Source organism: Streptomyces sp. BBFR51 (assembly GCF_044591655.1).
In the GTDB taxonomy this organism is placed as follows: Bacteria; Actinomycetota; Actinomycetes; order Streptomycetales; family Streptomycetaceae; genus Streptomyces.
The window spans coordinates 6,007,642-6,238,327 of record NZ_CP172448.1; the positions used below are offsets into that span (position 1 = coordinate 6,007,642).

184 protein-coding genes, 6 tRNA genes, 3 rRNA genes, 4 pseudogenes and 1 riboswitch (2 of these 198 running past the window's edge) are annotated in these 230,686 nt (G+C 71.4%); of the genes and pseudogenes, 138 read left to right on the top strand and 59 right to left on the bottom strand.

Going from position 1 to position 230,686, the window contains the following annotated elements:
* Positions 1-268, top strand: partial view of an acyl-CoA carboxylase subunit beta gene (locus ACGH7X_RS27560; RefSeq protein WP_399889428.1) — the end only. Its footprint begins 1,316 nt before the window's first position; only the last 268 of its 1,584 coding nucleotides appear in the window; the start codon falls outside the window, past its left edge; it ends in the stop codon at positions 266-268.
* Between the two features lie 17 nt (positions 269-285).
* Entirely contained in the window at positions 286-480 is a 195-nt protein-coding gene (locus tag ACGH7X_RS27565; RefSeq protein ID WP_399889430.1) for an acyl-CoA carboxylase subunit epsilon, read from the top strand.
* A gap of 299 nt (positions 481-779) precedes the next feature.
* Here the strand turns inward: ACGH7X_RS27565 and ACGH7X_RS27570 are convergent, their stop codons facing one another.
* From ACGH7X_RS27570 to ACGH7X_RS27605, 8 genes are all read right to left on the bottom strand, one after another.
* Positions 780-1,361: an ATP/GTP-binding protein gene (locus ACGH7X_RS27570; protein WP_009314218.1), complete on the bottom strand. Its 582-nt coding sequence runs from the start codon at positions 1,359-1,361 to the stop codon at positions 780-782.
* Positions 1,342-1,914: a DUF742 domain-containing protein gene (locus ACGH7X_RS27575; RefSeq protein ID WP_121749353.1), complete on the bottom strand. Its 573-nt coding sequence runs from the start codon at positions 1,912-1,914 to the stop codon at positions 1,342-1,344. The genes ACGH7X_RS27570 and ACGH7X_RS27575 overlap by 20 nt, the downstream gene beginning before the upstream one ends.
* A 94-nt stretch (positions 1,915-2,008) precedes the next feature.
* On the bottom strand, positions 2,009-2,422 hold the full coding sequence (locus ACGH7X_RS27580) for a roadblock/LC7 domain-containing protein (protein ID WP_030948713.1): 414 nt from the start codon (positions 2,420-2,422) through the stop codon (positions 2,009-2,011).
* 10 nt (positions 2,423-2,432) lie between these two features.
* The gene (locus ACGH7X_RS27585; protein WP_399889434.1) at positions 2,433-5,708 is read right to left on the bottom strand and encodes a nitrate- and nitrite sensing domain-containing protein; all 3,276 of its coding nucleotides are present in this window, start codon (positions 5,706-5,708) and stop codon (positions 2,433-2,435) included.
* Between the two features lie 402 nt (positions 5,709-6,110).
* Complete coding sequence (locus ACGH7X_RS27590; protein WP_030188517.1) at positions 6,111-6,686, bottom strand: ATP/GTP-binding protein; 576 nt, start codon at positions 6,684-6,686, stop codon at positions 6,111-6,113.
* Positions 6,667-7,065 (bottom strand): DUF742 domain-containing protein, encoded by a 399-nt coding sequence (locus ACGH7X_RS27595; protein ID WP_003973454.1) that lies wholly within the window; start codon positions 7,063-7,065, stop codon positions 6,667-6,669. Before ACGH7X_RS27595 ends, ACGH7X_RS27590 begins: the two co-directional genes overlap by 20 nt.
* A 111-nt stretch (positions 7,066-7,176) precedes the next feature.
* Positions 7,177-7,590 (bottom strand): roadblock/LC7 domain-containing protein, encoded by a 414-nt coding sequence (locus ACGH7X_RS27600; protein ID WP_003973453.1) that lies wholly within the window; start codon positions 7,588-7,590, stop codon positions 7,177-7,179.
* A gap of 9 nt (positions 7,591-7,599) precedes the next feature.
* Positions 7,600-11,580, bottom strand: a complete 3,981-nt coding sequence (locus ACGH7X_RS27605; protein WP_399889437.1) for a nitrate- and nitrite sensing domain-containing protein — start codon at positions 11,578-11,580, stop codon at positions 7,600-7,602.
* Positions 11,581-12,181: 601 nt separating this feature from the next.
* Here ACGH7X_RS27605 and ACGH7X_RS27610 point away from each other — a divergent pair.
* From ACGH7X_RS27610 to ACGH7X_RS27650, 9 genes are all read left to right on the top strand, one after another.
* A complete protein-coding gene (locus tag ACGH7X_RS27610; RefSeq protein WP_399889440.1) occupies positions 12,182-12,370 on the top strand; it encodes a hypothetical protein in 189 nt (62 codons plus the stop codon).
* A gap of 101 nt (positions 12,371-12,471) precedes the next feature.
* Positions 12,472-13,248 (top strand): fumarylacetoacetate hydrolase family protein, encoded by a 777-nt coding sequence (locus ACGH7X_RS27615; protein WP_399889445.1) that lies wholly within the window; start codon positions 12,472-12,474, stop codon positions 13,246-13,248.
* Entirely contained in the window at positions 13,241-14,725 is a 1,485-nt protein-coding gene (gltX, locus tag ACGH7X_RS27620) for a glutamate--tRNA ligase (RefSeq protein WP_399889448.1), read from the top strand. Before ACGH7X_RS27615 ends, gltX begins: the two co-directional genes overlap by 8 nt.
* 166 nt (positions 14,726-14,891) lie before the next feature.
* The gene (locus tag ACGH7X_RS27625) at positions 14,892-15,626 is read left to right on the top strand and encodes an HAD family hydrolase (RefSeq protein ID WP_399889451.1); all 735 of its coding nucleotides are present in this window, start codon (positions 14,892-14,894) and stop codon (positions 15,624-15,626) included.
* 92 nt (positions 15,627-15,718) lie between these two features.
* Positions 15,719-15,790 (top strand) — tRNA-Gln (locus ACGH7X_RS27630).
* A gap of 40 nt (positions 15,791-15,830) precedes the next feature.
* Positions 15,831-15,903 (top strand) — tRNA-Glu (locus ACGH7X_RS27635).
* A 62-nt stretch (positions 15,904-15,965) separates the two neighbouring features.
* Positions 15,966-16,038, top strand: a tRNA-Glu gene (locus ACGH7X_RS27640).
* 20 nt (positions 16,039-16,058) lie between these two features.
* Positions 16,059-16,130, top strand: a tRNA-Gln gene (locus ACGH7X_RS27645).
* Positions 16,131-16,174: 44 nt separating this feature from the next.
* Positions 16,175-16,250 (top strand) — tRNA-Glu (locus ACGH7X_RS27650).
* 67 nt (positions 16,251-16,317) lie between these two features.
* Here ACGH7X_RS27650 and ACGH7X_RS27655 read toward each other — a convergent pair.
* Positions 16,318-16,962 carry a MerR family transcriptional regulator gene (locus ACGH7X_RS27655; protein ID WP_399889454.1) on the bottom strand — a complete coding sequence of 215 codons (645 nt, stop codon included), beginning with the start codon at positions 16,960-16,962 and terminating at the stop codon, positions 16,318-16,320.
* 82 nt (positions 16,963-17,044) lie between these two features.
* Here ACGH7X_RS27655 and ACGH7X_RS27660 point away from each other — a divergent pair, with 82 nt between their 5' ends.
* Positions 17,045-17,584 carry a DUF4188 domain-containing protein gene (locus ACGH7X_RS27660; protein ID WP_399889457.1) on the top strand — a complete coding sequence of 180 codons (540 nt, stop codon included), beginning with the start codon at positions 17,045-17,047 and terminating at the stop codon, positions 17,582-17,584.
* 63 nt (positions 17,585-17,647) lie between these two features.
* On the opposite strand, the gene ndgR is transcribed toward ACGH7X_RS27660, so the two are convergent.
* Positions 17,648-18,364, bottom strand: coding sequence for an IclR family transcriptional regulator NdgR (gene ndgR, locus ACGH7X_RS27665; protein ID WP_055421783.1), 717 nt, complete (start codon positions 18,362-18,364; stop codon positions 17,648-17,650).
* Between the two features lie 197 nt (positions 18,365-18,561).
* On the opposite strand from ndgR, the gene leuC reads away from it, so the two are divergent.
* The 4 genes from leuC to ACGH7X_RS27685 all read left to right on the top strand — a co-directional run bounded on the left by leuC (position 18,562) and on the right by ACGH7X_RS27685 (position 21,899).
* Positions 18,562-19,992, top strand: coding sequence for a 3-isopropylmalate dehydratase large subunit (gene leuC / locus ACGH7X_RS27670; protein ID WP_399889461.1), 1,431 nt, complete (start codon positions 18,562-18,564; stop codon positions 19,990-19,992).
* Between the two features lie 5 nt (positions 19,993-19,997).
* On the top strand, positions 19,998-20,591 hold the full coding sequence (leuD, locus tag ACGH7X_RS27675) for a 3-isopropylmalate dehydratase small subunit (protein ID WP_399889464.1): 594 nt from the start codon (positions 19,998-20,000) through the stop codon (positions 20,589-20,591).
* A gap of 289 nt (positions 20,592-20,880) precedes the next feature.
* Positions 20,881-21,111, top strand: coding sequence for a hypothetical protein (locus tag ACGH7X_RS27680; RefSeq protein WP_399889467.1), 231 nt, complete (start codon positions 20,881-20,883; stop codon positions 21,109-21,111).
* Between the two features lie 137 nt (positions 21,112-21,248).
* Positions 21,249-21,899: an HU family DNA-binding protein gene (locus tag ACGH7X_RS27685; protein WP_399889470.1), complete on the top strand. Its 651-nt coding sequence runs from the start codon at positions 21,249-21,251 to the stop codon at positions 21,897-21,899.
* Between the two features lie 109 nt (positions 21,900-22,008).
* On the opposite strand, the gene ACGH7X_RS27690 is transcribed toward ACGH7X_RS27685, so the two are convergent.
* The gene (locus ACGH7X_RS27690) at positions 22,009-22,236 is read right to left on the bottom strand and encodes a hypothetical protein (RefSeq protein WP_399889473.1); all 228 of its coding nucleotides are present in this window, start codon (positions 22,234-22,236) and stop codon (positions 22,009-22,011) included.
* A 9-nt stretch (positions 22,237-22,245) separates the two neighbouring features.
* Positions 22,246-22,884: a 2-phospho-L-lactate guanylyltransferase gene (gene cofC / locus ACGH7X_RS27695; protein ID WP_399889476.1), complete on the bottom strand. Its 639-nt coding sequence runs from the start codon at positions 22,882-22,884 to the stop codon at positions 22,246-22,248.
* A 143-nt stretch (positions 22,885-23,027) separates the two neighbouring features.
* Between cofC and ACGH7X_RS27700 the strand changes: the two genes are divergently transcribed.
* The 3 genes from ACGH7X_RS27700 (at position 23,028) to ACGH7X_RS27710 (ending at position 26,085) form a co-directional block, all read left to right on the top strand.
* Entirely contained in the window at positions 23,028-23,828 is an 801-nt protein-coding gene (locus ACGH7X_RS27700) for a lysophospholipid acyltransferase family protein (protein WP_399889479.1), read from the top strand.
* Positions 23,825-24,835, top strand: coding sequence for an NAD(P)H-dependent glycerol-3-phosphate dehydrogenase (locus tag ACGH7X_RS27705; RefSeq protein ID WP_399889482.1), 1,011 nt, complete (start codon positions 23,825-23,827; stop codon positions 24,833-24,835). Before ACGH7X_RS27700 ends, ACGH7X_RS27705 begins: the two co-directional genes overlap by 4 nt.
* A 92-nt stretch (positions 24,836-24,927) precedes the next feature.
* Positions 24,928-26,085, top strand: coding sequence for a D-alanine--D-alanine ligase family protein (locus ACGH7X_RS27710; RefSeq protein ID WP_399889485.1), 1,158 nt, complete (start codon positions 24,928-24,930; stop codon positions 26,083-26,085).
* A 240-nt stretch (positions 26,086-26,325) separates the two neighbouring features.
* On the opposite strand, the gene ACGH7X_RS27715 is transcribed toward ACGH7X_RS27710, so the two are convergent.
* Positions 26,326-26,559, bottom strand: a complete 234-nt coding sequence (locus ACGH7X_RS27715) for an Lrp/AsnC family transcriptional regulator (RefSeq protein ID WP_019328745.1) — start codon at positions 26,557-26,559, stop codon at positions 26,326-26,328.
* A 227-nt stretch (positions 26,560-26,786) separates the two neighbouring features.
* Between ACGH7X_RS27715 and ACGH7X_RS27720 the strand changes: the two genes are divergently transcribed.
* The gene (locus tag ACGH7X_RS27720; RefSeq protein ID WP_052838407.1) at positions 26,787-27,755 is read left to right on the top strand and encodes a thiamine-phosphate kinase; all 969 of its coding nucleotides are present in this window, start codon (positions 26,787-26,789) and stop codon (positions 27,753-27,755) included.
* Entirely contained in the window at positions 27,752-28,576 is an 825-nt protein-coding gene (thiD, locus tag ACGH7X_RS27725; RefSeq protein WP_399889488.1) for a bifunctional hydroxymethylpyrimidine kinase/phosphomethylpyrimidine kinase, read from the top strand. The genes ACGH7X_RS27720 and thiD overlap by 4 nt, the downstream gene beginning before the upstream one ends.
* Here thiD and ACGH7X_RS27730 read toward each other — a convergent pair.
* The 3 genes from ACGH7X_RS27730 to rpmB all read right to left on the bottom strand — a co-directional run bounded on the left by ACGH7X_RS27730 (position 28,557) and on the right by rpmB (position 33,191).
* Entirely contained in the window at positions 28,557-29,759 is a 1,203-nt protein-coding gene (locus ACGH7X_RS27730) for an FAD-dependent monooxygenase (protein ID WP_399889491.1), read from the bottom strand. The genes thiD and ACGH7X_RS27730 overlap by 20 nt on opposite strands.
* Before the next feature lie 86 nt (positions 29,760-29,845).
* Complete coding sequence (locus ACGH7X_RS27735) at positions 29,846-32,875, bottom strand: ATP-binding protein (protein WP_399889494.1); 3,030 nt, start codon at positions 32,873-32,875, stop codon at positions 29,846-29,848.
* A 130-nt stretch (positions 32,876-33,005) separates the two neighbouring features.
* Positions 33,006-33,191, bottom strand: coding sequence for a 50S ribosomal protein L28 (rpmB, locus tag ACGH7X_RS27740; protein WP_003993230.1), 186 nt, complete (start codon positions 33,189-33,191; stop codon positions 33,006-33,008).
* Between the two features lie 265 nt (positions 33,192-33,456).
* On the opposite strand from rpmB, the gene ACGH7X_RS27745 reads away from it, so the two are divergent.
* The 9 genes from ACGH7X_RS27745 to mutM all read left to right on the top strand — a co-directional run bounded on the left by ACGH7X_RS27745 (position 33,457) and on the right by mutM (position 43,633).
* The gene (locus tag ACGH7X_RS27745; protein WP_399889497.1) at positions 33,457-35,142 is read left to right on the top strand and encodes a DAK2 domain-containing protein; all 1,686 of its coding nucleotides are present in this window, start codon (positions 33,457-33,459) and stop codon (positions 35,140-35,142) included.
* Between the two features lie 90 nt (positions 35,143-35,232).
* Entirely contained in the window at positions 35,233-38,469 is a 3,237-nt protein-coding gene (locus ACGH7X_RS27750) for a helicase-related protein (RefSeq protein WP_399889500.1), read from the top strand.
* Positions 38,470-38,524: 55 nt separating this feature from the next.
* On the top strand, positions 38,525-39,112 hold the full coding sequence (gene rsmD / locus ACGH7X_RS27755; RefSeq protein ID WP_399889503.1) for a 16S rRNA (guanine(966)-N(2))-methyltransferase RsmD: 588 nt from the start codon (positions 38,525-38,527) through the stop codon (positions 39,110-39,112).
* 26 nt (positions 39,113-39,138) lie between these two features.
* Positions 39,139-39,618 carry a pantetheine-phosphate adenylyltransferase gene (coaD, locus tag ACGH7X_RS27760; RefSeq protein ID WP_399889506.1) on the top strand — a complete coding sequence of 160 codons (480 nt, stop codon included), beginning with the start codon at positions 39,139-39,141 and terminating at the stop codon, positions 39,616-39,618.
* A 121-nt stretch (positions 39,619-39,739) separates the two neighbouring features.
* Positions 39,740-40,843 (top strand): cell division initiation protein, encoded by a 1,104-nt coding sequence (locus ACGH7X_RS27765; RefSeq protein ID WP_399889509.1) that lies wholly within the window; start codon positions 39,740-39,742, stop codon positions 40,841-40,843.
* A gap of 143 nt (positions 40,844-40,986) precedes the next feature.
* Complete coding sequence (locus ACGH7X_RS27770; protein WP_399889512.1) at positions 40,987-41,640, top strand: YceD family protein; 654 nt, start codon at positions 40,987-40,989, stop codon at positions 41,638-41,640.
* A 2-nt stretch (positions 41,641-41,642) separates the two neighbouring features.
* Complete coding sequence (gene rpmF / locus ACGH7X_RS27775) at positions 41,643-41,816, top strand: 50S ribosomal protein L32 (protein WP_006139588.1); 174 nt, start codon at positions 41,643-41,645, stop codon at positions 41,814-41,816.
* 7 nt (positions 41,817-41,823) lie between these two features.
* Positions 41,824-42,660, top strand: coding sequence for a ribonuclease III (gene rnc / locus ACGH7X_RS27780; RefSeq protein ID WP_399889515.1), 837 nt, complete (start codon positions 41,824-41,826; stop codon positions 42,658-42,660).
* Between the two features lie 112 nt (positions 42,661-42,772).
* Positions 42,773-43,633: a bifunctional DNA-formamidopyrimidine glycosylase/DNA-(apurinic or apyrimidinic site) lyase gene (gene mutM, locus ACGH7X_RS27785; RefSeq protein ID WP_399889518.1), complete on the top strand. Its 861-nt coding sequence runs from the start codon at positions 42,773-42,775 to the stop codon at positions 43,631-43,633.
* On the opposite strand, the gene ACGH7X_RS27790 is transcribed toward mutM, so the two are convergent.
* Together ACGH7X_RS27790 and ACGH7X_RS27795 are read right to left on the bottom strand one after the other, a co-directional pair.
* The gene (locus ACGH7X_RS27790; protein WP_399889521.1) at positions 43,623-44,027 is read right to left on the bottom strand and encodes a winged helix-turn-helix transcriptional regulator; all 405 of its coding nucleotides are present in this window, start codon (positions 44,025-44,027) and stop codon (positions 43,623-43,625) included. The genes mutM and ACGH7X_RS27790 overlap by 11 nt on opposite strands.
* A 72-nt stretch (positions 44,028-44,099) precedes the next feature.
* Entirely contained in the window at positions 44,100-45,299 is a 1,200-nt protein-coding gene (locus ACGH7X_RS27795; protein ID WP_399889524.1) for a CAP domain-containing protein, read from the bottom strand.
* 182 nt (positions 45,300-45,481) lie between these two features.
* Between ACGH7X_RS27795 and ACGH7X_RS27800 the strand changes: the two genes are divergently transcribed.
* From ACGH7X_RS27800 to ACGH7X_RS27815, 4 genes are all read left to right on the top strand, one after another.
* Positions 45,482-45,763: an acylphosphatase gene (locus ACGH7X_RS27800; RefSeq protein WP_399889527.1), complete on the top strand. Its 282-nt coding sequence runs from the start codon at positions 45,482-45,484 to the stop codon at positions 45,761-45,763.
* A 379-nt stretch (positions 45,764-46,142) separates the two neighbouring features.
* Positions 46,143-46,355, top strand: a complete 213-nt coding sequence (locus tag ACGH7X_RS27805; protein WP_003973418.1) for a hypothetical protein — start codon at positions 46,143-46,145, stop codon at positions 46,353-46,355.
* A gap of 281 nt (positions 46,356-46,636) precedes the next feature.
* A complete protein-coding gene (gene smc, locus ACGH7X_RS27810) occupies positions 46,637-50,191 on the top strand; it encodes a chromosome segregation protein SMC (RefSeq protein ID WP_399889529.1) in 3,555 nt (1,184 codons plus the stop codon).
* A gap of 194 nt (positions 50,192-50,385) precedes the next feature.
* The gene (locus tag ACGH7X_RS27815; RefSeq protein ID WP_399889532.1) at positions 50,386-51,804 is read left to right on the top strand and encodes a sugar porter family MFS transporter; all 1,419 of its coding nucleotides are present in this window, start codon (positions 50,386-50,388) and stop codon (positions 51,802-51,804) included.
* 172 nt (positions 51,805-51,976) lie between these two features.
* Here the strand turns inward: ACGH7X_RS27815 and ACGH7X_RS27820 are convergent, their stop codons facing one another.
* Complete coding sequence (locus tag ACGH7X_RS27820) at positions 51,977-53,431, bottom strand: cytosine permease (protein WP_399889535.1); 1,455 nt, start codon at positions 53,429-53,431, stop codon at positions 51,977-51,979.
* A 181-nt stretch (positions 53,432-53,612) separates the two neighbouring features.
* Here ACGH7X_RS27820 and ftsY point away from each other — a divergent pair, with 181 nt between their 5' ends.
* Positions 53,613-54,818: a signal recognition particle-docking protein FtsY gene (ftsY, locus tag ACGH7X_RS27825; protein WP_399889538.1), complete on the top strand. Its 1,206-nt coding sequence runs from the start codon at positions 53,613-53,615 to the stop codon at positions 54,816-54,818.
* 243 nt (positions 54,819-55,061) lie between these two features.
* Here ftsY and ACGH7X_RS27830 read toward each other — a convergent pair whose 3' ends face one another.
* On the bottom strand, positions 55,062-55,733 hold the full coding sequence (locus ACGH7X_RS27830) for a bifunctional DNA primase/polymerase (protein WP_399889541.1): 672 nt from the start codon (positions 55,731-55,733) through the stop codon (positions 55,062-55,064).
* Positions 55,734-56,179: 446 nt separating this feature from the next.
* Between ACGH7X_RS27830 and ACGH7X_RS27835 the strand changes: the two genes are divergently transcribed.
* The 6 genes and pseudogenes from ACGH7X_RS27835 (at position 56,180) to ftsH (ending at position 65,927) form a co-directional block, all read left to right on the top strand.
* Positions 56,180-57,676 carry a hypothetical protein gene (locus ACGH7X_RS27835; protein WP_399889544.1) on the top strand — a complete coding sequence of 499 codons (1,497 nt, stop codon included), beginning with the start codon at positions 56,180-56,182 and terminating at the stop codon, positions 57,674-57,676.
* A 315-nt stretch (positions 57,677-57,991) separates the two neighbouring features.
* Entirely contained in the window at positions 57,992-59,338 is a 1,347-nt protein-coding gene (locus tag ACGH7X_RS27840) for an ammonium transporter (protein WP_399889547.1), read from the top strand.
* Positions 59,335-59,673: a P-II family nitrogen regulator gene (locus ACGH7X_RS27845; protein WP_399889550.1), complete on the top strand. Its 339-nt coding sequence runs from the start codon at positions 59,335-59,337 to the stop codon at positions 59,671-59,673. Before ACGH7X_RS27840 ends, ACGH7X_RS27845 begins: the two co-directional genes overlap by 4 nt.
* Before the next feature lie 39 nt (positions 59,674-59,712).
* The gene (locus ACGH7X_RS27850) at positions 59,713-62,160 is read left to right on the top strand and encodes a [protein-PII] uridylyltransferase (protein WP_399889553.1); all 2,448 of its coding nucleotides are present in this window, start codon (positions 59,713-59,715) and stop codon (positions 62,158-62,160) included.
* Positions 62,161-62,319: 159 nt separating this feature from the next.
* Positions 62,320-63,870, top strand: coding sequence for a signal recognition particle protein (gene ffh, locus ACGH7X_RS27855; protein ID WP_399889556.1), 1,551 nt, complete (start codon positions 62,320-62,322; stop codon positions 63,868-63,870).
* 110 nt (positions 63,871-63,980) lie between these two features.
* Positions 63,981-65,927, top strand: a pseudogene (ftsH, locus tag ACGH7X_RS27860) (ATP-dependent zinc metalloprotease FtsH).
* Positions 65,928-65,954: 27 nt separating this feature from the next.
* Here the strand turns inward: ftsH and ACGH7X_RS27865 are convergent.
* The gene (locus tag ACGH7X_RS27865) at positions 65,955-66,560 is read right to left on the bottom strand and encodes a hypothetical protein (RefSeq protein ID WP_399889559.1); all 606 of its coding nucleotides are present in this window, start codon (positions 66,558-66,560) and stop codon (positions 65,955-65,957) included.
* Between the two features lie 171 nt (positions 66,561-66,731).
* Positions 66,732-67,619, bottom strand: coding sequence for an SAM-dependent methyltransferase (locus ACGH7X_RS27870; RefSeq protein WP_399889562.1), 888 nt, complete (start codon positions 67,617-67,619; stop codon positions 66,732-66,734).
* A gap of 671 nt (positions 67,620-68,290) precedes the next feature.
* Between ACGH7X_RS27870 and ACGH7X_RS27875 the strand changes: the two genes are divergently transcribed.
* The 17 genes and pseudogenes from ACGH7X_RS27875 to ACGH7X_RS27955 all read left to right on the top strand — a co-directional run bounded on the left by ACGH7X_RS27875 (position 68,291) and on the right by ACGH7X_RS27955 (position 81,613).
* Positions 68,291-68,887 carry a hypothetical protein gene (locus ACGH7X_RS27875; protein ID WP_399889565.1) on the top strand — a complete coding sequence of 199 codons (597 nt, stop codon included), beginning with the start codon at positions 68,291-68,293 and terminating at the stop codon, positions 68,885-68,887.
* 256 nt (positions 68,888-69,143) lie between these two features.
* Positions 69,144-69,563 carry a 30S ribosomal protein S16 gene (gene rpsP, locus ACGH7X_RS27880; protein WP_399889568.1) on the top strand — a complete coding sequence of 140 codons (420 nt, stop codon included), beginning with the start codon at positions 69,144-69,146 and terminating at the stop codon, positions 69,561-69,563.
* 2 nt (positions 69,564-69,565) lie between these two features.
* Positions 69,566-69,805 (top strand): RNA-binding protein, encoded by a 240-nt coding sequence (locus tag ACGH7X_RS27885; RefSeq protein ID WP_003973401.1) that lies wholly within the window; start codon positions 69,566-69,568, stop codon positions 69,803-69,805.
* A gap of 153 nt (positions 69,806-69,958) precedes the next feature.
* Positions 69,959-70,522, top strand: coding sequence for a ribosome maturation factor RimM (rimM, locus tag ACGH7X_RS27890; RefSeq protein WP_399889571.1), 564 nt, complete (start codon positions 69,959-69,961; stop codon positions 70,520-70,522).
* Entirely contained in the window at positions 70,522-71,355 is an 834-nt protein-coding gene (trmD, locus tag ACGH7X_RS27895; protein ID WP_399889574.1) for a tRNA (guanosine(37)-N1)-methyltransferase TrmD, read from the top strand. The genes rimM and trmD overlap by 1 nt, the downstream gene beginning before the upstream one ends.
* Before the next feature lie 136 nt (positions 71,356-71,491).
* Entirely contained in the window at positions 71,492-71,842 is a 351-nt protein-coding gene (gene rplS, locus ACGH7X_RS27900) for a 50S ribosomal protein L19 (RefSeq protein ID WP_399889577.1), read from the top strand.
* A 45-nt stretch (positions 71,843-71,887) separates the two neighbouring features.
* Positions 71,888-72,625: a signal peptidase I gene (gene lepB / locus ACGH7X_RS27905; RefSeq protein ID WP_399889580.1), complete on the top strand. Its 738-nt coding sequence runs from the start codon at positions 71,888-71,890 to the stop codon at positions 72,623-72,625.
* A pseudogene (gene lepB / locus ACGH7X_RS27910) lies at positions 72,618-73,697 on the top strand (signal peptidase I); the annotation flags it as partial. The gene lepB (ACGH7X_RS27905) and the pseudogene lepB (ACGH7X_RS27910), both read left to right, overlap by 8 nt.
* Positions 73,591-74,583 carry a signal peptidase I gene (gene lepB / locus ACGH7X_RS27915; RefSeq protein ID WP_399889583.1) on the top strand — a complete coding sequence of 331 codons (993 nt, stop codon included), beginning with the start codon at positions 73,591-73,593 and terminating at the stop codon, positions 74,581-74,583. The pseudogene lepB (ACGH7X_RS27910) and the gene lepB (ACGH7X_RS27915), both read left to right, overlap by 107 nt.
* A 150-nt stretch (positions 74,584-74,733) precedes the next feature.
* On the top strand, positions 74,734-75,510 hold the full coding sequence (lepB, locus tag ACGH7X_RS27920) for a signal peptidase I (protein ID WP_399889586.1): 777 nt from the start codon (positions 74,734-74,736) through the stop codon (positions 75,508-75,510).
* On the top strand, positions 75,500-76,024 hold the full coding sequence (locus tag ACGH7X_RS27925; RefSeq protein WP_399889589.1) for an NUDIX hydrolase: 525 nt from the start codon (positions 75,500-75,502) through the stop codon (positions 76,022-76,024). The genes lepB (ACGH7X_RS27920) and ACGH7X_RS27925 overlap by 11 nt, the downstream gene beginning before the upstream one ends.
* A gap of 56 nt (positions 76,025-76,080) precedes the next feature.
* Positions 76,081-76,389: a DUF2469 domain-containing protein gene (locus tag ACGH7X_RS27930; RefSeq protein ID WP_003965949.1), complete on the top strand. Its 309-nt coding sequence runs from the start codon at positions 76,081-76,083 to the stop codon at positions 76,387-76,389.
* 88 nt (positions 76,390-76,477) lie between these two features.
* On the top strand, positions 76,478-76,840 hold the full coding sequence (locus ACGH7X_RS27935; RefSeq protein WP_399889592.1) for a YraN family protein: 363 nt from the start codon (positions 76,478-76,480) through the stop codon (positions 76,838-76,840).
* Complete coding sequence (locus tag ACGH7X_RS27940; RefSeq protein WP_399889595.1) at positions 76,840-78,465, top strand: YifB family Mg chelatase-like AAA ATPase; 1,626 nt, start codon at positions 76,840-76,842, stop codon at positions 78,463-78,465. The genes ACGH7X_RS27935 and ACGH7X_RS27940 overlap by 1 nt, the downstream gene beginning before the upstream one ends.
* Entirely contained in the window at positions 78,462-79,790 is a 1,329-nt protein-coding gene (gene dprA / locus ACGH7X_RS27945) for a DNA-processing protein DprA (RefSeq protein ID WP_399889598.1), read from the top strand. Before ACGH7X_RS27940 ends, dprA begins: the two co-directional genes overlap by 4 nt.
* A 282-nt stretch (positions 79,791-80,072) precedes the next feature.
* Positions 80,073-80,915 (top strand): RNA polymerase sigma factor WhiG, encoded by an 843-nt coding sequence (gene whiG, locus ACGH7X_RS27950; protein WP_399889601.1) that lies wholly within the window; start codon positions 80,073-80,075, stop codon positions 80,913-80,915.
* A gap of 140 nt (positions 80,916-81,055) precedes the next feature.
* Positions 81,056-81,613: a TetR/AcrR family transcriptional regulator gene (locus ACGH7X_RS27955; protein WP_399897389.1), complete on the top strand. Its 558-nt coding sequence runs from the start codon at positions 81,056-81,058 to the stop codon at positions 81,611-81,613.
* Here ACGH7X_RS27955 and ACGH7X_RS27960 read toward each other — a convergent pair.
* Positions 81,567-82,253 (bottom strand): murein hydrolase activator EnvC family protein, encoded by a 687-nt coding sequence (locus tag ACGH7X_RS27960; protein WP_399889604.1) that lies wholly within the window; start codon positions 82,251-82,253, stop codon positions 81,567-81,569. The two genes, ACGH7X_RS27955 and ACGH7X_RS27960, sit on opposite strands and share 47 nt — an antisense overlap.
* 272 nt (positions 82,254-82,525) lie before the next feature.
* Between ACGH7X_RS27960 and rpsB the strand changes: the two genes are divergently transcribed.
* The 10 genes from rpsB (at position 82,526) to ACGH7X_RS28010 (ending at position 93,366) form a co-directional block, all read left to right on the top strand.
* Complete coding sequence (rpsB, locus tag ACGH7X_RS27965) at positions 82,526-83,470, top strand: 30S ribosomal protein S2 (RefSeq protein ID WP_399889606.1); 945 nt, start codon at positions 82,526-82,528, stop codon at positions 83,468-83,470.
* Positions 83,471-83,564: 94 nt separating this feature from the next.
* A complete protein-coding gene (tsf, locus tag ACGH7X_RS27970) occupies positions 83,565-84,401 on the top strand; it encodes a translation elongation factor Ts (RefSeq protein ID WP_399889609.1) in 837 nt (278 codons plus the stop codon).
* A gap of 206 nt (positions 84,402-84,607) precedes the next feature.
* Positions 84,608-85,366 carry a UMP kinase gene (pyrH, locus tag ACGH7X_RS27975; RefSeq protein ID WP_399889612.1) on the top strand — a complete coding sequence of 253 codons (759 nt, stop codon included), beginning with the start codon at positions 84,608-84,610 and terminating at the stop codon, positions 85,364-85,366.
* A gap of 180 nt (positions 85,367-85,546) precedes the next feature.
* On the top strand, positions 85,547-86,104 hold the full coding sequence (gene frr / locus ACGH7X_RS27980) for a ribosome recycling factor (protein WP_399889615.1): 558 nt from the start codon (positions 85,547-85,549) through the stop codon (positions 86,102-86,104).
* The gene (locus tag ACGH7X_RS27985; RefSeq protein ID WP_399889618.1) at positions 86,104-87,282 is read left to right on the top strand and encodes a phosphatidate cytidylyltransferase; all 1,179 of its coding nucleotides are present in this window, start codon (positions 86,104-86,106) and stop codon (positions 87,280-87,282) included. The genes frr and ACGH7X_RS27985 overlap by 1 nt, the downstream gene beginning before the upstream one ends.
* A 112-nt stretch (positions 87,283-87,394) precedes the next feature.
* A complete protein-coding gene (gene rlmN / locus ACGH7X_RS27990) occupies positions 87,395-88,501 on the top strand; it encodes a 23S rRNA (adenine(2503)-C(2))-methyltransferase RlmN (protein WP_399889621.1) in 1,107 nt (368 codons plus the stop codon).
* A 41-nt stretch (positions 88,502-88,542) separates the two neighbouring features.
* Positions 88,543-88,648, top strand: a riboswitch (TPP riboswitch).
* 80 nt (positions 88,649-88,728) lie between these two features.
* Positions 88,729-89,811, top strand: coding sequence for a thiamine ABC transporter substrate binding subunit (locus ACGH7X_RS27995; protein WP_399889624.1), 1,083 nt, complete (start codon positions 88,729-88,731; stop codon positions 89,809-89,811).
* 77 nt (positions 89,812-89,888) lie between these two features.
* Positions 89,889-91,490, top strand: a complete 1,602-nt coding sequence (locus ACGH7X_RS28000) for an ABC transporter permease (protein WP_399889627.1) — start codon at positions 89,889-89,891, stop codon at positions 91,488-91,490.
* Positions 91,491-91,521: 31 nt separating this feature from the next.
* Positions 91,522-92,541 carry an ABC transporter ATP-binding protein gene (locus ACGH7X_RS28005; protein ID WP_399889630.1) on the top strand — a complete coding sequence of 340 codons (1,020 nt, stop codon included), beginning with the start codon at positions 91,522-91,524 and terminating at the stop codon, positions 92,539-92,541.
* Positions 92,542-92,565: 24 nt separating this feature from the next.
* Positions 92,566-93,366: a maleylpyruvate isomerase N-terminal domain-containing protein gene (locus tag ACGH7X_RS28010; protein ID WP_399889633.1), complete on the top strand. Its 801-nt coding sequence runs from the start codon at positions 92,566-92,568 to the stop codon at positions 93,364-93,366.
* 63 nt (positions 93,367-93,429) lie between these two features.
* Here ACGH7X_RS28010 and ACGH7X_RS28015 read toward each other — a convergent pair whose 3' ends face one another.
* The 7 genes from ACGH7X_RS28015 to ACGH7X_RS28045 form a co-directional block, all read right to left on the bottom strand.
* A complete protein-coding gene (locus tag ACGH7X_RS28015) occupies positions 93,430-94,143 on the bottom strand; it encodes an LAETG motif-containing sortase-dependent surface protein (protein WP_399889636.1) in 714 nt (237 codons plus the stop codon).
* A gap of 156 nt (positions 94,144-94,299) precedes the next feature.
* Positions 94,300-95,466, bottom strand: a complete 1,167-nt coding sequence (locus tag ACGH7X_RS28020) for an LOG family protein (protein WP_399889639.1) — start codon at positions 95,464-95,466, stop codon at positions 94,300-94,302.
* Positions 95,467-95,492: 26 nt separating this feature from the next.
* A complete protein-coding gene (locus tag ACGH7X_RS28025) occupies positions 95,493-95,900 on the bottom strand; it encodes a VOC family protein (protein WP_399889642.1) in 408 nt (135 codons plus the stop codon).
* Between the two features lie 115 nt (positions 95,901-96,015).
* Positions 96,016-97,425: a hypothetical protein gene (locus ACGH7X_RS28030; protein WP_399889645.1), complete on the bottom strand. Its 1,410-nt coding sequence runs from the start codon at positions 97,423-97,425 to the stop codon at positions 96,016-96,018.
* The gene (locus tag ACGH7X_RS28035) at positions 97,407-98,183 is read right to left on the bottom strand and encodes an ABC transporter ATP-binding protein (RefSeq protein WP_399889648.1); all 777 of its coding nucleotides are present in this window, start codon (positions 98,181-98,183) and stop codon (positions 97,407-97,409) included. Before ACGH7X_RS28035 ends, ACGH7X_RS28030 begins: the two co-directional genes overlap by 19 nt.
* 247 nt (positions 98,184-98,430) lie before the next feature.
* Positions 98,431-99,804: an aspartate aminotransferase family protein gene (locus ACGH7X_RS28040; RefSeq protein WP_399889651.1), complete on the bottom strand. Its 1,374-nt coding sequence runs from the start codon at positions 99,802-99,804 to the stop codon at positions 98,431-98,433.
* A gap of 2 nt (positions 99,805-99,806) precedes the next feature.
* Complete coding sequence (locus tag ACGH7X_RS28045; RefSeq protein ID WP_399889653.1) at positions 99,807-100,322, bottom strand: Lrp/AsnC family transcriptional regulator; 516 nt, start codon at positions 100,320-100,322, stop codon at positions 99,807-99,809.
* A gap of 167 nt (positions 100,323-100,489) precedes the next feature.
* Here ACGH7X_RS28045 and ACGH7X_RS28050 point away from each other — a divergent pair, with 167 nt between their 5' ends.
* Positions 100,490-101,929 carry a gamma-aminobutyraldehyde dehydrogenase gene (locus ACGH7X_RS28050; RefSeq protein ID WP_399889656.1) on the top strand — a complete coding sequence of 480 codons (1,440 nt, stop codon included), beginning with the start codon at positions 100,490-100,492 and terminating at the stop codon, positions 101,927-101,929.
* A gap of 113 nt (positions 101,930-102,042) precedes the next feature.
* On the opposite strand, the gene ACGH7X_RS28055 is transcribed toward ACGH7X_RS28050, so the two are convergent.
* The 3 genes from ACGH7X_RS28055 to ACGH7X_RS28065 form a co-directional block, all read right to left on the bottom strand.
* A complete protein-coding gene (locus ACGH7X_RS28055) occupies positions 102,043-103,200 on the bottom strand; it encodes a serine hydrolase domain-containing protein (RefSeq protein ID WP_399889659.1) in 1,158 nt (385 codons plus the stop codon).
* Between the two features lie 116 nt (positions 103,201-103,316).
* Positions 103,317-104,066 (bottom strand): glycerophosphodiester phosphodiesterase, encoded by a 750-nt coding sequence (locus tag ACGH7X_RS28060; RefSeq protein WP_399889662.1) that lies wholly within the window; start codon positions 104,064-104,066, stop codon positions 103,317-103,319.
* Positions 104,067-104,080: 14 nt separating this feature from the next.
* Complete coding sequence (locus ACGH7X_RS28065) at positions 104,081-105,244, bottom strand: adenosine deaminase (protein ID WP_399889665.1); 1,164 nt, start codon at positions 105,242-105,244, stop codon at positions 104,081-104,083.
* 56 nt (positions 105,245-105,300) lie between these two features.
* On the opposite strand from ACGH7X_RS28065, the gene ACGH7X_RS28070 reads away from it, so the two are divergent.
* Both ACGH7X_RS28070 and ACGH7X_RS28075 read left to right on the top strand, forming a co-directional pair.
* Positions 105,301-105,972, top strand: coding sequence for a DUF4190 domain-containing protein (locus ACGH7X_RS28070; protein WP_399889668.1), 672 nt, complete (start codon positions 105,301-105,303; stop codon positions 105,970-105,972).
* A 58-nt stretch (positions 105,973-106,030) separates the two neighbouring features.
* Positions 106,031-106,480, top strand: coding sequence for a DUF4190 domain-containing protein (locus ACGH7X_RS28075; RefSeq protein WP_399889670.1), 450 nt, complete (start codon positions 106,031-106,033; stop codon positions 106,478-106,480).
* A gap of 30 nt (positions 106,481-106,510) precedes the next feature.
* Here ACGH7X_RS28075 and ACGH7X_RS28080 read toward each other — a convergent pair whose 3' ends face one another.
* Entirely contained in the window at positions 106,511-107,467 is a 957-nt protein-coding gene (locus ACGH7X_RS28080; RefSeq protein ID WP_399889673.1) for an AraC family transcriptional regulator, read from the bottom strand.
* Between the two features lie 146 nt (positions 107,468-107,613).
* Between ACGH7X_RS28080 and ACGH7X_RS28085 the strand changes: the two genes are divergently transcribed.
* The 10 genes and pseudogenes from ACGH7X_RS28085 (at position 107,614) to trpC (ending at position 120,072) form a co-directional block, all read left to right on the top strand.
* Positions 107,614-108,906 (top strand): FAD-dependent monooxygenase, encoded by a 1,293-nt coding sequence (locus ACGH7X_RS28085; protein WP_399889676.1) that lies wholly within the window; start codon positions 107,614-107,616, stop codon positions 108,904-108,906.
* Between the two features lie 107 nt (positions 108,907-109,013).
* On the top strand, positions 109,014-110,513 hold the full coding sequence (locus tag ACGH7X_RS28090) for a 4-hydroxyphenylacetate 3-hydroxylase family protein (RefSeq protein ID WP_399889679.1): 1,500 nt from the start codon (positions 109,014-109,016) through the stop codon (positions 110,511-110,513).
* The gene (locus ACGH7X_RS28095; protein WP_399889682.1) at positions 110,500-111,936 is read left to right on the top strand and encodes an MFS transporter; all 1,437 of its coding nucleotides are present in this window, start codon (positions 110,500-110,502) and stop codon (positions 111,934-111,936) included. Before ACGH7X_RS28090 ends, ACGH7X_RS28095 begins: the two co-directional genes overlap by 14 nt.
* 78 nt (positions 111,937-112,014) lie before the next feature.
* Positions 112,015-112,932, top strand: coding sequence for an SDR family oxidoreductase (locus ACGH7X_RS28100; protein WP_399889685.1), 918 nt, complete (start codon positions 112,015-112,017; stop codon positions 112,930-112,932).
* Positions 112,933-113,034: 102 nt separating this feature from the next.
* Positions 113,035-114,399: a polyketide synthase gene (locus ACGH7X_RS28105; protein ID WP_399889688.1), complete on the top strand. Its 1,365-nt coding sequence runs from the start codon at positions 113,035-113,037 to the stop codon at positions 114,397-114,399.
* 185 nt (positions 114,400-114,584) lie between these two features.
* Entirely contained in the window at positions 114,585-115,694 is a 1,110-nt protein-coding gene (locus tag ACGH7X_RS28110) for a monodechloroaminopyrrolnitrin synthase PrnB family protein (protein ID WP_399897392.1), read from the top strand.
* The gene (locus ACGH7X_RS28115; protein WP_399889691.1) at positions 115,691-116,977 is read left to right on the top strand and encodes a flavin-dependent oxidoreductase; all 1,287 of its coding nucleotides are present in this window, start codon (positions 115,691-115,693) and stop codon (positions 116,975-116,977) included. The genes ACGH7X_RS28110 and ACGH7X_RS28115 overlap by 4 nt, the downstream gene beginning before the upstream one ends.
* Positions 116,974-117,621: a DsbA family protein gene (locus tag ACGH7X_RS28120; RefSeq protein WP_399889694.1), complete on the top strand. Its 648-nt coding sequence runs from the start codon at positions 116,974-116,976 to the stop codon at positions 117,619-117,621. The genes ACGH7X_RS28115 and ACGH7X_RS28120 overlap by 4 nt, the downstream gene beginning before the upstream one ends.
* Positions 117,621-119,240 carry an FAD-binding oxidoreductase gene (locus ACGH7X_RS28125; RefSeq protein WP_399889697.1) on the top strand — a complete coding sequence of 540 codons (1,620 nt, stop codon included), beginning with the start codon at positions 117,621-117,623 and terminating at the stop codon, positions 119,238-119,240. Before ACGH7X_RS28120 ends, ACGH7X_RS28125 begins: the two co-directional genes overlap by 1 nt.
* Positions 119,237-120,072, top strand: a pseudogene (trpC, locus tag ACGH7X_RS28130) (indole-3-glycerol phosphate synthase TrpC). The gene ACGH7X_RS28125 and the pseudogene trpC overlap by 4 nt, the downstream one beginning before the upstream one ends.
* Positions 120,073-120,166: 94 nt before the next feature.
* On the opposite strand, the gene trpD reads toward trpC, so the two are convergent.
* Positions 120,167-121,225 carry an anthranilate phosphoribosyltransferase gene (gene trpD / locus ACGH7X_RS28135; protein ID WP_399889700.1) on the bottom strand — a complete coding sequence of 353 codons (1,059 nt, stop codon included), beginning with the start codon at positions 121,223-121,225 and terminating at the stop codon, positions 120,167-120,169.
* Positions 121,226-121,362: 137 nt separating this feature from the next.
* On the opposite strand from trpD, the gene ACGH7X_RS28140 reads away from it, so the two are divergent.
* Positions 121,363-122,778 (top strand): PLP-dependent aminotransferase family protein, encoded by a 1,416-nt coding sequence (locus ACGH7X_RS28140; protein WP_399889703.1) that lies wholly within the window; start codon positions 121,363-121,365, stop codon positions 122,776-122,778.
* On the opposite strand, the gene ACGH7X_RS28145 is transcribed toward ACGH7X_RS28140, so the two are convergent.
* Both ACGH7X_RS28145 and ACGH7X_RS28150 read right to left on the bottom strand, forming a co-directional pair.
* On the bottom strand, positions 122,744-123,331 hold the full coding sequence (locus ACGH7X_RS28145) for an anthranilate synthase component II (RefSeq protein WP_399889706.1): 588 nt from the start codon (positions 123,329-123,331) through the stop codon (positions 122,744-122,746). The two genes, ACGH7X_RS28140 and ACGH7X_RS28145, sit on opposite strands and share 35 nt — an antisense overlap.
* On the bottom strand, positions 123,328-124,860 hold the full coding sequence (locus tag ACGH7X_RS28150; RefSeq protein ID WP_399889709.1) for an anthranilate synthase component I family protein: 1,533 nt from the start codon (positions 124,858-124,860) through the stop codon (positions 123,328-123,330). The genes ACGH7X_RS28145 and ACGH7X_RS28150 overlap by 4 nt, the downstream gene beginning before the upstream one ends.
* Before the next feature lie 176 nt (positions 124,861-125,036).
* Between ACGH7X_RS28150 and ACGH7X_RS28155 the strand changes: the two genes are divergently transcribed.
* Positions 125,037-126,368 carry a class II 3-deoxy-7-phosphoheptulonate synthase gene (locus ACGH7X_RS28155; RefSeq protein WP_399889712.1) on the top strand — a complete coding sequence of 444 codons (1,332 nt, stop codon included), beginning with the start codon at positions 125,037-125,039 and terminating at the stop codon, positions 126,366-126,368.
* Positions 126,369-126,451: 83 nt separating this feature from the next.
* Here the strand turns inward: ACGH7X_RS28155 and ACGH7X_RS28160 are convergent, their stop codons facing one another.
* A complete protein-coding gene (locus ACGH7X_RS28160; protein WP_399889715.1) occupies positions 126,452-127,060 on the bottom strand; it encodes an NADAR family protein in 609 nt (202 codons plus the stop codon).
* 202 nt (positions 127,061-127,262) lie between these two features.
* On the opposite strand from ACGH7X_RS28160, the gene ACGH7X_RS28165 reads away from it, so the two are divergent.
* The 8 genes from ACGH7X_RS28165 to ACGH7X_RS28200 all read left to right on the top strand — a co-directional run bounded on the left by ACGH7X_RS28165 (position 127,263) and on the right by ACGH7X_RS28200 (position 137,099).
* On the top strand, positions 127,263-128,798 hold the full coding sequence (locus ACGH7X_RS28165; RefSeq protein WP_399889718.1) for a gamma-aminobutyraldehyde dehydrogenase: 1,536 nt from the start codon (positions 127,263-127,265) through the stop codon (positions 128,796-128,798).
* Between the two features lie 64 nt (positions 128,799-128,862).
* Entirely contained in the window at positions 128,863-130,110 is a 1,248-nt protein-coding gene (locus tag ACGH7X_RS28170; protein ID WP_399889721.1) for a PotD/PotF family extracellular solute-binding protein, read from the top strand.
* 5 nt (positions 130,111-130,115) lie between these two features.
* Positions 130,116-131,309: an ABC transporter ATP-binding protein gene (locus ACGH7X_RS28175; protein ID WP_399889724.1), complete on the top strand. Its 1,194-nt coding sequence runs from the start codon at positions 130,116-130,118 to the stop codon at positions 131,307-131,309.
* Positions 131,309-132,238: an ABC transporter permease gene (locus tag ACGH7X_RS28180; RefSeq protein ID WP_399889726.1), complete on the top strand. Its 930-nt coding sequence runs from the start codon at positions 131,309-131,311 to the stop codon at positions 132,236-132,238. Before ACGH7X_RS28175 ends, ACGH7X_RS28180 begins: the two co-directional genes overlap by 1 nt.
* The gene (locus ACGH7X_RS28185; RefSeq protein ID WP_399889729.1) at positions 132,239-133,039 is read left to right on the top strand and encodes an ABC transporter permease; all 801 of its coding nucleotides are present in this window, start codon (positions 132,239-132,241) and stop codon (positions 133,037-133,039) included.
* Between the two features lie 73 nt (positions 133,040-133,112).
* Positions 133,113-134,540: an NAD(P)/FAD-dependent oxidoreductase gene (locus tag ACGH7X_RS28190; RefSeq protein WP_399889732.1), complete on the top strand. Its 1,428-nt coding sequence runs from the start codon at positions 133,113-133,115 to the stop codon at positions 134,538-134,540.
* 135 nt (positions 134,541-134,675) lie between these two features.
* Entirely contained in the window at positions 134,676-135,134 is a 459-nt protein-coding gene (locus ACGH7X_RS28195) for a hypothetical protein (RefSeq protein WP_399889735.1), read from the top strand.
* Between the two features lie 147 nt (positions 135,135-135,281).
* Positions 135,282-137,099, top strand: a complete 1,818-nt coding sequence (locus tag ACGH7X_RS28200) for a chitinase (RefSeq protein WP_399889738.1) — start codon at positions 135,282-135,284, stop codon at positions 137,097-137,099.
* Here ACGH7X_RS28200 and ACGH7X_RS28205 read toward each other — a convergent pair.
* Positions 137,038-137,727, bottom strand: coding sequence for a phosphatase PAP2 family protein (locus tag ACGH7X_RS28205; RefSeq protein ID WP_399889741.1), 690 nt, complete (start codon positions 137,725-137,727; stop codon positions 137,038-137,040). The two genes, ACGH7X_RS28200 and ACGH7X_RS28205, sit on opposite strands and share 62 nt — an antisense overlap.
* Positions 137,728-137,771: 44 nt before the next feature.
* On the opposite strand from ACGH7X_RS28205, the gene ACGH7X_RS28210 reads away from it, so the two are divergent.
* On the top strand, positions 137,772-138,653 hold the full coding sequence (locus ACGH7X_RS28210) for a hypothetical protein (RefSeq protein ID WP_399889744.1): 882 nt from the start codon (positions 137,772-137,774) through the stop codon (positions 138,651-138,653).
* Positions 138,654-139,029: 376 nt separating this feature from the next.
* On the opposite strand, the gene gabT is transcribed toward ACGH7X_RS28210, so the two are convergent.
* Positions 139,030-140,364 (bottom strand): 4-aminobutyrate--2-oxoglutarate transaminase, encoded by a 1,335-nt coding sequence (gene gabT, locus ACGH7X_RS28215; protein ID WP_399889747.1) that lies wholly within the window; start codon positions 140,362-140,364, stop codon positions 139,030-139,032.
* A gap of 295 nt (positions 140,365-140,659) precedes the next feature.
* Between gabT and ACGH7X_RS28220 the strand changes: the two genes are divergently transcribed.
* From ACGH7X_RS28220 to ACGH7X_RS28230, 3 genes are all read left to right on the top strand, one after another.
* Positions 140,660-142,837, top strand: a complete 2,178-nt coding sequence (locus tag ACGH7X_RS28220; protein ID WP_399889750.1) for an ATP-binding protein — start codon at positions 140,660-140,662, stop codon at positions 142,835-142,837.
* Between the two features lie 165 nt (positions 142,838-143,002).
* Positions 143,003-144,688 (top strand): PucR family transcriptional regulator, encoded by a 1,686-nt coding sequence (locus tag ACGH7X_RS28225; RefSeq protein WP_399897395.1) that lies wholly within the window; start codon positions 143,003-143,005, stop codon positions 144,686-144,688.
* 257 nt (positions 144,689-144,945) lie between these two features.
* On the top strand, positions 144,946-146,391 hold the full coding sequence (locus ACGH7X_RS28230; protein ID WP_399889753.1) for an aldehyde dehydrogenase family protein: 1,446 nt from the start codon (positions 144,946-144,948) through the stop codon (positions 146,389-146,391).
* Between the two features lie 13 nt (positions 146,392-146,404).
* On the opposite strand, the gene ACGH7X_RS28235 is transcribed toward ACGH7X_RS28230, so the two are convergent.
* The 3 genes from ACGH7X_RS28235 to ACGH7X_RS28245 are packed head-to-tail and all read right to left on the bottom strand — an operon-like array spanning position 146,405 to position 149,218.
* Positions 146,405-146,818, bottom strand: coding sequence for a cytidine deaminase (locus tag ACGH7X_RS28235; protein WP_399889756.1), 414 nt, complete (start codon positions 146,816-146,818; stop codon positions 146,405-146,407).
* Positions 146,819-146,831: 13 nt separating this feature from the next.
* Positions 146,832-148,091, bottom strand: a complete 1,260-nt coding sequence (locus tag ACGH7X_RS28240) for a glycosyltransferase family 4 protein (RefSeq protein WP_399889759.1) — start codon at positions 148,089-148,091, stop codon at positions 146,832-146,834.
* Positions 148,088-149,218, bottom strand: coding sequence for a glycosyltransferase 87 family protein (locus tag ACGH7X_RS28245; protein ID WP_399889762.1), 1,131 nt, complete (start codon positions 149,216-149,218; stop codon positions 148,088-148,090). Before ACGH7X_RS28245 ends, ACGH7X_RS28240 begins: the two co-directional genes overlap by 4 nt.
* A 142-nt stretch (positions 149,219-149,360) precedes the next feature.
* On the opposite strand from ACGH7X_RS28245, the gene ACGH7X_RS28250 reads away from it, so the two are divergent.
* Positions 149,361-150,587, top strand: a complete 1,227-nt coding sequence (locus ACGH7X_RS28250) for a sensor histidine kinase (protein ID WP_399889765.1) — start codon at positions 149,361-149,363, stop codon at positions 150,585-150,587.
* Positions 150,584-151,297 (top strand): response regulator, encoded by a 714-nt coding sequence (locus ACGH7X_RS28255; RefSeq protein ID WP_399889767.1) that lies wholly within the window; start codon positions 150,584-150,586, stop codon positions 151,295-151,297. The genes ACGH7X_RS28250 and ACGH7X_RS28255 overlap by 4 nt, the downstream gene beginning before the upstream one ends.
* Before the next feature lie 45 nt (positions 151,298-151,342).
* Here the strand turns inward: ACGH7X_RS28255 and ACGH7X_RS28260 are convergent, their stop codons facing one another.
* Positions 151,343-154,246: a glycoside hydrolase family 3 C-terminal domain-containing protein gene (locus ACGH7X_RS28260; RefSeq protein ID WP_399889770.1), complete on the bottom strand. Its 2,904-nt coding sequence runs from the start codon at positions 154,244-154,246 to the stop codon at positions 151,343-151,345.
* Between the two features lie 390 nt (positions 154,247-154,636).
* Here ACGH7X_RS28260 and ACGH7X_RS28265 point away from each other — a divergent pair, with 390 nt between their 5' ends.
* From ACGH7X_RS28265 to ACGH7X_RS28290, 6 genes are all read left to right on the top strand, one after another.
* Positions 154,637-156,322 carry an extracellular solute-binding protein gene (locus ACGH7X_RS28265; RefSeq protein WP_399889772.1) on the top strand — a complete coding sequence of 562 codons (1,686 nt, stop codon included), beginning with the start codon at positions 154,637-154,639 and terminating at the stop codon, positions 156,320-156,322.
* Positions 156,323-156,349: 27 nt separating this feature from the next.
* The gene (locus tag ACGH7X_RS28270; RefSeq protein WP_399889775.1) at positions 156,350-157,387 is read left to right on the top strand and encodes an ABC transporter permease; all 1,038 of its coding nucleotides are present in this window, start codon (positions 156,350-156,352) and stop codon (positions 157,385-157,387) included.
* Between the two features lie 23 nt (positions 157,388-157,410).
* Positions 157,411-158,337, top strand: coding sequence for a carbohydrate ABC transporter permease (locus ACGH7X_RS28275; RefSeq protein WP_399889778.1), 927 nt, complete (start codon positions 157,411-157,413; stop codon positions 158,335-158,337).
* Positions 158,337-160,328, top strand: a complete 1,992-nt coding sequence (locus tag ACGH7X_RS28280) for a beta-galactosidase (protein ID WP_399889781.1) — start codon at positions 158,337-158,339, stop codon at positions 160,326-160,328. The genes ACGH7X_RS28275 and ACGH7X_RS28280 overlap by 1 nt, the downstream gene beginning before the upstream one ends.
* A 266-nt stretch (positions 160,329-160,594) precedes the next feature.
* A complete protein-coding gene (locus tag ACGH7X_RS28285) occupies positions 160,595-162,823 on the top strand; it encodes a glycosyl hydrolase family 95 catalytic domain-containing protein (RefSeq protein WP_399897398.1) in 2,229 nt (742 codons plus the stop codon).
* A gap of 38 nt (positions 162,824-162,861) precedes the next feature.
* The gene (locus tag ACGH7X_RS28290; protein ID WP_399889784.1) at positions 162,862-163,581 is read left to right on the top strand and encodes a hypothetical protein; all 720 of its coding nucleotides are present in this window, start codon (positions 162,862-162,864) and stop codon (positions 163,579-163,581) included.
* A gap of 59 nt (positions 163,582-163,640) precedes the next feature.
* On the opposite strand, the gene ACGH7X_RS28295 is transcribed toward ACGH7X_RS28290, so the two are convergent.
* Positions 163,641-164,654, bottom strand: a complete 1,014-nt coding sequence (locus ACGH7X_RS28295) for a LacI family DNA-binding transcriptional regulator (RefSeq protein ID WP_399889787.1) — start codon at positions 164,652-164,654, stop codon at positions 163,641-163,643.
* Positions 164,655-164,945: 291 nt separating this feature from the next.
* Here ACGH7X_RS28295 and ACGH7X_RS28300 point away from each other — a divergent pair, with 291 nt between their 5' ends.
* The 7 genes from ACGH7X_RS28300 (at position 164,946) to ACGH7X_RS28330 (ending at position 174,257) form a co-directional block, all read left to right on the top strand.
* Complete coding sequence (locus ACGH7X_RS28300; protein ID WP_399889790.1) at positions 164,946-166,892, top strand: acyl-CoA dehydrogenase family protein; 1,947 nt, start codon at positions 164,946-164,948, stop codon at positions 166,890-166,892.
* A 130-nt stretch (positions 166,893-167,022) separates the two neighbouring features.
* Complete coding sequence (gene dxr / locus ACGH7X_RS28305) at positions 167,023-168,279, top strand: 1-deoxy-D-xylulose-5-phosphate reductoisomerase (RefSeq protein WP_399889793.1); 1,257 nt, start codon at positions 167,023-167,025, stop codon at positions 168,277-168,279.
* An 8-nt stretch (positions 168,280-168,287) separates the two neighbouring features.
* On the top strand, positions 168,288-169,580 hold the full coding sequence (locus tag ACGH7X_RS28310; RefSeq protein WP_399897401.1) for a M50 family metallopeptidase: 1,293 nt from the start codon (positions 168,288-168,290) through the stop codon (positions 169,578-169,580).
* 217 nt (positions 169,581-169,797) lie between these two features.
* The gene (ispG, locus tag ACGH7X_RS28315) at positions 169,798-170,955 is read left to right on the top strand and encodes a flavodoxin-dependent (E)-4-hydroxy-3-methylbut-2-enyl-diphosphate synthase (RefSeq protein WP_399889795.1); all 1,158 of its coding nucleotides are present in this window, start codon (positions 169,798-169,800) and stop codon (positions 170,953-170,955) included.
* A gap of 100 nt (positions 170,956-171,055) precedes the next feature.
* Entirely contained in the window at positions 171,056-171,904 is an 849-nt protein-coding gene (locus ACGH7X_RS28320; protein WP_399889798.1) for a GNAT family N-acetyltransferase, read from the top strand.
* A 30-nt stretch (positions 171,905-171,934) separates the two neighbouring features.
* Positions 171,935-172,480, top strand: coding sequence for a GNAT family N-acetyltransferase (locus ACGH7X_RS28325; protein WP_399889801.1), 546 nt, complete (start codon positions 171,935-171,937; stop codon positions 172,478-172,480).
* 73 nt (positions 172,481-172,553) lie between these two features.
* Entirely contained in the window at positions 172,554-174,257 is a 1,704-nt protein-coding gene (locus tag ACGH7X_RS28330) for a proline--tRNA ligase (protein ID WP_399889804.1), read from the top strand.
* A 449-nt stretch (positions 174,258-174,706) separates the two neighbouring features.
* Here ACGH7X_RS28330 and ACGH7X_RS28335 read toward each other — a convergent pair whose 3' ends face one another.
* From ACGH7X_RS28335 to ACGH7X_RS28345, 3 genes are read right to left on the bottom strand one after another with little or no spacing between them, the layout of a single operon-like run.
* Complete coding sequence (locus tag ACGH7X_RS28335) at positions 174,707-175,609, bottom strand: aminoglycoside phosphotransferase family protein (protein ID WP_399889807.1); 903 nt, start codon at positions 175,607-175,609, stop codon at positions 174,707-174,709.
* Positions 175,610-175,648: 39 nt separating this feature from the next.
* A complete protein-coding gene (locus ACGH7X_RS28340; RefSeq protein WP_399889810.1) occupies positions 175,649-176,185 on the bottom strand; it encodes a ferritin-like domain-containing protein in 537 nt (178 codons plus the stop codon).
* Between the two features lie 3 nt (positions 176,186-176,188).
* Positions 176,189-176,734, bottom strand: a complete 546-nt coding sequence (locus tag ACGH7X_RS28345) for a hypothetical protein (RefSeq protein WP_399889812.1) — start codon at positions 176,732-176,734, stop codon at positions 176,189-176,191.
* Positions 176,735-176,962: 228 nt separating this feature from the next.
* On the opposite strand from ACGH7X_RS28345, the gene rimP reads away from it, so the two are divergent.
* From rimP to ACGH7X_RS28390, 9 genes are all read left to right on the top strand, one after another.
* On the top strand, positions 176,963-177,508 hold the full coding sequence (rimP, locus tag ACGH7X_RS28350; RefSeq protein ID WP_399889815.1) for a ribosome maturation factor RimP: 546 nt from the start codon (positions 176,963-176,965) through the stop codon (positions 177,506-177,508).
* 2 nt (positions 177,509-177,510) lie between these two features.
* The gene (gene nusA, locus ACGH7X_RS28355) at positions 177,511-178,569 is read left to right on the top strand and encodes a transcription termination factor NusA (protein ID WP_399889818.1); all 1,059 of its coding nucleotides are present in this window, start codon (positions 177,511-177,513) and stop codon (positions 178,567-178,569) included.
* Positions 178,570-178,671: 102 nt separating this feature from the next.
* Positions 178,672-178,953 carry a YlxR family protein gene (locus ACGH7X_RS28360; protein ID WP_399889821.1) on the top strand — a complete coding sequence of 94 codons (282 nt, stop codon included), beginning with the start codon at positions 178,672-178,674 and terminating at the stop codon, positions 178,951-178,953.
* A 174-nt stretch (positions 178,954-179,127) separates the two neighbouring features.
* Positions 179,128-182,268, top strand: coding sequence for a translation initiation factor IF-2 (infB, locus tag ACGH7X_RS28365; RefSeq protein ID WP_399889824.1), 3,141 nt, complete (start codon positions 179,128-179,130; stop codon positions 182,266-182,268).
* A 150-nt stretch (positions 182,269-182,418) separates the two neighbouring features.
* Entirely contained in the window at positions 182,419-182,712 is a 294-nt protein-coding gene (locus ACGH7X_RS28370) for a DUF503 domain-containing protein (RefSeq protein WP_399889828.1), read from the top strand.
* Positions 182,713-182,791: 79 nt separating this feature from the next.
* A complete protein-coding gene (rbfA, locus tag ACGH7X_RS28375) occupies positions 182,792-183,268 on the top strand; it encodes a 30S ribosome-binding factor RbfA (protein WP_399889831.1) in 477 nt (158 codons plus the stop codon).
* Positions 183,265-184,170, top strand: a complete 906-nt coding sequence (gene truB / locus ACGH7X_RS28380) for a tRNA pseudouridine(55) synthase TruB (protein ID WP_399889834.1) — start codon at positions 183,265-183,267, stop codon at positions 184,168-184,170. Before rbfA ends, truB begins: the two co-directional genes overlap by 4 nt.
* 256 nt (positions 184,171-184,426) lie before the next feature.
* Positions 184,427-188,941, top strand: coding sequence for a hypothetical protein (locus tag ACGH7X_RS28385; protein WP_399889836.1), 4,515 nt, complete (start codon positions 184,427-184,429; stop codon positions 188,939-188,941).
* 159 nt (positions 188,942-189,100) lie between these two features.
* Positions 189,101-190,057 carry a bifunctional riboflavin kinase/FAD synthetase gene (locus tag ACGH7X_RS28390; RefSeq protein WP_399889839.1) on the top strand — a complete coding sequence of 319 codons (957 nt, stop codon included), beginning with the start codon at positions 189,101-189,103 and terminating at the stop codon, positions 190,055-190,057.
* Between the two features lie 492 nt (positions 190,058-190,549).
* Here ACGH7X_RS28390 and ACGH7X_RS28395 read toward each other — a convergent pair whose 3' ends face one another.
* The 6 genes from ACGH7X_RS28395 to ACGH7X_RS28420 all read right to left on the bottom strand — a co-directional run bounded on the left by ACGH7X_RS28395 (position 190,550) and on the right by ACGH7X_RS28420 (position 199,495).
* On the bottom strand, positions 190,550-191,599 hold the full coding sequence (locus ACGH7X_RS28395; protein ID WP_399889842.1) for an ABC transporter ATP-binding protein: 1,050 nt from the start codon (positions 191,597-191,599) through the stop codon (positions 190,550-190,552).
* Positions 191,596-192,645 carry an ABC transporter ATP-binding protein gene (locus ACGH7X_RS28400; protein ID WP_399889845.1) on the bottom strand — a complete coding sequence of 350 codons (1,050 nt, stop codon included), beginning with the start codon at positions 192,643-192,645 and terminating at the stop codon, positions 191,596-191,598. Before ACGH7X_RS28400 ends, ACGH7X_RS28395 begins: the two co-directional genes overlap by 4 nt.
* Entirely contained in the window at positions 192,642-193,601 is a 960-nt protein-coding gene (locus ACGH7X_RS28405) for an ABC transporter permease (RefSeq protein ID WP_399889848.1), read from the bottom strand. The genes ACGH7X_RS28400 and ACGH7X_RS28405 overlap by 4 nt, the downstream gene beginning before the upstream one ends.
* Positions 193,598-194,614, bottom strand: a complete 1,017-nt coding sequence (locus ACGH7X_RS28410) for an ABC transporter permease (protein WP_399897404.1) — start codon at positions 194,612-194,614, stop codon at positions 193,598-193,600. The genes ACGH7X_RS28405 and ACGH7X_RS28410 overlap by 4 nt, the downstream gene beginning before the upstream one ends.
* A 76-nt stretch (positions 194,615-194,690) precedes the next feature.
* Positions 194,691-196,574: an ABC transporter substrate-binding protein gene (locus ACGH7X_RS28415; protein WP_399889851.1), complete on the bottom strand. Its 1,884-nt coding sequence runs from the start codon at positions 196,572-196,574 to the stop codon at positions 194,691-194,693.
* Between the two features lie 305 nt (positions 196,575-196,879).
* Entirely contained in the window at positions 196,880-199,495 is a 2,616-nt protein-coding gene (locus ACGH7X_RS28420) for an AAA family ATPase (RefSeq protein WP_399897407.1), read from the bottom strand.
* A 343-nt stretch (positions 199,496-199,838) separates the two neighbouring features.
* Here ACGH7X_RS28420 and ACGH7X_RS28425 point away from each other — a divergent pair, with 343 nt between their 5' ends.
* Entirely contained in the window at positions 199,839-200,123 is a 285-nt protein-coding gene (locus tag ACGH7X_RS28425) for a hypothetical protein (RefSeq protein WP_399897778.1), read from the top strand.
* A gap of 20 nt (positions 200,124-200,143) precedes the next feature.
* Here ACGH7X_RS28425 and ACGH7X_RS28430 read toward each other — a convergent pair.
* A pseudogene (locus tag ACGH7X_RS28430) lies at positions 200,144-200,227 on the bottom strand (SCO5717 family growth-regulating ATPase); the annotation flags it as partial.
* A gap of 659 nt (positions 200,228-200,886) precedes the next feature.
* On the opposite strand from ACGH7X_RS28430, the gene ACGH7X_RS28435 reads away from it, so the two are divergent.
* Positions 200,887-201,765, top strand: a complete 879-nt coding sequence (locus ACGH7X_RS28435) for a helix-turn-helix domain-containing protein (RefSeq protein ID WP_399889854.1) — start codon at positions 200,887-200,889, stop codon at positions 201,763-201,765.
* Positions 201,762-201,971, top strand: coding sequence for a DUF397 domain-containing protein (locus ACGH7X_RS28440; protein ID WP_399889857.1), 210 nt, complete (start codon positions 201,762-201,764; stop codon positions 201,969-201,971). The genes ACGH7X_RS28435 and ACGH7X_RS28440 overlap by 4 nt, the downstream gene beginning before the upstream one ends.
* 46 nt (positions 201,972-202,017) lie before the next feature.
* Here ACGH7X_RS28440 and ACGH7X_RS28445 read toward each other — a convergent pair whose 3' ends face one another.
* A complete protein-coding gene (locus ACGH7X_RS28445; RefSeq protein ID WP_399889860.1) occupies positions 202,018-202,308 on the bottom strand; it encodes a DUF397 domain-containing protein in 291 nt (96 codons plus the stop codon).
* Positions 202,309-202,640: 332 nt separating this feature from the next.
* On the opposite strand from ACGH7X_RS28445, the gene rpsO reads away from it, so the two are divergent.
* The 5 genes from rpsO (at position 202,641) to ACGH7X_RS28470 (ending at position 208,169) form a co-directional block, all read left to right on the top strand.
* Positions 202,641-202,928, top strand: a complete 288-nt coding sequence (gene rpsO / locus ACGH7X_RS28450; RefSeq protein WP_003973291.1) for a 30S ribosomal protein S15 — start codon at positions 202,641-202,643, stop codon at positions 202,926-202,928.
* A gap of 340 nt (positions 202,929-203,268) precedes the next feature.
* The gene (locus ACGH7X_RS28455) at positions 203,269-205,488 is read left to right on the top strand and encodes a polyribonucleotide nucleotidyltransferase (protein ID WP_399889863.1); all 2,220 of its coding nucleotides are present in this window, start codon (positions 203,269-203,271) and stop codon (positions 205,486-205,488) included.
* Complete coding sequence (locus tag ACGH7X_RS28460) at positions 205,485-206,864, top strand: M16 family metallopeptidase (RefSeq protein WP_399889865.1); 1,380 nt, start codon at positions 205,485-205,487, stop codon at positions 206,862-206,864. Before ACGH7X_RS28455 ends, ACGH7X_RS28460 begins: the two co-directional genes overlap by 4 nt.
* Positions 206,865-206,899: 35 nt before the next feature.
* Positions 206,900-207,652, top strand: a complete 753-nt coding sequence (dapB, locus tag ACGH7X_RS28465) for a 4-hydroxy-tetrahydrodipicolinate reductase (protein WP_399889868.1) — start codon at positions 206,900-206,902, stop codon at positions 207,650-207,652.
* A gap of 61 nt (positions 207,653-207,713) precedes the next feature.
* The gene (locus tag ACGH7X_RS28470) at positions 207,714-208,169 is read left to right on the top strand and encodes a hypothetical protein (protein WP_399889871.1); all 456 of its coding nucleotides are present in this window, start codon (positions 207,714-207,716) and stop codon (positions 208,167-208,169) included.
* Between the two features lie 70 nt (positions 208,170-208,239).
* Here ACGH7X_RS28470 and ACGH7X_RS28475 read toward each other — a convergent pair whose 3' ends face one another.
* On the bottom strand, positions 208,240-208,827 hold the full coding sequence (locus ACGH7X_RS28475) for a hypothetical protein (protein WP_399889874.1): 588 nt from the start codon (positions 208,825-208,827) through the stop codon (positions 208,240-208,242).
* A 117-nt stretch (positions 208,828-208,944) separates the two neighbouring features.
* Positions 208,945-209,184, bottom strand: a complete 240-nt coding sequence (locus tag ACGH7X_RS28480) for a hypothetical protein (RefSeq protein ID WP_399889877.1) — start codon at positions 209,182-209,184, stop codon at positions 208,945-208,947.
* 186 nt (positions 209,185-209,370) lie between these two features.
* On the opposite strand from ACGH7X_RS28480, the gene thyX reads away from it, so the two are divergent.
* From thyX to ACGH7X_RS28520, 8 genes are all read left to right on the top strand, one after another.
* A complete protein-coding gene (thyX, locus tag ACGH7X_RS28485) occupies positions 209,371-210,111 on the top strand; it encodes an FAD-dependent thymidylate synthase (protein ID WP_399889880.1) in 741 nt (246 codons plus the stop codon).
* Between the two features lie 220 nt (positions 210,112-210,331).
* Entirely contained in the window at positions 210,332-211,231 is a 900-nt protein-coding gene (dapA, locus tag ACGH7X_RS28490; RefSeq protein ID WP_399889883.1) for a 4-hydroxy-tetrahydrodipicolinate synthase, read from the top strand.
* Between the two features lie 169 nt (positions 211,232-211,400).
* The gene (locus tag ACGH7X_RS28495; RefSeq protein ID WP_399889886.1) at positions 211,401-213,086 is read left to right on the top strand and encodes a ribonuclease J; all 1,686 of its coding nucleotides are present in this window, start codon (positions 211,401-211,403) and stop codon (positions 213,084-213,086) included.
* 488 nt (positions 213,087-213,574) lie between these two features.
* Positions 213,575-215,101 (top strand): 16S ribosomal RNA (locus ACGH7X_RS28500).
* A gap of 272 nt (positions 215,102-215,373) precedes the next feature.
* Positions 215,374-218,496, top strand: a 23S ribosomal RNA gene (locus ACGH7X_RS28505).
* A gap of 84 nt (positions 218,497-218,580) precedes the next feature.
* A 5S ribosomal RNA gene (rrf, locus tag ACGH7X_RS28510) occupies positions 218,581-218,697 on the top strand.
* Together the 16S, 23S and 5S rRNA genes form the textbook arrangement of a ribosomal RNA operon.
* A 114-nt stretch (positions 218,698-218,811) precedes the next feature.
* Positions 218,812-219,474, top strand: a complete 663-nt coding sequence (locus tag ACGH7X_RS28515) for a DegT/DnrJ/EryC1/StrS family aminotransferase (RefSeq protein WP_399897410.1) — start codon at positions 218,812-218,814, stop codon at positions 219,472-219,474.
* 83 nt (positions 219,475-219,557) lie between these two features.
* Positions 219,558-219,630 (top strand) — tRNA-Thr (locus ACGH7X_RS28520).
* 71 nt (positions 219,631-219,701) lie between these two features.
* Here ACGH7X_RS28520 and ACGH7X_RS28525 read toward each other — a convergent pair.
* Positions 219,702-222,452 (bottom strand): SpoIIE family protein phosphatase, encoded by a 2,751-nt coding sequence (locus ACGH7X_RS28525; RefSeq protein WP_399889889.1) that lies wholly within the window; start codon positions 222,450-222,452, stop codon positions 219,702-219,704.
* Positions 222,453-222,843: 391 nt separating this feature from the next.
* Here ACGH7X_RS28525 and ACGH7X_RS28530 point away from each other — a divergent pair, with 391 nt between their 5' ends.
* From ACGH7X_RS28530 to ACGH7X_RS28540, 3 genes are all read left to right on the top strand, one after another.
* Positions 222,844-228,318, top strand: a complete 5,475-nt coding sequence (locus ACGH7X_RS28530; RefSeq protein WP_399889893.1) for a HAMP domain-containing protein — start codon at positions 222,844-222,846, stop codon at positions 228,316-228,318.
* 417 nt (positions 228,319-228,735) lie between these two features.
* Positions 228,736-229,413, top strand: coding sequence for a two-component system response regulator (locus tag ACGH7X_RS28535; protein WP_399889895.1), 678 nt, complete (start codon positions 228,736-228,738; stop codon positions 229,411-229,413).
* A 149-nt stretch (positions 229,414-229,562) separates the two neighbouring features.
* Positions 229,563-230,686 carry the start of a DNA translocase FtsK gene (locus ACGH7X_RS28540; RefSeq protein WP_399889898.1) on the top strand. 1,630 nt of this gene lie beyond the right edge of the window, so the window shows 1,124 of its 2,754 coding nt (coding positions 1-1,124); its start codon is at positions 229,563-229,565; the stop codon falls past the right edge of the window.

The window sequence follows — 230,686 nt, forward strand, 5'->3', positions numbered from 1 at the left end:
GATCGCCGTCATGGGTGCCGAGGGTGCCGCGAACGTCATCTTCCGCCGTCAGATCGCCGATGCCGAGGACCCCGAGGCCGTGCGGGCCCGCATGGTCAAGGAGTACAAGGCCGAGCTGATGCACCCCTACTACGCGGCCGAACGCGGCCTGGTCGACGACGTCATCGACCCCGCGGAGACCCGCGAGGTGCTCGTCCAGTCCCTGGCGATGCTCCACACCAAGCACGCCGACCTGCCCTCCCGCAAACACGGCAACCCGCCGCAGTGACCCGAGGAGCCACCTCCATGTCCACTCCCGACATCCGCGTCGAGAAGGGCCACGCCGAGCCCGAGGAAGTCGCCGCCATCACGGCCCTCCTCCTGGCCCGCGCCGCCCGCCCCGCCGAGATCGCCCCGACCCACGGCGGCGGCCGAGTCCGCGCGGGCTGGCGCCGCCTGGAGCGCGAGCCGGGCTTCCGCGCCCCGCACAGCTGGCGCTGACCTGAACCCGTACACGTAGAGGCCCCTCCACTCCGGAGGGGCCTCTACGTGTATGGGGGCTCCTGCTCGACGCCGGGCCGGGGCAACGCCGCCAGGGGCGCGGGGCTGTGTCGATATGCGGCTGCGCCGCGTGGGCGCGACCAGCCACGACCGCCCCCGGCAGCACAGTGGTCGCAGGGGGCGTGTCGCAGCCCGGCGTAGCGGGGTGCCGCCTGCGCCCACCCGTGCCGCCTGGGGGCACCTCCCAGGCCTTTAAGGCACTGGGGGAGGCACGACTTGCCCGCAGGCTCGGCGGAGTCCTACCGCAGGCGGGCCATCAGCGCGTGCTCCACGAGAGTGATGAGCGCCGACTTGGCGTCGGCCCGATGCCGCGCGTCCGTCGTGATGATCGGCGTATCGGGCCCGATCTGCAGCGCCTCCCGGACCTCGTCCGGGTTGTACGGCTGCTGTCCGTCGAAGCCGTTGAGGGCGATGACGAACGGCAGGCCCGAGTTCTCGAAGTAGTCGACGGCGGGGAAGCAGTCGGCGAGCCGCCTCGTGTCGACCAGAACGATCGCGCCGATGGCGCCGCGCACCAGGTCGTCCCACATGAACCAGAACCGGTCCTGGCCCGGCGTACCGAACAGGTACAGGATCAGGTCCTGGTCGAGTGTGATGCGGCCGAAGTCCATGGCGACCGTCGTGGTCGTCTTGTCCCCCGTGTGGGTGAGGTCGTCGATGCCCGCCGACGCGGATGTCATCACGGCCTCTGTGCGCAGCGGATTGATCTCAGAGACGGCGCCGACGAACGTGGTCTTGCCCACGCCGAAGCCGCCCGCCACCACGATCTTCGCGGAAGTGGTGGAGCGGGAAGGCCCTCCGCTAGAGCTTGCGAAGTCCACTGAGCACCCTTTCGAGCAGTGTCACGTCTGGCTGGCCGCCGGCGCTCTCGTCGCCGCCGGGCTGATGGATGGCGACCAGTCCCGCCTCCGCCAAGTCGGCGACGAGGATCCTGGCCACGCCGAGAGGGATCGTCAGGAGGGCCGAGACCTCGGCCACCGACTTGATCTCCCGGCAGAGGTTGCAGATCCGCTGATGCTCGGGCAGCTGGCCCTGCATCTGATGCGGCTGCGCGGTGGTGTGCACCAGCGCCTCGATGGCGAGCTGGTACCGGGGCCTGGTGCGGCCGCCCGTCATGGCGTACGGGCGCACCAGGGGGTTGTTCGACGCCCCTGCGGGCGCCGGCTCAGGGGTGCGGCGCTGCGGCTGCACGGGCTGGATGCGCGGAGCGTGCGGCTGGTCGTACGGCGAAGGGCCGGGGCCCTGCGGCGCGTACGGCTGCCGGTGACTCGGCACGGAGGGGTAGCCGTACCCGTTCGCCGAGCCGTCGTTCTGGCCCTGACCGGGGCCGTACGACCAGTTGCCCGATGACGGACCGCCTGGGGGTGTTGCCACTTTTTCCTCCTCCGACTGTGCCTGGCACCCATCGCTGTGGAGCCGCGTCCCGAAACTTTACGGCCACGGGACGCCAAAACGCACCGTCTGTCCTTTAGTTGAGAAGGCTCCCTTGGAGCTCGGCCCGCAGATCGGGGGTCAGAACCGTGCCCGCACGGTCCACCAGAAGAGCCATCTCGTACCCAATGAGACCGATGTCCGCCTCGGGGTGTGCAAGAACCGCGAGGGAGGAGCCGTCAGAGATGGACATGAGGAAGAGGAATCCGCGCTCCATCTCCACAACCGTCTGGTTCACGCTGCCGCCCTCGAAGATGCGTGAGGCACCGGCGGTCAGCGAGGTCAGACCGGAGGCGACGGCCGCGAGCTGATCGGCTCGGTCGCGAGGGAACCCTTCGGACATCGCCAGAAGGAGTCCGTCGGCGGAGACCACCACCGTGTGGGACACCCCCGGGGTGTTGTCCACGAAGTTGGTGATCAACCAGTTCAGGTTCTGCGCCGCCTGGCTCATCGGGCTCACACTAACGCTCCTGGTTGTAGGTGCTGTCAGGACCACGGTGTTCATTCCCTGTGTCCTGGCCGTTCGTTTCACTGCCTGCGTTGCGGCCTCGCTCGACGCCGCGCCGCAGGTTGCTCAGCCTGCCCCGGACGTCCTCCGGAGCGCGGGAGACCTGGGGGCCTCCCTGTGGAGTGGTTTCGGCGGCGCCCTCGACCAGGTTGGCCTTGGGGACCCGTCGCGGCAGACCCGAGGAGGTCACCCCGCCCGCCTTGGGCTTGCGCAGCGCCGAGGCCTGCTGCCAGCGGTCGTCGTTGGCCGACCGCCAGGTGTCTTCGCCGCTCGCCCCCGGTGCGGCGGCCGGCGTCTCCTGGCCCACGTGCCCCGCATCGCCCGGGCCGCTCGCGGTGGATCCGCGGCGGGGAAGACCGGCGTCGGTGAGCTCGTGGGCGGCGGAGGGGGCCGGCCCCGGACGGTCGAAGCCTACGCGGTCCGCCTCGTTCACGTCAGCGGCCTGCGCGGATTGCGCTCCAGGAGCACCCGAGGGGTACTGGTCCGGATAACCGTTCTGGTATCCGTCCTGCTGGGGCCAGTCGTCCTGGTGGCGCCGCTGTTCGAAGGCCGAGTAGTTCTCCGGGGAGCCGGGGCCCGCCGGCTGCTGTCCGTTCTGCCCCGGCTGCGCGTAGGCGGGGTCCGGGTAGCCGCCGTTGGGCGAGTAGCCCTCGTTCCCCGGCAGGCCGCCGTTCGGCGCGTAGTACTGCTCGTCGTACGACGGCTGCTGCGGTTCCTGGTAGGCCTGCTGCTGATCGGCGTACGCCGACTGCTGGTCGTACCCGCCGTTGGGCTGCTCCTGGTAGCCGTCCGCGCCGGGGTCGTAGCCCGGCTGCTGACCGGTGAACTGGTCCTGGAACCCGGGCGTACCGCCGCTCTCGGCGCCGCCGTGGTCCGCCGGACCCGGCAGCTCGGGGTGCGACTGGGCCTCCAGGGCCGCGCGGCGCTCCTCGCGCATCAGCGAGCGGCCGACCGGGTCGAGCTCCCGTATGTCGTCGGGGATCTCGGCATACCGGCTGTCGTCGAAGCCCAGCTCGGCGGCGGTACGCATGGGCTGACCGACCTGGCCGAAGTTCTCGCCCTGGAAGTTCTGCTCCGGGATGATCTGCGAGACGGTGAACTCGTCGCGCGGCTGCTGCTCGCCGCCGCCACCGTGGGTGATGGCGTCCGGGAGCATGACCAGCGAGGTGGTGCCCGCCTGCTCGCCCGAGGGGCGCAGCTGGACGCGGATGCCGTGCCGGTCGGACAGCCGGCCGACCACGAACAGGCCCATGCGCTGCGAGATCGCGGCGTCCACCGTCGGCGGGTTGGCCAGCTTGTGGTTGATGTCCGCGAAGTCCTCGGCCGTCAGGCCGATGCCCTTGTCGTGGATCTCGACCATCACGCGGCCGTCGGGCAGCCGGGTCGCGGTGACGCGGACCTTCGTCTGCGGGGACGAGAACGTGGTGGCGTTCTCCAGCAGCTCGGCGAGCAGGTGCACGAGGTCGGTCACGGCGCGGCCGTGGATCTCGGCCTCCGGCACGCCGGACAGCTCGATGCGCTCGTACTGCTCCACCTCGGAGGAGGCGGCGCGCAGCACGTCGACCAGCGGGACCGGCTGGTCCCAGCGGCGGCCGGGCTCCTCGCCGGCGAGGACCAGCAGGTTCTCGCCGTTGCGGCGCATACGGGTGGCCAGGTGGTCCAGCCGGAAGAGGTTCTCCAGCTGGTCGGGGTCGGCCTCGTTGTTCTCCAGCTCGGTGATCAGGCTCAGCTGGCCCTCGATCAGCGACTGGTTGCGGCGCGACAGGTTGGTGAAGATCGCGTTGATGTTGCCCCGCAGCAGGGCCTGCTCGGCGGCGAGCCGGACGGCCTCGCGGTGCACCTGGTCGAAGGCGCGGGCGACTTCGCCGATCTCGTCGGTCGAGGTGATCGGGATCGGCTGGACCCGGGTGTCGACCCGGCCGGGGTCGGTGCGGGAGAGCTGGTCGACCAGCATCGGCAGGCGCTGCTCGGCGATGCCGAAGGCGGCGTTGCGCAGCTGGCGCATGGAGCGGCTCATCTGGCGGGCCACCATGCCGGCCAGGATGAACGCGGCGAGCAGCGCGATCACGACCGCGGCACCCGTGATGTAGGCGTCGCGCTCGGCGTCGTCGGCGATCGTGGACGCCTCGGACACCGCCTTGTCGGCCAGGTCCGACTCGATCTTCTGGTACGCGTCGAACTTGAGGGTGTTGACCGCCCACCAGTTCTCCGGCGTGATGCCCTGCTGGGCCAGCTCGGCACGCGCACTGGTGTCCGTGGAGTCGAGTCCGGCCAGCTCCGAGATCATCGTGGTCGGATTGGCCGGCGGCGGCACGTAGTCCGGGTCCTTGGCCTTGGCCTCCTTGGCCATGGCCGCGCCGTCCTCCTTGAGCTTCGCCTCCGCGTCCTCGAGCTTCTGCGCGTCCGCCTCGGTGCCACCGCCGATGTACTCCTCGACGGCGATGCGCTCCAGGTAGGCGTACGAGGAGAGGGCGACGCGCTGGCTGGCGAGGTGGCTGGGCTCGGGACCCGGCTTGACCAGCATGTGCATGCCGATGGAGCGCTCCAGGGAGAGCGCCGCCTTGGTCAGCGAGATCGCGTAGACGGTACGGCCGTAGGAGGTGATGTTGCCGGTGCCCAGACCGAGCTCGTTGGCGAACTCCATCAGGGGGTGGGCGACACCGGTGTAGCCCTCCTCGGTCTCCACACCCTTGAGCTTGGAGGTGTACGCGGCCGCCCGCAGCGTCTGGAGCTTGGGCTCCTGCTCGCGGAACACCTTCAGCCGGCGCTCCAGTCCGGCCTTGCCGGGCATGCCCTGGGCCGCCTCGTCGAAGGCGTCGGCCGCCTCGTCGGTGGCCTGCCGGGCCTGGGTGACGGTCGTGTCCTTGTCGCCCTTGCCCTGCAGCAGCGGGGCCGCGGTGATGTCGCGCTCGTTGTAGAGGGCGTTGGCGTAGCCGAGCGAGGCCCGCACCAGGCGCGCGGTGCTCTCGGCGTCCTCGGCGTCCTGCCACGTGTCGATCGAGCTCTTCACCTGGAAGCCGCCCATGACGAGGCCGACCAGCACGGGTATGAGCAGGATCGCGTTCAGCCGGGTCGTCACCCGCCAGTTGCGCGGCGAGAACCGGCCACCGCTCGGCGCGGGCTCGGCCTTGGGTTCCGCAGTGGGCGCGGGGGCGGGCGCCGCTGTACGCGGCGGCGGGGTGAAGTTGCCCCGGGCCGATGGCTCGGGACTGTTCTTGCTTCGCCTCACTCGACCAACAACCTCTCGGCGGTCGGCACCTGTGTCGTGCCGCTGTGTCTCAGAACCCAGTCCGTCATCAAGTACGCGCTACTGCTGAGTACGTCTTTGACCATTGGGCAGTTCTGGCATTCCAGCACGGCGACCAGCGCTCTTCCAAACAGTGGAACGCGGGGGTTACACGTGATGTAAGCCCCACGTAAAACGGTCATAAAGAGCGAGGCCCGTCAAAAGACGGGGCGTTCGTGCGCGCAGCGAGACCAGTTGACCGCGACGCGTGTCGGCACCACCCGATTCCTCTGCCGAAACGTTATGAACAGCGGAGCCGACCGTGTCAAAGGACACAGTCGGCTCCGTCCGGTCTACGACAAGTGACGTAGACCCTTGCCGACTTGGCTGCGACCGTCCGTGGACCTACCGCAGGCGGGCCATCAGCGCGTGCTCGACCAGCGTGATCAGTGCCGACTTGGCGTCGGCGCGATGCCGGGCGTCGGTCGTGATGATCGGGGTGTCCGGGCCGATCTGCAGCGCCTCGCGCACCTCGTCCGGGTTGTACGGCTGCTGTCCGTCGAAGCCGTTGAGCGCGACGACGAACGGCAGACCGCTGTTCTCGAAGTAGTCGACGGCCGGGAAGCAGTCGGCCAGCCGGCGCGTGTCGCAGAGCACGACCGCGCCGATGGCGCCGCGCACCAGGTCGTCCCACATGAACCAGAACCGGTCCTGGCCCGGCGTACCGAACAGGTACAGGATCAGGTCCTGGTCGAGTGTGATGCGGCCGAAGTCCATGGCGACCGTCGTGGTCGTCTTGTCCCCGGCGTGTGTGAGGTCGTCGATCCCGGCGCTGGCCGAGGTCATCACGGCCTCGGTACGCAGCGGGTTGATCTCGGATACGGCGCCCACGAACGTGGTCTTGCCGACGCCGAAGCCGCCGGCCACCACGATCTTCGCGGAGGTGGTCGCCCGGCCTCCGTCAGAGCTTTCGAAGTCCACTGAGCACCCTTTCGAGCAGTGTCACGTCAGGCGCACCGCCGTTGTTCTCGTCTCCGCCAGGCTGGTGAATGGCGACGAGCCCTGCCTCCGCGAGGTCCGCGACCAGGATCCGCGCCACACCGAGCGGCATCGCCAGCAGGGCCGACACCTCGGCCACCGATTTCACCTCGCGGCACAGATGGCAGATGCGCTGGTGCTCGGGGAGCAGCCCCATGAGCGCTGCCGGGTCGGCCGTCGTACTGATCAGCGCCTCGATGGCGAGCTGATAGCGCGGCCTGGTCCGGCCACCGGTCATCGCGTAGGGACGTACCAGCGGCTGGTCGCCCTCGTCCTCGTACGGCTCCGCGTACGGATCATGAGAGGCGGTGGGCGGGGTCATGAATCCTCCGGGCGGGACAGCAAGTCGGTCAGTCAAGCCGTCTGACGAGGCCGGTGGGGGGATTGTGGCGGCCGGACGGTGATTTGGTAACACGGGTGGTGCCGGGGCCGATCAGTGGAGCAGACTGCCTTGTAGTTCAGCGCGCAGGTCGGGTGTGAGGACCGCACCCGCGCGGTCGACCAGGAGCGCCATCTCGTAGCCGACGAGGCCGATGTCGCACTCCGGGTGCGCGAGGACGGCGAGGGACGAGCCGTCCGAGACGGACATGAGGAAAAGAAAACCTCGCTCCATCTCCACGACCGTCTGTGCCACGTTGCCGCCCTCGAAGATCCGGGACGCCCCGGCGGTCAGCGAGGTCAGCCCCGAGGCCACGGCCGCGAGCTGGTCGGCGCGGTCGCGCGGGAAGCCTTCCGACATCGCCAGAAGGAGTCCGTCGGCGGACACGACGACGGTGTGGGACACCCCTGGGGTGTTGTCCACGAAATTCGTGATCAACCAGTTCAGGTTCTGTGCCGCCTGGCTCATCGGGCTCAACTAACGCTCCTGCTGGTGAGTGGGCCGCGGATAGCTGCCGGTCTGGTTGGTACCGGTACCGGCCTGACGGCCCTGTGCGATTCCCCGACGGAGATTGGTCAGCCGGCCGCGCACGTCGTCGGGCGCACGCGAAACCGCCGGACCGCTCTGGTGCGACTGTTGCTGAGCCGTCCCCGGGACGAGGTTGGCCCGGGGTACCCGGCGTGGGAGGCCGGAGGTGGTGACCCCGCCCGCGGCCGGTTGCCGGACGCGCTCCGCCTGCCGGACGAGGTCGTCGTTCGGCGAGCTGCGCCAGGCGGAGGTGGCGGGCCGCTGGGGGGCCGCCGGGGTCTGGGGCTGGGCGGCCTGCGGCTCCGGGGCCGCGGCCGGGGCGGCCTGCTGCGCCCTCGCCTCGCGGTCGCCGTGGAACCAGTTGGTCTCCAGCGTGTCGTACAGCGGCGTCCGCCCGTCACCGGGACCGGAGGCCGGGGGCAGGGCCCATCCGTCCGAGGGCCGCTGCGGGGGAGTGCCGTTGGTGTTCTGGCCCGCGGGCTCCTGGGGGGCCGGACGCTGCGGGGCCGCAGGCGGACGCGGGGCGCCGAAGTCGTTCCCGCCGAGCGTGCCGCCCCCCTGCGGGCGCTCGAACTGGCCGGTGGCGGCCGGGTTCTGACGGCCCGGCAGGTTGTGCTGTCCGGTGGAGCCGTTGTCGTAGCCCTGGGCGCCGGCGAACCGGTCGGCCCGGGCGGGGCCGTTCGGAGCCGCCTGCGAGGGCTGGCCGCCGAAAACGTCCGAGCGGACGAAGGCTCCGCCGCCCTGCTGCGGGGCGGTCGGCTCGGGCCGCGCGAACTGGTCGTTCTGCGGCGCGTCCGGGCGGCCCTGCCCGTACTGGTCCTGACCCTGCCGGTCCTGGCCGTACTGATCCTGGCCGTACTGGTCCTGCCCGTACTGACCCTGCCCGTACTGGTCTTGTCCGTACTGGTCCTGGCCGTACTGGTCGTCGTACTGGTTCTGGCCGGGCTGGGCGAACTGGCCCGTGCTCTGCGGCTCGTCCCGGCGCGGCGCCGGGGCGTCGAAGTCGGGGCGGGCGAACTCGGCGGTGGCGGCGGGGGACTGGGGCTCGCCGAACCGCGGCACCGCCGGCATCTCCGCGGTCGAACCCGGGCCCTGCCTCTCGTCGTGGCGCGGCGTGCGGTCCGTGCGGGAGCTGTCCGGCTCGTCGTGACCGCGCGGGGCGTCCAGCGAGGCGCGCGGCACCGGCGGCTGCGCGTTCTCGTCGCTCCAGCTGGGCACCCGCGGCTGCGGGTTGCCGCCGGGCAGCTCGGCCCGCGGACCGCCACGCGGCGGCAGCTGCGGACGACGGCCCTGGTCGGCGTCGCCGTTGCCCCGGCGCTTGCCGCGCTGCGGGGGCGCGGAGGGACCGCGTCCGCCGCCGAACATGTCCTGGCCCTGCGAGGCGTTGCCCTGCGGCGCGTTCATGCCCGCGGCCTGGAGGCCCTGCGGAGCACCGGGCGCCTGACCGGCACCGGCTCCCGCGCCGGCCGGGGCCGGGCGGTTCTGCTGCCCCGGGCCCGCCGGGGACTGGGGTCCGCGCGCGCCACCCGGCGCACCCGGGCGACCGCCCGCGTCGCGCCCGGGCAGTGCGGCCCGCGGTCCCGGACCGGCACCGAGCCGGCCGCCCGGCGCACCGGCGCCGAGGGCACCGCCACCGCCACCGCCACCGCCGAAGGCGCCGCTGCCCGCGAGGGCACCGCCGCCCTGGCCACCACGGCGGGCCGCGGCGACACCGGCGGCGGCCTGCGCGGCGGCCGGACCACCGTTGCCCGAGGGCTGACCCTGCTTGGGCTGCGGCTTGCGGCCGCCCTGGGCGACGTCGACGGGCAGCATGACCAGCGCGGTCGTACCACCGGAGTCGGAGGGCCGCAGCTGGATGCGGATGCCGTGGCGCTGCGAGAGGCGGCCGACCACGAACAGACCCATGCGGCGGGAGACGGAGACGTCCACGGTGGGCGGCGAGGCGAGCCGCTCGTTGATCGCGGCCAGGTCCTCCGGCGAGAGGCCGATACCGGTGTCGTGGATCTCGATCAGCACGCGGCCGTCGGGCAGCGCGTGACCGGTGACCTTGACCTTGGTCTGCGGCGAGGAGAACGAGGTCGCGTTCTCCAGCAGCTCGGCGAGCAGGTGCACGAGGTCGTTGACCACACGGCCGGCGACCTCGGTGGTCGGCACCGAGGCCAGCTCGATGCGCTCGTACTGCTCCACCTCGGAGGCCGCGGCGCGGAGCACGTCGACCAGCGGGACCGGGCGGGTCCAGCGGCGGCCGGGCTCCTCACCGGCGAGGACGAGGAGGTTCTCACCGTTACGGCGCATACGCGTCGCGAGGTGGTCGAGCTTGAACAGCGAGGACAGCTGGTCCGGGTCGGCCTCGCGGGACTCCAGTTCGGAGATGAGCGAGAGCTGACGCTGGATGAGGCCCTGGGAGCGGCGCGAGAGGTTGGTGAACATCGCGTTGACGTTGCCCCGCAGCAGGGCCTGCTCGGCGGCGAGGCGGACCGCCTCGCGGTGCACGTCGTCGAAGGCCGCGGCCACTCGGCCGATCTCGTCCCGGGAGTGCACACCGACCGACTCCACCGAGGTGTCGACGTCCTGCGGGTCGGTCTCGGAGAGCTGCTTGACCAGCTCGGGCAGACGGTCCTGGGCGACCTTGGTCGCGGTGTCCTCCAGGCGGCGCAGCGACCGGATCATGGACCGGGCCACGACGAACGCGCCGACCAGGGAGACGCCGAGCACGAGCAGGATCAGGACACCCGAGATGATGGCCTCTTGCTCGGACTCGTTGCGCAGCTCGCGGGCCTGCTGCTCCATGTCCTCGAGCAGCTTCAGCTCGATGTTCTTCATCTGCTGGATCTTGGTGGAGCTGTCGTCCAGCCAGTCCTGGTAGGACCGGGACCTCAGGCTCGCCAGGCCGTTGGTCTTGCCGAGGGCACGGCCGGCGTACTGGTCGGACGCCTCGATCACCGGGTTGCCCTCGGAGATCGGCTTGAGCAGGTCCTCCGCGCCCTCACCGTAGATGCTGGTGAAGCTGCGGATCTCGGACGTCTGGCTCTGCAGCGCGGACTGGGCGTACAGCCGGTCGTTCTCGGCGAGATCGCCCTTGCTGGTGTTGTTCGCCGGCAGCGCCGCGGCGAGGACGGCGCGCTGGATGGACGCGTACTCCTTGGCCGAGGAGAACGCCGACAGGGCGCGCGTGCGCTGGATCATGTCCGGGTTGCTGGTCGCCTCCGCCATGTCCTGCGAGAGGTCGAGCAGGTGGGTGATCAGGCGGTGGTAGGACTCGACCGTCTGGGTCGAGTTGTCGTTCGCCGTGTACGCCGTGCTGCGGATCTTGGTCAGATCGTTCAGGTCGCTCGCGATGCCGACGAGGCTGTCCCGGACGCCGACGAGCTTGCCGTCCTTGCTCGCCGCGTCGATCTGCTCGGACTTGTCGAGGAAGTTCTTCAGGGCCCGGTCGGTCTGCTCGCGGTCGCCCTTGACGGCGATGGCGCTGGACTTCGAGCCGTGGGCCAGGGGACCGGCGGACTGGTCGCGCTCCTCCTGGAGCGCGGCGGCCAGCTCCGTGGCCTGCTTGGTCATCTCGGTCAGCAGCTTCATGTTGTCGAGCTGCTGGATGTCGTCCATCGACTGGCTGATGCGCATCGCGCCCAGCGAGGTCGCCGCGACCACCGGAAGCGCGAGCAGCGACACCAGACGGGTGGAGATCCGCCAGTTGCGCAGCGCTATTCGCGGGCCGGGGCCGGTCGAGCCCTTGGCCGGCTTCTTGGGCGGCTGCTCGCCGGATGCGGACGGGCCCGTCGCCTGGCCTGCGCGCTCCTGGCCGTCGCCGGACTGGGCCTGGCCCGGGTTCTGGGCGTGCTGGGGCGAGGAGCTGACGGCCTTGGGGCCAGTCCCGCCGTGCGGCTCCGGCTCCGCCGAAGCGCTGCCATCCCTCTTGAAACGTCCCTGCACTAGCGTCGCAACCTCTGGACCAGGCGCCCCTCCGCGTGAACGGCTGGGCACGGTGTCGGCGTCATAGGGGCGCCCTGAATACGCCCCTGTGTTGGTCGTGAGTGACCGGCGCTGGTTCCCCCTTCTCGCCGCCGCTCGGCGCTGGTGTGCGCCCCCTTGCGCCGGCTCGATCCCGCGGCGGTCCGTGGAATTCCAGCACAGTGCAGGATCTCCAACAAGGCCCATGGGGCAGGCCGTGAGATACGTGACAGCACGTGAGGGCCGAGTCACCAGACGTAGAAGATGATCACCCGCAAACCGGACGTATGCCCGCGAGTTGCCGAGGCGGAGAGGGTGTCCCAGTCGACATGATCAGCAGCGGAATGATGCCTTCAGGTGTGCAATGTCGGTTAAGTCGGGGTGGTCGCGGCGTCGCAATTGACCGGTTTGACCCTTGATAAGTGAGCAAACTCACACCCGGATCGTGGGCTCCCCCAGGGTTGGCGGGGAATCGCATGTTTAGCCTGACGCTTTACAGAGAAGGCAAAACCGACAACCTGCGCCCTCGCAGGGGTATCAGCAGCCCCTCGGGCGCCCGGACATGACAGGGCCTCGTACAACCGTGAAGACGACGATGATGTTCCACAAGATCGCCAACCCGCGACGCACGACGCTGGCGCACCTCGAGGGCGCCGACGACCTGCAGACGCCGGAACAGCCGGAGCACGCCGTCGAGCTCCCCACCCAGACCGCCAACCCCCGGCGCACGACGCTGATGGAGATCCCGGTCGCGGCGTCCGTCGCAGAGTAGTACGACACCGGGCCGCCGACCGTTCAGCGGCCAGGGGCCTCTTGCCGCGTTAGCCTGGAGCGTCAGACTCCAGCCAGCTCAGTCAAGGGGCCAAGCAACCCGTGCGCATCGCCAGGTTCTCCATCGACGGGAACGTCGCCTTCGGCGCGGTCGAGGGCGACCAGCCGGACCAGCTCGTCCTCGACATCATCAAGGGCATCCCGTTCGCGGACTTCGAGCTCTCCGGCACCAAGGTGCCCCTGAGCAAGGTGCGGCTCCTGCCGCCGGTACTCCCCAACAAGGTCGTCGCCTTCGGCCGCAACTACGCCGAGCACGCCCGCGAACTCGGCAACGAGGTGCCCGACGCCCCGTTCGCCTTCTTCAAGCCGTCCACCTCGGTGATCGGGCCCGGCGACGCCATCCAGTACCCCTCCTTCTCCGAGGAACTGCACCACGAGGCCGAACTCGCCGTCGTCATCGGCCGCATGTGCCGCGAGGTCCCGCGCGAACGCGTCAAGGACGTGATCTTCGGCTACACCTGCGCCAACGACGTCACCGCCCGCGACGTGCAGCGCCGCGAGAAGCAGTGGGCCAGGGCCAAGGGCTTCGACTCCTCCTGCCCGCTGGGCCCCTGGGTGGAGACCGAACTGGACCCGAGCGACCTCACCATCCAGCTCACGGTCAACGGCGGCCAGCGCCAGCTCGGCCGCACCAGCGAGATGATCCACTCCATCGAGGACCTGATCGTCAACATCTCCGAGGCGATGACGCTGCTCCCGGGCGACGTGATTCTCACGGGCACCCCGGCCGGCGTCGGCCCCCTCAACGTCGGCGACGAGGTCGCCGTCACCATCGAAGGCATCGGCACTCTCACCAACAAGGTTGTCAAGCGTGGCTAGCGCACCCGGCTCCCCCGTACGCGTCCGTTTCTGCCCCTCGCCCACCGGTAACCCCCACGTGGGCCTGGTCCGCACCGCCCTGTTCAACTGGGCGTTCGCCCGGCACCAGCAGGGCACGCTGGTCTTCCGCATCGAGGACACCGACGCGGCCCGCGACTCCGAGGAGTCGTACGACCAGCTGCTGGACTCGATGCGCTGGCTGGGCTTCGACTGGGACGAGGGCCCCGAGATCGGCGGGCCGCACGCGCCGTACCGCCAGTCGCAGCGCATGGACATCTACAAGGACGTCGCTCACAAGCTCCTGGACGCCGGCCGCGCCTACCGCTGCTACTGCTCCCAGGAGGAGCTGGACACCCGCCGCGAGGCCGCCCGCGCCGCCGGCAAGCCCTCCGGCTACGACGGCCACTGCCGCGACCTGACCGACGCCCAGGCCGAGGAGTACAAGGCGCAGGGCCGCGAGCCCATCGTCCGCTTCCGGATGCCCGATGAGGCGCTCACCTTCACGGACCTGGTCCGCGGCGAGATCACCTACCTCCCGGAGAACGTCCCGGACTACGGCATCGTCCGCGCCAACGGCGCCCCCCTCTACACGCTCGTCAACCCGGTCGACGACGCCCTGATGGAGATCACCCACGTCCTGCGCGGCGAGGACCTCCTCTCCTCCACCCCGCGCCAGATCGCCCTGTACAAGGCGCTGATCGAGCTGGGCGTCGCCAAGGAGATCCCCGCCTTCGGCCACCTCCCGTACGTCATGGGCGAGGGCAACAAGAAGCTGTCCAAGCGCGACCCCCAGTCGAGCCTCAACCTCTACCGGGAGCGCGGCTTCCTCCCCGAGGGCCTGCTCAACTACCTCTCCCTGCTCGGCTGGTCGCTCTCCGCCGACCAGGACATCTTCACCATCGAGGAGATGGTCGCGGCCTTCGACGTCTCGGACGTCAACCCCAACCCGGCCCGCTTCGACCTGAAGAAGTGCGAGGCGATCAACGCCGACCACATCCGCCTGCTGGAGATCAAGGACTTCACCGAGCGCTGCCGCCCCTGGCTGAAGGCCCCCGCCGCCCCCTGGGCGCCCGAGGACTTCGACGAGGCCAAGTGGCAGACGATCGCGCCGCACGCGCAGACCCGCGTGAAGGTGCTCTCCGAGATCACCGACAACGTCGACTTCCTGTTCCTGCCGGAGCCGGTCTTCGACGAGGCGAGCTGGACGAAGGCGATGAAGGAGGGTTCGGACGCGCTCCTGAGCACGGCGCGCGAGAAGCTCGACGCCGCCGACTGGACGTCCCCCGAATCCCTCAAGGAGGCCGTCCTGGCCGCCGGCGAGGCCCACGGCCTCAAACTCGGCAAGGCCCAGGCCCCCGTCCGCGTCGCCGTCACCGGCCGCACGGTCGGCCTGCCCCTCTTCGAGTCCCTGGAGGTCCTGGGCAAGGAGAAGGCCCTGGCCCGGATCGACGCGGCGCTGGCGAGGCTCGCGGCGTAACGCACGCGCTCGTAGAGCAGAAGGAAGCAAGGGGCGGCACTCGGAACTCCGGGTGCTGCCCCTGGTCACTCCGCTGTGCGTCGGCCTCCGCACGCTTCGGCATCCGTCCGTGACCAGAGCGCCGACGAGCACCCCGACCGCCCCGCCCCGGCGTTACCGTCGGATCATGAGCATTCGCGCCGTGGTCTGGGACGTCGACGACACACTTTTCGACTACACCACCGCCGACCGCGAGGGCATGCGTGCCCACCTGGTCGCCGAGGGGCTCCTCGCCGGGTACGGATCGGCGGAGGAGGCCCTCGTGCGGTGGCGCGAGATCACCGACCAGCAGTGGGCGCGTTTCTCGGCCGGCGAGGTGGACTTCGTCACACAGCGGCGGGATCGCACCCGGGTCTTCCTGGGTCGGCCCGAGCTGACGGATGCCGAAGCCGACGACTGGTTCCAGCGCTACGTCACGCACTACGAGGCCGCCTGGTCCCTCTTCCCGGACGTCATGCCCGTCCTCGACGCCCTCGCCGACAGCCACCGGCACGCCGTGCTCTCCAACTCCAGCCTGACCGTCCAGGACCGCAAGCTGCGCGTCCTCGGTGTGCACGACCGCTTCGAGGCCATCCTGTGCGCCGCCGAGCTGGGCGTCTCCAAACCCGAGGCCGGAGCCTTCCTCGCGGCCTGCGACGCCCTCGGCCTCAGCCCGTCCGAGGTGGCCTACGTCGGGGACCATCCGGAGATCGACGGACGCGGCGCCTCCGACGCCGGGTTGCTCTCCGTATGGATCGACCGCGGCGGCGTGTACGCGACCGTCGACCCCCCGGCCGGGCCGCGTCGCATCGCCTCCCTCGCCGAACTTCCCGCGCTGCTCGGCGCCGATACCCGTTTTGGAGCCCCGTCCACCTTCAGGTAATGTTCTTCCTGCGCCGCCGGAGAACGGGCCGAAAGGTCAGAAATCCGGAGGCGCACGCTAAGACAAGACCTCCGACGGGGGTTGCGTTTCAGTGGCCTATGGTGTAATTGGCAGCACGACGGTTTCTGGTTCCGTTAGTCTAGGTTCGAGTCCTGGTAGGCCAGCTCGCAGAGCTTATCTGCGCCGCGGATCACCATCCGCAAAGCCCCCGTTGTGTAGCGGCCTAGCACGCCGCCCTCTCAAGGCGGTAGCGCCGGTTCGAATCCGGTCGGGGGTACAGATCCTTCCCGCGAGGACAGCTTGGGTCGCTCCCGCTGTCTTTGATGCAGGATCGCTAGGGCCCCCGTTGTGTAGCGGCCTAGCACGCCGCCCTCTCAAGGCGGTAGCGCCGGTTCGAATCCGGTCGGGGGTACGAACTGGTCTAAACCACATTGGTCTATGGTGTAATTGGCAGCACGACTGATTCTGGTTCAGTTAGTCTAGGTTCGAGTCCTGGTAGACCAGCTCGGATCTGCGGCGGTGCAGCACTGAACGCTCGCAAGATCCACGCCCCCGTTGTGTAGCGGCCTAGCACGCCGCCCTCTCAAGGCGGTAGCGCCGGTTCGAATCCGGTCGGGGGTACCAGAGTCCCAAGGGGGCTTCCGCTTCGGCGGGAGCCCCCTTCGGCGTTCGACCGGCCGCCCACCCGCGTTCACTCGATCCCGTACCGCCGCGTCGTCTCCTCCTCCTGCGCCAGCCGGTGCAGGGCCCGCAGCGCCGGCTCGAAGAGCACCGCGGCCGCGACGGCCATCTCGACCTTCTCCGCCTCCGAGGCGTGGCTCTCCAGGAAGTCCAGGTCCCGCCGGGCCACCTCGTGCATCAACGCCCCGTACGGCGCCAGCAGTTCCGCGTCCCAGGGATAGCCGAGACGGCGCAGCGTGGCCATCGCCACCACGAGCGAGCGGTGGACGGGGGAGAGGGAGGCCAGTTCGCGGGCCGACTCCCAGCCCAGCCGCTCCAGCAGCCGGTCCGCCTCCGCCCGTGCGGCCACCACGTCCGGGTCCTCCTCGTCCGGCTCGGCCTCCTGCGGCAGCGCCCACATGGCGGCCCCGATCCGGATGGTCCGGCCCAGCGACACGTCGTCGACGTGGCCCAGCACCTCCCGGGCCGTCGCCACCGGGATCTTGCCCACCTGGATCAGCGCCCGCACCAGCCGCAGCCGGCGCAGATGGCCCTCGTCGTACTCGGCCGTGGTCGCGTTGAGCTGCCGGCCCGGCGGCAACAGCCCCTCGCGCAGGTAGTACTTGATCGTCGCGGTGGAAACCCCGCTGCGCGCGCTCAGGTCGGCCAGTCGCATCCCTTGCACCCCTCATCGGATAGCGCCACTATCTAAGCAGGAGTACTTGGACAGTGCAGCTCACCAACACGGGGAGGCGTCAATGCCGGGCAAGACCGCGCTCGTGGCCCGTACCACCGCCGCGGCCGAGGGGGACGTGACCGTCCTGCTGATCGGCATGCGGATCAACCACTTCTGGGCCGTGCACCACTGGCTGCCGGTCCTACTCGCGATGCCGCGCATGCTCCGCGAGCTGGCGAAGGACCCGGAACGCGGACTGCTGGGACACGTCCTGCTGACGGCGTCACCGCGGACGTACTACGTCGTCCAGTACTGGGAGTCCAAGGAGAAGCTCTACCGCTACGCGCACTCGCCCGACATGTTCCACCACCGGGCCTGGGCGATCATCAACCGCAAGGAACGGGCGGGGAAGGCCCGCGGGCACGTGGGGCTGTGGCACGAGGCGTACGTCGTGCCCGAGGGGTCGTACGAGTCGATCTACGCGGACATGCCCGTCTTCGGCCTCGCGGCGGCGCACGGACAGGTGCCGCTCGAGCGGCGGGGCAAGCGGGCGCAGGACCGGTTCGCGTATCGGTCGAAGAAGAGCGCGAGCGCCGGGGAAGAGGCCCCGGACAGGGCCTGAGAACGGAGCGGGGCCCGCCGCGGCGTTGAGGCGGGCCCGTTACCGGTCAGGTGTCCTGGGTGGTCAGCCGGTGCGGCGCAGCGCCTCGGAGAGGCGGCCCGCGGCGTCGATGATCGCCTGCGCGTGCATACGGCCGGGGTGGCGGGTGAGGCGCTCGATGGGGCCGGAGACGGACACGGCGGCCACCACGCGGTTGGAGGGGCCGCGCACCGGCGCGGAGACGGACGCGACGCCGGGCTCGCGCTCGCCGATCGACTGGGCCCAGCCGCGGCGGCGCACGCCGGACAGGGCCGTCGCCGTGAAGCGGGCGCCCTGAAGACCGCGGTGGAGGCGCTCGGGCTCCTCCCAGGCCATCAGGATCTGCGCCGAGGAGCCGGCCTTCATGGTGAGCGTGGAGCCGACCGGGACGGTGTCCCTGAGGCCCGACAGCCGCTCGGCCGCGGCCACACAGATGCGCATGTCGCCCTGGCGGCGGTAGAGCTGGGCGCTCTCGCCCGTGATGTCGCGCAGGTGGGTGAGGACCGGCCCCGCCGTGGCGAGCAGGCGGTCCTCGCCGGCCGCCGCGGCCAGTTCGGCCAGGCGCGGGCCGAGGATGAAGCGGCCCTGCATGTCGCGCGCCACCATACGGTGGTGTTCCAGCGCCACGGCCAGGCGGTGGGCCGTGGGTCGTGCCAGTCCGGTCGCACCGACCAACCCCGCGAGGGTGGCCGGACCGGACTCCAGAGCGCTCAGGACGAGGGCCGCCTTGTCCAGAACGCCGACGCCGCTACTGTTGTCCATGAAACGATACTCCCGTCTCACTCTGTGAAACGCAAGTTCAATTTTCCGTGGAACGCGCCACTCTGGATGGCACGAAGTCACAACGGCCCGTGACGAAAGGGCCTGGTGGCGGTTGCCCGGAAACACAGGGGTGAGGGCACCGCTTCCCCAAGATCTCTAGTTGGGTCGGCGCGTTGTCGCCGGCCGGAGGGAAAGCGATGGGTAGGACACTCGCGGAGAAGGTCTGGGACGACCATGTCGTCCGGCGCGCCGAGGGCGAGCCCGACCTCCTCTTCATCGATCTGCACCTGCTGCACGAGGTGACCAGCCCGCAGGCCTTCGACGGCCTCCGCAAGAGCGGCCGTCCGGTGCGCCGGCTCGACCTGACCATCGCCACCGAGGACCACAACACCCCGACGCTCGACATCGACAAGCCCATCGCGGACCCGGTCTCCCGGGCCCAGCTGGAGACGCTGCGCAAGAACTGCGCGGATTTCGGCGTCCGGCTGCACCCGCTGGGCGACGTCGAGCAGGGCGTCGTGCACGTCGTCGGCCCGCAGCTGGGCCTGACCCAGCCCGGCACCACCGTGGTCTGCGGCGACTCGCACACCTCCACGCACGGTGCCTTCGGCGCGCTGGCGTTCGGCATCGGCACCTCCCAGGTCGAGCACGTGCTGGCCACCCAGACGCTGCCGTTGGCCCGCCCGAAGACCATGGCGATCACCGTCAACGGCGAACTGCCCGACGGCGTCACGGCCAAGGACCTGATCCTGGCGATCATCGCGAAGATCGGCACCGGCGGCGGCCAGGGCTACATCCTGGAGTACCGCGGCGAGGCCATCGAGAAGCTCTCGATGGAGGCCCGGATGACCATCTGCAACATGTCGATCGAGGCCGGCGCCCGCGCGGGCATGATCGCCCCCGACGAGACCACCTTCGCCTACCTCCAGGGCCGCCCGCACGCCCCCGAGGGCGCGGACTGGGACGCCGCGGTGGAGTACTGGAAGACGCTGCGCACCGATGACGACGCGGAGTTCGACGCCGAGGTAGTCATCGAGGCCGCCGAGCTGGCCCCGTTCGTCACCTGGGGCACCAACCCCGGCCAGGGTGCGCAGCTGTCCGCCGCCGTCCCCGACCCGGCTTCGTACGAAGACGCTTCGGAGCGCTTCGCCGCCGAAAAGGCCCTGGAGTACATGGGGTTGGAGGCCGGACAGCCGCTGCGCTCCATCCGGGTGGACACCGTCTTCGTAGGTTCCTGCACCAACGGCCGCATCGAGGACCTCCGCGCCGCCGCCGAGATCGTCCGGGACCGCAAAGTCGCCGACGGCGTACGCATGCTGGTCGTCCCGGGCTCCGCGCGGGTGGGGCTCCAGGCCGTCTCCGAGGGTCTGGACGTGGTCTTCAAGGAGGCCGGCGCCGAATGGCGGCACGCGGGCTGCTCGATGTGTCTGGGCATGAACCCGGACCAGCTGGCCCCCGGTGAGCGCTCCGCGTCCACGTCCAACCGCAACTTCGAGGGGCGCCAGGGCAAGGGCGGCCGCACCCACCTGGTGTCCCCGCAGGTCGCGGCCGCGACGGCGGTCCTGGGCCACCTGGCCTCCCCGGCCGACCTGTCCGCCGCCGACGTCCCCACGCCCGCTGGAGTCTGAGAGTCATGGAAGCGTTCACCAAGCACACCGGCCGGGCCGTCCCGCTGCGCCGCAGCAACGTCGACACCGACCAGATCATCCCCGCCCACTGGCTCAAGAAGGTGACCCGGGACGGGTTCGAGGACGGGCTGTTCGAGGCCTGGCGCAAGGACCCGGAGTTCGTGCTCAACCTGCCCGAGCGCCGGGGCGCCACGGTGCTGGTCGCCGGCCCCGACTTCGGCACCGGCTCCTCGCGCGAGCACGCCGTCTGGGCGCTGCAGAACTACGGCTTCAAGACGGTGATCTCCTCCCGTTTCGCCGACATCTTCCGCGGCAACTCGCTGAAGAACGGCCTGCTCACGGTGGTCCTCGACCAGAAGACCGTGGACGCGCTGTGGGAGCTCACGGACAAGGACCCCCAGGCCGAGATCACGGTCGACCTGGAGGCCCGCGAGGTCCGCGCCGAGGGTGTCACGGCCGCCTTCGAGCTGGACGAGAACTCCCGCTGGCGGCTGCTGAACGGGCTGGACGACATCTCGATCACCCTGCGGAACGAGGCGGACATCGCCGCGTACGAGGCGAAGCGCCCGCCGTTCAAGCCGCAGACCGTCCAGGTCTGACCCGGCGCCGGGGCCCCCACCGGGTTCCAGGAGGCTCCACAAGGTCGAGTTTCGGCCACCCAACACCCCCGACGTACCCCCGATCAGCCCGATCGGGGGTACGGCCGTTTTCGGGCCCGCTCGCGTCCCGCCGTCACGGATGTGGCGTACAACTTCCCACGTTAGAGGCGTTGTTGCCGGGGTACGCACCTCATGAAGGCTTGGCTTCCGGGTGTGCCCGGAAGGCCGTTTGAGGCGGCAGTTGCCCCCTGCGCAGGCGACAACTCGCCCCAGATGGCACAATCTGTGCATGGAACACGACGGCCAACTCGAGCTCTATACGGCGGTCGCGGTCCGGCTCAAGGAAGCGCACACAAGAGTGCGCGCACTGCAAGTCCCGGAGGGCGTACGGATGGCGCTGACCCGGAAGCTGCTGGTCATTACGGCCGCGGCCAAACACGATCTCGCCGGTGCGGCAGGGCGCCTGGATCGGTTCACCGCCGACCTCGACGCGGGTCGATTCCCCGAAGAGGAAGGCTGAACAGACCGGGACAGCCCGAGTCCGTTGCGGCACAAGGGTGATTAGCCCGTTTCGTGTTTGATTTGCGGTATATATCTGCCTAACGTGCGAAAAAGCTTGAACACATTCGTTCTGGCGATGTCTCCGAAGGGGAAGACGTGAACAAGGCGCAGCTCGTAGAAGCGATTGCCGACAAGGTGGGCGGACGGCAGCAGGCCGCCGACGCTGTCGACGCGGTCCTGGACGCCCTCGTCCGTGCGGTCGTCGCGGGCGACCGGGTCTCGGTCACCGGCTTCGGTTCCTTCGAGAAGGTCGACCGTCCGGCCCGCTACGCCCGCAACCCTCAGACGGGAGAGCGGGTTCGGGTCAAGAAGACCTCCGTGCCGCGCTTCCGCGCGGGTCAGGGCTTCAAGGACCTGGTGAGCGGCTCGAAGAAGCTTCCGAAGAACGACATCGCGGTCAAGAAGGCCCCCAAGGGCAGCCTGTCCGGCCCGCCGCCCACCATCTCCAAGGCCGCGGGCAAGAAGGCCGCCGCCAAGAAGGCCACGGGCGCCGCGAAGAAGGCCACGGCCAAGAAGACGTCCGCGGCGGCGAAGAAGGCGACCGCGAAGAAGACCACCGGCGCCGCCAAGACCACGGCGAAGAAGACCACCGCCAAGAAGTCCGCGGCCAAGAGCACCACGGCGGCGGCGAAGAAGACCGCGGCCAAGAAGGCCCCGGCGAAGAAGGCGACCGCCAAGAAGGCCCCGGCCAAGAAGTCGACCGCCCGCAAGACCACCGCCAAGAAGGCCACCGCCCGCAAGAAGTAGCAGGCAGCAGCAGGCGAACGGGCACAGGGGCACTCACGCGCCGGGCCGGACTCCCTCTCGGAGTCCGGCCCGCGGCGTGTCCGGGGTCCGGCGGGAAGACCCCCGCGGATCAGAACGTCTGCAGTGTCACCAGCGTGATCCGGCGGCTCGTGTCCGTGTCCGTGCCGCCCGTGTCGCCCACGCCCTCGGTCTCGATCCGCACCCGCTGCCCGGGCCGCAGCAGCCTCAGGCCCCCCGCGTCGAACGCCGCCGCGTCGAAGGGCACGGGCGTGCCGTCGTCGAGCAGCACCTGCCCGCTGCGGCTTACGGGGTCGTACGTGTAAGCGGTCGCCTGCATGCCGGCAGCCTACTGCCCGGCGATCAGCAGGCGCGCCGTCACCGCGGCCGTACGGGGGCCCACCCCCAGCGCCAGCGCGGTGCGAAGATCATCGCCGGTGTCGACGTCCTGCCGTACGGAATCCACCGCGGCGAGGCGTAGTTCCACCGCGCCGGAGGCCCGGTGAAGGGCCCGCGAATCCGGGCCGAAAGCGGGGGCCAATTCACAGCCCGGCGCCGCGGCCAGCAAGGTGGTGCCGATTCCGGCCGCGTCGGGGAGAAAGGCGCGCGGGAATTGTGCGGCCGCCGCCAGTACCCGCGCCAATTCGGCGGGCCGCAGTGCGGGGAGATCGGCGTTGAGCGCGGCCACCGGACTTTCGGGCCGCGCCGCCCGTACCACGGCCGCTCCGTGCGCCAGCGCGGCGTTCAGACCGTCGCCGGGCTCGTCCGCGACCACGCCCGCACCGAGCGCAGCGAGCTCCCGTCCGGCCCGTGCGTCGTCCGTGACGACTGCCACATCCGCGACCTCCGGGCAGGCCAGCGCGGCCGCCACGGTGTCCTGTGCGAACGCCAGCGCGAGCCCCGGCCGCACCCCGTCGTCCGCGGTGTCCGACAGCCTGCTCTTGGCCCGGGCAAGGGGCTTCACGGGTACGACCAAGGTCCACTGCACGAGCGTTCCGTCCTTATCTCGTCGCCGTCATTGTCACCTGGGGGACCTGGCGGTTCACTCTTCGGGGCGTACGGTGTTCTCGACAGACGGGCGGCCCGGGGCGACACTTGTCCGGCCCCAGGCCCTGGAGGAAAGGTGTCAGCGTGCCCCGCCGCAGAATCGGCTTCTGGTACCGCCTGGCCGCGGTGATCTGCAAACCGCCGCTGGTGGTTCTGATCAAGCGGGACTGGCGGGGAATGGAGAACATTCCGGCCGAGGGTGGATTTATCACCGCCGTGAACCACAATTCGCACGTCGACCCCTTCGCGTACGCGCACTACCAGTACAACACCGGGCGCGTCCCGCGATTCCTGGCGAAGAGCGGCCTTTTCCGGAAGGGCTTCGTCGGCGCAGCGATGCGGGGCACCGGGCAGATCCCCGTCTACCGCGAGAGCACGGACGCGCTGAGCGCCTTCCGGGCCGCGATCGACGCCGTGGAGCGCGGCGAGTGCGTCGCCTTCTACCCCGAGGGCACCCTCACCCGCGACCCGGACGGCTGGCCGATGACCGCCAAGACCGGTGCCGCGCGCGTCGCCCTCCAGACCAGGTGCCCGGTGATCCCGGTCGCCCAGTGGGGCTGCAACGAACTCCTGCCGCCCTACGCCAAGAAGCCCAGCCTCCTGCCGCGCAAGACCCACCAGGTGCTGGCCGGCCCGCCGGTCGACCTGGCGCGGTTCTACGGCAAGGAGATGACCGCGGAGCTGTTGAAGGAGGCCACCGAGGTCATCATGGCCGCCGTCACCCGCCAGCTGGAGGAGATCCGCGGCGAGAAGGCGCCCGAAACCCCCTACGACCCCCGCCGCGAGCGGATCGAGCAGCGGCGCCGGACGCAGTCACAGCAGACGCAGCCGCGGCCGACAAGGACACGGACACAGGGACCGCAGGCAGAAGGGCAGAGCACGTGAGCAAGCCGGTCAGGGCGGCCGTCTTCGGCACCGGATCCTGGGGCACCGCCTTCGGCGCGGTCCTCGCCGACGCGGGGTGCGACGTCACCCTGTGGGGGCGCCGCGCCGAACTCGCCGACGCCGTCAACTCCACCCGGACCAACCCGGACTACCTGCCCGGCGTGGAACTCCCCGCGGGCCTGCGGGCCACCACCGACGCCGCCGAGGCCGCGCGCGACGCCGACTTCACCGTCCTCGCCGTCCCGTCCCAGACGCTGCGCGCCAACCTGGCCGACTGGACGCCGCTGCTGGCGCCCGGCACGGTCCTCGTGTCGCTGATGAAAGGCGTCGAACTCGGCTCCGCGATGCGGATGAGCGAGGTGATCGGGGACGTCGCCAAGGTCGGCGCCGAGCGCATCGCCGTGGTCACCGGCCCCAACCTGGCCCGTGAGATCGCCGCCCGCATGCCGGCCGCCGCCGTGGTCGCCTGCCCCGACGAGTCCGTCGCCCAGCGCCTCCAGACCGCCTGCCACACCCCGTACTTCCGCCCCTACACCAACACCGACGTCGTCGGCTGCGAGCTGGGCGGCGCCGTGAAGAACGTGATCGGTCTCGCCGTCGGCATCGCGGACGGCATGGGCCTCGGCGACAACGCCAAGGGCTCCCTCATCACCCGCGGCCTCGCCGAGACCACCCGACTCGGGGTCGCCCTCGGCGCCGACCCGCTGACCTTCTCCGGACTGGCCGGTCTGGGCGACCTGGTGGCGACCTGCTCCTCGCCGCTGTCGCGCAACCACACCTTCGGCACCAACCTCGGCAGGGGCATGACCCTCCAGGAGACCATCGCGGTCACCAAGCAGACCGCCGAGGGCGTCAAGTCCTGCGAGTCGGTGCTGGATCTGGCCCGCAGGCACGGCGTCGACATGCCGATCACCGAGACCGTCGTCGCCATCGTGCACGAGGGCATGTCCCCGGTGGTCGCCGTGAAGGAGTTGATGTCGCGCAGCGCGAAGCCCGAACGACGCTGAGCGACCCCGGACGGAACCCGGGCGTCCACCCGCGCCACGCGGCCCCGCCGACGCTGTCTCGGGGCCCCACGGGCGGGTACTCTCAACGCGATATGAGCACCGAGAACCTCCCCCAGAGCCCCGAGCAGCCGCCTCGCAAGCCGCGTGTGGCCGTCGTGTTCGGCGGGCGCAGCTCCGAACACGGGATCTCCGTGGTCACCGCCGGCGCCGTCCTCGCGGCCATCGACCGCACGCGGTACGACGTCCTGCCGATCGGCATCACCAGAGACGGCCGCTGGGCCCTCACCGCCGACGAACCGGAACGCATGGCGATCACCGAACGCCGTACGCCCGACGTCGAGGAACTCGCCGAGTCGACCGAGGGAGGCGTGCTGCTGCCCGTCGACCCCGCGAACCGTGAAGTCGTCTACAGCGAACCCGGCTCGGTGCCCAAGGCGCTGGGCGAGGTCGACGTCGTCTTCCCCGTGCTGCACGGCCCGTACGGCGAGGACGGCACCCTCCAGGGCCTGCTGGAACTGTCCGGTGTGCCCTACGTCGGCGCGGGCGTGCTCGCCTCGGCCGTCGGCCAGGACAAGGAGTACATGAAGGCGGTCTTCACCTCCTACGGTCTCAAGGTCGGCCCGTACGTGGTGATCCGGCCCCGTGAGTGGGAGCAGGACCGTTCCGGCGCCCGCAAGAAGATCGTCGACTTCGCCGGGGAGCACGGCTGGCCGCTGTTCGTGAAACCCGCGCGCGCGGGTTCCTCGATCGGCATCACCAAGGTCGACGACCTCTCCGGCCTCGACGAGGCGATCGAGGAGGCCCGGCGCCACGACCCGAAGATCCTCATCGAGGCGGCGCTGCGGGGCCGGGAGATCGAATGCGGGGTGCTGGAGTTCGAGGACGGCCCCCGTGCCTCCGTTCCCGCCGAGATCCCGCCGCCCACGGAGCACGCGTACTACGACTTCGAGGCCAAGTACATCGACTCCACGCCCGGCGTCGTACCGGCCCCGCTCACGGCCGAGGAGACCGCCGAGGTCCAGCGGCTCGCCGTGGCGGCCTTCGACGCGGCCTCCTGCGAGGGGCTGGTGCGCGCGGACTTCTTCCTCACCGAGGACGACGAGTTCGTCATCAACGAGATCAACACCATGCCCGGCTTCACGCCGATCTCCATGTACCCGCAGATGTGGCAGGCCAGCGGCGTGAGCTACCCGGAGCTGGTCGACCGGCTGGTCCAGGCGGCGCTGCGGCGGCCCACGGGACTGCGCTGAGCCTCCCCCTCGCACGACCGAGAAGGCGATCCCCTCGGGGATCGCCTTCTCGCAGTATGATCAGCGGGTTTCCCCAGCCCGCTGCCCGCAGGCGGCAGCGCCTTGTCCGGTTGTCAGGGTTACGCCACAGCTTGGCGATCCCGCGCTCCGGCCGGGAACCGCCGCAGACTCGCTGTCGTCTGCTGAGGAGCAGCCTGCGGCGACGATCAACGGTGCGCGAGCGAGCGGGCGGAGAGGGGGCTAGAGATGGACGACCGGACAGGTCAGAGTACGGGTGATGCCGTCCACTTGCTGGACCTTGGCGACCACCATGCGACCCAGTTCGTCGACGGTGTCGGACTGGGCGCGGACGATGACGTCGTAAGGTCCTGTCACGTCCTCGGCCTGGATCACTCCAGGGATCTTGCTGATCGTCTCGGCGACGGTCGACGCCTTGCCGACCTCCGTCTGGATCAGGATGTACGCCTGTACCACGGAACCTCCAGAGCGGCCACGAGGATCATGTGGGGAAAAGGAACGCCACGGTATCGCGTAGCCGCTCTCCGCGGGGAGACCCGCGGGCCGCGGGCCTCGCGCGCCGGGGTGCCGGAATGACACGAGTTGACGAACACGCCGACCGTGACGACGGTCATTTCGACCGTAACGAGGACAGAGATGACGCGCGACCGGGCACGGACAGGGACAGAAGGGGAGCCAAGGCGATGAAGGGCACTGTTGGTGAGCTGGGGGAGTTCGGGCTCATCAGGGAGCTCACCTCCCGTCTCACCACCACCCCGGCGGTCCGGGTCGGTCCCGGCGACGACGCCGCGGTGGTGGCCGCACCCGACCGCAGGGTGGTGGCCAGCACCGACATCCTGGTGGAGGGGCGGCATTTCCGCCGCGACTGGTCCACCGCGTACGACGTGGGCCGCAAGGCGGCGGCGCAGAACCTGGCCGACATCGCCGCCATGGGGGCCGTGCCGACCGCGCTGCTGCTCGGCCTGGTCGTGCCCGCCGAACTGCCGGTGACCTGGCCGACCGAGCTGATGGACGGGCTGCGCGACGAATGCCAGGTCGCGGGCGCCTCGGTGGTCGGCGGCGACGTGGTGCGCGGCGACACCATCACCGTCTCCATCACCGCGCTGGGCGACCTGCGCAACCAGGAGCCCGTCACCCGGGGCGGCGCCCAGCCCGGCGACCTCGTCGCGGTGACCGGCTGGCTGGGCTGGTCCGCCGCCGGGTTCGCCGTGCTCTCCCGCGGTTTCCGCTCGCCGCGCGCTTTCGTCGAGGCCCACCGCCGCCCCGAGCCGCCCTACCACGCGGGCCCGGCCGCCGCCGGCCTCGGCGCCACCGCCATGTGCGACGTGAGCGACGGGCTCATCGCCGACCTGGGGCACATCGCCGAGGCCAGCAAGGTCAGGATCGACGTCCGCTCCGGTCAGATCGACATCCCCTCCCAGATGAACGACATCGGCCAGGCCGTCGGCGTCGACCCCATGCAGTGGGTGCTCACCGGGGGAGAGGACCACGCGATCGTGGCGACCTTCCCGCCCGACGTGAAGCTCCCCGCCCGCTGGAAGGTCATCGGCGAGGTGCTCAACCCCTCGGCGCTGCCCCAGGTGACCGTGGACGGGGCGCCGTGGACCAGCAAGGGCGGCTGGGACCACTTCGGCGGGGACGTGGAGTCGTGACACCGCCGCCCGCGGTCCCGCCCGCCGTCCCGCCCCTGGTCCTCACCGTGGCGGGCTCCGACTCCGGCGGCGGCGCCGGCATCCAGGCCGACCTGAAGACGATGCTCGCCCTCGGCACGCACGGCATGAGCGTGCTCACCGCGGTCACCGCGCAGAACTCCCTGGGCGTGCACGGCGCCTGGGAGCTGCCCGTGGCGGCGGTGCGGGCCCAGTACCGCAGCGTCGTGGACGACATCGGCGTCCAGGCGGTCAAGACCGGGATGCTCTCCTCCGCGGAACTGGTGGAGGCCGTCGCGGAGTTGATCGGCGGCACGGACGCCCCGGCCGTCGTCGACCCGGTCGGCGTCTCCAAGCACGGGGACGCGCTGCTCGCCGCCTCCGCGCTGGACTCGGTGCGCACCAGGCTCCTGCCGGTGGCGACCGTCGCCACGCCGAACCTCGACGAGGTCGCCCAACTCACCGGCGTACGGGTCGAGTCGGACACCGATCTGCGCCGGGCCGCGGCCGCCGTGCTGGAGTACGGGCCGCGCTGGGCGCTGATCAAGGGCGGCCACCTCGCCGGCGACGCCGTCGACCTGCTCACCGACGGCTCCGAGGAACACTGGCTGCGCGCCCCCCGCCTGGACAACCGGCACACGCACGGCACGGGCTGCACCCTCGCCTCGGCCGTGGCCTGCGGGCTGGCGAAGGGGCAGTCGGTACCGGAGGCGGTGGCGGCGGCCAAGGAGTACGTCACCGGGGCGATCGCGGCCGGGTTCCCGCTCGGCGGCGGCATCGGTCCGGTGGACCACGGCTGGGCGCTCAGGCGGGATACTCCCTGAGCTCGATGCCCGTGGCGGCCTTCTCCGTGAGCCGCTTGAAGAAGCCGGCCAGCAGCCGGGAGCTCAGCAGCCGGTACATGCGGTCGCGGCTGCGGATACGGCGCTCGGTGGGCGGGGCGAAGAACGGGCCCGCGTTGCCGGAGATCTTCTGGCAGCCCTTGGCGAAGTCCCGGATCCGCGTCTCGTACTCGGCGAACGCGGTGCGGTGGTCGCCGCCCGCCAGGGCGAGTTCCCCGGCGAGGACGTGGGCGCCGACGATCGCCACGCCCGTGCCCATGCCGCCCATGGTGGCGCCGTACCCGGCGTCACCGAGCAGCGCGACGCGCCCCTTGGCGAGACGGTCGACGTGGATCTGCGCGATCGCGTCGAAGTACAGGTCGTCGGACTCCTCCAGCGCCTTCAGCACGTCCGGGGTCTCCCAGCCCATCCCCGCGAACCGCTCGCGCAGGATCCGCTTCTGCGCGGCCACGTCACCCCGGTCGTACGCCAACTGCTCCGAGCGGAAGACCAGCAGGGCGCCGGCGCGCTCCGAGTCGCCGTCGTAGTTGCCCACGCACACCGCCCGGCCGGGCTCGCTGTAGAGGCGGCCGGCGCGGTCGAGGCCGAGGTGGTTGGGGATGCCGAAGCCGGCCACGTAGTGGTCAAGGAAGCGCAGGTAGTGGGTTTCGTCGCCGAAGACCAGGTGGCGGGTGCGCGAGTGCAGGCCGTCGGCGCCGACGACGAGGTCGAAGCGGCGGGGCGCGCCGCGCTCGAAGGTGACGTCCACGCCGTCCGGGGTGTCGTCGAGCGTGGCGACCGAGTCGCCGAAGACGTACTCGACGGTGTCCTTCGTGCGCTCGTGGAGGATCTTCGCCAGTTCGCCGCGGAAGATCTCGACGTCCCCGCTCATCATCTGGGCGGGCAGGTCCACACGCGGGGTGCCGTCGGCGTCGACGACGGTCTGCCGGCCCATGTGGGTCTGGCGGGCGTGGATCTCCTCCCAGACGTCCATGGCGGTCAGCACGGTCCGGTGGACGTGTCCCCGGAAGTCGACGGCGAAGCCGTCCCCGCGCAGGGCGGGTGCCTTCTCGACGACGGTGACGCGGGCGCCGTACCTGGCGAGGCCGAGAGCGAGGGCGGGCCCGGCGACGCCGGCGCCGGAGATCAGGACGGTGAGGTGGCCGAGACGGTCTGTGTTCGTCATGGCAACGAGCCTCGACGGTGCCGCTGACCGTTCGCGCACCGTCCGCCTACCGCGCGGTCACGGGGGCTTACCGCGGGGCGGGGCGCCTACCGCCCGCTCAGGGACGCGGAGCGCAGCCCACGCCCCCGCTCGAAGGCGCGGTCGTACGCCTCGGGGGCCAGCCGGGCGCGGACGTCCCGCTCGGTGCGGGCGGCGTCGGGGTCGCCGGGGGCCGGGGCGCCGCGCAGGCCCGTGGCCGCGCCGAGCAGTTCGGCGGCCCGCTCCGGGTCGGGGGCGAGCGCGGACAGGGACTCGGCGACCTCCGCGAGGGCGAGCACGTCGGGGGAGTCGAGGGCGAGCACGCGGGCCTGCTCCAGCCAGTCGCCGGCCGCCTCCACGTCGCCCTCCGCGCCGGCCGTGCGGCCCAGGCCCACCAGGATGCGGACCGACTCACCGGTGCTGAACCAGTTGGCGGCGCACAGCCGCAGCGCGTTCTCGTACTCCACGCGCGCGCGTGCCGTGTCACCGGACAGCCGGGCCACGTCACCGAGGCCACGCCGGGCGCTGGCCACCTTGTCACCGGCACCGGCCGTGCGCGCGAGCGCCGCGGAGCGCGTGAAGTGCGTGGCGGCCTCCTCGGGCTCGCCCCGGTGCAGCAGTACGAGCGCACGGGAGCGCAGCAGGTCCGCGGTCTCCTCGGGCGCCTCCAGCTCCCGCACCAGGGCCAGGCCCTCGTCGAGCAGTTCGAGGGCCTGGTCGTAGGCGCCCCTCCGGTTCGCGAAGCCGCCCAGCGGGTCGAGGCAGTTGGCCATGCCCCAGCGGTCCCCGGTGGCACGGAAGCCGGCCAGGGAACGGGCGAAGGCGGCCTCCGCCTCGTCGGCCCGGCCCGCGAACAGCTCCTGGTAGCCGATGCCCATCTCGAGCAGCGCCAGCCCCCAGGGCCGCCTGCCGACCTGGACCCTCGGCAGGGCGTCCTGCACGAGCGTGGGCCCGCAGGTGAGGGAGTGCAGCACGACGGCGAACGGCAGCCGCAGCGGCCGGTCCAGCGACTCCATCACCGCCGCCACGCGCGCGACCCGTTCGGTCTCGGCCGGGTCGTCCGCGTCCACCGCGACCGCGTTCATCGCGCACAGTGCGTACTCCTCGGTCAGTCCCTCCGGCGGCTCGTCCCCCACGGCCGCCAGCAGCGCGCGGGCCCGCGGCACCTGTTCGCCGTGCTGCCCGCGCAGCCGGCGGAACCAGGTCAGGACGGCCATGAGCCGCAGGGCGTCGCGAGGGGCGGTGTCCGTGAGATGCCGCTGGGCCGCGTCCAGGTTGCCCAGCTCGGCCGTGAGCCGGGCCAGCCAGGGCAGCTGACCGCCGGTGCGCAGCCGCGGCTCCGCCCGCTCGGCCAGATCCAGGAAGTACGCCGCGTGCGCGTCGCGCAGCCCGTCCCGGCCGGTCAGGCCCTCGGCCGCGAACGCGCGGAGGGTCTCGAGCATCCGGTAGCGGCCCTGGGGCAGGTGCTCCAGGAGCGACTTCTCCACCAGCGAGGCCAGCAGATCCTCCGGGTGCGGCACCCCGCACACGGCCTCCACGGCCTCCAGCGTGGCGCCCCCGGTGAAGACCGTCAGCCGCCGGGCCAGCTCACGCTCCTCCTCGTCCAGCAGATCCCAGCTCCACTCGACGACGGCGCGCAGCGTGCGGTGCCGGGGCGCCTTGGAACGGTCGCCGCGACTGAGGAGACGGAAACGGTCGTCCAGGCGGTCGGCCAGCTCGTCCGGCGCGAGGGTGCGCAGCCGGGCGGCCGCCAGTTCGATGGCCAGGGGCAGCCCGTCCAGCGCCGCGCAGATCTCCGGCACGCGCGCGTGGCCGTCGAAGCCGGGGCGCACCGCACGCGCGCGTTCCAGGAACAGCTCGACCGACGGGCGCGGCGACAGCGGCGGAACCGGCACCAGGGCCTCGCCGGTGATCCCTAGGCCCTCACGGCTGGTGGCGAGGATCCGCACTCCGGGGCAGGCACCCAGCAGCAGCGCCGTCAGCTCCGCGGCCGCGTCGACGAGGTGCTCGCAGTTGTCGAGCACGAGCAGCGGCTCCCGGTCCTCCAGGGCGGTCAGCAACCGCTCCGTGGTGTCCGCGCCCGTGTTGCGAAAGCCCTCACGCACACCGAGTGCCGTGAGTACGGCGTACGGGATCTGCGCGCCGTCGGTGAGGGGCGCCAGCTCGACGAAGCAGACGTCCGCCCGGGAGCCCGGCGTACCGCACCGGCCGGCCGCCTCGATCGCGAGCCGCGTCTTGCCGGTGCCGCCGGGCCCGGTGAGCGTGACCAGGCGGGCCTCGGCGAACAGGGCGGTGATGCGGTCCAGCTCGGCGTCCCGGCCGACGAAGCGGGTCAGCTGGGCGGGGAGGCGGGGGCGGCGCGGGGCGGCGGCGGTGTGTCCCCGGAGCAGTTCGCCGTGGAGCGCGGACAGCTCGGGTGACGGGTCGGTGCCCAGCTGCTCGGCCAGCGTGCGCCGTGCCTCCTCGAACACCGTCAGCGCCTCGGCGGGCCGCCCGCCCGCGTGCAGGGCCCGCATCAGCTGCCCGTAAAGCCGCTCGCTCAAGGGATGCGTGGCCAGCAGTCCCCGCAGTTCGGGAACCAGCTCCGGACCGCCGCCGAGCGCCAGATCCGCCTCGACACGGTCCTGTACGGCGGTCAGCCGCAGCTCCGTGAGCCGCGCCGCCTCGGCGGGTGCCAGCGGCAGGTCGGGCAGTGCCGGGCCGCGCCACAGCGCGAGCGCTTCACGCAACCCGGCCGCCGCGCGCGCGGGATCACCGGCGGCGAGAGCGGCACGCCCCTCACCGGACAGGCGTTCGAATACGTGGCTGTCGATGGATTCGGGCGGTGTGACGACGCGGTAGCCCGCGCCGCTGCCCTCGATGTGCGTGTGCGGAGTGAGCCGCCCCCGAAGCCGGGAGATCTGCGACTGGAGGGCGTTGGCGGCACCGGCGGGCGGCTCGGTGCCGTACAGGCCGTCGATCAGCCGGGCCGACGGGACCGTGCGGCCCGCGTCGAGGAGCAGCAGGGTCAGCAGCGCTCGCGGACGGGGGCCGCCGGGGTCGACGGAAGTGCCGTCGTCGGTACGGATGTCCAGAGGGCCGAGGATGCCGAAGCGCATTCCCGGGATTCTGGCACGGCGGAGCATCCCGGCACCGCGGAGATTTTGGGCACGGCAAAAAGCCGGCCCACCCGAGGTGGACCGGCTCCGTGCAGCGGACCAGGCAGTGGCCGCGCGCTCAGCTGATGCGTCAGCGCGAGACCTTGCCGGCCTTGATGCACGAGGTGCAAGCGTTCACGCGCTTCGGCGTCCCGCCCACCACGGTACGCACACGCTGGATGTTCGGGTTCCAGCGACGGGACGTACGGCGGTGCGAGTGCGAGATGTTGTTGCCGAAGCCCGGCCCCTTGCCGCAGACGTCGCAGTTGGCAGCCACGGGTCACTCCAAAGACTTCAGATGCACTTACGGTTGATCCCGGCATGCCGGGATCAAGCTCTCGGAGTCGCGAACGGTCCGGGATCTGAGTGGCGGTGCCAGGGGGAGAGCCCGATCGGGATCGGGCAACCGGAGCAGCATACAACGGCTGCTCCCGTACAACGAAACTACCACGGCAGCTCAGGGGCCCGCCCCGGCCCTCTTCCGGTGGGCCCCCTCCCACGGTCTACGCTGCCAGCCACGTCCGCAGCTCAGGGAGGCGCAGGTGGCGCAGGTGCCGCAGAGGTTCTTCGACGCTCTGGCGGTGCGTACCTGGTGCGGTCTGTCGCTGCGCGCGCTGGGACGGGCGCGTGAGGAGATCGACGCCATCAACGTCTATCCCGTCGCCGACGGGGACACCGGCACCAACCTCTACCTGACCGTCGAGTCGGCCGTCGCCGCCGTGGAGGCCGTGTTCGCCGCGCACGAGGTGGACGCGGGGGCGCCGGACGCGCACGGCGGGCCCTCGCTGGCGGATGCCGTGGGTGCGATGGCGCACGGGGCGCTGATCGGCGCGCGGGGCAACTCCGGGACGATCCTGGCGCAGCTGCTGCGCGGCATGGCCCAGGTGCTCACCGCGCGGGGTGAGGCGGCCCACACCGAGGGCACCGGCCTGCGGCTGGCCCTGCGGCACGCCGCCGCGTCCGCCCGGCAGGCCGTGGCCCACCCGGTCGAGGGCACCGTCCTGACCGTCGCCTCGGCCGCCGCCGACGCGGCCGACGACGCGGAGGGCGACTGCGCGGACGTGGCCCGCGCGGCCTACGAGGGCGCCCGCGCGGCGCTCGCCGCCACCCCGGACCAGCTGCCCGTCCTGGAGCGCGCCGGAGTGGTCGACGCCGGCGGACACGGTCTGGTGACGGTCCTCGCGGCGCTGGTGGAGACCTTCACGGGCCGGGCGCCGGGACCGCTCGCCCTGCCGCACGCGCGCGTGGAGCACGGCGGCGAGGGCCCCGCGGGGGAGTGCGCCGCACCGGAAGGCGAGGAGAACGCGCCCGCCTTCGAGGTGATCTACCTCCTGGAGGCCGAGGACGCGGCCGTGGCACGGCTTCGGCAGCGGCTCGACGGCCTCGGGGACTCGCTCGTCGTGGTCGGCGGCGACGGACTGTGGAACGTCCACGTGCACGTCGACGACGCGGGCGCCGCCGTGGAGGCGGGCGTCGAGGCCGGGCGGCCGTACCGGATCCGCATCACCCACTTCGGGCACGGCGACGCGCACACCACCGGGACCGAGCGCCCGCCCCGGGAGCGGACCCAGCGCGCTGTGGTGGCCGTCGTACCGGGGGAGGGGCTGGCGGCGCTCTACACCGAGGCCGGCGCGACCACGCTGCTCGCGCGCCCGGGGGAGCCGCCCGCGAGCGGCGAACTGGTCCAGGCCGTCCGGCGGGCGCACGCGCGCGAGGTCGTGCTGCTGCCCAACGACGCCGAGCTGCGGCACACCGCCGCCGCCGCGGCCGAGCAGGCCCGCACCGAGGGCATCCGCGTCGCCCTCATCCCGACCCGTTCCGCCGTCCAGGGCATCGCCGCGCTCGCCGTGCACGCCTCCGAGCGGCGTTTCGACGAGGACGTGGTGGCGATGACCTCGGCCGCCGGCGCCACCCGCCACGCCGAGGTCACCGTCGCCGAACGCCAGTCCTGGACCACGGCGGGCATCTGCCAGGCCGGCGACGTCCTCGGCCTCATCGACGGCGACGTGGCCGTGATCGGCGCGGACGTCGCGGAGGTCGCCGCGACCGTCCTGGAACGCATGCTGTCGGCCGGCGGGGAGCTGGTCACCCTCGTCCTCGGCGACGAGGCGCCCCAGGCCGTCGCCGACCAGCTGGAGGCACGCGTCCGCGAGGCCTACCTCGCCGTCGACACGGTCGTCTACCGGGGCGGCCGGCAGGGCGCGCTGCTGCTGGTCGGCGTGGAGTAGGCCGGCCCTCCCGGCGGATCGCCGTGGATGACCGGGCTTTTCCGGGCCTTCCCGGGAGGTGTCGGGCCGATGTCAGTGGCGTGGTGTGCAATGGATCTCGTGCCCGCACTGCGAGAACCCCTGAAGAAGGTACTCGGCCCCGCCACCGCGAAGGTGATGGCCGAGCACCTCGGCCTGCACACCGTCGGCGACCTCCTCCACCACTACCCCCGTAGATACGAGGAGCGCGGCCAGCTCACCCACCTCGCCGACCTGCCCATGGACGAGCACGTCACGGTGGTGGCCCAGGTCGCCGACGCCCGCCTGCACACCTTCGCCTCGTCGAAGGCCCCGCGCGGCAAGGGGCAGCGCCTCGAAGTGACCATCACGGACGGCAGCGGCCGCCTCCAACTGGTCTTCTTCGGCAACGGCGTCCACAAGCCCCACAAGGAACTCCTGCCGGGCACCCGCGCGATGTTCGCGGGCAAGGTCTCCGTCTTCAACCGCCGCATGCAACTGGCGCATCCGGCATACGAGTTGCTGCGCGCCGACGACGAGGGCGACGCCGCCGAGAGCGTCGAGTCGTGGGCGGGCGCCCTCATCCCCCTCTACCCGGCCACCGCCAAACTGGAGTCCTGGAAGATCGGCAAGGCGATCCAGACGGTGCTGCCCAGCGCGCAGGAGGCCGTCGACCCCCTCCCCGGCGCCCTGCGCGAGGGCCGGGGCCTGGTCCCCCTCCCCGAGGCCCTCCTCAAGATCCACCGCCCGCACACCAAGGCGGACGTCGAGGACGCCCGCGCCCGCCTGAAGTGGGACGAGGCCTTCGTCCTCCAGGTGGCCCTCGCCCGCCGCCGGCACGCCGACGCCCAACTCCCGGCGGTGGCCCGCAAGGCCAAGCAGGACGGCCTCCTGACATCCTTCGACGCCCGCCTTCCCTTCACCCTGACCGAGGGCCAGCAGAAGGTGTCCAGGGAGATCTTCGACGACCTCGCCACCGAACACCCGATGCACCGGCTGCTCCAGGGAGAAGTCGGTTCGGGGAAGGCTCAGCCTCTCGACGCGCTGGTGCTCACACCCGCCGGTTTCCGCCGCATGGGGGATTTGGGGGTGGGAGACGAACTGGTCGTGCCGGACGGAGACATCGCGCTGATCAACGGTGTCTTCCCGCAGGGCGAGCGTGATGTCTGGAGGTTGGTCCTTTCCGACGGCAGCTCCGTGGAGTGCGACGACGAGCATCTCTGGATCGTCGGCACGAGCTGTGGATGGCACCGTGGCCAACCTCCCAAGATCATGACGACGCGGGAGATCCGCCTGGACACCTTCAAGGCCAACGGCTCTTCGAAGTGGTATCTCCCAGTAGCCACCCCGGTTGATCTCGGGGGCGACTCCGGGCTCCCTCTCGATCCGTACCTGTTCGGCCTCCTCCTGGGCGACGGCTCATTCCGGCACGACCTGCGCGTTTCCACGATCGACGCCGAGATCCGCGACGCAGTGGCGGCGGCCGTGGCACCCGAGTGTCGACTGGTCCCGGTGAAGGGATCACGCTGTGATTACACGATCCAACCGACCCGCCGTATGGGCGGCGCCCGCAATCCAGTGATTCAGGCCCTGCGGGACCTGAGCCTTTGGGGCGTGGCGTCGCATGGCAAGTTCGTTCCCGAAGCGTTCAAGAACACGTCGATCAAGAACCGTCTGGCTGTGCTCCAAGGGCTCATGGACACCGACGGCACCGTCCATACGGGCGGCTTCGGTGCCTCGTTCTGCTCGGCTTCGCGGACGCTTGCAGAGGACGTCGCCTGGCTGGCGCGCTCGCTGGGAGGTCGGGCACGGATCTTGCCGAAGCGAGCGGCGTTCAACGTCTCCGTGTCCCTGCCCGATGTGTACGCCCCGTTCAGGCTGACACGCAAAGCCGAGCAGCTAGGTCCCCGCCCGAAGGACAACACGTTCCGACGCGCGATTCGGGCCGTCGAGTACGTGGGGCGGAAGCCGGTCCAGTGCATCAGCGTCGGCCATCCGAGCCATGCCTACATCACCGACAACTTCACAGTCACGCACAACACCATGGTGGCCCTGCGCGCCATGCTCGCCGTCGTCGACTCGGGCGGGCAGGCCGTGATGCTGGCGCCCACCGAGGTGCTCGCCCAGCAGCACCACCGGTCGGTCGTCGAGATGATGGGCGAGCTGGCCGAGGGAGGCATGCTGGGCGGCGCCGAGCACGCCACCAAGGTGGTGCTGCTCACCGGGTCCATGGGCGCCGCCGCCCGTCGGCACGCCCTGCTCGACCTGGCCACCGGCGAGGCCGGCATCGTCATCGGCACCCACGCGCTGATCGAGGACAAGGTGCAGTTCGACGACCTCGGCCTGGTCGTCGTCGACGAACAGCACCGCTTCGGCGTCGAGCAGCGCGACGCCCTGCGCGGCAAGGGGAAGCAGCCCCCGCACCTGCTCGTCATGACCGCCACGCCCATCCCGCGCACCGTCGCCATGACCGTCTTCGGCGACCTGGAGACCTCCGTCCTGGACCAGCTCCCGGCCGGCCGGTCCCCGATCGCCAGCCATGTCGTCCCGGCCGCCGACAAACCGCACTTCCTCGCCCGGGCCTGGGAGCGGGTCCGCGAGGAGGTGTCGAACGGCCACCAGGGATACGTCGTGTGCCCGCGCATCGGCGACGAGGACGACGACCCGAAGAAGAAGGCCGCACAGCGCACGTCGCCCGAGGACGACGCCGAGAAGCGGCCGCCGCTCGCCGTCCTGGACGTCGCCGACCAGCTGGCGAAGGGGCCGCTGAAGGGGCTCAGGGTCGAGATCCTGCACGGCCGCATGCAGCCCGACGACAAGGACGCGGTCATGCGCCGCTTCGCCGCCGGGGAGAGCGACGTCCTGGTCGCCACGACGGTCATCGAGGTCGGGGTGAACGTGCCCAACGCCACCGCGATGGTGATCATGGACGCCGACCGCTTCGGCGTCTCCCAGCTGCACCAGCTGCGCGGCCGGGTCGGGCGGGGTTCCGCTCCCGGCCTGTGCTTGCTGGTCAGCGAGATGCCCGAGGCGAGCGCGGCCCGGCAGCGGCTGAACGCCGTCGCGGGCACCCTCGACGGCTTCGAGCTCTCCCGCATCGACCTCGAACAGCGCCGCGAGGGCGACGTCCTCGGCCAGGCCCAGTCCGGCGCCCGCACCTCGCTGCGCGTGCTCGCCGTCATCGAGGACGAGGAGATCATCGCCGAGGCCAGACAGGAGGCGGCCGCGGTCGTCGCCGCCGACCCGGAGCTGACCGGCCTGCCGGGCCTGCGGACGGCTCTGGACGCCCTGCTGGACGAGGAGCGCGAGCAGTACCTGGAGAAGGGCTGACAGACTGGCGACGGACGCCGTCCGTACACCCGAGCACACCGACAAGGACCCAGAAATGACCCGCGTGATCGCCGGCAAGGCCGGCGGACGTCGCCTGGCCGTCCCGCCGGGGACCGGTACCCGTCCCACCTCCGACCGCGCGCGCGAGGGCCTCTTCTCCACCTGGCAGTCCCTGCTCGGCGGCCCGCTGGACGGCGAGCGGGTCCTCGACCTGTACGCGGGTTCCGGCGCCGTCGGTCTGGAGGCGCTGTCCCGCGGCGCGGCACACGTGCTGCTCGTCGAGGCCGACGCCCGGGCCGCCCGCACGGTCCGGGAGAACGTCAAGAGCCTCGGCCTGCCCGGCGCCGAGGCAAGGGCGGGCAAAGCGGAACAGATCATCCGCACCCCGGCCCCGGCCGAGCCGTACGACATCGTCTTCCTGGACCCGCCGTACGCCGTCTCGGACGACGATCTTCGGGAGATCCTGCTCACACTCCGTACGCAGGGGTGGCTCGCCGGGGAAGCGCTCGTCACCGTGGAGCGCAGCACCAGGGGAGGCGAATTCCGCTGGCCCCAGGGCTTCGACGCGATCCGGGCCCGTCGCTACGGCGAGGGAACGTTTTGGTACGGTCGCGCCGCCTCTACGTGCGAAGACGCACGATGACCGGACCGGAGAGCGAGGGAACTCTAGTGCGCCGCGCCGTCTGTCCCGGGTCGTTCGACCCGATCACCAACGGACATCTCGACATCATCGCCCGTGCCTCGAGCCTCTATGACGAGGTCTACGTCGCCGTGATGATCAACCAGGCCAAGAAGGGCCTGTTCGAGATCGAGGAGCGGATGGACCTCATCCGCCAGGTCACCGCCGAGTACGGGAACGTGCGCGTGGAGTCCTTCCACGGCCTCCTCGTCGACTTCTGCAAGCAGCGCGAGATCCCGGCCATCGTCAAGGGCCTGCGCGCGGTCAGCGACTTCGACTACGAACTGCAGATGGCCCAGATGAACAACGGCCTCTCCGGTGTGGAGACCCTGTTCATCCCCACCAACCCCACCTACAGCTTCCTGTCGTCCTCCCTGGTCAAGGAGGTCGCGACCTGGGGCGGCGACGTGTCCCACCTGGTGCCGCCGCTGGTCCTCGAAGTCCTCTCGGAGCGACTGAAGAAGCACTGACCGCGCCGCCGTACAGCCTCCGGAGACCGACAACCCGTCACCCGGTGTCCCCGGGACACCCCAGGGTCGTACAGTCGTCCCGTCCGTCTCCAACACAGCTGTAGAGAGTGGCGAGCACACGGTGGACGTGCAGAACAAGCTCGACGAGATCACCGCGATGGTCTCCGGCGCCCGCGCCATGCCCATGTCGGCCTCGTGCGTGGTCAACCGCGCCGAACTGCTCTCGATGCTGGAAGAGCTGCGCGCCGAGCTGCCCGGTTCCCTCGCCCAGGCCCAGGAACTGATCGGCGACCGCGAGCAGATGGTCGCGCAGGCCCGCCAGGAGGCCGACCGGATCATCGAGGGCGCGCACGCCGAACGCGGTTCCCTGATCGCCGACACGGAGGTCGCCCGCCGCTCCCAGGCCGAGGCCGACCGGATCCTCGCCGAGGCCAGGCAGGAGGCCGAGGAGGTCCGCGCCGAGGCCGACGACTACGTCGACTCCAAGCTCGCCAACTTCGAGGTCGTCCTCACCAAGACCCTCGGCTCCGTCGGCCGTGGCCGCGAGAAGCTGCTCGGCACCGGACCCGGCCTCGACGAGAACGGCTACGAGGACGAGGACGCCCCCGAGCGCAGCCACGACCCCGAGACCCTGCGCCGCGACGCCGACTCCTACGTCGACACCAAGCTCGGTGCCTTCGAGGCCGTGCTTGCCAAGACCCTGGACGCCGTCGGCCGCGGCCGCCAGAAGCTGCACGGCCGGATCGCCACCGACGACCTCGGCGCCCTCGCGGACGACCTGAGCACCGTCCAGCACTCCAGCGACGCCGACTACCTCGCGGGCCTCTCGGACGCCCCCGTCGAGCAGCCCCGCCGGCCCCAGTACGGCGAGCAGCAGCCCGTGGCCGCCCAGGTGCCGCCGCAGGCCGTGCCGGAGATGCCGCAGCAGGAGCCGGCGTACGGCTACGCACAACAGCAGCCCGATCCGTACGCGGCCTACCAGCAGGCCTACGGCGGCCAGCAGGACCCGTACGGCTACCAGCAGCAGGGCGCCGACCCCTACTCCTACCAGGGCTACGACGCCCAGCAGCAGGCGTACGACGCACAGCAGGGCTACGCCCAGCCCCAGCAGCCGCAGCAACCCCCGCAGGCCCAGCCGCAGGCGCTCGACGAGACCAGCCTCTTCGACACCGGCATGATCAGCGCCGAGCAGCTGAGGGCCTACGAACAGGGGCGCGGGCTCTAGCCGGGCGGGCCGCCCCGGCCCGGATTGGGACGAGAGCGAATGGTCCAGTATCCTGGCTCTTCGGTCGCGCGTACGTCCGCGATCGCCGCTGCCCGGGAACACCGAAGGGCGGCACCCCCACACCACGAAGACCGAAAGCAGGAATGGTTCTGAACGCGCGCCTCGACCACCGCAACCCCCTCGTGTTCGACACACACGAGCTGGGGCGGCGGCCCGGTGCGCTCCAGCGCCTGACCCGCACGGTCGACGCTCCCAAGGACTTCGGTCTCCAGGGAGTCATCGGAGTGCCGGAAGGCGCCCCGGTGGAGCTCGATCTCCGGCTCGAGTCGGTCATGGAAGGGGTGCTCGTCACGGGCACCGCCCGTGCCAAGGCCGAGGGGGAGTGCGTAAGGTGTCTGGAGCCGCTGGAGCAGCAGCTCGAAGCGGACTTCCAGGAGATGTTCTCGTACCCTGACGCCGACGACCGGGGCCGCCCTGTGGCGGAGCCGGCCGACGACGCCGAGGAAGACGAGGACAGGCTCTTCGTCGAGGACGGTCTGATCGGCCTCGAACCCGTGCTGCGCGACGCGGTGGTGCTCGCACTGCCGATGCAGCCGGTGTGCCAGGACGACTGCCCGGGTCTGTGCTCCGAATGCGGAGTACGCCTGGCGGACGACCCGGAACACCACCACGCCGCCGTCGACATCCGTTGGGCGGCATTGCAGGGACTCGCCGGTTCACTCGAAGACGGCGAGAAGGACGAGATGAGCGGCGACGGGTCAGGATCCGCGGACGCCGCCGAGAAGCAGGAGAAGTAGCCGTGGCTGTTCCGAAGCGGAAGATGTCGCGCAGCAACACGCGCCACCGCCGGTCGCAGTGGAAGGCTGCGGTCCCCACCCTGGTTGCGTGCGAGCGCTGCCACGAGCCCAAGCTGCAGCACATCGCGTGCCCGGCTTGCGGCACTTACAACAAGCGCCAGGTCCTCGAGGTCTGAGCGGCTGGTGAGAGGCACTGTGTCAGTCCCCAAGAAGGCGGAAGACGCCAAGGCGGACCCACCCGCCAAGAAGAAGGCGGACACCCAGGCCTCGTCCCACACGCTTCTGGAAGGGCGGCTCGGCTATCAGCTCGAGTCCGCCCTTCTGGTGCGCGCACTGACCCACCGTTCCTACGCGTACGAGAACGGCGGTCTGCCGACGAACGAGCGGCTGGAGTTCCTCGGTGACTCCGTCCTCGGCCTCGTCGTCACGGACACGCTGTACCGCACCCACCCCGACCTGCCCGAAGGCCAGCTGGCCAAGTTGCGGGCCGCGGTGGTCAACTCGCGTGCGCTGGCTCAGGTGGGCCGTGGGCTGGAACTCGGCTCCTTCATCCGGCTCGGCCGCGGTGAAGAGGGCACGGGCGGCCGGGACAAGGCGTCCATCCTCGCCGACACCCTCGAAGCGGTGATCGGCGCGGTCTATCTCGACCAGGGCCTCGACGCGGCCTCCGAACTGGTGCACCGCCTGTTCGACCCGCTGATCGAGAAGTCCTCCAACCTCGGTGCCGGCCTGGACTGGAAGACCAGCCTCCAGGAACTCACCGCGACCGAAGGGCTCGGTGTCCCCGAGTACCTGGTCACGGAGACCGGCCCGGACCACGAGAAGACCTTCACTGCTGCCGCCCGCGTCGGAGGCGTCTCGTACGGCACCGGCACCGGCCGCAGCAAGAAGGAGGCGGAGCAGCAGGCCGCGGAATCCGCGTGGCGGTCCATCCGGGCCGCGGCGGACGAGCGCGCCGAGGAGGAGGCGGCGGCCGAGCCGGCCGCCGAAGCCGCCGACGCACCGTCGGCCTCCGCCTGAGCCAACCGATCCACCTGATACACCGCACGTCCCGAACGCCCGCCCCCAAAACCGGGGCGGGCGTTCGGTTCGTCCACCGGCCCGGCCCGTCCGGACCGCCCGAGGGGATGCCATGCCCGAGTTGCCCGAGGTGGAGGTCGTCCGGCGCGGACTGGAGCGCTGGGTCGCCCACCGGACCGTCGCCGACGCCGAGGTGCTGCACCCGCGCGCGGTACGCCGGCACATCGCAGGGCCCGACGACTTCGCCGACCGCCTGAAGGGCCACCGCATCGGCACGCCGAGCCGCCGCGGCAAATACCTGTGGCTGCCCCTGGAGGACACCGACCAGGCGGTCCTGGCGCACCTCGGCATGAGCGGCCAGCTGCTGGTCCAGCCGCACGAGGCACCGGCCGAGAAACACCTGCGCGTCCGCGTCCGCTTCACCGACGCCCTCGGCACCGAACTCCGCTTCGTCGACCAGCGCACCTTCGGTGGTCTCTCCCTGCACGAGACCACCCCCGACGGGCTGCCCGACGTCATCGGGCACATCGCCCGCGACCCGCTCGACCCGCTCTTCGACGACGAGGCGTTCCACCTGGCCCTGCGCCGCAAGCGCACCACGGTCAAACGGGCCCTGCTCGACCAGTCCCTGATCAGCGGCGTCGGCAACATCTACGCGGACGAGGCCCTGTGGCGCGCCCGCCTGCACTACGAACGCCCCACGGCGACCCTCACCCGCCCCCGCACCACCGAACTCCTCGGCCACGTCCGGGACGTGATGAACGCAGCCCTCGCCGTCGGCGGCACCAGCTTCGACAGCCTCTACGTCAACGTCAACGGCGAGTCCGGCTTCTTCGACCGCTCGCTCGACGCGTACGGCCGCGAGGGCCTGCCCTGCCGCCGCTGCGCCACACCGATGCGGCGCAGCCCGTGGATGAACCGCTCCAGCTACTTCTGCCCGAAGTGCCAGCGGCCGCCGAGGATCACGCCGTAGGCATCCGCTGCGCGTCGTACCGCTCGCGCGACGCCAGCACCTCGTCCATCCGGCCTTCCAGGCACTGGATGAGCGCCATCAGCCGCTCGGCCACCTCGCGACCCAGCGGCGTGAGCTCGTAGTCCACGCGAGGCGGGTTGGTGGGCTGGGCCTCGCGGTGCACCAGCCCGTCGCGCTCCAGCGCGTGCAGGGTCTGGGCGAGCATCTTCTCGCTGACGCCGTCGACACGGCGCCGCAGCTCGTTGAACCGGAACGAGGTCTCGTACAGCGCGCCGAGCGTCAGCGCGCCCCAGCGCCCCGTGACGTGCTCCAGGGTGCCGCGCGAGGGACAGGCCCGGGAGAACACGTCGTACGGCAGGTCCTGCTCCGCCGTGCGCTCCTGCGTGGTCGACATACCTCCAGCGTACGTGAGCGCAGCGCTGCGCCGCAGGTTGCGCTGAGCGGGCGGCAGTGCTGTCGGGAGTGATCAGTAGCCGAAGTCCTGTGTCCACCAGGGGCCGCCGGAGCCGAAGTGGACTCCGACTCCCAGTGTCTGGAAGTCGCAGTTCAGGATGTTGGCCCGGTGGCCGGGGCTGTCCATCCAGGCGTCCATGACGGCCTGGGCGTCGGCCTGGCCGCGGGCTATGTTCTCGCCCCCGAGGCCGCTTATGCCGGCTGCCGCCGCGCGGTCCCAGGGGGTGGCGCCGCCGGGGTCGGTGTGGTCGAAGAAGCCCCCGGTGGCCATGGCCTCGCTGAAGTCCTCGGCCAGTTCGCGCAGGGCGCTGTTCGCGGCCACCGGGCTGCAGCCCACCTTGGCCCGTTCGTCGTTGACCAGCTTGAGCACCTGCGCCTGGGCGACGGCCTCCTGGGAGACGGCGGCGGGCGCGCTCGGCCTGGCGGGCTCCTTGGCGGCCGGACGCGAGGGGGTGGGCTTCGGCTTCGCGCTGGGCGTCGTCTTCGGCTTCTTGGTCTTCGACGGCGTCTCGGCGGGGGCGGCGGGCTTCGACGCCGGCGCCGACGGCGAGGGTGAGGCCGAGGACGGCGAGGGGGAGGGGGAGTCCTCGGACGAGGACTGCCCGGAGGGGGAGGACTGGGAGGGCGAGGAGGAGCGGTCGGCGCCTCGGCTCGTGGAGCCGTCGTCGCCGCGGCCGGGGGCGGCGCTTCCGGAGGTGCCGCCCTGCTCGGACGGGCTGTTCGTCGGGGCGTCCTGGGCCTGCACCCGGTCGCCCCCGCCGCTGCCGCCGCCGATCCGGTAGTTGTCGAGGCCGGGCACCGTGCCCGTGGCCACCGCCACCGTGCCGATGGCGACCGCGGCGGACACCCCGAGCAGACCCGTGCGGACCGGGGTGGCGGCCTTCTTCCGGCGGCGGTGCCCCGCCGCGGGCTGCGAGCCGGCGGCGGGCGCGTACCCGTCACGGGGAAAGGCGACCGTGCGGCCGGCCTGCGGGCCCTCGCCGTCCGGACCGTCCGGGCCCTGCGCCTCGAACAGGTAGGCGTCGCTCCTGGCGCGGACCTCGGCGTACGCCTCGGGGTTCAGATAGGGCGCGATCCCCATCGTGGGGGCCTCACCGGCGTCCCGAGCGGACTGATCGCGGCCCCGGCCCGGCGCCGTGCCGTCCGTATGGGGGCTTCCCTCGGCGCGGCCCGTGGCGGCGCGGCCGGCGGCGGAGCGTCGGTGGCGTCCCATGTCCTGGCCTTCCTCGTCCTCGTCCTCGCGCTGGGCGTGCCCTCACGGTTGACGTGCTCACGATCAACACGGAACTCACACGATCGAGTGAGTTTCAAGTGAGATTCATTGGGTCGGGACGGTACCGCATGGCGCCAGGGGGTGAAGTGTCCAGCGAGACATTGACTGGTTAGGTTGCAGTCATGAACGAGGATGTACGGCTGGTCGCGTGGGTGCGCGGACAGGTCCAGGGCGTGGGTTTCCGCTGGTTCACGCGGGCCAGGGCGCTGGAACTCGGCGGGATGAGTGGCTTTGCTCTCAATTTGGGCGACGGTCGCGTCCAGGTCGTCGCGGAGGGCCCGCGCGAGCGCTGCGAGGGACTGCTCGACTGGCTGCGCGGTGCCGACACGCCCGGACGCGTGGACGGCGTCACCGAGATCTGGGACACACCCCGCGGGGGCTACGAGGGCTTCGCCATCCGCTGACGCGCGGCCGCTCGGGGAGCCTCCGGCGCCCGCCGCGAGCCTCCCCACAGGGGTGGCCGGAGCGAAAACGGGCAGGTGGTTGCCAAGGGCGGCCGCTCGTGGCAGGCTCCGCACGCAGAATGATCGCCGTGCCCCCAGGGGCCCGCTGGAGTCGCAGCGTCGCCGTTCGCCGGCCGCATGCCCCCGGGCGCCCGCCGATACGGGGCGTGATCGTGTTGACCGTCAAACTTTTTGGTGAGACTCTGAAAGCCCCGCGCACCTTAGCTGTTTGGCATGGTTGAACGGCAGTAAAAACTCCAAAGTGCCAAGCACCGCGGGTGCGATTCCCTCACGACCCACACCGCTTCGGTCGGTCACTCATTGTGGAGGACCATCCATCATGGCAAAGGCGCTTCTCGGTTACGTCGGCGGCTCCGACCCTCGACTCCTCGCCGAGATGCGACGGCTCCAGCAGCGCGTCCAGGACCTGGAATCCGAACTCGGACGAATCCAGGCGGAGAACGACGCGTTGGCGGCTGCCGCTTCTCACGACAGGATCATGGAGAGCATGGAGAGCGTTGACGCACACCAGGCGGAGCCTGCGCTCACCTGATCACTGCCTCGCTCCACTACGGCACAGCAGTGGTCGGGCCCGCCCGTACAACCGCTCAGGTGTCAGAGTCTGCAAGGGACGCTTCGGCGTCCCTTCTTTCTTTCCGCCCCCCGTCTCGGCGCCCGTGCCGCCCGGTCTGCTCTGCCGGCCCGCGCTTTCCCTGCCCCGCGCAACCTTTCACCCTCTTCAACGTCTGATGTGCCCTGCACGTTCACCGGTGAAACCGCGGCGGTTCACCGGTTCATGGAGTGAGACACACCCGGAAGGTAGAGTCCGACGGCGTGCACCTGAAGGCCCTGACCCTCCGCGGGTTCAAGTCGTTCGCCTCGGCGACCACGCTCCGGTTCGAGCCCGGCATCACCTGTGTCGTCGGCCCGAACGGCTCGGGCAAGTCCAACGTCGTCGACGCGCTCAGCTGGGTCATGGGCGAACAGGGCGCCAAGTCGCTGCGCGGCGGCAAGATGGAGGACGTCATCTTCGCCGGCACCACCGGCCGCCCGCCGCTCGGCCGGGCCGAGGTGTCGCTGACCATCGACAACTCCGACGGGGCCCTGCCCATCGAGTACGCCGAGGTCACCATCACGCGGATCATGTTCCGCAACGGCGGCAGCGAGTACCAGATCAACGGCGACACCTGCCGCCTCCTGGACATCCAGGAACTCCTCTCCGACTCCGGCATCGGCCGCGAGATGCACGTCATCGTCGGCCAGGGCCAGCTCGACTCCGTCCTGCACGCCGACCCGATGGGACGCCGCGCCTTCATCGAGGAGGCCGCGGGCGTCCTCAAGCACCGCAAGCGCAAGGAGAAGGCGCTCAGGAAACTGGACGCGATGCAGGCCAATCTCGCGCGCGTGCAGGACCTCACCGACGAGCTGCGGCGCCAGCTCAAGCCGCTGGGCCGGCAGGCCGCGGTCGCCAGAAGGGCCGCCGTCATCCAGGCCGACCTCCGCGACGCCCGGCTGAGGCTCCTCGCCGACGACCTCGTACGGATGCGCGAGGCGCTCCAGGCCGAGATCGCCGACGAGGCCGCGCTCAAGGAACGCAAGGACGCCGCCGAACAGGAACTGGGCCGGGCGCTGCGCCGCGAGGCGGACCTCGAGGACGAAGTGCGCCGGCTCACCCCGCGCCTCCAGCGCGCCCAGCAGACCTGGTACGAGCTGTCCCAGCTCGCCGAACGCGTGCGCGGCACCATCTCGCTGGCGGACGCGCGGGTTAAGAGTGCCACCTCCGCGCCCCCCGAGGAGCGCCGCGGCCGCGACCCGGAGGAACTGGAGCGCGAGGCCGCACGGGTCCGCGAGCAGGAGGCGGAACTCGAAGCGGCCCTCGAGGCGGCCGAACACGCCCTTGAGGACACGGTCGCCCACCGCGCCGACCTCGAACGCGAGCTGGCCATGGAGGAGCGCCGCCTCAAGGACGCCGCACGCGCCATCGCCGACCGGCGCGAGGGCCTGGCCCGCCTCAACGGCCAGGTCGGCGCCGCCCGGTCCCGTGCCGCCTCAGCCCAGGCCGAGATCGAGCGGCTGGCCGAAGCCCGGGACGAGTCCCGGGAACGGGCTGCCGCGGCCCAGGAGGAGTACGAGACGCTCCAGGCCGAGGTCGACGGACTCGACGCCGACGACCGGGAACTGGCCGAACGGCACGACGCCGCCAGGCACGCGCTGGCCGGGGCCGAGGCCACCCTGAGCGCGGCCCGCGAGGCGGCCACCGCGGCGGAACGCGAACACGCCGCCACCCGGGCCCGGCACGACGCCCTCGCGCTCGGACTGCGCCGCAAGGACGGCACCGGCGCGCTGCTTTCCGCCAAGGACCGGCTCACCGGCCTGCTCGGCCCGGCCGCCGGACTCCTCACCGTGACGCCCGGCCACGAGACCGCCCTGGCCACCGCCTTCGGCGCCGCCGCCGACGCCCTCGCGGTGACCTCCCCGGCGGCCGCCGCCGACGCCATCCGCCTGCTGCGCAAGCAGGACGCGGGCCGGGCCGCCCTGCTGCTCGCCGGCACCCCGGACGACGTACCGCGCGAGCACCGCGACGACGGACCGCCGTACGCCGCCGACCTCGTCCACGGGCCCGCCGACCTGATGCCAGCCGTACGGCGGCTGCTGCGCGGGATCGTCGTCGTCGCCACCCTGGAGGACGCCGAGGAACTCGTCTATGCACGCCCCGCGCTGACCGCCGTCACCGCCGAGGGCGACCTGCTGGGCGCCCACTTCGCGCAGGGCGGGTCCGCCGGGGCGCCCAGCCTCCTCGAAGTACAGGCGTCCGTGGACCAGGCCGCCGCCGAGCTGGAGGAGCTGGGCGTGCGGTGCGAGGAGCTGGCCGGAGCGCAGGAGGCGGCCGTCGGACGGCGCCGGGAGTGTGCCGCGCTCGTCGAGGAGCTGGGGGAGCGGCGCCGGACCGCCGACCGGGAGAAGTCGTCGGTCGCCCAGCAGCTGGGCCGGCTCGCGGGCCAGGCGCGGGGCGCCGCCGGAGAGGCGGAACGCTCCGCCGCCGCCGCGGCCCGGGCGCAGGAGGCGCTGGACAGGGCGCTGACGGAGGTCGAGGAGCTGGCCGAGCGGCTCGCCGTCGCAGAGGAGATGCCGGTCGAGGAGGAGCCCGACACCGCCGCCCGCGACCGGCTCGCCGCCGACGGAGCCAACGCCCGCCAGACCGAGATGGAGGCCCGCCTCCAGGTCCGTACCCATGAGGAGCGGGTCAAGGGACTCGCCGGACGGGCCGACTCCCTGGACCGCGCCGCCCGCGCCGAACGCGAGGCACGCGCGCGTGCCGAACAGCGGCGGGCCAGGCTGCGGCACGAGGCGGCCGTCGCCGAGGCGGTCGCGGCGGGTGCCCGGCAGCTGCTCGCGCACGTCGAGGTCTCCCTGACCCGCGCCGACGAGGAGCGCACCCTCGCCGAGGCCGCCAAGGCCCGGCGCGAACAGGAGCTGACCGCCGCGCGCACCGCCGGGCGCGACCTCAAGGCGGAGCTGGACAAGTTGACGGATTCAGTTCACCGGGGCGAGGTACTCGGCGCCGAGAAGCGGCTGCGCATCGAGCAGCTGGAGACCAAGGCGCTGGAGGAACTCGGTGTGGAACCGGCGGGGCTCGCGGCCGAGTACGGCCCCCATCAAGAGGTGCCGCCCTCGCCCCCCGCCGAGGGCGAGGAACTCCCGGAGGACCCCGAGCACCCGCGCAACCGGCCCCGGCCCTTCGTCCGCTCCGAGCAGGAGAAGCGGCTGAAGGCGGCCGAACGCGCCTACCAGCAGCTGGGGAAGGTCAACCCGCTGGCGCTCGAGGAGTTCGCCGCGCTCGAGGAACGGCACCAGTTCCTCAGCGAGCAGCTGGAGGACCTGAAGAAGACCCGCGCCGACCTGCTCCAGGTCGTCAGGGAGGTCGACGAGCGCGTCGAGCAGGTCTTCACCGAGGCCTTCCGGGACACCGCCCGGGAGTTCGAGGGCGTGTTCAGCCGGCTGTTCCCGGGCGGTGAGGGGCGGCTGATCCTGACCGACCCCGACAACATGCTCACTACGGGCGTGGACGTCGAGGCCCGGCCCCCGGGCAAGAAGGTCAAACGGCTCTCGCTGCTCTCGGGCGGGGAGCGCTCGCTGACCGCGGTGGCGATGCTGGTGTCGATCTTCAAGGCGCGCCCGAGCCCGTTCTACGTGATGGACGAGGTCGAGGCGGCGCTCGACGACACCAACCTGCAGCGGCTGATCCGGATCATGCAGGAGCTGCAGGAGGCCTCGCAGCTGATCGTCATCACGCACCAGAAGCGCACGATGGAGGTCGCCGACGCGCTCTACGGCGTGTCCATGCAGGGCGACGGCGTGTCGAAGGTCATCAGCCAGCGGCTGCGCTAGCTGGGCACGTTAGCTTCAACTCTTGAACACATTCACCCCTCGTGGATCTCAAAACTCACAGCTCTCGCTCTATTGACTTCGAAACTTGAAGACATAGTCTCTGCAACGTTGCTTTTACCTTCAGGTCCCTTCCAATGGCACCGCGAAGGGTGAACCGCCCCGGCAGCGTTGCCGGTAGCCCGAGGAGTACACACGTGGCCAGCACATCGCAGGCACCCAACCCAGGAGCCAGGACGGCTCATCCCGATCATCTCGGGCACGTCATCTTCATCGCGGCGGCGGCCGCGATGGGCGGTTTCCTGTTCGGCTACGACAGTTCCGTGATCAACGGCGCGGTCGAGGCCATCCGGGACCGCTACGACGTCGGCTCCGCGGTGCTGGCCCAGGTCATCGCGATCGCGCTGATCGGCTGTGCCATCGGTGCGGCGACCGCGGGCCGCATCGCCGACCGCATCGGCCGTATCCGCTGCATGCAGATCGCGGCGGTCCTCTTCACCGTCAGCGCCATCGGTTCCGCGCTGCCCTTCGCGCTGTGGGACCTCGCCATGTGGCGTGTCATCGGCGGCTTCGCCATCGGCATGGCCTCGGTGATCGGCCCGGCCTACATCGCCGAGGTCTCCCCGCCCGCCTACCGCGGCCGGCTCGGCTCCTTCCAGCAGGCCGCGATCGTCATCGGTATCGCCGTGTCGCAGCTGGTCAACTGGGGTCTGCTGAACGCCGCCGGCGGTGACCAGCGCGGTGAGCTGATGGGCCTGGAGGCCTGGCAGGTCATGCTCGGCGTCATGGTGATCCCGGCCGTCCTGTACGGCCTGCTGTCCTTCGCGATCCCCGAGTCCCCCCGCTTCCTGGTCTCCGTCGGCAGGCACGAGCGCGCCAAGGAGATCCTCGAAGAGGTCGAGGGCAAGGACGTCGACTTCGACGCCCGCGTCGCCGAGATCGAGCACGCCATGCACAGCGAGGAGAAGTCCTCCTTCAAGGACCTCCTCGGCGGCAGCTTCTTCTTCAAGCCGATCGTCTGGGTCGGCATCGGCCTGTCGGTCTTCCAGCAGTTCGTCGGCATCAACGTCGCGTTCTACTACTCCTCGACGCTGTGGCAGTCGGTCGGCGTCGACCCGTCGCAGTCGTTCTTCTACTCGTTCACGACGTCGATCATCAACATCGTCGGCACCGTGATCGCGATGATTTTCGTGGACCGCATCGGCCGCAAGCCGCTCGCCCTGATCGGCTCCGTCGGCATGGTGATCGGTCTCGCGCTGGAGGCCTGGGCGTTCTCCTTCGACCTGGTCGACGGCAAGCTCCCGGCCACCCAGGGCTGGGTCGCCCTGATCGCCGCCCACGTCTTCGTCCTCTTCTTCGCCCTCTCGTGGGGTGTGGTCGTCTGGGTCTTCCTCGGCGAGATGTTCCCCAACCGGATCCGCGCCGCCGCCCTGGGCGTCGCCGCGTCCGCGCAGTGGATCGCCAACTGGGCCATCACCGCGAGCTTCCCGTCGCTGGCCGACTGGAACCTCTCCGTCACCTACGTGATCTACACAATCTTCGCCGCGCTCTCCATCCCCTTCGTACTCAGGTTCGTGAAGGAGACGAAGGGCAAGGCCCTGGAGGAGATGGGCTGACCCGCCCGCCCCGAATCCGGGGGGAAGGGCCCAAGTCCCCGCTGGTCCTCTCCCCGTACCGTCCGCCGCCCCGTCCGGTCACCCTCCGGACGGGGCGGCGGTGTCGTACCGGTCGCCCGGGGCGAGGGAGGGGCGGCAGGCCTCGCCCACCTGCCGCTTTGGCGGACGGGCGTCAGACGCTCACGGTCTCGGGCCGCGCGGTCCGCTCGGTGGGCACCGCCGCCGGGGCGACCACCGCCGGCTTCGGCAGTACGGCGTACAGGAGACCGGAGATCACCACCGTGGCCACCCAGCCGAGGCCGTACTCGCCGATCACGTTGTTGCCGGCGAGGGGGCCGGTGAACCAGTCGGACGTGGTGAACATCAGGCCACCGACCAGGCCGACCGCCCAGGCGGCGACGGCCGCGGGGGAGAAGCCGCCGCGGTACCAGTAGGCGCTGGTGCGGCCGGTGTCGGCCAGGGCCTCGCCGTCGTACTCCCGACGGCGCAGCATGTCCGCGCCGAACACACCGACCCACGCGGAGAAGGCGACCGCGAGCAGCGACAGGAAGGCGATGAAGGAGCCCATGAAACTGGTCGCCACCAGCATCAGCACGCCGCCGAAGATCAGCGAGATCACGGCGTTCACCGAGACGGCCCAGTGCCGCGGGACCTTGAAGCCCAGGGTCTGCGCGGTGAAACCGGCCGAGTACATCGACATCGAGTTGATCAGCAGCATGCCGATCAGCGCGATCAGCAGGTACGGCACCGCGATCCAGGTCGGCAGGATCTCGCCCAGGAAGGAGACCGGGTCGGCGGCCGAGGCCAGGTCCGGCGTGGAGACCGCCATGACCGCGCCCATCAGCACCATCGGCAGGACGACGATGCCGGCACCGCCGACCGTGACACCCACGATCCCCTTCGAGGACGCCGTGCGCGGCAGGTACCGGGTGAAGTCCGGGGCGGACGGGATCCAGCTGACGCCGCCGGCCGCGATCAGACCCACGCCCGTGATCATCGCGGCCACCGACCCGGCGGACCGGTCGAACACCTCGGACCAGTCGGTGTCGACGACCAGATAACCCAGCACCAGCACCGAGAAGGCGCCGAAGAGGTACGCCGCGTACTTGTTGCACTTCTGTACGGCGTTGATGCCCAGCCCGGAGATCGCGAACGTCGCGACGACGAAGGCGAGCAGCGTCACCATGTCCAGCACGCTGTTGGCACGTATGCCGAACACGATGTCCAGCACGGTGAGCAGGGCGTAGGCGCCGGTCACCGCGTTGATCGTCTCCCAGCCCCAGCGGGCGATCCAGATCAGCGACCCCGGCAGCAGATTGCCCCGCTGGCCGAACACGGCCCGGGACAGCGCCATACCGGGGGCACCACCGCGCTTGCCGGCGATGCCGATCAGCCCGACCAGGCCGTACGACACGAGCGGCGCGGCCCCCGCGACGACCAGGGCCTGCCAGAAGTTCAGCCGGTACGCCACCACGAGGCTCGCGCCCATCGTGAGCAGCAGCACGCTGATGTTGGCGCCGACCCAGGTCGGGAAGAGCTCGCGGGTCCGGGCGGTGCGCTCGTGGTCGGGCACCTGCTCGATGCCACGGGTTTCCAGGGCGCCTTCGTTCTCGGCGGTCTTGCTCATGTGGGGGTCCGTGCCTCGATCGTGGGGGAGGGGGCGGTCGGGACTCTACGCGCGTTGACGCGGCCTTCTCCATCGTACTTTGATCCGACTCCGTCCTTCCAGGGGCCTTTGTCCTTTGTCGGAAGCCACAAGGAGCCGGCGGCTGGGGCCCGTGCCGGGGGTCACGCATACTGGACCCGTTATGGAAATCGTCATCCTTGCTGTAGTCATCGCCGTGGTCGTGATCGGCGCGCTCGGCGGGCTGGTCGTGGGCTCCCGCCGCAAGAAGCAGCTGCCTCCGCCGCCGCCCGCCACGCCCGACATCACCGCCCCTCCGGCCGAGCCGCACGTCGGCGAAGAGGCCGAGACGCCGCGCGACGAACCGCGCCGGACGATAGAGGAGGTCGACCTCCCGGACGGTGGCACCGCCACCGTCGAGGAGCCGCCGGTCGAAGAGCTCGAGATCCCGCAACTCGAGGTTCCCGAGCCCACCGCCGGCCGTCTGGTCCGGCTCCGTGCCCGCCTCTCCCGCTCACAGAACGCCCTCGGCAAGGGCCTGCTGACCCTGCTGTCCCGGGAGCACCTCGACGAAGACACGTGGGAGGAGATCGAGGACACGCTGCTCACCGCCGACGTCGGCGTGCAGCCCACCCAGGAGCTGGTCGAGCGGCTGCGCGAGCGTGTGAAGGTGCTCGGCACCCGCACGCCCGAGGAGCTGCGCACCCTGCTGCGCGAGGAGCTGATCACCCTGGTCGGCCCCGACATGGACCGTGAGGTCAAGACCGAGCCCGCCGCGAGCAAGCCGGGCATCGTGATGGTCGTCGGTGTCAACGGCACCGGCAAGACCACCACCACCGGCAAGCTCGCCCGTGTCCTGGTCGCGGACGGCCGCAGCGTCGTCCTCGGCGCCGCCGACACCTTCCGCGCCGCCGCCGCCGACCAGCTGCAGACCTGGGGCGAACGGGTCGGCGCGCACACCGTGCGCGGGCCCGAGGGCGGCGACCCGGCCTCCGTCGCCTTCGACGCGGTCAAGGAGGGCAAGGAGATGGGCTCGGACGTCGTGCTCATCGACACCGCCGGCCGTCTGCACACCAAGACCGGCCTCATGGACGAGCTGGGCAAGGTCAAGCGGGTCGTGGAGAAGCACGCGCCGCTGGACGAGGTGCTCCTCGTGCTCGACGCCACCACCGGCCAGAACGGACTGATCCAGGCCCGGGTCTTCGCCGAGGTCGTCGACGTCAGCGGCATCGTGCTCACCAAGCTGGACGGTACGGCCAAGGGCGGCATCGTCGTCGCCGTGCAGCGCGAGCTGGGTGTGCCGGTCAAGCTGATCGGGCTCGGCGAGGGCGCGGACGACCTGGCGCCGTTCGAGCCCGCGGCCTTCGTGGATGCCCTCATCGGCGAGTGACGCCGCCCGCCGGCACCCCGCGCGCACCAGAACGCGCGCGTGAAGGCGCAAAGCGAGAAGCGCCCGCCTCCCCGACAGGGGGACGGGCGCTTCGCCGTGCGGTGCGCCGACGTGCGGAGGCGCCGAGTGCGGAAGTGCCGCGCGCGGAGGTGCCGAGATGTCGAGGGTGTCGAGATGCCGAGGTGCGGACGGCCCGGACGGTACGCGCGTGCCGCGACGGCCGGGCCGTACGCGGCCGGGGACCTACGCCCGCGAGCGATGGGCCACGTACGCCAGCGTTCCCAGCAGCAGCCGGGCCGTCGGGGGCCTGGTGGCCGAGTCGAGGTCCGGAGGACGCAGCCAGCGCGCCGGGCCCCGGCCGCCGCGGTCGGAGGGCGGGGCCGTGACGTACGTACCGGCGCCGAGGCCGCGCAGGTCGAGGGCGGACGGGTCGTCCCAGCCCATGCGGTAGAGCAGCCGGGACAGCTCGGCGGCGGCGCCGGGGGCGACGAAGAACTGGGCGCGGCCCTGCGGGGTCGCCGCGACCGGACCGAGCGGGAGGCCCATGCGCTCCAGCCGGGCCAGCGCCCGCAGCCCGGCGGGCTCGGCCACCTCGATCACGTCGAAGGTCCGCCCGACCGCCAGCATCACCGCGGCGCCGGGGTACCGGCCCCAGGCCTCGCTCGCCTCGTCCAGCGTCGCCCCGGCGGGCACCCTGGGGGCGAAGTCCAGGGGATGCGCGCCCGGTGCCGGACAGTCGGCCAGTCCGCACGAGCAGGCGCCGGCGGCGGTCCGGGCACCCGGCACCACGTCCCAGCCCCACAGTCCGGTGAACTCGGCCACGACGGTGCACTCCGAAGCGCGGCCGCGGCGGCGCGCACCGGACCGGATCTCGCGCATGCCCCGACTGGTGCCGATGCCGATCGTGAAGCCCATGCCCCCTCCAACGGGTCCGACGCAGCGGCGGTTACGCAGCGGACGTGAAACGTGACTCTCTGCTTCCAACTCCCCAGCGTGGCGCGCTTCAGACAGCGTCCGGAAGCACTCGGGGGTGGTGTGCCCGGCCGCGCACGCCCCGGCGTGCACCCTTGCACCGACTCCCGGTTGGCCTATGTCAAGTGAATCGCGTACCGGCCACGGCGAGTTCATTCGAAGGGGTGGCGAATGGTGGCGATTCCGCAATCGCCATGGCTGGACCAGTGATCGTGGGACTACTTTGTGTGCATGGAGCCTTGGGGCACATGCACTTGCGGGTATGCCGGAGGCAACCCGGCCTTCCGTTCGAAGGGTGGCAACCACCGGACGGAAGGCCTCAACCACCGGCATTCTGATAGGGCTTGGCGCACTCGGCGACAGGTGGTCTCAGGGATGGGGGCGTTCCAGTGAGCGGCAACGGCGGAAGCGGTACGAGCGCGGGCACCGCGTCGCACGCTGACAAGCGCCCGAACGAGCTGCTCACCTCGTGGTTCGCCCGCAGCGGCTGGTCCAAGGGCGAGCTGGCCCGTCAGGTCAACCGCAGGGCCCGCCAGTTGGGCGCCAACCACATCTCCACCGACACCTCACGGGTGCGCCGCTGGCTCGACGGCGAGAACCCGCGCGAGCCGATCCCGCGGATCCTGTCCGAGCTGTTCTCCGAGCGCTTCGGCGTCGTCGTCTCCGTCGAGGACCTGGGCCTGCGTTCCACCCGCCCCACGCCCTCCGCCACCGGCGTCGACCTCCCCTGGACGGGCCCGCAGACCGTGGCCCTGCTCAGCGAGTTCTCGCGCAGCGACCTGATGCTGGCGCGGCGCGGCTTCCTCGGGAGCTCGCTGGCCCTCTCCGCGGGCCCGTCCCTCATCGAGCCCATGCAGCGCTGGCTCGTCCCCTCGCCCTCCGCCACCCCGTCGTCCGGACGCGAGTCCGCGCCCGCCTCCCGCGCGCGTGGCCGCCTGTCCAGGCCGGAGCTGGACCTGCTGGAGTCCACCGCGGTGATGTTCCGCCGCTGGGACGCCCAGTGCGGCGGCGGCCTGCGCCGCAAGGCGGTGGTCGGCCAGCTGCACGAGGTGACCGACCTGCTCCAGGAACCCCAGACCGAGACCACCCGCGCCAAGCTGTTCAAGGTCGCCGCCGAACTCGCCGAACTGGCGGGCTGGATGTCGTACGACGTCGGACTCCAGCCCACCGCGCAGAAGTACTTCGTGCTCGCCCTGCACGCCGCCAAGGAGGCCGGCGACCGGCCGCTCGGCTCGTACGTCCTCTCCAGCATGAGCCGCCAGATGATCCACCTCGGCCGGCCCGACGACGCCCTGGAGCTGACCCACCTCGCGCAGTACGGCAGCCGGGACTGCGCGAGCCCCCGCACCCAGTCGATGCTGTATGCGATGGAGGCCCGCGCCTACGCCAACATGGGCCAGCCCGGCCGCTGCAAGCGGGCCGTGCGCATGGCCGAGGACACCTTCGCCGAGGCCGACGACTGGGACGAGCCGGACCCCGACTGGATCCGCTTCTTCTCCGAGGCCGAGCTGTACGGGGAGAACTCCCACTCCTTCCGCGACCTCGCCTACGTGGCCGGCCGCAGCCCCGCCTACGCCTCCCTGGCCGACCCCCTGATGCGCCGGGCCGTGGAGCTGTTCGCCAAGGACGACGAGCACCAGCGCTCCTACGCGCTGAACCTGATCGGCATGGCCACCGTGCACCTGCTGCGCCGGGAGCCCGAGGAGAGCACGGTCGTGGCCATGGAAGCCATGGGCATCGCCAAGAAGGTCCGCTCCGAACGCGTCAACACCCGCATCCGCAAAACCGTCGACACGGCCGTACGCGATTTCGGCGACCTCGGCGAGGTCGTCGACCTCACCGAACGGCTCGCCGTCGAGTTGCCGGAGACCGCCGAAGCGGTCTGAACCCCACCAGCCCCGGCCGCGGCCGGCCCTCCCGAACTGCCCGACTCGGCTCCCCCATGCCAGGTCACTCGGAGGCCGCCGCGGCCGGCTCACGTGCCCGTGCGGGACGCCGCGCCTCGACCACGACGGCACGGCCGCACAGCCGGCAGTTCACTTACGCGTAACACACACAGCGCCTTCGTCACGGCGGCGAAACAACGAGGGGCGTCCACCGAAACCGCGCTGCGCCAATCTCATGGCGCATAACCGGCCCACCCCTCACAGCCCGCTCAGGCTTCGCCCGCACGGGGCCGTACCAACGACGAGGAGACGCCGATGGCTCCAGCCATCACGCTTGCCGCAGAGACGCAGCTCTCTGCCGCCAACACGGGCTTCATGCTCATCTGCTCCGCCCTGGTGATGCTCATGACCCCGGCGCTGGCCTTCTTCTACGGAGGCATGGTCCGCGTCAAGAGCACCCTGAACATGCTGATGATGAGCTTCATCAGCCTCGGCATCGTCACCGTCCTGTGGGTGCTGTACGGCTTCTCCATGGCGTTCGGCACCGACACCGGCGGCATCGTCGGCTGGAACTCCGACTGGGTCGGCCTCAGCAACATCGGCCTGACCGAGCTGTGGGACGGCTACACCATCCCCGTCTTCGTCTTCCTGGTCTTCCAGATGATGTTCGCGGTCCTCACCCCCGCCCTGATCAGCGGCGCCCTCGCGGACCGCGTGAAGTTCACGGCCTGGGCGCTGTTCATCGCCCTGTGGGTGACGATCGTCTACTTCCCGGTCGCCCACTGGGTGTGGGGCTCGGGCGGCTGGGCCTTCGAACTCGGCGTGATCGACTTCGCCGGTGGTACGGCCGTGCACATCAACGCCGGTGCCGCGGCGCTCGGCGTGATCCTGGTCATCGGCAAGCGCGTCGGCTTCAAGAAGGACCCGATGCGCCCGCACAGCCTGCCGCTGGTCATGCTCGGCGCCGGCCTGCTGTGGTTCGGCTGGTTCGGCTTCAACGCCGGCTCGTGGCTCGGCAACGACGACGGCGTGGGCGCGCTGATGTTCGTCAACACGCAGGTCGCCACCGGTGCCGCCGTCCTCGGCTGGCTCGCCTACGAGAAGATCCGGCACGGCGCCTTCACCACCCTCGGTGCCGCCTCCGGTGCCGTCTCCGGCCTGGTCGCCATCACCCCGGCCGGCGGCGCGGTCTCCCCGCTGGGCGCCATCGCCGTGGGCCTCATCGCCGGTGTGGTGTGCGCGATGGCCGTCGGTCTGAAGTACCGGTTCGGCTACGACGACTCCCTCGACGTCGTCGGTGTCCACCTCGTCGGAGGCATCCTCGGCTCGCTGCTCATCGGCTTCTTCGCCAGCGGCAAGGGCCAGTCCGACGTCGAGGGCCTCTTCTACGGCGGCGGCCTCGACCAGTTCTGGAAGCAGTGCGCCGGAGTCTTCGGCGTCCTCGCCTACTCCCTGGTCGTCTCCGCGGTCCTCGCCTTCCTGCTGGACAAGACGATCGGCATGCGGGTGTCGGAGGACGTCGAGGTGGCCGGCATCGACCAGGCCGAGCACGCCGAGACCGCATACGACTTCAGCGGCGCCGGCGGCGGTGCCGCCCGGACGACCGCCACGCCGGCCGCCTCCTCGGCCGCGTCGGCCCCGAGCAAGAAGGTGGACGCATGAAGCTCATCACCGCCGTCGTCAAGCCACACCGGCTCGACGAGATCAAAGAGGCCCTCCAGTCCTTCGGGGTCCACGGCCTGACCGTCACCGAGGCCAGCGGCTACGGCCGCCAGCGCGGCCACACCGAGGTCTACCGCGGTGCCGAGTACACCGTCGACCTGGTACCCAAGATCCGCATCGAGGTCCTGGTCGAGGACGACGACGCCGAGCAGCTGATCGAGGTCGTGGTCAAAGCGGCCCGCACCGGCAAGATCGGTGACGGCAAGGTCTGGTCGGTACCGGTCGACACGGCCGTACGCGTCCGGACCGGCGAGCGCGGCCCCGACGCGCTCTGACACGACGCTCTGCCAGGACGGACGAACAGGAGTCGCCGGGTGACGAGTACGGACGTGACGGACGAAGCGGAGGACTCGGGACCCGGCGGCTACGCGGCGGCCCGGCTGCGCCTCCTCACCGAGGGGGAGCGGTCCGGGCCGCCGCGCCGCAGGGAGCTGTCCGAACTGACCGACGGCTGGCTGTCGGGCCTCTTCGCCGCGGGCGCCGCGGGGCTCACGGGGGTGGCGCTCGTCGCGGTCGGCGGCTACGGGCGCGGCGAGCTGTCCCCGCGCAGCGACCTGGACCTGCTCCTGCTGCACGACGGCCGCGACGACAAGGCCGTCGCCGCACTCGCCGACCGCCTCTGGTACCCCGTCTGGGACCTCGGCCTCGACCTCGACCACTCCGTCCGCACACCGCAGCAGGCCCGGAAGACGGCGGGCGAGGACCTGAAAGTCCACCTCGGTCTCCTGGACGCCCGCCACCTCGCCGGAGACCTCGGCCTGACCACCGCACTGCGCACCGCCGTCCTCGCCGACTGGCGCAACCAGGCCCCCAAGCGCCTCCCCGAACTGCGTGACCTGTGCGCCGAGCGCGCCGAACGCCAGGGCGAGCTGCAGTTCCTGCTGGAACCCGACCTCAAGGAGGCCCGGGGCGGCCTGCGCGACGCCACCGCGCTGCGCGCCGTGGCCGCCTCCTGGCTGGCCGACGCTCCGCGCGAGGGCCTCGCCGACGCCCGGCGCCGGCTGCTCGACGTGCGCGACGCCCTCCACCTGGCGACGGGCCGGGCCACCGACCGGCTGGCGCTCCAGGAACAGGACCAGGTGGCGGCCGAACTGGGCCTGCTGGACGCCGACGCCCTGCTGCGGCAGGTGTACGAGGCGGCCCGCGTCATCTCCTACGCCGGCGACGTCACCTGGCGCGAGGTGGGAAGGGTGCTGCGCTCGCGCTCCGTGCGGCCGCGGCTGCGCGCCATGATGAACGGCGGGAAACCGGTCACCGAGCGTTCCCCGCTCGCCGAGGGCGTCGTGGAGCAGGACGGCGAGGTGGTACTCGCCCGCACCGCGCGCCCCGAACGCGATCCCGTACTCCCCCTGCGCGCCGCGGCCGCCGCCGCCCAGGCCGGGCTCCCGCTCTCCCTGCACGCCGTACGCCGCCTCGCGGCCACCGCGCGCCCCCTGCCCACGCCCTGGCCCGCCGAGGCCCGTGAGCAGCTGGTGACCCTGCTGGGCTCCGGCCGGCCCACGGTGCAGGTCTGGGAGGCGCTGGAGGCCGAGGGTCTGGTCACCCGGCTCCTGCCCGACTGGGAGCGGGTCCGCTGCCGCCCGCAGCGCAACGCCGTGCACCTGTGGACCGTCGACCGGCACCTGATCGAGACCGCCGTCCGCGCCGCCGGGTTCGCCCGCCGCGTGCACCGCCCCGACCTGCTCCTGGTCGCCGCGCTGCTGCACGACATCGGCAAGGGCTGGCCCGGCGACCACTCCGTGGCCGGCGAGACCATCGCCCGGGACGTCGCCACCCGCGTCGGCTTCGACCGCGCGGACGCCGCCGTCCTCGCCACCCTCGTACGCCACCACCTCCTGCTCGTGGAGACCGCCACCCGGCGCGACCTCGACGATCCGGCCACCGTGCGTGCGGTCGCCGACGCGGTCGGCAGCGAGCACACCCTGGAGCTGCTGCACGCCCTGACCGAGGCGGACGCGCTGGCCACCGGGCCGGCCGCCTGGTCGTCCTGGCGCGGCTCCCTCGTCGCCGACCTGGTGAAACGGGTCGCGGGTCTGCTGTCCGGGGACCCGGCGCCCGAACCCGAGGACGCCGCGCCCACCGCCGAGCAGGAGCGGCTCGCCGTCGAGGCCTTCCGCACGGGCGGGCCGGTGCTGGCGCTGCGGGCCCAGAGCGAGCCGCCGGCCGATCCGGCGCCGGACGCCGACCCGGAGCCGCTCGGCGTGGAGCTGCTGATCGCCGTACCCGACCAGGCGGGTGTGCTCCCGGCGGTGGCCGGGGTCCTGGCCATGCACCGGCTGACCGTTCGCACCGCCGAACTGCGCTCCCTTCCGCTGCCGCACGGCGTCGAGGGCTCCGTCCTGCTCCTCGACTGGCGGGTCGCCGCCCAGTACGGATCCCTGCCCCAGGCCGCCCGGCTCCGTGCCGACCTGGTCAGGGCCCTGGACGGCAGCCTGGACATCGCCGGCCGACTGGCCGAACGGGACGCCGCCCATCCCCGGCGCCGGGGCGTGGAGCCGCCCCCGCCCCGCGTGAGCGTGGCCCCGGCGGCTTCCCGGCTGGCCACGGTGATCGAGGTCCGCGCCCAGGACGCGCCGGGCCTGCTGTTCCGGCTCGGGCGGGCGCTGGAGGCGGCGGGCGTGCGGATGCGCAGCGCGCACGTGTCGACGCTGGGGGCGAACGCGGTGGACGCCTTCTATGTGACGCGGGGCGAGGGTACGCCGCTGCCCGGGGACGAGGCGGCGTCGGTGGCCCGGGGGCTGGAGGAGTCGCTGCGGGCGTGACCTCGTGGTCGTGTCATGTGTTTACCGGATGTGCTTCCCGCCGACGCGGGGACAACAGTCCCTGTCCGCTCTCTGCGGCGGGCAGGGACACTTTGCTTGCCGGGCCGGATACCCTGGAGGGCGACCCACACCAACGCCGACGCGAGGACCTACGCCGCCGTGTTCGATACTCTCTCCGACCGCCTGTCAGCCACCTTTAAATCCCTCCGGGGCAAAGGAAGGCTGACCGAGGCGGACATCGACGCCACGGCCCGCGAGATCCGCATCGCGCTCCTCGAGGCCGACGTGGCCCTGCCCGTCGTGCGCTCCTTCATCAAGAAGGTCAAGGAGCGCTCCCTGGGCGCCGAGGTCTCCAAGGCGCTCAATCCGGCCCAGCAGGTCCTCAAGATCGTCAACGAGGAACTGGTCGGCATCCTCGGCGGTGAGACCCGCCGCCTGCGCTTCGCCAAGCAGCCGCCGACCGTGATCATGCTGGCCGGTCTGCAGGGTGCGGGTAAGACCACCCTCGCGGGCAAGCTGGGCCGCTGGCTCAAGGAGCAGGGCCACTCGCCGCTGCTCGTGGCCTGTGACCTCCAGCGCCCCAACGCCGTCAACCAGCTGAGCGTCGTCGCCGAGCGCGCCGGCGTCGCGGTCTACGCGCCCGAGCCGGGCAACGGCGTGGGCGACCCGGTGAAGGTCGCCAAGGACTCCATCGAGTTCGCCAAGGCCAAGGTCCACGACCTGGTCATCGTCGACACCGCCGGCCGCCTGGGCATCGACCAGGAGCTGATGCGGCAGGCGGCGGACATCAGGGACGCCGTCAGCCCCGACGAGATCCTCTTCGTCGTCGACGCCATGATCGGCCAGGACGCGGTCAACACCGCCGAGGCCTTCCGCGACGGCGTCGGCTTCGACGGCGTGGTGCTGTCCAAGCTGGACGGCGACGCCCGCGGTGGTGCGGCCCTGTCGATCGCCTCGGTGACCGGCAAGCCGATCATGTTCGCGTCGAACGGCGAGAAGCTCGAGGACTTCGACGCCTTCCACCCGGACCGGATGGCCTCCCGCATCCTCGACATGGGTGACCTGCTCACCCTGATCGAGCAGGCGGAGAAGACGTTCAGCCAGGAAGAAGCCGAGGCGATGGCCTCGAAGCTGGCGTCCAAGAAGGGCCAGGACTTCACCCTGGACGACTTCCTGGCCCAGATGGAGCAGGTCCGGAAGATGGGCTCGATCAGCAAGCTGCTCGGCATGCTGCCCGGCATGGGCCAGATGAAGGACCAGATCAACAACCTCGACGAGCGCGACGTCGACCGCACGGCCGCCATCATCAAGTCGATGACCCCGGCCGAGCGCCAGGAGCCGACGCTCATCAACGGCTCGCGCCGCGCCCGTATCGCCAAGGGCTCCGGCGTCGAGGTCAGTGCGGTCAAGTCCCTCGTGGAGCGGTTCTTCGAGGCCCGCAAGATGATGTCCCGCATGGCCCAGGGCGGCGGCATGCCCGGTATGCCGGGAGTGCCCGGCATGGGTGGCGGCCCCGGCCGGCAGAAGAAGCAGCAGAAGAAGGCCAAGGGCAAGCAGCGCTCCGGGAACCCGATGAAGCGCAAGCAGCAGGAGCAGGAGGAGGCCGCCCGCCGCGCGGCCGCCGCGCAGAACGGCGGCGCCCTCGGCCTGCCCCAGCAGGGCGGCCAGGACTTCGAGCTGCCCGACGAGTTCAAGAAGTTCATGGGCTGACAGTCCGTTCGGTACGCGCGCACGACGCCGGGGCGCCCCCTTGTCGAAGGGGGCGCCCCGGCGTCGTACACGCACATGCCCGCGCGGCTTTCCTGTCGTAGCGTCCGGATATGACCGATCCGTCCCCGCCGCGCACGGAACCCGAGCGGCCCTGGCGCACCGAGGGCACGCCCGACGAGCCCCCCAAGCCGCCGCCGGGCGGCAGGCGGATGCGCGGCGGCTGGTGGAGCCTGGTCCTGGCCGCGCTGATCGTCTACGTCATCGCCAACCTCGTGCTCTCCTTCTTCAACGAGGGCGACGAGCCGACCATCTCCTACACGGAGTTCAGCAAGCAGGTCGACGAGGGCAACGTCAGCAAGATCTACGCCAAGGGCGACGCGATCCAGGGCCAGCTGAAGAAGGCCCGGGACAACCCCGAGGGCGACGGGACGTACACCAAGTTCACGACCGAGCGGCCGACCTTCGCGGACGACTAGCTCTGGAACGACCTGACGAAGAACAACGTCACCGTCACCGCCGAGCCCGTCGTCCAGCACCGCAGCTTCCTGTCCAACCTGCTGATCGCGCTGGCGCCGATGCTGATCCTGGTGGTGCTGTGGATCTTCATCGCGCGGCGCATGAGGGGCGCCCTGGGCGGCGGGGCGGGCGGCATGCTCGGCCGCAAGGCGCCGCCCAAGCCGGTCGAGCTGGAGGCCGGCGAGCCGCGCACCACCTTCGCCGACGTGGCCGGGATCGACGAGGTGGAGGGCGAACTGAGCGACGTCGTCGACTTCCTGAAGAACCCGGACGCCTATCGCCGCATGGGCGCCAAGATGCCCCGGGGCGTCCTGCTGACCGGCCCGCCCGGCACCGGAAAGACCCTCCTCGCGCGCGCGGTCGCCGGCGAGGCGGGCGTGCCGTTCTTCTCGGCCTCCGCCTCCGAGTTCATCGAGATGATCGTGGGCGTCGGCGCCTCCCGGGTGCGGGAGCTGTTCGCCGAGGCCCGCAAGGTGGCGCCGTCGATCATCTTCATCGACGAGATCGACACCATCGGCCGGGCCCGCGGCGGCGGCTCCGGCATGGGCGGCCACGACGAGCGCGAGCAGACCCTGAACCAGATCCTCACCGAGATGGACGGCTTCTCCGGCGCCGAGGGCGTGGTCGTCGTCGCCGCCACCAACCGCGCCGACATCCTGGACCCCGCCCTGACCCGCCCCGGCCGTTTCGACCGGGTGGTCAGCGTCTCGCCGCCGGACAGAAGTGGCCGGAAGGCGATCCTGGAGATCCACACCCGCGAGATCCCGCTCGCCCCGGACGTCGACCTCGCCCAGGTCGCCCGTACGACCCCGGGCATGACCGGCGCCGAACTGGCCAACCTCGCCAACGAGGCGGCGCTGCTCGCGGTCAGGCGGAAGCAGGACCGGGTGACGCGGGCGAACCTCTCCGAGGCCCTTGAGAAGGTCCAGCTGGGGGCCGAACGCCCGCTGGTGATGCCCGAGGAGGAGCGCAGGCGCACCGCCTATCACGAGAGCGGACACGCCCTGCTCGGCATGCTGCAACCCGGCGCCGACCCCGTCCGCAAGATCACCATCGTGCCGCGCGGCCGGGCGCTCGGGGTGACGCTGTCGACGCCGGACGCGGACAAGTACGCGTACACGGAGGAGTACCTGCGCGGGCGGATCATCGGCGCGCTCGGCGGCATGGCGGCCGAGCACGTCGTGTACGGGATGATCACGACCGGTTCGGAGAGCGACCTCGAACAGGTCACCAACATCGCCCGCGGCATGGTCGCGCGGTGGGGCATGAGCGAGCGGGTCGGGCGGCTGTCCGCCCTCCCGGGCGACGCCCAGCAGGCGTACGGTCTGGCCGCCGCGCCCCAGACCCTCGACGCCATCGACGGCGAGATGCGGCGGGTCGTGGACTCCTGCTACGAGGAGGCCGTCCGCAAGCTGCGCGACCACCGGGGGCAGCTGGACGCGCTCGCCGAGTCACTGCTGGTGAGCGAGACGCTGGACGAGGCGGAGGCGTACCGCATCGCCGGGGTCACCCGGCTGACGAAGGACGATCCGGAGGCGTGAGCCGCCCGCCCCGCCCGGGAGCCGTTCCTACTTCTGCGGGAACTTCCAGACGTAGGGCTCGCCGTCCTCCTGCGACCAGTGCACCTCGACGCTCGTCGCGCCGGCCGGAATCACGTACGTCTCGCAGAAGACGTGGCTCTCGCCCTGCTTCCAGCTCTCGACGTCGTAGGGGTCCTCGCAGCCCGGGGCGTCCTCGGAGGCGCCGATGAGGACGCCCCCGCGCTGTCCGTCGGCGAAGACCGTGGTGCCGTCGTGCACGTCGGAGCCCTCGGTGAGGGCCGGTCCGCCCTTGTGCGTGTACTTGATGTACGCGGTCGCCAGCACCTTGCCCTTGGCGTCCGCGGCGTCCGCCACCGACTTCGCGGCCTCCGCCTCGGTGCCCACGTCGACCTTCTGCGCCACGACGTCGTAGGTGACCTGGCCGGGATCCTCCGCGACCTTCCCCGTCGCGCTCTCGCCCGTCGCCAGGTCGCCGCCCGGGGCGGCCTGGGAGGGCGAGGGCGACGCCTCGGTGGTCGCCTGGCTCTTCGCGTCGGCGTCGGAGTCGTCGTCCGAGCCCCCGCACGCGGTGAGGGCCAGGGCGAGGACGGCGACGGGCGCGGCGAGGCGCAGTGCGGTCGTGCGGTGCGGCACTACAGGCTCCTGTATGCAGATGTGTCTGTTCCCCCGAACGGTGGATCAGAGTAGAGGTGCATGATCCACCTGGGGAAACCACAGGAACCCCGGACCGGCTTCTTCACACCATTCACACCCGCATCGGAAGAAGCCGGTCAGACGTCGTGCGTGTTCGGTCGGAATCGATCCTTACGGAACTCGGGCGATCAAGTAGCGGAAGACGTTCGGCATCCACACGGTCCCGTCCGGCCGCCGGTGCGGATGCAGCGCCTCGGTCAGCTCCTTGTCGACCTGCTCCTGGTCGGTCGCCGCGACCGCCGCGTCGAACAGCCCCGTCGACAGCAGTCCGCGCACCGCGCTGCCCACGTCCGCGTATCCGAACGGGCACGCCACCCGTCCCGAGCCGTCCGGCCTGAGCCCGGTCCGCTGGGCGACCTCCTCCAGGTCGTCGCGCAGGGCGGGGCGCCAGCTGCCCGCGCCGCGCAACGGGTCGGCGAGTTTGGAGGCCACCCGCAGCACCGAGGTCGTGGCGCACCGCTCCGGCGGGCCCCAGCCGGCCAGCACCACGGCCGCCCCCCGCGCGGCGAGCGGCGTCGCCCGGGCAAGCAGTTCCCCGAGCCCCTCCGAGTCGCCCGCGAGGCACCCGATGGGCTCGAAGGCGGTCACCAGGGTGAACGCCGGCGTCGACGGGTCCGCCGCGTCCTCGGGCGAGCCCTCGACGATCCGTGCCGCGTCCCCACGCGCGCGCGTGCCCCACGCCTCGGGTGGTTCCGGTGACTCGAAGGTCCCGGGCAGCAGTCGCTGCCGTGCCAGGGCCAGGAGCTGCGGAGAGCGGGAGTCGACTCCGGTCACCGCGGCACCGCGCGAGGCCGCCATCAGCAGCGCGAGCCCGGAACCGCAGCCCAGCCCCAGCACCCGGGTGCCGCCGCCCACGTCCAGTCGCTCGTGGACGGCCTCGTAGAGCGGTACGAGCATCCGCTCCTGTATCTCGGACCAGTCACGCGCGCGTGCACGCAGGTCCACGTGAGGGGTCGCCCTCGCGTGAGATGAGTGCTGCCGCACGAGCGTAGGTGTCATAGGAAAGCGCCCCAATCGCCGAGTGTTGCCGCCGTGCCCGATTCCATGGCCCCCGTGCAGTGCGCTCGCACTCCCCCCGTATGCCAGGAAACTCCGGGCTCGCCGTGGCGTCCAGTGGTAGCGGGGCCCGGCTTGCCCGATCCCCGTCACCGTGGCGAGATTTCACTTCCCGGCAACGTGGGCCTGGCCGCGCGGTACTCCGGGTAGCCCCTGCCCGACCCCCGGGCCGGATGGCCGGAACGTGTCGTCGCGCGATGACCGTGGGTGGCCGCGGCGCCGGCGAGGCGGTTTTGGCCAAGGTCACCGGACCCGGCGCCCGTCGTACGGTGCCCGGATGCGGCGGGGGGCGGGGCGGTGCCGCACGCCGGTGGCACACCCGGTAACGTCGCGTCCGTCGAAGCGCCCACTCGGACGACGTCCCTCCGGCGCGACAGCGACCGAAACGCCCCTTGCGCACGCGCGGGTCGCACGCTTCCCGGCGCGTGGACGGCGGCTACGCGCCGGCGCGTACGTCGGACTACGCACCAGCTTGGTACGAGCTGTGAGGCTTCTCCGCAGATCAGCGCACCCGCCCTCGTCGGGACGCATCAGCGGCAACTGACTGGTACGTGCAAATTATTTGGGATGCCCCGGAATAGGAACACAGCGGCACTCCGGCTCGTTGTCATTACGTGAGCACGACACCACCTGTTCTCGCCGCAGAGCTGGCGCAGGCGTGGGCCGACATTCAGCGGCACCACACCGAGCTGCCCGATCTTGCCGCGCCCGAGTCCCTGATCGGAGAGTCGTCGTCCGCCTGCGGGCACGAGCTCTCTTTCGAGCGACTGCTTCATGAGGCAGTCCACGGCATCGCCGCCGCGCGCGGAGTACGCGACACCTCCCGCGCGGGGCGCTACCACAACCGTCGATTCCTCGCGATCGCCGAGGAGTTGGGCCTCGACCACCCCGAGGAGCCGCATCCCAGCAGCGGCTTCTCGCTGGTCACGCTCACCCCCGAGGCGAAGCGCCGCTACCGCCCGACGATCGATCGCCTCCAGCGCGCGCTGAAGGCCCACACCGTCGCCACCGCGACCGACTCGGCCCGCAGCTTCCGCGGTCCGGCCGCCCGCCACGGCTCCTCCGGGGGAGGGGTGCGCGTGAAGGCGGTCTGCGACTGCGGGCGCAACGTGCGGGTCGTCCCGTCGGTGCTGGCCCAGGCCCCGATCATGTGCGGCGGCTGCGGCAAGCCGTTCCGGATCCCGGAGGTGGTCGGCGCGGGTGTGAGCTGACGATCCGGCTGCTCGTGGCAGCCGGATCCGGGCCGGGTCCCGTCGTCCGAGGCCGAGTGGTCCGCCCCGCGGGCGGACCCGGTGCCCTCGGTCCGACGGGCCTGCCCACGTGTGGCACAATGGCTAGCTGTACTCGACAGTCGCACAGGACCCCTCTCTCCTCCGGCTGACGCGTCCATCGGGCACTCGGGTACCGCAACCCCACGCGGCTCTCTCGCCGTGCCCAACCACGTCAAATCCAGGAGAACCCACTCCCGTGGCAGTCAAGATCAAGCTGAAGCGTCTGGGCAAGATCCGTTCGCCTCACTACCGCATCGTCGTCGCCGACTCCCGTACCCGCCGTGACGGCCGGGCCATCGAGGAGATCGGCAAGTACCACCCGACGTACAACCCGTCGGTGATGGAGGTCGACGCCGACCGTGTCGCGTACTGGCTCGGTGTCGGCGCGCAGCCGACCGAGCCCGTGCTCGCCATCCTGAAGAAGACCGGCGACTGGCAGAAGTTCAGGGGCGAGCCCGCCCCGGCTCCGCTGCTCCAGCCGGCCGAGAAGGCGGCCCGCCCGACCTTCGAGGCGATCGGTGGCGAGGACGAGGGCAAGGGTGAGGCGATCACCCAGAAGAAGAAGGCCGACAAGAAGGACGAGGCTGCCGCCGAGTCCGAGTCGACCGAGGCCTGAGCATGCTCGAGGAGGCTCTCGAGCACCTCGTGAAGGGCATCGTCGACAACCCTGACGACGTGCAGGTCGCCTCGCGCAACCTGCGCCGCGGGCGGGTGCTCGAGGTCAGGGTCCACCCCGACGACCTCGGCAAGGTGATCGGCCGCAACGGCCGCACCGCACGCGCTCTGCGCACCGTCGTGGGCGCCATCGGCGGTCGCGGTGTCCGCGTCGACCTGGTCGACGTGGACCACGTCCGCTGACGCCAGAACGCAGCACCGGCTCGGGCCGGGGAAGGCCACTGGGCCGTCCCCGGCCCGTAGTCGTAGGGGCCGTGACCGGCGTCGTACGGGCCGTGGCAGGCGTCGTATGAGCCGAGACCGGCTCGTCGCAGTTCCGACAGGAGATCAAGCACAGTGCAGCTGGTAGTCGCGCGCATCGGCCGCGCCCACGGAATCAAGGGCGAGGTGACCGTCGAGGTCCGCACGGACGAGCCGGAGCTGAGGCTCGGGCCCGGTGCCGTGCTGGCCACCGATCCCGCCTCCACCGGGCCGCTCACCATCGAGACCGGCCGGGTGCACAGCGGCCGCCTCCTGCTGCGCTTCGCCGGCGTCCACGACCGCACCGGAGCCGAGGCGCTGCGCAACACCCTCCTGATCGCCGACGTGGACCCGGACGAGCGGCCCGAGGCCGAGGACGAGTACTACGACCACCAGCTGATCGACCTCGACGTGGTGACCGGGGACGGCGAAGAGGTCGGCCGGATCACCGAGATCTCCCACCTGCCCACGCAGGACCTGTTCGTGGTGGAGCGACCCGACGGCAGCGAGGTCTACGTGCCGTTCGTCTCCGAGATCGTCACCGGGATCGACCTCGACGCGCAGCGCGCGGTCATCGACCCGCCGCCCGGCCTGATCGACGACCGGGCGGAGGTCGCCTCCGCGCGCGAGGACGCCGACGGTCCGGGAGAAGACGCCTGATGCGGCTCGACGTCGTCACGATCTTCCCCGAGTACCTCGAACCGCTGAACGTCTCCCTCGTCGGCAAGGCACGCGCGCGTGGGCAGCTCCACGTCCACGTGCACGACCTGCGCGAGTGGACGTACGACCGCCACAACACGGTCGACGACACCCCCTACGGCGGGGGCCCCGGCATGGTGATGAAGACCGAGCCGTGGGGCGACGCCCTGGACGCCGTCCTGGCCGACGGCTACGAGACCGGCGCCGGCGAGCCCGCCCTCATCGTGCCCACGCCCAGCGGCCGGCCCTTCACCCAGGAACTCGCCGTCCACCTCTCCGAGCGGCCCTGGCTGGTCTTCACGCCCGCCCGCTACGAGGGCATCGACCGCCGCGTCGTCGACGAGTACGCGACCAGGATGCCCGTGTACGAGGTGTCCATCGGCGACTACGTCCTCGCCGGCGGTGAGGCCGCCGTACTGGTCGTCACCGAGGCCGTGGCCCGGCTGCTGCCCGGTGTCCTCGGCAACGCCGAGTCCCACCGGGACGACTCCTTCGCCCCCGGCGCCATGGCCAACCTGCTGGAGGGCCCCGTCCACACCAAGCCGCCGCAGTGGCGCGGGCGCGGCATCCCGGACGTGCTGCTCAGCGGCCACCACGGGAAGATCGCCCGCTGGCGCCGCGACGAGGCCCTGCGGCGCACCACGGCCAACCGGCCCGACCTGATCGAACGGTGCGACCCCGCGGCCTTCGACAAGAAGGACCGCGAGATGCTCTCCATCCTGGGCTGGCAACCCGATCCGGACGGGGAGCCCTACGGTCGATTTTGGCGCAGGACCCCGGGCATGGAAGAATAGGCCGCTGTTGTGCGTCCGTCCGGAGCGCGCCCCTGCCACAGGGGGACACGACGCCCGTCCCGACCCGCACGACCCTGACTCCGAAACACCTAGTTTCCGTTGATGACCTGTGGCATCAGCGAGGAAAGCAGACGAAATGTCCAACCTGCTCGACTCCGTCGACTCCGCGTCGCTGCGCAGCGACGTTCCGGCCTTCCGTCCCGGCGACACCGTCAACGTCCACGTGCGCGTCATCGAGGGCAACCGCTCCCGTGTGCAGCAGTTCAAGGGCGTCGTCATCCGCCGCCAGGGCGCCGGCGTGCGCGAGACCTTCACGGTCCGCAAGGTCTCCTTCTCCGTCGGCGTCGAGCGCACCTTCCCGGTGCACACCCCGATCGTGGAGAAGATCGAGCTCGTCACCCGCGGTGACGTCCGCCGCGCGAAGCTGTACTACCTGCGCGAGCTGCGCGGCAAGGCCGCGAAGATCAAGGAGAAGCGCGAGAGCTGAGCGCCCTCCGAGGTCCGTGCCGGGGCCGGATAACATCTGGCCCCGATGGACACCGAAGCACAGCACACGGAGCGCGACCGCTCCTCCCGCCCTTCCGACTCCGAGCAGCCCTCGGATCCGGAGGGCCCGGAGGAACGGTCGCGTTCCGCGTTCTCGGGGCGGATCAGCGACTGGCTGCCGGGCGGCCGGATCACCGTGACCCTGCTGGTTCTCCTGCTGTTCCTGCTGCTGTTCAGCACCTTCGTGCTGAAGCCGTTCCAGATCCCCAGTGGATCAATGGAGCGCGGATTGAGGATCGGCGACCGGGTTCTCGTAAATAAGTTGGCGTACCGTTTTGACGGCCGGCCGCAGCGGGGCGACATCGTCGTCTTCGACGGCACCGGGCTCTTCGGGCACGGCGACTACATCAAACGCGTTGTCGGTGTGGGTGGGGACCACGTGGTGTGCTGCGACAGGGAGGGGAGGGTCCGGGTGAACGGCCAGTCGGTCGACGAGTCGTCGTTCCTGTACCCGGGCGACCGCCCTTCCACGGTCGGCTTCGACGTCGTCGTCCCCGACGGCACCCTCTTCGTCCTCGGCGACCACCGGGCCGACTCCAGCGACTCCCGCGACCACCTGGGGTCCCCGGGCGGTGGGATGGTCCCGCTGGACGACGTGATCGGCCGCGCCGACTGGATCGTCTGGCCCTTCGGCCACGCCACCCACCTCGACCGCCCCGACGCCTACGCGCGCGTGCCGGAGGCGGAGAGCGGGGCGGAGCACCCCGAGGACGCCGATGGGTAGCCGGGGCAAACCGCGGGGAGCGCCGAGCAGCCCCACGGAGAACCTGCTGCCCACCGGCTCGCGCCGCACCGCCGCGCCGTCCGGTGGCCGCTCGCGCGCCGAGCGCCGCAAACTCCAGCGCAAGGTCAAGCGGCGTCGCAGGCGCGGCGCCGTCAAGGAGATACCTCTCCTCATCGGCGTGGCCGTACTGATAGCGCTGGTGCTGAAGACCTTCCTCGTCCAGGCCTTCGTGATCCCGTCGGGCTCCATGGAGCAGACGATCCGGATCGGCGACCGGGTCCTGGTGGACAAGCTCACGCCCTGGTTCGGCTCCGAGCCGCAGCGCGGGGACGTCGTCGTCTTCCGGGACCCCGGCGGCTGGCTCCAGGGGGAGCAGACCGACAAGAAGGACGACCCCGTCGTCGTCAAGCAGGTCAAGGAAGGCCTCGCCTTCATCGGGCTGCTGCCGTCGGACGACGAGAAGGACCTCATCAAGCGGGTCGTCGGCGTGGGCGGAGACCACGTCAAGTGCTGCGACAAACAGGGCCGCGTCACCGTCAACGGCGTTCCCCTGACCGAGGACTACCTGTATCCCGGCGACACCCCGTCCAGGACGCCGTTCGACGTCACCGTCCCCGAGGGACGGCTGTGGGTGATGGGCGACCACCGCTCCAACTCCGCCGACTCCCGCTTCCACCAGGAGACCGACTTCGGCACGGTGTCCCAGGACGAGGTGGTGGGGCGGGCCATGGTGATCGCGTGGCCGTTCGGTCACTGGACCACCCTGGACGAGCCGAAAACGTACGCGTCCGTGTCCGACTCGGCCTCCGGTTCGACCGCCGCCCCCCGGCTGTCGCATAGGGTTGCCCCCTACGATCCGAACGCGATGATTCAACTCCCGACCCCTGCGGAACTCCCGCTCGTTATGGGAGTGGTGGGCCTGCGTCGTATCCGGGGCAGGCGGCGGCAGAGAGTAAGGAGTTGGCGTGGGGGATGTGGCGGTTGGCGCACGGTCCGGACACGACGGCGAGGAGAACCGCGGACGCCCCGAGGAGACGGCCGCCCCGGTCACGGACGGCGCCCCGGACTCCGGGTACGACTCCGGAACCGAGGACGGCAGGTTGACGAACGGACACAACGGCGGGACCCAGGACGAGGGAGTGGGCGGGACCCCTCCCACCGCGCCCTCCGCGGCCAAGAAGCAGCGCTCCTTCTGGAAGGAGCTGCCCATCCTGATCGGCATCGCGCTGGTGCTCGCCCTGCTGATCAAGACGTTCCTGGTACAGGCGTTCTCGATCCCGTCGTCCTCGATGGAGAACACCCTGCAGATCGGTGACCGGGTTCTGGTCGACAAGCTGACCCCCTGGTTCGGCTCGGAGCCCGAGCGCGGCGAGGTCGTCGTCTTCCACGACCCGGCCGACTGGCTGGCGGGCGAGCCGACACCCGACCCCAATGCGCTGCAGACGGTCCTGAGCTGGATCGGCCTGATGCCGTCCGCGGAAGAGAAGGACCTGATCAAGCGTGTCATCGGCGTCGGCGGCGACACCGTCGAGTGCAACAAGACAGGCCCGCTCAAGGTCAACGGCAAGGCGCTGAACGAGCCGTACGTGTACCCCGGCAACACCCCGTGCTCCGACGACGACCAGGGCGGCCAGTTCAAGGTCAAGGTGCCCCAGGGCAAGATCTGGGTCATGGGCGACCACCGGCAGAACTCCCGGGACTCGCGCTACAACCAGTCGGACGAGAACGGCGGCATGGTCCCGGTGGACCAGGTCGTCGGCCGCGCCATCGTGGTCGCCTGGCCGATGAACCGCTGGGGCACCCTGCCGGTCCCCGACACCTTCGACCAGGACGGGCTCCAGGCCCAGTCCTCGGCCGCCGCCGCGCTGTCGGTGGCGCCCCAGGGCCTGGCCCTCGCCGGCGTCGCCCCGGTCGTCTGGTGGCGCCGTCGCCGCATCGCCCCAGCCGAGACCCGCTGAGGCGCGTCGGATCGTAAGCCCGTCGACGGGGCAGCCCCCTCGACCGCGTGCCGGTCGCGTGCCGACCGCGTGCCGGTCGCCTGACGGCCGTCCTCTGGCCCAGGGGAGGGGGCTGCCCCGTTCGGGTACCGCCGGGTAAGGTGCCGCTCCATGGGTGGCGAGAGCACGACACGTACGGCCCCGCGCGGTGGCGGAGCGAACAAGGGTCCGGTGGGTAGCCGGACCGGGCAGCGGCTGTCCGGACTCGCCGTGGCGCTGGGTCTGGTGCTGTTCCTCGGCGGGTTCGCCTGGGGTGCGGTGGTCTACCGGCCCTACACCGTGCCGACCAGCTCGATGACGCCGACGATCGACGCCGGCGACCGGGTCCTGGCGCAGCGCATCGACGGCGCCGACGTCCACCGCGGCGACGTCGTCGTGTTCAAGGACGCGACCTGGGCCAACGCCCCGATGGTGAAGCGGGTCGTCGCCGTCGGCGGGGACACCGTCTCCTGCTGCCAGAAGGGCAAGCTGAAGGTCAACGGCAAGGTGATCGAGGAGCCGTACCTGCCCGCCGGCACACCGGCCGAGATCAGCGACTTCCAGACCGTGACCGTTCCGGACGGCCGCCTGTTCCTGCTCGGCGACGAGCGCGACAACTCCGTGGACTCCACCGCCCACCTCACCGACGCGGCAGGCGGCACCGTGTCGCGCGGTGCGGTGAACGCCCGCGTCGACGCCGTGGCCTGGCCGATGAACGGCATGCTGGAGCGGCCGACCGGCTTCGAGCCCCTGGGCGGCCTCTCCTCTCCGGGCCCGCTGCGGACGGTCGTCGCGGTGGTGATCGCCGGGGCCGTGCTCATCCTGGGCGGCGCGGCGTACGGCCCCCTCGCCAAGCGGGCCGGGGCCTCGCGGGCCCGAAGCGGAGCGGAGCCCACCGGTGGCCGCTGAGGTGACCCCGGCGGGTCAGGACACCTACGAGGGCGGACTGCGCCGGGTCGCCCGGGTCGTGCTGCTCGACCCCGAGGACCGCATCCTGCTGCTGCACGGGCACGAACCGGACGATCCGGCCGACGACTGGTGGTTCACCCCCGGCGGCGGCGTGGAGGGCGACGAGAGCCGTGAGGAGGCCGCCCGGCGCGAGCTCCTGGAGGAGACCGGCATCACCGACATCGAACTCGGCCCGGTGCTGTGGCGGCGCAGGTGCTCCTTCCCCTTCGCGGGCCGACGCTGGGACCAGGACGAGTGGTACTACCTCGCCCGCACCGCCCAGACCGCCACCGAGGCCGTCGGTCTCACCGAACTGGAGCGGCGCAGCGTCGCCGGAGCGCGCTGGTGGACGTGTCAGGAACTGACCCGGGCCCATGAGACGGTGTATCCGACCAGACTCGCCGGGCTGCTGCGCAAGCTGCTCGACGAAGGTCCCCCGGCCGGGCCGGTGACTCTGGACACCGAAATCGTCTAGGGGCGCACGGGACTGGCGCACAATGGTGGGACCGCACGGCTGAAGGGGAACATGCCATGAGCGCCGAGGACCTCGAAAAGTACGAGACCGAGATGGAGCTCAAGCTCTACCGGGAGTACCGCGATGTCGTCGGTCTGTTCAAATACGTGATCGAGACCGAGCGGCGTTTCTACCTCACCAACGACTACGAGATGCAGGTGCACTCGGTCCAGGGCGAGGTGTTCTTTGAGGTCTCCATGGCGGATGCCTGGGTGTGGGACATGTACCGCCCGGCCCGGTTCGTCAAGCAGGTGCGGGTGCTGACGTTCAAGGACGTGAACATCGAGGAGCTGAACAAGAGCGACCTGGAGCTTCCCGGCGGGTGACGGAGTTTTCCACAACCGGTGAGTAGTTCACCGTGAGTGACGGGATCGGCCCGTTTGCGTGATCGTTGGTGCCGGAGGTGGTGCCGACATGAACGCACGAGGCGCGATGGGCAAGTACGGCGAGACGCTCGCCGCCCGCAGGCTGACCGGGGCCGGAATGACCGTCCTGGAGCGCAACTGGCGCTGCGGCAGGACCGGCGAGATCGACATCGTCGCCCGGGACGGAGACGTCCTGGTCGTCTGCGAGGTCAAGACGCGCAGGGCCGGCTCCTTCGAGCACCCGATGGCCGCCGTGACCCCGGACAAGGCGGAGCGGCTGCGGCGGCTCGCCGAGCGCTGGATCCAGACCCACGGAGGCGCCCCGCCCGGCGGCGTCCGCATCGACCTGGTGGGGGTTCTCCTCCCGCAGCGCGGCGCCCCCGTGGTCGAGCACGCCCGGGGGGTGGCGTGATGGGGTTCGCGCGGACGTGCTCGGTGGCGCTCGTCGGCGTCGAGGGCGTGGTGGTCGAGGTCCAGGCCGACCTCGAGCCGGGCGTGGCGGCGTTCACGCTGGTGGGACTGCCGGACAAGAGCCTGACGGAGAGCCGGGACCGGGTGCGGGCGGCCGTGGTGAACTCCGGGGCGGAATGGCCCCAGAAGAAGCTGACGGTTGGACTCAGTCCGGCCTCGGTGCCCAAGAGCGGCAGCGGCTTCGACATGGCGGTCGCCGCGGCCGTCCTGGGTGCCGCGGAGCGGATCGACCCGCGGGTGCTCGCCGACATCGTGATGATCGGAGAGCTGGGTCTGGACGGCCGGGTGCGACCGGTACGCGGCATCCTGCCGGCGGTCCTGGCCGCGTCCGAGGCCGGCTACGAACAGGTGGTCGTGCCGGAGTGCGCGGCCGCCGAGGCGTCCCTGGTGCCAGGGGTGTCGGTGCTCGGCGTGCGCAGCCTGCGCCAGCTGATCGCCGTCCTCGCCGACGAACCCGTGCCGGAGGAGGAACAGGACGAGCAGGGTCGCCCCGACCCGCTCCTCGCCGGGCTGCGCATGCCCGGCACGGGCGCGGCCACCGGCATGCACAGCATGGGAGCGGCACAGCACGACCACGGCCACGACCTCGCCGACGTCGTCGGCCAGGAGTCGGCACGCACGGCGGTGGAGGTCGCCGCCGCCGGCCGCCATCACCTGTTCCTCGAAGGGCCGCCGGGCGCCGGCAAGACCATGCTCGCGGAACGGCTGCCCGCCATCCTGCCCCGGCTCTGCCGTGCGGAGTCGCTGGAGGTCACCGCCGTGCACTCGGTGGCGGGACTGCTGCCGCCCGGCAAGCCCTTGATCGACGTGGCTCCCTACTGCGCCCCGCACCACTCCGCCACGATGCAGGCCCTCGTCGGGGGCGGCCCCGGCATCGCGCGTCCCGGAGCCGTGTCGCTGGCGCACCGAGGTGTGTTGTTTTTGGATGAAACACCGGAATTCGGCAGCCACGCGCTCGACGCCCTGCGTCAGCCACTGGAGGCCGGGCACGTCGTCATCGCGCGCAGCGCGGGCGTGGTGCGCTTCCCGGCGCGGTTCCTGATGGTGCTCGCCGCCAATCCGTGCCCGTGCGGGCGGTTCTCGCGGACGGACGAGCTGTGCGAGTGCCCGCCCTCGTCGATCCGCCGCTACCAGGCCCGGCTCTCCGGCCCGCTGCTAGACCGGGTCGACCTCCGGGTCGAGGTGGACCGGGTCACGCGCAGCCAGCTGGCGGGGGACGGCCCCCGGGGCGACGCCACCGTGACGGTCGCCGACCGGGTGCGGGCGGCCAGGGATCGAGCGGCCGCACGCCTCGCGGACACCCCGTGGCGGTCGAACAGCGAGGTGCCCGGCCGCGAGCTGCGCAGCCGCTGGCGCGCCGCCCCCGGTGCGCTGGAGGAGGCGGAGCGCAGTCTGGAACGCGGCGTCCTCACCGCCCGCGGCCTCGACCGGGTCCTGCGCGTCGCCTGGACCGTGGCGGACCTCGTCGGCCACGACCGCCCCGACGTACGGGACGTCGCCCTGGCCCTGCAACTGCGAACCGGGGTGCCGCGAGGCGTCCCGATGTCCCTCGGAGTACTGACATGACCGGGGACGCCGCGCCGGCGGGCGGCGACGCCTTGTTCGGCGCGGGCGACGTGTCCTTCGGCGCCGCTGCGGCCGGGGGCGACGCGGCGAGGCGTGACGAGGCAGGGGGCGGTGCCGTGGCGAGGGGCCCCGATCCGGGGGGAGGCGGCGCCGGGGGCACGGGGGTGTGGAGTGACGGGCCGGTGGACGCTGAGTTGCTCGCGCGGGTGTTCCTCGCCCGGGTCATCGAGCCCGGCGACGAGACGGCCGGGCGATGGGTGCGGGAGCGCGGCGTCGTGGAGGTGGCGCGGCGGCTGCGCGAGGGCGGGCGCGCCCTGCCCGGGGTGAGCGAGAAGCGGTGGGCCGGGCTGTGCGCTCGGGCGAGCAGGGCCGACCCCCGACGGGACCTGGCCGTCGCCCGGTCCGCGGGGGCGCGCTTCGTGGCACCCGGGACCGCCGAGTGGCCCGGGCAGCTCGACGACCTCGGCGACGCCCGGCCGCTCGGCCTGTGGGTGCGAGGCGGGCCCAGCCTGCGCATGTGGGCGCTCAGGTCGGTCGCCGTCGTCGGCGCCCGCGCCTGCACCGAGTACGGCGCCCACATGGCGGCCACCCTCGCCGCCGGCCTCGCCGAGCGCGGCTGGGTCGTGGTGTCCGGCGGCGCCTACGGGGTCGACGGCGCCGCCCACCGTGGAGCCCTCGGCGCCGGCGGTGCCACCGCGGCGGTCCTCGCCTGCGGTGTCGACCGCCCCTACCCTCCCGGGCACACCGCCCTGATCACCAGGATCGCCGACCAGGGCCTGGTCGTCGGAGAGCTGCCGCCCGGCGACCATCCGACGCCGAGCAGATTCGTCCTGCGCAACCGCGTGATCGCCGCGCTCACCCGGGGCACCGTGGTCGTTGAGGCCGCCTACCGCAGCGGTTCCCTGGTCACCGCGCGGGCGGCTCGGCGCCTGGGCCGGCACGTGATGGGCGTGCCGGGACCGGCGACCAGCGCGCTCTCCGCGGGCGTGCACGAGTTGCTGCGCGCCGACGCGGTACTCGTCGGCGACGCCGCCGAGGTGGTCGAACTGGTCGGCGACATGGGAGAGCTGCCTCCGGAGCGGCGCGGGCCCATCCTCCCCACCGATCTCCTGGAATCCCGGACCCGCCAGGTGCTGGCGGGGCTCCCCGCGCGGGGAACGGCGACGGCGGCGGAGGTGGCACGCCGGGCCCAGACCACTCAGGACGACGCGATCGCGAGACTGTACGAGCTTCGAGCACTTGGTTACGTCGAACGACACGGCGACGGCTGGAAGTTGACACGCCAGCCGATGATCTCGGTCCGCGGTGGTCGCAGCCCGTGCTGACGCACCGTGTTCGGCCGTCCGGGGGAACCCCGACGCCCGTGGGGATTCCGGCAGTTGGGGTATTCGAGTGATCACCCAGAGCGATCATCGTCCCCCCTGTAGAGCGTTCAGCGGAACGTATCTGCGTACGGCTCCCACCCGCTCCTTCGCGCACCGCGACGGTCCAGTCACGCTACGCTCACGATGACCCCCCACGCAGACGGCCGACAGCAGGCGACAACCAGACAGCAGACCGGCGGCCTCAGGCACACCACATCACGGCAGAACGGCACTAGGCGACGAATGCCCCAGCACACCTCCGGGTCCGACCGGGCGGCGATCCCCCCAGCCGCCCGCGACGGTGGCAGCGTGCGACCGTCCGCCCCCTCGACGCTCGACGAGCTGTGGCGGTCGTACAAGGCGACCGGCGACGAGCGGCTGCGGGAACAGCTGATCCTGCACTACTCGCCCCTCGTGAAGTACGTGGCCGGCCGGGTCAGTGTGGGGCTGCCGCCCAATGTGGAGCAGGCCGACTTCGTCTCCTCCGGGGTGTTCGGGCTGATCGACGCCATCGAGAAGTTCGACGTCGACCGCGAGATCAAGTTCGAGACCTACGCGATCACCCGGATCCGGGGCGCGATGATCGACGAACTGCGGGCGCTGGACTGGATCCCGCGGTCGGTGCGGCAGAAGGCCCGCAACGTGGAGCGCGCGTACGCGACGCTGGAGGCACGGCTGCGGCGTACCCCGTCGGAGGGCGAGGTGGCCGTGGAGATGGGGATCGCGGTGGAGGATCTCCACGCGGTCTTCAGCCAGTTGTCGCTGGCCAACGTGGTGGCTCTGGAGGAGTTGCTGCACGCGGGGAGCGAGGGCGGCGACCGGCTGAGCCTGATGGACACACTGGAGGACACCGCCGCCGACGATCCGGTGGAGGTCGCCGAGGACCGGGAGCTGCGGCGGCTCCTGGCGCGGGCGATCAACACGCTGCCGGAGCGGGAGAAGACCGTCGTCACGCTGTACTACTACGAGGGCCTCACCCTCGCAGAGATCGGGAACGTGCTCGGTGTGACCGAGAGCAGGGTCAGTCAGATTCACACCAAGTCGGTGCTGCAACTGCGCGCCAAGCTGGCCAGTTTCGGCCGCTGACCTGGGCCCAAGGCACGCGATGGGTCCCGCTGGAGACCCCGCTGGTGCCCCTGTCGGCCGTCGTGCTGTCGGGTGAGTGACTCCCGTACGGGGCGGCGCGTCCGTAAAGTGGTGACGTGCCAAGGATTCGAGCGGCCTCTGTGGCCGAGCACCGGTCGATGCAGCGTGCCGCCCTGCTGGACGCGGCACGCTCCCTGCTGTCCGACGGCGGAACGGAGGCGCTGACCTTCCCCGCCCTCGCCGAACGGACGGGGCTCGCCCGGTCGTCCGTCTACGAGTACTTCCGCTCGCGAGCGGCGGTGGTCGAGGAGCTGTGCGCCGTCGACTTCCCGGTCTGGGCCGCGGAGGTCGAGGCGGCGATGGAGCGCGAGGCCGCCCCCGAGGCCAAGGTCGAGGCGTATGTGCGGGGTCAGCTCGACCTGGTCGGCGACCGGCGGCACCGGGCCGTGGTGGCCATCTCCGCGAGTGAGCTGGACGCCGGCGCCCGGGAGAAGATCCGCGCCGCGCACGGCGGGCTGATCGCGATGATCGTTGAGGCGCTGGGGGAGATGGGGCACGCAGAGCCGCGGCTGGCGGCGATGCTGCTCCAGGGCGTCGTGGACGCGGCGGTGCGGCGGATCGAGCTGGGGGCGGCGGAGGATCCGACGGCGATCACCCGGGCGGCGGTCTCCATGGCGTTGCGGGGCGTACGGGGCTGATCGCCGCACCGTCGGGCAGCGGCACTCCCAGCACCGGCAGCAGTCTCGACGGACCCGCGTTCAGCAGCCACGGCGGGAGCAGGGAGAGCGGGTTCAGATAGACCTCGCCGCGCAGCAGGCCCCAGTGCAGGCAGGCCGTGCAGTGGGAGCCCGTCGGTGCCACCGTGCCGAGCACCTCGCCCGCCGCCACCTCGTCGCCCTTCTTCACCGACACCTCGACCGGCTCGTACGTCGTCCGCAGAGGTGGGTCACCCGTTCCCGTCAGTTCCAGTGAGACGACGCCCCTGCCCGCCACTCGCCCCGCGAACGACACCCGCCCCGCCGCCACCGCCCGCACCGGGGCCCCGCCCGCCGCGGCGAGGTCCACGCCGCGGTGGCCCGGGCCGTAGGGGGTCGCCGGGGGCTCCCAGCGCCGCAGGACGGCGGGCCGGCCGCCGACCGGCCAGAGCCCGGCCACGGCCGGCACCGCCGGGTCCGGGGCCCTTGGTCCGGCGTCCGCCGCCCGCGCCGCCGACGCCGCCGGCACCCCTCGCATCGCGGTCGCGGTCGCCGCCGGCGCAGGACGCGGCGGCCCCGGGGCCAGGACGGTCAGCAGCAGTACCACCCACGCACACGCACTCGCACATCGCCTCGTTCGCATGCGAGCACCGTCCCGCATCAGGGCCGATCGCCGTCCGGCCCTGTGGACCGCGCCCCGGTTGTGGACAGCCGCGTCACCCGGTACCCCGCGGGTCCCGTACACTTCTGGTGGCGATCCGGGTCACCGGGTCGACTTCGCACGCCCCGGCACGAGCCCCCTCAAGGCTGGTGTCAGCGCCCCTCGGTCCCTTGTGGCACGGCGCATCGCGGGCGTCAGGCGCGGGAGCCGTCCGGCTCGCGCGGCACAACCGAGTAAATCAAGGAGATACGGCCATGGCCGTCGTCACGATGCGGGAGCTGCTGGAAAGCGGCGTCCACTTCGGTCACCAGACCCGTCGTTGGAACCCGAAGATGAAGCGCTTCATCTTCACGGAGCGCAACGGCATCTACATCATCGACCTGCTCCAGTCGCTGTCGTACATCGACCGCGCCTACGAGTTCGTCAAGGAGACCGTCGCCCACGGCGGCACGGTCATGTTCGTCGGCACGAAGAAGCAGGCGCAGGAGGCCATCGCCGAGCAGGCCACCCGCGTCGGCATGCCCTACGTCAACCAGCGCTGGCTGGGCGGCATGCTCACCAACTTCTCGACCGTCTACAAGCGCCTGCAGCGCCTGAAGGAGCTCGAGCAGATCGACTTCGAGGACGTGGCCGCCTCCGGCCTCACCAAGAAGGAGCTGCTGGTCCTCTCCCGCGAGAAGGCCAAGCTGGAGAAGACCCTCGGCGGTATCCGCGAGATGTCCAAGGTGCCCAGCGCCGTCTGGATCGTGGACACCAAGAAGGAGCACATCGCGGTCGGCGAGGCCCGGAAGCTCAACATCCCGGTCGTCGCCATCCTCGACACCAACTGCGACCCCGACGAGGTCGACTACAAGATCCCGGGCAACGACGACGCGATCCGCTCCGTCACCCTGCTCACCCGCGTGATCGCCGACGCCGTCGCCGAGGGCCTCATCGCCCGTTCCGGTGCCGCCGGCGGTGCCAAGGGTGACAAGGCCGCCGGCGAGCCGCTCGCCGCGTGGGAGCGCGACCTGCTCGAGGGCGAGAAGGCCGAGAAGAAGGACGACGCCGAAGCCGAGGCCGGCGAGAAGCCCGCCGAGGCTCCGGCTGCCGACGCCGCCGCCGAGGCTCCCGCCGAGGAGGCCCCGGCCGCCGAGGCCCCCGCCACGGAGGCCCCCGCTGCCGAGGAGGCCCCGGCCACGGACGCCGAGCAGGCCTGACCCTCACCACCTTCGGGTTCTGGACGGCGGGGGCCCACGAAGCCCCCGCCGTCCGGCCCGTAGATCTTCAGACTTCGAGAGAGATTCCGGAATCATGGCGAACTACACCGCCGCCGACGTCAAGAAGCTCCGCGAGCTCACCGGCGCCGGCATGATGGACTGCAAGAAGGCGCTGGACGAGGCCGAGGGCAACGTCGAGAAGGCCGTCGAGGCGCTCCGCATCAAGGGCCAGAAGGGCGTCGCCAAGCGCGAGGGCCGTTCTGCCGAGAACGGCGCCGTCGTCTCGGTCATCGCCGACGACAACACCTCGGGTGTCATCGTCGAGCTGAAGTGCGAGACGGACTTCGTCGCCAAGGGCGAGAAGTTCCAGAACGTCGCCAAGGCCATCGCCGACCACGTCGCCAAGGCCGCCCCGGCCGACCTCGAGGCGCTCCTCGCCTCCGAGATCGAGTCCGGCAAGACCGTCCAGGCGTACGTGGACGAGGCCAACGCCAACCTCGGCGAGAAGATCGTCCTGGACCGCTTCGCGCAGTTCTCCGGCGGCTTCGTGACCGCGTACATGCACCGCACGATGCCCGACCTGCCCCCGCAGATCGGTGTTCTCGTCGAGCTGGACAAGCCCAACGCCGAGCTGGCCAAGGGTGTCGCCCAGCACATCGCCGCCTTCGCGCCGAAGTACCTCTCCAAGGAGGACGTCCCGGCCGAGGTCGTCGAGTCCGAGCGCCGCGTCGCCGAGGAGACCACCCGCGCCGAGGGCAAGCCCGAGGCCGCCCTGCCGAAGATCGTCGAGGGTCGCCTCAACGGCTTCTTCAAGGACGCCACCCTGCTCGGCCAGCCCTACGCCCTGGACAACAAGAAGTCCGTCCAGAAGGTGCTCGAGGAGGCCGGTGTCAGCCTGAAGCGCTTCTCGCGCATCAAGGTCGGCATCTGAGTCCGTACCGCGACGGACGCGCGACCCCGGTAGGGTCGACGGCAGTCGTCGCCGCCGTTCGTGTACGCGGTCGTGTGTGCGCGCGTGGCGGCGGGCGACAGCAGATCTGACGAGGAGGCCATTGCCGCGTATGGGATGCGAAACACGCCCCCACCGGCAGTGGCCTTCTTCGTGTGTGTGACCCACGTAGAAGAGGCGAGATCTCCATGACCACCCAGGCCGAGAAGAGCGACGACGGCAAAGTACGCGGCCGCTTCATGCTGAAGCTGTCCGGAGAGGCCTTCTCCGGCGGCGGGGGCCTGGGCGTCGACCCCGACGTGGTGCACGCCATCGCGCGCGAGATCGCGGCCGTCGTACGCGACGGCGCGCAGGTCGCCATCGTCATCGGCGGCGGCAACTTCTTCCGCGGCGCCGAACTGCAGGTGCGCGGCATGGACCGCGCCCGTTCCGACTACATGGGCATGCTCGGCACCGTGATGAACTGCCTGGCCCTCCAGGACTTCCTGGAGAAGGAGGGCGTCGACTGCCGTGTGCAGACCGCCATCACCATGGGCCAGGTCGCCGAGCCGTACATCCCGCTGCGCGCCGTGCGCCACCTGGAGAAGGGCCGCGTGGTCATCTTCGGCGCCGGCATGGGCATGCCCTACTTCTCCACCGACACCACCGCCGCCCAGCGCGCCCTCGAGATCGACGCCGAGGCCCTGCTCATGGGCAAGAACGGCGTGGACGGGGTCTACGACTCCGACCCGAAGACCAACCCGGACGCCGTGAAGTTCGACGCGCTCGGCTACGGCGAGGTCATCACCCAGAACCTGAAGGTCGCCGACGCGACGGCCGTCACGCTCTGCCGCGACAACAGCCTCCCCATCGTGGTCTTCGAGCTGCTGAAGGAGGGCAATATCGCCCGCGCCGTAAAGGGTGAGAAGATCGGCACGCTTGTGGGTGACCAGGGCAGCCGGGACTGACCGGAGAACACCCCCCGTCCGCGGACGCCACCTGTCCGGGGGACGGACGGGACGGGGCCGGGCCGGGGGATGGACAATGTCCCACCGGTCGGGAACCGTGCAGGAAGAACGCGACGCAGCCGGCCGCCGACCCGTCAGGGAACCGCAGCCGGGCCTACTCAAGACACGCAGGAGCAAGTGGTGATCGAAGAGACCCTCCTCGAGGCCGAGGAGAAGATGGAGAAGGCCGTCGTGGTCGCCAAGGAGGACTTCGCCGCGATCCGCACCGGCCGTGCGCACCCGGCGATGTTCAACAAGATCGTGGCCGACTACTACGGCGCGCCGACGCCGATCAACCAGCTGGCCTCGTTCTCCGTGCCCGAGCCGCGCATGGCCGTGGTGACCCCCTTCGACAAGACGGCCCTGCGCAACATCGAGCAGGCGATCCGCGACTCCGACCTGGGCGTCAACCCGAGCAATGACGGCAACATCATCCGGGTGGTGTTCCCCGACCTCACCGAGGAGCGCCGCCGCGAGTACATCAAGGTCGCCAAGAGCAAGGCCGAGGACTCCAAGGTCTCGATCCGCTCCGTGCGCCGCAAGGCCAAGGACGCCATCGACAAGATGGTCAAGGACGGCGAGGTCGGCGAGGACGAGGGCCGCCGTGCGGAGAAGGAGCTCGACGACACCACCGCCAAGTACGTTGCCCAGGTGGACGAGCTCCTGAAGCACAAGGAAGCGGAACTGCTCGAAGTCTGATGAACGACTCTTCCTGGGGAGCGCCGCCACAAGCCGGGTACTGGGGGCCGTCCGACCAGGGACCTGCCCAGGGCGCCGACCCGGCGGGTCCCGCGTACGATGCGCACTACGCGCAGCAGACTCGCCCCATGCCGATCGTGCCCGACGTACCCGAACACGGCCATGACCAGGACGACGACCAGGGGACCGCTCGGCTGAGTGGTCCCCTGTTCCGGGACGAGCCGTTCCACGACCAGCCCGCTCGCGACGAGCCGTATCGCGGCCAGAACCCGTCGGCGCAGCCGTATGCGGTGGTGCCGCAGAATCCGGAGCCCATGCCCGACGCCCCGCACCCGGCGCAGCCCCAGCCGTCGCCGCAGAAGAAGAGCGCGGGGCGCGACCTGGGTGCGGCGATAGGGGTCGGCGTCGGGCTCGGCGTGGTGATCGTCGCGTCGCTGTTCGTCGTCAAGGCCGTCTTCGTCGGCGTGATCGCGGTCGCCGTCGTGGTGGGGCTGTGGGAGCTGACCAAGCGGCTCGAGGAGCGCAAGGGCATCAAGGCACCCCTCGTGCCGCTCGCGATCGGCGGCGCGGCGATGGTGGTCGCCGGCTACGCGCGCGGCGCCGAGGGCGCCTGGGTCGCCATGGCGCTCACCGCGCTCGCGGTCCTCGTGTGGCGGATGACCGAGCCGCCCGAGGGCTACCTCAAGGACGTCACGGCAGGCCTGTTCGCGGCGTTCTACGTGCCGTTCCTGGCCACGTTCGTCGCCATGATGCTGATGGCGGACGACGGTGCCTGGCGGGTCCTGGTCTTCCTGATACTGACGGTCGTCAGCGACACCGGCGCCTACGCCGTCGGCTGGCGCTTCGGCAGGACCAAGCTGGCCCCGCGCATCAGCCCCGGCAAGACCCGCGAGGGCCTGCTGGGAGCGGTGGCGTTCGCGATGGTGGCGGGCGCGCTGTGCGTGCAGTTCCTGATCGACGACGGCACCTGGTGGCAGGGTCTGCTGCTCGGCCTCGCCGTCGCCGTCAGCGCGACCCTGGGCGACCTCGGCGAGTCCATGATCAAGCGCGACCTCGGCATCAAGGACATGGGCACCCTCCTGCCGGGCCACGGCGGCATCATGGACCGCCTGGACTCGCTCCTGCCGACGGCACCGGTGGTGTGGCTGCTGTTCGTGATCTTCGTCGGGTCCGGCTGACCCGGTCGCTGCTCCTGGCAGGATCGGCCTGACCTGCTGGTTCTTCGGAGAGGGACCCGTTGTCCACAGGGCGGCGAGTCCCTCTCCGTATGTCTGCGACACTGGTATGGCCATGCCTAAGCCCGGAGAACTCACATTCGTCGCCCCCCGCGCAGCCAAGAAGCCGCCGCGGCACCTCGCCGACCTCACGCCCGCCGAGCGCAAGCAGGCTGTCGCCGCGATCGGTGAGAAGCCGTTTCGCGCGAAGCAGCTCTCGCAGCACTACTTCGCGCGGTACGCGCACGACCCCGAGCAGTGGACCGACATCCCCGCCGGTTCCCGCCAGGGGCTCCGGGAGGCGCTGCTGCCCGAGCTGATGACGGTCGTGCGGCACCTGTCCACCGACGAGGGGACCACGCGCAAGACGCTGTGGAAGCTGTTCGACGGGACGCTCGTCGAGTCCGTCCTCATGCGCTACCCGGACCGGGTGACCATGTGCATCAGCTCCCAGGCCGGCTGCGGCATGAACTGCCCGTTCTGCGCCACCGGCCAGGCCGGCCTCGACCGGAACCTGTCGACCGCCGAGATCGTGCACCAGATCGTGGACGGCATGCGGGCGCTCAGGGACGGTGAGGTCCCGGGAGGCCCCGCGCGGCTCAGCAACATCGTGTTCATGGGCATGGGCGAGCCCCTCGCCAACTACAACCGCGTCATCGGCTCCATCCGCCGCCTCACCGACCCCGAGCCGGACGGGCTGGGGCTCTCCCAGCGCGGCATCACCGTCTCCACGGTCGGCCTCGTCCCGGCGATCCACCGCTTCGCGGACGAGGGCTTCAAGTGCCGCCTCGCCATCTCGCTGCACGCGCCCGACGACGAGCTGCGCGACACCCTCGTCCCGGTCAACACGCGGTGGAAGGTGCGCGAGGTGCTGGACAGCGGGTTCGAGTACGCGGCGAGGTCCGGGCGCCGGCTGTCCATCGAGTACGCGCTGATCCGGGACATCAACGACCAGGCGTGGCGCGGTGACCGTCTCGGGCGGCTGCTCAAGGGCAGGCCCGTGCACGTGAACCTGATCCCGCTCAACCCCACGCCCGGCTCCAAGTGGACCGCCTCGCGGCCCGAGGACGAGAAGGCGTTCGTGGAGGCGATCGCGGCGCACGGTGTGCCGGTGACGATCCGGGACACCCGTGGGCAGGAGATCGACGGGGCGTGTGGTCAGCTCGCCGCCAGCGAGCGGTAACCTGAGCGGCGTCAGTACATCCGCACAGTAATCACATCTTCATATTCCGACAGGGGAGCGCCACAGCGCTGAGAGTGCGGCACCGGCCGCAGACCCTCCGAACCTGGCCCAGGTCATTCTGGGTAGGGAGATCGGTCACCACTCGAGCTGTTGCGCCCTGCCCGGGACCCCCACCAGGGGGCTGCGGGCGGGGCCGCGTCTTCTCCTGGTCACCCAGGAGGAATTCAGTGAGCATCACCAAGAAGGTCGGCGTCCTGGCCGTCGGGCTCGGCATGGTCGGCACGCTGGCCGCCTGCGGCTCGTCGTCCGACGACGCCGGCTCCGCCGACTCCAAGACCGTGACCCTGGTCAGCCACGACTCGTGGGCCGCGTCCAAGGACGTCATCGCGGCCTTCGAGAAGAACTCCGGCTACAAGGTCAAGGTGCTGGAGGACGGCGACGCCGGTCAGGCCGTCAACAAGGCCGTCCTCACCAAGGACAACCCCCAGGGCGACGTCTTCTTCGGCGTCGACAACACCCTGCTGTCCCGCGCCCTCGACAACGGCCTGTTCCAGCCGTACGAGGCGAAGGGCTCCGACCTGGTCGTGCCCAAGTACCGGGCCGACCAGGACAAGCACCGGGTCACGCCCATCGACACCGGCGAGATCTGCGTCAACTACGACAAGGCGTACTTCGGCGAGCACGACCTGACCCCGCCCAAGTCCTTCGACGACCTGGTCAAGCCCGAGTACAAGGACCTGCTCGTCACCGAGAACGCGGGCAGTTCCTCGCCCGGCCTCGGCTTCCTGCTCGGCACCGCCGCCAAGTACGGCGACGAGGGCTGGCAGGACTACTGGAAGAAGCTCAAGGACAACGGCGTCAAGGTCGTCGACAGCTGGGAGCAGGCGTACAACGAGGAGTTCTCCGGCTCGTCCGGCGGCAAGAAGGCCAAGGGCGACCGCCCGCTCGTCGTCTCCTACGCCTCCTCCCCGCCCGCCGAGGTCATCTACGCCGACCCGCAGCCGGCCACCGCACCGACGGGCGTAGCCACCGGCACCTGCTTCCGCCAGGTCGAGTACGCGGGCCTGCTCAGCAACGCCAAGAACCCCGAGGGCGGCAAGGCGCTCCTCGACTTCCTGCTCAGCAAGACCTTCCAGGACGACATGCCGCTGAACATGTTCGTCTACCCGGTGCGGGAGGGCGCGCAGATCCCCCAGTCGTTCGCGAAGTACGGGCCGCAGGCGAAGGACCCGGAGACCCTGGACCCGGCGAAGATCGCCGACAACCGCGACCAGTGGGTCAAGTCGTGGACCTCACTCGTACTGAAGTGACCGGAGCGGGCGACACGAAGGCCCCGCGAGACAGCCGTCGCGGGAGCCTTCGCGGGAGCGCGGCGCGGCTCGCCCTGATGGCCGTGCCCGTCGCGTTCTTCGCGGTGTTCTTCGCCTACCCCGTGGCCGCGATCGTCGCGCGCGGACTCGAGGTCGACGGGGTCTGGCGGTTCGGCCGGATCGGGGACGTGCTCGCCCAGTCCGACGTCCGGCACGTGCTGTGGTTCACCACCTGGCAGGCGCTGGCCTCCACCGCGCTCACACTGCTGATCGCGCTGCCCGGCGCCTACGTCTTCGCCCGTTTCGACTTCCCCGGCAAACAGGTGCTGCGGGCCGTGGTCACCGTGCCGTTCGTGCTGCCCACGGTCGTCGTCGGCACGGCGTTCCTCGCCCTGGTCGGGCGCGGCGGGCTGCTGGACGAGCTGTGGGGCCTGCGCCTGGACACCACGGTGTGGGCGATCCTGCTCGCGCATGTCTTCTTCAACTACGCCGTCGTCGTACGCACCGTCGGCGGCCTGTGGTCGCAGCTCGACCCGCGGCAGGAGGAGGCCGCGCGGATGCTCGGCGCCTCGCGGCTGAAGGCCTGGCGGCAGGTCACCCTGCCCGCGCTGGCGCCCGCCGTGGCCGCCGCCGCGCTGATGGTGTTCCTGTTCACCTTCACCTCCTTCGGTGTCGTCCAGATCCTCGGCGGGCCCACCTTCTCCACGCTGGAGGTGGAGATCTACCGCCAGACCTCGCAGGTCTTCGACCTGTCCACGGCGGCCGTACTGACGCTGATCCAGTTCGCGGCGGTCGTCGCCGTCCTCGCCGTGCACGCCTGGACGGTACGGCGGCGTGAGACCGCCCTCAGGCTGGTGGACGCGGCCGCGACCGCCCGCCGGCCGCGCGGGGCCGGGCAGTGGGCACTGCTCGCCGGGGTCCTGGCCGTCATCGTCGTCCTGCTGGTGCTGCCGCTCGCGGTGCTGGTCCAGCGGTCGCTGGGCGCCTCCGGCTTCGGCTACTACCGGGCGCTGACCCGGGAGGACGGCGGCACCTTCCTCGTCCCGCCGATCGAGGCGATCGGCAACTCCCTCCAGTACGCCCTCGCCGCCACCGCCATCGCCGTGGTGATCGGCGCGCTGGCCGCGACCGCGCTCACCCGGCGCGACGCCGGCCGGTTCGGGCGCGGGTTCGACGCGCTGCTGATGCTGCCGCTCGGGGTGTCGGCGGTGACGGTCGGCTTCGGTTTCCTGATCGCGCTGGACGAACCCCCGCTGGACCTGAGGTCCTCGTGGATCCTGGTGCCGCTCGCGCAGGCCCTGGTGGGCGTCCCCTTCGTCGTACGGACCATGCTGCCGGTGCTGCGGGCGGTGGACGGACGGCTGCGGGAGGCGGCGGCGGTGCTGGGCGCGTCGCCGTGGCGGGTGTGGCGTGAAGTGGACCTTCCGATGGTGCGGCGCGCTCTGCTGGTCGCGGCCGGGTTCGCCTTCGCGGTGTCCCTCGGGGAGTTCGGGGCGACCGTGTTCCTCGCACGACCCGACAACCCGACGCTGCCGGTTGCCGTGGCGCGGTTGCTGGGGCGGCCCGGGGACATGAACTACGGCCAGGCAATGGCCCTTTCGACGATTCTGATGCTGGTGTGCGCCGTGGCCCTGGTGGTGCTGGAGCGGCTGCGGACCGACCGGAGCGGGGAGTTCTAGAGATGCGCCTAGGTTTGCGGGTGATCCAGGGATGCTGCTGAGCCTTGAGGGCGCGACCGTTCGCTTCGGCGGGCGGGCCGTGCTCGACGACGTCGACCTGGGGGTCGCCGAGCACGAGGTGGTGTGCGTGCTCGGGCCCAGCGGCAGCGGCAAGTCGACGCTTCTGCGGGCGGTCGCCGGGCTCCAGCCGATGGACGCCGGACGGGTTTCGCTCGACGGGCGGGACCAGTCCGGGGTGCCCGCGCACAAGCGTGAGGTCGGGCTGATGTTCCAGGACCACCAGCTGTTCCCGCAGCGGGACGTGGCCGGAAACATCGCCTTCGGGCCGCGGATGCGCGGCGCTTCCCGCGCGGAACAGCGGGCCCGGGTCGGGGAGTTGCTGGAGCTGGTCGGGCTGCCGGGCGCCGCCCGCCGGTCCGTCGCCGCGCTCTCCGGCGGTGAGCAGCAGCGGGTGGCGCTGGCCCGGGCCCTCGCGCCCCGGCCCCGGCTGCTGATGCTGGACGAGCCGCTCGGCCAGCTCGACCGCTCACTGCGGGAGCGCCTCGTGGTCGAACTGCGGGAATTGTTCGGCCGGTTGGGCACCACCGTGCTCGCCGTCACGCACGACCAGGGCGAGGCCTTCGCGCTCGCCGACCGGGTCGTGGTGATGCGGGACGGGCGGATCGCCCAGTCGGGTACGCCCCTTGAGGTGTGGCAGCGGCCGGCGGACGCGTTCGTGGCCCGCTTCCTCGGCTTCGACAACGTGGTCGAGGCCTCCGTCGCCGGGCAGGCCGCGGACACCCCGTGGGGCAAGGTACCGGTCCCCGAGGACGCCCCGCAGGGCGTGCGGACGCTGCTCGTGCGGCCGGCCGGCATCCGTGTCGTCCCCGCCGACGAGGGCCTGCGCTGCACGGTCACGGCGCGCACCTTCCGCGGCACCCACGTCGCCGTCCACCTCCAGCCCGAGGACGCGCCCCGCCTGGAGGCGGCGTGCGCGCTGCGCTCGGCCCCGGAGGTCGGGGACGCGGTGGGAGTGGAGTTCGACGCGGCGGAAATCGTCGTGCTGGGCTGATCGTTGCGCTCGTAGGCTGACGGCATGACACGCCTCACGCACGACCGCTACTGCGACGAGATCGGGCACCAGGTGGGCCGGCTCAGGACGGTGGTCACCTCCGGCGCCGACCTGTCCGCCACGGTGCCGACCTGCCCGGACTGGACCCTGGAGGACCTGGTGCGGCACGTGGGCCGGGCCCTGCGCTGGAGCGGGCTGATCGTCCGCACCCGCGCCGAGCAGGACGTCCCGATGGACCGGGCGCCGGGCGCCGAGGGGCCCGCGGCGACCGGAGACGCGGCGGCGCTGGACGCGTGGCTGGCGGAGTCCGGCGAGGTGGTCGTCGAGGCGCTGCGGGAGGCCGGACCGGACGCGCACGCGTGGTCATGGGCCGGCGTCGACACCACGGGCTTCTGGGCGCGCCGGACGACCCACGAACTCGTCGTCCACGGCGCGGACGCGGCACTGGCGGCGGACCTGCCGCTCCAGGCGGTCGCGCCCGACGTGGCGGCCGACGCGGTCGACGAGTGGCTGGAGATCGTACGGTTCGTGCAGCGGGCCCTGCCCGACGCGGCGGCGAACGAGCTGCGCGCCCCGGGGCGCAGCATCCACCTGCACGCCACCGACACCCCGGCCGAACTGAACGCCGAGTGGATCGTCGGGCTGCCCGACGACGGCATCACCTGGCGCCGCGGCCACGAGAAGGCCACCGCGGCGCTGCGCGGTCCGCTCACGGAGGTGCTGCTGGCCTTCTACGGCCGGCTGCCACTGGACGCCCCGGGACTCGAGGTGCTCGGTGACCGGGGGCTGCTCGAACTCTGGCTGGAGAAGGCGACGTTCGGCTGACACGACGGTGGCCCGCCCCCGACGGGGACGGGCCACTGCCGTGCGTGAAGCAGAGTGCGGGCGTCAGCTGCCGCTGTTCGCTCCGCGACGGCGCAGGCCGAAGAAGACCGCGCCACCACCGACGGCGACCAGGGCCGCCGCGATGCCGGCGATCATGCCGGTGTTGGAGTTGGCACCGGTCTCCGCGAGGTTGGAGTCACCGGCCGCCGGGGACGGGGCGTTGTCGTTCGGCACGGCCGCCGGAGCGGTGCTCTCGTCCTGCGACGGCGCGGGGGCCGAGGTGGACGGCTCGGGGGCCGGGCTCTCCGTCTCGTCGGACGGGGTCGAGGAGCTCTCCGACGGGGTCGGGGTCGGCGTGTCCTCGGTCTTGCAGGGGGTCGACGGGGTCGTGACGTTCGGCTCGATGTCCTCGTCGACGTACTGGGCGGCCTTGACGTGGATGCGGTACTCCGCGTTCGGCTTCCAGTCGGCGGCGAAGGTGATGGTGCTGCCTTCGCGCGTGCCCTTGACCGTCTGCTCGCCGACCTTCTCCGCGTCGGCACCGTTGTTCTGCAGGTAGACGGTGACGCCGGCGGGGACGCCGGCGGGGTCCACGTCGGTGACGGTGATGACACCCTTCTCGCCGTCGCACTTGGCGGCGGCGGAGAACTCGCCGATGTTGCAGGCGAGGGCGGTGCCGGAGGCGCTGAGTGCCAGGGCCGCGGAGGCGGCGACGACGCCGAGGGCGCGGACGCTACGGCGTGATGCCGTACGGCTGATTATGGACAGGACTGCCACTTTTGTCCTTTACGGGAGCGCAGATGCGGGGGGTGGAGAGAGTGCCGACGCTCGATGAGACGACATCAGCACACCCATGAGCCTCACTGGTCTATAAGCGGTGCATAAGAAGTGTCAACGCATATGCCAGTCCCGCTCGTTGACTTTGCCGTCTTATTAACTGCCGACACGTTTCAGTGCCTCGGGCGCCTCCTCGATCCGGTCGACCAGCGCGATCCGGGACTCCATCGCGCGGCCCTTCGCAAGCGAGGTCAGCAACGGCCACGCCGGCAGCGTCCGGGTCCAGTGCTCCCGGTCCACGAGCACCATCGGCGTGGGCTCGCCGCGCGACTCGTAGTAGTTCGGCGTCGCGTTGTCGAAGATCTCCTGGAGGGTGCCGGCCGCGCCCGGCAGGAACACCACGCCCGCGTTGGAGCGGGCCAGCAGGCCGTCCTCGCGGGTCGCGTTGGCGAAGTACTTGGCGATGTGCGCGGCGAAGGCGTTGGGCGGCTCGTGGCCGTAGAACCAGGTCGGAATGCCGACCGAGGCGCCGCCACCGGGCCAGCGTTCGCGCACCTCGAAGGCGGACCGCGCCCAGTCGGTGACGGACGGCGCGAACGACGCGACCTTGGCGAGCAGCATCAGGGCGTCGTCCAGCATCCCGTCGTCGAAGGGGGCCGCGTACGCGCCGAGGTTCGCCGCTTCCATCGCTCCCGGGCCGCCGCCCGTGGCCACGGTGAGACCGGCGCGGGCCAGCTCGCGCCCCAGGCGCGCGGCGCCCGCGTACTCCCGGGTGCCGCGCGCCATGGCGTGTCCGCCCATGACGCCCACCACCCGGGCGCCGGCGACGAGTTCGTCCAGCGCGTCGGACACGGCGTCGTCGTGGATCGCGCGCAGCATGGAGGCGAAGACGTCCCCGTCGGTCCTGGTCTGCTGGAACCAGTCGTAGGCGAGGGCGTCCGGTGTCGCCTCGTAGCCCTCGTCGAGGGAGGCGTACAGCTCGCCGGGGGAGTAGAGGCCGCCCCGGTAGGGGTCGACGGGCAGGCCCGGTATGGGCGGGAAGACCAGGGCGCCGGCGGCCCGCACCCGGGCGGCGGCGTCGGGGTCCATCGGGCAGCCGAGGAAGACGGCGCCCGTGGGGTCCGAGGCGAGCAGGGCGTCCGTACGGGCCGTCAGATCGACGGCCTGGACGCGGTGATGGGCGAGGGTGCCGTGCGCCGAGACGACCCGGTCGAACTCGGCGAGGCTCTCGATCTCCCGGTCGTGGGAGGCGTGGTGGGACTGGAAACGGGACGGTGACCCGGGCTGTGGGCGGGCCTTGGGCTGGGCGGGTGTCGGATCCACCCGCCCATGCTAGGCATGCGCCCGGATCAGCCCTGGACCGCGGCCGGGTCCATCCACACGACCTCGAAGGTGTGGCCGTCGAGGTCGTCGAAGGCACGGCCGTACATGAAGCCGTGGTCCTGGGTCTCGCCGGTGACCGAGCCGCCGGCCGCGACCGCCTTCTCCACCAGCTCGTCGACCTTCGCGCGGCTCTCGGCGCTCAGCGCGATCAGCACCTCGCTGGACTTCGCCGAGTCCACGATCTCCTTCTTCGTGAACTCCCGGTACTTCTGCGGGGTGTGCACCATCACGACGATGGTCTCGCTGAGCGGGATGGAGGCGGTGGTGTCGTCGCTGAACTGGGCGTTGATCTCGTACCCCAGCTCGGTGAAGAACTTCTTGGAGGCGTCGAGGTCGTTGGTGGCCAGGTTCAGGAAGATCATCTGCTGGTACATGGGGGCCTCTCCCGTCGGGGCGCTGCTGTTGTCGTGCCGTTCGAAGGGGTAGACGGGACTGGCCCGCGGAACTCATCGCCGGTTCGCGATTTTCTTCGAGGAGTCGTCCGCGGGGTCAGTGGTCCAGTGGCAGCGCCGCCAGCACCGCGACGACCAGGGTCAGCGGACCGAACAGGGCGAGCAGGGCGGCGGCGCGTACGGCGGCGGCGGCGCGCAGGGTCGTCGGGGGCGCGCCAAGGCGCAGCAGGGCGTCCGTGGTGTCGGCACGGGCGTGCCTGGCCTCGACGGCCGCGGTGAGGAGGGTGGCCACCGTGCAGCCCGCCACGAGGAGGGCGCCCAGGGTGCTCAGTGGGCCGAAGGCCGGTCCGTCGCCGTCGTAGACCGTGGTGGACACGTACGCCGCGGCGGCCACGGCGGCCACGACGCCCAGGGGACGGCCGATGCGGTGCGACTCCTCCATGAGGACACGGCCGGCCAGGAGGCGCAGGGCGCCGGGGCGGGCTGCCTGGAGCAGGCGGCCGCACAGCTGGGTGAGGCCGGGCCCGGCAAGGGCGAGCCCCAGGGCGGTGAGGGCCCAGCCGATCAGGACACCGGCCGAGGGGGCGGTGCCGGGAGCGGGCGCGTCGGCCGCGTTGCCGGTGTAGGTCTCGACGGTGAGGCCCGCGGCGAGTACGGCGATGCCCCAGGGGAGGACGGTGCTGTTCTGGGGGCGGGGCGCCGGCTCGGGCGGGTCGTCCGGCGTCCGCGTGGCGCCGTCGGCCCCGGTCGCCGTCGCGGTGGCGGTCGCCGTTTCGGCTGCCGCTGCGGGTGCCGCTGCCGGGTGGGCGTCACCGACCTGCGTCAGCAGGGTGCCTTCCCCGGGAGGGGCATCGGCGGCGGCACGGGCGCCCGCGGGCTCGGCGGCGCGGGCGCCGAAGCGGCCGTAGGCGCCGAAGGTCTCGCGGGCCTTGCCCCAGCCGTACGCGCCGAAGCGGCCGTACCCGCGGGGGGCGTTGGCCCGGGTGGGCCGCGCCTCGCGGGGGCGCAGCGTGTGGGCCACCGCGGCCGACGCGACGGCCGGTACGAGGGTCAGCAGGGTCAGGGTGGCCGGGGCGGGGAGGGACGGGCCGACGGCCAGGGCGTCCGCCGCCACGCCGTCGAAGGGCAGGCCGCCCGGCAGGTCACCGCGCAGGTGGAGGTAGACGAGCAGGGCCGCCGCCGAACCGAGTACGCCGGACAGGGCCGTGGTCGTCGCCGAGACGGCCATCAGGCGGCCCGGTCCCAGGCCGATCGCCGACAGTCCCGAGCGGGGCCGGGTACCGGGGTCGGTGCGGGCGACCGCGACGGCGAGGTACACCGTGGCGGCGAGGGGGGCCGCGCACCAGGCCAGGCGGAGGGCGGAGGCGCCGGCCGCGTCGGGGTGGCTCAGCGCGTGTCCGAGGGCGCACAGCAGCAGGAAGCCCGTGCCCGCCGAGGCCACCGCGACCAGCAGGCGGCGCAGGTGGACGGCGAGGTGGGCCGTGCGGGTCAGGCGGAGAGCGAGCACGCCGCCAGGCCTTCCGTTCCGGCGGACCCGGTGGTCCCCGTGGCCACCGCGGTCTCGGCGAGCGGGGGCAGGTGCACGGTCCGTACCCGCCGCCCGTCCAGCAGCGCGATCGCGCGGTCGGCCAAGGCGGCGGTCTGCGCCTCGTGGGTGGCGAGCAGGACGGTGATGCCGTGCGAGCGGGCCGCCGTGGTGAGCGTCCTGAGGACGTGGGCGCGGTCGGCGCGGTGCAGGGGCGCCGTCGGCTCGTCGGCGAAGAGGACCGCCGGGGCGACGGCGAGCGCGCGGGCGATGCACACGCGCTGCCGCTCGGCCTGCTGGAGTTCGTGCGGGCGCCTGCGCGCCTTGTCGCCGACGTCGAGGCGGTCCAGCCACTCGAGCGCGGCGGTCTTGGCCCGGCGCCGGCCGGTGCCGCGCAGCATCAGGGGAAGCGCCGCGTTCTCCCAGGCGTTCAGCTCCGGGACGAGTACCGGGGCGGGATCGATCCAGCCGAAGCGGTCGCGGCGCAGCCGTTCGCGGCTGAGGGGACCCATGGTGTGCACCGGCACACTGTTGAACCACACCTCGCCGTCCTGCGGCCTCACCAGCCCGGACAGACAGCGCAACAGCGTGGTCTTGCCGCTGCCGCGCGGGCCGCTCACGGCGAGGATCTCGCCCTCGCGCACGCCGAGCGACACGCCTTGCAGCGCGGGGGAGCCGTCGTGGTGCTGGAAGTGCAGGGCGCGGGCCCAGAGCACGTCGTTGTCCGGCGGAGCCTCCATGGGCGTACACCTCGGTTCTGATCCGTATTTCCCCGGTCACATCCCCCTTCCGGGGGAACGAAGACGGGGCCGATCGGTCACTGGGCACGCTAGGCAGTCCCTGGAGGGAGGCCGGACAGCACGGGGCCCCGGGCCGCCGTGTCTCACTCGAACGGGCGGCGCCGGGGCCGGGGTGATCATCCGAAAGGAAGATCGGGACCAGAAGCCCGGGACCAGAAGCCCGGACCAGAAGCCCGGGGTCCTGTGATCAGAGCTTCGTCCACGCCTCCGTGAGCGTGGCGCGCAGGATCTGCTCGATCTCGTCGAAGGTCTCCTGGTGGGAGATCAGCGGCGGGGCGAGCTGGATGACCGGGTCGCCGCGGTCGTCGGCGCGGCAGTAAAGGCCGTTGTCGAAGAGCTTCTTGGAGAGGAAGCCGTACAGGACGCGCTCGGTCTCCTCCTCGTTGAAGGACTCCTTGGTGGTCTTGTCCTTGACCAGCTCGATGCCGTAGAAGAAGCCGTTGCCGCGGACGTCGCCGACGATCGGCAGGTCGTGCAGCTTCTCGAGGGTGGCGCGGAAGGCGCCCTCGTTGTCGAGGACGTGCTGGTTGAGGCCCTCGCGCTCGAAGAGGTCGAGGTTGGCGATGCCCACCGCGGCGGAGACCGGGTGGCCGCCGAAGGTGTAGCCGTGCAGGAAGGTGTTGTCGCCCTTGTAGAACGGCTCCGCCAGGCGGTCGGAGATGACGCAGGCGCCGATCGGGGAGTAGCCCGAGGTCATGCCCTTGGCGCAGGTGATCATGTCCGGGACGTAGCCGAACTTGTCGCAGGCGAAGGTCGTGCCCAGGCGGCCGAAGGCGCAGATGACCTCGTCCGAGACGAGCAGCACGTCGTACTGGTCGCAGATCTCGCGCACCCGCTGGAAGTAGCCGGGCGGGGGCGGGAAGCAGCCGCCGGCGTTCTGCACGGGCTCCAGGAAGACGGCCGCGACGGTGTCCGGGCCCTCGAACAGGATCTGCTGCTCGATCTGGTCGGCGGCCCAGCGGCCGAAGGCCTCGGGGTCGTCGCCGAAGAGCGGGGCGCGGTAGATGTTGGTGTTCGGCACCTTGTGCGCGCCCGGGACGAGCGGCTCGAAGGGGGCCTTGAGCGCGGGCAGGCCGGTGATGGACAGGGCGCCCTGCGGGGTGCCGTGGTAGGCGACCGCGCGGGAGATGACCTTGTACTTGGTCGGCTTGCCGGTCAGCTTGAAGTACTGCTTGGCGAGCTTCCAGGCGGTCTCGACCGCCTCGCCGCCGCCGGTGGTGAAGAAGACCTTGTTCAGGTCGCCGGGAGCCTCGCCCGCCAGGCGCTCGGCCAGCTCGACGGCCTTGGGGTGGGCGTAGGACCACACCGGGAAGAAGGCGAGCTCCTGCGCCTGCTTCGCGGCGGCTTCGGCCAGCTCCGTGCGGCCGTGTCCGGCCTGGACCACGAACAGGCCGGCGAGACCGTCGAGGTAGCGCTTGCCCTTGTCGTCGTAGATGTGGGTGCCCTCACCGCGGACGATGGTGGGGACGGGGGCGTTCTCGTACGACGACATGCGGGTGAAGTGCATCCACAGGTGGTCGTACGCGGTGCGACTGAGGTCCTTGGGGCTGTCGGTGCTCACGATTATCGGGTTCCCCACATATAGGTCTGCTTCTTGAGCTTGAGGTAGACGAAGCTCTCGGTGGAGCGCACTCCGGGCACGGCCCGGATGCGACGGTTGATGACCTCCAGGAGGTGGTCGTCGTCCTCGCAGACGACCTCCACCATCAGGTCGAAGGAGCCCGCGGTCATCACCACGTACTCGCATTCCGACATGGCCGACAGCGCCTCGGCGACGGACTCCACGTCCCCCTCGACACTGACGCCGACCATCGCCTGGCGCCGGAAGCCCACGGTGAGCGGGTCGGTGACGGCGACGATCTGCATCACGCCCTGGTCGAGGAGCTTCTGGACGCGCTGGCGCACGGCCGCCTCCGACAGGCCGACGGCCTTGCCGATGGCGGCGTACGGCCGTCGGCCGTCCTCCTGGAGCTGCTCGACGATGGCGAGGGAGACGGCGTCCAACTGGGGTCCGCCGTTCCTGGACTCGCGGGAGCCCTTCTGGTCTGCGCTTCGACTGGCCACGGCCTCACTGTGCACGACGTCTCGACAGTTTCGCAAGGCCGGATCGATGAAATTCGTTGTTTGAATCGTCTGAGTCTGCGGATTTCGCACACCAGAGGCGACCGGGGGTGTTGAAAACGTCGGGACTCCGTTTAGGGTGGTGTCTCAGTTACTGGACACCCGAACGACTTGGAGGGCCGGCAGTGAGCACCGAGCTGCGTCGTCTGCGTAATTACATCGACGGTGAGTTCCGGGACGCCGCCGACGGACGGACCACGGAGGTGGTCAACCCCGCGACGGGCGAGGCCTACGCGACCGCCCCCCTGTCCGGCCGGGCGGACGTCGACGCCGCGATGGCGGCCGCCGCCGCGGCCTTCCCGGCCTGGCGCGACACCACCCCGGCCGAGCGGCAGAAGGCCCTGCTGAAGATCGCGGACGCGTTCGAGGAGCGGGCCGAGGAACTGATCGCGGCCGAGGTGGAGAACACGGGCAAGCCCATCGGGCTGACCCGCTCCGAGGAGATCCCGCCGATGGTCGACCAGATCCGCTTCTTCGCGGGCGCGGCGCGGATGCTCGAGGGACGCGGTGCCGGTGAGTACATGGAGGGCCTGACGTCCTTCGTGCGGCGCGAGCCGATCGGCGTCTGCGCGCAGGTCGCGCCGTGGAACTACCCGATGATGATGGCCGTGTGGAAGTTCGCCCCGGCGCTCGCCGCAGGCAACACGGTCGTCCTCAAGCCCTCGGACACCACCCCCGCGTCCACGGCCCTGATGGCCGACATCATCGGCTCCGTCGTCCCCAAGGGTGTCTTCAACGTCGTCTGCGGCGACCGCGACACCGGCCGCCTGATGGTCGAGCACGAGACCCCGGCGATGGCCTCCATCACCGGCTCCGTGCGGGCCGGCATGTCGGTCGCCGAGTCGGCGTCGAAGGACCTCAAGCGGGTCCACCTGGAGCTGGGCGGCAAGGCCCCGGTCGTCGTCTTCGAGGACACCGACATCCCCAAGGCCGTCGAGGACATCTCGGTCGCGGGCTACTTCAACGCCGGCCAGGACTGTACGGCGGCCACCCGCGTGCTCGTCCACGAGTCGATCCACGACGAGTTCGTCAGCGCCCTCGCGAAGGCGGCGGCCGAGACCAAGACCGGCCTGCCGGACGACGAGGACGTGCTGTACGGCCCGCTCAACAACCCCAACCAGCTCAAGCAGGTCACCGGGTTCATCGAGCGCCTGCCCGCGCACGCCAAGGTCGAGGCGGGCGGCCACCGGGTCGGCGACAAGGGCTACTTCTACGCCCCGACCGTTGTCTCCGGGCTCAAGCAGGACGACGAGATCATCCAGCAGGAGGTCTTCGGGCCCGTCATCACCGTCCAGTCCTTCCGTGACGAGGACCAGGCGGTCGAGTGGGCCAACGGCGTCGAGTACGCGCTGGCCTCCTCGGTGTGGACCAAGGACCACGGCCGCGCCATGCGGATGTCCAAGAAGCTGGACTTCGGCTGTGTGTGGATCAACACCCACATCCCGCTGGTCGCGGAGATGCCGCACGGCGGCTTCAAGAAGTCCGGCTACGGCAAGGACCTGTCGTCGTACGGCTTCGACGACTACACCCGGATCAAGCACGTGATGACGTCCCTCGACGTCTGACGGTCTGACGGTCTGACCGGCAGACGGTCAGACGGACCCGGTGTGCGCGCGGCCCCGGACGGAAGCCTCCGTCCGGGGCCGCGCCGCGCCGGTGTCGCGGCGGCCGACGGTGGCTACTTCAGCGCGGCCGCGGTGATCGCGTCGAGCACCGGGTTGGGCTCCGCGCCCTTGGCGTCCGTGGCGTTGACCGAGTAGACGAGGGTGCGGCTCAGGTCGCGGGTGGCGCCGATGAGCGCGCTGTACCCGTAGCGGGACCCCGACTTGCCCCAGAAGACCCCGTCACCCACCTTCTTGTACTGCAGTCCCGCGCTGTAGGTCGCGTCCGGGAGGTTCGCCGGGGTCGTGAACATCTCCTCCAGTTGCGGCTCGGGCACGATCCGCCCCCGGAACAGCGACGTGAGCAGCCGCTCCAGGTCGGCGGTCGTCGAGATCATGTCACCGGCCGCCCAGCGGTCCGCGTGGTTCCACTCGGTCACGTCGAGCAGCTGCGTCGTCCCGTCCGGCCGCTCCACCGCCTGGTAACCCCGGTTGTGCGGGCCCCGGATGCGCGGGTCGGTGCCGGGGAAGTACGTGTGCCGCATCCCGGCCGGGCGCAGGACCAGGCGCGTGGCCTCGTCGGCGTACGAGCGGCCCGTCACCTTCTCGATCAGCAGGCCGAGGATCGTGTAGTTGATGTTCAGGTAGTGCTGCTGCTTGCCGGGGTCGAACTCCGGCCCCTTCGCGATGGCCGACGCCGCGACCCGCTGCGGGGGGAGCGTGTCGAAGCGGTGCGCGTACACCTCCGCGAAGTCGTCGCCGAGCCCGTCGCCCGCCTGGATGCCGCTGGTGTGGTTCAGCAACCGCCGTACGCTGATCGGCTCGTCGAAGGCCGGCGTGAACAGGTCGGGAAGGTAGCGCTGCGCCGGCGCGTCCAGGTCGACCCGGCCCTGCGCCGCGAGCCGCAGCACGGTGGCGGCCGTGACCACCTTGGTGACCGAACCGGCCCGGAAGAGGGCGCCCGGATACGCCGGCCGGCCACCGGACAGATCGCGCACGCCCGCGCTGCCGCGCCAGCTGCCGCCGGTGCCGCCGACCCGTACGAGGGCGGCCGTGGCGTGGTCGCTCGGGACCATGCCGAGGGCGGCGCGCAGCGCCTTCCCGTCCGGTCCGTCCGAGCGGTGCGTGGCGGCCGCCGCGGTGGGGGGCGCGGCGAACGCGGGCGCCGCCAGCGGTCCGGCGGACAGGGCGAGCACCAGGGAAGCGGCGAGGACGGAGGAGGTACGGGCACGCATCGACGACTCCAGGGATCCGGGACGGGACGGTCGCCGATCATCCTCGTGCGCCGTCCGCCACGCCGGATCGTCGCGGGGGAGGGCCCCCGCCCCGAAGCGGAGGTCGGGGAACTCCCTTACGTGTCGCGGGACTTGTGCGGGATCGCCCTTACGGGACGTGCCGCGGGATCCGCATGCGCGTCGCGCAGGGCGCACAGGACGTCGATGCGGTTGGTCGTGATCGAGTCGACGCCCAGGGCGTGCAGGCGGCGCATGGCGCGGCGCGTGTCGGGGGTCCACACGGACAGCAGGAGGCCGTCGCCGTGGACGCGGTCGGCCAGCGCCCGGTCCACCAGTCCGAACCGGTAGTTGAGCCACCGCGGCCGGACCGCCGCAAGGAGCGCGGGCCGGGGCGGAGCCGTCGTCGTCCAGGTCATGGCGATCTCGGCGGCGGGGTCGGCGGCCCGCACGGCGAGCATCGCCGCGGCACCCGCGGTGTAGTACACCCGGTCCCGCGCCCCGCACTCGCGGACCACGTCCACGACGCGCCGCACCGCGCGCTCGCCCGGCGCCCCCGGCAGGTCGAGCATCAGCCGGCTGCCCTCGGTCGCCGCCAGTGCCTCGGCGAGGGTCGGCACCCGGCCCGCCGTCAGCCCGCGCACCTCGTCCGCGGACAGGGAGCGCAGCGGCCGGTCCTGCTGCCACAGCCGTTTGAGCGTCTCGTCGTGCAGCAGCACCGGTACGCCGTCCCGGGTGAGGCGCACGTCGGTCTCGACCGCGTCCGCGCCGCGGTCCAGGGCGGAACGAAGCGAGTCGATCGTGTTCTCGCGGTGCCGGTAGGGGTCGCCGCGGTGGGCCACGGCGGTCAGGTCGCGCGGGGTCTTCATGGTGGCGGCAACTCTCAGGAGGCGAGCCAGGCGGCGGTGTACGTGTCGATCTCGTCCTTGATCCGCGCCTTGCCCGGCGCGTCGAGGAAGGACGCCTCGACGCCGTTTGTCGCCAGGTCGGCGAGTCCCCGCTCGTCGAGGTCGAGGAGGCGGGCGGCGACGGCGTACTCGTTGTTGAGGTCGGTGCCGAACATCGGCGGGTCGTCGGAGTTGATCGTCACCAGGACACCGGCGTGGGTGAACTCCTTGAGCGGGTGCTCGTCCAGGGTGCGCACCGCCCGGGTGGCGATGTTCGAGGTCGGGCACACCTCCAGCGGAATCCGGTGCTCGGCGAGGTGGGCCAGCAGCTTCGGGTCCTGCGCGGAACTGGTGCCGTGCCCGATGCGCTCGGCGCGCAGTGCGGTGAGGGCGTCCCACACCGTCTGCGGTCCCGTGGTCTCGCCGGCGTGCGGCACCGAGTGCAGGCCGGCGGCGATCGCCCGGTCGAAGTACGGCTTGAACTGCGGCCGGCCGACCCCGATCTCGGGCCCGCCGAGTCCGAAGGAGACCAGGCCCTCCGGGCGCAGCCGGTCGTCGGTGGCGAGCCGCGCCGTCTCCTCGGCGGACTCCAGACCGGCCTCGCCCGGAATGTCGAAGCACCAGCGCAGCACGGTCCCGAACTCGGCCTCCGCCGCCTTGCGGGCGTCCTCGATCGCCTCCATGAAGGCGCCCTCGTCGATGCCGCGCCGGGTGGAGGAGAACGGGGTGATGGTCAGCTCGGCGTACCGCACCTGCTGCCGGGCCATGTCCCGGGCCACCTCGTAGGTCAGCAGCCGTACGTCCTCCGGGGTGCGGATCAGGTCGACGACGGACAGGTACACGTCGATGAAGTGCGCGAAGTCCGTGAACGTGAAGTAGTCGACCAGTGCCTCGGGGTCGGTGGGAACCTTGGAGTCGGGGTGGCGCGCGGCCAGTTCCGAGACGATGCGCGGGGAGGCGGAACCCACGTGGTGGACGTGCAGTTCGGCCTTGGGCAGCCCGGCGATGAAGGCGTGCAGGTCGCGCGGGACGTCGGGGTCGACGAGGTGCTCGGTCAAGGGTTCCTCCCCAAAGCGGCGCCCCGGGCCGCGCACGGGCGGCGGTGGAGCGCGGGTGATCGGCTGATCGATGGTTCGGGGATCATCGTAGGCCGGTCTCACGCCGGGCGGCCCGGGACCGTAGCATGACGGGCACGAACGACCCAGGGGGGCAAGGCATGACGGACTCGATACAGCCGGGCGGGGACTCCGCCGGTGGTCACGACCCCTGGGCGCCCCCGGAGAGCGGGCCGTCCCTGGACAAGGGTGCGGGTGCGGGCGCCGGGCAGCAGCCCCAGGAGCCGCCCCGGCCTCCCGTCGCCGACACACCGCCCTGGCAGCCGCCGCCGGTCCACGACCAGGCCACGGTCACCTCGATGCCGAACGCCGGGTTCGGCGCCCCCGACTCCGCGGTCCCGCCGCCGCCTCTCGCGCCCGGTGGTCCCGGCGGCGTCCCGGGCGGCTACGGCTACCCCGGATACGGTCAGGGCTACGGCTGGCCCGGCATGCCGATGCCCCCGCAGAACGGCATGGGCACCGCGTCGATGGTGCTGGGCATCCTCGCCTGCGCCCTGTTCTGCCTGTACGGCGTGGTCTCCCTGGTGCTCGGCATCCTCGCCGTGGTCTTCGGCGTCAAGGGCCGGCGGAAGGCCGAGCGCGGCCTGGCCAACAACCACGGGCAGGCGCAGGCCGGGTTCGTCATGGGCATCGTGGGCATCATCCTCGGCATCGCCGTGATCCTGCTGATCGCCATCGGCATCACCGCCGCCATCAACGACGACTCGGACTACGACGACCCCTACTACGGGTCCGCGCGCCCGGTGCCGGTCTCCGCGGCGGCGGAAAGCTGAACCCTCCCCACCAGGGACTCCTCTACGATGTCAAACGCCGACGAGGGGAGAGCAGTTCATGTCGCACACCAATCCCGGACCCGGGGGGTACGGGCCGCCGCCGCAGCCGGGCCAGCCGCCCGCCGGGGGATACGCCTACCCGCAGTCCGCGCCCGGGTACGGCTATCCGAACCCGGGGCCGTCGTACCCGGTCGCCCCTCCGGCCGGCTACCCGCAGGTCCCCGGCTACGGCATGCCGATGCAGCCGAGCAACGGCATGGGAACCACGGGACTGGTGCTGGGCATCATCGGCGTGGTGTGCAGTCTGACCTTCTTCCTCTGGATCTTCGGGGTCGTCCTGGGCGTCCTCGGGATCATCTTCGGTGCGATCGGCCGCGGCAAGGCCCACCGGGGCGAGGCCACCAACAAGGGCGCCGCGACCGCCGGGCTCGTGCTCGGCATCACGGCCACCGTGATCCTGCCGCTGCTCGGCATCCTCGCCTTCGCGAGCCTGATGAGCCTCGCCTGAGCCGGGATCTTCCCCGGGCGGCGGCGATCCTCACGTCGTGACGGGCACCGGGGCGGCCACACTCTTGTGCCCGGCCCGGTACGCGCCGGGCGTCATCGCGTACTCCTTGCGGAAGGCCAGGTGGAACCCCACCTGGCTGCCGTAGCCGATGAGCTGGGCGATCTCCTGGAGTGGCACGGAAGTGTCCGCGAGCTGTCGTCTGGCCTCCTGGAGCCGGCGCAGTGTCAGATGCCGCATGGGCGGCTGGCCGACCAGCTCCCGGAACAACTGGGCGAACACCGAGCGGGACATGCCCGCCTCGCGGGCGAGCGACTCGACCGTCCACGGGTTCCGGTAGGAGCCGTGGATCGCCATCAACGCCTTGCTGATGCCCGGATGGTGCAGCGCCTGGAGCGCGGGGGACTCGTCCGCCAACTGTTCCATGGCGATCCGCAGCGACAGGATGAACACCGTCTCGAAGGCGCGCAGCGTGACCAGCCGGGAACCGGGGGCCGTACGTCCCACCTCCGAAGGCAGCGACTCCAGCGTGCGCACCAGCAGTGACTCGCCCCGCAGGAAGTGCCGCCGGATCACGATGAGCCTGGGCAGCGCCGAGTACAGCACCGGTTCGCCGATCGCGCAGTAGCGCAGGCTCGCGCAGAGCATCTGCGTCCGGTACGGGGGGCTGCCGACGGTGACGGCCTGCGACCTGCCCGGCCGGAGTTGCGGAAGCAGCGCGGCCAACGGCGTCGCCGGGGCACCGGACTCGGCGGCGAAGGTGTGCGCGGTGCCGTGCGGAAAGACGGCCAGATCCCCCTCGTTGAGCATCACTGGCTCGGTATCGTCGTGGAAGCTGATGACACAACCACCACTGACCATGTAGTGAACAATTGCACAACTGTCGTCGTGTCCCTCGACCCCCCACTGTCCCCCGGCCTGCCAGGTGCTGTGGAACACGTCGGTCAGCCACAGCGGGCGCAGTACCTCGCTCAGCACGTCGTCATGCACGGACGATTCCTTTGTCGGCACTCCGGACGATCCTTAAACGGATTCGGCTCATGACTAATTGATCGTAGCGAGCCCGCCGAGAACCATGAGAGCCGAGCCGGGCTTTTGGCCGGTTTACGGAGCTGAGGTACTGGGGGACTCGTTCCATGGAGATCGTGATTGCCGGCGCCGGCATCGGCGGCCTGGTGGCGGCGCTGAGCCTGCACGCCGTCGGACTGCGAGACGTCCGCGTGCTGGAGGCGGTTCCGCGGATCCGCCCCTTCGGTGCGGGAGTGAACGTGCAGCCCAACGCGGTCCGTGAACTGGCCGCCCTCGGTCTGGCCGACCGTGTCGCCGAGGCCGGCACCGAACTGACGGGACTCAGCTACCACAATCATCTCGGGCAGCAGATCTGGCACGAGCCCCGAGGCCGGGCAAGCGGCTGCGCCTGGCCGCAACTGGCCCTGCACCGCGGTGCCCTCCAGTCGATCCTGGCCGACGCGGTACGCGACCGCCTGGGACCGGACGCCATCACCACTGACGCGCGGGTCACCGGATTCACCCCCCTCGACGGAGGCGGAACCGATGTGCTCCTCGCCCACCGCTCCGGAGAGCGGCCGGACAGCAGGACCCGCGCGGATGTGCTGGTCGGAGCGGACGGACTGCGCTCCGAGGTACGCCGGACCCTGTACCCCGAGGAGGGCGAGCCGCGTTCCAACGGCACGACGGTGTGGCGTGGGGTGAACCGGAGCGCGCCCTTCGAAGGGGGCCGGTCCATGGTCGTCATGGGTGACGGACGCTGGAAGGCGGTCGTCTACCCACTGGCCGAGCGCCGGGACGCCGACGGCCTGGTCCTCGTCAACTGGGCCGTGTCCCGCGCGGCGACGCCGGGGGGCGCGGAGGAGGAGCACGGGCCCGACGACGGGTTCCCCATGGCCGTGTCCGACTGGACCTGCGGTGACCTGCGGCTGAACGCGCTGCTCGCGGACGTCGATTCCGTCGGGTCCTTCCCGATGCTCGACCGGGACCCGCTGCCGCGCTGGTCGTTCGGCACGGTGACCCTGCTCGGCGACGCGGCGCACGCCATGGCGCCGATGGGGTCCAACGCGACGACCCAGGCCGTGCTGGACGCCCGCGGCCTCGCCCACGCCCTGGCGACGCACGACGATCCCGCCCGCTCCCTGGCCGCGTACGACCGCGACCGCCGGCCCCCGATGAACCGCCTGCAGTTGTTCAACCGGGCCAAGGGACCGGAGTTGGTGATAGATCTGGCCCAGGAACGGGCTCCGGAGGGGTTCCGGCGGGTCGAGGACGTCATACCGGCCGCCCGGCTCGCCCACGTGGCCGAGAGCTACGCGCGCGCCGCGGGTTTCGACGCCGAGTCCGTCAACGCGCCCTCGCCCTACGGCTGTCACCGCCCGCCGGCCGGACCGCACGCCCGGGCGGCCCGCGAGTCCTGAGGCCACCGGGCCCGCCCACCGGCCCGCACGGCCCGGCACCCGGACGCCCGTCCGGCCCCATCCGCACCGTCCACCACCAGTCATCGCACCTTCGTGTCAGGAGAGACATGACCCGCAGCGGCCAGGAATACCTCGACTCACTTCGCGACGGGCGGGCCGTCTGGCTCGACGGAGAGCTGGTCAAGGACGTCACGGAGCACCCCGCGTTCCGCAACACCGCACGGTCCATCGCCCGTCTCTACGACATGGCCCGCGAGCCCGGCCTGCGCGACGTCCTGACGGTCCGTCCCGACGGCGCCGACCCCTCGATGCTGCGCGCCTACCACGTACCACGGACCCGGGCCGAACTGGTCGACCGACGCAAGGCGTTCAAGACCTGGTCAGAAGCGAGCTTCGGCTTCCTGGGCCGGTCTCCCGACTACATGGCGGCCGGAATCGCCGGCTTCGTGTCCGCGCCGGACATCTTCGCCGGGGAGGGTTTCGACGGGCGGGACAACCTGGCCGCCTACTACCGCCGCATGACCGAGGGCAGCCTCTACCAGGCGTTCACCATCACCAATCCGCAGATAGACCGGACCAGGGCGGCCAGCGAGCAGGAGGAGGACGACCTGTACGTACGGGTCGTCAAGGAGCGCGACGACGGCATCGTGGTGCGCGGTGCCAAGATGATCGGCACCGGCGCGGTCTTCGGGGACGAGGTCATCGTCGGCACCATCGAACCGCTGCCCCGCCAGGACGTCGAGTACGCCCTTACCTTCTCCGTGCCCCTGGACACCCCGGGCCTGAAGTTCATCTCCCGCACCTCGTACGAGGCCCAGGCACGCAGCGTGTTCGACAACCCGCTCTCCGCCCGCTTCGACGAGAACGACGCGCTGCTGGTCTGCGACGACGTCTTCGTCCCCTGGGAGCGGGTGCTGACCTACCGCGATGTCGACACCAGCTTCCGGATGTGGTGGTTCACCCCCGCCTACAACAACTTCGTGCACCAGGCCGCCACCCGCTTCTGGACCAAGCTGGAGTTCCTCACAGGTCTGGCGATCCTGCTCGCCCGCGCCAACAACACGTACGCGCTGCCGCCCGTGCAGATGCAGATCGGCCGTCTCATGGGCTGGCTGAACATCGCGAAGTCCATGGTGGTGGCGGCCGAGACGACGTACGAACGCGTCGCCGGCGAGGGCAGTGCCGTGCACCTCAACAAGGAGATCGCCTCCGCTCACCGGGCCATGGCCGGAGACCTCTACCCGAAGGTGCTCGCCGAGATCAAGATGCTGGCGGGCGGTGGCCTCATCCAGCTCCCCGCCTCGGGCCACGACCTGACACACCCCGAGCTCGGACCGCTGGTGGCCAAGTACGTACGCTCTCCCGGCACCCCCGCCGAACAGCGGATCAAGCTCCTGAAGCTGGCCTGGGACGCGCTCGGTTCGGAGTTCGCCGCCCGGCACGAGCAGTACGAGCGCTTCTACCACGGGGCCCCGCACGTCTACCTGCCCGGCATCGTGCGCGACGGGAACCCGGACCTGCTGGCCGCGTTCACGCAGTCGTGCATGGACGGATACCAGCTGGACGACCTCCCGGACGACGGGGGTGCCCTCGATGGCCTCCGCTGACCGGTGGCGGGCGCTCGCGCTGCTCGCCTGCACCCAGTTCGTCCTGCTCCTGGACACGTCGATCATCAACGTGGCCGCCCCCTCCATCGGCGAGGGGCTGCACATCTCGCCCGCGGAGCTGTCCTGGGTGGCCAACGCCTACCTGGTGTCCTTCGGCGGGCTGCTCCTGCTCAGCGGCCGTGCCGCCGACCTGCTCGGCCGGCGGCGGGTGTTCCTCGCCGGTCTTGGTGTGCTGTCCGCCGCCTCCCTGCTGGGCGCCCTGGCCGGCGACGCCGCGCTGTTGATCACCGCTCGCGCCGTGCAGGGTGTCGGTGCGGCCATGGCCGCCGCGGCGGCGTTCGCCCTGGTGCTGGGCCTGTTCCCGGACGGTCCCGAACGGCACCGGGCACTGGGGGTGTTCGCCGCGATGGCGGGCGCCGGGGGCGCCGTGGGAACGGTGCTGGGCGGAGTGCTCACCAGCTGGCTCGGCTGGGAGTCGACCTTCGCGCTGAACGTGGTCGCCGGGGTCGCGCTGATGCTGCCCGTCCCCCGGCTGCTGCCGGGCGGCGCGGGCGGCGGACGCGAGCAGGGCTTCGACGTGCCGGGCGCGATCGCGGGCACGGTCGGTCTGGCACTGCTCGCCTACGCCGTCGTCAACGCGGGCGAGGCCGGGTGGCGGTCCACCGCGACGCTGGCCACCGGGGGCGCCGCGGTGGTGCTGCTGGTCCTGTTCGCCCTGGTGGAGCGCAAGGTCGCCCACCCCCTGGTCCCGCCCGCCGTGCTGCGTCGGCCCACCCTGCGACTGGCCAACATCCTGGCCGCCTTGTGGCAGATGTCGCTGTTCCCGATGTTCTTCCTGGTCAGCCTCTATCTCCAGGCGGTGCTCGGGCACGAGGCGGTGCTCGGCGGACTCGCCCTGCTGCCGCTGTGCGTGGTCGTCATCGCCGTCGCCTCGCTCGCGGACCGGCTGATCGGCCGCTTCGGTCTGCGGAGCGTCATGGCGGCCGGTTTCGTGCTGGTCGCGGTGGGCATGGCCTGGCTGTCCCGGATCTCGGCGGACGGCTCCTTCGTGTCCGACGTCCTGCCACCGACCCTGGTGCTCGGCATGGCCCTGCCGCTGGTCTCCATCACCACCAACGTCGCCGCGACCCTCGACACCCGCGAGGACGAGGCCGGCCTTGCCTCCGGGCTGGTCAACACCAGCCTCCAGTTCGGCTCCGTCATCGGACTGGCCGTGCTCTCCGGCGTCGCGGCCGCCCGCACCAACGCCTCGGACGCGGCCCACGACACCGCCCTGACCGAGGGTTTCGGGGCCGCCTTCCTGCTGGGGGCCGCCCTCGCCGTACTCGGAGTCCTGCTGTCCCTGCGGTTGCGGCTGCCCGCACCGCCGCAGTCGGCCGCTTCGGCGCCGTCCGCCGCCGGACAACGGCGTGCCGTGCCCTGATCCCGCTTGCCCGGTCCGGCCCGCCCGGGCCGCGACCGGTGCGCATACCCGAACCAACCACACGTCGAAAGGCACGACATGACACAAGAGCACCTCAAGCGCGTCCTGGTGACCGGTGCCAACGGATTCCAGGGCGGCGCCGTCGCCCGGTGGCTCGCCGGACAGGGGCACGACGTGCGGGGCCTGGTCCGCGACGGGGCCAAGGCCGCGAAGGAGGGTGGCGGGTTCACCCCGGTCCGCGGCGACCTGGGCAGCCCTGAGTCCCTCCGCGCCGCCTTCCGGGGCGCCACGCACGCCGTCGTCGTGATGCCGTTGGAGTACGACCCCGACACCGTCGCCGGTTATGCCCGCAACGTCGCCGACGCCGCGCGCGAGGCCGGGGTGCGCCGCATCGTCTTCAACACCAACACTCCCGTCCCGGACGAGACGACGGGGTACGCCGGCTTCGAGACCCGCCGCCGTGCCGAGGAGGTGCTGCGGGCCGGCGCGGTCCCGGTGGTCACCATCCGGCCGCCGGTATACCTGGAGAACCTCTTCAGTCCCTGGAACGGACCCGCCATCGTCAACGACGGCGTCCTCGCCTACCCGCTGCCCGCCGAGCAGCGCGTGGCCTGGATGAGTCACGAGGACCTGGCCAAGGTCGCCGCCCGGGCCCTCGACGACGACGTGCCCGCCGGCCAGGTGCTGCACGTCGGCGGCGCCGACGTCCTGACCGGGCCCGAACTCGCGGCGGTCTTCGGGCAGGCTCTGGGCCGCGAGGTCCGGTACCTGCCCCTGGAGGTCGCCCGGTTCGAGCAGGGACTCGCCGACCTGCTCGGCGCCCGGGCAGCGGCCGGCGTCGCCGGGATCTACCACCATGTCGGCGAGGGCCAGGCACCCGACCTGCTCGCCCCGCGCCCGGCGGCGGTGGAACAGGCGCTGGGCATCCAGCTCACCCCGGCGGTCGAGTGGGTCAAGGCGCAGCCCTGGGAGCACTGGACACACGCCGGCGAGTGATCCGCGGCCGGGCCGTCACCGGGGTACGGCCGCGCATCCGCGTGGCCGTGTCCCGGTGAGCGGCGCCGCCCGCACGAGATGACGGACAACGGGGGAAACAGAATGTCATTGCACAGCGCAGAACCGGACCACATACCCGAGGCGGCCCCGGTCGCCGTGATCGGAATCGGCTGCCGCCTGCCGGGCGCCCACGGACCGGAGCAGCTCTGGGAACTGCTCCGCTCCGGGCGGGACGCCACCAGCGCCGCGCCCGCGGACCGGTTCCCGGCCGCGGCGACACTGCCCCGGGGAGGCGAGCGGGGCGGCTTCGTGGACGGGGTCGAGGAGTTCGACGCGGCGTTCTTCGGCATCCCGGCCGGCGAGGCCGAGGCGATGGATCCCCAGCAACGCCTGCTGCTGCACACCGCCTGGGAGGCGCTTCAGGACGCCGGCCACGACCCGCGTTCCCTGACCGGCAGCCCCACGGCCGTCTACGTCGGCCAGTCGCACGCCGACCACTGGGACCGGCTGCGCGAGACCCGCGCCGGCAAGCTCGACCTGGACTGCCTGGCCGGCGGCCATCAGCGGTCCATGCTCGCCGGCCGGCTCTCCTTCCACCTCGGGCTGCACGGGCCCAGCGTCACCGTGGACTGCGCCCAGGCGTCCTCGCTGGCAGCCGTGCACCTGGCCTGCCTCAGCCTGCGCGCCGGCGAGTCGCCCATCGCGCTCGCGGGTGGCGCGAACCTCGTGCTCGATACCACCGCCACCGAGGTCTTCGACGAGGCAGGCGTACTGTCGTCCGACGGGCACTGCCGGTTCGGCGACAGCGCGGCGGACGGATTCGTCCGCTCCGACGGCGTCGCCGTCGTCGTCCTCAAGCCACTGGACCGGGCCCTCGCCGACGGCGATCCCGTGCGCTCGGTGATCCTCGGCAGTGCCCTCGGCCACGACGGCGCCACCAAGCCACGCGTCACCGACCCCTCCGGAACCGGCCAGTCACTGACGATGCGCCGGGCCTACCGCAGCGCCCGCGTCGTACCGGGCGACGTCGGCTACGTCGAGGCCCACGGAACCGGCACCAGGATCGACGCCGTCGAACTCGGCGCCCTCAACGACGTACTGTCCGAGGGCCGCCCCGCCGGCCGGCCCTGTCTGGTCGGCTCGCTCAAGTCCAACATCGGGCACTGCGAGGCCGCCTCCGGTGTCGCCGGGCTCATCAAGACCGTGCTCTGTCTGGAGCACCGCGAGGTGCCACCGACCCTGCACGTCGACGCACCGTCCCCGCTCGTCGACTGGAACCGGCTGCCACTGGTGCTGCCGGACTCCCTCCGGCGCTGGCCGGCCGTTGCGGGCAGCCCCGCGGTCGCGGCCGTCAACGGCCAGGGCATGTCGGGGGTCAACGCCCACGTCGTGCTCGGCCCGGGCCCCGCCGAACGCACCCGCCGGCACCCGCCGATCGGCGCCGCACCCGCACCACGCGGCAACTGACCACTCCGGCGGCGTCGCGCCCGCCACTCCGACACCTTCACCGTGCTTGCGCACGCCCTCGTCCGACCCGTCGTGGGCCAAGTGCCCCGCCGGCCGGTCGACGCGCCCGCGCGCCCCGGCACGGTGCCCACACCCCGATGTCCATGACCACCCGCGCCACAACTCGGGAGAGACCCTTGACCAGCATGCTCGGCATCGATCTCGGCAACTCCATACGTACGGCGGTGATCCGGGACCTGGACCCGCTCGCCGCCGACACCACCTGCTTCAACCTGCGGCAGTTCAACGAGGACGCCGACGTACCCGCTCTCACGGCGTCGCTGCGCGGCATGGTGCCCGGGCTCGACGACGTCGCCGGCTACTCCGTCGAGGCCTGCGTCGCGGCGATGCGGGACCTCGGCATGGTTCTCGGCTCGATCAAACGGCACGGACCGGAACCGGTGCCCCTGGCGCCGGAGGTGGTGCCGGTCCTGCACGAGCTGGGCCGTCGCACGGACATGGTGCCCCGGGACACCGTGCACCACTACACGACCTGGAACCCCGTCGGCGGGCGTCAGCGCATGTACACCGGCGACATCCAGGAGGCCTACCTCCAGGAATCCGTGCGGATGGTCTTCCCCCACCTGCGCGAGGCCCTGGAACTGGCCGGACAGCTCAGCGACACCGACGTCGCCGAGCCGAAGTTCGCCGACCTCACCCACGAACTGACGGGGCACGTGGAGCCGATGGTCTCCTCGATCGACATGGTCGTGGCCAACGTCAGCCCCGAGTTCTTCGCCCAGGACCTGCGGTCCTACTTCGAGGAGATCACCGTCGACGGGCGCGTCCTGCTCGGCCCGGCCGCCGCGCAGGTCCCGCTGTGGCTGATCGACCAGGCGGTGTGGGCCGCGGACCACAGCGAACCCGAGTACGAGGAGTTCCTGCGCGACTCGGTGCCCTACAGCCTCCCGCGCTGGCGCGAACTGTACGACCACTGGACGGGCTCCCCCTCGGTGGTGACACGGCTGGTCGCGGCATACGGTGACGACCCGGACGGGGCCGAGCGCCGGATGCCGGGACTGCGCCCCGCCGCCGAGGCGCTCGTCCGGCTGCTCCGCGTCATCCTGGTCTTCCGCGGCCGCCATCTCGGCATCGCCCGCAAGGCGTACGACGCCGACCTGCGGCTGTATCCCGTCGGCAGCGGTGGTGCGAGCGTGGATCTGCTGCGCCAGATCACCGACCTCACCCGTGCCACCGCCCAGCTCACCCGTCGCCGGGGCGCGTCCGCGGAGCGAGCCGAGCGGAGGCCGGCGTGACCATCGTGATCGCGGGCGCCGGAATCGGCGGCCTGACCACCGCCCTCGGCCTGCACGAGGCGGGCATCGACGACGTACGCCTGCTGGAGGCGGTACCGGACCTCCGGCCGCTGGGCGTGGGCCTCAACATCCTGCCCAACGCGGTGCGGGAGCTGGCCGAACTGGACCTGCTGGACGAACTGCTGGAGGTCGCCGTCCCGACCGGCGCCCTGGAGTACCGCAACCGTCACGGCCAGCTGATCTGGCGCGAACCGCGCGGCATGGGCGCCGGCTACCGCTGGCCCCAGCTGTCCGTGCACCGCGGCCGGCTCCAGGCGGTGCTGGCAGCGGCCGTACGGCGCCGACTGGGCCCCGAGGCCATCGTCACCGACGCCCGGGTCGAGGGGTTCGCACAGGGCGCGGACGGCGGGGTCGACGTGCACGTGCGTCACTCCGGCGCCGGGCGGCGGTCCGTGACACCGGCCGCAGCGCTGATCGGAGCGGACGGCATCCACTCCGCCGTCCGGGCCCACCTGTACCCCGACGAGGGCCCGCCGCCGTGGAACGGACTCGTGGTCTGGCGGGGCACCACCGTCGCCCCACCCTTCCTGGACGGACGCACGATGATCATCGCGGGCGACGACCGGCGACGAGCCGTGATCTACCCCATGTCCCCGCCCCAGGGCGGAGCGGGCGGCCCGGTCCTGATGAACTGGGCCGTCGCGCGGGCCGCCGACCCGGGAGCGGTCTTCGAGGACGCCGACTGGAACCGCGCCGTGCCCCCGGACAGCTTCCTGCACCACTTCGCCGACCTGGCATTCGACTGGCTCGACGTCCCCGCACTGGTCCGCTCCGCACAGGAGGCGTACGTCTACCCGATGGTCGACCGCGACCCCTTGCCGCGCTGGACCCACGGGGCGGTCACCCTGCTCGGCGACGCCGCCCACGCCATGTATCCGATGGGCTCGAACGGCGCGACGCAGTCCATCGTCGACGCCCGCGTGCTGGCCCGGGAACTGGCCCTGGCCGACACTCCGGCGGGCGCACTGGCCGCCTACGAGGCGGAACGGCTGCCCGCGCTGACCCGGATCCAGGCCAGCGCCCGCCGTCGCGGTCCCGAGGTCGTCATCGACCTGGCCCACGAGCGGGCACCCGGGGGCTTCGCGGACCCGGCCGACGTCTTCAAGGACGGCGAACTGGAGTCCGTGTCGGCGGAGTTCGCCCGGATCGGCGGCTTCGACCCGGAGACCGTCAACACCCGGCCGTCCCTGGCCGTCGCGGGCACCAATGGAGGCCGCCGATGAGGATCGACATCTGGTCGGACGTCTCCTGCCCCTGGTGCTACATCACCAAGCGCACCTTCGAACTGGCCCTGTCGGCCTCCGGACGCAGCGACGTGCACGTCGTCCTGCACCCCTACCAGATCGACGGCGAACTGCCCGCCCAGGCCACCCCCATGCTCGAGTGGCTGGCGGGCAAGTACGGCCAGGACCGTGCCGCGCGGATGAACAAGGAAGTCTCCGCCGCCGGACCGCGGCACGGCATCGCCTTCCGCAACGAGACCGGCTACGCGGTCAACACCCTCGACGCCCACCGGCTGCTGAGATGGGCCGGCCTGAGCCACGGGCGCCCCGTGCAGAGCCGCCTGGAAGAACTCCTGTTCGCCGCCTACTTCACGGAGAGCGCCGACATCGGCGACCACGGTGAACTGCTTGGGCGCGTCGAACGGGCCGGCCTCGACCGTGACCGGGCCGCGCGGCTGCTCGCCTCCGAAGAGGGTGTCACGGAGGTGCGCGCCGAGGTGCGCCGCGCCCGGGAACTCGGCGTCACCACCGTCCCCCGCTTCGACTTCGGCGGCGCCCAGCGTGTCGAGGGACCGCAGGAGGACCCCGCCGTCTTCCTGCGGGTCCTCAAGCCCGCGTCCGCCGCCACCCGAGGAGAACAGTGATGAGCACAGTCAGCCGCCGCTCCTTCGTGGGCGCCTCGGCACTGATCGGCACAGCCGCGGCGACCGGCGCGGTCGCCCACCCGGCCGCGGCCCGCGACCAGGGAGACGGGACGCGGCCCCCCATCGTCGTGGGCCCCGGCAGTCCCCAGTACGCGGACCTGGCCCGAGGTGTGAACCAGCGCTGGATCGGCACCCCGGACTGGATCGCGCTGCCCAGGTCGACCGCACAGGTCGTCGCGGCCGTCCAGGGGGCCGTGGATACCGGCCGCCGGGTCGCGGTCCGCGGCGGCGGACACTGCTTCGAGGACTTCGTCGGCAACAGCGGGGTCCGGGCCGTCGTCGATCTGTCCGCCATGAACGCCGTCGGCTACGACACCCGGCGCCATGCCGTGGAGGTCGGAGCCGGTGCGCGGCTCGGAGACGTCAACGAGCAGTTGTTCAAGCGCTGGGGAGTGGCACTGCCGGGTGGCTCGTGCCCCACCGTGGGCGTCGGCGGGCACATCAGCGGTGGTGGCTACGGCCCGCTGAACCGCACCCTCGGACTCACCGTGGACCACCTGCACGCCGTCGAGGTGGTGGTCGTCGGCTCCGACGGCACCGCGCGGGCCGTGGTCGCCTCCCGGGACGACCGGGGCGCGCTGCACGACCTGTGGTGGGCGCACACCGGCGGGGGCGGCGGCACCTTCGGCGTCGTCACCCGCTACTGGCTGCGCAGCCCGGGGGTATCCGGCTCCGACCCCCGGCGGGCCCTGCCCGCGCCACCCGCCGAACTGCTGGTCGCCACCGTGGTGTGGCCCTGGCAGGAACTGGACCAGGACTCCTTCGTCGCCCTGCTGAAGAACTACAGCGCCTGGCACGTCGCCCACAACGCCCCCGGCGACCCGGAGGCCGACCTCTACAGTCACCTCGCCGTCTTCCACCGCTCGGGCGGGTCGGTGGCGCTGAACGTCCAGCTGTCCACGGAGCACGGCGACCCGGACCGGCGGCTGGACGCCTTCCTCGCCTCGCTGGGGCGCGGGGTGGCCGCCCCGGCCCGGACCGTGGAACGCCACCGGCTGCCCTGGCTGATGGCCACCCAGTGGTCCGGCTTCGCCGACCGTCCCAGCGGCAAGCGCATCAAGGGCAAGTCCGCCTACCACCGCACGGCCTTCGACGACGCCCAGGCCCAGGCCCTGCACCGCCAGCTGACCCGCGCCGACTACGACCACCCCGGCAGCGGCCTGCTCATCGCGCCCTACGGCGGCCAGGTCAACGCCGTCGCACCGGACGAGACCGCGCTGGCCCACCGGGACAGCGCCCTGATGCTGATGTACGTCAGCGAGTGGACCGCCGCCGCCGAGGACGAACGGCACGTGGGCTTCCTGCGTGACCTCTACGAGGACGTGTACGCGGCCACCGGGGGCGCCCCGGCACCGGGACGCGACACCGCCGGCGCGTACGTCAACTACGCCGACACCGACCTCAAGGACCCGCGCCGCAACCGGTCGGGGGTGTCCTGGCAGGAGCTGTACTTCGGCGCGAACCACGCCGGGCTGCGACGGGTCAAGGCGCGCTGGGACCCGAGGGACGAGTTCCGGCACGCCCTGTCCGTGCGGCCCGCGGGACGGGGGAAGCGATGAGCGTGCTCACCTCGATCATCGAGGGCGTGCGCGCCGACCTCGCCGAGCGGCGCCGGACCGTGTCCCTGGACGCGGTGCGGGACCTGGCCGTGTCGGCGGGGCCCGCGCCCGACGCGGCGGCGGCGCTGCGCTCACCGGCCGGACTGCGGGTGATCGCCGAGGTCAAGCGGGCCAGTCCGGCCCGCGGCCGGCTCGCCTCCCTCGGCGACCCCGGGGCGCTGGCCGCCTCCTACGCGGCCGGGGTGCGGCGGCCGTAAGCGTGCTGACCGAGCGACGACGGTTCGAAGGGTCGCTCGCCGACCTGGACGCCGTCCGCTCCGCGGTGCCGCTGCCGGTACTGCGCAAGGACTTCGTGGTCGACCCCTACCAGGTGTGGGAGGCCCGTGCGCACGGCGCGGACCTGGTCCTGCTGATCGTGGCGGCCCTCGAGGCGCCGCTGCTGACGGAGCTCATGGCGGTGGCGGGCGAGGCGGGGCTGAACGCCCTCGTGGAGGTGCACGACGAGGCGGAGGCGGAACGGGCGGTGGCCGCGGGGGCGCGGCTGGTCGGTGTCAACGCACGGGATCTGCGGACCCTGCGGATCGACCCCGACGTGTTCGCGCGGGTCGCCCCCGGGCTGCCGCACGACGTCGTCCGGATCGCCGAGTCCGGGGTGCGCGGACCCGAGGACGCGGCCCGCTGCGCACGGCTCGGCGCCGACGCCGTCCTGGTCGGCTCCTCCCTGGTCACCCACGGGGACCCGGGCGCGGCCGTGGCGGCGCTCGTCGAGGCCGGGCGCTCCGACCGACCGGCCGGCGCCACCGGGGCCGAAACGGCCGGCGCCCTCCCATGACAGGACGTGCGGACCACCCGGTGTCCGGGAGCCTCGCCGGGCTCCCGGACACCGGGTGGTCGTCCCGGATCACGCCGGATCCGGGACGACCGTCTCACCGCGCCCCGGCCCGCTTGCCGGTGACGGCCGCCCACCGCTCCAGCACCCCGGCCGCGGCCCCGGAGTCGATGGCCTCGCGGGCCTGCCGCACCCCGTCCGCGAGCCGTTCGGTCAGCGGCGCCGACGAAGGGTCCAGCGCGGCCAGACCGGCCGCCGCGGAAAGCAGTACCGCGTCGCGGACGGGCCCCGACGCCCCGTCGAGGACCTCGCGGGCGACCCCGGCGTTGCGACGTCGGTCGCCACCGCGCAGCTCCTCGGGACGGGCGAGCCGGAACCCGAGGTCACGGGGGTCGAACACCTCTTCCCGCGCCTGGCCCCGCTGGACCGTCCACACCCTGGACGTCGTCGTCACGGTCAGCTCGTCCATGCCGTCGTCGCCGCGGAAGACCAGGGCGGACACCCCGCGCCGGGCCAGCACCCCGGCCACGGGCGCGAGGGCGTCGGCGGCGGCCACTCCGACGGCCTGCGCCGTGGGTCCGGCCGGGTTGCACAGCGGACCGAGCAGGTTGAACACGGTGCGCACCCCCAGCTCCCGTCGGGGCGCGGAGGCGTGCCGCAGTGCCGGATGGAAGACGGGAGCGAAGCAGAAGGTGATGCCCGCCTCGTCGGCGACCTCCGCCACCTCGTGCACCGGCAGGTCGAGCACCACGCCCAACTCCTCCAGCACGTCCGCCGAACCGCAGGAGGAGGAGGCCGAACGGTTGCCGTGCTTGACGATCCGTGCGCCGGCCCCCGCCGCGACGATCGCCGACATGGTGGAGATGTTCACGCTGTGCGAGCCGTCACCGCCGGTGCCCACGATGTCCAGCGACGGACCGGCCACCCGCAGTGGCAGCGCATGCCGGAGCATCGCCCGGGTCAGCCCTTCCACCTCCTCGGCGGTCTCGCCCTTGGCGCGCAGCGCCACCAGCAGCCCGGCCAGCGCGGCGGCGCCCACCTCACCCGCCATGATCTGTTCCATGGCCCAGTCGGTCTCGTCGGAGACGAGGTCGTGCCCGTCCAGCAGCGTGTCGATCAGAGCGGACCATTCGCGAACCCTCGGCCGTGCGGTCACGGAATTCTCCTCATCGGCGCCGAATTCATGCCTCCGTCCATTGTCGAGACCCGCGGCGTCGTACGGCAGACCAATTTTTGGTGACGCATGCGGTCCAAACACCGAATCGGAATCGGGTGTACCGGAAAGGAAGAAGAATGGCACTGCACTTGTCGGTGCCGGTTTCGCGGAATTCCGGCGAATCCCTCACCTCGCAGATACAGCGGTTCATCAAACAGGAGATCCAGCGGGGCACCCTGCACCCCGGCACCCGGCTGCCACCCAGCCGATGGCTCGCCGCGGACCTCAAGGTCTCCCGCAGTGTGGTGGTGGAGGCGTACGCGCAGCTCGCCGCGGAGGGCTATCTGGAGGCGGCCCGCGGTGCCGGCACCCGCGTCCGGACCCATCTGTCGCGCGAGGCGGTGGTACCGGTGCTGCTCGACGAGGGCCCGGTCCCGCCGATGCGCTGGGACCTGCGGCCGGGAAGCCACAACGCCCCCGGGTTGCCCCGCCGGGAGTGGCTCACCGCCTACCAGCGCGCCCTGGGCGCCCCGCGGCCCCGCGGCACCGCCCACCCGTATCTGGCCGGCGAGCCGGAACTGCGCGGCGAACTCGCCCGCCATCTGGGCCGGTTGCGCGGGGTGCCGGCCACCCCGACCGGTGTCCTGGTGGTCGGTGGGTTCGCCCAGGCCCTCGCCCTGCTGTGCGCCGCGCTCCCGGCGATCGGCATCACCGAGCTGGCGGTGGAGGATCCCTGCCATCCCGGGCAGCGCCGCTTCGTGCGGGACAACGGCCTGCGTGTGGTCCCGGTGCCGGTGGACGACGAGGGCATCGACGTCGACGCCCTCGCCGCGACCTCCGCCCGGGCCGTCCTCGTCACCCCGGCGCACCAGTTCCCCACGGGAGCCGTGCTCTCCGCCGCCCGGCGCGAGGCACTCGTGCGCTGGGCACGGGCCGTCGACGGATGGATCGTGGAGGACGACTACGACGGCGGGCTCTGGTACGACGACCGCGTTCCGCGACCCTTGGCACTGCAACGCCTGGATCCCGAACGGGTCGTATACGCCGGCACCGCCAGCAAACTCCTCGACCCCGGCCTGCGGCTGGGCTGGCTGGCCGCCTCCGAGGAGATGCTGCGCCGGCTGCTGCACGTCCGCGCCGGGCACGACCTGGGCACCGAGTCGTTCACCCAGCTGGCCCTGGCGGAACTGCTGCGCAGCGGACTGTTCGACCGGCACCTGCGCCGGCTCACCGAGCGCTGCGTGGCCCGGCGGCGCGCCCTGGAGGAGGCGGTGCGCACCCATCTGCCGGGTGCGACGGTGCCCGGCCCGGCCGCAGGCCTGCACGCGACCGTCCGGCTGCCCGAGCACACCGACGAGGCGGCCCTGGTCGCCGGTGCGCTCCGACGCGGGGTCCTGGTGCGCGGGGGCACCGCGTTCGGGGCTGTGCCCCGTCGCGGCAGCCCCGCGCTCGTCGTCGGCCACGCCCATCTTCCCCGGTCCGGGATCGACGAGGCCTTCGGTGAGATCGGCGCCGCCCTCAGTTCGCCGGGACCGGGTTCCGGGCTCCGGTGAGGAAGTTCTCGAACAGACGCAGCCCGCCCGTGGTCATGATGCTCTCCGGATGGAACTGAACCCCGGCCACCGGCAGCGCCCGGTGCCGCAGCCCCATGACGTAGCCGTGGTCGACGGCGACCGCGGTGGTCACCAGGGGGTCGGGCAGCGGCTCCGCGGCCACCAGCGAGTGGTAGCGGGTGGCCTCCAGCGTGTTGCCGAGCCCGGCGAACAGACCCGCGCCGTCGTGGCGGACGACGCTGGTACGGCCGTGCATCACCTGCTGCGCGACATCGATCCGCCCGCCGTACGCCAGGGCGATCGCCTGATGCCCCAGACAGACTCCGAGCACCGGAACGCTCCCGGCGAAGCGGTGGACCAGCTCCACATGGCCGGAGTCGGCGGGATGTCCCGGACCCGGGCCGAGGACCACCGCGTCGGGCTCCAGGGCGGCCAGCTCGTCCGGCGTCCGGGTCCGTGAGCGCACGACCTCGGTCGCCGCCCCCAGAGTGCGCAGATATTGGTCGATGACATGCACGAAGCTGTCGTACGCGTCGATGAGCAGTACCTTCACGGCAGCAGTTCCTCCCCGGTGAGCGCCCAGTGGGCGGCCCCCATCTTGGCCAGCGTCTCCCGCCATTCCGCCTCGGGCTCGGACTGCGCCACCAGGCCGGCGGAGCTCTGCGTGGAGTAGGTGGCGCCGTCGAACTCGACCGTTCGGATGCACAGCGCCAGTTCGCTCCACCCGCGCACGTCCACCAGTCCCACGGCGCCCGCGTAGGCGCCTCGCGCCTCGCGCTCCAGCCCGTCGACGATCTCCATGGCGCGCAGCTTCGGCGCACCGGTCATGGTGCCGGCGGGGAACGTGGCATGCACCGTGTCCCACACGGTGACATCGTCGGCGAGCCGGCCGGAGACGGTGGAGACCAGGTGGTAGACGTGCGAGTAGGCCTCCACCTCCATCAGCCGGTCGACCGGCAGCGTGCCCGGCAGACACACCCGGCCGATGTCGTTGCGGCACAGGTCCACCAGCATGATGTGCTCGGCCTGCTCCTTGGTGCTTTCCCGCATCTCCTTGATCCGCAGCCGGTTGTCCTCGTCGTCCGCGCCGCGTCGGGCGGTTCCGGCGATCGGGCGCATCGTGATCCGGCCGTCCTCGATCCGGAAGAACAGTTCGGGGCTCGCCCCGATCAGCAGCGTGTCGCCGCGCGGCGCGAGGTACATGTACGGCGAGGGGTTGCGCGACCGCAGCCGCCGGTAGACGTCCACGGGCGTCAACTCGCTGCGGACGTCGATGCGGTGGCCGATCTGGATCTGGTAGATGTCGCCGACGCGGATGTGCTCCAGGCAGCGCTTCGCCCACCGAAGGAACGTCTCACGGTCCAGGCTGTCGCGCACCGAACTCGGTTGGGGCGCCGACGCCACGGATGCCGTGGGCCGTCCGGCCAGCCGGCCTGCGAGCCGCGCGAACCCGGGGCCGGGGCGGGCATCGAGCGCGTCGCTCTCGGCCCGCAGCTCCCGGACCCGGCCGGCCTCGCGGTCGTAGCACACCGTGTGCCGGAACAGGGCGAGTGTGATGTCCGGGCCGCGCGGAGCCTTGGTGCGGGCGCCGAGCCTGTCCATGTGCCAGGTCGACTCGTACGCCAGGCAGGTGAGGAACCCGAACGCGAACTCGCCCGGCGGGACATCGCCGCTCACCTCGAACACATCGCCCTGAACGGCGTCCAGGAAAGCCCACAGCAGCTCAGGCCGCTCGGCCCGGAGCTCGGCGGCGGTGCCGCCGGTCTTCTCCGGCGCCGGGGCCGCACAGCGCGTCAGTCCGAGGGCGACCGCGAGGTCCAGCAGGGCGTCGACGAGTACCGGCTCACCGGTCACCCGCAGGACCACCGCGGCCTCCGCGTCCGCCAGGACTCGGACCTCCAGCAGCCGCCCACATCCCAGGAAGGCCCGGTCGGGAGCCTGCCCGGCGCCCGCGGCGTTCTCGAGGAGGAAGACGTCGTCCGCGTCGTGGGTGCGGCGCAATTCCTCGTAGAGATCGATCGGGTCGTGCGTCGGCAGGGCCGTCGCCGTGACGCTTACCTGAACGGGTGCGCTGCGCGCCATTGTTCATCCCTCTCGCTTCGGTGCCGGTAAACAGCGAATCAAGAAGCGCCCGCGGGCAGCCAGACCAATTCCGTCGCGCGCGGCCGGTCCAACTCCGTATGCGCTTGACGGAAAAGGCAGCCGACCATTGAGTGAGGCCCTCCGGTACATGACCGAAGAAGACCGAGGGAGCCGAAATGGCGTCGGAACACCGCACCGGTCCGCGACCGTCGGCCGACCAGCAGCCCGAGTGGCCGGACCCGGGGCAACTCCGTGAGGTCACCGCGAAGCTGGCCGCGGCGCCACCGCTGGTCTTCCCCGCGGAGTGCGAGACACTGCGCGCGCGGCTCGCCGCGGTCGCCCGGGGCGAGGCACTGCTGCTGCAGGGCGGGGACTGCGCGGAGACGTTCACCACCGCGACACAGGAGTCGGTCGGCGGCAAGCTGCGCACGCTGCTCCAGATGGCGGTGGTGCTGTCCCACGGGGCGTCGCTGCCCGTGGTCAAGGTGGGCCGCATGGCCGGACAGTTCGCCAAGCCCCGGTCCCAGCCCTTCGAGGAGCAGGACGGCGTGCGGTTGCCGTCGTACCGCGGGGACGCGGTCAACGCACCGGGCTTCTCGGCGCGCGAGCGCACCCCCGATCCGGCCCGGATGCTGCGGATGTACGAGACGTCGTCGACCACGCTCAACCTGGTGCGAGCACTGACGACCGGTGGTTTCGCCGACCTGGCGCAGGTGCACGAGTGGAACCGCGCCTTCGTCGCCGCCGCGCCCAGCGGGTGGCGCTACGAGCGACTGGCCGACGAGATCCAGCGGGCACTCGCCTTCCTGCGCGCCTGCGGCGGTGACACCCGCGCCCTGGCCACGGCCGAGTTCCACGTCAGTCACGAGGCTCTGCTCCTCGACTACGAGCGTGCGCTGACCCGCACCGATCCGGAGACCGGCAGGACCTACGGAACCAGCGGTCATCTGCTGTGGGTGGGGGAGCGCACCCGCCGGACCGACGGCGCTCACATCGACTACGCCGCCGGCATCCGCAACCCGGTCGCCGTCAAGCTGGGGCCGAACGTGACGGCGGACACGGTGCTGCGGTACATCGACCGGCTCGACCCGGACCGGGAGCCGGGCCGGCTGACCTTCGTCGTCCGGATGGGGGCGGAGCGGGTACGGGATCTGCTGGCGCCGTTGGTGGAGAAGGTCGGTGCGGAGGGCGCCCTCGTCTGCTGGGTCTGCGACCCGATGCACGGAAACACGTTCGTCGCGCCGAGCGGCCACAAGACCCGGCACTTCGACGCGATCGCCGACGAGGTCCGGGGCTTCGTGGAGGTGCACCGCGCTCTCGGCACCCACCCGGGAGGGGTCCACCTGGAGCTCACCGGCGACGACGTCACCGAGTGCCTGGGCGGGAGCAGCACCGTCGACCTCGACACCCTGCCGAACCGGTACGAGACGGCGTGCGACCCACGCCTCAACCACTCACAGGCACTGGACCTGGCCTTCCTGCTCGCGGACTGGTACCGCGCGGGCTGACCCCGGCCCGTCGGCAGCCCTTCCCCGCCCGGCCCGCCCGCGGCTGCGCCGCCCTGCCGCCGCCGCGGGCGGGCCGGCGGGGCTCAGTGCCGCTCGCGCGTCCTCAGCCGCTCCCGGGCCGCCATCAGGGCGAAGCCCAGGAGGTTCTGCCCCCGCCAGCGCTCCGGATCGGTTGCCGCCTCGGTGTCCGCGGCCAGGCCGATGCCCCACACCCGGTCCACGGGGCTCGCCTCCACCAGCACTCTGTCGCCCGTGTTCAGCAGGAACGTCCGCAGTGCCGGGTCCGAGGCGAACTTGTGGGCGCTGCCCTCCACCACGATGCGGAACCGCTCCCGCTCCCACACCGCCTCGTCGAAGCCGCGCACCAGCCGGCCCGCCTTCTTCGCCCCGGCGGGACGGCCGGCCGCCAGCACCCGCCGCTCGGCCTCCGTGTCCTCGAAGAGCCGGGCCTTGCCCGCCATCATCCAGTGCTCGGCACTCGCGTACTCCACCCCGGCCACGGTGAAGGGCGAGGGCCACCACTGGCTCAGACAGCCCGGTCCGATCCGGCCGTCCGGGAGCGGCCGGTGCCCCCAGAAGCACAGGTACTTGATCCGTGCGCCCGCCCGGACCCGCCCGACCAGCGCTTCCCTGCTGTCGATGACCTCCGCCGCCGCCCCCGCGAGGCGCTCCGCCCCCGTGATCTCTCCCATGCACGCGAGTGTGGCACGCGCCACTGACACTCCGTCCGCCCTTTTCCGTGGCGACTCGACACCTGGTCGACAGATTCCGTCGCGTAACCAAATGGCAACAACGGAATCACTTGTTGGAGGCCTAGTGCTCTGTCAGGATCGGCACTCACATCGAGCCTGAGCCACGCCGGCCCCCACCACGGGGAGACCGAGGAGAGCCGACATGCACAACCCGGGCAACGCCACCCCGGACCGATTTCCGGCCCAGGAGCGCTTCGCGGCCGGGGCCCAGTACATCGCGGGCCGTCTGACCAGGGGCACCTCCGGGCGTACGCACACGGTCGTCGATCCGGCCACCGGTGCGGACGTGCTGACCTACGAACTCGCCGGCCCCGAGGACGTCGACGCGGCCGTCGCCGCCGCGCGGGAGGCGTTTTCCGGCTGGGCCGGTGCCACTCCGGGCGAGCGCTCCGACGCCCTGCACCGGTTCGCCGAGGTGCTCGCCGAGCACGCCGAGGACTTCGCCCGCGCGGAGTCCCTCCAGTGCGGGAAGCCGCTGAAGCTGACCCGTGAGTTCGACGTGCCGGGCACGGTCGACAACGCGTCCTTCTTCGCCGGTGCCGCCCGGCACCTCCGGGGGCAGTCGGCGGGGGAGTACTCCGGCGACCACACCTCGTACGTGCGCCGCGAGCCGATCGGCGTCGTCGGGTCCGTCGCGCCCTGGAACTATCCCCTCCAGATGGCCGCCTGGAAGATCCTCCCGGCGATCGCCGCGGGCAACACCGTCGTGCTGAAGCCCGCCGAGATCACCCCGCTGACCTCCCTGATGTTCGCCCGGGCCGCGACCGAGGCCGGCATCCCCGACGGTGTGATCAACATCGTCAGCGGCACCGGACGGGAGGCCGGTGAGCACCTCGTCGCCCACCCCGACGTCGCCATGACCTCCTTCACCGGCTCCACCGCCGTAGGCAGGCGCGTCGCCGAGGTCGCCACCGCCACCGTCAAGCGCCTCCACCTGGAACTGGGCGGCAAGGCCCCCTTCCTCGTCTTCGACGACGCCGACCTCGACGCCTCCGTGCACGGAGCGGTCGCGGGCGCGCTCATCAACACCGGCCAGGACTGCACGGCCGCCACGCGCGCGTACGTGCAGCGACCCCTGTACGAGGCGTTCGTCGAGAAGACCGCCGCCCTCATGGAGAGCGTGCGGGTCGGCGACCCCTTCGCGCCGGGCACCGACCTCGGGCCCCTGGTCAGCCACGTCCAGCGTGACCGCGTCGCCGGCTTCGTCGACCGGGCCCGCTCCTACGCGCGCGTGGTGACCGGCGGCGAGGCACCCCAGGGCGAGCTCAAGGACGGCGCCTACTACCGGCCCACCCTGATCGCGGACGCCGCGCAGGACAGCGAGGTCGTCCAGTCCGAGATCTTCGGCCCCGTCCTGGTCGTGCTGCCCTTCGACACCGACGACGAGGGCATCCGGCTGGCCAACGACACGCCGTACGGGCTCGCCGCCTCCGCCTGGAGCCGGGACGTGTACCGGGCGGGCCGCGCCACCCGCGAGATCAAGGCGGGCTGCGTGTGGATCAACGACCACATCCCGATCATCAGCGAGATGCCGCACGGCGGGTACAAGGCGTCCGGCTTCGGCAAGGACATGTCCGCCTACTCCTTCGAGGAGTACACACAGGTCAAGCACGTCATGTTCGACAACACCGCGGTGGCGGCCAAGGACTGGCACCGCACCGTCTTCGGGGACCGATAGGACCGACAGCCATCACGCCAGGCCGCCGACCACGGCCGACCCACCCGAAAGGGCAACCACGCGCATGGAGCAGTACGAGCCCGACCGCCTGTCCCCGGCCCAAGTGGCCGCCATGCGGCGCAGTCTCAGGAGCGGCAGGGCCGCCCTCACCCGCCGTTCGCTGCTGCGCGCCTCCACCGGTGGCGCGCTCGCGGTCGGCGGACTCGGCCTGCTGAGCGGATGCGGCATCCCGGCGGCCGGAAAGACCGAGGGCGGCGTGTCCGCCGAGGACCACTCCAAGGAGGAGAAGCAGGTCCGCTTCTCCAACTGGACCGAGTACATGGACGTCGACGAGAGCGGCAGGCGGCACCCCACGCTGGAGGCGTTCGCCAAACGCACCGGCATCAAGGTCACGTACACCGAGGACATCAACGACAACAGCGAGTTCTTCGGCAAGATCCAGCCGCAGCTCGCCGCGGGCCAGGAGACCGGCCGCGACATCATCGTCCTCACCGACTGGCTGGCCGCCCGCCTCATCCGCCTCGGCTGGGTCCAGAAACTGGACCCGGCCAACCTGCCGCACGCCTTCGCCAACCTGTCGGCGCAGTTCCGCAACCCCGACTGGGACCCGGGACGCGCCTACTCGTACCCCTGGCAGGGCATCTCGACGGTCATCGCGTACAACAAGAAGGCCCTGGACGGCATCGAGGTCAAGTCCGTCTCCGACCTGCTCGACAACCCGAAGCTCAAGGGCCGCGTCGGCTTCCTCACCGAGATGCGCGACACCGTCGGCATGATGCTGCTCGACATGGGCAAGGACCCGGCCCGCTTCCTGGACGACGACTACGACGCCGCCATCGCCCGGCTCCAGAAGGGCGTCGACCGCGGCCAGATACGCCGCTTCACCGGCAACGACTACACCGCCGACATCAGCAAGGGCGACTTCGCGGCCTGTCTGGCCTGGGCCGGAGACGTCGTCCAGCTCAAGGCGGACAACCCCGACGTCGACTTCGTCATCCCGGACAGCGGCTACATCACGTCCAGCGACAACATGTTGATCCCCAACAAGGCGCGGCACAAGACGAACGCCGAGCGGCTCGTCGACTACTACTACGAGCCGGGCCCCGCCGCGGAACTCGCGGCCTACATCAACTTCGTCTGCCCCGTGGACGGCGTGAAGGACGATCTGGCGAAGATCGACGAGGACGCGGCGAACAACCCGCTGATCATTCCCGACCAGGCCATGCAGGCCAGGTCGCACTCCTTCCGCTCCCTGAGCTCGAAGGAAGAGACGGCATACGAAGAGAAGTTCGCAAAGCTCACTGGGGCGTGACGACTATGACGACGCATACGAAGAAGACGCAGCCAGAGGCCACGGAACGCGGCGGCGACGTCCGCCTCGCCGGCATCAGCAAGACCTACGGCTCCTTCACCGCCGTGCACCCGCTCGACCTGACCGTGCCCCAGGGCTCCTTCTTCGCCCTGCTCGGCGCCTCCGGCTGCGGCAAGACCACGACCCTGCGCATGATCGCCGGACTGGAGGAGCCCAGCGGCGGCACCGTCCACCTCGGCGACCAGGACGTGACCGCTCTCCCGCCCTACAAGCGGCCGGTCAACACGGTCTTCCAGTCCTACGCCCTCTTCCCGCACCTCGACATCTTCGAGAACATCGCCTTCGGTCTGCGCCGGCGCGGCATCAAGAGCGTGAAGAAGCAGGTCGGGGAGATGCTCGACCTGGTCCAGCTCGGCGAGCAGGCGCGCAAGAAGCCGCACCAGCTCTCCGGCGGCCAGCAGCAGCGCGTCGCGGTCGCCCGCGCCCTGATCAACCACCCCAGGGTGCTGCTCCTCGACGAGCCCCTCGGCGCCCTCGACCTCAAGCTGCGCCGCCAGATGCAGCTGGAGCTCAAGCGCATCCAGACCGAGGTCGGCATCACCTTCGTGCACGTCACGCACGACCAGGAGGAGGCCATGACGATGGCCGACCGGGTCGCCGTGATGAACGCGGGCCGAGTCGAGCAACTGGGCGCCCCCGCCGACCTGTACGAGAACCCGCGCACCACCTTCGTCGCCAACTTCCTGGGCACCTCCAACCTCGTCGAGGCCGAGGTCGACACCCGCAGCGGCGACGACGTCGTCGTGAAGGCGGCCGGCGACAAGCTGGTGCTGCCCGGCGCCCGATGTTCCGCGCCGACGCAGGCGGGCGGCAAGGTACTGGTCGGGGTCCGCCCCGAGAAGATCAGCCTCACCCACGCCGACGACGCGGGCTCCATTCCCGAGGGCCGCAACCGCGTCACCGGCAGGATCAGCAACACCAGTTTCATCGGCGTCTCCACCCAGTACGTCGTGGACTGCGCGGCCTGTCCCGAGTTCGAGGTCTACGCCCAGAACATCGACCGCGACCCCCGGCTCACCCCCGGCGCCGAGGTCGTCCTGCACTGGAACCCGGCGCACACCTTCGGGCTCGACGCCGCTCAGTCCCTGCTTGCCGGGACGACGGGCGAGGCGGGTATCGCCGAGGGCGAGGCCCCCTGATGTCCACCCTCACCGAGGCGCCACCACCGCTCTCCCCGCCCGCGTCCGAGAAGAAGCCCCCGCGCAGGAGAGGCCGCTGGACGCCGTACTGGCTGCTGCTGCCCGGCATCCTGTGGCTGGTCGTCTTCTTCGCGGCGCCGATGATCTACCAGGCCTCCACGTCCGTGCAGACGGGTTCGCTGGAGGAGGGCTACAAGGTCACCTGGCACTTCGCCACCTACTGGGACGCGCTGTCCGAGTACTGGCCCCAGTTCCTGCGCTCGGTCGCCTACGCGGCCTCCGCGACGGTGCTGTGCCTGCTGCTCGGCTATCCGCTCGCGTACCTGATCGCCTTCCGCGCGGGCCGCTGGCGGAACCTGATCATGATCCTGGTGATCGCGCCGTTCTTCACCAGCTTCCTGATCCGCACCCTGGCCTGGAAGACGATCCTCGCGGACGGCGGCCCAGTCGTCGGCGCCCTGAACACGCTGCACGTCCTGGACGTGACCGGCTGGCTCGGCTGGACGTCCGGCGACCGGGTGCTGGCCACGCCGCTCGCGGTGGTCTGCGGACTGACGTACAACTTCCTGCCCTTCATGATCCTCCCGCTGTACACCTCGCTGGAGCGCATCGACGGCCGGCTGCACGAGGCGGCGGGGGACCTGTACGCGAAGCCGATCACGGTCTTCCGCAAGGTCACCTTCCCGCTGTCGATGCCGGGCGTGGTCTCCGGGACGCTGCTGACCTTCATCCCGGCGACCGGCGACTACGTCAACGCCTCCCTGCTCGGCTCGGCCGACACCGGAATGATCGGAAACGTGATCCAGTCCCAGTTCCTCAGAGTGCTGGACTATCCGACGGCGGCCGCGCTCTCCTTCATCCTCATGGCCGCGATTCTCGCCATGGTCACTTTCTACATCCGCAGGTCGGGGACGGAGGATCTCGTTTAAATGGCCTTCGTCAACTGGTTCAAGCGCCATCTGGTCGTGCTCGCCGGACTGCTGACGCTCGCGTATCTGCTGCTGCCCAATGTCGTCGTCACGGTGTTCTCGTTCAACAAACCGAACGGGCGCTTCAACTACGAATGGCAGCAGTTCTCCACGGACGCCTGGAAGGACCCGTGCGGGGTCGCCGGGCTGTGCGGTTCCCTCTCCCTCAGCCTCCAGATCGCCTTCTGGGCGACGCTCGGCGCCACCGCGCTCGGCACCGCGATCGCCTTCGCGCTGGTCCGCTACCGCTTCCGGGCGCGCGGCGCGATCAACTCGCTGATCTTCCTGCCGATGGCGATGCCCGAGGTCGTGATGGCCGCCTCGCTGCTCACCCTGTTCCTCAACATGGGCGCTCAGCTGGGGTTCTGGACGATCCTGATCGCCCACATCATGTTCTGCCTCAGCTTCGTCGTGACGGCCGTCAAGGCGCGCGTGATGTCGATGGACCCGAAGCTCGAGCAGGCCGCGCAGGACCTGTACGCCGGTCCCTTCCAGACCTTCGTACGGGTCACGCTGCCCATCGCCGCCCCCGGAATCGCGGCCGGCGCGCTGCTCGCCTTCGCGCTGTCCTTCGACGATTTCATCATCACCAATTTCAACGCGGGTTCCACCGTCACCTTCCCCATGTTCGTGTGGGGATCGGCCCAGCGCGGAACGCCCGTTCAGATCAATGTCGTCGGTACGGCCATGTTCGTCGTCGCCGTACTGTTCGTACTGGTCTCCATGGCCATCGGCAACCGCCGAAACCGCAGCAAGACATAAAGACGCAAAGGCGCAACGGCGCAAACGAATAAAGGCGCAAGGCGCGTCAGTGCATTCGTAGGGAGTTGAAATCATGGCCCCGAGCGCCATGAGCCGCAGCAACGACTGGACGAAATCCCTTTCCGACGCCCAGCCGGTCCCGTACTGGCTGGACGACCCCGGCCGTCCCCGCCCCGAGGCCGCCCTCACCGGCGTCGAGACCTGCGACCTGCTGGTCGTCGGCGGCGGCTACAGCGGGCTGTGGACCGCACTGATCGCCAAGGAGCGCGACCCCGGGCGGGACGTCGTGCTGCTGGAGGGCCGCGAGGTGGGCTGGGCCGCCTCCGGCCGCAACGGCGGCTTCTGCGCCGCCTCCCTCACCCACGGACTGTCCAACGGCCTCGCCCGCTGGCCGGACGAGATCCGCAAGCTCGAGGAACTGGGCGCCCGCAACCTCGACGCGATCGAGTCGGCGGTCGCCCGCCACTTGCTGGACTGCGACTTCGAACGCACCGGCGAGATCGACGTGGCGACCGAGGAGTACCAGGCCAGGGAGCTGAAGGACTGGTACGAGGAGATCCGCGCCCAGGGCCTCGCCGACGGCGTCGAGTACCTGGACGCCGAGGCCGTACGGGAACAGGTCGACTCCCCGACCTTCCGGGCCGGGCTGTACGACCGGCGTGGCGTGGCCATGGTCAACCCCGCCAAGCTCGCCTGGGGACTCAAGCGGGCGTGCCTCGATCTCGGGGTGCGTGTCTACGAGAACACCCCGGCGCTCACCCTCAGGCCCTACGGCGCCGGAATGGCCGTACGCACTCCCTACGGCGGGGTCCGGGCCCGCGCCGTCGCGCTCGGCACCAACATCTTCCCCAACCTGGTCCGGCGCGTGCGCCCGTACACCGTCCCGGTCTACGACTACGCCCTGATGACCGAACCGCTCAGCACGGAACAACTGGCCTCGGTCGGCTGGAAGAACCGGCAGGGCCTCGGGGACAGCGCCAACCAGTTCCACTACTTCCGCCTCTCCGCCGACAACCGGATCCTGTGGGGCGGCTACGACGCGATCTACCCGTACGGCGGCCGGGTGCGTGCCGAGTACGACGACCGCCCCGAGACCTACGCCAAGCTCGCCGGGCACTTCTTCTCCTGCTTCCCGCAGTTGGAGGGCGTCCGCTTCACGCACGCCTGGGGCGGCGCCATCGACACCTGCTCCCGCTTCTCGGCGTTCTTCGGCACCGCGCACCAGGGGAAGGTGGCGTACGCGGCCGGATACACCGGCCTCGGCGTGGGCGCCACCCGGTTCGGCGCCGAGGTGATGCTCGACCTGCTGGCGGGGGAGCGCACCGAGCGCACCGAACTGGAGATGGTCCGCAGGAAGCCGCTGCCGTTCCCGCCCGAGCCCTTCGCCTGGACCGGTATCGCGCTCACCAAGTGGTCGCTGGCCCGCGCGGACGCGCACGGCGGCCGGCGCAACCTGTGGCTGCGGACCATGGACCGGCTGGGACTGGGCTTCGACAGCTGAGCCGGGCCCGCCGGGCCCGCTCTCCGTGTGACCCGGTTCACTCCAACGGGGTGCGACAACCCGCGTAATGCTGCCGGGAGACCTCCCTCTCTCTCGTGACGCACCCCGCGTCCACGAGTGAAAGGGAGGTCTCACATGCCTGGGGCGAAGACGGCGGCCACCTGGCTGGCATCCGTCGCACCGAACCCCGAGTCCTGTCGGCGGGACTGGGAGCGCAACCCTCTGGGAGTCGCGCTGCTGCCCGCCGGCAAGGCCTGGGACGTGCTCATCCTGCCGAGCAGGCTCGGCTATCCGACCCTCGACGTGCTCTCCCGTGTGCTGGACCAGCCGGGCCCGGTGCTCGCCGACTTCGGCGACGCGCGCACGGGCTTCTTCGTGCCGGCCGGCACGGCGGCCCGCTGGCTGGGCACCGGCATCCGGACGGCCGGGCTCGGCACCTGGATCGTGGTGCCCCACCCCGGCGGGCCGTCCTCCGGCCAGATCCGCTGGCTGATCCCGCCGGACGGGACCGGCACCCTCACCGATCCGTCGCTCCTGGAACTCGCGATGCACGAGGCGGCGGCGGCTCTCGCGGTCGGGGAGAACGAGGGCTGAAACGAGGGCTGAAACTAGGGGTGAAAAGGAAGGTGAAACGGGAGGTGAGACGAGAGGTGAGACGCACAGGGGGTTGACAACAGAATTGGTCTGGACCAAGTTGGGCGCGCTCCACCCTCCCCATCTCCCCCATGTCCGGAGGTACTTGTGGAACGCTCCAGACCGCTCGCCCGTCGCCGCCTCGTCACGCTGCTCACCGCCGCGGCCCTCGCCGCGTCCGGCACGACCGCGCTCACGTCGGCCGCCCGTGCGGCCGACGCGGACCTCGCCCGCAACGGCGGTTTCGAATCCGCCCTCGACAACTGGACCTGTACGGCGGGCACGACCGTGACCTCGCCCGTCCACAGCGGCACGGCCGCGCTGAAGGCCACCCCGGCCGGCGCCGACAACGCCCGCTGCGCACAGACGGTGTCCGTGAAACCGGACTCGCAGTACGCGCTGTCCGGATACGTTCGCGGCGCCTACGTCTACCTCGGCGCGAGCGGCACCGGCACCACCGACGTCTCCGCCTGGACCCAGTCCGCCCCCGACTGGCAGCAGTTGACGACGACCTTCCGCACCGGTCCGGCCACCACCGAGGTCACGGTCTACACCCACGGCTGGTACGGCACCGGCGCCTACCACGCCGACGACATCACCCTCACCGGCCCCGGCGGCGAGACCGGCGGTCCCCCCGCGGCCCCCGGCGGTCTGAGGGCCGGCTCCGTCACCTCCTCCAGCGTCGCCCTGTCCTGGTCACCGGCGGCGGGCGCGACGGGATACGCCGTCTACCGCGACGGCACCAAGGTCGGCACGGTCACGGGCACCTCCACCACCGTCACCGGCCTGACCCCCTCGACGGCGTACGCCTTCCAGGTCGCCGCCGTCAACGACGCGGGCGAGTCGGCACGGTCGGCCACGGTCACCGCGACCACCGCCCAGCGTCCCGACGACGGCGGCGGATCGTCGGACCTCCCGGCCCACGCCCTGGTCGGCTACCTCCACGCCAGCTTCGCCAACGGCTCCGGCTACACCCGCATGGCCGACGTGCCCGACAGCTGGGACGTCATCGACCTGGCCTTCGGCGAGCCCACCTCGGTCACCTCCGGCGACATCCGCTTCGAGAGGTGCCCGGTCGCCGAGTGCCCGAACGTGGAGAGCGACGCCGAGTTCAAGGCCGCGATCAAGGCCAAGCAGGCGGCCGGCAAGAAGGTGCTGATCTCCATCGGCGGCCAGAACGGCCAGGTGCAGCTGACCACCACCGCCGCGCGCGACAAGTTCGTCTCGTCCGTCTCCGCGATCATCGACGAGTACGGCCTGGACGGCCTCGACATCGACTTCGAGGGCCACTCCCTGTCACTGAACGCCGACGACACGGACTTCAAGAACCCGAAGACCCCCGTCATCGTCAACCTGATCTCCGCGGTGAAGACCCTCAAGGCCAGGTACGGCGCCGACTTCGTGCTGACCATGGCCCCCGAGACCTTCTTCGTCCAGCTCGGATACCAGTACTACGGCACGGGCAAGTGGGGCGGGCAGGACCCGCGCGCCGGCGCCTACCTCCCGGTCATCCACGCCCTGCGCGACGACCTGACCCTGCTGCACGTCCAGGACTACAACTCGGGCCCGATCATGGGCCTCGACAACCAGTACCACTCCATGGGCGGCGCGGACTTCCACATCGCCATGACCGACATGCTGCTCACCGGCTTCCCGGTCGCGGGCGACGCGGGCAACGTCTTCCCGCCGCTGCGCCCGGACCAGGTCGCGATCGGCATGCCCGCCTCCACCAACGCAGGCAACGGCCACGTCTCCCCGGCCGAGGTGACCAAGACCCTGAACTGCCTCACGAAGAAGACCGACTGCGGCGCGTACGCGACCCACGGCACCTGGCCCGCCCTGCGCGGCCTGATGACGTGGTCGATCAACTGGGACCGGTACTCGAACTGGGAGTTCCAGAAGAACTTCGACGCGTACTTCGGCTGACCGGCGGCGACGTCCGGCGGAGCACCAGCGCGAGCGCGGCCAGCAGCACCGCGCCCAGGCACCAACTGGCCACCACGTCCAGCGGCCAGTGGTAGCCGCGCCGCACCAGCCCGTAGGAGGTGGCCAGGACCAGCACGGCGCACAGCACGACCAGCGTCCGGCGTACGGCCGGCGAGCGCGGCCGCCCGAGCAGCAGCAGCGTCGCCGCGCCGTACGCGACGACCGCCGTGGCGGTGTGACCGGAGGGGTAGTAGCCGACGGCCGGCGGCACCGCCGGGGTGCCTGGGCGGTCGGTCCACTCCTTCAGCGGGGCGACCAGCGCCGGCACCAGGACCATCGCGAGCGCCCCCGCCAGGGGCGGCAGCCACCAGCGGTCCACACCTCTGGCGCGCCCGTGCCACGCCACGTACGCCAGCGCCACCACGAGGACGGGCACCGCCACCTGCACATTGCCGAGGTCGGCCAGCAGCTCCGAGAACCGGTCCGGGTGGACGAGCGCGCGGCTCAGCCGCTCGTCCACCCCGACCAGCGGGCCGTCGGCGACGACCTGCCAGGTGATCAGAGCGAAGAGGAGGACGGGAAGCCCGACGAGGGCGGGCAGTACGCGCGAGGGGGCGGAGACGGGCATGACGCCCAGCTTCGCAGGCCGGCCGTCGCGTAGTCTCACCGCCCGTGACGACCATACGAACGGCACGGGACAGCGAGTGGGGAGAGACCTTCGCCCGGCTGCGGGCCATGGCCAAACAGGGCCGGTACGAGGAGGTCGAGGCCGAGGCACGGGCCCTGGCCGCGCTCCCGCGGAGGCCCTGGCGGAGGCGTCCGCCGCACTGGGAGGCGAGGGTGCTGGCCACGGGAACGGCCGTCATGCACGGCCGCGGGGCCGAGGTGCTGCACGAACTGGAAGCGCTGATCGCGGAACTGGCGCCGGCCGACCTCAACGCGCAGGTCCTGCGGCTGATCGCCCGCGGCAACCGCGTGGCCGCCCTGTCCGGCCTGCGGCGGTACGCGGAGGCGGAGACCGAGGCGCTCGGCATCCTGAGCGAGCTGACCCGGATCGCCCACCGCACCCCGGTGTGGCGGCTGGAGGTGAACACCCTGGTGCACCTGGCCGCCGTGCTGTGCGGGCTGGCCCGCCACGAGGAGGCAGAGGCCGTCGCCCGCGGCAACCTGCCCCGGGCGGAGGGACCCGCCGTCGCCGTCCTGCACGCCACGCTGGCGCGAAGCCTGAACGGACAGGGCCGCTGCGAGGAGGCGCTGGCCGAAGTCCGCCGGAGCCTGCCGCGGCCGCCCCGCTACGCCGGCGGGTACCTGGACCTGGTCACCGCCGAGGCCCTGTACGGCCTGGGGCGCCGCGCCGAGGCGGAGGCCGCCGTACGCCGTGCGCTGACCGACTGCGAGCAGCAGCTGCATCCGGCCCATCCGCGCATCGGGGAGGCCCGCGCCCTGCTCGCCCGCATCACCGGCGAGGAACCTCGCGAGGAAGACGGCGAGGCAGGCGGCGGGAACGACGGCGAGGAAGACCGCGGGCAAGACGGCGGGGAAGCCGGGAAATGAGACACCGAAGGGCCGGCACAAGGGGGGGGAGTGTGTCGGCCCTTCGGTGAACCACCGTCCCGAGTGCCGAGACGGCCGTCCTGACCGGAACGCCGCGCGCCCCGGGGGGTTTGGGGCGGGCGACCGTCCGATCGGTGAGGAAGCCGGAACCCGCGGGCTCCGGTTGTGTGCGCGAGGCACGACCAGGTCGAAGCTGGGGAAGCCGCGGCCTGATGATCCGCCCACAGTCCCCTGTGGGCGGGGTGTATCTCTCATCTGCGTAGAACCTACGGCAGGGGGTGGGCTCAGGACAGGGCCATCGGCGTCCTGACATCCACCTCGCACACCTTCTTCACACGCTCTGCCGGGTCGGCCGCGCAGGTGTGCGGAACGCGGCTCAGACGCCGGCGAGGGCCTGCTCGATGATGTCGAGGCCCTCGTTCAGCAGGTCCTCCTCGATGACCAGCGGGGGCAGGAAACGGAGCACGTTGCCGTAGGTGCCACAGGTCAGGACCAGCAGGCCCTCCTGGTGGCAGGCCTTGGCGAGCGCGGCGGTCGCCGCCGGGTCCGGCTCCTTGGTGTCGCGGTCCTTGACCAGCTCGATCGCGATCATCGCGCCGCGGCCCCGGACGTCGCCGATGATGTCGAACTTCTCGGCCATGGCGGCCAGCCGGGACTTCATGACCGCCTCGATGTTCTTCGCCCGGGCGTTGAGGTCCAGCTCCTTCATCGTCTCGATGGCACCGAGCGCGCCCGCGCAGGCCACCGGGTTGCCGCCGTAGGTGCCGCCGAGGCCGCCGGAGTGCGCGGCGTCCATGATCTCGGCGCGGCCGGTGACGGCGGACAGCGGCAGACCGCCCGCGATGCCCTTCGCCGTCGTGATCAGGTCGGGGACGATGCCCTCGTCCTCGCACGCGAACCACTGGCCGGTGCGGCAGAAGCCGGACTGGATCTCGTCCGCGACGAACACGATGCCGTTGTCCGAGGCGAACTCGCGGAGCGCGGGCAGGAAGCCCTTCGCCGGCTCGATGAACCCGCCCTCGCCGAGCACCGGCTCGATGATGATCGCGGCCACGTTCTCCGCGCCGACCTGCTTGCTGATCTGGTCGATCGCCTGCGCGGCGGCCTCCGGGCCGGCGTGCTCGGCGCCGGTCGGCCAGCGGTAGCCGTAGGCGACCGGCACGCGGTACACCTCGGGCGCGAAGGGGCCGAAGCCGTGCTTGTACGGCATGTTCTTCGCGGTCAGCGCCATCGTCAGGTTGGTGCGGCCGTGGTAGCCGTGGTCGAAGACGACGACCGCCTGCCGCTTGGTGTACGCCCGGGCGATCTTGACGGCGTTCTCGACGGCCTCGGCACCGCTGTTGAACAGCGCCGACTTCTTGGCGTGGTCGCCCGGCGTCAGCTCGGCCAGCGCCTCGGCGACGGCGACGTAGCCCTCGTACGGCGTGACCATGAAACAGGTGTGGGTGAAGTCGGCGAGCTGCGCGGACGCCTTGCGTACGACGGCCTCGGCGGAGGCGCCGACGGAGGTCACCGCGATGCCGGAACCGAAGTCGATCAGACGGTTGCCGTCGACGTCCTCGATGACGCCGCCGCCGGCGCGCGCGACGAAGACCGGCAGCGTGGAGCCCACACCCTGCGCCACCACGGCCGTACGGCGAGCCTGCAGCTCCTGCGACTTCGGGCCGGGAATGGCGGTGACGACGCGGCGCTCCTGCGGAAGTGCGGTCATGGGGGGCTCCTGGGGTCGTGCCGGATCCGCGGGACCTGGTGTGCCTGCGGGATCCGCGGGATCTTACGGACGCTTGCCTTCTTTTCTCGCAGGTTAGGACCGGCGGTGTGGGGTGGGCATGCTCCATGTGGGCGTTGTCCGTCAGGCCGGTTGTCCGGCATGGACAGGTGTCGGGAACGGCGACATATGGACACGTCGACGCGAGCCCGGCCGCGTAAGCGGTGAACTCCCCCTGGGAGGGCGTTAGATTGGCTCGCTGATGGTGGACGGAGCGGCTGGTCAGGGGGCAAGGGCGATGGACGGCGACGGGAACCGGGACGCGCGGGGCACGCATGCGAACCCCGTGCCGCGCCCGGCGGGGCCTCCCGCGGTACCCACGGGGCCTCCCGAGGTACCCGCGGAGGCGCCCACGGCACCGCCGCGGCCGACGCGGGCACCGGGGACGACCGCGCTGCCGGGCGTGCCGCCGCTGCCCGACGGCTCCGACTTCCTGTCCTGGCTGCGCACCCCGCGCCCGCAGGCGCTGCCCGGCGTGTGGCGCCTGGGACACCGGCCGCGGCCGGAGGAGGAGCCCGAGCGCGTGCCGGGGCGGCAACTGCTGAGCGGGGCGGTGATCGCCTTCCTCGTCGGCTGGCTGATCTGGTCGCTGCTGTGGAACGGCTACCTGGGCGGCTGGTGGCTGCTGCCCCTCTACGCGATGATCCCGGGCTCCTGGGCCCAGCCGCACAGCTTCGCCTCGGTCGTGGTCGTCTACGCCTACTACGTCCTCATCGCGGGCATCATCATGGTCGGCGTCGGCCGGCTCGGCCGCTGGGGCGAGATCTGGCGGCGCTACGGCCCGCCCGCCTGGCGCCGGGCCGCCGCCCCGGGCGGTGTCCCCGCGCCCGCCCCCGAGGAGGACCCCGCCGCCTGGCCCGCACTGCGCGCCGCCGGTGCCCACGACGCCGCCGAGCGGCTCGCCGCCGACGCCCGCTCGGGGCTCATGCGGGACGTCGACCACGCCCGCATCACCCGCGCCTGGCAGGGCGTGCAGCGCGGGCGGCACAGCCTCGCCACCTTCACCGGCGCGGTGCTCAGCCACGGCGCCGGCGCCTGCCCGCACCCCTCCGGCGCCCGCGACCTGCCCGCCCGGCAGGCCCGGCACGACCTGGTCACCGGACAGGTGCGCATCGGCACGGCCGCCGAAGACACCCGCAACCCCTACGCCTACCGCGGCACCGGACTCGCTCTCGGCCCCGACCTGCTCGGCACCTCCCTGCTCGCCGTCGGCCCCGCGGGGTCCGGCAAGACCGGCAGTCTGGTGCGGCCGCTCACCGAGTCGCTGTGCCTGCACGCGCTGGCCGGCCGCGCCGCGGTCGTCGTGGTCGGCGCGGCGGGCGCGGACCTCGGCCCGGCCGACGCCTACGACGTCGTCGTACGGATCGGGAACCCGGAGTCCGTGTACGACCTGGACCTGTACGGAGGCACCACCGACCCCGACGAGGCCGCGGTCGTGCTCGCGGAGGCCCTGGCCGGCGACCTCGCCGAGCCCCACCCGGGCAGCGACACCCGCCGCTCCACCACCGTCCTCGCCCAGCTGCTCGGCCCCTTCCGCGCGGTGCACGGCCGCTTCCCCGGCGTACCGGAGCTGCGGCAGCTGCTGGACGGCACGCCGGGACCGCTGGCCGAACTGCGCCAGGGCCTGCGGGCGGCCGGGCAGGAGTCGCTGCTGCGCGAACTGGACGCGCGTGAGCGGCAGATGGGGAACCCCGGGGACGTGGGCGGCGTACTGGCCGACCGGGTGGCACTGCTCGACCGGCCCGCGTTCGCCTCCTTCTTCGACACCTCGGGTCAGTCCCGGCCGTTCTCCCTGAAGGCCCTCGACCACCCGGTCCGGGTCCGCATCGACCTGCCGGAGCGCGGCCACGCCGACGCCTCGCGGATGCTGGCCCGGCTGGTGCTCGCCCAGTTCACGGCGAGCGTCTCGGTGCGGGAGGACCGGTCGCTGTTCGCCTGCCTGGTGCTGGACGACGCGAGCGGCGTGGTGACGCCGGAGGCCGTACGCGGCGTGCAGCGGCTGCGCTCGGCGGGCGCCGGGGTCGTCTTGACGCTGCGCACCCTGGACGACGTGGCACGCCCCCTGCGCGGGCCGCTGCTGGGGGCCATCGGGTGCCGGATGGCGCTGTCCGGGCTCACCCCCTGGGACGGTCAGGACTTCGCCGAGGTCTGGGGCAAGGAGTGGACCGAGGCCCGCGACGTCACCGACCGGCAGATCATCGCCGAGACCCCGGCCGGCAAGGCCGTGCACATGCTCCGCCGGGTGATCACCGGGAAGGCGCCCACCGCGCGTGCGGTCACCGTCCGCCAGGTCGAGCGGGAACGCTGGTCGGCCTCCGAGCTGGCGCACGCCGTGCCGGCCGGGCACGCGGTGCTGTCGCTGACGAGCGTCCAGGGGGAGCACGCACCGCCGCTGCTGGTGGATCTTCGCGGGTGAGCCCGTACGGTCCCCGGGCGGGCACCCGGGGACCGTACAGTGAGGCAGAACCGACACAGGTCGTTCATACGCGGCGGCCAAAAAATCACAGAGACTCCACGCTGACCCGCACTGACCCGCACTGACCTCGTGCACCTCGACGCAGACCCGAAGGCCCAGGCACCCATGCCCCCCACGCTCGCCTCGCTCGTCCACCACTCGGCGCTCAAGCTGACCGTGCGCGCGGGCGAGGACCGCCTCGACGTGCCGGTGCGCTGGGCGCACGTCAGCGAACTCGCCGACCCCGTGCCCTACATGGAGGGCGGGGAACTGCTGCTGGTCACCGCCCTCAAGCTGGACGCCGAGGACCCGGAGGTGATGCACCGGTACGTGAAGCGGCTGGCGGGAGCCGGGGTGGTGGGCCTCGGATTCGCCGTCGGGGTCAACTACGACGCGGTCCCGGAGGCGCTCGTCGAAGCGGCCCGGCAGGAGGGGCTGCCGCTGCTCGAGGTGCCGCGCCGCACCCCCTTCCTCGCCATCAGCAAAGCCGTGTCCGCAGCGATCGCCGCCGACCAGTACCGCGCGGTCACCGCGGGCTTCGCCGCCCAGCGCGAGCTGACCCGGCAGACGCTGACCGACGGCCCCGAGGGCCTGCTGGCCGCCCTCGCCGCACAGGTCGACGGCTGGGCGGCGCTGTACGACGCCTCGGGCGCCGTCGTCGCCGCCGCGCCGGAGTGGGCCGGCCGCAGGGCCGCGCGGCTCACGGCGGACGTGCAGCGGCTGCGCGAGCGCCCGGCGCCCGCCTCCTCCGTGGTCGGCGGAGCCGGAAACGCCGAGCACCCGGAGAACGCCGACCGGGTGGAGCTGCACTCCCTGGGCACCTCCCGCAGGCCGCGCTCCGCGCTCGCCGTCGGCACGGCGGCCGCCCTCGGCACCGCCGAGCGGTACGCCGTCCACTCCGCCATCGCCCTGCTGACGCTCACCACGGAACGCTCCCGCTCCCTGCACGAGGCCGGGCTGCGCATCGACGCGGCCGTACTGCGCATGCTGCTGGCCGGCGAACCCGACCACGCGCGCACGGTCGCCGGGGACTTGTACGGCGGCCTGCTGGACGCGCCGTTCCGGATGATCGTCGCCGAGCAGGCCTCCGCCTCCGCCGCGCGGGCGCACGCCGGAGGGCAGCCACGCGTGCCCGCCGCGAAGACCGGTTCCGGCGCCGACGCCTCGCCGGCCGCCGCGAAGGGCGGTGACCCGCTCGCCGCGCTCACCGAGGTCGTGGAGTCCGCGGCGGCCCGGGCCGGTGAGGCGGTGCTGGTCGTACCCGAGGGCGAGCGGCTGGTGGTGCTGGCCACGGACGGGGGCGCGGCCGTCGCCGCCTGCGTCGAGTACGCGTCGGCGCTGGAGGCCGGCCGGGCGGCGCCGGAACCGATGGCCGGCGCGGACGAGGAGGGCCTGGTCGTCGGCCTGTCGGCACCGTCCGGGCCCATCGCCGCCTCCGCCGCCTACAAGCAGGCCGAACAGGCCCTGTCGGTGGCCCGCCGGCGCGGACGCGTCTGCGTGGAGCACGAGCACCTGGCGGCCGGCTCGGTCCTTCCGCTGCTCGCCGACGACGCGGTGCGCGCCTTCGCCGACGGCCTGTTGCGGGCGCTGCGCGACCACGACGCCACCGGCCGGGGCGACCTGGTGGCCTCCCTGCGCGCCTGGCTCTCCCGCCACGGCCAGTGGGACGCCGCCGCGGCCGACCTGGGCGTCCACCGCCACACCCTGCGCTACCGCATGCGGCGCGTGGAGGAGATCCTCGGCCGCTCCCTGGACGACCCGGACGTCCGCATGGAGCTGTGGCTGGCCCTGAAAGCGACGACACCCGAATAAGCCCGTCCGGCGCTTGAGGACGAAACCCGTTCAGGGCCGAAAGCGGGGGTCCGGGGGCGGCAGCCCTCGGGGACGGGACGGGAAGGGGCGGCGGGGGCGAAATCCCAGAGCCCGCCCTCACCTGGCCGCACCGTCGAAATGCCCACCCCCACCACTACACCCCGGACAAACCCTGCCCGCCCCACCCCGCTCTACCGTGGACCCGCACCCGCAAAGACCACCACCACCCCCCAACGCGGAAGGGCCGGGACTCGACAATGACTTCCACCCACGCCTTCTGGCTCGCCGGCCGCCAGGCCACCGGCGAGGCAGCCCTCGACGTCACGTCCCCCTGGGACGGCAGCCACGTCGGCACGGTGAGCCTGCCGACCGACGCCCAGGTCGAGGAGGCCGTGGCCGCCGCGTACGCCGTACGGGACGAGTTCGCCGCCACCCCCGCCCACGTCCGGGCCGCCGCACTGGACCACGTCAGCCGCCGCCTGGCCGACCGCACCGAGGAGATCGCCCGCCTGATCTCCGCCGAGAACGGCAAGCCGGTCAAGTGGGCCCGCGGCGAGGTCGGCCGCGCGGTCTCGGTGTTCCGCTTCGCGGCCGAGGAGGCCCGCCGCTTCAACGGCGGCGAGGCCCAGCGCCTGGACACCGACGCCGGCGGCCAGGGGCGCCTCGCCCTCACCCGCCGCTTCCCCAAGGGCGTCGTCCTCGGCATCGCGCCGTTCAACTTCCCGCTGAACCTGTGCGCCCACAAGATCGCCCCCGCGATCGCCGCCGGCGCGCCCATCATCCTCAAGCCCGCGCCCGCCACCCCCCTGTCCGGCCTGATCCTCGGCGAGCTGCTCGCCGAGACCGAGCTGCCCGCCGGTTCCTGGAGCATCCTGCCGGTACCGAACGACCGCATGCCCGCCCTGGTCCAGGACGAGCGTCTCCCGGTCATCTCCTTCACCGGCTCCGAGACCGTCGGCTACGCGATCATGGACTCGGTGCCGCGCAAGCACTGCACCCTGGAGCTGGGCGGCAACGGCGCGGCCGTCGTGCTCGGCGACTGGGCGAGCGACGAGGACCTGACGTGGGCCGCGAACCGCATCGCGACCTTCTCCAACTACCAGGGCGGCCAGTCCTGCATCTCCGTGCAGCGGGTGATCGTCGACGCCGCCGTCCACGACCGCCTGCTGCCGCGCATCGTCGCCGCCGTCGAGGCCCAGGTCACCGGTGACCCGAACGACGACGCGACCGACGTCGGCCCGCTGGTCAGCGAGGCCGCCGCGAAGCGCGTGGAGTCCTGGGTCGAGGAGGCCGTCACCGCGGGCGCGAAGCTCCACACCGGCGGCAAGCGCGACGGCGCCTCGTACGCGCCGACCGTCCTCACCGGCCTCCCGGCCGACACCACCCTGGCCCGCGAGGAGGTCTTCGGACCCGTCCTCAGCGTGCAGAAGGTGAACGGCGAGACCGAGGCGTTCGCCGCCGTCAACGACTCCAAGTACGGCCTCCAGGCAGGCGTGTTCACCCACGACGTCCAGGCCGCCTTCCGCGCCCACCGGGCCCTCGAGGTCGGCGGCGTCGTCATCGGCGACGTCCCCTCCTACCGCGCCGACCAGATGCCGTACGGCGGCGCCAAGCAGTCCGGCGTCGGCCGCGAGGGCGTGAGGTTCGCGATGGACGACTACACCTACGAGCGCGTCCTGGTCCTGACGGGGCTCGCGCTCTGACGCCCGGTCCGTCTCACCCTGCGTCGAGCTGGTGGTCGGCCCAGACGTAGGTCTCGGGGAGCAGGTCGGTGACGGGGACCGCGCGGACGTGGTCCCCGTCACCGACGATCACCCTGAGGCCGGGAAAGTAGTCGAGCAGCACCTGGCGGCACCGGCCGCACGGAGGGACGACACCCCTCTCGCGGTCGCCGACGGCGACGATCGTCTCCAGCTCGTACGCGCCCTGGGCCGCCGCCGCGCCGATGACGACCAGCTCGGCGCAGGGCCCGCCGGTGAAGTGGTAGGCGTTGACCGCCGTGACGATCCGGCCGTCCCGGTCGCGGGCCGCGGCCGCCATGGTGTGGTTGTCGCCCCGGCACCGGGTGCGGGCCACGTGCGCCGCGGCCTCGATGAGTTCGTGGTCGACGGGGTTCGTCTGCGAGGTCATCGTCTCTGCCTTGTCAGGTGACGGGCGGCGTCGGGCCGGGGGCCGTCGGCCGGCGGGCGGGCGGGTCCGACGGTCCTACTGTGCGGCAGCCGGCCGTCCGCCCCGACAGCAGGTCCCGCAACGTCGCGAAGGAGTGGTCCCAGGACCATGCGGTACCCACCCAATGGCGGCCCCTCTCGCCCATGGCGCGGGCCTGCCGCGGGTCGCGCAGGAGTCTGATCAGCCGGTCCGCCGTCGCCGCGACCGAGTTGCCGTCGACGACATGACCCGTCACGCCGTCGCGCACCGCGTCCGGGGCGCCGCCCGAGTCGCCCGCGACGACCGGCAGTCCGGACGCGGCGGCCTCCAGGTACACGATCCCCAGGCCCTCCACCTCCAGACCGCCCCTGCGGGTACGGCAGGGCATCGCGAAGGCGTCGGCGGCGGCGTAGAACGCCGGAAGCTCACCGTGGGGGTGGCCGCCGGCGAGGACGACCGAGTCCATGACCCCTTCGCGCAGGGCCAGTTGCCGCAGTTGTGGCGCGTAGGGCCCGTCGCCGACCAGGAGCAGTACGGCGTCGGGGACCACCCTGCGCACCCAGGGCAGCGCCCTGATCAGCGTGTCCTGACCCTTGCGCGGGACCAGCCGGGCCGCGCACAGGATCACGGGGCGGCGGCCCAGACCGTACCTGCTCCTGACCGGCATGCCGTCCACCGCGGGGTGGAAGGCCGTGGTGTCCACGCCGGGGACCAGGCGCGCGGTCCGGGTTCCCGGCGCGAGGGCTGCCTCGATCGGGCCCCGGGTGCTCGCGCCCAGCCAGGTCAGCGTGTCCACCCGCATGCCGATGCGGCGCAGCAGGCCGCGCGTGCCCGGGGTGCGGGCCCACCACACCTCGTGGCCGTGGGTGGTGGCGACGGCGGTGCGGATTCCCGCCGTGCGCCGCAGCTGTCCCGCCATCAGCGCGAGGGGGGCCGCCGCGCCGAACCACACCCGGTCGCAGCCGTATCGGCGGGCCACCTCCACGGCGTGCGCGGTCGCGCGGGGCGTGGGCAGGAGGGTGCGGGCCCGGTGGCGGATCACCGGGTACGGGAAGGCCTCACCGGGCTCTGCCACGGACATGGGGCCGGTCGGTCCGGTCGGCCCGGTCGGTCCGGTCGGTGTCGAGGTGAGGACGACCACCTCGTCGGGCGGGAAGCGGTCGGCCAGTTCCCGTACGAAGGTCTCGATGCCACCCTGCCGGGGCGGGAAGTCGTTGGTGACGATCAGTGTGCGGGCGCGGGCGCGGCTCGTCATGCCGGGGTCCTCTCGACGCAGCGGCCGGTGACCTCGACGCCGCGGTACGCGGCCCGTCGCGCCAGTGCGGTCAGCACCAGCGGACAGACCAGATAGCCGAAGCGCGTCGCCGGCATCAGGGCCGTCGCCAGGCCCAGCCCGAACGCGAGCCGGACGGCCGCCGCCCGCACCGTCTCCGGAGGACGTACCGCGAGCGAGAGGGCGACCAGCAGCGCGCCCACCACGAGGAGCGCGAGGGCGATCACCGTGCCGCCGGGGACGTACGCCGCGAGCAGATGACCGGGCAGCGGGCTCGCGGCGGGCGAGGCGGTGGCGGTGAGACCGAGCGGAAAGGCGACGACGTTGTGGTGGAAGCCGGTGGGATCGGCGACGGCGAAGGGCAGCACCGCCACCGCCCCCGTGGCCACGCCCACCGACGCGCACCGCAGCGCGGACCGGCCGCCCTGCCGTACGGCGATCAGGGCCAGCGCCACGGGAAGCGCGGGCCAGGCGGTCCACTTGAGGGCGGCCGCGGCCCCGAGCGCCAGGCCGGCCCGGCCCGGCCGGCCCCGCCCGGCGAGTGAGACGCCGAGGCACATCAGACCGGCCACCGGCAGGTCGACGCCGCCCACCGCGAGGGGCAGCGCGACCAGTGGGCAGGCGAGCAGCCGGACACGGCGCAGTCCGGCGGCGGCGAGGGACGCGACGAACGCGCCGCCCAGCCACCAGCGCGGATCCCCGGGCAGTACGCCGAAGAGCGCCATCCCCGGCAGGTAGGGATTGAAGTCGGTGACGGCCGTGGGAGCCGTGAGGTACGGGCTGCCGGTCGCGAGCAGCAACTGCCCCGACCGTTCCGCGACGCCGACCTCCGACTGACCGAGCCCCGCCGCCACCAGGCCGGCCAGCGGCAGCACGACGGCCCCCAGCACGGCGACCGCGCCGGCCGCGCGGCGTCGCCCGGAACCCGACGCCAGGACCGCCGCGAGCGCGTACCCCGCTCCCGCCGTCCACCCCCACACCCGGTGCGTTCCCACGTCCGAGACCAGCGCGAAGCCCGTCGCGGCCACCGCGCACCCGGCCCACGCATACCGCTCGACGTACCCGGCGGCGGCGTACGTCCGGGCCTGCTGCCCAAGGGTCTTCCTCATGTCCGCCGACGCTAGGAACCCGCAGGTCGCAAGACATCAACCGAGGCTCCGCACCTGGGAGTCAACCCGTGGTACGACAGCCGCCCGCGGACTCCACCCGAGCGGTGACGCGCGCCCTCGCCCCGGCCGGGATCATGGGGGCATGAGTACGTCGCTTCAGCAGCGGCTGCGCGACCGCGTCGCCGCACCCGCCTACCCCTGGATCACCGGCGGCGCCGTGACCGTGGGCGCGGTCGTGGAGCTGATCGCCGTCCCGGGGGGCGTGACGACCACCATCGGGGTGCTCGTGTCCGCAGCCTCGCTGGTGTGGCGGCGGTCCTTCCCGCCCGTCGCGATGCTCACGGTCGCGGCGGGACTGATCGGCTTCGCAGGGGACGTCAACCTGTACGTCTCGGTCATGGCGAGTGGACTGACCGGCTGCTACTCCCTGGGCCGGAACCGGGTGCTGCACCCCGCCCTGACCGTCGCGGGCGGCGCGCTCGGCGCGCTGTGCGTCAACCTGGTGCACATCAACACCTGGTCGCGGATGGACCTGCCGGTGCCCGCCCTGTGGGAGAAGGGCTCGCTCAGTCTGTTCGCCGAGTCGTTCCTGCTGACCGTGGTGATCTTCGGGGCGGTGATGATGGGCGACGCGGTGCGCTCCCGGGAGGAGACCCGCGACGAACGGAGCCTGGCCCAGGCACGCTTGATCGCCATGGAGCGGCAGCAGGCCGCCGAGGCGGAGCGGGCCGCGATCGCCCGCGAACTGCACGACATCGTCTCGCACTCCGTATCCATGATCGCCGTCCAGGCCGAGAGCGCCACCTACACCACGCCCGGGCTCACCGCCGAGGCCCGCGACGGCTTCCAGCAGATCGCCGGCACCGCCCGCTCCTCGATGGCCGAACTGCGCCGCCTCCTCGGCGTCCTGCGCACCCCCCAGGGCGACACCGCCCTCACCGCCCCGCAGCCGACCCTCGACCACCTCGCCGAACTGGTCGACCAGCACCGGGCGGTGGGTGGCGCCGCCGAGCTGCGGATCAGCGGGGAGCGGGTGACCCTGCCCGCCGCCTGGGAGCTGTCCGCCTACCGGATCACCCAGGAGGCACTGACCAACGCCCGCAAGCACGCCCCCGGCGCCCGTACCGTGGTGGAGGTCGACTACGGCGTCGACCGGCTCCTCACCCTCCGCATCCGCGACGACGGCCCCGGTGCGGACTCCGGTGCGGACTCCGGCGCGGGCTCCGGTGCGGGCTCCGGGCCCGGCACGGGGCACGGCCTGACCGGGATGCGGGAGCGGGCGGCCCTGGTCGGGGGCCGGCTCAGCGCGGGTGCGGGTCCGGACGGCGGGTTCCTGGTGGAGGCGGAGCTTCCGTGGGGGAGCGGATGAGCCCCGCAGGACCACGAGTGAGGGAGACGGGTGTGATCAGGGCACTGGTCGCCGACGACCAGGCGGTCGTCCGCACCGGCTTCGTGAACCTCCTGGGCACCCAGGAGGACATCGAGGTGGTCGGCGAGGCGGAGGACGGGGCGCAGGCGGTGCGGGTGGCCGGCGAGACCCGGCCCGACCTCGCGCTCCTCGACATCCGGATGCCCCACAAGAACGGCATCGAGGCGGCCCGCGAGATCCTGGCCGCGTCCGGCGGCACCACGAAGGTCCTCATGCTGACGACCTTCGGCCTCGACGAGTACGTGTACGACGCGCTCGCGGCCGGGGCGGGTGGCTTCCTGCTCAAGGACGCCACCTTCCCCGAACTGCTGCACGCGGTCCGGGTGGTGGCGAGCGGCAACGCCCTGCTCTCGCCCGAGATCACCAAGCGGCTGATCGCGGACTTCGTCCACACCCGCGCCTCACGGCTGCCCGTCCGTCCGGCCGCCGATCTCACGGCCCGGGAGACCGAGGTGCTGACCCTGATCGCGCGAGGCCTGTCCAACGCGGAGATCGCGGGGCGGCTCACCATCACCGACCACACCGTGAAGACCCACATCAACCGGCTGTTCGCCAAGCTGGAGCTGCGCGACCGGGCCCAGGCCGTGATCGTCGCCTACGAACTGGGCCTGGTCCGGGCGGGTGCCGGGTCGGGGGCCCGGCACCGGTGACCACCGGCGCCGGGCCCCCTCCTCGCGCCGGTCTGCTCCGGACCCTCAACCGGAGAAGCCGACGTGCGCGAGCCGCAGTGAGCCGCGCAGCCTGATGCGGAGGTCGTGGACGCCCTCGGCCGCGAAGGCGGCGTGCAGTTCCACGTAGTCGTACGGTCCCGGTGTGGGCGCGTCCGGCGACAGCGCCGTCCTCCAGGGGCCCCCGTCGAGGGCGACGTCGACCGTGCCGCCGCCCGCGACGGCCACCGTCACCCCGGTGACGCCGGGACCGAAGTCGCAGTTCCGGTAGAGCAGTTCACCCGTCCGGCCGGTGGCAGGCGTCACCGCGTCGCCCGCGACCCTGGTCCGGTCGACGATCTCCGTGCCGCTCTGCTCGTCGAAGCCGGCCGCCTCCAGGCCGCGTTCGCCGACCGGGCGCGGGGCGGCGGGCTCGCCGTCGAGCGTCACGGTCGCCGACAGCCGCACGTCCTCGCTGGAGGCGCCCACCAGCAGGGCGTACGGGCCCGGCTCCAGCCGCCACCGGTCGTGCGCGACGTCCCAGAACGCGAAGGCGGGCAGCGGAACCTCGAAGGAGACCCGGGCCGCGGCGCCCGGGGCGAGGGTGAGCCGGCGGTGGGCCAGCAGTTCACGGCGCGGACGCGGGACCGAGGGGTCCTCGGCGCGGGCGTAGAGCTGGGCCACCTCGTCGGCGGCGACGTCGCCGGTGTTGGTGACCGTGAAGGACACGGACACCGCCCCCTCGGCCACCCGTGCCGTGAGGTCCGCGTACCCGAAGGACGCGTAGGAGAGGCCGTGCCCGAACGGGAACAGCGGCGTCCCCTCGAAGTACAGGTAGGTCTGCCGGCCGCCGATCACGTCGTAGTCGAGCAGACCGGGCAGGTCGGCGTCGTCGGCGTACCAGGTCTGCGGGAGCCGTCCGGCGGGGGAGACGTCGCCGGCGAGGACGCGGGCCAGCGCGGTGCCGGCCGCCTGGCCGCCGTGCGCGGTCCACAGCACCGCCGGGAGTGCCGCCGGGTCGACCGCGTACGGGTAGGCGGACACCAGCGCCAGCACCGTCCGCGGGTTGGCGGTGCGGGCCGCGCGCAGCAGGCGCTCCTGGTGGGCGGGCAGCCGCAGCGTCGTACGGTCCTCGGTCTCCCGGCCGTTGATGTGCGGGTCGTTGCCCGCGACCACCACGACCACGTCCGCCTCGGCCGCCGCCCGCGTCACCGCGTCCTCGCCGCGCTCGGTGACGACCAGCGCGAAGACGTCCGGAGTGCCGCTGTGGTCCTCGGCGGCAACCTTCACGCCGTCGGCGGCGACCTGGACGTGACGACCCGTCCCCGTGTGCCGCAGGAGGTGCCCGTTCCCGTGGGGTTCAAGGCGGAACGTCTCCTGCACGATCCAGCCGCCGGGCTGGTCGGCGGAGGCGCGGACGAAGCCGTCCTCGGCGACCGAGAGGTAGCGCCCGTCGGGGGCGCGCAGGGTCAAGGCGCCCTCGCCCCAGTCGATGAGCGCCAGTTCGGTGCCGGTGGCGTCGGTGGTGAGGGGCGGCAGGTCGGTGCGGCCGGCGAGCAGGGCCGGGTCGAGGGCGCCCTCGGTGCCGCGTGCCGCGTCGGGGGAGTCCTCCGCCGGGAGCACGTGCAGGAACGTCCCGTCGGCGGTCCGCAGCCGGACCCGGTCCACGCCCTCCGCGAAACTCACGCGGTCGGCGCCGAACCGCTCGTACAGGCCCTCCAGCGGGGTGGAGCGGTGGATGAGCGTGCCGCTGTACCAGTCGAGCTTGCACTCGTCGGCGAGCAGTCCGACGACGGCGACGCGGGCATCGGGGGCCAGCGGCAGGACGCCGTCGTTCTTGAGCAGGACGACCGCCTGCTCGGCCGCCTCCCGCGCGAGCGCCCGGTGTTCCGGCGTGTCGAAGTCCGCGGCGGTGGCCCCGGCCGTGTCCGTGGCGGTGTCCGTGCTGTCTCCGGTGTCCCCCGTGACGGCGTACGGGTCGTGCTCCGGGTCGAACTCGCCGAGCCGGAAGCGGACCGACAGCTGCCTGCGCACGGCCGCGTCGACGTCGGCCTCCGTCAGCAGGCCCTGCTCCAGTGCGCCCCGGACCCGCGCGACGATCCTCGACGAGTCCGTGCCGTGGTCGGTGAAGCTGTCCACGCCGGCCCGCAGCGCGGCGGCGGTCGCCTCCTCGTGGGTGTCGAAGTAGTGCTCGGAGTCGACCAGGTTGGAGGGCGCGCCGGCGTCCGAGCAGACGAGCAGGTCCTCCTCCGTCCATGTGCGCAGCCGCTCCCGCAGATACGGGGAGACGTGGTTGGGACGGCCGTTGACCAGGTTGTAGGCCGGCATCACCCCGGCCACCGCGCCCGCCTCGACGGTCGCGCGGAAGGCGCGCAGGTCGTACTCGTTCAGGACGCGCGGCCGGACGGAGGACGAGCAGGTGTCCCGGCCGGTCTCGTTGTTGTGCGCGAGCCAGTGCTTGAGGACGGGCGCCGTGCGCCAGTACGTCGGATGTTCGCCGCGCAGGCCACGGGTGTAGGCGGTGGCGATGGCCGAGGTGAGGGCCGGGTCCTCGGAGTAACCCTCCTCGTTGCGCCCCCACAGGGGGTGGCGCAGCAGGTTCACGGTCGGGGACCAGACGTTGAGGCCGACGCGGTCGTCGCGGGCGCGCATCGCCCGGGCCTCCCTGGACACCGCCTCGCCGACCCGGCGCACGAGGTCCTCGTTCCAGGTGGCGCCGAGACCCACGGCCTGCGGGAACACGGTCGCCGGACCCATCCAGGCCACACCGTGCAGCGCCTCCTGGCCGGTGCGGAAGGCGGCGATGCCGAGGCGTTCGACGGCGGGCGCGAACTGGTGCAGGAAGCCGGTCTTCTCGTCGAGCGTGAGCCGCGACATCAGATCGTCGACGCGCTTCGCGAACGGCAGATGCGGATCACGGAAAGGCGGCGTGGGCGGCGTCGGTGCGGTCACGTGGGGTTCCCCTTGCGATGGAGCGGCCAGGCGCTTTCGAAGCGCTTCGATGCTCAATCGCCTCAGGGGTGGGTGTCAAGCCACTTGGGCGCACCACCTCCGACTTCTCGTCGCAACCCGGGTGCCACATGAGACGGTTCGGCCGGACCCGTCCACCCGATACCTCGGAGGAATTATGGAATCGGCCCTTGTGCACCCCCAGGCGTTCACTTAACCTCGCAGCAACATCGAAGCGCTTCGACTACGAGGCTCTCACCCGGAAACGCACCTGAGGTGCGACGCGAACCGGGCATTCCTCCGAGGACCGCTTCGGCTCAGCCAGTTCCACTCGAGACACCGCAGCCGACGGCCACCGCCGGGTGTCCTGGTGCGCCACGAAGGGTTGACGCAATGACGCCGAACGCCGCCTCCGGCCCCAGCCGGAGAAAGTTCCTCGCCTCCACGGCGGTCGCCACCGCAGCGGTGGCGGGAGGGATGCCGCTGCTCTCCGCCTGCGGCGGATCCGACGGCGGTTCGCGAGACGGCACCACGTCCGGCAAGGACGCCAAGAAGCTGCTGCCGGCCTACGTCGCCGGCAACGTCGTCACCCCCGACATCCCGAGCAAGAACGGCTCCGCGGTCGGCTTCACCGGCAAGCTCGACCTCGCCGACCTGAAGACCTCGGTGCCCAAGAAGCTCGGCAAGGGCGGCGAGGTCACCATCATGTCGCCGTTCTGGGGATCACCGCCCAAGGAGGACAACGCCTACTACAAGGCGATGAACGACCTCATCGGCGTCGACGTGGTCTGGCAGAACCAGGACGGCAACACCTACGACCAGAAACTCGGCGCGGTCCTCGCCTCCAGCGAGGTGCCCGACGTGGTGGTCGTGCCCGGCTGGAACATGACCGGCAAGATACCCAGCGCCATCATCGGCAAGTTCGCCGACCTCGGCCCGTACCTGTCCGGCGACGCGGTCAAGGAGTACCCGAACCTCGCCGCGATCCCCACCGACGCCTGGCAGCGCTCCATCTTCGGCGGCAAGCTGCTCGGCCTGCCGATGCCGTCCTCGTACGTGTCCGGCATCGTGCCGCTGTACCGGCAGGACGTCTTCGAGAAGGAGGGCTACGAAGTCCCCCGGTCCTGCGACGAGTTCATGGCGCTGGCCAAGGACGCCACCAACGCCAGGGCCAAGCGCTGGGCCTGCCTGGACATGAAGTGGACCGCATTCAACGCCTTCGGTGTGCTCTCCGGCAACGAGAAGTCGCTCGGCTGGAACCAGGTCGACGGCAAGCTGGTCTACCGCGCCGAGACCGACGAGTACCTCGAGGCGCTGGAATGGACGCGCAAGCTGTTCGCCGCCGGGGTCGTGCACCCCGACGCCAAGCTCGGCAAGTCCAACGCCGCCGACCCCGGACCCAAGTTCGCCGCCGGCGAGTTCCTCGTCTACAACCAGGACATCTCCCAGTGGTGGAGCCGCACCGCGGAACAGGCCGTCCAGAATCCCGGGTTCAAGATCTGGGGCATGGACTTCTTCGGGCACGACGGCGGTGAACCCACGCTGTGGGCGCAGAACCCGGCCAGCATCTTCGCCTTCGTCAACAAGAAGGCGTCCAAGTCCGTGATCCGCGACGTGCTGGCCGTCGCCAACGTCACCGCGGCGCCGTACGGGACCAAGGAGTACATGGCCACCAACTACGGCGTCGAGGGCACCCACTACACCGTCAAGGACGGCGTGCCCACCAAGACCGACCAGGGCAACATCGACGTGATGAACGCCTACGTGATGGTGGCGAGCCCCGCGGCGACCATCGCCCACCCGGACTTCCCCGAGGTCGCCAAGGGACAGGTCGAGTGGCAGCAGCGGACGGGCGCCGTCACCAGGAAGCCCACGTTCTACGGCATGCAGATCGTCGAGCCCGCCCGCTACACCAACCTCTCCAACGACTTCGAGCAGCTTGAGGACGACATCGTCCGCGGCCGCAAGAAGGTCGGCGACATGCAGCAGGCCGTCTCGGACTGGAAGAGCAAGGGCGGCGACAAGCTCCGCGACTGGTACAAGAAGCTGCTCGACGAGAACGGCACGGCGGCGGGCTGAGACGGTACCGAGGCAAGGAGAACGGCCGTGTCCCACAGCACGGTGCCTCGGACCAGGGCCGAGGCCGATGCGACGAAGAAGACCCCGGTGGCGTCCGGCGACGCCACCGGCCCCCGCGAAAAGAGGCCGCGAGCCGGGAAGCTGAGCCTGCGGCTGCGGTTTCGGCGGGACCGCGTCCTGCTGCTGATGACGCTGCCGGCCGTCCTGCTGGTGCTGCTCTTCAACTACGTACCGATCCTCGGCAACGTCGTCGCCTTCCAGGAGTACGACCCCTACATCAGCGACAACGGGATCGTCTCCATCCTGCACAGTCCCTGGGTGGGCCTGGAGAACTTCCAGCGGATCTTCGAGGACTCCGCCTTCTGGAACTCGGTGCGCAACACTCTCGTGCTGTTCCTGCTCCAGCTGGTGCTGTACTTCCCGATCCCCGTCGGGCTCGCGCTGCTCATCAACAGTGTGGTCCGGCCCCGGGTACGGGCGATCTCGCAGGCCATCCTCTATCTGCCGCACTTCTTCTCGTGGGTGCTGGTGATCGCCGTCTTCCAGCAGCTGTTCGGCGGGGCCGGGCTGCTGTCCCAGCTGCTGCGCGACCACGGGTACGACGGGCTCAGCCTCATGACCGACCCGGACACCTTCAAGTTCCTGGTCACCGCGCAGAGCGTGTGGAAGGACGCGGGCTGGGGGATCATCGTCTTCCTCGCCGCGCTCGCCTCGGTCAGCCCCGACCTGTACGAGGCCGCCGCGATGGACGGCGCGAACCGCTGGCGCCGCATGTGGCACGTCACGCTGCCCGCGCTGCGCCCGGTGATCGCCCTGCTGCTGGTGCTGCGCGTCGGCGACGCCCTCACCGTCGGCTTCGAACAGATCCTGTTGCAACGCGACGCCGTCGGACCTGGAGCCGCGGAGGTCCTCGACACCTTCGTGTGGTGGAACGGCGTACGCAACCAGGACTTCGGCTACGCGGCCGCCGCGGGGCTGGTCAAGGGCGTCATCAGTCTCGGCCTGGTCCTGGTAGCGAACAAGGTGGCCCACCTCATGGGCGAGCAGGGGGTGTACAAGAAGTGACCGCCGTCCAAGAAGCGAGCGCCGTGACCGACAAGGCCGCACGCGGGCCCGGCCGGTGGGCGGCCCCGCCCCGGCCGGTGTGGGAGGAGCGGCCCAGCCGGGCCGGCCTCGCCGGCAAGGGACTGGTACTGCTCCTGGCCTGCCTGGGGATCCTGTTCCCGCTGTGGATCGTCGTCGTCACCAGCCTCGCCTCGCGCAAGTCCATCGACGAGGCCGGCGGCCTGGTGATGATCCCCAAGGACATCACCTTCGTCGCCTACCAGGAGTTGCTCAGCGGCGGCCAGGTCACCCGCGCCGCACTGGTCAGCATCGGCGTCACCCTCGTCGGCACCCTGTTCTCGATGGCGGTGTCCGTGCTGTGCGCCTACGGACTGTCCCGCACCGGCTCGCTCGGCCACCGCTGGATCCTCATGGTGCTGCTGGCCACGATGTTCTTCAGCGCGGGCCTCATCCCCACGTACCTGCTGGTGCAGTCCCTGGGCCTGACCGACAGCTACCTCGCGCTGATCCTGCCCAGCGCGATCAGCGTCTTCAACATCCTGGTGCTGCGCGGCTTCTTCATGGGCATCTCGCCGGAGCTGATCGACAGCGCCCGCATCGACGGCGCGGGCGACCTGCGCATCCTGTGGCAGATCGTGCTGCCGCTGTCCCGCGCGGTCGTCGCGGTCATCACGCTGTTCTACGCCGTCGGCTACTGGAGCGCCTGGTTCAACGCCTCCCTGTACCTCAACGACCAGGACATGCTGCCCCTGCAGAACGTCATGATCCAGCTCGTGCAGAAGCAGGAGGCTCCCGTCGGCCTCGGCCAGGCGATCAAGACCGGTGAACTGTCCGGACTGGCCGTGCAGATGGCGGTGATGGTCATGGCGCTGCTGCCGGTGGCCGTGCTGTCGCCCTTCGTCCAGCGCCACTTCAAGAAGGGCATGCTCACCGGGGCGGTGAAGGGCTGATGCGACACCGTGGACAGCCGAACCTCACGGACGCCACCCGCCGGCGCATCCTCTACGGCGGCGACTACAACCCCGAGCAGTGGCCCGAGGAGACCTGGCCCGAGGACGTCCGCCTGATGCGGGCGGCCGGCGTCAACTCCGTCACCCTCGGCGTCTTCTCCTGGGCGACGCTCGAACCACGCCCCGGCGTACACGACTTCTTGTGGCTCGACCGCCTCATGGACCTGCTGCACGAGGGCGGCATCGGCGTCGTCCTCGCCACCCCCACCGCCTCGCCCCCGCCCTGGCTGGGGCACCTGCACCCCGACACCCTGCCCCGCGACGCGGACGGCCGCACCGAGTGGTGGGGCGGCCGGCAGCACTTCTCGCACTCCAGCGCCACCTACCGCCGCCACGCCGCCGCCGTCACCGAGGCCCTCGCCGCCCGCTACGCGAGCCACCCCGCCCTGACCATGTGGCACATCAACAACGAGTACTGCACCTACGACTACGGCGACGAGGCCGCCACCCGCTTCCGCCGCTGGCTCCGGGACCGGTACGGCACCCTCGACGCCCTCAACACCGCCTGGGGCACCGCCTTCTGGAGCCAGGGCTACGGCGACTGGGCGGAGGTCGCGCCACCCCGCCACGCCCACTACCTGAAGAACCCCACCCAGGCCCTGGACTTCCGCCGCTTCACCTCCGACATGCTCCTGGAGTGCTACACCGCCGAGCGCGACATCGTCCGCCGCCACACCCCGCACCTCCCGGTCACCACCAACTTCATGCCCCTGTGGTCCGGCCAGGACGCCTGGCGCTGGGCCGAGGAGGAGGACGTCGTCTCGGTCGACCTCTACCCCGACCCCCGCGACCCGTTCGGCGCCCAGGAAGGCGCCCTGGTCCAGGACATGACCCGTTCCCAGGCACGCGGCCCATGGATGCTCATGGAACAGGCGGCCGGGCCCGTCAACTGGCGCGGCGTGAACCACCCCAAGCCACGCGGCCTGAACCGCCTGTGGTCCCTCCAGGCCGTGGCGCGCGGCGCCGACGCCGTCTGCTACTTCCAGTGGCGCCAGTCGCGGCAGGGCGCCGAGAAGTTCCACTCTGGGATGGTCTCCCACGCGGGGGAGGAGGGCCGCACCTACCAGGAGGTCAGACAACTCGGCGCCGACCTCGCGAAGCTGGGCCCGCACGTGGCGGAGAGCACGATCACCGCCGACATCGCCGTCCTGCACGACTGGCACTCCTGGTGGGCCGGCGACCAGGACGCCCGCCCCTCCCACCGCTTCGACCACGCCGACGTCCTGCGCGCCTGGCACCGCGCGCTGTGGCGGGCCCACCTCACCACCGACTTCGCCCACCCGGACCACGACCTCACCTCGTACAAGGCCGTCGTCGTCCCCCAGCTCTACGCGCTCACGGACGCCGCGATCGACAGGCTCCTCGCCTACGTCCACGGCGGCGGCACCCTCGTCTGCGGCTTCCTCACCGGCGTCGCCGACATGGACGACCGCGTCAGACCCGGCGGCATGGACGCCCGGCTGCGCGACCTGTTCGGCATCCGCACCCTGCACGAGTGGTGGCCGCTGGAGACGGACGAGCGCGCCGACTGCGACGGCTTCCGGGGCACCCTGTGGTCGGAGGAGATCGAGCCCGACGGCACCGCCGCCGAGACGATCCCCTACAAGGGCGGCGAGCTGGACGGACTTCCCGCCGTCCTGCGCAAGGGCCGCGCCTGGTACCTCTCGACCCTCCCCGAGCCGGAGGCGCTGCGCGACCTGCTCGCCCGCGTCGCCGCCGGGGCGGGCGCCCGTCCGGTGCTCGACGGACTCCCGGACGACGTCGAGGCCGTACGCCGCGGCGACCTGCTGTTCCTCCTGCACCACGGCCGCGACCCCGTCACCGTCGACGTCCCGGGCACCCACCGCGACCTACTGACCGACACGAGCGTCACCGACCGCGTCACCCTCGCCCGTTACGGCGTGGCGGTCCTCACGGAGCGGGACTCATGAGCGATACGCCCGTGGCCGATAGGCGTGTGACCGGTGCGTCCGTGGCCGGTGTGCCCATGCCCGGCGCGTCTGTGGCTGGTGTGCCTGTGCCCGGTGTGCCTGTGATCGGTGCGTCCGTGGCTGGTGCGTCCGTGGCTGGTGCGTCTGTGCCCGGTGTGCCTGTGATCGGTGCGTCCGTGCCCGGTGTGCCCGTGTCCAGTGCGTCCGTGGCCGGTGTGCCCGTGCCCGGAGCGTCCGTGGCCCGTGCGCCCATGACCGGCGGGCGCATGACCGGCGGACCCGTGCACGGCACCTGGGAACCCGAGCCCGCCACCCGCTGGGAGGACGCCTTCCTGACCGGCAACGGTCACCACGGCGCTCTGGTGTTCGGCGATCCGAACGCCGACCGGGTGATCGTCACCCACCACACCCTGGTCCGTCCGGACGGCGACGACGGGCACCGCCGGCCGCCCGCGCTCGCCGCGGAACTCCCCGCCCTCCAGGACCGTCTGCTGGCCGGCGACACCACCGCGGCCGAGGCCTTCACCGACGGCCGCCCCCTGCAATGGGTACGCCCGTTCCACCCGGCCTTCCAGCTCCGCCTGAACCGGCCGTCCGGCAACACCCACGCCCCCTACCGCCGCTCCGTCGACTTCACCACCGGCGAGACGACGGCCACCTGCTCCACCTGGACCAGCCGGGTCTTCGTCTCCCGCGCCGACGACGTGATCGTCCAGCACGTCACCGCCCCGGACCTCACCCTCGACCTGTCCCTCGACGCCCGCCTGCCCGGCGCCCCCGCCGGACTGGGCGTCGGCCACGGCACCGTCCTCACCCCCGAGGGCGCCCTGCTCAGCCTGCGGGCCCGCTACCCCGGCAGCGACCTGGCCTACACCGGCGTCACCCTGATCGCCGTCACCGGCGGCACCACGAGACTCGTGCCGCCCGGCGTACTCGTCGAGGGCGCCACGGAGGTGCTGCTCCTCACCCGCGTGCGCCGGCACACCGGCGACCTGGACGTGGTCGCCGAGAGCCGCGCCCTGCGAGACCTCCGAGGCCTGCACGACCTGCGCGACCTGCCGGACGGGCCGACATACGACGCCCTCCTCGACCGGCATCTCGCGCGCCACCGCACCGCCTACGACCGCGTCACCCTCGACCTCGCCGCCGACCCCGCCGAACGCCTGCTGCCGGGCTCGGAACTGCTCGACCGCCCCACCAGCGCGGCCCTCCTGGAACGGCTCTTCGCCGCCGGGCGCTACCACCTGCTCTCGGCGAGCGGCCTGTTCCCGCCCCGCCTGACCGGCCTGTGGACCGGCGACTGGAACACCGCCTGGTCAGGTGCCTTCACCACCAACGCCAACCTGAACCTCCAGACCGCCTCCGCGGCGGCGGCCGCCCTCCCCGAGGTCACCGAGGCCCACGCCGCCCTGGTCCACCGGCAGTTCCCGCACTGGCGGGACAACGCCCGCGCGATCTTCGGCGCCCGGGGCGTCGTCGCGCCCTCGCACACCGACGGCGAGTCCGGGCACACGTACCACTTCAGCCGGGAGTACCCGCTGCACCTGTGGACGGCCGGCGCCGACTGGCTGCTCAAGCCCCTAGTCGACCACGACGAGACCCGCGGCGCCCGCGACCCCCGCACCACCGCCGCACTGGCCGAAGTCGCCCTGTTCTACGAGGACTTCCTCACCCGCACCGACCCGGACGGACATCTGGTGGTCGTCCCCTCGTACTCGCCCGAGAACCGTCCCGCCAACGCCGGCTGGGGCACGCTCGACGCGGCCATGGACCTCTCCGCCGCCCGGCACGCCCTGCTGACCGCCGCCGACCACCACCCCGAGCACGCCGACCGCTGGCGCGCCCTCGCCGACCGCGTCCGCCCGCACCGGATCAACGCCGACGGCGCCCTCGCGGAGTGGGCGTGGCCCGGCCTCGAGGACACCTACGACCACCGCCACCTCAGCCACCTCTACGGCGTCTGGCCGCTCGACGAGATCACCCCGTACGACACCCCCGACCTCGCCCGGGCCGCCCACCGCGCCCTCGCACGGCGCGGCGCCGAGAACGACTCCGCCCACGGCCACCTCCACCACGCCCTGATCGCGGCCCGGCTCCGGGACGGCGGCCGGGTCGCCGACGCCCTCGCCCAGGTGCTCGGCGGCGACTTCTTCCACGCGTCCCTGATGAGCGCGCACTACCCCCACCGCGACGTCTACAACGCCGACGCCGCACACGCCCTCCCGGCCGTCCTGATCGAGATGCTGGTGCAGTCCACCCCCGGCCGCCTCGTCCTGCTGCCCGCCCTCCCCGCGTCCTGCCCACAGGGCGAACTCAGGGGCGTACGCACCCGGTTCGGCGCCGAACTCGACCTCACCTGGACGCCCGACGGCCGCGCGACGGCCCTCCTGCGCCCACGCCGCACCCACCGCGTGGAACTCCGGACCTCCTCCGGCGCCGAGCCGCTCGACCTCGTCGCCGGTCAGGACCGCGTCATCAGCGTCACGACGCGGTAGCACCCGCGCACCTCCCCCCACCCATGGAAGGAAACGCCATGGCACCAAGCACCCGTACACGCACCCGCACCTTGACCGCTCTCCTCGCGCCCGCCCTCGCGCTCGGCGCCACCGTCGGTCTCGCCTCCGCGCCCGCGCAGGCCGCCGTGTGGAACTCCTGCGACCAGTGGGGCAACACGAGCCTGAACGGCTACACCCTCTACAACAACATCTGGGGCTCCGGTGCCGGCAGCCAGTGCGTCTGGGCCAACTCCGGCACCAACTGGGGCGTCTGGGCCGACCACCCGAACACCGGCGGCATCAAGTCCTACCCGAACGCCAAGAAGGTGATCAACAAGCCGATCACGTCCCTCGGCTCGCTCAGCAGCAGCTACAACGTCACGGTCCCCTCGTCCGGCGCCTACAACACGTCGTACGACATCTGGGACACGGACTACGACTACGAGATCATGCTCTGGGTCAACTACAACGGAGCCGTCGGCCCGCTCGGCACCTCGCAGGGAACGGCCACCCTCGGCGGCCACACCTGGAACGTCTACAAGGGGAACAACGGCGCCAACGAGGTCTTCTCGTTCCTGCGCACCTCGGACTCGAACTCCGGCACCGTGAACATCCTCCCGATCCTGAAGTGGATCAAGGACACCAAGGGCTGGATGGGCAACGAGACCATCGGCGACGTGCAGTTCGGCTACGAGATCACCTCGTCCGCCGGCGGTCTGGACTTCCAAACCAACAACCTGACGGTCAGCGGCGGCTGACCCACCGCGCCGCACGGCCCACGGGCCGGCCCCACTCACCCGGGACCGGCCTCGGGCCTCTACGACCGGACGGGCGCCGGTCCCGAACTGGCCCGGACGGTCAGCTCCGGCGCGAGCAGCACGACCTCGTCGCTCCCGCGGCCGCCGAGCTTGGCGACCAGCTGCTCCACGGCGTGCCGGCCCATCTCGTGCGCCGGCACGGCGACCGAGGTGAGCCGCACCGAGGCCTGGGTGGCGACCTGCTCGGGACAGACCGCGACCACCGACACGTCCTCGGGCACGGCCCGGCCCTGCTGGCGCAGCAGGGCGAGCAGCGGCTCGACCGCCGACTCGTTCTGGACGACGAACCCCGTGGTGTCCGGACGCTCGTCGAAGAGGCGGGCGAGCGTCGCGGCCATCGCGTCGTACCCGCCCTCGCAGGGCCGGTGCAGCAGCCGCAGCTCCAACTCCCGCGCGCGGGTGCGCAGCCCGTCGAGGGTGCGCTCGGCGAAGCCGGTGTGCCGTTCGTAGACCGCGGGAGCCTCGCCGATGACGGCGATGTCGCGGTGCCCCAGCTTCGCCAGATGCTCCACGCACAGTGCCCCGGTCGCCCGGAAGTCCAAGTCGACGCAGGTGAGGCCGGTGGTGTCGGCGGGCAGGCCGATCAGGACGGACGGCTGGTCGGTGCCGCGCAGCAGCGGGAGCCGCTCGTCGTCGAGTTCGACGTCCATGAGGATCATCGCGTCCGCCAGCCCACTGCCGGTGACGCGGCGCACCGCGTCGGGGCCCTCCTCGCCGGTGAGCAGCAGGATGTCGTACCCGTGGGTGCGCGCACTGGTGGCGACCGCGACGGCGATCTCCATCATCACCGGCACGTACATGTCGGTGCGCAGCGGGATCATCAGCGCGATGATGTTCGACCTGCTGCTGGCCAGGGCGCGGGCGCCGGCGTTCGGGTGGTAGCCGAGCTTCCGGATGCTCTCCTCGACCCGCTGCCGGGTGGTGGTGGAGATGGACCGCTTGCCGCTGAGGACATAGCTCACCGTGCTGGCCGAGACTCCGGCGTGCTGGGCGACCTCGGCGAGGGTGACCATCCAGCTCTCCAAGCTTGTGAAGCGCTTCGACAGCGCGCGGGGCGGACAACGGCGGGTGAGGGTGGTCCGACAGTAACCCCAGCGGGGGTGGGTGTCCATAGGCCGTCGAAGCGCTTCGATTGCCTTGGCTTCCGCCTGTCCCCCTTCCCGTCTCCCCACCGCGGTATCGGCCGAACGGCCGCACGAAGGGTGGCTGGGTCGCCCGGGATCGGGTACATACGATCGGGTAGCACCGACTAGTAACGTACATCCGCTTGTTCGTGCAGGATGAATCGTGGCGAGGTGAGCCTCATGTCCGCACCAACCACCCCCTCCTCCCGTCCCACCGTCACCGAACGTGAGGCCCGACAGGTCGCGGAGGCGGCCCGGGAACAGGACTGGCGTAAACCCAGCTTCGCCAAGGAACTGTTCCTCGGCCGGTTCCGCCTCGACCTCATCCACCCCCACCCGCTCCCCGCCGCCGAGGACGTCCAGCGCGGCGAGGAGTTCCTCGCCAAACTGCGCGACTTCTGCGAGACGAAGATCGACGGGGCCGTGATCGAGCGCGACGCGCGCATCCCCGACGAGGTGATCACGGGGCTGAAGGAGCTGGGCGCCTTCGGCATGAAGATCGACACGAAGTACGGCGGCCTCGGCCTGACCCAGGTCTACTACAACAAGGCCCTCGCCCTGGTCGGATCCGCGAACCCCGCGATCGGCGCGCTGCTCTCCGCCCACCAGTCGATCGGCGTACCGCAGCCGCTGAAGATGTTCGGCACCCAGGAGCAGAAGGACACGTTCCTGCCGCGCTGCGCCCGCACCGACATCTCGGCGTTCCTGCTGACCGAACCGGACGTCGGCTCCGACCCGGCGCGCCTGGCCACCACCGCGGTGCCGGACGGGGAGGACTACGTCCTCGACGGGGTGAAGCTGTGGACGACCAACGGCGTCGTCGCCGACCTCCTGGTCGTCATGGCCCGCGTCCCGAAGTCCGAGGAGCGCAAGGGCGGCATCACCGCCTTCGTCGTGGAGGCCGACTCCGAGGGCATCACGGTCGAGAACCGCAACGCCTTCATGGGCCTGCGCGGCCTGGAGAACGGCGTCACCCGTTTCCACCGGGTGCGCGTCCCGGCCGCCAACCGCATCGGCCCCGAGGGCGCCGGCCTCAAGATCGCCCTGACCACCCTCAACACCGGCCGCCTCTCGCTGCCCGCCATGTGCGTCGGCGCCGGCAAGTGGTGCCTGAAGATCGCCCGCGAGTGGTCCGCGGTGCGCGAGCAGTGGGGCAAGCCGGTCGCGCTGCACGAGGCCGTCGGCTCCAAGATCTCCTTCATCGCGGCGACGACCTTCGCCCTGGAGGCGGTCCTGGACCTGTCCTCCCAGATGGCCGACGAGGACCGCAACGACATCCGCATCGAGGCCGCCCTCGCCAAGCTCTACGGCTCCGAGATGGCCTGCCTGATGGCCGACGAACTGGTCCAGATCCGCGGCGGCCGCGGCTTCGAGACCGCGGCCTCCCTCGAGGCCCGGGGCGAGCGCGCGGTCCCGGCCGAGCAGATCCTGCGCGACCTGCGCATCAACCGCATCTTCGAGGGCTCCACCGAGATCATGCACCTGCTGATCGCGCGCGAGGCCGTCGACGCCCACCTCTCGGTCGCCGGCGACCTGATCGACCCCGACAAGACCCTGTCCGACAAGGCGAAGGCGGGCGCGCAGGCCGGCGTCTTCTACGCCAAGTGGCTGCCGAAACTCGTCGCCGGACCGGGGCAACTCCCGCGCTCCTACGCCGACTTCCACCCGTCCGGCCACCCCCACCTGTCCGGGCACCTGCGCTACGTCGAACGCACCGCCCGCAAACTCGCCCGCTCCACCTTCTACGCCATGTCCCGCTGGCAGGGCCGGATGGAGACCAAGCAGGGCTTCCTGGGCCGGATCGTCGACATCGGCGCGGAGCTGTTCGCGATGAGCGCCGCGTGCGTGCGCGCCGAGCACCTGCGCGCCAGGGACGACCACGGCCGCGAGGCCTATCAGCTCGCCGACGCCTTCTGCCGCCAGGCCCGCATCCGCGTCGAGGAACTCTTCGGCCGGCTGTGGACCAACACCGACGACGTCGACCGCAAGGTCGTCAAGGGCGTGCTGGGCGGCGCGTACGAGTGGCTGGAACAGGGCGTCGTCGACCCGTCCGGCGACGGCCCCTGGATCGCGGACGCGACACCGGGACCGGCGCAGCGGGAGAACGTGCGCCGTCGCATCGGCTGAGCCCCGGGGCGGCCCGGACGGACCCGGATCGCCCCGTAGGCGCGCCGCTCCACGCGCGGGTGACCCGCCCCGACACCCGAGCGAGGGACGCGCTGTCCTCCCGGAGGGCCGTTGCGGCCACAATGGTGGGATGAGCGACAGTCCAGCCCCACTCGCCGACCCCCACCTCGTCTACGACCCGGTGGCGGGCGACGGCCCGAAGGACGTGGTGATCCTCGGGTCCACCGGGTCGATCGGGACCCAGGCCATCGACCTCGTGCTGCGCAACCCGGACCGCTTCCGGGTCACCGCCCTGTCCGCCAACGGCAGCCGGGTCGCCCTCCTCGCCGACCAGGCGCACCGGCTGAGGGCGCGGACCGTCGCCGTCGCCCGCGAGGACGTCGTACCGGCGCTGCGGGAAGCGCTGAGCGACCGGTACGGCACGGGGGAGCCGCTCCCCGAGATCCTCGCCGGACCGGACGCGGCCACCCGGCTCGCCGCCTCCGACTGCCACACCGTGCTCAACGGCATCACCGGCTCCATCGGCCTCGCCCCGACGCTCGCCGCCCTGGAGGCGGGCCGCACCCTCGCGCTCGCCAACAAGGAGTCGCTCATCGTCGGCGGCCCGCTGGTCAAGGCGCTGGCCAAGCCCGGCCAGATCATCCCGGTCGACTCCGAGCACGCCGCGCTCTTCCAGGCGCTGGCCGCCGGCATCCGCGCCGACGTCCGCAAGCTCGTCGTCACCGCGTCCGGCGGCCCGTTCCGGGGACGTACGAAGGAGCAGTTGGCGGGCGTCACCGTCGAGGACGCCCTCGCCCACCCCACCTGGGCCATGGGCCCGGTGATCACGATCAACTCCGCCACCCTCGTCAACAAGGGCCTGGAGGTGATCGAGGCCCACCTGCTCTACGACATTCCCTTCGACCGCATTGAGGTGGTCGTGCACCCGCAGTCGTATGTCCACTCGATGGTTGAGTACACGGACGGATCGACACTGGCCCACGCGACGCCCCCCGACATGGGCGGGCCGATCGCCGTCGGCCTCGGCTGGCCCGAACGCGTCCCCGACGCCGCGCCTTCCTTCGACTGGAGCAAGGCCTCGACCTGGGAGTTCTTCCCGCTCGACAACGAGGCCTTCCCCTCGGTGAACCTGGCCAGGCACGTGGGACAGCTCGCGGGCACGGCCCCGGCGGTGTTCAATGCCGCCAATGAGGAGTGTGTCGAGGCGTTCCGCCGCGGCGCGCTGCCGTTTCTCGGGATCATGGAGACCGTCACGCGGGTGGTCGAGGAGCACGGCACTCCCCGTACGGGAACCTCGCTCACCGTCGCGGACGTCCTCGAAGCGGAGACCTGGGCGCGCGCCCGGGCCCGGCAACTGGCGGCACAGACGGCGGAGGCCCGTGCATGACGACCCTGATGTTCATCCTCGGCATAGTCCTTTTCGCCGTCGGCCTGCTGTTCTCCATCGCCTGGCACGAACTGGGCCACCTGTCCACGGCCAAGATGTTCGGCATCCGGGTGCCGCAGTACATGGTGGGCTTCGGGCCGACGATCTTCTCGAAGAAGAAGGGCGACACCGAGTACGGCGTCAAGGCCATCCCCTTCGGCGGCTACATCCGCATGATCGGCATGTTCCCGCCCGGCCCCGACGGCCGCCTGGAGGCCCGCTCCACCTCACCCTGGCGCGGCATGATCGAGGACGCCCGCTCGGCCGCCTTCGAGGAACTCCAGCCCGGTGACGACAAGCGCCTGTTCTACACGCGCAAGCCGTGGAAACGGGTCATCGTGATGTTCGCGGGCCCGTTCATGAACCTCGTCCTCGCGGTGGTGCTCTTCCTCACCGTCCTGATGGGCTTCGGCATCTCGCAGCAGACCACCACCGTCAGCTCCGTCTCCCAGTGCGTCATCTCGCAGACCGAGAACCGCGACGACTGCACCAAGTCCGACCCGGCCTCCCCGGCGGCCGCGGCGGGCCTGAGGGCCGGCGACAAGATCCTCGCCTTCGACGGCGTACGCACCGACGAGTGGGACAAGCTCTCCGACCTGATCCGTGCCAACCCCGGCGAGGACGTGCCGGTCGTCGTCGAGCGCAAGGGCGAGGAGGTCACCCTCCAGGCGACCATCGCCACCAACAAGGTCGCCAAGAAGGACTCCAACGGCCAGATCGTCGAGGGCGAGTACGTCACCGCCGGCTTCCTCGGGTTCAGCGCCGCCACCGGCGTCGTGAAGCAGGACTTCGGCCAGTCCGTGACCTGGATGGGCGACCGGATCGGCGACGCCGTCGACTCCCTCGCCGCCCTGCCCGCCAAGATCCCCGCCCTGTGGGACGCCGCCTTCGGCGACGGACCCCGCGAGGCGGACTCCCCGATGGGCGTCGTCGGCGCCGCCCGCGTCGGCGGCGAGATCGCCACCCTGGACATCCCGCCCACCCAGCAGCTCGCCATGTTCGTGATGCTGGTGGGCGGCTTCAACCTCTCCCTGTTCCTCTTCAACATGCTCCCGCTGCTGCCGCTCGACGGCGGCCACGTCGCGGGCGCTCTGTGGGAGTCGCTGCGCCGCGCCGCGGCCAGGGTGCTGCGCAGGCCCGACCCCGGGCCCTTCGACGTGGCGAAGCTGATGCCGGTGGCCTACGTGGTGGCGGGCGTCTTCGTCTGCTTCACGCTGCTGGTGCTGGTGGCGGACCTCGTCAACCCGGTGCGGATCACCTGACGGCCGCACGGCCGGGACGATCCGGTGCGAAGCCCGATCCGGAGAGCATGTCCGCCCGGACCGGGCTTCACTCCGGTCGCCCGGCAGATGGACGCCAAAGGATGCATCTCCCGCACGCGGTGTGCCCGGCGTTCATGTCCGTGCCGTAATCTCGGATGCCGGAGCCCGCCGCTGAACGGGGCCGGACCTTGATCCACGACTTGGGGTTGCACAGCAGATGACTGCGATTTCTCTCGGCATGCCGGACGTTCCGACCAGGCTCGCGGAGCGCCGCAAGAGCCGGCAGATCCAGGTCGGGCCCGTGGCGGTGGGCGGTGACGCGCCCGTGTCGGTGCAGTCCATGACCACGACCCGTACCTCCGACATCGGCGCCACGCTCCAGCAGATCGCCGAGCTGACGGCGTCCGGCTGCCAGATCGTCCGCGTGGCGTGCCCCACACAGGACGACGCCGACGCCCTTGCCGTGATCGCCAAGAAGTCCCAGATCCCGGTGATCGCCGACATCCACTTCCAGCCCAAGTACGTCTTCGCCGCCATCGAGGCGGGCTGCGCCGCGGTCCGGGTGAACCCGGGCAACATCAAGCAGTTCGACGACAAGGTCAGGGAGATCGCCAAGGCGGCCAAGGACCACGGCACGCCCATCCGCATCGGCGTGAACGCGGGCTCCCTCGACCGCCGCCTGCTCCAGAAGTACGGCAAGGCGACCCCCGAAGCACTGGCGGAGTCGGCCCTGTGGGAGGCGTCGCTCTTCGAGGAGCACGACTTCCGGGACATCAAGATCTCGGTCAAGCACAACGACCCGGTCGTCATGGTCGAGGCCTACCGGCAGCTCGCCGCCCAGTGCGACTACCCCCTCCACCTCGGCGTCACCGAGGCCGGCCCCGCCTTCCAGGGCACGATCAAGTCGGCCGTCGCCTTCGGCGCCCTGCTCTCCCAGGGCATCGGCGACACCATCCGCGTCTCGCTCAGCGCGCCGCCCGTCGAGGAGATCAAGGTCGGCATCCAGATCCTGGAGTCGCTGAACCTGCGCCAGCGCGGCCTGGAGATCGTCTCCTGCCCCTCCTGCGGGCGGGCCCAGGTCGACGTCTACAAGCTGGCCGAGGAGGTCACCGCCGGCCTCGAGGGCATGGAGGTGCCGCTGCGCGTCGCCGTCATGGGCTGCGTCGTCAACGGCCCCGGCGAGGCCCGAGAGGCCGACCTCGGCGTCGCCTCCGGCAACGGGAAGGGCCAGATCTTCGTCAAGGGCGAGGTCGTCAAGACCGTCCCCGAGTCCAAGATCGTGGAGACCCTCATCGAGGAGGCCATGAAGATCGCCGAGCAGATGGAGGCCGACGGAGTGACCTCCGGCGAGCCCTCGGTGGCCGTCGCGGGCTGACCCGGCCCCGGCTCCTGCCGCGTCGCCCGGAGGGCGGCGCGGCATATTCACGACAGGTACAGTGCGGAGACCAGCAGATCTCAGGGTGAGGCCCCCGCACGTGTTGACGCAGACCACCTCCCGCGTGCTCGAACCGAGCGACCTGGACGCCGCGCTCGCCATCCTCGACCGCGACCCGGTGGCGAACGCCTTCGTCGCCGCCCGGGTACAGATCGCCGGACTCGACCCCTGGCGGCTCGGCGGCGAGATGTGGGGCTGGTACGAGCACGGCATGCTGACCTCGCTGTGCTACGCGGGCGCCAACCTCGTCCCCATCTGCGCCAACCCGCGCGCCGTCCGCGCCTTCGCCGACCGCGCCCGGCGGGCCGGCCGCCGCTGCTCCTCGATCGTCGGCCCCGCCGACCCGACCGCCCAGCTGTGGCGCCTGCTCGAACCGGGCTGGGGCCCGGCCCGCGAGGTCCGCACCCGCCAGCCCCTCATGGTCACCGACCGCATGCCCGGCGACATCGCCCCCGACCCCTACGTCCGCCGCGTCCGCAAGGACGAGATGGAGCGGATCATGCCGGCCTGCGTGGCGATGTTCACCGAGGAGGTCGGCATCTCCCCGATGGCAGGCGACGGCGGCCTGCTCTACCAGGCCCGGGTCGCCGAACTCGTCGGCTCCGGCCGCTCCTTCGCCCGCTTCGACGCCGACGGCCGGGTCGTCTTCAAGGCCGAGATCGGCGCCGCCACCGACCGCGCCTGCCAGATCCAGGGAGTGTGGGTGGCCCCCGAGTACCGGGGCAAGGGCCTGGCGGCACCCGGCATGGCGGCGGTCCTGCGCTACGCCCTGACGGACGTCGCCCCGGTGGCGAGCCTGTACGTCAACGACTTCAACACCGCGGCGCGACGGACGTACCTTCGCGTGGGGTTCCAAGAGGTCGGCGCCTTCATGAGCGTGCTGTTCTGACCCCTGTGGAAGGCCTGTAGGCTCCCCGCCATGGACCTCGTGATCGGCCCGCTGGACCTCTCCGCGCACGTGGACGAGGCCCTGGCCGTCCAAGCCGCCGCGTTCGGCCTCGGCCCCGACGAGGTGGCCGTCCGCCGTCAGATCGTCCTGCGCCACATGACCCACCCCGGCGCCAGAGCCCTCGGCGCCACCGTCGGCGGCGCCCTCGTCGGCTTCGTCTACGGCATGCCCAACGACCGCACCCACTGGTGGTCCACCGTCGTCGAGCCCTACCTCCGCGCCCAGGGCACCGACCGCTGGCTCGACGACTCCTTCGTGATCACGGAACTCCACGTCCACCCGGCCCACCAGAACCGCGGCGCGGGCCGCGCCCTGATCACCACGATCACCGACGCCGCCACCGAGCCCCGCTCGATCCTCTCCGCGATCGACACCGAGAGCCCCGCCCGCGGCCTCTACCGCTCCCTCGGCTACCAGGACCTGGCCCGCCGCGTCCTCTTCCCCAGCGCACCCAAGCCCTACGCGGTGATGGGCGCCACGCTCCCCCTGCGCAGGCGGGCCCCGGCCGGTCGATAACCGATTTCCACCGCACCGGACCACCCGGCTAACCTCCTAGCACCACCCTTACGCAGCAGGAGACACGAGAACCATGGCCAACGCACCGGTCCAGCGCATGTCGAAGTTGATGGCGAAGACGCTGCGCGACGACCCGGCGGACGCCGAGGTCCTCAGCCACAAGCTGCTGGTCCGCGCCGGCTACGTGCGCCGCACCGCCGCCGGCCTGTGGAGCTGGCTGCCGCTCGGCAAGAAGGTCCTCGGCAACATCGAGCGCATCGTCCGCGAGGAGATGGACGCCATCGGCGCCCAGGAGGTCCAGCTCCCCGCCCTGCTGCCGCGCGAGCCGTACGAGGCCACCGGCCGCTGGCAGGAGTACGGCCCCGAGCTGTTCCGCCTCCAGGACCGCAAGGGCGGTGACTACCTCCTCGGCCCCACCCACGAGGAGATCTTCACGCTCCTGGTCAAGGACCAGGCATCGTCCTACAAGGACCTGCCGGTCATCCTCTACCAGATCCAGAACAAGTACCGCGACGAGGCCCGCCCCCGGGCCGGCATCCTGCGCGGCCGCGAGTTCCTCATGAAGGACTCCTACTCCTTCGACGTCGCCGACGAGGGCCTGGCCGAGTCCTACGCCCTGCACCGCGCCGCCTACCAGCGCATCTTCGAGCGCCTCGGCCTCGACTACCGCATCTGCGCGGCCACCGCCGGCGCGATGGGCGGCTCGAAGTCCGAGGAGTTCCTGGCCCCCGCGGAGGCCGGCGAGGACACCTTCGCCGACTGCCCGAACTGCGACTTCGCCGCCAACACGGAGGCGGTCGCCCACACCCTCAAGCCGGTGGACGCGACGAACGCACCCGCCGCCGAGGACATCCCGACCCCCGACACCCCCACCATCGAGACCCTGGCCGCCTCCCTCGGCGTAGAGGCCTCCGCCACCCTCAAGAACCTCCTCGTCAAGGTGGACGGCGAGATCGTCGCCGTGGGCGTCCCCGGCGACCGCGAGGTCGACCTGGACAAGGTCGAGGCGCACTTCGCCCCGGCCGCCGTCGAGCTGGTCACCGCCGAGGACTTCGTCGGCCGCCCCGACCTGGTCCGCGGCTACGTCGGCCCGCAGGGCCTGGGCGACAAGGTGAAGTACATCGCCGACCCGCGCGTGGCGCCGGGCACGGCGTGGATCACGGGCGCCAACAAGGAGCACACGCACGCCAAGAACGTGGTGGCGGGCCGCGACTTCGAGGTCGACGCCTACGTGGACGTGGTGGTCGTCCGCGAGGGCGACCCCTGCCCGAACTGCGGCACCGGCCTCAAGCTGGACCGCGCCATCGAGATCGGCCACATCTTCCAGCTGGGCCGCAAGTACGCCGACGCCCTCAAGCTCGACGTCCTCGGCCAGAACGGCAAGCCGGCCCGTGTGACGATGGGCTCCTACGGCATCGGCGTCTCCCGCGCCGTCGCGGCCCTCGCCGAGCAGCACGCCGACGACAAGGGCCTCGTCTGGTCCAAGGAGGTCGCCCCCGCCGACGTCCACGTGGTCGCCGCCGGCAAGGCCCTCCAGACCGAGCTGGCCCTCGAGGTCTCCGACAAGCTGGCCGCGGCGGGCGTCCGCGTCCTGGTCGACGACCGCGCGGGCGTCTCTCCGGGCGTGAAGTTCACCGACGCCGAACTCATCGGCGTCCCGCAGATCCTGGTCGCGGGCCGCCGCTCCGCCGAGGGCGTCGTGGAACTGAAGGACCGCCGCACCGGCGAGCGCGAGGAACTCCCGGTCGAGGAGGCCATCACCCGCCTCACCAACTGACTGCCGCGTCCCTCCCGGCACCCGGCGCGGGTGCGGGCCGTGCCGTGATCCGGTGCTACCCCGGCGCCCCGCGTGGGGGTGGGGACGCGGGACCGGCGCTGGCCGGGTGCCGCCTGCGCCCACCCGTGCCGCCCCAGCGGCACGACTGCCCGCAGATGGGGGGCGGGGGCGACGGCCCGCAGCCACGGGGGCGGGGACGGAAGTGGGGCGGCGGGTTGGCCGCGTGCGGCGGGAAGGGGTCGTGTCGGGGGGTGTCCGCCCGCAGCGGTTGGCGCGTCAACGCGTCGGGCATCTGTGGCCGACCGATTCCGCGCCGTTCCGAGGACGGACACCCCCCGGCGCGGCACCGACTCCCCACCGAACCGAACGCGCTACGCGCACCCCCACCGACCCCGCACAGGCCGCCGCAGGCATCCCCGCCCAACCGCCAGAGGCCCTCGCGCCGGGCCTCACAGCCAGCCCGCGAACTCCAGCAGCAGCTCCGCGTCCTGCTCCCGCCCCACCCGCCGGGCCCGTACGCCCGACTCGACCGCGCGGAACAACGTCCAGCCCCGCAGCCGCTCCTGGTCGACCTCCAGCGACTCCGCGAGCCGCTTGATCCGCCGCCGGGTCGTCGAGGCGCCCGACGGCTGGGCGATGAGGTCCTCCACCCGGTCCCGCACCAACCGCGCCAGGTCGAAGGCGCTCTCGCCGACCACCGGGTCGGGACCCACCGCCAGCCACGGCATCCGGTCCCCGGCAAGCACCTTGCTCTGCCGGAACGTGCCATGCAGCAGCCGCCCCTCGGGCGGTGCGGCCAGCAGCTCCGTACGCGCCGCGAGCGCCGCGTCGACCAACGGCGCCACCTCGGAGTCGGCCGCTCCCGCCCGCATGGCCTCGGCCTGCCGCCCGGTCCGTTCGGCCACGGTCTCGAAGGGATGCCCGGCGGGCGGCTCCACCCACAGCCGCCGCAACGTGCCCGCGGCCTCCAGCAACGCCTTCGCCTCCGGCAGCGACCGCACCGACACGTCCGGATGCAGCCGCTCCAGCAGCAGCACACCCTCCGTGTCGGCCCCCGCCCCGTCCAGCAGCTGCACGGCGCCCAGCCCGCCCCAGTGGGCCAGCGCGGCCCGCTCGCTCCGGGGCCGGGCCCGGCGCGGGGCCAGCTTCAGCACCGCGGGCGTCCCCTCGGCCGTCCGCACCAGGACCACCAGGCTGCTGCGCCCGCCGGGCACCTGCACCCGCTCCACCGTCAACTCGCCCAGCGCCACGGCCCGCTCCGCCACTTCGGGCAGCTTCGCCAACCAGTCGTCACCGTCCGGTGCCGTCTCGCCGAGCGCCCTGACCAGACGCCGCGGCGGTTCGAAAACCATGCGCGAGCCGTTCCCTTCCCGTACGGGCAGCCGTACGTGTTACGCGGTCGGTGTCGCCGAAACCGAGCCACTCGGAGCCGAGGCACCCGGAACCGAGCCACTAGGAGCCGAAGCGCCCGGAGCAGAGTCCTGCCCGGACGCCGTACCGGCCCGCTCGGCGAGCCCAGGGAAGGCTACGCTCCCGCCCCGCCAGCGCACCGCGCGGACCGCCGCCTCACGCAGCGCCGCGGCCGCCGAGGCCCGCCGGTCCCCCTCCGCCGCCCGCACCAGGTCGGAGTAGACCCCGGCCACCCGGTCCTCCAACTCGGCCGCCAGCCGCACCGCGGCCACCGAGTCCGGCACGGAGAAGGGGAGCGCGTACCCGGCCGCCGCGGCGACCGGCTCGCCGCCGAGGTCGCGCACCTCGCGCGCCAGCGCGTCCCGCCGCGCCCGGTGCGCGTCGTACGCCGTCCGTGCCTCGGTGCGCCGCTCCTCACCGATCCGCCCGCCGACGACCCCGTAGCCGTACACGGCCGCGTGCTCCGCCGACAGCGCCGCCTGGAGCGCGTCCAGCCGCCGGCCCTCCGTCTCGCTCACCCGTCACCCTCCGTCAGCAGACAGCAGATACACGTGGGCCGCACCGGCCGCCGCCACCGAGGCGAACAGTCGCGCCGACTCACCCGGCACCTCGAGCAGCACGCCCGCGCGCCGGTCCGCCAGCTTCCGCTCGGCGCCGGCGAGCAGGGCCAGGGCGTCCTTCTCGGCCGCCGGTACCGCACCGGAGTCGTCCGCGGGCCCGGCGGCCCGCGCGGACACCGACGGCGACACCGACACCGACGCCTTCGGCGAGGCGGCACGCACGGCGCCGAAGGCCTCCGCGTGCCGTACGACCTCCGCCCGCAGCGGCCGCAGCCGCTCCGCCAGCCCGGGATGCGCGGCGATCACCGCCGCGTACCGCTCGGCCAGTTCCTCGCTGTCCCGGGCCGCACGCGCGCGTGCCCGGTCGGCTGCCGACGGATCGGCCCCCGTGCCCCCGGAGTCCGAACCGCCGGAACAGCCGACGAGCAGGGCGGCCCCGGCGGCCGACGCGAACAGGCTCCTTCTGCGCGGCCCGGAGCGCGGGCCCGGCGATGGGGAAAACGACACGGCAGACGTCCTCGACAGGCTCGTACGGAAGCGACGGCAAAGCGACGGGCGACGCGGCGGGAACCCGCGTGCGGCCTGCCCGTGATCACGGTACCCGTGCCCCGGCCGGGCACCACTCATCGGCACCGCCGGACCGGGGTGGACGGCAACACCCCCCGCGACCGGATACCCTTTGACCTGACACGCGACCCATCCCACAACAGCACACGCGGCCGAGGAGTCACCCGGATGAGCCCCACCCAGAGCGAGAGGCTGCGAGAGCTGCTCGAGCCCCTCGTCGCCTCCCAGGGACTGGACCTCGAAGAGCTCGCGGTGGACTCGGTCGGCCGCAAGCGTGTGCTGCGGGTGGTCGTCGACTCCGACACCGGTGCGGACCTGGACCGGATCGCCGATGTGAGCCGCGCGCTCTCGGCGAAGCTCGACGAGAGCGACGCGATGGGCGAGGGGGAGTACACCCTCGAGGTCGGCACCCCGGGCGCGGAGCGCTCCCTCACCGAACACCGCCACTACGTGCGCGCCACGGACCGCCTCGTGCGGTTCCAGCTGCACGAGGGAGGCGAACTGGTCGCCCGCATCCTCGCCGTGGACGAGGACGGACTCGACCTCGAAGTGCCCGGAGTCAAGGGCCGCAAGCCCACCGCCCGCAGACTCTCCTTCGGCGACATCGACAAGGCGCGCGTCCAGGTCGAGTTCAACCGCAAGGACTCCAAGAACAGCGACAACGGCGACAACAGCGACAACAGCGACGACACGACGAAAGAGGAGGAGGCGTAGCCGTGGACATCGACATGAGCGCCCTGCGGGGCTTGGTACGGGAGAAGGAGATCTCCTTCGACCTGCTGGTCGAAGCGATCGAGTCGGCCCTCCTCATCGCCTATCACCGCACCGAGGGAAGCCGCCGGCACGCGCGCGTGGAGCTCAACCGGAACACCGGGCATGTGACCGTGTGGGCGAAGGAGGACCCCGACGACCTCGAGGAGGGCCAGGCGGCCCGCGAGTTCGACGACACCCCGTCCGACTTCGGCCGTATCGCCGCCACCACCGCCAAGCAGGTCATCCTGCAGCGGCTGCGCGACGCCGAGGACGACGCGACGCTCGGCGAGTACGCCGGCCGTGAGGGCGACATCGTCACCGGCGTGGTCCAGCAGGGTCGCGACCCGAAGAACGTGCTGGTCGACATCGGCAAGCTGGAGGCCATCCTGCCGGTGCAGGAGCAGGTGCCGGGCGAGACCTACCCGCACGGCATGCGGCTGCGTTCCTACGTCGTCCGCGTGGCCAAGGGCGTGCGCGGTCCGTCGGTGACGCTGTCCCGTACGCACCCCAACCTGGTGAAGAAGCTGTTCGCCCTCGAGGTGCCGGAGATCGCCGACGGGTCCGTCGAGATCTCCGCGATCGCCCGCGAGGCCGGCCACCGCACCAAGATCGCCGTGCGCTCGACCCGCTCGGGCCTGAACGCCAAGGGTGCCTGCATCGGCCCCATGGGCGGCCGGGTACGCAATGTCATGGGCGAGCTGAACGGCGAGAAGATCGACATCGTCGACTGGTCGGACGACCCGGCCGAGATGGTGGCGAACGCGCTCTCCCCGGCCCGCGTCTCCAAGGTGGAGGTCGTGGACCTGGCGGCCCGCTCCGCACGCGTGATCGTGCCCGACTACCAGTTGTCGCTGGCGATCGGCAAGGAAGGCCAGAACGCCCGGCTGGCGGCCCGGCTGACCGGCTGGCGCATCGACATCCGCCCGGACACCGAGCAGCCGTCCGACCAGTCCTCCGAGCGGCCCTCCGACCGGCCGTCCGAGCGGTCGTCCGACCGTCCGTCCGGCGGGCACGGGGAATAGATCCAAGCCGCACGCCGCTGAGATCACGACAGCTTTGCGTGCGGCACGTGTTCGATTCTTGCCCCGAAGGGGTGAGGTCGGTCCGGGGAGGTAGACTTAGAAGTGTCTGGCCGGACACGTACTCGAGCATGCCCCGAGCGCACCTGCGTGGGGTGCCGGGAGCGAGCGGTCAAGAGCGAGCTGCTGCGCACCGTGGTGGTCGAGGGTCATTGCACCCCTGATCCACGCGGTACGCTGCCCGGCCGGGGTGCGTACGTACATCCCGCACCGGTCTGTGTCGACCAGGCAGTGCGCCGCAAGGCGTTTCCGCGGGCGCTCCGCGTCCCGGGCCCGCTCGACGTAAAGGCGTTGCGCCACTACGTCGAGCAGACACAAGGTTGCTGAAAGCAGCATGTAAGCAACGTGGTAAGGAAGACATGCCGCGCGGAACGCCGTGCGGCCTGGTACCTCGCGAGTCGAAAGCAGGTCGAGATTGCGATGAGCACTCGATGAGTACGCGATGAGTACGCCCATGAACTAGCGACGGTCCGGACGCAACCCGGACCTCAGAGGAGCGAAGTGGCTAAGGTCCGGGTCTACGAACTCGCCAAGGAGTTCGGTGTCGAGAGCAAGGCCGTCATGGCCAAGCTCCAGGAACTCGGTGAGTTCGTCCGTTCGGCGTCTTCCACGATCGAAGCGCCCGTAGTACGCAAGCTGACAGACGCCTTCCAGCAGGGTGGTGGCAACGGCCGGTCCGCCGGTCGTCCCGCGGCCCCGAAGAAGGCTGCCCCCAGGCCCGCCGCGCCGTCCCCGGCGCAGGCTGGAGGCCCCTCCAACGCAGCCAAGGCAGCGGGGGACCGTCCGGCCGCCCCGCGGCCGCCGGCCGCACCCAAGCCCGCGGCTGCCCAGCAGCCCGAGGCTCCGTCGGCTCCCGCTCCGGCGCCTTCCCAGGGCCAGTCCCAGGGGCAGCGTCCGACGCCGGGCCCGCGGCCCGCGCCGCGTCCGGCCCCGGCCGCACCGGAGTTCACCGCTCCGCCGGCGCCGCCTGCGGCTCCGGCCGCTCCCGCCGCCTCGACTCCGGCTCCGGCCGGACCGAAGCCCGGCGGTGCGCGTCCCGGTGCGCCCAAGCCCGGCGGCGCTCGTCCGTCCGGTCCGGGTCAGGACCGCGGCCAGCAGGGCGGCCAGGGCCGTCCCGGTGGCCAGCGTCCCGGTGCCCCGGCGCAGCGTCCCGGCGGCCGCCCCGGCGGTCCGCGTCCGGGTAACAACCCCTTCACCTCCGGCGGCAACGCCGGCATGGCGCGCCCGCAGGCGCCCCGTCCGCAGGGCGGGCCCCGACCGGGTGGTCAGGGCGGTCCCGGTGGTGCTCCCGGCGGCGGTCCCCGTCCGCAGGGCGCCGGCGGCCAGGGCGGCGGTCCCCGTCCCCAGGCTCCGGGCGGCAACCGTCCGAGCCCGGGCTCGATGCCGCGTCCGCAGGGCGGCGGCGCCGGTCCCCGTCCCGGCGGCGGCCCGCGTCCGAACCCCGGCATGATGCCGCAGCGTCCGGCTGCCGGTCCCCGTCCTGGTGGCGGCCCCGGTGGCGGTCGCGGTCCGGCCGGTGCCGGTCGTCCCGGCGGCGGCGGTCGTCCCGGTGGCGGCGGCGGTTTCGCCGGTCGTCCCGGCGGCGGTGGCGGCGGCGGTCGTCCCGGTGGCGGCGGCGGTTTCGCCGGTCGTCCCGGTGGTGGCGGCGGCTTCGGTGGCGGCGGTGGCCGTCCCGGCTTCGGCGGTCGTCCCGGTGGCCCGGGTGGCCGTGGTGGCACGCAGGGCGCCTTCGGTCGTCCCGGCGGTCCCGCGCGTCGCGGTCGCAAGTCGAAGCGGCAGAGGCGCCAGGAGTACGAGGCCATGCAGGCCCCGTCGGTCGGCGGCGTGATGCTGCCTCGCGGCAACGGCGAAGCCATTCGCCTGTCGCGCGGTGCCTCGCTCACCGACTTCGCGGAGAAGATCAACGCCAACCCGGCGTCGCTCGTCGCGGTCATGATGAACCTCGGCGAGATGGTCACCGCGACCCAGTCCGTCTCCGACGAGACGCTCCAGCTCCTCGCCGGCGAGATGAACTACACGGTTCAGATCGTCAGCCCGGAGGAGGAGGACCGCGAGCTGCTCGAGTCCTTCGACCTGGAGTTCGGCGAGGACGAGGGCTCCGAGGAGGACCTGGTCGTCCGTCCGCCGGTCGTGACCGTCATGGGTCACGTCGACCACGGCAAGACCCGACTGCTCGACGCCATCCGCAAGACGAACGTCATCGCGGGCGAGGCCGGCGGCATCACCCAGCACATCGGTGCCTACCAGGTCGCGACCGAGGTCAACGAAGAGGATCGCAAGATCACCTTCATCGACACCCCGGGTCACGAGGCGTTCACCGCCATGCGTGCCCGCGGTGCCCGGTCGACCGACATCGCGATCCTGGTCGTCGCGGCCAACGACGGCGTCATGCCGCAGACGGTCGAGGCGCTCAACCACGCCCAGGCGGCCGACGTCCCGATCGTCGTCGCGGTCAACAAGATCGACGTCGAGGGCGCCGACCCGACCAAGGTGCGCGGTCAGCTGACCGAGTACGGCCTGGTGGCCGAGGAGTTCGGCGGCGACACCATGTTCGTCGACATCTCCGCCAAGCAGGGTCAGAACATCGACTCGCTGCTGGAGGCCGTGATCCTCACGGCCGACGCCTCGCTCGACCTGCGGGCCAACCCGAACCAGGACGCGCAGGGCATCTCGATCGAGTCCCGTCTCGACCGCGGCCGCGGTGCCGTGGCGACGGTCCTCGTGCAGCGAGGCACCCTGCGGGTCGGCGACACGATGGTGGTGGGCGACGCCTACGGCCGCGTCCGCGCCATGCTCGACGACAACGGCAACAACGTCGCCGAGGCGGGTCCGGCGACGCCGGTCCAGGTCCTGGGCCTGACCAACGTCCCCGGCGCCGGTGACAACTTCATCGTGGTCGAGGAGGACCGTACGGCCCGCCAGATCGCGGAGAAGCGTGCCGCCCGCGAGCGTAACGCCGCGTTCGCCAAGCGCACGCGCCGCGTCTCCCTCGAGGACCTGGACAAGGTGCTCAAGGCCGGCGAGGTCCAGCAGCTGAACCTGATCATCAAGGGTGACGCCTCCGGTTCGGTCGAGGCCCTCGAGTCCTCGCTGCTCCAGCTGGACGTCGGCGAAGAGGTCGACATCCGCGTCCTGCACCGCGGCGTCGGTGCGGTCACGGAGTCCGACATTGACCTGGCGATGGGCTCCGACGCCATCGTGATCGGCTTCAACGTGCGCGCCGCGGGGCGTGCCGCGCAGATGGCCGAGCGCGAGGGTGTGGACGTCCGGTACTACTCGGTCATCTACCAGGCGATCGAGGAGATCGAGGCGGCCCTCAAGGGCATGCTCAAGCCGGAGTACGAAGAGGTCGAGCTCGGTACGGCGGAGATCCGCGAGATCTTCCGCTCGTCCAAGCTGGGCAACATCGCGGGTGTTCTCATCCGCTCCGGCGAGGTCAAGCGCAACACCAAGGCGCGTCTGCTGCGCGATGGCAAGGTCATCGCGGAGAGCCTCAACATCGTGGGGCTGCGTCGCTTCAAGGACGACGTCACCGAGATCCGCGAAGGCTTCGAGGGCGGTATCAACCTCGGAAACTTCAACGACATCAAGGTCGACGACGTCATCGCGACGTACGAGATGCGCGAGAAGCCGCGGGTGTAATCACCGCGACTTCCCAGGCGGTCCGGGGCCGGTCGGCGGAGCACAATATCCGTCGATCGGCCCCGGCCGTTCGTTGTACGGTTCTGATGTCCCCGCCACATGGATGGCGGGGCCATCGATCCCGAACCGGCGGGTGAACCGGTTGCACACATGTATGTGGGGACGCTGTCCTTCGACCTCCTCCTCGGCGACGTACATTCGCTGAAGGAGAAGCGCTCCGTCGTCCGCCCGATCGTCGCCGAACTCCAGCGGAAGTACGCGGTGAGCGCGGCCGAGGTGGAGCACATGGACCTCCACCGCCGGGCGGTCGTCGGGCTGGCCCTGGTGTCCGGCGACGCGGGGCACCTCAGCGACGTACTCGACCGGTGCGAGCGGTTGGTGGCCGCCCGCCCCGAGGTGGAGCTGCTGTCCGTCAGGCGGCGCCTCCACGGCGACGACGACTGAGACGACGACTGAGGCGACGACCGACCAGACCCACCACTCACCACAGAAGCCAGAAGAAGAAAGAACGGGAGACGGACCAGTGGCCGACAACGCGCGGGCGAAAAGGCTGGCGGACCTCATCCGAGAGGTGGTGGCCCAGAAGCTGCAGCGCGGGATCAAGGACCCGCGGCTCGGCACGCACGTCACCATCACGGACACCCGGGTCACGGGTGACCTGCGGGAGGCGACCGTCTTCTACACGGTGTACGGGGACGACGAGGAGCGGAAGGCCGCCACCGCGGGCCTGGAGAGCGCCAAGGGCATCCTGCGCTCCGAGGTCGGCAAGGCGGCCGGCGTGAAGTTCACGCCGACCCTGACCTTCGTCATGGACGCCCTCCCGGACACCGCCCGCAACATCGAGGACCTCCTCGACAGGGCGCGGCAGTCCGACGAGAAGGTGCGCGAGGCGTCCGCGGGCGCCGCGTACGCCGGCGAGGCGGACCCGTACCGCAAGCCGGGCGAGGACGACGAGACCGAAGCCGTCGAGGCCGACGAGACGGACGACACCGCTAAATGACCGACAAGCACACCACGCCCGACGGCCTTGTCATCGTCGACAAGCCGTCGGGCTTCACTTCGCACGACGTCGTCGCCAAGATGCGGGGCATCGCCCGCACCCGGCGCGTCGGGCACGCCGGCACGCTCGACCCGATGGCGACGGGCGTCCTGGTCCTCGGTGTGGAGCGGGCGACCAAGCTCCTCGGGCACCTCGCCCTCACCGAGAAGGAGTACCTGGGCACCGTCAGGCTCGGACAGACGACGCTCACCGACGACGCCGAGGGCGAGATCACGAGGTCGCGGGACGCCTCGAAGGTCACCCGGGAGGCGATCGACGCCGGCATCGCCGAACTGAGCGGCGACATCATGCAGGTGCCGTCCAAGGTCAGCGCCATCAAGATCAACGGCGTGCGCTCCTACAAGCGGGCGCGCGAGGGCGAGGAGTTCGAGATCCCCGCCCGCCCCGTCACCGTCTCCTCCTTCGCCGTGTACGACGTCCGGGACGCCGTCGCCGACGACGGCACCCCGGTGCGGGACCTGGTGGTCTCGGTGACCTGCTCGTCCGGCACCTACATCCGGGCCCTCGCCCGCGACCTGGGCGCCGGCCTCGGCGTCGGCGGTCACCTCGCGGCGCTGCGCCGCACCCGCGTCGGGCCGTACAAGCTGGACGCGGCGAAGACCCTGGACCAGCTCCAGCAGGAGCTGACCGTCATGCCCGTGGCGGACGCGGCCGGCGCCGCCTTCCCGCGCTGGGACGTGGACACCAGGCGGGCCCGGCTGCTCACCAACGGCGTACGGCTGGAGATGCCCGACGCCTACACCGGCGCCGGTGCCGTCGCCGTCTTCGATCCCGGGGGCCGCCTCCTCGCGCTCGTGGAGGAGCACAAGGGCAAGGCGAAGAGCCTGGCCGTCTTCGGCTGAGCCGACGCAGCGTCAAGCTCCGCCCGTGGAGCGGCGATCACGGGGACTTCCACTGTCGCCGCTCCACGGTCCCCCCTCGGTTCCCCCACCACCTAGGGTGTATCCAACCCACCCCTTCTGTTCACCCGTCCGGGCAGGCGCTCGGAGTGAACCGGGGGAGTGGAAGGGGGCGCGTTCGCCATGGGATCTGTCCCGCTGATCATCACGCGCCTACCGTCGAACACACAGCACGGGTGTACGGCGGGGAGGTTCGACGATGGCGTCGCGCAACCGGTCCCGGGAGGCGACGGGCGGCAGGACGGGACAGCGGCCCCGGGACGGCTCACGGGCGGCGCGGGGCGGACCGCCGCCCGCCCGGGAAACCGATCCGGCGGGGTACCCGCCCGACGCCGCCCTGATCCGCGTCCACGACCTCGCCGGCCGTCCCCGCGGCACGGGGTTCGTCGCCGACCACCACGGCACCGTGCTCACCAGCCACGAAGCCGTCGACGGCCTGCCCCGGCTGGTCCTGCGCACCGCAGGGGACCGTCGCCGCGTCGTGGCCGCCGCCGACGTGACCCCGCTGCCCGCCCTCGGTCTGGCCCTCGTACGCACCGAGGGCCTCGGCGTCGACCCGCTGCCCCTCACCACGCGCGACCGCGTCGAGGCCGGTACCTACGTCCGCATCGCCGCCGGCGGCTGGCGCGAGGCCCGCGTCCTGGGCGCCGCCGACGTCACCTACACCGCCACCGACCGCTTCCACCTCCTCGGCGACGCCCTGGAGCTGGCCGTCGGCACGTCCGGGCGGGACGCGTTGCGGCTGGGCGGCGGAGCGGCCGGCGGACCCGTGCTCGACATCACGACCGGCGCCGTCCTCGGCGTCCTCGGCACCGCCCTCAGCTCCGGACACAGCGACGTCGGCTTCGCCGTGCCGCTGCGCCGCGCGACCACGGGCCCGCTCGCCGACCTCCTCGCCGAGAACGCGGCGACGGTGCCCGCGTACGGCGCCGACCTCAATCTGGCCGGCGTGCTCGCCCTCACGGCGACATCGGTGGGACAGGACGGTCCCTTCGCGGCGCCGACGGGCGCCGGGGAAGTGGAAGGTGCGGGCGACGCCCCGGGGACGGATACGGACCCCCGCGCCGGGGCGGACGGCGCGTCCGGTGCCGGAGTACCGGTCGAACGGGTGGCGGTGGCCCGCGAGTTCGCCGCCTTCGCCGCGAGCCGCGCCGGCGTGCTGGGCCTGGTGGGCGCCCCGGGCAGTGGCCGTACGACGGAGCTGGCGGCCCTCGCCGCCCGCCGTTCCCGGGGCACGGAGGCGGCGCCCACGCTGTGGCTGCGCGGAGCCGACCTGCACGACGACGACATGTCGCTCGCGGACGCGGCCCGCAGGACGCTGGCCCGGGCCGCCCGCATCGTGGCCGCCTCGGACCGCTCCCGCCCCGCAGGCCTCGGCGACATCACCCCGGAACGCCTCGCCCACCTGGCCCGCACCGCCGGACGACCCCTCCTGCTCCTCCTCGACGGCCCCGAGGAGATGCCGCCCGTCCTGTCCCACCGCCTCCCCGAGTGGACCGAGCGCACGGCGACCTGGCTGCGGGAAACGGGGGCACGCCTCGTGGTGGCCTGCCGCGCGGAGTACTGGGAGCACGCGGGCGCGGAGTTCCCGAGGGAGCTGCTGTACGGGGCGGTCCCCGGAGGGCCGCCGACCGGATCGGCGGCTGCGGCACGGGCGCCCCGACAGGTCCCGGAGGCGTCGTCGCCCCGGGTGGCCCTCGCCGGGGAACCGTGGCCCACCCCCGTCGGGCGCGGTGCCCGTCGGGGGTGGGACGCGGCGCAGCGGCCGGTCGGCGGGATGCCGGGGTCGTGGGCCGACGGTGCTGTCCCGTCGTTCGGGGCGGTGCCCGAGCGGCCGGGGTCGGCGGGGGCCGCGGGCGAGGTGTCCACGTCCGGGACCGGTCTCGCGGGGCCGATGTCCCGCGCAGCCGGTGGGACGCCGACGCCCGGGGCAAGCGACCCGGCACCGTGGCCGACTCGTGCCGCCGCCGATCCGACCGCCCCCGCGTCCGGGACGGCCACCGACGGGGCCCGGTCGACGCGGTTGGCTGCTGACGATCCCGGGCCGGCCGCTGGGGCCCCCTCGTACGGGAGGGAAGCCGCCGGTTCGCGTGCGGTGACCGTCGGGCCGGCTGGTGTCGGGCTTCCGCAGGGGATGGCCGGCGACGGGGCCCGGTCGACGCGGTCGGCTGCTGACGATCCCGGGCTGGCCGGGTCGGCCGCTGGGCTCTCGTACGGGAGGGGTGGCGTTGGTTCGCGTGCGGTGACCGTCGGGCCGGCTGGTGTCGGGCTTCCGCAGGGGATGGCCGGCGACGGGGCCCGGTCGACGCGGTCGGCTGCTGACGATCCCGGGCTGGCCGGGTCGGCCGGCGGGGTCCCCTCGTACGGGAGGGGTGGCGTTGGTTCGCGTCCGGTGACCGTCGGGCCGGCTGGTGTCGGGCTTCCGCAGGGGATGGCCGGTGACGGGGCCCGGTCGACGCGGCCGGCTGCTGACGATCCCGGGCTGGCCGGGTCGGCCGCTGGGGTCCCCTCGTACGGGAGGGGCGGCGTTGGTTCGTGTCCGGCGAGCGTCGAGCCGGCCGGTGTCGGGCTTCCGCCCTGTGTCCGGCTCGGGGACCTGGGCGACGACGAGGCCCGGGAGGCGCGCGCACGCTACCGCGTACCGGAAGGCGCCCTGGCGGACCCGGACGCCAGGCACCCCCTCACCCTGCGCCTGCTCTCGGAGGTCCACGCCGCCCTCCCCGGCTCCCCGCCACCCGTACGCGTCGACCGGGACGCGGTCTTCGCGGCGTACCTGGACCTGATGTGCCTGCGCGTCGCCACCCGCCTGGCCGGGGAGAACGGCCTGCACGGCACCGCCGTACGCCGACTCGCGGCGAAGGTCTCCGGGCAGGTCCACGAGGCGGCCCGGCGCAGTCTCGGCCCCGGGCAGGGCGGACTGGACCGCGAGTCCTTCGAGGCGCTGTTCCCCTGGGGGCCGGCCCCGGCCCGGCTCGGCGGCGGCACCGGCTGGGCACCGGCCGTGCTCGCCGAGGGCCTCCTCGTGCCCGCGGGTGACGGTTACCGCTTCGCGCACGAGGAGCTGGCCGACTGGATCCAGGGCACCCACCTCGACCTGGACGAGGCCCTGCGCGCCCTCGTCCACCGCCGCGACGCCCCGCACGGCACGCACACCCTCCCCGCCCCGCACCACCGCATCGGCCCCGTCGCCGAGGCCGTACTGCTCCTCGCCCGTCAGCACGGCGTACCCCAACTCGCCCTGACCCTCGAAGAGCTGGTGAACGCCCTGGACGCCGACCCGCACTCCTGGTGGGCCGCCCGGCTGCTCGCCGAGGTGCTGACCCGCGTGCCCGACGCGACCCCGTACACGGAGGTGCTGCGGCTGCTCGCCGACGGCATCGCCGAGCGGAGGGCGGAGGGGCGGCCGGTGCCGGGGACGTTCGGGCCCGACTTCTGGACGGCCCCGCGGCTGCCCGAGAGCACGCGTCTGGACCTGCTGCGCCGCCTCGTCCTGGCCGACGGCCCCCCGCACGAGCCGGGACCCCGCCACCTCGACACCGTCGCCGGGCTGCTCACCGCCGACCCCACGGCCGTGCAACCGCTCCTCGTCCGCTGGTTCGACGACGAGCGGCCGCTGCCCGCCACCCCGCACGCCACCGTCGCGACGGCCGCGCAGGCGCTGCTGCACACCCACCGTCACCGCGGCCTGGACGGCCTCACCGAGGTACTCGTCGACAGCACGCACCGGCGATCCGGCGAACTGCTCGCCGTGCTGGCCGAGGAGGAACCCTCCGCCCTGTGCCGGGCCGTCGAGCGGTGGGCACGCGACGAGCGTCCGGCGCGGCAGACGGCGGCCGTCACCCACGGCCTGCGCACCGCACCGCACGCCCGCACCGCCGCCGACCGCACCCTGCTGCGCCACGCCGCCCTGGTGCTGCTCGCCGGTCCCTCCGGCAGCCCGCTGCGCGGCGGCGCGCTCGCCCTGCTCGTGCAGGACCCCGGCAGCCGCGACCGCCACCTTCCGAGGGCGCTCGACCACTTCGCCGCCTGCGACCCGTACCTGCCGCCGAGCGCGGTGGCCGCCGCCCTGCCGACCCACCCCGAGCCCGTCCTCGAAGCCTTCCGGGCCCGGCTGTGCGGCCCGGACGCCGGTGAGGCGCTGCGCAGCCTCGCGGACGCCACCACCCCCGCGCTGGCCCACCGGGTGGCAGCTCTCGTCGGGCGGACGGTGGCGGAGCGCCCCGAGACCGCCGGGCACCTGGCGGCGTACGTCGACCGGCGTCTCGACCGGGACCCCGCGCCCCGCTCCGTACTCCTGCCCCTGGTCATGCGCCTCCTGGACGACGGTCCCGAGCCGGTGCGGGCCGCGCTTGCCGGCGTCCTCGCCGCCGACGGCACCACCGCGAGCGCCCCGCTCCGCCGCGAACTGCGCGAACACCTCCTCGCCGACGAACACGCGCCCGCCGTCCTGGACGCGCTGCTGCACGCGGCCGCCGGGTGCGACGGCGAGGAGCTGCGCGCCCTCGTGCACCGCACCGGCCTGCTCCTCGTCCGCACCCCGGACGGCGCCACCCGCTTCGACCGCGGCCTGGTCGACCTGGCCCGCCACCTGCCCGGGTTCGGCACCCGTCTGACCGGCTGGCTCACCGACGCACCCCAGGACTGGGCCGCACTGGTGGGCCCCAGCACCCGCCGCACGATCGAGCACCTGGCGGGCGTCCGGGTCCCCGCCTGACCCGGGCGCGGCACACACGGCGTGCACCCGGTCACAGCGCCGGTACGGATGCCGATGCGGGCGGGAGCCGGGCGGCATGGCACCCTTAGACCTGCGTAAGGGACACCACGCAACCATGGCAACCACGGAAACCACGGAAACCACCAAGGAGCAGACACAGTGCAGCGCTGGCGTGGCTTGGAGGACATCCCCGAGGACTGGGGACGCAGCGTCGTCACCATCGGCTCCTACGACGGGGTCCACCGCGGGCACCAGCTGATCATCAAGCACGCCGTGGACCGCGCCCGCGAGCTGGGCGTCCCCGCCGTCGTCGTCACCTTCGACCCGCACCCCAGCGAGGTCGTCCGCCCCGGCAGCCACCCGCCGCTGCTCGCCCCGCACCACCGCCGGGCCGAACTGATGGCGGACCTGGGCGTGGACGCGGTGCTGATCCTCCCGTTCACCAAGGAGTTCTCGAAGCTGTCCGCGGGCGACTTCGTGGTCAAGGTCCTGGTCGACCGGCTGCGCGCCAAGGCGGTCGTCGAGGGCCCCAACTTCCGCTTCGGCCACAAGGCCGCCGGGAACGTGGACTTCCTCACCGAGCAGGGCAAGGTCTACGACTTCGAGGTCGAGGTCGTCGACCTGTACGTCACCGGCGAGGCGGGCGGCGGCGAGCCGTTCTCGTCCACCCTGACCCGCCGCCTGGTCGCCGAGGGCGACGTCGCGGGCGCCGCCGAGATCCTGGGCCGCCCGCACCGCGTGGAGGGCGTGGTCGTACGCGGCGCCCAGCGCGGCCGGGAGATGGGCTTCCCGACCGCCAACGTCGAGACCCTCCCGCACACCGCGATCCCGGCCGACGGCGTCTACGCCGGCTGGCTGCACGCCCAGGGCGAGGCCATGCCGGCCGCGATCTCCGTCGGCACCAACCCGCAGTTCGAGGGCACCGAGCGCACGGTGGAGGCGTACGCCATCGACCGGGTGGACCTCGACCTCTACGGCCTTCACGTCGCCGTGGACTTCGTGGCCTTCGTACGCGGCCAGGCGAAGTTCGACACGCTGGACGCGCTGCTCGTCCAGATGGCCGAGGACGTCGGCAAGTGCCGCGAGATCATCGCCGGGGACACGCGCCGACCCTGAGGTTCAGGCGCCCGCCGGCGCCTGAAGACCAGACGCGACGGACTCCTCACCAGCACCTCTCCGACCCCGACGGCCCGCCTTGCCGGCCAGCCACGGCGGACACCCCTCCAGCACCAGCTGAGCCCGTCGGCATGCCCTCGGCTCTCCAGGCGCTCTTGTGCTCTGTCGGGCGGTCGGGTGCGGTGGACCCCTGTCTGGGCCGCATTCGTCTCCGTCGGCGTGCCGTTGGCTCTGCCGGCGCTCTTGTGCCCTGGTGGGTGGTCGGGTGCGGTGGGCCCCCGCCTGCGCCCCTTCCTCCCTGCCTGCGTCCCCTCGCCCTGTCGGCATGCCCCCGTAGGCCCTGCTGGCGCCCCTGTGCCCTGGCGGGCGGCCGGGTGCGGCGACCTCCCGCCAGTACCCCCTCGGCCCTGATGGCCCTGACGACCTCGAACGGCCGCCCCGCCCCCCGGACAGCGGCCCCGACCCCCGGACGGCCTCCGGCGGCCCCGGCGGTCAGGCCGGCCGCACCGCCGGACCGGCTCCCGTTCCGGCCGCCCCACCCCCCGCTCCGGAGGCGGGCCGCTGTGCCCAGGCCCAGTGGCAGGCGACCTGGGACTCGTCGCCGCCGCGCAGGATCTCCAGCTCCCCGTTCCGGCACGCGTCCGCGACGCCGGCGCGTTCGGCCTCGCCACCGGCCAGGACCGGGCAGCGGACGTGGAAGCGGCAGCCGCCGGGCACGTACGACGGGTCGGGCGGCTCGCCGGTGAGCACGACCGGGGCGCCGGGCGCCTCCGGCAGGACCGACAGCAGGGCCTGGGTGTAGGGGTGCCGCGGCGCGGTCAGCACCTGCTCCACCGCGCCCGTCTCGACGATCCTGCCGAGGTACATCACCGCGACCCGGTCGGCGATGTTCCAGGCCAGACCCAGGTCGTGGGTCACCACCAGCGCGGACAGACCCAGCTCGGTGCGCAGCCGCAGCAGCAGCGCGAGGATCTCGCCGCGCACCGACGCGTCGAGGGAGGCCACCGGCTCGTCGGCGACGAGCAGCTCCGGGTCCAGCACCAGCGCGCCCGCGATCACGACCCGCTGGCGCTGGCCGCCGGACAGCTCGTGCGGGTAGCGCAGGAAGAAGCGCTCAGGCGGCCGCAGCCCCGCCCGCGACAGCGCCTCGGCGACCGCCGTCCGCTCGTCTCCCGCGTGGCCGTGGATACGCAGGCCCTCGGCGACGATGTCGTACACCGTGTGCCGCGGATTCAGCGAGCCGCTCGGGTCCTGGAGGACCAACTGCGCACGCCTGCGGTACGCCTTCAGCGCCCGGCCGGAGTACGCGAGGGGGGCACCGTCGAAGGTGACGCGCCCCCCGCTCGGCCGGACCAGGCCCAGCAGGGAGCGGGCGAGAGTCGTCTTGCCGCAGCCGGACTCGCCGACCAGCGCGACGATCTCGCCCCGCCGGATGTCGAGATCGACCCCGTCCACGGCCCGGGCGTCGGGCGCCCCGCGCCTGCCGGGGAAGGTGACGTGCAGCCCCTGGACGCTCAGCAGCGGGGGAGTGGTGCCGGTCATGGGGTACTGCTCCTCACTCCGTCGTCCTGCGCCGACGCGGTACCGCCGGACGTGCCCTCACCAGCCGCTCCGCTGCCCGCCGCCCGGCGACTGCCGTCCGACCCCACGTGCACGCACGCCGCCCGTCGCCCCGCGCCCGCCTCCCGCAGCGCCTGGTCCTCGGTGGCGCAGACGTCCAGGACGACCGGGCACCTCGGATGGAACGCGCACCCGGACGGCACCGCCGCCGGGTCGGGCGGGTCGCCCGGCAGCCCACGCGGCGCGAACCGCGAGCCGGGGTCCCCGATCCTGGGAAACGCCTCCGACAGCGCCCGGCCGTACGGATGCCGGGCGTCGTCGTAGACCTGCCGTGCCGGGCCCTCCTCGACCACCCGGCCCGCGTACATCACCGCGAGCCGGTCGCAGGTGTCGGCCAGCACGGCGAGGTCGTGGCTGATCATGATCAGACCGACGTCCTGCTCGCCCACCAGGCCCTCGATCAGCCGCAGGATCTGCGCCTGGATCATCACGTCGAGTGCCGTGGTCGGCTCGTCGGCGACGATCAGACGCGGGTCGCAGGCCAGCGCCATCGCGATCATCACCCGCTGCCGCTGGCCGCCGGACAGCTCGTGCGGGTAGGCACTCGCCCGCGTGGCCGGAAGACCCACCTGCTCCAGCAGCTCACCCGTCCTCTTCCGCGCGCCGGCCGGCGTGGCCCTGCGGTGCAGCAGGATGGGCTCGGCGATCTGGTCACCGATGCGGTGGACGGCGTTCAGGGAGTGCATCGCGCCCTGGAAGACGATCGACGCCCCCGCCCAGCGGACCGCCCGCACCCGGCCCCACTTCATCGTGAGCACGTCCTCGCCGTCCAGCAGGATCTCCCCGCCGACCCGGGCCCCGGGCGGCAGCAGCCGCAGCAGCGCCAGCGCCAGGGTGGACTTGCCGCAGCCGGACTCGCCCGCGACGCCGAGCTTCTCGCCCGCCTCGAGGGTCAGGTCGACCCCGCGCACGGCCGCCGCACCGCCGGGATACGTCACTTGCAGATCGCGGACCTCGAGCAGACTCAACGGGACACCCCCAGCCTGGGATTGAGAACGGCCTCCACCGCACGCCCGCACAGGGTGAACGCCAGCGCCACGACCGCGATCCCGATGCCCGGCGGCACCAGGTACCACCAGTCGCCGGAACTCACCGAACCCGCCTCCCGCGCGTCCTGCAACAGCCCGCCCCAGGACACCACCGCCGGGTCCCCGAGCCCGAGGAACGCCAGGGTCGCCTCGGCCAGGATCGCGGAGGAGATGATCAGGGTCGTCTGCGCCAGGATCAGCGGCATCACGTTGGGCAGCACGTGCCGGGACATGATGTGCCAGTGCCCGCCCCCGAGCGCCTTCGCGCGTTCGATGTACGGCCGGGACTCCACCGCCAGCGTCTGCGCCCGCACCAGGCGGGCCGTGGTGGGCCAGGTGGTCACGCCGATCGCGAGCACGATCGTGCCGAGCGAACGGGACAGGACCGTCGCCAGCACGATGGCGAGTACCAGTGTCGGCATCACCAGGAACCAGTCCGTGATCCGCATCATCACCGTGGCGTACCAGCCGCGGAAGTGCCCGGCCGTGATCCCGATGAGCGCGCCGATCAGCACCGACAGCACGGCCGCGAGCAGCCCGACGAGCAGCGAGACGCGCGAGCCCCAGATCAGCAGGCCCAGCAGGTTCCGCCCGAACTGGTCCGTACCCAGCGGGAATCGGCCGCTCGGGCTCTCCAGCGGCTGCCCGGGCGCGTCGGTCACGCTGTCCACGTCCGACCCGACGGTCAGCGGCGCGGTCAGGGCCACGAGTACGAACAGCACCAGCGCGGCCAGCCCGAACACCCCCGCGCGATGCCTGCGGTACTCCCGCCAGAAGCGCGCGACGGAGGCACGGCGCCGCCGCCGGGCGAGAGCGCGCGGACCGGGCGCGCCCGGCTTCCCAGGGGTCTCGGCGGTCTTGGCGGTCCCGGAGGTATCGGTGGTCTCGGCGGTCATCGGCCCACCCTCGGATCGAGCATCGGATACAACAGGTCGGCCAGCGTGTTCATCAGGATCACCGCGGCGGCGAAGACGAAGAACAACCCCTGTACCAGAGGCAGATCGGGCACGCTGAGCGCCTGGTAGAACAGCCCGCCCAGACCCGGCCAGGAGAAGACCGTCTCGACGAGGATGACGCCCGCCACCGTCCGCCCCAGGTTGACGAAGACCAGCGTCACCGTCGGCAGCAGCGCGTTGGGCACGGCGTGCCGGCGCCGTACGAGGTCGTCCCTGAGCCCCTTGGCCCGCGCGGTCGTCAGATAGTCGCTGCCCATCTCGTCCAGCAGCGCCGACCGGGTGACCAGCAACGTCTGGCCGTACTCCACCGCGACCAACGTCACCACCGGCAGCACGAGATGGTGCGCCACGTCGAGCACGTACGCGAAGCCCTCCTCGCGGCCCGACTCCATGCCCCCGGTCGGGAACAGCCCCGGGATCGGGTCCACCCCCACCGACAGCACGATGATGAGCAGCAGCCCCAGCCAGAAGGACGGGATGGAGTAGAGCGTCAGCGCCAGACCGGTGTTGAGCCGGTCGCCGAGCCCGCCGTGCCGCCACGCCGAGCGGGTGCCGAGGAAGGCGCCCAGCGCGGTGTAGAGCACGAAGGCCGTGCCGGTGAGCAGCAGGGTGTTCGGCAGCGCCTCGGTGATCTTGTCGACCACGGGCGCGTGGAACTGGTACGACGTGCCCAGGTCCCCGGTCAGCGCCTTGGAGCAGTAGTCCGTGAACTGCTGCCACATCGGCAGATCGAGGCCGAACTCCTTCTGGTAGGTGGCGAGCTGCTCGGCGGAGACCTGACGGCCCCCGGTCATGAACTTCACCGGATCGCCGGGGATCAGCCGGAAGAGGAAGAAGCTGGTGACCAGGACGGCGAACAGGGACACGACCGCGCCGGCCAGCTTGCCCGCCACGTACCGCGGATACCCGCTGCGGGTGCGTCCCCGCGGCGCCGTGGACGGCCGCTTCCCGATCGCCGAGCCGATCGCCGAGCCGGACGCCGCGTCCGTCGAGGCGCCGGTGGCCGGGTCGGACGCGGAGCCGGTGGCGCTACTCACGGTCGTCGGCCGACGCCCGGCGGCGGACGGCGAGGAACACGCCGAGACCGACGAGGACGACGACGCCCGCCGCGATCCCGATCACGGTGCCGGTCGAGGACGAATCACCGGAGGAGTCACCGGAGTCCGCGGGCACCGCCGACCACCAGCTCCAGTACCCGTCCTGCCCGTAGATGTTGCCCGCGGCGGACGGCATCGTGGTGATCGACTTGATCTGGTCCGTGCGGTAGGCCTCGACCGCGTTCGGGTACGCCATGACGTTCATGTACCCCGTGTCGTACAGCCGGGACTGCATCTGCTTGACGATCTCCGCCCGCTTGCCGGCGTCGTACTCGCGCAACTGCTGCGCGTACAGCTCGTCGTACTTCTTGTCGCAGATGAAGTTGTCGGTGGCCCCGGTGTCCTTCGGCGTCGCCGGGAGCGCCGCGCAGGTGTGGATGGAGAGCACGAAGTCCGGGTCGGGGTTGACGGACCAGCCGTCGAAGGCGAGGTCGTACTTGCCGGCCAGCCACGGGTCGGTCACGTTGTCCAGGCAGTCGAGGGTGACCGAGATGCCCAACTCGCCCCACCACTCCTGCAGATACTTGCCGACCGCCTTGTCGTTCGGGTCGGTGGCGTGACACAGCAGGCGGTAGTTCAGCGGCTTGCCGTCCTTGCCGAGGCGCTTGCCGTCGGCGTTCGTCCGGTAGCCCGCCTCGTCGAGCAGCCGGGCCGCCTTCTCCGGGTCGTACGCCAGCTTCTGCTCGGCCGACGGCTCGAAGAAGTACGAGGAGAAGCGGGGCGGGATGTAACCCGCGCCCTCGACCGCGTGGCCCTGGAAGACCTTGTCGACGATCGCCTTGCGGTCCACCGCCGTGAACAGCGCGTGCCGCACCCGCTCGTCCAGCAGGGACGGGTCCCCGTCACCGAACTTCGTGCCGTCCTTCGCCTGGGCACCCGGGTTGGTGGCGAGGGCGTAGAAGCGCCGGCCGGGGGCGTCGTTGACGCGGATGTTCTCGTCGCCCTTGAGCGAGTCGGCCTGGGCGGGCGTCAGCGACGGCGACCCGGCGACGAACGACACCTCGCCCTTGCGCAGGGCGGCGACGGCCGCGTCCTGGTCCTTGTAGTACCGGAAGACCAGCTCGTCGAACTTCGGGGCGCCGCGCCAGAAGTCCTTGTTGGCCTTCAGCCGCACATAGCTGTCCGGCTTGTAGTCGGTGAGGACGAACGGCCCGTTGCCGACGACCGGGAAGTCCTTGTCGTTGTTGAACTTCGAGAAGTCGTCGACCTTCTCCCAGACGTGCTTGGGCACGATCGGCACGTCGAGCGCGGTCATCGTGGCCTGCGGCTTCTTCAGCCGGATCACCAGCTCGGTGGGGCTGGGCGCGGTGACCTTAGCGAAGTTGCCGACGAAGCTGCCGTTGGCGGTGGCCGCGCCCTCGTCGGTCATCATCGTGTTGAACGTCCACGCCGCGTCCTCGGCGGTGGCCTGCTGCCCGTCCGACCACTTGGAGTCGGAACGGATCTTGTACGTCCAGGTCAGCTTGTCCGGCGAGGACTTCCACTCGGTGGCCAGACCCGGTATGACGTGGTTGTCCTTGGCGTCGTAGTTGGTCAGGTACTCGTACGTCAGCCGGTGGATGCTCGTGCTGACCAGCCGTACCGCGAGGAACGGACTGAGCGAGTCGACGCTCTGCGCCACGGCGACGGTGAGCACCTTGTCGCCGCCGTCGCCTCCGCCGCCCTCCTTCGCCGCGACCGAGGGGGCGACCGCCCCCGACGCGAGGAGCAGCGCACCGGCGCCTGCTGCCGCGAGGAGGCGGGTTCTCCACGGCCGGTGGGCGGTACGTCCGGTACCTCCGGTGCGTCCGCTGCCGTGCTGATCGTGTGTGCTCATGACTACCTGACCTCGCGTCATCGCACGCGCGCGGACGCCGGGCGCCCTCGCGTGAGGCGGGCTTGAACAGTGGTGAACGCGGAATGAAGTGTGTGTCTACCAGCGGCAGTCTGCGCGCGTCAACGGTATGTCAAACCCCATGTGGCCTGCGGAAACGGTCAGTTGACCAATACGTCACCCTCATTGGCACAGACCACTGGCGCCTTCCTGGTGAGAGCGTGGCGGCTGGGGCGGACGTGGTCGTCCGCGTATGCCAGAAGGCCCGCGCCGTCGGGGACGGCGCGGGCCTTCGGGGGTGGGTGGAGCTACTGCTGAGGCGGGGGAGGAGGCGTCTGCCCCTGCTGCCCCTGCTGTCCCGGCTGTCCCTGTTGCGGATATCCGTACCCCGGCTGGGGGTAGGGCTGACCGTACCCGGGCTGGGGATACGGCTGGCCGGGCTGGGGCTGGCCGGGATGAGGCTGGCCGGGCTGGGGCTGACCCGGGTAGGGCTGTCCGGGTTGCGGCTGGCCCTGTTGCGCCTGGCCCGGCATCGGCGGTGCGGCGACCGGCGGCGGGTTGCCGTCGGACGTCCACAGGCCGTGCGACTGCTGGTGGCGGACGAAGTCCTCGGCGACCATCGCCGCGAGGTTGAAGTACGACTCCCGCACCTTGGGCCGCATCATGTCGAGGTCGACCTCGGCGCCGGCGGACAGATGCTCGTCGAACGGGACCACGACGACACCCCGGCACCGGGTCTGGAAGTGCCCCACGATGTCGTCGACCTTGATCATCTTTCCGGTCTCGCGCACCCCGGAGATGACCGTGATCGACCGGGAGACGAGGTCGGCGTACCCGTGCGCGGACAGCCAGTCCAGGGTCGTACTGGCGCTGCTCGCACCGTCCACGGACGGCGTCGAGATGATGATGAGCTGGTCGGCGAGGTCGAGCACACCGCGCATGGCGCTGTAGAGCAGGCCGGTGCCCGAGTCGGTGAGGATGACCGGGTACTGCTTGCCGAGCACGTCGATCGCGCGCCGGTAGTCCTCGTCGTTGAAGGTCGTGGACACGGCCGGGTCGACGTCGTTGGCGATGATCTCGAGGCCGGACGAGGCCTGCGAGGTGAACCGCCGGATGTCCATGTACGAGTTGAGGTACGGGATCGCCTGGACGAGGTCGCGGATGGTGGCCCCGGTCTCCCGGCGCACCCGGCGGCCGAGCGTACCGGCGTCCGGGTTGGCGTCGATCGCGAGGATCTTGTCCTGCCGCTCGGTGGCGAGCGTGGAGCCGAGCGCGGTGGTGGTGGTCGTCTTGCCGACGCCGCCCTTGAGGCTGATGACGGCGATGCGGTAGCAGGACAGCACCGGGGTGCGGATCAGGTCCAGCTTCCGCTGCCGCTCGGCTTCCTCCTTCTTCCCGCCCAGCTTGAACCGCGAACCGCCGGCCGCCGGACGGCTGCTCTTCGCCTTCTGCCTCTTGTTGTTGAGCAGCCGGTCGGACGACAGCTCCACGGCCGCCGTGTAACCGAGCGGCGCGGCCCCGGGGTTGGTGGGCTGCCGCTGGTCGTGCTGCATGGGCTGCGGCCAGGCGGCACCGAGACGGGGGTCGGCGGGCGGCTGTGACGGGTGGGGCTGCTGCGGCGCCTGGGGCTGCTGGGGTGCCTGCTGCTGAGGCTGCTGAGGCTGCTGGGACTGGTACTCCGGCTGTCCCGGCAGGCCGGGCTGGGGTGCGTGCGGTGCCGGATACGCCTGCTGCGCAGCGGGGTGGGGCGGAGCCGGGGGACTCTGCGGGGCCTGACCCGGCTGGGCCGGCGCCTGGGCAGTCGGCTGGGCCGGCGGTGCCTGCGGGGCGAAGCCCTGCGGAGCGGGCGGGGGAGCCTGCGCGTCGCCCTGCGGCGGCCCCTGGTGCGGCACGCCGGGGTACGGCTGCTGCGGCGACGGCCCGTGCGGCGTCTGCGGGAAGCCGTAGCCGCCGGGCTGCGCGGGGGAGTGGGGCTGGGGAGCCTGCGCACCGGGCTGCGGGAACCCGTAACCGGTGTCGGCCCCGGGCACGGGAGCGCCGCCGTGCTGTTGGACCGGAGCCTGCGGTGCTGCCGGAGGCGTGGCCCCCGGCTGCGGGAAGCCGTAACCGGCCTGCGGCGCGGGCGGCGCGGCGGGCTGGTCCGGTGGCATCGGCGCGGCGGCCGGCGGGTTCCACGCGGCGGGCGTCGGCTGCGGAGCCTGCGGCTGGAAAGGAGGCTGCTGGGCCGGTACGCCCTGCTGCTCGGGAGCGACGGGGGCGGGCTGCGGCTGGGCGGGCCACTGGTGGGCCGGTGCGGGCGCGACCGGAGGGTACGACGGAGGCAGCGGCGGCATTCCACCCGGCGCCGCGGGCGGCGCGTCCTGCGGAACGGCATCCTGCGGCACGCTGTCCGCGGGCGGCGCGGTATCGGCGGGCACAGCGTCCTCGGGCTCGTCCAGCGCGGGGACGCTGTCTTCCGGCTCGGGCACGGCCTCGGGGTCAAGGTCGGGCACGGCAGCCAGAGCGACCGGCTCGGGCTCGGCGTCCTGGGCCGGCCCGGCGAGACGGGGGTCGTCCACACCACTGTCCCCGGCATCGGAAACCCCGTCGGAAGCCTCGGCGGCGACCTCCTCGGAACCGGCGTCGGACTCGTCGGACCCGGCGTCGTCCTCCGCATCGGCCGCACCGTCCGGCTCCGCACCGTCGGCTGTCTCGGCGACCTCGTCGGGCTCACCGGCGCTCTCGAACTCGACGACATCGTCCAGCGCGTAACGCTCCTCGTCGGAACCCTCGGCCGGGCCCTCCTCGGCGGCATCCTCGGCCGTGACCTCGGCTGCGACCTCGAAGTCGTCGCCCGCGGACTCGTCCGGCTCCTCCTGCCCGCCGTCCTCCGCCGCGGCACGCTCGGCGATCTCCCGCTTGAGGGCGACCGCGGAGAAGCGCATCGTGGCGCCACTCTCGAGATCGCCGTTGTCGGGCTCGGCCTCGGGCTCCTCGACAGGCGGCGGAGCGGGGGCCTGGAGCTGGAACCCGCCGGCCGGAAACGCCGGCAGGGCCGTCGGAGAGGCGGGATCCGCGGTAGGCGCCGAAGCGACAACGTCCGCCGGCTCAGACGCCTGAACCTGAGGCTCCGGCTCGGGCTCCACAGGCGCGGGCTGCTGAGGCTGTTGCGGCTGCTGCGGCTCGAACCCACTCCCGACCGGCAGCCTGGGCACCCCCGCCGGCCCCCCGCTCGCGGGCGGCGCGGGCGGCGTGAACGGAGCCCCAGGGCCCGGCGGCGGAGGCGGCGTGAACGCGGCACCCGGAGCGGGCGCCGGTGGCGGCGGCGTGAACGGCGCCCCCGGGGCGGGAGCCGGAACGGAGGAAGGCCCGTTGGACGAGTCGTTCGACGGCGTAGCGTGCGCCGGCGGAGTCAACCCCGGCAACGGCGGCACCGGACCACGAGGAGCAGCCGGACCGGAAGGAGCCGACGACCCGGCCGGACCGGAAGACGAACCGGCTCCCTGCCCCTCCTCTTCCCCCTGCCCGCTGTCGCTCGACGCGTTCTGCGTGTACCAGGCGGGCGGCGCGTAGTCGATGGTGAACTCGCCGGTCGTCTCGATTGCGGACTCCGCGTCGGGTTGGTCATCGCCGGGTGTAGCCCAGCCCCCGCGGTTCCCGTCCCGATCGCTGCTCACAGTTCCTCCTGGTGTGGTCGAGCAAGCACCCTCAAGCCGTGCTGGGGCGACCCTTGCTTGTCATTCAAAGTTGTCCGAGGCCGTTCGAGGTCGTCCGATCCACCGGCTCTCCCCCTGAGACGCCGACGCCCACTCCACGGGTTCTGGCGACGCGCCCGACACCAGCCTAATCACCACGAGCCCCGCCCCGGCAGCCCCCGCCCCCGCCTGGGGTTCCGCCCATTGCGTCACAGTCGGCTCGGAAGTGCCGCGCAAGTTTCGTTTTCGCGAGATTTTCATGCGACATCCACGAACAAGTCAGACGGAATCTGGCAGCCGATACCCCTCATGCCGCGTCACCTACCCGTCCCCATACGAAGGATGACGCCGTCCGGCGTCTTCACTCCTGTCGAGTGATCGTGAACCCGCACGGTTGGAAGCGATCTCTGTCGTCCCGTCACCCGAATTCCTTTAAGCCGCCGGAATTCCCAGGAAATTTGGGAGGACCGGCCTCACGATTCACGTCACACGGTGTGACCGTGTCGGCCTGTCGTGGAACGTGACGACGCCGCTACACACCGTCACTGTCCGGGTCTTGTCCAGTCGTGTCCGGGCTTGTCGGGACGCGCAGTGCGGTACGGCGGCGTTGAAGAGATGGGGCACGACGGAGGGGCACGGGCATGGTGGCGGTCGACGTCGACGCGGGGTTGCTCAGGAGTGAGACGGACGAGCCGGGGTGGGAGGTGGACCCCGACGACGAGTGGGGCGTCGCGGTCATCGAGACCGTGGGGCGGCAGCTGAAGCTGCGACGCGAGGCGGCGGGGATGAGAGCCCCGGACTTCGCGAAGGCCGTCGGGTACGGCGAGGACCTGATCTACAAGATCGAGGGTGGCAAGCGGATCCCCCGCCCCGAGTACCTCGACAAGGCGGACGAACTGCTGGGGGCCGGAGGGCTGCTCTCGGCGATGAAGGAGGACGTGGCAAAGGTCCGGTACCCGAAGAAGGTGCGGGAGCTGGCGCGGCTGGAGGCCATGGCGGTGGAGATCGGGGTGTACGAGTGCAGCAGCATTCCCGGTCTGTTGCAGACGACCGAACATGCGCGCGCCCTGCTGCAGTGCTGGCAGCCCGCCTACTCCCCTGAGGACCTGGAGCGTCGGGTGGCGGCTCGCATCGCCCGCAGATCCGTCTACGACCGGTGCCCCGCGCCCGCGCTCGGCTTCGTCCTGGAAGAGGCGACGCTTCATCGCCGGGTCGGAGGCACAATGGTGCGGCGGCAGCAGTTCGAACGACTGTTGGAGGTAGGCCAGTTGGGCAGCGTCACCCTTCAGGTGATGCCCATGCACAGCGGCCCGCACTCCGGCATCGGCGGCAGGATCGAGGTGCTGAAGTTCGCGGACGGGACGGCGGTGGGCCGCTCCGACGGTGCTTTCAATGGCCGCCCGATCCACGAGCCGAGGCAGCTGCGCATCCTCGAGCTGCGGTATGGCACCATCCGGGCCCAGGCGCTTCCACCGGGGGAGTCGCTGGCCTTCATCGAGCAACTGCTGGGAGAGACATGATCCGCAAGCTCACCGCCGGGGACACCCTCGAGCTGGCGTGGTTCAAGAGCAGCTATAGCAGCGGCCCCGACGGCGACACATGCGTCGAGATCGCCCAGGCTCCCGGCGCCGTCCATGTTCGGGACTCCAAAATCGCCGACGGCCCCCGTTTCGCGGTGGGTGGCGCGGCCTGGGCGGCCTTCGTGACGTACAGCGCGGAAGCCTGAGGCCCCGGCTGGGCACGCCCGCCGGGGCGTGATCTCGTCGCGTGCCCTACTGGGTGTCGCCCCCGGCGTCCCCCGTGGCCGGCTCCAGATCGAACTCCCCGTCCCGTGCGCCGAGCACGAACGCCCGCCACTCCGCCTCCGTGTACCGCAGCACGGTGCCAGGGTCGAGCGACGACCGCATGGCCACGGCGCCCTCGGGCAGGTAGGCGATCTCCACCCGCTCCTCATGCTCCTCGGTGCCGGGCGCGCTATGCCATTCGACGCCCGAGATGTCGAGAGAGTAGAGCTCGTCCCGCTCCCGATCCTTGCGTGCCCTGAGTTCCTGGTCCTCGGCCATCGCGGCATTGGTCCTTCCTGCTGTACCAACGAACTGTGCGGCCAGCCTACTTGTCCCCGTTCTTCCAGGTCAGCGGTTCGCCGATGTACGTACCGGCGCGAGTGAGGCCCCTGATCGGCCGCTGGAACGCCCCGGCAGGGGCCCTCTCCGACCGGGGACGGCGGCCTCCGTCCAGGCTGGTACCCTGTGTGACGGCCGTATGTGTACGCGCCCCCGGAGCCCTGGCCCTGGAGGTCGCGCCCAGCGGATCCCCGCCTTCCGAGTTACGGAAGATCCCCCGAGACGTAGACCGGGGGCACTCGGTGGCCAGTCACAGACCAAGAGGAGTACGCGTGTCGCTCGACGCCGCAGTGAAGAAGCAGATCATCACCGAGTTCGGTACCAAGGAGGGCGACACCGGCTCCCCCGAGGTCCAGGTCGCTCTGCTGTCCCGTCGGATCTCCGACCTGACCGAGCACCTCAAGACCCACAAGCACGACCACCACTCCCGTCGTGGTCTGCTCATCCTGGTCGGTCAGCGCCGCCGGCTGCTGCAGTACCTCGCCAAGAAGGACATCCAGCGCTTCCGTGCGCTGGTCGAGCGCCTCGGCATCCGCCGCGGTGCGGCGGGCGCCCGGTAGGACGCCGTGAAGGGAGCGGTTCCCATCGTTCGGGGGCCGCTCCCTTTGCTGTACGTGCGCGCTGTCGCCGCCTCTTTGTAGTGTGGTAACAGAACACAAGACGCACGACGCACAAGTACGACGTACCGGTACGAGAAAAGGTACGACGTACGAGACAACGAACGAAACGAGGAGAAGCGCGCCTAGCCGCCGCCGGTCCTCGGTAGTGGCCCCCGGGAGCAGAACCCCGGGTGCTTCGATCGAAGACCGGCCCGCATTGCCCGGCACGCTTCTCCGCCACCGTCCCCCCGCCACACGGGCGAGGCGGGACGAAAGACGACAAGTATCGGAGAAGACACTAGTGGAGAACGAGACCCACTACGCCGAGGCCGTGATCGACAACGGCGCGTTCGGCACCCGCACCATCCGCTTCGAGACGGGACGGCTGGCCAGGCAGGCCGCCGGTTCCGCCGTGGCGTACCTGGACGACGACACCATGGTGCTGTCGGCCACCAGCGCTTCCAAGAACCCCAAGGACCAGCTCGACTTCTTCCCCCTCACGGTGGACGTCGAGGAGCGGATGTACGCCGCCGGCAAGATCCCCGGCAGCTTCTTCCGTCGTGAGGGCCGGCCCTCCGAGGACGCCGTCCTCACCTGCCGCCTGATCGACCGCCCGCTGCGCCCGTCCTTCAAGAAGGGCCTGCGCAACGAGATCCAGGTCGTCGCCACGATCATGGCCCTCAACCCCGACCACCTGTACGACGTCGTGGCGATCAACGCCGCCTCCGCGTCGACGCAGCTGGCCGGTCTGCCCTTCTCCGGCCCGATCGGCGGCGTCCGCGTCGCGCTGATCCGCGGTCAGTGGGTGGCCTTCCCGACGCACACCGAGCTCGAGGACGCCGTCTTCGACATGGTCGTCGCGGGCCGCGTCCTGGAGGACGGCGACGTCGCGATCATGATGGTCGAGGCCGAGGCCACCGACAAGACCATCAAGCTGGTCGAGGGCGGCGCCGAGGCGCCCACCGAGGAGGTCGTCGCCGCCGGTCTGGACGCCGCGAAGCCCTTCATCAAGGTGCTGTGCCGCGCCCAGGCCGACCTCGCCGCGAAGGCCGCCAAGCCGACCGGCGAGTTCCCGATCTTCCTGGACTACCAGGACGACGTCCTGGAGGCGCTCACCGGCGCCGTCAAGACCGAGCTCTCCCAGGCGCTCACCATCGCCGGCAAGCAGGAGCGCGAGGCCGAGCTGGACCGCGTCAAGGGCCTCGCCGCCGAGAAGCTCCTGCCCAAGTTCGAGGGCCGCGAGAAGGAGATCTCCGCCGCGTACCGCTCGCTGACCAAGTCCCTGGTCCGTGAGCGCGTCATCAAGGAGAAGAAGCGCATCGACGGCCGCGGTGTCACCGACATCCGCACCCTGGCCGCCGAGGTCGAGGCCATCCCGCGCGTGCACGGCTCCGCCCTGTTCGAGCGTGGCGAGACCCAGATCCTGGGCGTCACCACCCTGAACATGCTCCGCATGGAGCAGCAGCTGGACACCCTCTCCCCGGTGACCCGCAAGCGCTACATGCACAACTACAACTTCCCGCCGTACTCCGTCGGCGAGACCGGCCGCGTCGGCTCCCCGAAGCGCCGCGAGATCGGCCACGGCGCCCTCGCCGAGCGCGCCATCGTGCCGGTGCTGCCGACGCGCGAGGAGTTCCCGTACGCGATCCGTCAGGTGTCCGAGGCCCTCGGCTCCAACGGCTCGACGTCCATGGGTTCGGTCTGCGCCTCCACCATGTCGCTGCTGAACGCCGGTGTGCCGCTGAAGGCCCCCGTCGCCGGTATCGCCATGGGCCTGATCTCGCAGGAGAGCAACGGCGAGACGCACTACGTCGCCCTCACCGACATCCTCGGTGCGGAGGACGCCTTCGGCGACATGGACTTCAAGGTCGCCGGCACCAAGGAGTTCGTGACCGCCCTCCAGCTCGACACCAAGCTGGACGGCATCCCCGCCTCCGTCCTGGCCGCCGCCCTCAAGCAGGCCCGTGACGCCCGCCTCCACATCCTCGACGTGATGATGGAAGCGATCGACACGCCGGACGAGATGTCGCCGAACGCGCCGCGGATCATCACCGTGAAGATCCCCGTCGACAAGATCGGTGAGGTCATCGGCCCCAAGGGCAAGATGATCAACCAGATCCAGGAGGACACGGGCGCCGACATCACGATCGAGGACGACGGCACCATCTACATCGGTGCCGCCCAGGGCTCGCAGGCCGAGGCCGCCCGCGCCACGATCAACGGCATCGCCAACCCGACCATGCCCGAGGTCGGCGAGCGCTACCTGGGCACGGTCGTCAAGACGACCACCTTCGGTGCGTTCGTCTCCCTGCTGCCCGGCAAGGACGGTCTGCTGCACATCTCGCAGATCCGCAAGCTCGCCGGCGGCAAGCGCGTGGAGAACGTCGAGGACGTCCTCGGTGTGGGCCAGAAGGTCCAGGTCGAGATCGCCGAGATCGACTCCCGCGGCAAGCTCTCCCTGATCCCCGTGATCGAGGGCGAGGAAGGCAGCGAAGAGAAGAAGGACGACGCCGACCAGTGACGTCCCGTAGCGCCACGGCGACGGCCCGCACCTCCTCGGAGGCGCGGGCCGTCGCCCGTACCCAAACCCTCATCAAGGGCGAGCACGGCATCGGCACGGTCCGCAGGACCACCCTCCCGGGCGGCCTGCGCATCGTCACCGAGACCCTGCCCTCGGTCCGCTCGGCGACCTTCGGCATCTGGGCCCACGTCGGCTCCCGCGACGAGACCCCGGCCCTGAACGGCGCCACCCACTACCTGGAGCACCTGCTCTTCAAGGGCACACGCAAGCGCAGCGCCCTGGACATCTCCTCCGCGATCGACGCGGTCGGCGGCGAGATGAACGCGTTCACGGCGAAGGAGTACACGTGCTACTACGCGCGCGTGCTCGACACCGACCTGCCGCTCGCCATCGACGTCGTCTGCGACATGCTGACCGGCTCGCTGATCCAGGAGGAGGACGTCGACGTCGAACGCGGCGCCATCCTCGAGGAGATCGCGATGACCGAGGACGACCCGGGCGACTGCGTGCACGACCTGTTCGCGCACACCATGTTCGGCGACAACGCCCTCGGCCGCCCCGTCCTCGGCACGGTCGACACGGTCAACGCGCTCACCGCCGACCGCATCCGCCGTTTCTACAAGAAGCACTACGACCCCACGCACCTGGTGGTCGCGGCGGCGGGCAACGTCGACCACAACAAGGTCGTACGCCAGGTCCGCGCCGCCTTCGAGAAGGCCGGCGCCTTCCGGGACCCGGTGGCCGCGCCCATCGCCCCGCGCGACGGGCGGCGCAGCATCCGGGCCGCCGGCCGCGTCGAGCTGATCGGCCGCAAGACCGAGCAGGCCCACGTCATCCTCGGCATGCCGGGCCTCGCCCGCACCGACGAACGCCGCTGGGCCCTGGGCGTCCTCAACACCGCCCTCGGCGGCGGCATGTCCTCGCGGCTGTTCCAGGAGGTCCGGGAGAAGCGCGGGCTCGCCTACAGCGTGTACTCGTACACGTCGGGCTTCGCCGACTGCGGCCTCTTCGGCGTGTACGCGGGCTGCCGGCCCTCCCAGGTGCACGACGTGCTGAAGATCTGCCGCGACGAGCTCGACCACGTCGCCGAGCACGGCCTGAGCGACGACGAGATCGGCCGCGCCGTCGGCCAGCTCCAGGGCTCCACGGTCCTCGGCCTGGAGGACACGGGCGCGCTGATGAACCGTATCGGCAAGAGCGAACTGTGCTGGGGCGAGCAGATGTCCGTCGACGACATGCTGGCCCGGATAGCCTCGGTCACGCCGGACGACGTCCGCGCCGTCGCCCGTGACGTCCTGGGACAGCGGCCCTCGCTGTCGGTCATCGGCCCGCTGAAGGACAAGCAGGCGTCCCGGCTGCACGACGCCGTCGCCTGACACTCCCGGTCTCTCGGTAAGGAAGCGAACACAACATGAGCAAGCTGCGCGTGGCCGTCCTCGGTGCCAAGGGCCGTATCGGCTCCGAGGCGGTACGGGCGGTCGAGGCCGCCGAGGACATGGAACTGGTCGCCGCCCTCGGCCGGGGCGACAGCCTGGACACGCTGGCCGAGACCGGTGCCCAGGTCGCCGTCGAGCTGACCACCCCCGCCTCGGTGATGGACAACCTCGACTACTGCGTACGCCACGGCATCCACGCCGTCGTCGGTACGACGGGCTGGACCGACGAGCGCCTCGCGCAGCTGAACTCCTGGCTCGACGGCTCCCCGCGGACGGGCGTCCTCATCGCGCCCAACTTCTCCATCGGCGCCGTGCTCACCATGAAGTTCGCGCAGCTCGCCGCCCCGTACTTCGAGTCCGTCGAGGTCGTCGAGCTGCACCACCCGAACAAGGTGGACGCCCCCAGCGGCACCGCCACCCGCACCGCACAGCTGATCGCGCAGGCCCGGCAGAAGGCAGGCTCCGCTCCGGCGCCCGACGCCACTGCCACCGCCCTGGCCGGCGCCCGCGGCGCGGACGTCGACGGCGTCCCGGTCCACGCGATCCGCCTGCGCGGCCTGCTCGCCCACCAGGAGGTCCTGCTGGGCGGCGAGGGCGAGACCCTCACCGTCCGCCACGACTCCCTGCACCACAGCAGCTTCATGCCGGGCATCCTGCTGGGCGCCCGACGGGTGGTCACCACCCCGGGCCTCACCTTCGGCCTGGAACACTTCCTGGACCTGAACTGAGCCCTGAACTGAGCCCGGGACTGAGCCCGGGACCGAGACCCGAACCGAGCCCCTGACCCTCATGCGCGCGAAAATCTCCTACGCCATCACGGCCGCCGTCCTGGTCTTCTACTTCGTCCTGGTCGGCAGCCGCGGTGTGCTGCTCATCGAGACCGGCACCGTCCTCACCGTCACCTTCGGCGTCGCCGTGCTGATCCTGCCGGTGATCGGCCTGTGGTTCCTCTGGAAGAACACCCAGTTCGTCCGCAGGGCCAACCAGCTCGCCGCCCAACTCGACGCCGAGGGCGGACTGCCCGTCGACGAGCTGAAGCGCACCCCCAGCGGCCGCGTCGACCGTTCCTCCGCCGACGAGGTCTTCGCCCTTCGCAAGGCCGAGACGGAGGACGCCCCCGGCGACTGGCGCAGCTGGTTCCGCCTCGCCGTCGCCTACCACGACGCCCGCGACACCCCGCGCGCCCGCAAGGCCATGCAACGGGCGATCGCGCTCCACGACGGCAAGCACGCCGAGGCCGCCTGAGCAGACCGGACGGCATACGCCGGGGCCCGGACCGCAGCTGCGGTCCGGGCCCCGGCGTATGTGTCGGTGCTCAGCCCCGACGCGCAGGCCCCGCATGGCCCGGCAGCGACGGCCGGTACTCGGCGGCCCACGCCTCCACGGCGTCGGCCGCCCGGTTGAAGGAGCCGTCCCGCGCGAGGAAGTCGGAGTTGTGCGTGGTCAGCAGCGGCGCCATGGGCTCCGTGGACCGGCCCTGCCGGACGAGGAGCAGCGCCTGCCCCTGCACCGTGCGGGGCAGTCCGAGCCAGCGCACCGGCTGCTGCACCGTGCGCATGCTGGCGACCTGCTGCCAGGCCACCGTGCGCGTGGTGAAGAAGCTCACCTGACGCACTCCATGCGCGCTCACCCACACGCCCATGCGCAGCATCCGCAGGGCGCACAGGATGGCGACGCCCGCGATGCCGAAGACCACTCCGGCGGAGGACAGCGAGCCCGTCGCCGCGATGATGACCGCCGCGAACAGGACGAAGGAGGCGAGCAGCAGCAACAGTGCCGCCGCCCCCACACGCCACGGCCCCGGCCGGTAGGGCCGACGCCACAGGTCGCGGTCGTCGTACGGCAGCGCGACGTCGTCGGCTGTGTCGAAGGCGCGGTCGGCCGTCAGGAAGGACAGGGGCACGGCTGGTCCTCACTCGTTCCATGGCAAGTGTTGTGCCCGGTGAGGCTACCGACCTGTGTCGGCGGTCACCACCCTCGGGGGTCCGGACGGAGCCGGACCACCGTCCCCGTGAGGCGCCTAGCGTCCTTCGGACGCCTGTGACGGCTGCTTGTGCGGGGAGGGCTGGTCGGCCGACAGGGCGGGCATCCCGATCACCAGGGAGCCTACGAGACCGGCGACGACGGTGAGACCGAGGAGCCAGCGTCCGGCCAACTGGCCGAAGGACGCCCGCTCACGGGGCGGGGGTGCGACATTGCTGCGGAACCTGTCGGCTTCGGCGACGAAGGCGAACGGCACGGGTTCACGCCGGCGGATCATAAAGGCTGCGTCTCCCTTCAGGGACTGGAAAGCAGAGCTGTTACTCATACAGACGAACGAACGCCTCTGCAGGTGCCCTGTTTCACCGATTTCATTGCGGCACGGCACCGAACGCCCCATTCGGCGGGTCCAGGCGGGTCGTAGAGTGGCCTCGCCAAGTGACGAGATGGGAAGGCCCTCCACACCGTGACCGACATCCCCGCCGACGATCCGAAGATCGACTTCCGCAGCGACGTCACCGTCGAGCTGGTCAAGAGCAGCGCGACCGACTCCGACGTGCTCTTCGCCGCCCGCGTCTCCACCGCCGGGGAGCAGTCCCTGGACGAGCTGAAGAAGGACCCGGAGCGCTCCAAGGGTCTGATCAACTACCTCATGCGGGACCGGCACGGCAGCCCGTTCGAGCACAACTCGATGACGTTCTTCATCAGCGCCCCGATCTTCGTCTTCCGCGAGTTCATGCGGCACCGCGTCGGCTGGTCCTACAACGAGGAGTCGGGCCGCTACCGGGAGCTCCAGCCGGTCTTCTACGTGCCCGACACCTCCCGCAAGCTCGTCCAGCAGGGCCGCCCGGGCAAGTACGTCTTCGTCGAGGGCACCCCGGAGCAGTACGAGCTGGTGGGCGGCGCGATGGAGGACTCCTACCGCCAGGCGTACGCGACGTACCAGCAGATGCTCGCCGCCGGCGTCGCCCGCGAGGTGGCCCGTGCGGTGCTCCCCGTCGGCCTGTACTCCTCGATGTACGCGACCTGCAACGCCCGCTCGCTGATGCACTTCCTGGGCCTGCGCACCCAGCACGAGCTGGCGAAGGTGCCCTCCTTCCCGCAGCGGGAGATCGAGATGGTCGGCGAGAAGATGGAAGCCGAGTGGGCCCGCCTCATGCCGCTCACCCACGCCGCCTTCAACACCAACGGACGCGTGGCGCCGTAACGCGCCCGGCGCCCGCCCCGGGCCCGCCCGGGCACAGATGTACGCATCAGCCGTGCGAAGTGTCCGAATTGCGGCGTTTGGAGAAGTTCATCTAGCCTCATCAAAGGGACCCGGCACTGCTTGAACCCCCGAGCAGGCAGTGCCGGGCTCCACATCCGTTCCGACCTGCCGCCTCCCCCGAGGGCAGACCCCGCCCTGAGCAACGAGTAGCGTGTAACCCATGGCTCCGACCTCCACTCCGCAGATCCCCTTCGGGCGGGTCCTCACCGCCATGGTCACGCCCTTCACGGCGGACGGCGCACTCGACCTCGACGGCGCACAGCGGCTCGCCACCCACCTGGTGGACGCAGGCAACGACGGCCTGATCATCAACGGCACCACCGGTGAGTCCCCCACCACCAGCGACGTGGAGAAAGCGGACCTCGTACGAGCCGTCCTGGAGGCCGTCGGCGACCGGGCACACGTCGTCGCCGGAGTCGGCACCAACAACACCCAGCACAGCATCGAACTGGCCCGCGCCGCGGAGCGCGTCGGCGCACACGGCCTGCTGCTCGTCACGCCGTACTACAACAAGCCCCCGCAGGAGGGCCTGTACCAGCACTTCACGGCCATCGCCGACGCCAGCCGGCTCCCGGTCATGCTCTACGACATCCCCGGCCGCAGCGGTGTCCCGATCAACACCGAGACACTGGTCCGCCTCGCGGAGCACCCCCGGATCGTCGCCAACAAGGACGCCAAGGGTGACCTCGGCCGCGCCAGCTGGGCCATCGCGCGCTCCGGCCTCGCCTGGTACTCGGGCGACGACATGCTGAACCTGCCGCTGCTCTCGGTGGGCGCGGTCGGCTTCGTCTCCGTCGTCGGCCACGTCGTCACCCCCGAACTGCGCGCCATGGTGGACGCGCACGTCGCCGGTGACGTACAGAAGGCACTGGAGATCCACCAGAAGCTGCTTCCGGTCTTCACCGGCATGTTCCGCACCCAGGGCGTCATGACCACCAAGGGCGCGCTCGCCCTCCAGGGGCTGCCCGCCGGGCCGCTGCGCGCCCCCATGGTCGGTCTCACGCCCGAGGAAACCGAGCAGCTCAAGATCGATCTTGCCGCCGGCGGGGTACAGCTCTGAGAACAGACTTCGCACCACCGCGTACCACCGCGCACCACCGCAGGACCGGACTTCACAACTGAATAGGCGGGCCACCGGTGCCCGCACCCCATACGACAACTGCTTCTGCACGAACGTCACGCGCGCCACGTGCCCACCGGTACGTGGCGCGTGTGGTGAGGAGAGTCTTTTGAGTCATCCGCATCCCGAACTGGGCCGTCCCCCGGCGCTCGCCAAGGGTGGCCTCCGGGTCACCCCCCTCGGCGGCCTCGGCGAAATCGGCCGCAACATGACGGTCTTCGAATACGGCGGCCGTCTGCTGATCGTCGACTGCGGCGTGCTCTTCCCCGAGGAGGAGCAGCCTGGAATCGACCTGATCCTGCCGGACTTCTCGTCCATCAGGGACCGCCTCGACGACATCGAGGGCATCGTCCTCACGCATGGTCACGAGGACCACATCGGCGGTGTCCCCTTCCTCCTGCGCGAGAAGCCGGACATCCCGCTGATCGGCTCCAAGCTGACCCTCGCCCTCATCGAGGCCAAGCTCCAGGAACACCGCATCCGCCCGTACACCCTCGAGGTGGCGGAGGGGCACCGCGAACGCGTCGGCCCCTTCGACTGCGAGTTCGTCGCGGTCAACCACTCCATCCCGGACGCGCTGGCCGTCGCCATCCGCACCCCCGCGGGCATGGTCGTCCACACCGGCGACTTCAAGATGGACCAGCTTCCGCTGGACGGCCGCCTCACGGACCTGCACGCCTTCGCGCGCCTGAGCGAGGAGGGCATCGACCTCCTCCTCTCCGACTCGACGAATGCCGAGGTCCCGGGCTTCGTCCCGCCCGAGCGGGACATCTCGAACGTCCTGCGCCAGGTCTTCGGCAGTGCCCGCAAGCGGATCATCGTGGCGAGCTTCGCCAGCCACGTCCACCGCATCCAGCAGATCCTGGACGCCGCTCACGAGTACGGCCGCCGGGTCGCCTTCGTCGGCCGCTCCATGGTCCGCAACATGGGCATCGCCCGGGACCTCGGCTACCTCAAGGTCCCGCCGGGCCTCGTCGTGGACGTCAAGACGCTCGACGACCTGCCGGACAGCGAAGTGGTCCTGGTCTGCACGGGTTCCCAGGGCGAACCGATGGCCGCCCTGTCCCGCATGGCCAACCGCGACCACCAGATCCGCATCGTCAACGGCGACACGGTGATCCTGGCCTCGTCCCTCATCCCGGGCAACGAGAACGCGGTGTACCGCGTGATCAACGGCCTGACCCGCTGGGGCGCCAACGTCGTCCACAAGGGCAACGCCAAGGTCCACGTCTCGGGCCACGCCTCGGCCGGCGAGCTGCTGTACTTCTACAACATCTGCCGCCCGAAGAACCTGATGCCGGTCCACGGCGAATGGCGCCACCTGCGCGCCAACGCCGAACTGGGCGCCCTGACCGGCGTCCCGCACGACCGCATCGTCATCGCCGAGGACGGCGTCGTCGTCGACCTCGTCGAGGGCAAGGCGAAGATCTCGGGCAAGGTCCAGGCGGGGTACGTCTACGTCGACGGCCTCTCGGTCGGCGACGTCGGCGAACCGGCCCTCAAGGACCGCAAGATCCTCGGTGACGAGGGCATCATCTCGGTCTTCGTGGTCATCGACTCGTCCACCGGCAAGATCACCGCCGGTCCGCACGTCCAGGCCCGCGGCTCGGGCATCGAGGACTCGGCCTTCGCCGCAGTACTCCCCAAGGTCACGGAAGCACTGGAACGTTCGGCGCAGGACGGGGTGGTCGAACCCCACCAGCTCCAGCAGCTGGTGCGCAGGACCCTCGGCAAGTGGGTCTCGGACACGTACCGGCGCCGACCGATGATCCTGCCTGTCGTCGTGGAGGTCTGACGGACCGTCGGGTTCCCGGCAGCGCCAACCTGGAGCGGGGCGCCTCGATTTGCATCGAGGCGCCCCGCTCCAGTACGTTTACATCTCCGCTCGGACGGGCACCCGACCACTTCGTGGATCGGAGCCGGCCCCGGAGGGCGGGAATTCCGACTCAGAATCTCTGATAAAGTCGGAGTCGCCGGAAAGGGAAACGCGAAAGCGGGAACCTGGAAAGCGCCGAGGAAATCGGGTCGGAAAGATCTGATAGAGTCGGAAACGCAAGACCGAAGGGAAGCGCCCGGAGGAAAGCCCGAGAGGGTGAGTACAAAGGAAGCGTCCGTTCCTTGAGAACTCAACAGCGTGCCAAAAGTCAACGCCAGATATGTTGATACCCCGACCTGATCGGTTCTTCTGATCGGGTTGAGGTTCCTTTGAAGTAACACAACAGCGAGGACGCTGTGAACGGTCGGATTATTCCTCCGACTGTTCCGCTCCCGTGATGTAAAGCATTCACGGAGAGTTTGATCCTGGCTCAGGACGAACGCTGGCGGCGTGCTTAACACATGCAAGTCGAACGATGAACCACTTCGGTGGGGATTAGTGGCGAACGGGTGAGTAACACGTGGGCAATCTGCCCTGCACTCTGGGACAAGCCCTGGAAACGGGGTCTAATACCGGATACTGACCCTCGTAGGCATCTGCGAGGTTCGAAAGCTCCGGCGGTGCAGGATGAGCCCGCGGCCTATCAGCTTGTTGGTGAGGTAATGGCTCACCAAGGCGACGACGGGTAGCCGGCCTGAGAGGGCGACCGGCCACACTGGGACTGAGACACGGCCCAGACTCCTACGGGAGGCAGCAGTGGGGAATATTGCACAATGGGCGAAAGCCTGATGCAGCGACGCCGCGTGAGGGATGACGGCCTTCGGGTTGTAAACCTCTTTCAGCAGGGAAGAAGCGAAAGTGACGGTACCTGCAGAAGAAGCGCCGGCTAACTACGTGCCAGCAGCCGCGGTAATACGTAGGGCGCAAGCGTTGTCCGGAATTATTGGGCGTAAAGAGCTCGTAGGCGGCTTGTCACGTCGGTTGTGAAAGCCCGGGGCTTAACCCCGGGTCTGCAGTCGATACGGGCAGGCTAGAGTTCGGTAGGGGAGATCGGAATTCCTGGTGTAGCGGTGAAATGCGCAGATATCAGGAGGAACACCGGTGGCGAAGGCGGATCTCTGGGCCGATACTGACGCTGAGGAGCGAAAGCGTGGGGAGCGAACAGGATTAGATACCCTGGTAGTCCACGCCGTAAACGGTGGGCACTAGGTGTGGGCAACATTCCACGTTGTCCGTGCCGCAGCTAACGCATTAAGTGCCCCGCCTGGGGAGTACGGCCGCAAGGCTAAAACTCAAAGGAATTGACGGGGGCCCGCACAAGCGGCGGAGCATGTGGCTTAATTCGACGCAACGCGAAGAACCTTACCAAGGCTTGACATACACCGGAAACGTCTGGAGACAGGCGCCCCCTTGTGGTCGGTGTACAGGTGGTGCATGGCTGTCGTCAGCTCGTGTCGTGAGATGTTGGGTTAAGTCCCGCAACGAGCGCAACCCTTGTCCCGTGTTGCCAGCAAGCCCTTCGGGGTGTTGGGGACTCACGGGAGACCGCCGGGGTCAACTCGGAGGAAGGTGGGGACGACGTCAAGTCATCATGCCCCTTATGTCTTGGGCTGCACACGTGCTACAATGGCCGGTACAATGAGCTGCGATACCGCAAGGTGGAGCGAATCTCAAAAAGCCGGTCTCAGTTCGGATTGGGGTCTGCAACTCGACCCCATGAAGTCGGAGTCGCTAGTAATCGCAGATCAGCATTGCTGCGGTGAATACGTTCCCGGGCCTTGTACACACCGCCCGTCACGTCACGAAAGTCGGTAACACCCGAAGCCGGTGGCCCAACCCCTTGTGGGAGGGAGCTGTCGAAGGTGGGACTGGCGATTGGGACGAAGTCGTAACAAGGTAGCCGTACCGGAAGGTGCGGCTGGATCACCTCCTTTCTAAGGAGCAATAGCCGACTGCAGGCAAATGTCCTGCACGGTTGCTCATGGGTGGAACGTTGACTACTCGGCACACTTGACCTGATCTTCTCGTTAGTACTGCTTCGGCGTGGAACACGAGTGGGGGAAGGGCAGGGGTGTCGGGCACGCTGTTGGGTATCTGAGGGAATGATTTTCCTTCAGTTGCCGGCCCCAGTGCACTCGGGTTGTTTCCCGGGGTGATGGGTGGTTGGTCGTTGTTTGAGAACTGCACAGTGGACGCGAGCATCTGTGGCCAAGTTTTTAAGGGCGCACGGTGGATGCCTTGGCACCAGGAACCGATGAAGGACGTGGGAGGCCACGATAGTCCCCGGGGAGTCGTCAACCAGGCTTTGATCCGGGGGTTTCCGAATGGGGAAACCCGGCAGTCGTCATGGGCTGTCACCCGCTGCTGAACACATAGGCAGTGTGGAGGGAACGCGGGGAAGTGAAACATCTCAGTACCCGCAGGAAGAGAAAACAACCGTGATTCCGGGAGTAGTGGCGAGCGAAACCGGATGAGGCCAAACCGTATACGTGTGAGACCCGGCAGGGGTTGCGTGTGCGGGGTTGTGGGATCTCTCTTTCACAGTCTGCCGGCTGTGAGGCGAGTCAGAAACCGTTGATGTAGGCGAAGGACATGCGAAAGGTCCGGCGTAGAGGGTAAGACCCCCGTAGTCGAAACATCAGCGGCTCGTTTGAGAGACACCCAAGTAGCACGGGACCCGAGAAATCCCGTGTGAATCTGGCGGGACCACCCGCTAAGCCTAAATATTCCCTGGTGACCGATAGCGGATAGTACCGTGAGGGAATGGTGAAAAGTACCGCGGGAGCGGAGTGAAATAGTACCTGAAACCGTGTGCCTACAAGCCGTGGGAGCGTCGGACATCAAGCTTGCTTGATGTCTCGTGACTGCGTGCCTTTTGAAGAATGAGCCTGCGAGTTTGCGGTGTGTTGCGAGGTTAACCCGGGTGGGGAAGCCGTAGCGAAAGCGAGTCCTAATAGGGCGTTTGAGTAGCACGCTCAAGACCCGAAGCGGAGTGATCTAGCCATGGGCAGGTTGAAGCGGCTGTAAGAGGTCGTGGAGGACCGAACCCACCAGGGTTGAAAACCTGGGGGATGACCTGTGGTTAGGGGTGAAAGGCCAATCAAACTCCGTGATAGCTGGTTCTCCCCGAAATGCATTTAGGTGCAGCGTCGTGTGTTTCTTGCCGGAGGTAGAGCACTGGATAGGCGATGGGCCCTACCGGGTTACTGACCTTAGCCAAACTCCGAATGCCGGTAAGTGAGAGCGCGGCAGTGAGACTGTGGGGGATAAGCTCCATGGTCGAGAGGGAAACAGCCCAGAGCATCGACTAAGGCCCCTAAGCGTACGCTAAGTGGGAAAGGATGTGGAGTCGCACAGACAACCAGGAGGTTGGCTTAGAAGCAGCCACCCTTGAAAGAGTGCGTAATAGCTCACTGGTCTAGTGATTCCGCGCCGACAATGTAGCGGGGCTCAAGCGTACCGCCGAAGTCGTGTCATTGCAGCAATACGGCCAACGCCGGCTGTGATGGGTAGGGGAGCGTCGTGTGCCGGGTGAAGCAGCCGCGGAAGCGAGTTGTGGACGGTTCACGAGTGAGAATGCAGGCATGAGTAGCGATACAAACGTGAGAAACGTTTGCGCCGATTGACTAAGGGTTCCTGGGTCAAGCTGATCTGCCCAGGGTAAGTCGGGACCTAAGGCGAGGCCGACAGGCGTAGTCGATGGATAACCGGTTGATATTCCGGTACCCGCTGTGAAGCGTCAAACATCGAACCAGGCGATGCTAAGTCCGTGAAGCCGTTCCGGACCCTTCGGGGAAAGGAAAGTGGTGGAGCCGGCGAACCAGACTTGCAGTAGGTGAGTGATGGGGTGACGCAGGAAGGTAGTCCATCCCGGGCGGTGGTTGTCCCGGGGTAAGGGTGTAGCCCGTCATCCAGGTAAATCCGGATGGCATGTGGGTGAGACCTGATGCCGAGCCGATTGTGGTGAAGTGGATGATCCTATGCTGTCGAGAAAAGCCTCTAGCGAGTTTCATGGCGGCCCGTACCCTAAACCGACTCAGGTGGTCAGGTAGAGAATACCGAGGCGTTCGGGTGAACTATGGTTAAGGAACTCGGCAAAATGCCCCCGTAACTTCGGGAGAAGGGGGGCCACACCCGGTGACGAGTTTTACACTCCGAGCTGGGGGTGGCCGCAGAGACCAGCGAGAAGCGACTGTTTACTAAAAACACAGGTCCGTGCGAAGCCGTAAGGCGATGTATACGGACTGACGCCTGCCCGGTGCTGGAACGTTAAGGGGACCGGTTAGTCACATTTCGGTGTGGCGAAGCTGAGAACTTAAGCGCCAGTAAACGGCGGTGGTAACTATAACCATCCTAAGGTAGCGAAATTCCTTGTCGGGTAAGTTCCGACCTGCACGAATGGCGTAACGACTTCTCGACTGTCTCAACCATAGGCCCGGTGAAATTGCACTACGAGTAAAGATGCTCGTTTCGCGCAGCAGGACGGAAAGACCCCGGGACCTTTACTACAGTTTGATATTGGTGTTCGGTTCGGCTTGTGTAGGATAGCTGGGAGACTTTGAAACTCGCACGCCAGTGTGGGTGGAGTCGTCGTTGAAATACCAGTCTGGTCGTGCTGGATGTCTAACCTGGGTCCGTGATCCGGATCAGGGACAGTGTCTGATGGGTAGTTTAACTGGGGCGGTTGCCTCCTAAAGAGTAACGGAGGCGCCCAAAGGTTCCCTCAGCCTGGTTGGCAATCAGGTGTTGAGTGTAAGTGCACAAGGGAGCTTGACTGTGAGACCGACGGGTCGAGCAGGGACGAAAGTCGGGACTAGTGATCCGGCGGTGGCTTGTGGAAGCGCCGTCGCTCAACGGATAAAAGGTACCCCGGGGATAACAGGCTGATCTTCCCCAAGAGTCCATATCGACGGGATGGTTTGGCACCTCGATGTCGGCTCGTCGCATCCTGGGGCTGGAGTCGGTCCCAAGGGTTGGGCTGTTCGCCCATTAAAGCGGTACGCGAGCTGGGTTTAGAACGTCGTGAGACAGTTCGGTCCCTATCCGCTGTGCGCGTAGGAGTCTTGAGAAGGGCTGTCCCTAGTACGAGAGGACCGGGACGGACGAACCTCTGGTGTGCCAGTTGTCCTGCCAAGGGCATGGCTGGTTGGCTACGTTCGGGAGGGATAACCGCTGAAAGCATCTAAGCGGGAAGCCTGCTTCGAGATGAGGACTCCCACCCCCTTTGAGGGGTTAAGGCTCCCAGTAGACGACTGGGTTGATAGGCCGGATCTGGAAGCACCGTGAGGTGTGGAGGTGACCGGTACTAATAGGCCGAGGGCTTGTCCTCAGTTGCTCGCGTCCACTGTGTTGGTTCTGAAACCACGAACAACCCCATGTGCCACACATGGTGCGGTTGAGAGTTTCATAGTGTTTCGGTGGTCATAGCGTAGGGGAAACGCCCGGTTACATTTCGAACCCGGAAGCTAAGCCTTACAGCGCCGATGGTACTGCAGGGGGGACCCTGTGGGAGAGTAGGACGCCGCCGAACAATTCTTACAAGGGCTGGTCCCGGAACTTCGGTTCCGGGACCAGCCCTTTTTTGCTTTCCGTCACTTCAAGTTCACGTTGCGCGCGGACCATCCGTCGTATGGGTACTGCAGCAATGCTCAGGGCCGCCGGCGTAGGCGTCGGCGATGAGGTCGTCGTACCTGCCTTCGGGAACGTGGAAGTCGCCGAGGCCGTGGCCCTCGTCGGCGCGTTGCCGGTGTTCGCCGACATAGATCCGGGGACGTACTGCCTGGCCGCCTCCGAGGTGGAGGCGGCGCTGACGCCCCGTACCGCGGCCATTGTCGCCGTGCACCGGTTCGGGCGGCCGGCGGACATGGGGCCGTTGCACCGCGTCGGACAACGGCACGGGCTGCTCGTCCTGGAGCAGGGCGAGTCCGAGGTGCCGTACGCCGAGATAGCGCAGCGCAGGCAGCGGGCCGCCTATCTCGACGGCAGGTTGCGCGGTGTGCGCACCCCCGACTGGGGTGACGGCCACACCTATCAGCAGTACGTGGTGCGGGTGCCGGGGAACGGGCGGCCGGATCGTGATGCCTTCGCGCGTGCCGTGCGGGCCAGGGGAGTCGAATGCCGGGTGCCGGTGAAGGCGCCCGTGCACCGGATGCCCGGATTTCGGCGATGTGTGTCGTTGCCGGAAACGGAGCGGGCCGTCGACGAGACGCTCGCGCTGCCGGTCGAGGCCGCGTTGACCAAACGGGACATGCAGCGGATCGTGTCCGCCTGCAATTCGCTGGGTGGACTGCTGCAGCCCGCGTTCTGAAGGCAAGTCCGTGGTTGGGAGCACCGGCTTGTTCGGGGTATGATCTATTCCGTTGCCGCGAGGAAAACCTCGAAAAGCGACAGGCCCCTATAGCTCAGTCGGTAGAGCGTCTCCATGGTAAGGAGAAGGTCAACGGTTCGATTCCGTTTGGGGGCTCCGGCACAAAGGCCCCGCCCGATTGGGCGGGGCCTTTCGCATGCCCCGGATCAAGTCCCGCGGTCCGCGCGCTAGTCCGCGTGGGGCTCCGGGACGCGCATCGCGAGGATCGCCATGTCGTCGGACGGGGCGTCGGACGCGAAGCGTTCCACCGCGCGCATGATGCGGGCGGCCACCGCGCCGGCCGTCAGGCCCGTGCAGGTGGTGAGGACGTCGGCGAGTCCGTCGTCGCCCAGCATGCGGGTGCCCTCGCGGCGTTCGGTGACGCCGTCGGTGACACAGAGCAGGACGTCGCCCGGGTCGAGGGTCACCGTCTGCTCGTAGAGCTCCAGGTCCTCGATGACGCCGAGGAGGGGCTGTGGCTCCGCCGCCGGTTCGACCGTGCCGTCCTGGCGCAGGCGGAGCGGGAGCGGATGGCCGGCGCAGACCACCTTCAGCTCCGCGCTGCCGTCCTCCTGCGGGCGCATCTCGCCGTACAGCAGCGTGAGGAAGCGGCTGCGGGCGCCCTCGTCGAGGATGGCCGAGTTGAGGCGCTCCAGGACCGCGGGACCGCTGAGGCCCTCGCGGGCGAGCAGGCGCAGGGCGTGCCTGGCCAGGCCCGTGACGGCCGCCGCGTTGGGGCCGGTGCCGCAGACGTCGCCGATGGCGAAGCCGTAGGCGCCGTCGCTGATGGGGAAGAGGTCGTAGAAGTCACCGCCGACCTCGTTGCCCTCGCCGGCCGCGCGGTAGATGACCTCGACCTCGACGCCGTCGATCAGGGGCAGCTCCGGCGGCAGGAGGCTGCGCTGGAGGGACTGGCTGATGGCCGTGCGCTCCGAGTACAGCCGGGCGTTGTCCAGGGCCAGGGCGGCCCGGCGGGACAGGTCCTCGGCGAGTTCGAGGATCTCCTGGCGGAAGTGGTCGTCGGTGGGCTTGCCGAGGGTGAGCATGCCGATGACGCGGTTGCGCGCGACCAGCGGGAGGACCACCGTCTCGCCGCCGACGGCGGAGGCCGTGGCGAGGGTCGGGCCGATGCCGGTGCTCAGCTGGTAGGTCGGGCCGCCGCTCAGGCCGAGGTCGCGCATGGAGGTGCGCAGCGCCGCCTGGTGGGCCATCTCCGCGGGTGCCGTCCAGACGCGGGCGCCCGGGGTGGGTACTGGGTCGGGCGGGGCGATCTTCGACAGCAGTGACTTGATGCCGTCGATGAGTTCCTCGTCCTCGTGCAGGACGTAGGACAGGTACGGGTCCGAGGCCTGGTCGGCGATGGTGTAGACGGCGCACCAGGTGGCCAGCGTCGGGACGGTCATCTGGGCCATCAGGGCCAGCGTCTGGTCGCGGTCGAGGGTGCCGGCGAGGAGGTCGGAGGCCTCGACGAGGAAGCTGAGGGAGCCGCGGCGCAGCCGCTCCAGTTCGCCCAGGCGCGCCGATTCGACGGCCAGCGCGATGCGGTCCGCGGCGAACTGGAGGCGCAGCGCCTCCTCGTTGGAGTACCGGCCCGCGGACTCGGCCGCGACGCCGAGGGACCCGGTGAGGCGGCCCTCGACCTTGAGGGGGACGGTGACGACCGAGCGCATGCCCGTGCCGTGGAGCAGTGGGACCGCGCCGGGGACGGCCTCGAGGTCGTCGTGGACGGCGGGCATGCGTGCCGAGCCGTAGCGGCCGGGGCCGGCCTCGACAGGGACGCGGGCGAAGCGCTGGCGCGCGGAGGGCAGGCCGGTGGAGGCGCGGACCTCCAGCTCCGTTTCGTCGTCGGTCGCCAGGAGCAGGAAGGCGGCGTCGGCGTCGAGCATGTCGCGGGCGCGTTCGACCGTGCGCTGGAGGAGGCCGTCGAGGTCGTCCGGGGCGGGGGAGCCGATGAACACCTCGAAGGGGTCGGCGCTCTGGCCCTCGGAGGACGAGGAGTCGGAGGCCGACACGCGCAACGGAGTCTGCAGCACCGCCCGTTCGTGGTCCCGGACGAGGAGGCAGACCGTGGAGGGTTCGCCGCCGGCGTCGCGGACGCGGAGGTGGGAGGCGTAGACCGGGGTGACGCGGCCGTTGGCGCCCCTTATGCCGTAGCTGCCCTCCCAGCGGGAGAGCTGGAGTGCCTCGGCGATGCCGGTGCTGGTGCCGGGGGTGTGCGGCCAGGCGGCGATGTCGGTCAGCGGCTTTCCGATGACCTGCTCGGCGGAGTAGCCGAAGAGATCATCGGCGTCCTCGTTCCAGGACGTGACGGCGCCGGTGCGGTCGATCTGGACGACGGCGACGCGGACCCTGCCGTCGGCCAGGGGCAGCAGGGCGGCGGGGAGGGAGGGTCCGGCGCTGCGGGTGCCGACCGCACGCTCGGGCAGATGGAGGTGGAACCAGACGTTCTTCAGCGTGGGCGAGTACTCGACGCCCCAGCGGTCGGCCAGGGCCGCGCAGAGCTGCAGTCCGCGGCCGCCCTCGCGGTCCGGGCTGCCCATGTCGGCGGGGGAGCCCTGGAGGGGGACCTCCCGCTCGGGATAGTGGTCGGCCACCTCGATCCGTACGCCGTCGTCGCTGCGCAGGCACAGGACGTCGGCGGTGGTGCCGGCGTGCACCACGGCGTTGGTCACCAGTTCGCTTGTGAGCACCACGGCGTCGTCGACGATGTCGGCATGGCCCCAGCCCTGAAGCGTGTCGCGGACGAAGGACCGGGCGCTCGCCACGGATCGTCCGACGGGCTCGAAGCTGGCGGCCGCGCGCGCGGTGATCACAGAACTCCTCGACCCTCTCTCCCCGGGCACGGCCTCATGGCCGACCGGCTCGCGCCGCTGCTGCGGCAGTCCACCCGTCGGCCCGGGATCCGGGGGCTGCTCCCCCGGGATCAGTCCGGTGGTCATTCCGGCCGCCCCTCCGATGCCCGCTCGTCTCCGTGCCGCTGCCCAGACCGGACGGACCGGCTTGGCTGGACAGCCGCATGCAAGGTTACTTACCTTCGCCGTCCATGCGGATGCCGGTCTGCAGTGTTTCCGCCCAGAGGGTGTGCGGACGATGTGCGAAGCTGCCGAACTGTTATGGCCTGGTTCGGCCGGGGTGAAACACTGGGCAGGCTTCTTATGAAGGTCCGGGCAGGTGAATGCGCACCCAGTGCGGTGGGCAGCAGCCCTGGAAGCGGTCCGGTGAGCCGGGCCGGACCGCCCGGCAGCACAGGAAGTACGCGGCAGCAGCCGGTCCGCCGAGCGGTGGCGGCCGGGCACAGCAGTATCGGTCGACCCCTGCGGGAGGGACACAGTGGAGTCTGGCGCAGCGACGCGGGCCACGAAGACGCGCGCGAAAGGCGGACAGTCCCTGAGTAACCAGGGCAAATCGCGGGGCGGCAGTACGACGGTGGACACGGCCGCGCTGAATCGGCTGCTCGCGGCTCTCGTGTCGATGCGGGAGGGGAACTTCCGCAGGCGGCTCACGGTGTCCGGCGACGGCGTGATGTCGGAGATCGCGGCGGTCTTCAACGAGGTGGCCGACCGCAATCTCCACCTCACGGGTGAGCTGGCGCGGGTGCGGCGCACGGTCGGGCGTGAGGGAAAGCTCACGGAACGGCTGGAGACGGGGGCCTGCGAGGGCTCCTGGGCGACCGCGATCGACAACTCGAACGCGCTGGTGGACGACCTCGTACGGCCCGTCTCCGAGGTCAGCCGGGTGCTGTCGGCGGTGGCGGACGGTGATCTGTCGCCCCGCATGGAGCTGCGGACGCAGAGTGACGAGGGCGCCGGGCAGCCGCTGCGCGGGGAGTTCCTGAAGGTCGGCCGGACCGTGAACAACCTGGTCGACCAGTTGTCGACGTTCACGGACGAGGTCACGCGCGTGGCCAGCGAGGTCGGGACCGAGGGCAAGCTGGGCGGTCAGGCCCGGGTGCGCGGTATGTCCGGTTCGTGGAAGGACCTGACGGACTCCGTCAACACGATGGCGTACCGGCTCACCGCTCAGGTGCGGGACATCGCGCTGGTGACGACGGCGGTGGCCAAGGGTGATCTGTCCCGGAAGGTCACGGTTCACGTGGCCGGCGAGATGCTGGAGCTGAAGAACACCGTCAACACGATGGTGGACCAGCTCTCGGCGTTCTCGTCAGAGGTGACGCGGGTCGCCCGGGAGGTGGGCACCGAGGGTGCCCTGGGCGGGCAGGCGCAGGTGCCGGGCGTGGCCGGGGTGTGGAAGGAGCTGACCGACTCCGTCAACACCATGGCCGGGAACCTGACGGCCCAGGTGCGCGAGATCTCCCACGTGACGACGGCGGTCGCCAACGGCGACCTGTCGAAGAAGGTGACGGTCCCGGCCCGCGGCGAGGTCGCGCAGCTCGCCGAGACGATCAACCAGATGACCGAGACGCTGCGGATCTTCGCGGACGAGGTCACGCGCGTGGCCAACGAGACCGGCGGCGAGGGGCAGCTCGGCGGGCAGGCGAACGTGCCGGGTGCGGCCGGCATCTGGAAGGACCTGACGGACTCCGTCAACACCGTCTTCCGGAACCTGACCACCCAGGTGCGCGACATCGCCGCGGTGACGACGGCCGTGGCCAGCGGCGACCTGTCGCAGAAGGTCACCGTCGACGTCGCCGGCGAGATGCTGGAGCTGAAGAACACCGTCAACACGATGGTGGACCAGCTGTCCTCCTTCGGCGCCGAGGTCACGCGGGTGGCCCGGGAGGTCGGCGTCGAGGGTGAGCTGGGCGGCCAGGCGCAGGTGCCCGGGGCGGCGGGTACGTGGAAGGACCTGACGGACTCCGTCAACACGGCGTTCCGCAACCTCACCGGTCAGGTGAGGAACATCGCCCAGGTGACGACGGCGGTGGCCAACGGCGACCTGTCGCAGAAGGTCACCGTGGACGTGTCCGGCGAGATGCTCCAGCTGAAGAACACCGTGAACACGATGGTGGACCAGCTCTCCAGCTTCGCCGACCAGGTCACGCGGATGGCCCGGGACGTGGGTACGGAGGGCCGCCTGGGCGGTCAGGCCCGGGTCGACGGCGTGTCGGGCACCTGGAAGGAGCTGACGGACTCCGTCAACTCCATGGCCGGCAATCTGACCTCCCAGGTGCGCAACATCGCCCAGGTGACGACGGCCGTGGCGCGCGGCGACCTGTCGCAGAAGATCGACGTCGACGCGCGTGGCGAGATCCTGGAGCTGAAGAACACCATCAACACGATGGTCGACCAGCTGTCCTCCTTCGCCGAGCAGGTCACCCGGGTCGCCCGCGAGGTGGGCACGGAGGGCCGCCTCGGCGGTCAGGCGCAGGTGCCCGGGGTGGCGGGTGTGTGGCGCGACCTCACCGACTCCGTGAACGGCATGGCCGGCAATCTCACTGCGCAGGTGCGCAACATCGCGCAGGTCGCGACGGCGGTGGCCCGCGGTGACCTGTCGCAGAAGATCACCGTGGACGCGCGCGGGGAGATCCTCGAGCTGAAGAACACGCTGAACACGATGGTGGACCAGCTGTCGTCGTTCGCCCAGGAGGTCACGCGCGTCGCCCGCGAGGTGGGCACCGAGGGCATCCTCGGCGGCCAGGCGGAGGTGCAGGGCGTCTCCGGCACCTGGAAGGACCTCACGCAGTCCGTGAACGGCATGGCCAACAATTTGACCATGCAGGTGCGCAACATCGCCGAGGTCACCACCGCCGTGGCCAAGGGCGACCTGTCGAAGAAGATCACCGTCGACGCCAAGGGCGAGATCCTCGAGCTGGTCACCACCGTCAACACGATGGTGGACCAGCTGTCGTCGTTCGCGGAGCAGGTCACGCGGATGGCCCGTGAGGTGGGTACGGAGGGCATCCTCGGCGGCCAGGCGCACGTGCCGGGCGTCGTGGGCATCTGGAAGGACCTCAGCGACAACGTCAACCTGATGGCGAAGAACCTCACCGTCCAGGTGCGCAACATCTCCCAGGTGGCCGCGGCCGTCGCCAACGGCGACCTGACGCGGACGGTGACGATCGAGGCGCGCGGTGAGGTGGCGCAGCTCGCCGACACGTTCAACACCATGGTGAAGACGCTGAGTTCGTTCGCGGACCAGGTCACCAAGGTGGCCCGCGAGGTGGGCACCGACGGCATCCTCGGCGGTCAGGCGCACGTGCCGGGTGTGTCCGGCACGTGGAAGGACCTCACCGAGTCGGTGAACCAGATGGCGTCCAACCTGACCGGTCAGGTGCGCAACATCGCCATGGTCACCACGGCGATCGCCAAGGGCGACCTGACCAAGAAGATCGACATCGACGCGCGCGGCGAGATCCTGGAGCTGAAGACGACCATCAACACGATGGTCGACCAGCTGTCCTCGTTCGCCGAGGAGGTCACCCGCGTGGCCCGTGAGGTGGGCACGGAGGGCCAGCTCGGCGGTCAGGCGCGCGTGCGGGACGTCGACGGCACCTGGCGGGACCTGACCGAGTCCGTGAACGAGATGGCCGGGAATCTCACCCGGCAGGTGCGTGCCATCGCGCGCGTGGCGACCGCGGTGACGCGCGGCGACCTGAACCTCAAGATCGACGTGGACGCCTCCGGTGAGATCTCCGAGCTTCAGGACTACATCAACAAGATGATCGCCAACCTGCGCGACACCACGATCGCCAACAAGGAGCAGGACTGGCTCAAGGGCAATCTGGCCCGGATCTCCGGGCTGATGCAGGGCCGCCGGGACCTCCAGGACGTGGCCTCGCTGATCATGAGCGAACTGACGCCCGTGGTCTCCGCGCAGCACGGCGCGTTCTTCCTCGCGATGCCCCTGGTCGACGGCCAGGACCAGGCGGGAGCCGAGGAGGAGGCCTACGAGCTGCGCATGCTCGGGTCGTACGGCTACTCGATGGGTTCCATGCCCACCTCGTTCAGGCCGGGGGAGGCGCTGGTCGGCACGGCCGCCCAGGAGAAGCGCACGATCCTCGTGGAGAACGCGCCCAGCGGCTACCTGAAGATCTCCTCCGGGCTCGGTGAGGCCCCGCCCGCCCAGGTGATCGTCCTGCCCGTGCTGTTCGAGGGGCAGGTGCTCGGCGTCATCGAGCTGGCGTCCTTCACGCCGTTCACGCACATCCAGAAGGACTTCCTCAACCAGATCGCCGAGATGATCGCGACCAGCGTCAACACCATCTCCGTCAACACCAAGACGGAGGTGCTGCTGAGCCAGTCGCAGGAGCTGACCGAGCAACTGCGGGAGCGGTCGGAGGAGTTGGAGCAGCGGCAGAAGGCGCTCCAGTCCTCCAACGCCGAACTGGAGGAGAAGGCCGAGCTGCTGGCGCAGCAGAACCGCGACATCGAGGTGAAGAACACCGAGATCGAGGAGGCGCGGCAGGTCCTGGAGGAGCGGGCCGAGCAGCTCGCGGTCTCCATGCGCTACAAGAGCGAGTTCCTGGCCAACATGTCGCACGAGCTGCGTACGCCGCTCAACTCGCTGCTGATCCTGGCCAAGCTGCTCGCCGACAACGCCGACGCGAACCTGACCCCGAAGCAGGTCGAGTTCGCCGAGACGATCCACGGCGCCGGGTCCGACCTGCTCCAGCTCATCAACGACATCCTCGACCTGTCCAAGGTGGACGCGGGCAAGATGGACGTCTCCCCGACGCGCATCGCGCTCGTCCAGCTCGTCGACTACGTGGAGGCCACGTTCCGGCCGCTGACCGCGGAGAAGGGCCTGGACCTGTCGGTGCGGGTGTCGCCCGAGCTGCCGGCCACGCTGCACACCGACGAGCAGCGGCTCCTCCAGGTGCTGCGCAACCTGCTGTCCAACGCGGTGAAGTTCACCGACTCGGGCGCCGTCGAGCTGGTCATCCGGCCGGCCCGGGACGACGTTCCGCAAAGGATCCGGGAGCAGTTGCTGGAGGCCGGTTCGATGAACGACCCGGACACCGAGCTGATCGCGTTCTCCGTGAGCGACACCGGCATCGGGATCGCGGCCAGCAAGATGCAGGTGATCTTCGAGGCGTTCAAGCAGGCCGACGGCACCACCAGCCGCAAGTACGGCGGTACGGGCCTGGGGCTGTCCATCTCGCGGGAGATCGCGCAGCTGCTGGGCGGCGAGATCCACGCGCAGAGCGAGCCGGGCCGCGGCTCGACGTTCACGCTCTACCTGCCGCTGCGCCCCAGCGAGCTGCCCCCGCACGGGTACCAGCAGGCCCTGACCTCCGTGGCGGCCGGTGAGCTGCCGGCGCCCTCGGGTGCCGCGGCGGAGCTGCCGGGCGGGGAGATCGCGACGCCGGCCGAGGTGAAGTCGTACCAGGACTCGCAGAGCGGCGCGGCGGCGCTGTTCCGGCGTCGTCGCAAGTCGGTGGCCGAGACCGAGGACCGGTCCGCGGCCCAGGAGCGGCAGCCGGGCGCCGACCAGGAGCCGGCGCCGCACTCGAGCCGGGGGATCCGGTTCGACGGGCAGAAGGTACTGATCGTCGACGACGACATCCGCAACGTCTTCGCGCTGACCAGCGTCCTGGAGCAGCACGGCCTGTCCGTGCTGTACGCCGAGAACGGGCGCGAGGGGATCGAGGTCCTGGAGCAGCACGAGGACGTGGCGGTCGTCCTGATGGACATCATGATGCCCGAGATGGACGGCTACGCGACGACCACGGCGATCCGTCGGATGCCCCAGTTCGCCGGCCTGCCGATCATCGCGCTGACCGCGAAGGCGATGAAGGGTGACCGGGAGAAGGCGATCGAGTCGGGCGCGTCCGACTACGTGACGAAGCCGGTCGACCCGGACCACCTGCTGACGGTGATGCAGCAGTGGATGCGCGAGGAGTGAGCGCCGGGAGCCGACGGGAAGCGGACGGTACGCCCGGACGTCGTGCCCGTAGTACGTTCGGGCACGGTCCGCGTGTATCTACGGGCACCTCCCGTGCGGCTCGCTGCGGCAGTGTGCGAACGTGGGGTGTGCGTAAACGGCGGGAACCTTCGGGGTCCACGCACGGTCGCTGACCGAGCGTGCCCGAAGCCGTGTAGAAGTACGGGATTCGGGGAACCTTCTGGTCTCCCGCCACGTTTCTGCTACGTGCACAGTGACATCGCGGTGACAGGGTGTGGCGACAGGCGGGGTGCGGCTACGATGACCGGCACAAGGACGGGCGGCGCAAGGGAGTCGTCCCCCGGGGCGGCACCCGCCGGTGCCGCGCCAAGTCCTGCGGACAGGGGAGGCCCCACGCCGGGGCGAGGAGGGCGGGCCATGGTGCAGAAGGCCAAGATCCTCCTGGTCGATGACCGGCCGGAGAATCTGCTTGCGCTGGAGGCGATCCTCTCGGCGCTCGATCAGACGCTGGTGCGGGCATCGTCCGGGGAGGAAGCGCTCAAAGCGCTGCTCACGGACGACTTCGCGGTCATTCTGCTGGACGTCCAGATGCCGGGCATGGACGGTTTCGAGACCGCCGCGCACATCAAGCGGCGGGAGCGGACCCGGGACATCCCGATCATCTTCCTCACCGCGATCAACCACGGGCCGCACCACACGTTCCGCGGGTACGCGGCGGGTGCGGTGGACTACATCTCCAAGCCGTTCGACCCCTGGGTGCTGCGCGCCAAGGTCTCGGTCTTCGTCGAGCTGTACATGAAGAACTGCCAGCTGCGCGAGCAGGCGGCGCTGCTCCGCCTCCAGTTGGAGGGCAGCGACAAGGCCGCGGCCGCCGGCGAGGCCAAGGAGCCTGCGGGGCTGCTCGCCGAGCTGTCGGCGCGGCTGGCGGCCGTGGAGGAGCAGGCGGAGGCGCTCTCCAAACAGCTGGGCGACGAGTCGACGGACGCGGCGGCGGTGGCGACGGCCGCACATCTGGAGCGCAAGCTCACAGGACTGCGGCGGGCACTGGACGCCCTGGAGCCGGGCGCCTCCGGAGGCCAGGCCGCCGTCAACTGAAGTGCTGCCAGGGCCGATGGGACGGTCTGTGAGGACTTGTCAGAGGGTGTACCGGAAGCGTCAGTTCCGGTCCCTCGTGTGTGCGACACGAACGGGTGAAGCGGTAAGCACGCGTGTCGACTGCCGTCTCCACCGGTAACCTCACACCCATGGCCTCACGTCCCTCCGCAGCCAAGAAGCAGCCCGCGAAGAAGGCGGCCGCTCCCGCGAAGGGTCCGGCGAAGAAGGCCGCCGCGAAGAAGGCGCCCGCGAAAAAGGCTCCGGCCAAGAAGGCCGCGGCGAAGAAGCCCGCGCCCAAACCGGCTCCGAGTCCCACCGGAGGCGTCTACCGGCTGGTGCGCGCGCTCTGGCTCGGCCTCGCGCACGGAGTCGGCGCCGTCTTCCGCGGCATAGGACAGGGCGCCAAGAATCTCGACCCGGCCCACCGCAAGGACGGCGTCGCGCTGCTGTTGCTCGGCGTCGCCCTGATCGTCGCCGCGGGCACCTGGGCCGACCTCAAGGGCCCGGTCGGCGACCTCGTCGAGATCCTCGTGACCGGCGCCTTCGGCCGCCTCGACCTGCTCGTGCCGATCCTGCTCGGCGCCATCGCCGTGCGCCTGATCCGGCACCCCGAGAAGCCCGAGGCCAACGGGCGGATCGTGATCGGCCTGTCGGCGCTCGTCATCGGCGTGCTGGGCCAGGTGCACATCGCCTGCGGCTCACCCGCCCGCGGCGAGGGCATGCAGGCCATAAGGGACGCCGGCGGCCTCATCGGCTGGGGCGCGGCGACCCCGTTGTCGTACACGATGACCGACATGCTGGCCGTGCCGCTGCTCGTGCTGCTCACGGTCTTCGGGCTGCTGGTCGTCACGGCCACCCCGGTCAACGCGATTCCGCAGCGGCTGCGGCAGCTCGGCGTGCGGCTCGGTGTGGTCGGCGACCCGGAGGCGGACGCGTTCACCGACGACGACGAGCGCTACGACGACCAGTGGCGCGAGGCGCTGCCCGCCCGGTCCCGCGGGCGCGGGGGACCGGCCGCCGCCGAGCCCTACGACCCCGACGCCGCCGAGCAGGAGGCGCTCACCCGGCGCCGCGGCAGGCCCCGGCGGTCCGCCGTGCCGCAGCCCGAGATGAACCGCCCGATGGACGCCGTGGACGTCGCCGCCGCGGCCGCCGCCGCGCTCGACGGAGCCGTGCTGCACGGGATGCCGCCCTCGCCGCTGGTCGCCGACCTGACCCAGGGGGTGAGCACGGGGGACCGCGAGTCGACGACGCCGACCCCCACGCCCGTGCC

Excerpts from the sequence above, each read along its gene's own strand:
- ACGH7X_RS27565 (WP_399889430.1), top strand. The coding sequence starts at position 286 with ATGTCCACTCCCGACATCCGCGTCGAGAAGGGCCACGCCGAGCCCGAG.
- ACGH7X_RS27580 (WP_030948713.1), bottom strand. The coding sequence starts at position 2,422 with ATGAGCCAGGCGGCGCAGAACCTGAACTGGTTGATCACCAACTTCGTG.
- ACGH7X_RS27595 (WP_003973454.1), bottom strand. The coding sequence starts at position 7,065 with ATGACCCCGCCCACCGCCTCTCATGATCCGTACGCGGAGCCGTACGAG.
- ACGH7X_RS27600 (WP_003973453.1), bottom strand. The coding sequence starts at position 7,590 with ATGAGCCAGGCGGCACAGAACCTGAACTGGTTGATCACGAATTTCGTG.
- ACGH7X_RS27625 (WP_399889451.1), top strand. The coding sequence starts at position 14,892 with ATGAGCATTCGCGCCGTGGTCTGGGACGTCGACGACACACTTTTCGAC.
- ACGH7X_RS27655 (WP_399889454.1), bottom strand. The coding sequence starts at position 16,962 with ATGCGACTGGCCGACCTGAGCGCGCGCAGCGGGGTTTCCACCGCGACG.
- ACGH7X_RS27660 (WP_399889457.1), top strand. The coding sequence starts at position 17,045 with ATGCCGGGCAAGACCGCGCTCGTGGCCCGTACCACCGCCGCGGCCGAG.
- ndgR (WP_055421783.1), bottom strand. The coding sequence starts at position 18,364 with ATGGACAACAGTAGCGGCGTCGGCGTTCTGGACAAGGCGGCCCTCGTC.
- leuC (WP_399889461.1), top strand. The coding sequence starts at position 18,562 with ATGGGTAGGACACTCGCGGAGAAGGTCTGGGACGACCATGTCGTCCGG.
- leuD (WP_399889464.1), top strand. The coding sequence starts at position 19,998 with ATGGAAGCGTTCACCAAGCACACCGGCCGGGCCGTCCCGCTGCGCCGC.
- ACGH7X_RS27680 (WP_399889467.1), top strand. The coding sequence starts at position 20,881 with ATGGAACACGACGGCCAACTCGAGCTCTATACGGCGGTCGCGGTCCGG.
- ACGH7X_RS27690 (WP_399889473.1), bottom strand. The coding sequence starts at position 22,236 with ATGCAGGCGACCGCTTACACGTACGACCCCGTAAGCCGCAGCGGGCAG.
- ACGH7X_RS27710 (WP_399889485.1), top strand. The coding sequence starts at position 24,928 with ATGAGCACCGAGAACCTCCCCCAGAGCCCCGAGCAGCCGCCTCGCAAG.
- ACGH7X_RS27720 (WP_052838407.1), top strand. The coding sequence starts at position 26,787 with ATGAAGGGCACTGTTGGTGAGCTGGGGGAGTTCGGGCTCATCAGGGAG.
- ACGH7X_RS27730 (WP_399889491.1), bottom strand. The coding sequence starts at position 29,759 with ATGACGAACACAGACCGTCTCGGCCACCTCACCGTCCTGATCTCCGGC.
- ACGH7X_RS27735 (WP_399889494.1), bottom strand. The coding sequence starts at position 32,875 with ATGCGCTTCGGCATCCTCGGCCCTCTGGACATCCGTACCGACGACGGC.
- ACGH7X_RS27750 (WP_399889500.1), top strand. The coding sequence starts at position 35,233 with ATGGATCTCGTGCCCGCACTGCGAGAACCCCTGAAGAAGGTACTCGGC.
- rsmD (WP_399889503.1), top strand. The coding sequence starts at position 38,525 with ATGACCCGCGTGATCGCCGGCAAGGCCGGCGGACGTCGCCTGGCCGTC.
- ACGH7X_RS27770 (WP_399889512.1), top strand. The coding sequence starts at position 40,987 with ATGGTTCTGAACGCGCGCCTCGACCACCGCAACCCCCTCGTGTTCGAC.
- mutM (WP_399889518.1), top strand. The coding sequence starts at position 42,773 with ATGCCCGAGTTGCCCGAGGTGGAGGTCGTCCGGCGCGGACTGGAGCGC.
- ACGH7X_RS27790 (WP_399889521.1), bottom strand. The coding sequence starts at position 44,027 with ATGTCGACCACGCAGGAGCGCACGGCGGAGCAGGACCTGCCGTACGAC.
- ACGH7X_RS27795 (WP_399889524.1), bottom strand. The coding sequence starts at position 45,299 with ATGGGACGCCACCGACGCTCCGCCGCCGGCCGCGCCGCCACGGGCCGC.
- ACGH7X_RS27800 (WP_399889527.1), top strand. The coding sequence starts at position 45,482 with ATGAACGAGGATGTACGGCTGGTCGCGTGGGTGCGCGGACAGGTCCAG.
- ACGH7X_RS27805 (WP_003973418.1), top strand. The coding sequence starts at position 46,143 with ATGGCAAAGGCGCTTCTCGGTTACGTCGGCGGCTCCGACCCTCGACTC.
- ACGH7X_RS27820 (WP_399889535.1), bottom strand. The coding sequence starts at position 53,431 with ATGAGCAAGACCGCCGAGAACGAAGGCGCCCTGGAAACCCGTGGCATC.
- ftsY (WP_399889538.1), top strand. The coding sequence starts at position 53,613 with ATGGAAATCGTCATCCTTGCTGTAGTCATCGCCGTGGTCGTGATCGGC.
- ACGH7X_RS27830 (WP_399889541.1), bottom strand. The coding sequence starts at position 55,733 with ATGGGCTTCACGATCGGCATCGGCACCAGTCGGGGCATGCGCGAGATC.
- ACGH7X_RS27840 (WP_399889547.1), top strand. The coding sequence starts at position 57,992 with ATGGCTCCAGCCATCACGCTTGCCGCAGAGACGCAGCTCTCTGCCGCC.
- ACGH7X_RS27845 (WP_399889550.1), top strand. The coding sequence starts at position 59,335 with ATGAAGCTCATCACCGCCGTCGTCAAGCCACACCGGCTCGACGAGATC.
- ACGH7X_RS27870 (WP_399889562.1), bottom strand. The coding sequence starts at position 67,619 with ATGACACCTACGCTCGTGCGGCAGCACTCATCTCACGCGAGGGCGACC.
- ACGH7X_RS27885 (WP_003973401.1), top strand. The coding sequence starts at position 69,566 with ATGCTCGAGGAGGCTCTCGAGCACCTCGTGAAGGGCATCGTCGACAAC.
- trmD (WP_399889574.1), top strand. The coding sequence starts at position 70,522 with ATGCGGCTCGACGTCGTCACGATCTTCCCCGAGTACCTCGAACCGCTG.
- rplS (WP_399889577.1), top strand. The coding sequence starts at position 71,492 with ATGTCCAACCTGCTCGACTCCGTCGACTCCGCGTCGCTGCGCAGCGAC.
- lepB (WP_399889580.1), top strand. The coding sequence starts at position 71,888 with ATGGACACCGAAGCACAGCACACGGAGCGCGACCGCTCCTCCCGCCCT.
- lepB (WP_399889586.1), top strand. The coding sequence starts at position 74,734 with ATGGGTGGCGAGAGCACGACACGTACGGCCCCGCGCGGTGGCGGAGCG.
- ACGH7X_RS27930 (WP_003965949.1), top strand. The coding sequence starts at position 76,081 with ATGAGCGCCGAGGACCTCGAAAAGTACGAGACCGAGATGGAGCTCAAG.
- ACGH7X_RS27935 (WP_399889592.1), top strand. The coding sequence starts at position 76,478 with ATGAACGCACGAGGCGCGATGGGCAAGTACGGCGAGACGCTCGCCGCC.
- ACGH7X_RS27940 (WP_399889595.1), top strand. The coding sequence starts at position 76,840 with ATGGGGTTCGCGCGGACGTGCTCGGTGGCGCTCGTCGGCGTCGAGGGC.
- dprA (WP_399889598.1), top strand. The coding sequence starts at position 78,462 with ATGACCGGGGACGCCGCGCCGGCGGGCGGCGACGCCTTGTTCGGCGCG.
- whiG (WP_399889601.1), top strand. The coding sequence starts at position 80,073 with ATGCCCCAGCACACCTCCGGGTCCGACCGGGCGGCGATCCCCCCAGCC.
- ACGH7X_RS27960 (WP_399889604.1), bottom strand. The coding sequence starts at position 82,253 with ATGCGAACGAGGCGATGTGCGAGTGCGTGTGCGTGGGTGGTACTGCTG.
- rpsB (WP_399889606.1), top strand. The coding sequence starts at position 82,526 with ATGGCCGTCGTCACGATGCGGGAGCTGCTGGAAAGCGGCGTCCACTTC.
- tsf (WP_399889609.1), top strand. The coding sequence starts at position 83,565 with ATGGCGAACTACACCGCCGCCGACGTCAAGAAGCTCCGCGAGCTCACC.
- pyrH (WP_399889612.1), top strand. The coding sequence starts at position 84,608 with ATGACCACCCAGGCCGAGAAGAGCGACGACGGCAAAGTACGCGGCCGC.
- ACGH7X_RS27985 (WP_399889618.1), top strand. The coding sequence starts at position 86,104 with ATGAACGACTCTTCCTGGGGAGCGCCGCCACAAGCCGGGTACTGGGGG.
- rlmN (WP_399889621.1), top strand. The coding sequence starts at position 87,395 with ATGCCTAAGCCCGGAGAACTCACATTCGTCGCCCCCCGCGCAGCCAAG.
- ACGH7X_RS28000 (WP_399889627.1), top strand. The coding sequence starts at position 89,889 with ATGGCCGTGCCCGTCGCGTTCTTCGCGGTGTTCTTCGCCTACCCCGTG.
- ACGH7X_RS28005 (WP_399889630.1), top strand. The coding sequence starts at position 91,522 with ATGCTGCTGAGCCTTGAGGGCGCGACCGTTCGCTTCGGCGGGCGGGCC.
- ACGH7X_RS28010 (WP_399889633.1), top strand. The coding sequence starts at position 92,566 with ATGACACGCCTCACGCACGACCGCTACTGCGACGAGATCGGGCACCAG.
- ACGH7X_RS28025 (WP_399889642.1), bottom strand. The coding sequence starts at position 95,900 with ATGTACCAGCAGATGATCTTCCTGAACCTGGCCACCAACGACCTCGAC.
- ACGH7X_RS28035 (WP_399889648.1), bottom strand. The coding sequence starts at position 98,183 with ATGGAGGCTCCGCCGGACAACGACGTGCTCTGGGCCCGCGCCCTGCAC.
- ACGH7X_RS28055 (WP_399889659.1), bottom strand. The coding sequence starts at position 103,200 with ATGCGTGCCCGTACCTCCTCCGTCCTCGCCGCTTCCCTGGTGCTCGCC.
- ACGH7X_RS28060 (WP_399889662.1), bottom strand. The coding sequence starts at position 104,066 with ATGAAGACCCCGCGCGACCTGACCGCCGTGGCCCACCGCGGCGACCCC.
- ACGH7X_RS28070 (WP_399889668.1), top strand. The coding sequence starts at position 105,301 with ATGACGGACTCGATACAGCCGGGCGGGGACTCCGCCGGTGGTCACGAC.
- ACGH7X_RS28075 (WP_399889670.1), top strand. The coding sequence starts at position 106,031 with ATGTCGCACACCAATCCCGGACCCGGGGGGTACGGGCCGCCGCCGCAG.
- ACGH7X_RS28085 (WP_399889676.1), top strand. The coding sequence starts at position 107,614 with ATGGAGATCGTGATTGCCGGCGCCGGCATCGGCGGCCTGGTGGCGGCG.
- ACGH7X_RS28090 (WP_399889679.1), top strand. The coding sequence starts at position 109,014 with ATGACCCGCAGCGGCCAGGAATACCTCGACTCACTTCGCGACGGGCGG.
- ACGH7X_RS28095 (WP_399889682.1), top strand. The coding sequence starts at position 110,500 with ATGGCCTCCGCTGACCGGTGGCGGGCGCTCGCGCTGCTCGCCTGCACC.
- ACGH7X_RS28100 (WP_399889685.1), top strand. The coding sequence starts at position 112,015 with ATGACACAAGAGCACCTCAAGCGCGTCCTGGTGACCGGTGCCAACGGA.
- ACGH7X_RS28105 (WP_399889688.1), top strand. The coding sequence starts at position 113,035 with ATGTCATTGCACAGCGCAGAACCGGACCACATACCCGAGGCGGCCCCG.
- ACGH7X_RS28110 (WP_399897392.1), top strand. The coding sequence starts at position 114,585 with ATGCTCGGCATCGATCTCGGCAACTCCATACGTACGGCGGTGATCCGG.
- ACGH7X_RS28120 (WP_399889694.1), top strand. The coding sequence starts at position 116,974 with ATGAGGATCGACATCTGGTCGGACGTCTCCTGCCCCTGGTGCTACATC.
- ACGH7X_RS28125 (WP_399889697.1), top strand. The coding sequence starts at position 117,621 with ATGAGCACAGTCAGCCGCCGCTCCTTCGTGGGCGCCTCGGCACTGATC.
- ACGH7X_RS28140 (WP_399889703.1), top strand. The coding sequence starts at position 121,363 with ATGGCACTGCACTTGTCGGTGCCGGTTTCGCGGAATTCCGGCGAATCC.
- ACGH7X_RS28150 (WP_399889709.1), bottom strand. The coding sequence starts at position 124,860 with ATGGCGCGCAGCGCACCCGTTCAGGTAAGCGTCACGGCGACGGCCCTG.
- ACGH7X_RS28155 (WP_399889712.1), top strand. The coding sequence starts at position 125,037 with ATGGCGTCGGAACACCGCACCGGTCCGCGACCGTCGGCCGACCAGCAG.
- ACGH7X_RS28160 (WP_399889715.1), bottom strand. The coding sequence starts at position 127,060 with ATGGGAGAGATCACGGGGGCGGAGCGCCTCGCGGGGGCGGCGGCGGAG.
- ACGH7X_RS28165 (WP_399889718.1), top strand. The coding sequence starts at position 127,263 with ATGCACAACCCGGGCAACGCCACCCCGGACCGATTTCCGGCCCAGGAG.
- ACGH7X_RS28170 (WP_399889721.1), top strand. The coding sequence starts at position 128,863 with ATGGAGCAGTACGAGCCCGACCGCCTGTCCCCGGCCCAAGTGGCCGCC.
- ACGH7X_RS28175 (WP_399889724.1), top strand. The coding sequence starts at position 130,116 with ATGACGACGCATACGAAGAAGACGCAGCCAGAGGCCACGGAACGCGGC.
- ACGH7X_RS28180 (WP_399889726.1), top strand. The coding sequence starts at position 131,309 with ATGTCCACCCTCACCGAGGCGCCACCACCGCTCTCCCCGCCCGCGTCC.
- ACGH7X_RS28185 (WP_399889729.1), top strand. The coding sequence starts at position 132,239 with ATGGCCTTCGTCAACTGGTTCAAGCGCCATCTGGTCGTGCTCGCCGGA.
- ACGH7X_RS28190 (WP_399889732.1), top strand. The coding sequence starts at position 133,113 with ATGGCCCCGAGCGCCATGAGCCGCAGCAACGACTGGACGAAATCCCTT.
- ACGH7X_RS28195 (WP_399889735.1), top strand. The coding sequence starts at position 134,676 with ATGCCTGGGGCGAAGACGGCGGCCACCTGGCTGGCATCCGTCGCACCG.
- ACGH7X_RS28205 (WP_399889741.1), bottom strand. The coding sequence starts at position 137,727 with ATGCCCGTCTCCGCCCCCTCGCGCGTACTGCCCGCCCTCGTCGGGCTT.
- gabT (WP_399889747.1), bottom strand. The coding sequence starts at position 140,364 with ATGACCGCACTTCCGCAGGAGCGCCGCGTCGTCACCGCCATTCCCGGC.
- ACGH7X_RS28220 (WP_399889750.1), top strand. The coding sequence starts at position 140,660 with ATGGACGGCGACGGGAACCGGGACGCGCGGGGCACGCATGCGAACCCC.
- ACGH7X_RS28225 (WP_399897395.1), top strand. The coding sequence starts at position 143,003 with ATGCCCCCCACGCTCGCCTCGCTCGTCCACCACTCGGCGCTCAAGCTG.
- ACGH7X_RS28230 (WP_399889753.1), top strand. The coding sequence starts at position 144,946 with ATGACTTCCACCCACGCCTTCTGGCTCGCCGGCCGCCAGGCCACCGGC.
- ACGH7X_RS28235 (WP_399889756.1), bottom strand. The coding sequence starts at position 146,818 with ATGACCTCGCAGACGAACCCCGTCGACCACGAACTCATCGAGGCCGCG.
- ACGH7X_RS28240 (WP_399889759.1), bottom strand. The coding sequence starts at position 148,091 with ATGACGAGCCGCGCCCGCGCCCGCACACTGATCGTCACCAACGACTTC.
- ACGH7X_RS28245 (WP_399889762.1), bottom strand. The coding sequence starts at position 149,218 with ATGAGGAAGACCCTTGGGCAGCAGGCCCGGACGTACGCCGCCGCCGGG.
- ACGH7X_RS28250 (WP_399889765.1), top strand. The coding sequence starts at position 149,361 with ATGAGTACGTCGCTTCAGCAGCGGCTGCGCGACCGCGTCGCCGCACCC.
- ACGH7X_RS28255 (WP_399889767.1), top strand. The coding sequence starts at position 150,584 with ATGAGCCCCGCAGGACCACGAGTGAGGGAGACGGGTGTGATCAGGGCA.
- ACGH7X_RS28265 (WP_399889772.1), top strand. The coding sequence starts at position 154,637 with ATGACGCCGAACGCCGCCTCCGGCCCCAGCCGGAGAAAGTTCCTCGCC.
- ACGH7X_RS28280 (WP_399889781.1), top strand. The coding sequence starts at position 158,337 with ATGCGACACCGTGGACAGCCGAACCTCACGGACGCCACCCGCCGGCGC.
- ACGH7X_RS28285 (WP_399897398.1), top strand. The coding sequence starts at position 160,595 with ATGACCGGCGGACCCGTGCACGGCACCTGGGAACCCGAGCCCGCCACC.
- ACGH7X_RS28290 (WP_399889784.1), top strand. The coding sequence starts at position 162,862 with ATGGCACCAAGCACCCGTACACGCACCCGCACCTTGACCGCTCTCCTC.
- ACGH7X_RS28295 (WP_399889787.1), bottom strand. The coding sequence starts at position 164,654 with ATGGTCACCCTCGCCGAGGTCGCCCAGCACGCCGGAGTCTCGGCCAGC.
- ACGH7X_RS28300 (WP_399889790.1), top strand. The coding sequence starts at position 164,946 with ATGTCCGCACCAACCACCCCCTCCTCCCGTCCCACCGTCACCGAACGT.
- dxr (WP_399889793.1), top strand. The coding sequence starts at position 167,023 with ATGAGCGACAGTCCAGCCCCACTCGCCGACCCCCACCTCGTCTACGAC.
- ACGH7X_RS28310 (WP_399897401.1), top strand. The coding sequence starts at position 168,288 with ATGTTCATCCTCGGCATAGTCCTTTTCGCCGTCGGCCTGCTGTTCTCC.
- ispG (WP_399889795.1), top strand. The coding sequence starts at position 169,798 with ATGACTGCGATTTCTCTCGGCATGCCGGACGTTCCGACCAGGCTCGCG.
- ACGH7X_RS28325 (WP_399889801.1), top strand. The coding sequence starts at position 171,935 with ATGGACCTCGTGATCGGCCCGCTGGACCTCTCCGCGCACGTGGACGAG.
- ACGH7X_RS28330 (WP_399889804.1), top strand. The coding sequence starts at position 172,554 with ATGGCCAACGCACCGGTCCAGCGCATGTCGAAGTTGATGGCGAAGACG.
- ACGH7X_RS28335 (WP_399889807.1), bottom strand. The coding sequence starts at position 175,609 with ATGGTTTTCGAACCGCCGCGGCGTCTGGTCAGGGCGCTCGGCGAGACG.
- rimP (WP_399889815.1), top strand. The coding sequence starts at position 176,963 with ATGAGCCCCACCCAGAGCGAGAGGCTGCGAGAGCTGCTCGAGCCCCTC.
- ACGH7X_RS28370 (WP_399889828.1), top strand. The coding sequence starts at position 182,419 with ATGTATGTGGGGACGCTGTCCTTCGACCTCCTCCTCGGCGACGTACAT.
- truB (WP_399889834.1), top strand. The coding sequence starts at position 183,265 with ATGACCGACAAGCACACCACGCCCGACGGCCTTGTCATCGTCGACAAG.
- ACGH7X_RS28385 (WP_399889836.1), top strand. The coding sequence starts at position 184,427 with ATGGCGTCGCGCAACCGGTCCCGGGAGGCGACGGGCGGCAGGACGGGA.
- ACGH7X_RS28395 (WP_399889842.1), bottom strand. The coding sequence starts at position 191,599 with ATGACCGGCACCACTCCCCCGCTGCTGAGCGTCCAGGGGCTGCACGTC.
- ACGH7X_RS28405 (WP_399889848.1), bottom strand. The coding sequence starts at position 193,601 with ATGACCGCCGAGACCACCGATACCTCCGGGACCGCCAAGACCGCCGAG.
- ACGH7X_RS28415 (WP_399889851.1), bottom strand. The coding sequence starts at position 196,574 with ATGAGCACACACGATCAGCACGGCAGCGGACGCACCGGAGGTACCGGA.
- ACGH7X_RS28420 (WP_399897407.1), bottom strand. The coding sequence starts at position 199,495 with ATGCGCTTCTCCGCGGTCGCCCTCAAGCGGGAGATCGCCGAGCGTGCC.
- ACGH7X_RS28435 (WP_399889854.1), top strand. The coding sequence starts at position 200,887 with ATGGTGGCGGTCGACGTCGACGCGGGGTTGCTCAGGAGTGAGACGGAC.
- ACGH7X_RS28440 (WP_399889857.1), top strand. The coding sequence starts at position 201,762 with ATGATCCGCAAGCTCACCGCCGGGGACACCCTCGAGCTGGCGTGGTTC.
- ACGH7X_RS28445 (WP_399889860.1), bottom strand. The coding sequence starts at position 202,308 with ATGGCCGAGGACCAGGAACTCAGGGCACGCAAGGATCGGGAGCGGGAC.
- dapB (WP_399889868.1), top strand. The coding sequence starts at position 206,900 with ATGAGCAAGCTGCGCGTGGCCGTCCTCGGTGCCAAGGGCCGTATCGGC.
- ACGH7X_RS28470 (WP_399889871.1), top strand. The coding sequence starts at position 207,714 with ATGCGCGCGAAAATCTCCTACGCCATCACGGCCGCCGTCCTGGTCTTC.
- ACGH7X_RS28480 (WP_399889877.1), bottom strand. The coding sequence starts at position 209,184 with ATGATCCGCCGGCGTGAACCCGTGCCGTTCGCCTTCGTCGCCGAAGCC.
- dapA (WP_399889883.1), top strand. The coding sequence starts at position 210,332 with ATGGCTCCGACCTCCACTCCGCAGATCCCCTTCGGGCGGGTCCTCACC.
- ACGH7X_RS28515 (WP_399897410.1), top strand. The coding sequence starts at position 218,812 with ATGCTCAGGGCCGCCGGCGTAGGCGTCGGCGATGAGGTCGTCGTACCT.
- ACGH7X_RS28525 (WP_399889889.1), bottom strand. The coding sequence starts at position 222,452 with ATGACCACCGGACTGATCCCGGGGGAGCAGCCCCCGGATCCCGGGCCG.
- ACGH7X_RS28535 (WP_399889895.1), top strand. The coding sequence starts at position 228,736 with ATGGTGCAGAAGGCCAAGATCCTCCTGGTCGATGACCGGCCGGAGAAT.